Below are 230,686 nucleotides of genomic sequence, written 5' to 3'. Positions count from 1 at the left end.
GGGATTAAAACCCGCCAGGAAGCTCTGGAAATTGCTACGAAAGCCAATCTTGACCTTGTGTTAGTTGCTGCAAATGCAAAACCACCTGTTTGCCGAATCATGGACTACGGTAAGTTCCGTTTCGAACAACAGAAGAAGGAAAAAGAGGCACGTAAGAATCAAAAAATCATTAGCTTAAAAGAAGTTCGGTTGAGCCCGACAATCGATGAACATGATTTTAACACGAAGCTCCGTAATGCAATCAAATTCCTTGAAAAGGGAGATAAAGTGAAAGCTTCTATCCGCTTTAAAGGCCGTGCGATTACGCATAAAGAAATCGGACAGCGCGTGTTAGACCGTTTCTCTGAAGCTTGCGCTGAAGTAGCAACAGTAGAAACAAAACCTAAGATGGACGGACGCAGCATGTTCCTCATGCTTGCACCAAAAGTCGAAAAGTAAAAGTAACAGAGGGAGGAAACATCCAATGCCAAAAATGAAAACTCACCGCGGATCTGCTAAACGTTTCAAAAAAACAGGTTCTGGTAAACTTAAACGTTCTCATGCGTACACAAGTCACTTGTTCGCTAACAAATCTACAAAGCAAAAACGTAAATTGCGTAAGAGCGCAATCGTAAGTGCTGGAGATTTCAAACGTATCAAACAACAACTTGCAAACATCAAGTAATCTGGAATAGGAAACATAGGAGGGAATTACAATGCCAAGAGTAAAAGGCGGAACTGTGTCGCGTCAGCGTCGTAAAAAGGTTCTTAAATTAGCAAAAGGTTATTTCGGTTCAAAACATAGATTATATAAAGTAGCAAACCAACAGGTGATGAAATCTGGAAACTACGCTTTCCGTGACCGTCGTCAGAAAAAACGTGACTTCCGTAAACTATGGATCACTCGTATCAATGCTGCAGCTCGTATGAACGGTCTTTCTTACAGCCGTTTAATGCATGGCTTAAAGCTTTCTGGTATCGAAGTAAACCGCAAAATGCTTGCTGACCTTGCTGTGAATGACTTAAACGCGTTCAACCAGCTTGCTGATGCTGCAAAAGCACAACTAGACAAATAAGTCATATAAAAGATCATTCCGCCGAGGAGTGATCTTTTTTTCTCATCATGTGAGGTGAAATCAATGAATATCGCTCTGATCGTGCTGCTCATCTTGGTCAATGTCTATGGGTTTTGTCTCATGGGAGAGGATAAACGCCGGGCGAAAGCACATAAATGGAGAATATCAGAAGCGCACTTATGGAGTGCCGCAGTACTTTTTGGTGCTGCCGGGTCATTTCTTGGCATGCAGTATTTTCGTCATAAAACAAAGCATCCTGCCTTTCAAATGGGTATGCCTGCTTTAATTGTTGTCCAATTGGTGATATTGGTCTATCTCAATCTCATCTGAAAAGGGAGCAGACGCCGTTAAGTCGGCGTATCTGCTCCCTTTTTTTGTTTGATTTTTTTGATGGGCTGATCCCAATCAATTTTTGTTTGAGGATACCGTTCAATGATGTTTTCCTCAAGTTTTTCAAAGTCTTCTAATGTGAATTCATTTAGCTTCTCAGGTGACTCGGTCCAAACGTAAATGGAGTGGACAAACAGAGGATGATCCTTAGAAGGAACATGTTTCTCCCCTTCAAACAAGACACCTTTATAGACGAAATTGAAATTTTTGCGAGCATTTTGCTGTTCGTCCATAAAATAAAAGCCTTCTTTTAATTGTGCTTGTTTCAGCTTTCTTCTCGGATTTGAGAAGAATTTTACCGCCATGTAGAAAATATAGACAAGCAGTGCAACAAGAGCAAGTCTAATGAGGATGACAAACATGACAGGATGCACCTCCAATACCGTTATCTGATGTACTACGAATGAGAAAGTCAAAAGGTTTCAACTTTTTTTAAAAAAATATTTCGATAAACGAAAAAATATTCATAAAAAGATCGTATTGAACGAAAGAGGTTTTGTATAATAAGAATGCACCATGAAGAAAAAGGAGGATACACAGAATGACAAAACTAGATCAAACATTAACTATGCTGAAAGACCTAACGGATGCAAAAGGGATTCCAGGAAATGAACGTGATGTAAAAAAAGTCATGCAGTCATACATAGAAACATATGCGGATGAAGTCTCTACAGACCGCCTTGGCAGCTTAATTGCTAAGAAGGAAGGAAATTCAAATGGGCCTAAAGTGATGCTTGCTGGTCACTTAGATGAAGTAGGATTCATGGTGACAAAAATCGATGACAAAGGCTATATTCGTTTTCAAACGGTCGGAGGCTGGTGGTCACAAGTTATGCTGGCGCAGCGTGTCACCATTGTGACGAAAAAAGGGGACATTACAGGTGTGATTGGTTCTAAACCGCCACATGTCTTATCACCAGAAGCACGAAAGAAATCAATCGAAATCACAGATATGTTCATTGATATTGGGGCTTCGAGCAAAGAACAGGCAATGGAATGGGGTGTCCTCCCTGGAGATCAAATCGTACCTTACTTTGAGTTTACGGTAATGAATGACGAAAAAATGCTTCTTGCAAAAGCCTGGGACAACCGTATCGGCTGCGCAGTAGCGATTGATGTCATGAAGAATTTAAAGGATACTCAACATGAAAATATTGCATACAGTGTAGCAACTGTCCAAGAGGAAGTTGGCTTGCGCGGAGCTAAAACAGCTGCAGCTACCATCCAGCCTGATATTGGATTTGCTATTGATGTTGGAGTAGCAGGTGATACACCAGGTATTACTGAAAAAGAAGCAACAAGTAAACTTGGCAAAGGACCAACGATTGTCGTATTCGACGCTTCCATGGTTTCTCATAAAGGGCTTCGCGATTTTGTTGTCCAAACTGCAGATGAATTAAACATTCCTTATCAATACGATTCCATGCCAGGTGGAGGAACAGATGCTGGAGGTATTCACTTAACAGGTCATGGTGTTCCATCACTATCCATCGGGATTCCAAGCAGATATATTCATACCCATGCAGCCATGATTCATCGAGATGATTATGAAAATGCGGTGAAGCTTTTAACAGAAGTCATCAAAAGACTTGATCAAAAAACGGTCGAACAAATTACGTACGGTTCTTAATGATGAAACCTTTCCTCAGTATGGGGAAAGGTTTTTTAATTGCGTTGAATTTCCCAGGAAATGAACGTTGGAATGTCAGTTGTGTCAAAAGAACTGTTTTCAAGTAAATGAAGTGATATTTTTCTAGTGAGGAAGGCACATGTGATCCATCTTGTATTTATGTAAGATGAAATCAATAAAAAAGGACAGAGCCTCAAACTTGCTCTGTCAAAAGAGAGTTTATGGAAGTAGGTGAAGCTTATTTTAGATTAAATCAATTATTCCTATTTGTCAACTTGGTTTTAAAAGAAAGAAAAATCAATCAATTTATGTTATATTTGTAACAAATTGTTTATACAAAGGGGATGGTTAAATGAATGCGGTTTCAATTGTGATAGGATCGATGTGTATTTTAGCGATTGCCTATCGCCTCTATGGTACGTTTATGATGGTGAAGGTATTAAAGGTCACAGATGATCATCCTACGCCGGCCCATGCACTCGAGGACGGGAAAGATTATGTGCCAACAAACAAATGGGTCACATTTGGGCATCACTTTGCTGCAATTGCCGCTGCCGGTCCATTAGTTGGTCCGATTTTAGCTGCACAATTTGGGTATTTACCTGGTCTCCTTTGGCTCTTAATTGGAGCGGTGATTGGCGGAGCTGTTCATGATCTCGTGGTCTTGTTTGCTTCGATGCGGAAAAAGGGGAAATCACTATCAGAGGTAGCGAAAGAGGAGCTTGGTCCTGTGGCAGGATTTTGCACAGGGCTCGCCATGTTATTTATTATTACAATTACAATGGCAGGACTGTCCATGGTTGTGCTTCATGCTTTAGAACGAAATCCTTGGGGAACCTTTGCAGTTGGTATTACCATTCCAATAGCGATGGGAGTTGGCCTTTATTATAAAAAGACGGGCAATTTAAAGCTGGCGACATCTGCGGGATTCATATTATTGATGTTGGGGGTATTCCTTGGACCGAATATTCAAGGAACAGCACTTGGAGATTTGTTAACACTTGATACAAAAACGCTTGCCCTTGCCCTGCCAATCTATGCGTTCTTTGCCGCGGCCCTGCCGGTTTGGCTGCTTTTGGCACCCAGAGACTATTTAAGCAGTTTTATGAAAATTGGTGTATTCATCGCGCTGATTGCGGGAATCTTTGTGGTTAATCCAACCATCCAATTTCCGGCGTTTACAGAGTTTGTGAGTGGCGGAGGACCTGTCTTAGCTGGACCTGTCTGGCCTTTTATTTCGATTACCATTGCTTGTGGCGCGATTTCGGGCTTTCATGCATTTGTTGGCTCAGGCACAACGCCAAAAATGCTAGATCGTTGGAGTGATATGAAACCGGTTGCGTTTGGCGCGATGCTCGTAGAATGTTTAGTGGGAATCATGGCGTTAATTGCCGCTACTGCGCTTCATCCGGGAGATTATTTTGCAATTAATAGTACACCTGAAGTGTTCCGAACGCTTGGTATGAGTGTCGAGAATCTTCCGCAGCTAAGTAAAGAAATCGGTCTTGACTTAGAAGGAAGAACAGGTGGAGCTGTTACATTAGCTGTAGGGATGGCGTACATCTTTACGGGTATTCCGTTCTTTAGTCATTTGGCCTCTTATTTCTTCCAATTCGTGATTATGTTTGAAGCCGTCTTTATTTTAACGGCAATTGACGCAGGAACCCGTGTCGCGCGATATTTGATCCAAGACTTCTTTGGAGAAGCATATAAACCGCTGAAACGAAATGACTGGGTACCAGGGTCAGTCTTTGCAAGTGCACTTGCTTGTTTTATGTGGGGATACTTGCTTTACTCTGGAGACATTGGGTCCATTTGGGCACTTTTTGGCGTGTCAAACCAGCTAATGGCCTCGGTCGGATTAATCATTGGGGCGACGGTTGTGTTAAAAATTGCGGATAAAAGGCGGTATATGTTGACTTGTTTAATTCCACTTGCTTACTTATATGTGACGGTGAATTATGCGGGTTATTGGATGGTTGCGAATGTCTATCTCAATCCTGAAGCATCTGGCTACAGTGTACTGAATGCCGTGCTTTCGATGATTATGCTGATTTTAGGTTTTGTCATTATCGTGTTCGCTATTAAAAAATGGATCGAGATTTGGCGCGATCCAGCTCTTCGAATGGAGACGCCAATCACTGGCTAAATGAACAAAGCCGGCTTGCTTATAGATAAGCAAACCGGCTTCTTGTTATTGCTGATGCTCAGGCTTTAAGCCCTGCTCTAATGTTTCAAGAATTTCATTTTTTTCATCTTCTGATGCCTCTTGCCATAACACCTCAAACAAAACGCCAAGACCTGGCAGCATTTTTTCCTCGCCGCTTTGAATCGCATCTAAAATCGTATGCTCAAGCTGCTCTTGATTATGGCCAGTAATGTTTTGAATCACTGCGCCTCTTAAATTAAAATCCATTGCCCACACTCCTTTTTTGATGGTGATAGCTCTATTCTGTGTCAAAGACAGGTTTATTATGTAGTGTGCTTGAGATATAATAAATTCATGATATTTAAAGGAGTTAAAGTCGCTTGAAATTTATAGAATCAGCTAAAAACGCACACATTAAACAATGGAAAAAGCTCCATACAAAAAAAGAACGAACGAAAACAGGGCTGTTCCTTGTTGAAGGAAAACACTTAGTAGAAGAAGCATTAAAAAGCGGGGTTGTGAAAGAGTTAATGATCACAACACCTGACATGCTCCCTGCTGACATCGAGCCTGACATTGAGCTGTATGAATTAAGTGAAGAGGCTTTTACTGCGATGACGGAAACGGAAACACCTCAGCAAATCGCAGCGGTTTGTACCATTCCTGTATTTGAGGAGAAAAAGTATGAACGAATGCTTCTGTTAGATGCAGTGCAGGATCCGGGGAATTTAGGCACACTCATTCGGACAGCAGATGCAGCGGGGCTTGATGCTGTGGTCCTAGGGGATGGAACCGTTGATGCGTTTAACGGAAAAACGCTCCGTTCAGCACAAGGTTCTCATTTTCACCTGCCTATCTTAAAACAAACACTTCAACAGACAATTCCAGCATTAAAGGCGCAAGGTATACCTGTATATGGCACTGCTTTAAAAAATGCGAAAGAGTATAGACACATAGCATCAGAAGGTCCATTTGCATTAATTGTTGGCAACGAGGGAGCAGGCATTGATCCAGAGATTTTGCAAATGACAGACCAAAATTTATATGTGCCAATGTACGGCCAGGCAGAATCTTTAAATGTAGCTGTGGCAGCAGCGGTTCTTGTCTATCATTTGCGCGGATAGTGTTGCAACACGTCCTATTTTTCACTATAATGAAACTAATATTTTAAAAACCATGATAGAGGAAGATTGTTTCACGAAGCGTCCTATTAGGGAGAATGCATCGTAGACTGAAAGTGCATTTAAGGAATGCTGAAACAGGAATTCACCTCTGGAGTTGTCACCGGGACCGCAGGTTTTGCGTAAAGGTGGACCGGATTCGTTTGATTCCGTTATGTCAATGAAGCTTATTCGCACATATATTTGTGCTTAACAAGGGTGGTACCGCGACCACAACTCGTCCCTTCTTTTTTGGAGGGGCGGGTTTTTTTATTGTCTTCAAACAATCAAACACCCGTTTATTCAGACGGTTTTGTATATTAAAAGGAGGATCACACTCATGCAAGAAACGTTAAAACAGCTTGAAGCAGAAGCGATAGCAAAGGTTGAAGCAGCCAGCTCGCTCAAAGAAGTCAATGACATTCGTGTTCAATATTTAGGGAAAAAAGGTCCGATTACAGAAGTGCTGCGCGGAATGGGCAAGCTTTCCGCTGAAGAAAGACCAAAAATGGGCGCACTTGCAAATGAAGTGAGAGAGCAGATTGCTGGTGCCATTGCTGAAAAAAATGAGCAGCTAGAAGCAGAAGAAGTGAAAAAGAAACTGGCTTCTCAAACCATTGATGTCACATTGCCAGCAAGTCCGATCAAAATCGGGGCAAGACATCCATTAACGATTGTCGTAGAAGATATTGAAGATTTATTTATCGGCATGGGCTATACCGTTGAAGAGGGCCCAGAGGTGGAAACAGATTACTATAACTTTGAAGCGCTCAATCTTCCAAAAGAACACCCTGCACGTGATATGCAGGACAGCTTCTATATTACTGAAGACACACTCATGAGAACACAAACATCACCCGTTCAAGCACGTACACTTGAGAAATATAAAGGCCAAGGTCCTGTGAAGATCATCTGTCCTGGTAAGGTATATAGACGTGACAGCGATGATGCCACTCACTCCCATCAATTCATGCAGATTGAAGGACTTGTGGTAGATCACAATATTAGCATGAGTGACCTCAAAGGAACGCTTGAGACAGTCGCAAGAAAAATGTTTGGGGAAGATCGTGAAATTAGACTGCGCCCAAGCTTTTTCCCATTCACAGAACCTTCCGTTGAAGTTGATGTGTCATGCTTTAAATGCGGCGGGAAAGGCTGTTCCGTATGTAAAGGAACAGGCTGGATTGAAATTTTAGGTGCAGGAATGGTTCACCCGAATGTATTAAAAATGAGCGGATTTGATCCAGATACTTACCAAGGCTTTGCTTTTGGAATGGGTGTTGAACGTATTGCGATGCTGAAATACGGCATAGATGACATTCGTCATTTCTACACAAATGATATTAGATTCACGAAGCAATTTAAGCAGGACTAAGAGGAGGAAATCAACATGTTTGTTTCATATAAATGGTTAGAGGACTATGTCGATTTAGAAGGCATTCAGCCGGATGAATTAGCAGAGAAAATCACAAGAAGCGGAATTGAAGTGGAAGCCGTTGAGTATAAAGGCGAAGGCATCAAAGGTGTTGTCGTTGGACACGTCATTGAACGTGAACAGCATCCGAATGCGGATAAATTAAACAAATGTCTTGTTGATATCGGCGAAGACGCACCGGTGCAAATTATATGCGGGGCTCCAAATGTGGATAAAGGACAGCATGTGGCTGTCGCAACGGTTGGTGCAGTCCTTCCTGGAAACTTTAAAATTAAAAAAGCAAAACTACGCGGTGAAGAGTCTCATGGCATGATTTGTTCTCTGCAAGAATTAGGCGTAGAGAGCAAGCTCGTACCAAAAGAATATGCAGAAGGCATCTTTGTTTTCCCGAATGACGTGAAACCAGGAGATGATGCCCTTCAAGCGCTTCAATTAGATGACGCGGTACTTGAGCTTGGCTTAACACCAAACCGTGCCGATGCCCTTAATATGCTAGGTGTCGCTTATGAGGTTGCCGCCATTTTAGGGAGAGACATCAAGCTTCCTGATACAGCGCATGAAACTTCTTCTGAAAAAGCAGCAGACTATATTTCTGTTAAAATTGAGGATCAAGAAGCGAATCCACTTTATGCAGCGAAGATCATTAAAAATGTAAAGATTGGACCAGCACCACTTTGGATGCAAACAAGATTGATGAATGCAGGTATCCGCCCAATTAACAACGTCGTGGATATTACGAATTTTGTCTTACTTGAATACGGTCAACCACTACATGCCTTTGATTATGACCGCTTTGGTTCAAAGCAGGTGGTTGTACGTAAAGCGGCTGAAAATGAAATGATTCAAACTCTGGATGAACAAGAACGTACATTGTCTTCGAAGCATCTTGTCATTACAAATGGCACAAAAGCGCATGCTGTTGCAGGTGTCATGGGCGGTTTTGAATCAGAGGTGCGTGATGAGACGACAACGATTCTTTTAGAAGCGGCATATTTCAACGGTCAAACCGTCCGTCAAGCATCTAGAGACTTAGGGCTTCGCAGTGAATCAAGCACACGATTTGAAAAAGGGCTCGATCCGCAGCGGACGAAATCAGCAGCCGAAAGAGCAGCGCAATTGATCAGTATGTATGCAGGCGGCGAAGTGCTAAGTGGTACAGTTGAGGAAAACCACCTTGAAACAAGTATGAATGTCATCCACGTATCAACTGAGCGTGTGAACAAGGTGCTTGGTATGAGCATTTCAAAAGAAGATATGATTCAGATTTTCAACAAACTAGGCTTTACTGTGGGCGAATCAAATGATGTGCTTGTTGTAACGGTTCCTTCCCGTAGAATGGATATTACGATTGAAGAGGACCTCATTGAAGAAGTCGCGAGATTATACGGCTACGACAATATTCCATCTACACTCCCTGCGACAGCTGGTACCGTTGGTGGTCTTACGCCATACCAAGTGAAGCGCAGAAAGGTGAGACGTTTCTTAGAGGGCGCAGGGCTTTCTCAAGCGATTACGTATTCATTAACGAATCAGCATAAGTCCACAGCCTTTGCTTTAAATCCAGCTTATCAAACAAGACTTTCCTTGCCGATGAGTGAGGAACGAAGTGTGCTGAGACAAAGCCTTCTGCCAAACTTACTTGATTCTGTCGCATATAACTTAGCAAGACAAGCTGATTCTTTTGCCTTTTACGAAACAGGTTCTGTTTTCTTAGCGGAAACGGAAGGCGCAAAACCAGTAGAGAAAGAGCATGTGGCAGGTGCGTTAACAGGTCTTTGGCATAAAAATCTTTGGCAGGGCGAGAAAAAAGCTGTCGATTTTTATGTAGCGAAGGGTATTGCAGAAGGGCTGTTTGAAAAGCTTGGTGTATCAGGAGAGATCACGTATGTTCAAGCAGAGCGTGAGGGCCTTCACCCAGGACGTACAGCTGATGTTCATTTAAATGGAAAAGTGATTGGCTTTGTAGCTGCACTTCATCCATTAGTGGAAAAGGAATTAGATTTAAAAGAAACGTATGTATTTGAATTTGATTTAACAGATGTAATGACGTCTGAAACAGAGGATATGAAATATACGGCTATTCCGAGATTCCCAGCAGTGACAAGAGACATCGCACTTGTCGTCGATCAGCATATTTCAAGCGGACAGCTGGAGCAAGTCATTTATGAAGCTGGCGGCCAATTGCTCACAGACCTTTCCGTCTTTGATGTGTATGAGGGGGAGCATATGGAAGAAGGCAAGAAATCTGTTGCATTCTCTCTGCAATATTTAAACCCAGAACAAACGTTGACCGAGGAAGAAGTCACGGCTGTTCATACAAACGTATTGAAAGCATTAGAAGATACGTATCAAGCTGTCTTGCGCGGATAATCAAAAGAGCTATCGCTTTATGGGCGATAGCTTTTAGCGTGTAGACAAACCCTCGCATTCTTTGTCAGTCCTGCGTGCCGGTGCTCACGAATGACAAATTCGCTCCGCACCAGTACTCGTCCTTCCTAGGGATGCAAAGGTTTTCTATCACGCTGAAAAGAAGACAAAGGGCTAAAATCAAGTTCATTTTAGCCCTTTGTCAACAATCTGAGAGCTATCACCTTATGGGCGATAGCTCTTTTTTGATTATAACCATTTTTTCGCTTTTTGGGTGTTGGCAAAATGAAGTTTTGTAAATTGGCGTAAAGCCTCTTCGCCGTGCTGTTTCATCAGCTTTGCTGCCGCTTTGTCAACATGCGGACCGGCCCCTTTTGGAATGTCAAAGCCCGCTGCTTTTGATAATTTATCCATTTCAATTAAAAAAGCATATCTTGCAATAATAGAAGCTGCAGCAACCGATAAGTGGATGCCTTCTGCTTTCGTACTAAAGTATGTACGCTCCCGAATGATCTTTTTCCCCGCAAGGTGCCTGAAATAAATACCCGGTTCGGCAAATTGGTCAATGAGAATGGCTTCTGGTTTCTTGCCATCCAGTTTTTCTAGCACGGAGGTGATGACTTGGTTATGAAGCAGTGCCTTCATTTTCCCTTGGCTCATGCCCTTTTCCTGCATCGCATTGTATTTTTCATTCCGAAGCACGAGAAGGCTGAACGGGATGGTTTTGATCAAGTCTTTGGCAATGTTGATAATCTGCGGATCTTTGAGTCCTTTTGAGTCTTTCACACCGAGCTCTTTCATGAGAGCAAGCTGACTGGAATCAACATAAGCCGCACAGACCGTAATGGGTCCAAAATAATCGCCAGTACCGACCTCATCTGAGCCAATAACCGACATGGAAGCAATGCCATGTGGTGGGCTGTACTGTGTGATGGATGGTGTTTTTTTGCTTTTTGTTTCAGCTGTTTGTAAATGGTTGAACTGACTCGCTTCAGCTTCTGCCTTTTGTCCTTGGAACAGTACTTTTCCAGATTTGTAGGCTGTAATCGTACAGCCGGGAACCTTTGCTTGAAATAGAGCGCCTGGCGGCAAAGTGGCAGTTAAATGCTGAGCGTACACGCTCTTCATTTTTTTCATGTCTTCTGATGTTGCTTTTAAGACGGATTGGGGCACAGTGGATAACTCCTTTTTACCTTGATATCATTGATTTCTAAAGTGTACCATAACAGGGAAGGGCTCGTCTTTCCATTCAATGTCTAAACATGTTATGATAGAGACTAGGATTCTCGTGGAATGGAGGAGAAACGTTGTCTGACGGCGGTAAAACGAAAACAACAGTTGAGATTTACGGACAGTCCTATACGATCATCGGTCAAGAAACGAAGATGCATATGCGACATGTTGCTTCAATTGTTGATGATAAAATGAGAGAAATCAATGAAAAAAATCCATACCTTGATATAAACAAATTAGCTGTACTGACAGCAGTCAATGTCGTCCACGACTACTTGAAATTAAAAGAGCAATACGAAAAACTAGAGCTTCATCTAAAAGAAAAGGAATGAAATTACCGTGATCGATATCATCATTTTGTTTTTGCTTCTTATGGGAACGCTTGTCGGTCTAAAACGCGGGTTTATTCTTCAATTTATTAAATTGATTAGCTTTGTTGTTTCTATTTTAGTGGCTTCTCTGTTTTATCAGTCACTTGCACCACAGCTTACGTGGATTCCAGCACCTAATTTTAGCGGCGGTCAAGCGCAGCTCGCTTTCTTTAGTGGGAATCTAGAAACAGCTTATTATAATACCATTGCGTTTATCATTCTGTTTATCTTGACCAAAATCCTGCTCGCTATCATCGGCGGATTGCTCACAACCATTGCAAGTATCCCTGTGATTAAACAGGTCAACAAACTGCTTGGCGCTGTTTTAGGATTTCTTGAAACCTATCTATTTGTGTTTATTCTATTGTTTGTGGCCGCATTACTTCCAGTCGAAGCGCTTCAAACGATGATGAGCAAATCAATGTTAGCAGATGTGATCGTAAATAGCACCCCTTACCTGTCCGGTCTTGTCAAAGACCTCTGGTCGACGTATGGAGTTTAAGAACTTCTCCTTTCTTGGAGAAGTTTTTTCTCATTCCATGACAGAAAGTTGTCGGATGAAGGGAAAGTTTGTATATTTATATAGGAAGATGCCAAAGCGGCTGGAGGATGAGAGATGAATAAAAAAGATATTATTAAACTTCTTGAAACAATTGCAGTTTATATGGAGCTAAAAGGAGATAATCCTTTTAAAATTTCTGCCTTTCGTAAAGCAGCTGCGGCACTTGAACAAGATGACCGCAGTCTTTCTCAAATAGATGACCTATTAGCATTACCCGGCATTGGAAAAGGAACCTTTGCTGTGATCACAGAGTATATCGAAAAAGGACAGTCTGAAACACTCGAACAATTAAAAAAAGAAGTGCCTGAAGGACTTGTCCCGCTCTTAAAATTGCAAGGACTCGGCGGGAAGAAGATTGCTAAGCTCTACCAAGAGCTTGGTGTTCACGATGCACAGTCTTTAAAAGAAGCATGTGAAGCGGAAAAAGTACAAACGCTTGCTGGGTTTGGCAAAAAAACAGAAGAAAAGATTCTTGCCGCTCTTGAGGAGGCGGGAAAGCAGCCAGAGCGACTGCCAATTGGCTTTGCATTAGATGTGGCAGAGCGAATTGATGATGCGCTGGAACAGATGGAGGGAATCATCCGTTTTTCAAGAGCGGGCAGTTTAAGACGTGCGCGTGAAACGGTTAAAGATTTAGATTACATCATTGCGACTGATAACCCTGAACAAGTGAGAGAACAACTTGTTGCTCTTGATGATGTCAAAGATGTCATTGCGAGCGGTGATACGAAGGTATCTGTCATGCTTGCACTTGATTTTGAAATCAGTGTAGATTTCCGGCTTGTGACAACAGACCAATTTGCAACAACGCTGCACCATTTCACTGGATCAAAAGATCATAACATTCGTATGCGACAGCTTGCGAAGGAGCGCGGTGAGCGTATTAGTGAATATGGGGTTGAAACGATCGAAACTGGGGATGTGAAAACATTTGAAGACGAAAGCGCTTTTTATGCACATTTCCAACTTCCGCTCATTCCGCCAGAAATTCGTGAAACCGGAGCAGAGATTGATTCGTATAAAGAAAGTATGCAATTTGTGGAACGAAAAGATATCAAAGGCGATCTTCATATGCACTCGACATGGAGTGATGGCGCCTTTTCTATTCGCGAAATGGCAGAGGCATGTATCGCAAAAGGCTATGAATACATGGCGATCACAGACCACTCACAATATTTAAAAGTAGCAAACGGTTTAACAAAAGAACGTTTGCGTTTGCAAGCAAAAGAAATTGACAAGCTGAATCAAGAATTCGAGCATTTTCACATTTTCAAAGGGGTCGAAATGGATATTCTGCCGGATGGATCGTTAGATTATGATGATGACTTTCTAGCAGACATGGATTTTGTCATTGCGTCTATTCATTCTAGCTTCTCTCAGCCGGAGGAAGTCATTATGGAGCGCCTAGAAAATGCCTTGAATAATCAGCATGTGGATTTAATTGCCCATCCAACTGGCCGTTTGATCGGTAGACGAGACGGCTATGCTTTAAATATTGATCAGCTCATAGAGCTTGCGAAAAAAACGGGCACTGCACTGGAACTCAACAGCAACCCGTCAAGACTGGATTTAAAAACAGAGCATTTAATGAAAGCAAACGAAGCGGGTGTGAACATCATGATCAACACAGATGCGCACAACATCACCATGCTCGATCATATGGACGTCGGTGTCACAGCTGCAAGAAAGGGCTGGACACCAAAAGCAAATGTCGTGAATACATTTTCTCTCGATGAGATGAAAAAGTTTTTAACGCGTGACAGGTAGTCGTTAGGAGGCTGGACCATGCTGCAACAAAAAGTGTTAGCATCATTAGAATTTCATAAAGTAAAAGAAAAAGTCATGTCCTATACTGCTTCGACTTTAGGGAAAGAAAAAGCGCAGGACTTAACACCGCTCACAGATATTGAGAGCATTCAGCATCTGCTAGAAGAGGTAGCAGAAGCGCAAGATGTGATTCGTTTAAAAGGATCTGCGCCGTTTGGCGGGTTAATGGATATTAGACGAGGCGTCAAACGAGCAGAAATAGGCAGTATATTAAGCCCTGCTGAGCTGATGGAAATTGCGGCGCTGTTATATACCACAAAAAACATGAAGCACTTTCTCACCTCTATGTATGAGGACGGAGTAGAGATACCCCGTCTTCATACATATGCAGAATCGCTGATTTTACTGCCAGACGTGAGAAAAGAAATCGAAAGCTGTATTGGTGATAATGGAGAAGTGCTTGATCACGCAACGCCTGCACTCCGCACCATACGAACGCAGTTACGATCACTAGAATCAAAAGTACGAGATAAATTAGAATCAATGATTCGTTCACAATCTGCCTCGAAAATGCTGTCAGACACCATTGTGACCATTCGTAATGATCGGTTTGTCATTCCCGTAAAACAAGAGTACCGCTCGAATTATGGGGGGATTGTTCACGATCAATCTTCTTCAGGCGCAACTCTTTTTATTGAGCCGCAGGTGGTCGTGGATTTAAATAACACCTTGCAGCAAACTCGCCTAAAAGAAAAGCAAGAGATTGAAAAGATTTTGCAAATGCTAACAGCGAGTGTGTCAGAGCATATTGATGAATTGCTTCATAATGTGAATGAACTTCAGACATTAGATTTTATTTTCGCCAAAGCCAAATATGCAAAAGCAGAAAAAGCCACAAAACCTACTGTGAATAACCAGGGGGAGATTTATTTAAAACGGGCAAGACATCCCCTATTGCCTCGAGATCAGGTTGTGGCAAATGATATTGAGCTGGGCAAAGATTTTTCTACGATCGTCATCACGGGTCCAAATACAGGCGGTAAGACCGTCACTTTAAAAACACTTGGACTTCTTACGCTGATGACGCAGGCAGGTCTTCATATTCCAGTCGAAGAAGGATCAGAAGTGGCTGTATTCGATCAAGTCTTTGCTGATATTGGAGACGAGCAGTCTATTGAACAGAGCTTGAGTACATTCTCATCTCATATGGTCAATATTGTGGATATCTTAAAGCATTTGACGTCTAATTCACTTGTGTTATTTGATGAATTAGGTGCAGGGACAGATCCTGCTGAAGGTGCAGCACTTGCAATGAGCATCTTAGATGAAGTTCATCAAACAAATGCGCGCGTCATCGCAACGACTCACTATCCTGAGCTGAAGGCATACGGGTATAACCGAGAAGGCGTCACAAATGCGAGTGTAGAGTTTGATATTGAAACCTTATCACCTACATATCGCTTGCTCATCGGGGTGCCGGGGCGAAGTAATGCATTTGAAATTTCCAAGCGTCTAGGATTGCCTCATCATTTAATTGACCGTGCAAAAGCAGATATGCATGCGGAACATAATGAAGTCGATCAGATGATTGCTTCATTAGAAGACAGCAAAAAACAAGCAGAAGAAGAACTGCATGAGACGGAATTCTATAGAAAAGAAGCAGAGAAGCTCCATAAAGAATTGCAAAAACAAATCCTTGAATGGAATGAACAAAAGGACAAACTGCTTGAAGAAGCCGAACAAAAAGCGGCAGAAAAAATTGAACAAGCAACAAAAGAAGCAGAAGAGATTATTCAAGAGCTTCGGTCCATTAAAAGTGAGCATCGTTCGTTCAAAGAACATGAACTCATTGATGCGAGAAAGCGTCTTGAAGAAGCTGTCCCTGAGTTTGACCGTAAGAAAAAATCAGAGCCAGTGAAAAAAGCAGCAAGACAGCTAAATCCAGGCGATGAAGTCAAAGTGCTGACGTTTGGCCAAAAAGGAACGCTCATCGAACAAACGGGTAACAAAGAATGGAGTGTCCAAATGGGCATTCTGAAAATGAAAGTAAAAGAAAAAGATATGGAATTTATCAAATCAGCACCGGAATTTAAGCAAGAGAAAGCCATCACGGCGGTCAAAGGAAAAGACTATCATGTATCACTTGAGCTTGATTTAAGAGGAGAGCGGTATGAGAATGCCTTAAGCAGAGTCGAGAAATACTTAGATGATGCCGTCTTAGCTGGCTATCCGCGTGTGTCGATCATTCACGGTAAAGGCACTGGCGCCTTGAGAAAAGGGGTCCAGGAATTATTAAAGCAGCACCGTAGTGTAAAAAATGCTCGTTTTGGAGAACAAGGCGAGGGAGGATCAGGCGTCACCATCGTCGAATTAAAGTAAAAAGGAGAAAACGCATGAAAGCCTTTTGGGAAAATGAACTTGTGGAAATTGCCGCCTATTACAGCGTGGCCGTCCTATGTCTTGTCTTATTTCTTACCATATTTGAACTCGTGACCTCCTATAAAAACTGGGAAGAGATTCAGCGGGGGAACTTAGCTGTTGCTATGGCAACCGGCGGGAAGATTTTTGGGATTGCCAATGTCTTTCAGCATTCCATCGCTCAGCACAACTCGCTTCTTCAAATGATCGGATGGGGCGTATACGGCTTTGTGATGCTGCTTGTCAGCTATTTCATTTTTGAATTTTTAACACCACGATTTAAAGTAGACAAAGAGATTGAGAATGATAATAGAGCGGTCGGGTTTATTTCACTCATTATTTCTGTTGGGCTGTCTTATGTAGTAGCAGCCGGCATTTAAGGAGACGACATGGAAAAACTAGCCAAAGTATTAATTGTAGTTGCCTGCACTTTTGCGGTTATTGGTGCCGTTTACATGTTCCTGTAAAATGAAGAATACATTCTAGAAAGCTGTCAGGGAAAACCTTGACAGCTTTTCACTCATCAAAGGCGGCGAATCAGAATGAATCAAATCTTGCAGAAAGACGAACTCATAAAGCGCATTGACACTTGTCTCAAAAAGACATCCCTTCCCCAAGACATATATGAACCGTATATTGCACGTCCTTTTCAAACGACTGGTTTTTTTGATGATTTGAGTCCATATATCGACATTGATCCATCTGGCTATATTCTTATTCAATATGAACGAGGGATTAAAGTGCTTCATAAAAGAACAAAAGAGGCGGATGAAGTCGTTTATTGGATTTTAGAAGACACCATCTTTCTAACTGTGTATCTAGACATGATGAGACAATATCAAGTGGACAACATCCAAACACATTTACCTAATGACCCTAGTATCCATAAACAGATTGTGGAGAGAGTCCATGAGTCATTTCGTGCGATCGGTGGATTATACGAAAAGTGGCATCATGAAGGGAAAAGAGCCTCTATAGAAACACCGGCGAAAAAATGAAGATGTGCCATAGAACGAGCTCGATTTGAAAAAAGCAAACAGCCATAAGGAAAAGTTTGCTATAATAAAATAGTACGAAAGTTCAGGAAGGAGGGTTTTTATGCAGTCAGATAAACGTTGGCTTCTGCATTACCCGAATCAAATTCCCCACGAACTCACCATCCCAAATGAAACGTTGCAATCTTACTTATTCAGCTCCGCAGAGGCAGCACCTGAGCATACAGCCATTCATTTTTTAGGAAAAAACATCACCTACCAGCAGTTACAAGAAGATGCACTGAAATTAGCCAGTCACTTGATTGACATCGGTGTCAAAAAAGGCGACAGAGTAGCGATTATGCTGCCAAACTGCCCGCAATCGGTGATTTCTTATTATGCGGTTTTAATAGCAGGCGGCATTGTCGTTCAAACCAATCCGCTTTATACGGAGAAAGAACTGGAATATCAAATGGAGGACAGTGGCTCTAAGGTGCTGATCACTCTCGATCTACTGTATCCAAAGGCCTATAAAATGAAAGCGCTGACAAGCGTGGAACATTTGATCATCACAAAATTACAAGATTACTTGCCATTTCCGAAAAACATATTGTTTCCGATTGTCCAGCGAAGGAAAAACAACATGGTCATCCAAGTGGAGAAGAGTGAGACCATTCATCATTTCTCACAGATCATGAAAGAATCGTCAGGAGAACGGATTCCGCAAATATCCTTTCAACCGAAAGAGGATGTCGCAGTTTTGCAATATACAGGCGGAACGACCGGTTTACCAAAAGGGGTCATGCTCACACATGAAAATATAGTAGCCAATACAGAAATGTGTACATCATGGATGTATAAAACGAACCGCGGAAAAGAGCGGATTCTTGGGATCATTCCGTTCTTTCATGTATACGGCATGACGACCGTGCTAAACCTTGCAGTCAAAGAAGGTCATCAAATGATTCTTCTTCCGCGTTTTGATGCAGCGGATGCCTTGAAGACCATTGAAAAACAGAAACCGACGCTGTTCCCAGGAGCACCAACGATGTATATTGCCCTGCTTCATCATCCGAATATTGAAAAGTATGACCTATCATCCATCACCGCATGCTTAAGCGGATCGGCCGCTCTTCCTGTTGAAGTCAAACAGAGTTTTGAAAAACTAACAGGAGGAAGGCTTGTAGAAGGGTATGGACTTTCAGAAACTTCTCCTGTCACTCATGCCAATTTCTTATGGGGAGCGAACAAAATAGGAAGTATCGGGTGCCCTTGGCCGAATACAGATGCCGGTATTTATTGTGAAGAAACGGGTGGACTCAAAGCGCCATATGAGCACGGAGAGATTATCGTCAAAGGTCCTCAAATCATGAAAGGATACTGGAATCAGCCGGAGGAGACTGCGGCAGTGTTAAGAGACGGCTGGTTTTTCACAGGAGATATTGGGTATATGGATGAGGATGGTTTTTTCTATATCGTAGACCGGAAAAAGGATGTCATCATCGCGAGCGGCTATAATATTTACCCAAGAGAGGTTGAAGAAGCCCTTTATGAGCATGAGCTTGTACAAGAAGTTGTTGTGGCGGGTATTCCAGATCCGTATAGAGGGGAAACAGTAAAAGCCTTTGTTGTCCCGAAAAAGGATGCCTATGTAACAGAGGATGAACTGGATCGTTTTGTTAGAACAAGAATTGCCTCATTTAAAGTGCCGCGTGTCTACGAATTTAAGGAATCACTGCCTAAAACGGCTGTAGGGAAAATCTTGCGCAGAGTGTTAATTGAAGAAGAAAAAAGAAAGCAATCATCTTCAACAGAAGAACCAGTCGATCAATGAGAGAATGAACCAGCATCATCCGGTCAAGCGGCCGGATGATTTGAATTGTACGTGTCTGCTCTGGTATGCTAAAGGTTGAAAAGAAAGAAGAACATCACTTGACAAATCACTCGTTTCTTTTTAACATAAAGTTATGAATGAATGCTCATTCAATTCAGAAAGGGACGAAGCACATTGAAGCAGAAAAGACCGAAGTACATGCAAATTATTGATGCAGCCGTTGTGGTGATTGCAGAGAACGGCTACCATCAATCACAAGTTTCAAAGATTGCCAAACAAGCAGGGGTAGCAGACGGAACCATTTATCTCTATTTCAAAAACAAAGAGGACATTTTGATCTCGTTGTTCAAAGAAAAAATGGGACAATTCATCGAACGGATGGAAACAGATATTCAAAAGAAACCGTCTGCCAAAGAAAAGCTTCTTCTCCTCATTCGAGAACACTTTCGCCTGCTATCTCAAGACCATCATTTGGCCCTAGTGACACAGCTTGAACTCAGGCAGTCAAACCTTGAACTGCGCCAAAAAATCAATGAGGTGCTGAAAGGGTATTTAAATATGCTAGACTCCATTTTAGCCGAAGGAAAGAAGACAGGAGAATTTAGACAAAATCTAGATGTCCGCTTAGCGAGACAAATGGTATTTGGGACGATTGACGAAACCGCTACAACATGGGTCATGAATGATCAAAAGTATGACCTGCCTGCACTCGCAGAAAGTGTACATGATCTTCTCTTAAACGGAATACATCAATCTTAAAGACAATTGAAAAAGGATGATTGACATGGAAAAAATACTTAGCTTACACCAAGACGAACAGACAGCACTCATCACGATTCAACACCCACCTGCAAATGCCTTATCCTCTCAGCTTCTCACTGAACTCAACGACATGTTTGATCAGCTTGAACAAAACAGTGAAGTGAGAGCTATTGTCATTCATGGAGAAGGTAGATTTTTCTCAGCAGGTGCTGATATTAAAGAATTTACGACCTTGCAGGAAGAGTCTGATTATGCCAGCCTTGCAGACAGAGGACAGCAAGTGTTTGAACGAATTGAACAATGTCCAAAGCCGGTGATTGCTTCCATTCACGGGGCAGCATTAGGCGGCGGGCTTGAGTTGGCGATGTCGTGTGATATTCGAATCGCAACAAAAGATGCAAAGCTGGGACTGCCGGAATTAAATCTCGGTATTATCCCAGGATTCGGCGGAACGCAGCGCCTGCCTCGCTATGTTGGATCAGCTAAAGCACTTGAAATGATGGGGACAGCTGAGCCGATTACAGGAGAAGAAGCATTTGCCTGCGGACTTGTTTCAAAACTTGCGGAAACAGAAGAAGAAGCGCTGGAATCAGCCAAAACATTGGCTGCGAAATTTGCAGCGAAAAGCCCTAAAACGCTTGAGTATGTGCTTGAGTTATTGAATGCGACAAAAGTGTACTCATATGATGGCGGAATGAAGCTGGAAGCCAAAAAGTTTGCTGAGGTGTTCCAGTCGAATGATGCCAAAGAAGGCATCCAGGCTTTTATCGAAAAGCGCAAACCGAATTTTAAAGGGGAATAAGGGATTAGTACGACACAAGGGGGAGAAATGAATGAATATTTTTGTTTTAATGAAGCGTACGTTTGACACGGAAGAGAAAATCTCTATTCAGTCTGGTGCTATTCAAGAAGATGGGGCAGAGTTCATTATTAATCCTTATGATGAGTACGCAATTGAAGAAGCGATTCAGCTTCGGGATGAGCACGGGGGAGAAGTAACGGTCGTGACAGTTGGCAATGAAGATGCGGAGAAGCAGCTTAGAACAGCACTTGCAATGGGCTGCGATCAAGCCGTTTTATTAAATGTTGAAGAGGATTTGGAGGAGTGGGATCAATTTTCCGCTTCTACGATTCTATATCACTATTTCAAGGATAAAGAAGCTTCCTTGATCTTAGCAGGGAATGTAGCGATTGACGGCGGGTCTGGACAGGTGGCCCCGCGTCTTGCTGAATTACTCGGCTTTCCATATGTCACAACCATTACAAGTATTCAAATCGACGGCGGCACTGCTTCAATTGAGCGAGATGCAGAGGGTGATGTGGAAGTGATTTCTGCCGAGCTCCCGCTAGTGGTCACCGCGCAGCAAGGTCTCAATGAGCCTCGTTATCCATCGTTACCAGGGATCATGAAGGCAAAGAAAAAGCCTTTAGAAGAATTAGAATTAGACGATTTAGATCTAGATGAAGACGATGTGCCATATAAAATCAAAACAATCGAACGTTTCTTACCGGAGAAAAAAGAGGGTGGCAAGGTGCTGAGCGGCGAGCTTCAGGATCAGGTCAAGGAATTGACAGACCTGCTAAGAAATGAAGCAAAAGTCATCTAAACATCCACTTTACGATATCACGAGAACAAGGGGGAGCTTAAAGGATGAGTAAAAAAGTTGTTGTACTTGGAGAAAGTCGTGACGGTAAATTAAGAAATGTGACATTTGAAGCGATTGCTGCCGCTCACGAGGTGGCTGATGGCGGTGAAGTGATTGGCGTTTTAATAGGGGATCACGTCAAAGACCAAGCGGATGAACTGCTTTATTATGGAGCGGATCATGTGATGATCGTCGAGCACCCGCATCTTTCTTATTATACGTCTGATGGTTTTGCGCAGGCGCTTCAGGCAATATTAGATCAAGTCAATCCTGATGCAGTGCTCTTCGGTCATACATCGATCGGAAAAGACTTGTCACCTAAAATAGCTGCACGCCTGCAAACAGGCTTAATTTCAGATGCAATAGATGTAAGCGTTACCGGTGAACATCTTGTTTTCACTAGACCGATTTATTCAGGAAAAGCTTTTGAAAAAGTCATTTCAACAGATCGTCTGCTTTTGGCTACTATCCGCCCAAACAACGTGGCACCGCTGGAGCGTGATGCGTCACGCAGCGGAGAAGTGACGCCAGTTTCTGTCGATATTCAAAACCTAAGAACGATCGTGAAGGAAGTCATTAAAAAAACATCAGAAGGTGTAGATTTATCTGAAGCGAAGGTCATTGTCGCAGGAGGCAGGGGGGTCAAGAGCAAAGAAGGCTTTGAACCGCTGAAAGAACTTGCCCAAACGCTTGGCGCAGCAGTCGGTGCCTCGCGTGGTGCATGTGACGCTGACTATTGCGATTATGCCCTGCAAATTGGTCAAACCGGTAAAGTCGTCACACCTGACCTTTACATTGCCTGCGGGATTTCAGGAGCTATTCAGCATTTAGCCGGTATGTCCAACAGTAAAGTCATTGTTGCGATCAACAAAGACCCTGAAGCTGAAATCTTCAAAATTGCCGATTACGGAATTGTTGGTGACTTATTCGAAGTCGTTCCGCTTTTAAATGAAGAGTTAAAAAAGATGAATATCCATTCTTAACGCTCATACACTCAGAATGCCTAGGTATTCTGGGTTTTTTTGTATGTCATCACGAAACAAAGGAGCGGTTTACAAGTGAATGGGACAGTAAAAGTGAATGAAGTGATTGGACGCATTTCTAAACACATCTATGGACACTTTCAAGAGCATTTAGGAAGAGGAATTTATGACGGCATTTGGGTAGGGAAAGACTCATCGATTGACCATATTGAGGGGATTCGTACCGATGTACTAAAGGCACTTCAAGCCTTACATATCCCGGTGCTGAGGTGGCCGGGCGGCTGTTTTGCAGACGAGTATCATTGGGCAAACGGCGTCGGTGATCTGAGTGAACGAAAGCCGATGGTGAATACTCATTGGGGTGGCACCGTTGAATCAAATGCGTTTGGTACACATGAATTTATGAGACTGTGTGAATTACTTGAATGTGAGCCTTATATTTGTGGAAACGTTGGAAGCGGCTCTGTTCAAGAATTAGCAGAATGGATTGAATATATCACATTTCCTAAAGGGACACCTATGTCGGATTGGCGGATTCAAAATGGAAAACAAGAACCGTGGGAGCTGACGTATGTTGGTGTAGGCAATGAAAGCTGGGGATGTGGTGGAAATATGACGCCAGAGTATTATGCAGACTTATATAAACGCTACCAAACGTATGTGAGAGAGTTTGCTGGTCAGCGCATTTACAAAATCGCATGTGGTGCGAATTCAAATGATGTGAATTGGACAAAAGTATTAATGGAGCGTGCAGCGCCATGGATGGATGGGCTCAGTTTGCATTACTATACGGTCCCAGGAACATGGGAGAAGAAAGGGTCAGCGACTGATTTTGATGAGGATGAGTGGTTTACAACGCTGAAAAAGGCGTCTGAAATGGAGCGGCTTGTTGTAGATCACGGAGAGATCATGGATCGTTATGACCCAGACAAGCGAATCGGGATGATTATTGATGAATGGGGGACATGGTATGATCCAGAACCGGGGACAAATCCAGGGTTTTTGTATCAGCAAAACACATTAAGAGATGCTCTAGTCTGTGCCTTGCATTTTCATATTTTTCATCGCCATTGCCAGCGGATTCATATGGCGAATATTGCCCAGACCGTCAATGTGCTGCAAGCGATGGTGTTAACGCAGGACGAAAAGATGCTCCTGACACCTACCTATCATGTATTTCACATGTTTCAAGTGCATCAAGAAGAAGAAGCGCTTGAAGTAGAATTGAATGCGCCTTCATATGAACGCCGGGGTGAAAAAATCCCTCAAGTCAGTGTGTCAGCCTCGCGGTCATCTGACAAGATGCATATTAGTTTATGTCATGTGAATCCCTATGAAAAAGCAGACGTATCTCTTGCGATAGAGGGAATCGATGCAAAAACGAAGGTCACTGGCCGTGTGCTGACTGCTGATCGGATGAATGCGCACAACACGTTCGATGATCCTCATTCCGTTCAGCCTGCGGACTTTCGGCAATTTGCTGTTAAGCACGGCGAGCTGACTATTGATCTGCCGCCTATGTCGGTTGTAATGTTGACCGTCGATCTGGCTTGATCGCATATTTCAATGTTTGATGAGAAGAATGTTGGGGCATCATACATTGTAAATGAAGCGGAAAGGGAGTTATGTCATATGCTTAGAACCATTCTGATGATCATCGGTGCGATTGTTGTTATTGGTGCGATCATACGGTTTGTTTTTTAATTCATTTCATAAAAAATGATTCGTAAGCATTTCATTCGCAAGTCACATTGGTAGATGCTATACTAAAAAGCATAATTTACATTGGAGGAATGAATAATGGCAATCGTAAAAGCTACTGACGCAACATTTTCACAAGAAACTGCAGAAGGTGTTGTTCTTGCAGACTTTTGGGCACCTTGGTGCGGACCTTGTAAAATGATTGCTCCAGTTCTTGAAGAACTTGATCAAGAAATGGGCGATAAAATGAAAATTGTAAAAATTGATGTGGATGATAACCAAGAAACTGCTGGTAAATATGGCGTTATGAGTATCCCAACACTTCTTGTTTTAAAAGACGGTGAAGTCGTCGAAACGTCTGTTGGTTTCAAACCAAAAGAAGCACTAGCTGAGCTTGTAAACAAACATCTATAAACCGATCTATGCCCGCGTGGCATGATCTCAAAAGCGGTTCTCGTATAGTCGAGAGCCGCTTTTCTTTCATCGTGGTATAAAACAAATGTTCGTGATACACTAGAAGGAGTGAAAGAGGAAAACAAGGACGGATGAAAATATGAACAAATTGATCAAAGAAAAGCTGTCAGTCTTACCTGATCAACCAGGCTGTTACTTAATGAAAGATAGACAAAATACGATCATTTATGTGGGAAAGGCAAAGGTATTAAAAAATAGGGTCCGCTCTTATTTTACAGGATCTCATGATGCCAAAACGCAGCGGCTTGTCAGTGAAATCGAAGACTTTGAATACATTGTCACCTCTTCAAATATTGAGGCACTTATTTTAGAGCTGAATTTAATCAAAAAATATGACCCGAAATACAATGTCATGCTCAAGGATGACAAAACGTACCCTTTTATTAAAATTACGAATGAACGTCATCCTAAGCTGATTGTCACCCGCAATGTGAAAAAGGATAAAGGGAAATACTTCGGTCCATATCCGAACGTACAAGCAGCAAGAGAAACGAAAAAGCTGCTCGACCGTTTATATCCACTTAGAAAATGTGCGACACTCCCTGACCGAGTCTGCCTTTATTATCATCTTGGGCAATGTCTTGCTCCGTGTGTGTATGACATTTCTGAAGAAACGAATAAACAGCTCGTCGACGAAATCACAAGATTTCTAAATGGAGGGCATCAGCAAATCAAGAAAGAATTAACAGAGAAGATGCAAGAAGCGGCCGAACAATTAGAATTTGAGCGGGCAAAAGAGCTGAGAGATCAAATCGCATACATTGACTCAACGATGGAAAAGCAAAAGATGACGATGAGTGACTTATCTGATCGCGATGTGTTTGCCTATGCTTATGATAAGGGCTGGATGTGTGTCCAAGTCTTCTTCATCAGACAGGGGAAATTAATTGAACGTGATGTCAGCCTATTTCCGATGTATCAAGACCCTGAGGAAGAATTTCTCACGTTTATGGGGCAGTTTTATGAAAAGAACAACCATTTTCTGCCGAAGGAAATTTTGGTGCCAGACAGCGTCGATCAAGAGATGATTGAGCAATTGCTTGAAACGAATGTTCATCAGCCGAAAAAAGGAAAGAAGAAGGATTTGCTTTTACTTGCCCACCAAAACGCCAAAATTGCTCTCAAAGAAAAGTTCTCGCTTATAGAGCGTGATGAAGAACGGACAATTGGTGCAGTGGAGCAGCTTGGCGATGCACTCAATATTTATATGCCATACCGGATTGAGGCGTTTGATAACTCCAATATCCAAGGAGCAGACCCCGTATCCGCTATGGTTGTCTTCCAAGACGGGAAGCCGTATAAAAAGGAATACCGAAAATACAAAATTAAAACCGTTGAGGGGCCCGATGATTATGCTTCCATGCGTGAAGTCATTAGAAGGCGGTATACCCGGGTGTTAAAGGATGAACTGCCGCTTCCTGACTTGATTTTAATCGACGGAGGAAAAGGACAAATCAACGCAGCCATAGATGTGCTCGAAAATGAATTAAATCTGTCTGTTCCTGTGGCAGGTCTTGTGAAAGATGAAAAACACAGGACATCGAATCTTATGATGGGGGATACGCTTGAAATTGTTGCGCTCGAACGGAATAGTCAGGCCTTTTATTTATTGCAGCGTATTCAAGATGAAGTGCACCGATTTGCGATTAGTTTTCACCGGCAGTTGCGCGGGAAGAATGCATTCCAGTCTATTCTAGACGATGTCCCAGGTATCGGGGAAAAGCGCAAAAAGCAGTTACTTAAACATTTTGGCTCTGTGAAAAAGATGAAAGAAGCCTCTATCCAGGATTTTCAGGACGCTGGTATTCCGAAACAAACGGCTGAACTTTTAATGGAGGCATTAAAAAAATAGATTGTACTTTTTCCAAAAGTCTGTTAAGATGTGACTAATTTAATAAATGAACGTGTTGTTTGTTGAAGATAGAGGTGCGAACTTCAAGAGTAAGCCTTCAGAGATCGAGGGGATCTAGGAAGAGGGCTGAAAGGGGAGCGTCGCCGAAGTGAATAAAATCCACTCATTTTATTCGCTGGCTGTACATTGAAGAAATGTAGGGCTGTCAAGAATTCATTTCTTGGAGGGCTATCTCATTGTTTGCATCGTTTGATGATGATTTTAAAGCAATGGGAGATTTGTTCTCTCATTGCTTTTTTATTTGCAGTGAACAGAGCAGTCTCCGCAGCCTCTTCTCTCACACGTGATCTTTTGAAAAAGGGTGGTAGACATGGGACTAATTGTACAAAAATTTGGTGGAACATCTGTTGGATCGACAGAAAAAATTCGCAATGTCGCAGAGAGAGTCATCGCTGAACGCGAGGCAGGAAATGATGTGGTCGTGGTTGTGTCTGCGATGGGCAAATCAACGGATGTTCTAGTAGACCTAGCGAAAGAACTCACAGATGATCCAAGCAAAAGAGAAATGGATATGCTACTGACAACTGGTGAGCAGGTGACCATTTCATTATTAGCAATGGCACTCCAAGCAAAAGGTTATGATGCCATTTCCTTTACAGGCTGGCAAGCTGGGATGAAAACAGAGAAGGTGCACGGAAATGCAAGAATCGTGGACATCGATGAAGCAAGAATCAAAGAAGAACTGAGTGCGGGAAAAGTCGTCGTTGTAGCAGGTTTCCAAGGAATTGCGGATGATCTACATATTACAACACTTGGGCGTGGTGGATCAGACACGACTGCTGTGGCACTAGCTGCGGCACTCAAAGCGGACAAATGTGATATTTATACGGACGTACCAGGTGTGTTTACAACAGATCCTCGTTATGTGCCATCTGCGCGAAAACTTGCAGGAATTTCATACGATGAAATGCTTGAGTTAGCCAATTTAGGAGCAGGTGTGCTGCATCCGAGAGCGGTCGAATTTGCAAAAAATTATCAAATCCCACTAGAAGTCCGTTCTAGTATTGAAAATGAATCGGGTACGTTAATTGAGGAGGAATCATCCATGGAACAAAATTTAGTTGTAAGAGGCATTGCATTTGAAGATCAGATGACACGCGTGACGGTATGCGGCCTTTCAAGCGGTTTAACAACGCTATCGACGATTTTTACGACACTTGCAAAGCAAAATATCAATGTCGATATCATCATTCAGTCTGTCACAAGCACCAATCAGACCTCCATCTCTTTCTCTGTGAAAACGGATGATTTGTCTAAAACAGTTGAAGTATTAGAAGAATACAAAGGTGCGCTTGGTTATGAGCAGATTGAGACAGAAAGCAAATTAGCCAAAGTATCCATCGTGGGTTCTGGTATGGTTTCAAACCCAGGCGTTGCGGCTGAAATGTTCGCTGTGTTAGCTCAAAAAGACATTCAAGTGAAAATGGTCAGTACGTCTGAGATCAAAGTCTCAACAGTCGTTGATCGTGAAGATATGGTGAAAGCGGTAGAAGCCCTTCATGATGCGTTTGAATTATCAAAGGTGAGCGCCGCTGCTCATTCTTAAATCTTGAAAAGAGGTGTATCCCATGAAAAGATACACCTCTCAGCGTGTAGACAAACCCTCGCATTCTTTGTCAGTCCTGCGCTCTGGTGCTCACGAATGCCAAATTCGCTCCAGTGCTCGTCCTTCCTAGACTGCAAAGGTTTTCTGTCACGCTGAAAAGAAGACAAAGAGCTAAAATAAAGTTCATTTTAGCCCTTTGTCAACAATCTGAAAGGTGTATCCCATGAAAGGATACACCTCTTTTTTATATTGGAAATCATCAGCATATGAAGAAAGAAAAACATGCGTAAACCGGTACGCCAACTGTGCTATGATAGAAGGGTATATAAAAAAGGCGTGACACGAAGTCATCGCCTTTCATAAACAGTGTTAGCTAGGGTCTCTTAAATCCCATTTAACGGTTAAAATGACTTTATCAGCACGCTTTTTTACTTGTTCATAGGATTCAGCCACGTGCTCATTGAGAAGCTGAATCTGTTCAGCGATAAAACCTGCTTCCATTTGAAAGCATGGCTCCTTTTGGTAGCTGAGTCGATTCGATACAAGTGGACCTTCGAGCTCAAACTCAATTTCCTGTTTTTTAGAATGGACCATCGTGAGAGTTCCCCATCCGGCATCATGGAAAAATTCGGGGATCTTTTCCCATGACTCTTGAGGAAATTTACGAGCAAGCAGTTTACCCGCAAAATACATCATAGATGAATGATCCTGACCAAGAATGTCAGGCAGCAGAACTTCGCGTATCAGCTCGTAGGCAAATCCATTGACTTCAATTTCTTTTAGCTGTTCTAAGTTAGATTCGAATTTATTCATTGTATGGCTCCCCTCTTTCAACAATTTATTATAGCTTATGTGGGCATATGATGACAGAGTTTTCCCTGAAGTCTAAGAAATTCTTATTGTAGTAAAACGAATTTTGATTTAAAACTTTTAAATTTCGGAAAATTTTAATTTATGTACGCGGTTTCTTGACGCTTTTTTGACATAGGAGTAAAATGAAATTGTCAATAAATTTGAATAAAGTGCTTACAATTGAAAGAAGCGGGGGTAAGACAATTTTCAAGCAATTGCACTTTTTTTACTAGGGGGTAAAGTAATGTCGGGGAACAAAGAATTTTTTTATCGGAGATTGCATTCTTTGCTTGGCGTCATTCCGGTCGGTCTATTTTTAGTACAGCACTTAGTGATTAACCACTTTGCGACGAATGGACCAGAGGCGTTTAACAAAGCTGCACACTTTATGGAACAGCTTCCATTCAGATATGCACTTGAGCTGTTCGTGATTTTCTTACCACTGATCTATCATGCTGTTTATGGGGTGTACATAGCCTTTACGGCACAAAACAACACGTCTCGCTTCAGTTACTTAAGAAACTGGTTGTTCAGACTGCAACGGATTACAGGTATCATCACATTGATTTTTGTCACTTGGCACGTATGGGAAACACGCATTCAAGCGCAGCTTGGAGCTGAAGTAAACTATGACATGATGGCGAATATTTTAAGCTCTCCATTTATGCTAGGTTTCTATATTGTCGGTGTTTTATCTACTATTTTCCACTTTGCTAATGGCTTGTGGTCATTTGCTGTCAGCTGGGGAATTACAGTTTCACCACGCTCACAAAGAATCTCCACATATGTGACATTAGGTATATTTATAGCGCTTTCATATGTAGGGCTAAGAGCAATTTTCGCTTTTGTTTAAGAGGAAATAGATTAGTAGAAGAGGGAGAGGGGCTACAATGAGTAATTCTAGCATCATCGTTGTCGGAGGCGGCTTAGCTGGTCTCATGGCAACTATCAAAGCAGCAGAAGCGGGAACAGCTGTTAAACTATTTTCAATCGTACCTGTGAAACGTTCGCATTCTGTTTGTGCACAGGGCGGAATTAACGGAGCGGTCAATACAAAAGGTGAAGGAGATTCACCTTATGAGCATTTTGATGACACGGTATATGGCGGAGACTTTTTAGCTAACCAGCCGCCAGTAAAGGCAATGTGTGAAGCAGCGCCGTCCATTATCCACTTACTTGATCGTATGGGTGTAATGTTTAACAGAACACCAGAAGGATTACTGGACTTCCGCCGTTTCGGGGGAACACAGCACCACCGTACAGCATTTGCTGGTGCGACAACAGGTCAGCAGTTATTATATGCACTAGATGAGCAGGTTCGCCGCTATGAAGTAGCAGGGCTTGTGACGAAATATGAAGGCTGGGAATTCCTTGGCGCTGTCTTAGATGACGAGGAAGTATGCCGAGGCATTGTCGCACAGAACTTGACGACAATGGAAATCGAATCCTTCCGTTCAGATGCTGTCATCATGGCAACTGGCGGTCCTGGTATCGTATTCGGTAAATCAACGAACTCTATGATTAATACTGGATCAGCTGCATCGATCGTTTATCAGCAAGGTGCTCATTATGCTAATGGAGAATTCATTCAAATTCACCCAACAGCGATCCCAGGAGATGACAAGCTGCGTCTCATGAGTGAATCAGCTCGTGGTGAAGGTGGACGTGTTTGGACATACAAAGACGGAAAACCTTGGTACTTCTTAGAAGAAAAGTACCCAGCATACGGGAACCTTGTACCGCGTGACATTGCAACGCGTGAAATTTTCGACGTATGTGTGGAGCAAAAGCTTGGGATCAACGGAGAGAACATGGTATACCTAGATCTTTCTCACAAAGATCCAAAAGAGCTTGATATTAAGCTTGGCGGAATCATTGAAATCTATGAGAAATTCATGGGTGATGACCCGCGTAAGCTTCCGATGAAAATTTTCCCGGCTGTTCATTATTCAATGGGCGGATTATGGGTTGATTATGATCAAATGACGAATATCAAGGGCTTGTTTGCTGCAGGAGAATGTGATTACTCTATGCACGGCGGAAACAGACTTGGTGCAAACTCATTGCTTTCTGCGATTTACGGCGGAATGGTTGCTGGACCAAATGCTGTGAAATACATTAGCGGTCTTGAAAAGTCTGCAGAAGATTTATCATCTGCAACATTCGACAGTGCCGTGAAGAAAGAGCAGGAGAAATGGGACAACATCCTTAGCATGGATGGCACAGAAAATGCATATGTGCTTCATAAAGAGCTTGGAGAATGGATGACGGACAACGTTACAGTGGTTCGTTACAACGAGAAGCTCTTAAAAACAGATGAGAAGATTGAAGAACTGATGGAGCGCTATAAGCATATTAACATCAACGATACAGCTTCATGGAGCAACCAAGGCGCTGCCTTCACGCGTCAGCTTGACAACATGCTTCAGCTGGCACGTGTGATTACGATTGGGGCTTACAACCGGAATGAAAGCCGAGGCGCACACTATAAACCGGAATTCCCAGAAAGAAACGATGAAGAATTCCTAAAAACAACGATGGCTACGTTCAAAGGGAAAAACCAAAAACCTGCATTCCACTATGAGGACGTCGATGTATCGTTAATTGCACCTCGTAAACGAGATTACTCGAAGAAAAAGGTGGAGAAATAAGATGAGTGAAAAAAATACGATTCAATTTATTATCACACGTCAAGATACAGCAGATGGCAAGCCTTATGATGAGGAATTCGAAATCCCTTACCGTCCGAATATGAACGTCATTTCCGCACTCATGGAAATCAGACGTAACCCGGTCAATAAAAAAGGTGAAAAAACAACGGCTATTAACTGGGACATGAACTGTCTTGAAGAAGTATGCGGCGCTTGTTCCATGGTCATTAATGGAACGCCTCGCCAGTCATGTACAGCACTAATTGACAAGCTAGAGCAGCCGATTCGTCTTCAGCCGATGAAAACTTTCCCGGTTGTGAGAGACTTGCAGGTTGATCGAAGCCGTATGTTCAATTCATTGAAAAAAGTCAAAGCATGGGTGCCGATCGATGGCACATATGATCTTGGACCTGGACCAAGAATGCCTGAGAAAAAGCGTCAATGGGCGTATGAGCTTTCAAAGTGTATGACATGTGGTGTCTGCCTTGAAGCTTGTCCAAACGTGAATGATAAGTCTTCCTTTATGGGCCCTGCACCGCTTTCACAAGTTCGTCTATTTAACGCACATCCGACAGGTGCAATGAATAAGTCTGACCGTTTAGAAGAAATTATGGGTGATGGCGGTCTTGCAAACTGCGGGAACTCTCAAAACTGTGTGCAGGCTTGTCCGAAAGGAATCCCGCTCACAACATCAATTGCAGCACTTAACCGAGATACAACATTACAAGCTTTCCGTAACTTCTTCGGAAGCGATCACGCAGAATAACATCACATTCAGTCCTCCTTGCCAATCATGATGAGTGTTTACAAGAGGCTGGATGCAAAACATAACAAACGCCTCTTCCAATAAGGGAGAGGCGTTTTGTTTGCGAATAAGGAGTGGATCAAATGAGGCTGCCGTCATATATTGAAGAACCGTTTGATGAGTGGAGGGCATCGTTTCGATTTTATGTGGAAACAACCGTCCGTTTTTCAGAAACGGATATGTTTGGTCACATGAACAATGTCACCCCGTTTGTGTATTTTGAAGAGGCGCGGATTGCCTTCTTTCAAAAAACGGGAATTGTAGATAAACGAATGAAGCGTGCGCGAGAGACGATTACGGTCGTGGCAAACCTTCAATGTGATTACATTAAGCAAGTGGAGATCGGTGAGAGACTGCGAGTGTATGTAAAGCCAGAAAAGGTTGGATCAAGCTCTCTCATCCTTCATTATTTAGGAGAAAATGAACAGCAAGAACCGTGTTTTACAGGCTCAGTCACCATGGTGCAAATAAGTAAAGACACCGGTGCCCCTGTACCGTTTACAGAAGAGGAAAAAGAGACTTTTCAGGCCCAGCGACATTAAAGAATCACGGGTGAATGCTTCATTTTGTTATAATAAAAGAATCATAATGAAGAAGAAACAAAGGAGAGCACATGAAGATTTTTCAATACGACACCATTGATAGTACAAATAATGAAGCGAAAAGGCTTATTCAGCAAGGAGAAACCCCTTCATTTGCTGTATATGCCCGGCAGCAGACAGCGGGAAGAGGCAGGCTTGGCAGACCGTGGGAAACGCCTACAGGCAATGTGGCTGTCACGATGACAGTAAAACCGCCAGTAGATATCTCCACCCAATCAACGATTGCCCCGCTGACGGCACTCGCCATTTATGATGTACTCAAACCACTCATGAGAGTAGAGGATCAGCTGGCAATCAAATGGCCAAATGATCTATTGATTAATGAAGCGAAAGTATCTGGCACATTAATTGAAGCAGACCGCAGCGCCATTTACATCGGTGTGGGCATCAATGTAGAGACAAAGCCGGAGCACGTTCCGTATAAAACCGTTTGCCTATCAGAACTGACTGAGGTGAAAGCGGACCAGCTAGTGAAAGATTTGGCAGCGGCCTTTGAAAAATACCATGCACGCTGGCAAATGGAAGGATTTGAAGCCCTCACAGCCCTCTATAACAAACGATTATATCGGCTGAATCAACCGCTTCGTATTTCATTAGATCGTGAAAAGCAAACATGGCAGGAAGGGATTTGCTGTGGTGTGAACCGTTATGGTCATATTCAGTTAAAAGATGATCAAGGACATATAAAAGCCCATTCAGCAGGAGATATTGATGCACCGCCCAAGTAGACAATTTCTCGTTCGATGAGTGTGTAGACAAACCGTTGCATTCGATGTTAGAACGGAGTTGCTTTAAGATCTTCACACTGAAAAAAAGACAAAGAGCTAAAATCAGTTCATTTTAGCTCTTTGTCGACATGATGACGTCTCATTTATGCTTCTCTTTTTATTTGAGGTTGAACCATGTAGTCTTTTTTTGTAAAGACCACTCCATCTAGAATTTCTCTTGCGGTTCGAATGACTTTCACTCTGTTTTGTGAGATATCAATTTCAGTTTGCATAATACCAGCAGGATGACCAATTCGAAGTGTATCATCTTGACCTTGAAACAGCTGTGCCGGAAGCGTTTGATCCATGAAACAGCTGGCTGATACACAGACAGATCCGGTAATGGCAAGTGCTTGGTGCGGTCTTTGCATCGATAGCATCCGAACGATGATGTCCATATCTGCTGCTCTTCTCAATATTCCATTTGTATCTACATAATCAGCAGGCTCGCTAATAATTGCAAGCTTTGGAACAGCTGGAGACTGTAATGTGGCCAGTTCTTTTGGTGCAAAATGGCACATTTCAGCAGCGATGGAACGAATCTCTTCTAAATCATCCAGCAATTCGTCTGTAAACTCCTCAGGCAATTCAGTTCCTTTTAATTGAATATCTTTGGCACGGACAAAGGCGATTGGATTTGCAATGTCAACGATTGAGATCGGAATCTCTCCAAACTTTGTCTGGATCGTATCCATTTTGTTTCCAGTCGGAAAGGTTTTACCTGTGACAGCGCCTTCAGGTTTCTCAAAGGATAAATAAATGGGAGAACCTGTTCCTTTCACTCCTGGAATTTCTGCCTGTCCTTCAAATTTCACTTCTCCGTTCTCGACTTCTACCTCTGCCACAATGATTTTATTCGTGTTGGTATTCAGAATACGTACTGTTGTGACAGGCTCGACTGCTTGGACAAGTCCTTTAATGATGGCATACGGTCCAACTGCTGATGAGATATTCCCACAGTTTCCTTTAAAGTCGACAAATCTTTCATTGATGCTGACTTGTGCAAACGTATAGTTCACATCCACATCTGGACGAGTGGCTTTATCGATAATGGCCACCTTACTTGTTAAAGAATTACCGCCTCCGATTCCATCAACTTGCAGCCGGTCAGGGCTGCCCATAATGTCTAATAAAAATGCTTCGAGCTCATCGTGTACATATGGTGCATCATTGGCTTGGATGAAGACCCCTTTGCTTGTACCGCCTCGCATGATTGTGATTGGAACTTTTCTCATTGATCTCACCCTCAATTGTTTAGTTACTATTTATCTAATCAAAATGGTAAAGTATAATAAGAAATAAGTTAAATACATTATTTTAAGAGAAATCGATAAATTATTTTTATAACAAGGTCAAAAGGAGGGCACACAATGGATGAGAAAGATTGGCGGTTTTTAAAGGTGCTATATGAAGAGAAGAACATCACAAAAGCGGCAGAAAAATTATTTGTCTCGCAGCCTGCCTTAAGTTATCGATTGAAACAGCTTGAAGAGGAATTTGACATGAAGCTTTTCTTTAAAAGAAAACGAGGCATTGAATTTACATCAGAGGGCGAATATTTGGCTAAATACGCAAATGACATGCTCAAGCAGCTCCAGCAAACGAAAGATGGCATGCTCAATATGCAAAAAAAGGTCAAAGGAACGATCAGGTTAGGGGTGTCGAGTAACTTTGCTCAATATAAATTGCCGGAAATTTTAAGAGAGTTTTCTAAGCAGTATCCACATGTTCAATTTATGGTGAACACAGGATGGAGCACAAAAGTCATGGATTTATTAGGTACATCAAGTGTACATTTAGGGATTTTAAGAGGAGATTACGACTGGAATGGAGAGCGATTTTTGCTTGATAAAGAACGGCTTTGTATCATTTCAAAATCAGAAATACAGCTAAAGGATCTTCCTAAGCTGCCGCTCATTGACTATCACACGGATAGTTCATTAAAACGATTGATTAACAGATGGTGGCAGGAGACGTTCACGATGCCTCCGCTTGTGACAATGGAGACAGACAGGCAAGATACATCAAAAGAGATGGTGAAGCATGGTTTAGGTTATGCCATTGTCCCAGAAATTTGCCTCAGACCAAGTGATGAGCTATTTGTAAAAGGTCTTTCGTATAAAGATGGACAGCCTGTTTTAAGAGATACATGGCTCATGTACCAGCCAGATTCCCTTCATTTGTCTGTTGTGAAAGCATTTATTGAGTTTTTAAGAAGTCAGCAAGGCTAATTATAAAAAAAATTTATTGAATAGACGAAAAAATCGATATTTTCATTATAAAAAAAGCTATTATATCCTTGAAATAGAAAGCGCTAACATTTCGGGCCGCAAGTGCAAAAGGGGCGCTTGTGGATCGTGTAAAGAAGAGGATGGAGGGATATGAAGTGCTAGCTATTTTAGGGATCTTGATGGTCGTGACTTTTACATTTCTTATTATGACAAAACGTATGCATCCGGTGGTGGCTCTCACCGTTGTGCCAATCATCTTTGCATTAATCGGTGGATTTTACAGCGGATTAGGGGACATGATGCTTGATGGACTCAAGACCGTTGCACCATCTGCTGCTTTATTGTTATTTGCCATCTTATTTTTCGGTGTCATGCTGGATGCTGGATTGTTTGACCCATTGATCAAACTGATTTTACGTCTTGTGAAAGGCGATCCGGTCAAAATTGCTTTTGGGGTAGCGATTTTGTCTATGCTTGTTGCATTAGATGGTGATGGGACGACAACGTACATGATTACCGTATCAGCTATGTTGCCACTTTTCTTAAGAATTGGGATGAACCCACTGATTTTAGGGACGATTTCATTATTATCACTAGGCATTATGAGTGGAATGACGCCTTGGGGCGGTCCAGCTACTCGTGCGATTGCTGCACTTGGTTTAGATGCAGCGGAATTCTTCATTCCATTACTCCCGACGATGATAGGGGGCGGTCTTTTTATCCTTTTTACAGCGTATGTTCTTGGAAAAAAAGAACGGAAGCGCATTGGGGTAGCCGAGATTCAGTATAAAGAAGAGGTCTCGATCTCTCCTGAATTGGCGGCATCAATTGAAGATGGCGTAGCTGATATGAAGAGACCAAACTTGATTTGGGTCAACTTCTTCCTGACGATTGCTGTCATGGCCACACTTGTATTGGATATCGTACCGATTCCTGTACTCTTTCTCATTGGCTTTGTCATTGCGCTTATGATCAACTATCCAAAAGTTGAAGATCAGCGCGAGCGGATTTTATCGCATGCAGGAAATGCCTTAACGGTCATTACCCTTGTGTTTGCAGCAGGAATTTTCACAGGCATTTTTTCGGGAACAAAAATGGTGGAATCCATTGCTAACTTGGTCATTTACATGATTCCGGATTCATACAGCTCATTTTTTCCACTCATTGTCGCGTTGACGAGTATGCCATTTACATTTGTTCTTTCAAATGATGCTTATTATTTCGGGGTGCTGCCAATCTTAGCTGAAGCCGGCGCAGCTTACGGAATTGATCCAGTAGAAATTGCGCGCGCCTCTATTATCGGACAGCCTGTCCATTTGCTGAGTCCGCTTGTCGCTTCCACATTACTGCTTGTGAGTATGCTGAATAAAGATATTGGTGATTTGCAAAAGTACGCACTGCTATGGACCGTACTCACAGCCCTGTTTACAACACTAATTGCTCTTTTAACAGGAGCCATTTCGATATTTTAAAAGCTTGTTTGATAAAGGACGATGTCTCTATAGGGGACTCGTCCTTTTTTGTGCGGTTTGAAGGCGAGGAAATTGGACGCTGATCTGCGGGAATTCTCGATTTTAACGTCACCTACCTCAAGTACCCGGCATATGATATCTCGACTATACAGAATCCCATTCTATAGAGACTAGAGCTCTCACCTTAGCAAGGAGGGTTACAATACTTGAAGGAGAAAGAGTTTCAATCCAAGCCGCTATTAACCAAAAGAGAAAGAGAAGTATTCGAATTGCTCGTCCAAGATAAAACAACAAAAGAAATTGCAAGCGAGCTTTTTATTAGCGAAAAGACTGTTCGAAATCATATTTCGAATGCCATGCAAAAGCTAGGAGTTAAAGGTCGTTCACAGGCCGTAGTCGAGCTTCTGCGTATGGGTGAGCTAGAGCTCTAACGTCAGCCGGTTTTCCTTCCGCACCAGGGAGGAGCCGGTTATTTCTATATCGTTTCCATGAGTCTCTTCTTGCAATTTCTTTGAAAAACGAGGAAAATAGGAATGTACGTTTTAATCAAAGTGAGATGCTATAGTGAGGTATCAATGAAATGGAAACGAATGAGTCAGGCCATGTTGCAGAAATTGAAAAATCATTGCGCCATATTGCTGCAATCATTAAGCAAAAAGGTAGAGAAATTCTGAATCAATATACGATTACACCTCCCCAATTTGTAGGGCTTCAGTGGCTTTATGAATTCGGAGATATGACAATAGGTGAGCTATCACAAAAGATGTATTTGGCTTGCAGCACGACAACCGATTTAATTGATCGAATGGAAAAAAGTGAACTTGTTGAACGGGTGAAAGATCCGTCTGACCGCCGCGTGGTTCGCATTCATTTATTGCCTGAAGGTGAGCGGATCATTCAAGAAGTGATTGTCAAACGCCAAGAATACGTCAGCGAACTTCTAGGGGCTTTCTCAGAAGAAGAAGCCATCGTTTTCAACCAATCTTTAACGAAACTACAGCAGCAAATGAAAAGAAAATGAGGCGATTTTGTTGGATCAACCCATCGGCGTGATTGATTCCGGCGTAGGCGGTTTAACCGTTGCGAAGGAAATCATGAGACAACTGCCAAAAGAAAAAATTATTTATGTAGGCGACACAAAACGATGTCCATACGGCCCTCGAGCAGAAGAAGAGGTTCTTCAGTATACATGGGAAATGGCACACTACCTATTAAGACATCATCATATTAAAATGCTTGTCATTGCGTGTAATACTGCGACAGCGATAGCACTTGATGAAATTAAAGCAACACTTGATATCCCGGTCATTGGCGTGATCCAGCCCGGAGCCCGCACAGCGATCAAGGTCACAAACAATCAGCATATTGGCGTGATCGGCACTGCCAATACGATCAAAAGTGAAGCCTATAAAGAAGCACTGCTTTCTTTAAAAGCAGGACTAACTGTTCAAAGTCTGGCATGTCCAATGCTTGTGCCGTTTGTGGAAAGTGGTACGTTTTTAGATCATACAGCAGATGAAGTCGTAAAAGCTTCTCTTGAACCGATGAAAGAAACAGGCATTGATACGCTTATTCTTGGCTGCACACACTACCCGATTTTAAAAGAACCGATTCAGCGCTTTATGGGCAGTGGCGTCAACATCATTTCTTCAGGAGATGAGACAGCGAGAGAAGCGAGCACAATTCTTTCATATAAAGGGCTGTTAAATGATTCGAAGGAAGAGCCTGTTCATACTTTTTATACAACAGGGCAGCAGCAAAACTTTCAAAATATCGCTCAAGACTGGTTCGGCTACCTGCCAGGGAAGGTCGAAACGGTTTCGCTTGAACACGTATATCAGCAATAACCTACTTCTCATGGAAGTGGGTTATTTTTTTATGAAAAGGGTCTAATCCTCTGAGGGAGCTCGTATACATACTAGTACAAACCACTAGAGGAGGGTGAAGTATGCTGAAAAAAGGAACTACAGCAGCTGTTACGTGTATTGCGTCAGCCATGCTTTTATCAGGATGCGGATTGTTTCAAACAGACCAAGCGAAAACAGAGATTGATCCACCACAAAATGTCACGTTTGTGAAAGAAAATAAAGAAGAGAAACAAACAGCGAAAGAAGGAAAAGAAGAGAAGCAAGCAGATACCGTCATGAGAGAATTATATTTAATTGATAAAAATGGATATGTTGTCTCTCAATCCATTCCGCTGCCGAAAAACGAAGGAAGTGCGAAACAAACACTTGAATACCTCGTAGACGGGGGACCGATTTCTAACCTGATGCCAAATGGATTCAGAGCCGTGCTGCCGGCGGACACGAGCGTATCTGTCGATATTAAAGATGGCACTGCGGTTGTGGATTTCTCAAATGAATTCAAAAACTATAAAAAAGAAGACGAACAGCGCATTTTGCAATCAGTCACTTGGACATTAACGCAGTTTGATTCAGTAGCCAAAGTCAAATTAAAGATGAATGGCCATGAATTAAAAGAGATGCCTGTGAATGGGACACCGATCTCAGATGATTTAAGCAGAGAGGACGGCATTAATATTCAGCACGAGGCTGCGGCTGATATGACATCAACGAAGCCTGTGACCGTCTACTATTTAGCTGAATCTGATAAACAGACGTACTATGTCCCGGTGACCAAAAGAGCACCAAAAGACGATGATGATCCAATTACAGCAGCCATTGATGAGCTCGTCTCTGGGCCAAGCAAAACAAGCCAATTGCTGACAGACTTTGATCAAGATGTGAAGCTAAATGATGTCCCGAAAGTAAAAGACGGTCATGTGACCCTTGATTTCAATGAATCCATTTTTGGCAGTGCAGATGAAAAGAAAAAGGTCATTTCACAAAAAGTTCTTGATAGCATTGTGCTGACATTAACAGAGCTGCCAGATGTGAAAAGCGTGTCTGTGAAGGTAAACGGAAAGGCAGAGCTTGTGAACGAAAAAGGAGCAGAGCTCACAAAGCCAGTTTCAAGACCAGAACAAGTGAATACAGGTAGTTTTTAACGTCACACATTGATATAATGGAGAAAAAGAGGCATGCACATTCGCTGCCTCTTTTTTATTCCAAGCGATTAGAACGGATCGAGGTTGTCAAAGTTAATAGGAGAACCCCGCTGACACCCGCGCGGAATGTATATTGTAACGGAGGTAAAACATGAGATTAGATGAAAGACAATACGACGAATTAAGAAAAATTGAAATACAGGCAGGCTACATCACGCACCCAGAAGGCTCTGTCTTAATCTCAGCGGGAAATACGAAGGTGATTTGTAACGCATCGATCGAGGACCGCGTACCTCCTTTTTTAAGAGGAGAAGGAAAAGGCTGGATTACAGCAGAATATAGCATGCTTCCAAGAGCAACGGCTCAAAGAACGATAAGAGAATCATCTAAAGGAAAAGTCACAGGACGTACAATGGAGATCCAGCGTTTAATTGGACGAGCTCTGCGCGCAGTCGTTGACTTAGAAAAGCTTGGTGAACGCACCATTTGGATTGATTGTGATGTTATTCAAGCAGACGGTGGAACACGAACAGCTTCTATCACAGGTGCATTTGTGGCCATGACACTAGCGATTCAAAAGCTTCAATCAGCAGGCGTTTTGAAAGAAAATCCGATCACTGATTATTTAGCCGCAATATCCGTCGGAATTGATTCTAAACAGGGACTTCTGTTAGATTTAAATTATGAAGAAGATTCTTCAGCTGAAGTGGATATGAATGTCATCATGACAGGCGCTGGACGCTTTGTTGAACTTCAAGGTACTGGCGAAGAAGCGACATTCTCAAGAGAACAACTAAACGGACTGCTTGATTTAGCTGAAAAAGGCATCAAAGAATTAATTGAAAAGCAAAAAGCAGTGACAGGAGAAGTTATCGAATAAAGAGAAGGGTTTGATCAGGATGAAAACTGCCATCATCGCAACGCACAATGCGGGCAAAGCGAAAGAATTCAAAGCCATTCTTGAGCCAAAAGGATTCACGGTCAAAACACTAGCGGACATCGGATTTACGGAAGAGATCGAAGAAACAGGACATACCTTTGAAGAAAATGCGATCATCAAAGCCGAGGCCATTCAAGCCAAAGCAGGTGAAATGGTGATTGCAGACGACTCGGGTCTGTCGATTGATTACCTTGGCGGAAAACCTGGCGTCTATTCAGCGAGGTACGCGGGCGAGCATAAAGACGATGCCGAGAACGTGGAAAAGGTGCTGAATGAGCTGCAAGGTATTGAAAAAGAAGACCGCACTGCTAGATTTAGATGTGCCCTGGCTGTCAGTATACCGGGGAAAGAAACAAAAACGGTAGAAGGATCAGTAGAAGGCTTTATCGCAGAAGAACCGATCGGCGAAAACGGCTTCGGATACGACCCAATTTTCATCGTCAAAGACAAAGACCAGACGATGGCCGAGTTATCACCAGAGGAAAAAAACAAGATCAGCCATCGAGCGGTCGCGCTTCAAAAGCTTTCATCACTGCTAGACGCAAATGAATAAGGGGGAATGAAGCCATGAAGATACTCATCATTAGTGACAGTCATGGACTCACAGACGAACTTCAAACCATTGCCAAACGGCATGCGGCTGAAGTGGACATGATGATTCACTGCGGAGATTCAGAACTCGAAACGAACCACCCAGCACTCGAAGGATACAAAGTCGTCAAAGGAAATTGTGACTTTATGGGCGATTTTGAAGAAGAGCTCCTGCTCCCACTCGACGGAGGCGGAAAACTATTTCTCACTCACGGACATCTGCATGGCATCAAACAATCCTTGCTTCAAGTCTACTACCGTGCAGAAGAGCTAGGCGCAGACATTATCTGCTTTGGCCACTCGCATATCCCTGGCAGTGAACTGCTAAGAGGAAAACTCCTCATTAACCCAGGCAGCGTGCACCTGCCAAGAGTGCGCAAAGAGCGCAGCTATGCTATACTGACACTAGATGGAATCGAAGCAAACGTACAGTTTTTCACGGACGAAGGTCACGTCATACAAGACCTCGAAAACACCGTCACATTGGAAGGTATTTCATAAGGGTGCAGCATTTGCCCCTTATGAAAAAACTTTCGAAAAACCGTTGACTTTAAAGAACAATAGTAATATAATAAATCTTGTCGCTGAGGTAATACGCCAAAGCACACTACATAACAACATGTCCCAGTAGCTCAGCAGGATAGAGCAACGGCCTTCTAAGCCGTCGGTCGGGAGTTCGAATCTCTCCTGGGACGTATTAAATTAAAAGCCTGAAACCCTTGATAATAAAGGGTTTCAGGCTTTTTTGTTCTTTAGAACATAAGTTCGTAAATCGCTTCAAAAAAGGATTTTGGGAGCGGATTTATTTTTAAGTATTTCCGTTCCCTGTTTTTGTATCAAAGAAGCTATCAAAATGGGTGGCTGATTTCTGATCAGCTTCTTCAATGACATGAGCGTAAATTGACATAGTTGTATCCATTTTTGTATGCCCTAATTGTTTTTGAATAACTTTAGCGTGAAAACGGACCAAATATGCAGGCCGCAATCTTTAAAGCAGCTGGTGGATTGCTCAACATGGCATCGAGGCAATTTACTAAAAGATAGCAAAGGAGAGAGCCAATCTGAATTAAGTGCATGGATATGAAGGAATAAAGATTGTTTAAACGTCTTTGGAAACTTGAGGAACGTGAGTATGCAATAGAAACGTCAACACACAAGTTTGAAGGAGAAAAGATCAGGGAGCTAGGACTGAAAGATGGAAGGTGGGACGGAGAAGTATAATTTTCTGAAATTTAATATATTTTTTCTTGCTTTAGCGAGTTATAGGATTCGTTCGACAAATTTTGCAAGCACCTCAACTTTATCAATTTTCTCCGATATTAAAATCAAGGAGTGAGTAGATTTGGGTAAAGGAAAGAAACGTGTAATAAAAAATAAAAGACAGAATAAGAAAATTAAGAAATTAGATAATGAAATATACTCAAAGAAATTAATGGAGTTAGAAGATGTTATCTATACATATTCAGAAAATATCGAGGTTTGCCCATATTGAGAACATAAGAGATGTCTCTAAGTACTATCCAGCATTTGTCCCTTTAGTGGCTGTATATTTCACTATGGAATTTAATGTTAATGTAAGTAAAGCTTTAGCTTTAGTTACCACAGCTATATCACTTATTTTTATTATAACAATAGTAATTAAAGGAAAAAGAGCCAGAAGTGTTGCTGTCTTAATGTTAAGAACATTTGAGCAAGTCTACGCTAGGAAAGAGAAAGGTGAAAATTGATTTGTCGATCGACAAATTTCGAGAATAGTTCTGTGTGCTCTTTTCCTGCCGATATAAAGGTAGGAGTTGATAATATAGACAAATCAAACAACAACAAAACACAGTTCAATTATGGCAAACTGGAAAGATTTTTGATGAATTTATCAAGGGAAATGAGATCAAATTTATTATCCCGAAAATACTGAACACTATTTCTTATTGGAGTCTAACGATTTAGTCTTTGTCTAAATAGAAGGGGAACATAAAATTTGGATTTCTCGATTAGCAAAATAGGTGGAAATAAAATTAAACTTTAGAATAATAAGACAATCATCTCTTGTAATTGCTTTTGAATATAGGGGGCTGTTTTCTATGAATCATTCAAATGAAAAAGAAATTGAAATTCAAGAAAAAGTAATCGATCCAGTTATAGAGGAGAGGAAAAGACAGGAAGCACAAGCTTTAATAACTGCTGTGCAATCTGGACTTACAAATACTTTAAGGCAAAAGGTTGCTAAAATACTAAACAAATACCCTGAAGCAAGAAAGTCAGATATTACACTGCAAATAAAATTTTGGGAAGAATTTCATGGACATACTTCCAAAAAAGTAGATTTGAAGAAAATGTATGAATATGAAAGGTTAAGTTCATTGGTAAGAGCAAGAGCGAAAATCCAAAATGAATACAAATTGTTCTTATCAGATGAGAGAACTAGAAAAATTAGAAGAGAACGTGAAGAAATTGAAAAGGAAGCGGCCTTATTAGACAAACCAACAGTTCCTATTATGCATCTTTATGCTGATGAGACAGGTAAAGACAGCGAATATATAATTATAGGAAGTGTGTGGGCATTAGATGACAGACATAATGGTTTATTGAATCATGAGTTAATAGAGTGGACAAAAAAAGCTAAAGAAGAAAATATTAGGTTTCCAGATGAGTTTCACTTTAAGAATTTAAATAATAAAAATAGAGATGAACTAAGATTATACAAGGACTTCTTTAAGGTTTTGCTGGATAATTCCGCAATGGTCAGTTTTAGAGCGATCGCAGTGAACAAATCCAAACTATCGACACCTATCGATGAGATAATAAATGATTTATTCTATCGATTAACAATTAAAGGTATGGAACATGAAATTCTAACTGGAAGAGTGGTGCTACCAAGGCAAATAAATTATTTCAAAGATAGAGATGATAATGATAATACTTATAACATTAGTAAGTTTTCTGAATTACTAAGTAGCAAATTTAAAGAACAATACGGAGATGATCTAGTACTTAATAACTATGTTCCACTAGATTCAAAATTGAGTCGATTAATACAAGCAGCAGATTTATTTACAGGTAGTTTAAATAGGCTCTATAATGTTCGGCCAAAAGGAGGTAATAAAAACAATAAGGATGAATTAGCAGATTATATAATAGATAAGGTTGGACTTCAGGAAATACGATATTCTATAGAAAATTTGTTAAATGATGTAGAAGATGGATTGAATACAGATATGGCAACAATCCATGTTTATGATTAATAAAATAATAATAATATATATAACGAAGGCGCTTTACTTTTATATAGAAAAGTGTCTTTTTCTATGTTCGATTAAATTATTTGTGGAAAAAAGACAAATTAATTTAGAACAAACAATTTAGAATTTATCAAAATGCCCCGTGGACACGCTTATATATTTGTTACTCACTTATCAAATGCAATAAATTTTCAGCAATATAATTCCTAATGAAAACTGTTGATTAATGGAATGGCCGATACTAATATATAAAGTTGACATCTCAATTGAAAATTTATTGGAATTTTAACATCCTAATCATAATTGATATATTACTTTATTTTAAGAGAAGATAGAAAGGATAAAAACAAACTGAAGTTCTTAAATAATAAAAGGGGGAAATTATTATGAATGGTATTGCTTCATGTTTTCCAGGCAATGAGTTATTAAGTTTAACGATAATTATTGGAATATATCTAGTCATAACTTACTTAACACTTTTTATAAGGAGGAAATACAAACACTTAAATATACCTAAAGAGTATAAGTGGATTGCTGCTCTTTCATTTTTTCTAAGTGCTATACTTACAGCAGTGTTTATGAATAGGTACAACTGTTCACAGTGGTTAGATAGTATATTACCTAATTTAATTGTGGATATCCTACTCATACCTGTGACTGCCATCTTTATTACAATACTTGTGAACAATACCCAAAAGAAAATTGAGGGGAGGGAAGCAAAAGAAGAAGCATTTTATACCATTGGTGTGCAACACTTAGAGTTAACAGTGTGTTTATCTAACATATATTTTTCTATAAAGGGAGATATAGAAAGAATTAAGTCTGAAGATTACGATAGTAAAAAATTACTGCATGAACACACTAATTACTATCTAAATAAAGCTATGGAAGCTTCTAGTATAACTACGGAAAATCTCAGCGTTTTCAGAAATGATACTAAGGAAATACTGTCCGGCTACATATACAAATACATTTCAATATTACCAAAAGACTTGGCAAGAAAAATTGTTGAACTGGAAGGAATGTTACAGAAAGAAGAAGACTATAAGAAGATTGGCGATAAAATTCTTGATATACATAACTATTTCAAGGGTTTTTATATATATTACTAAATATCGACTAAGAATAAGAGTCCAAAATGCTGAAAGGAGAAAGATCACTTGTACAACATCAATCCAACTTACTTGTTATATAGAAATGGAGAGACAACAAGCAGTCAAGAAGGTGATCAATTATTCGCCAAACAGATCGGAAATATCGAGATCACGAGCGGTCATATTGTTGCCTGTGATCCTTTTGTTTCAGAAGGGGACCAATCTTTTACGAGGAAGATTACTCTAGGAAAATATCCTATTATACTTGTAGTTAAGCGGTTGGAAAGCGGAGACGAACGAGTAGCCTATGCAATGATCAAGTTTACAAACGAGCTAGCAATAGAATGGGAGCTTGCTACAAGAATAGGGCAAGAACTCAATCAATTGAAAGAAGACGAGTTCTTCGGATACGGTGTAAATACGGGTATGGGCTGCTATATGGATGCGGAGTCAGCTATATATCTTCAAGCGTATGAGGATAAGCGATATAAAGAGGACAATGATTTTTATTTTTATGAGGAATTTGCAGAAGTACTTGAGCAAAACTACAAGCTCACATGGGACTGGCTCGTCACCCGTTTTCATGACAAGGTGGATATTTCCATGTTTACAACAGGCTTCGGCGACGGGATGTATCCAAGCTTTTGGGGACTGGATGGAAATGGAGCCTTGTGACGGATTTTCTTATAATGGATTAATGAAAAACCCATGAAATCATGGGTTTTTTGAATAGATTCAGTTGTTAGAGAAAATACCATCAATAGGACATTATGCTACTTTTAATTGTGAAGATGTTATTCACTTCTTTTTAAAAAATGAGAAATTATTATTTGCTTCAATTAAGAAGAAAATGCCCACATAATCTGATTTTGTTCTTAAAGAATTGAGAGCATTCGATTTTATGTGTTTGGTCTTTTGTTTGAAAATAATACTCTAATAGGAACAATTATAAACTAGTAAAATTATGGTTAATGTGTATAATGATAGGTATAAACTACTTGAAAAATCTAAGAAGTAGAATTTGGGAAGGGGCTAAATTTATAAAAAAATAATCATATTTCTTTGAGTGGAAATATGATTATGTCATCACAAAAATTCTAGTTATGGTAATTTAAAAAGGAGTGTCATTTTTTGAAAAAGTTTATTTTTATATTTATGTTATTAGTTTTATCTTTTATGCATTCAAAGCAAATTGCAAATGCTACAACATTAGAATGGAACAAATTATCTGATTTACCTGAAGCAAGAGTTGGCGCAAGTGTGGGTGTAGTTGACGGTAAGATATATCTGGCTGGTGGAGGTACTCCAACTAGTGTTTATTCAAATAAAACTTTTATGTATGATCCCAGTATAGACAAATGGACTGAAAAGAAAGAAATGTTGTCACCAAGAGGTGGAGCAGCAACTGTAGTTGTCGGTAGTGAGATATTTGTAATAGGCGGTGAATCAGAAAATAAAACATTAAATAAATTTGAAGTGTATGACACTAAGTCTAACAAGTGGACTCAGTTAGAGGATATTCCTTTTAAAACATTAAAGGGGGAATATAATGTTTATGCTGGATTTATCGGTAATAAGATTTATGTCTTAGGGGGAGGAAACGAATTTCATAGTTATAATCTAGAAACAAATGAATGGAAGGCTGAAAATGACCCAGCAGCTGATTTGAAATTTGCTACTGGTGTAGTGGTAAATGATAAATTTTATGTTCTGTCTGGCAATAACAAAAATCTAGTTTACGAATTTAATCCTTCTACAAATAATTGGACTACTAAAAAAAATGGGATGAAAGCAGAATATCGCACCAGTTCTGCATACAAAAATCACATTATAGTACCAGCAGTTAATCCATACAATCTTTATGTGTACTCTTTAGATAAGGAAGAACTGCTCAAAATAAACACTACAAGAACTGAAATGCGTCAAGCAGCTTCTTCAATAATAATCGATGATACTTTGTATGTAATAGGTGGAAAAGAATCTAGTATTAATAATAGTTTTAAAAGATTAGCTGATAGAAACTATAAATCGGTGATCTCTATCTCCTTAAAAGATCTGGAACTTCCAAACAATACAGAAACACCCGGTGACAAAGACCCAGATCCAGCAACACCACCAAAAGACGGTTCAACTAATCCAGGCGACAAAGACCCAGAACCAACCACACCACCAAAAGACGATACAACAGATGAAGACGGCGATGCACTTCTCATCATCACAATGGTCAATGGTTTGCAAAAGGAGTATGACCTTTCAATGAAAGAAGTCAACGCCTTCCTATCCTGGTACAAAAAACGTGATGCTGGCGAAGGTCCAGGGTTTTATGAAATTGACGAGCATGACAACAACAAAGGTCCTTTTGAAAGTAAAAGGACTATGTGGTATTCAACAACATTCTCATGTTCGAAGTGAATAAATATAAAAAGTAAATAACATCAAAGCCATCTAGTCAAACTAGGTGGCTTTTACGTTTGTTCGACAGTTTTCATCAATTTTAAGGCAAATTTAAGCTTCCATTTCATTTCAATTACATTAAATCTTTGTTACAATAAGACAGCTTTGCCCGAAGACACGTTCATACTTTGGACATCTTTTTTTCATCAATTCTTAAAATTTTTATGTTTTGATATGAAACTCTTTTGATGATCCATGCGTCTTTATAAGTGTCAAAAGAAAAGAGGTTATCAATATGCTATTCAAAAAGCTATCAGAAAATAAGTCTGTAAAATGGATAGGATATACAAGCTTTTACTTACTTATTTTGCTATTATTGTTCTTTATTTACGGATTCCATACAGCAAATACGGGATCATTCATTTACAACGATTTTTAATTGGAGATTAAACTATGAAACTATTACACACGATTCATGAATACCAACAAACGAAACCGACACAGCCAGCATTTGTTTCTCAACATGCTTCGATCACATATGATGAGCTTTGGCGTCTATCAGACCAAATGGCTGGTGCGATCGATGCAGTCGCAGCTGGCAGTGAACCTGTCATTGTCTACGGTCATATGGAGCCAGAGATGCTGATTTCTTTCTTAGGTACTGTGAAATCAGGCAGACCTTATATTCCGGTCGACATCTCAATACCTGTCGAGCGCATCGTCTCAATCATTGAAAGCTCAAAAGCCAGTCTATTGATATGTGCAAATGAGAAGAATGTATTAGATGTAGAAGAACACATTGAAGTGAAGAGTGCGGCATCGCTTTTAGCACTTGAAAAAGAAGCACCGCCATCCACGCAGTGGGTTCAACAAGATGATGTTTTCTACATTATTTATACGTCTGGCAGTACCGGAAAACCGAAAGGCGTTCAGGTAACAGCCAATAATTTAGAAAGTTTTACAGAGTGGATGTGCCGCGATTTCCCAATTGGTGAGGGGCGCACGTTCTTAAATCAAGCGCCATTTTCTTTTGACTTATCAGTGATGGATCTCTATCCAACGCTTCAATCAGGCGGCACGCTTTACTGTTTAGTGAAAGATCTTGTGAATAAGCCGAAGGATATGTTTGCAGCGCTTGGTCAATCTGACGTTGAAGTGTGGACATCCACACCTTCCTTTGTGCAAATGTGCTTAATGGATCCTTCCTTTACAGGGGAGCTTTTACCAAAGCTAAACGTTTTCCTTTTCTGCGGTGAGGCACTTCCTGTCTCTGTAGCAAGTGCGCTTCTTGAGCGTTTTCCTAAGGCGCAGGTCTTTAATACGTATGGTCCAACTGAAGCAACTGTTGCGATTACATCGATTGAAGTCACGCAGGAGATTCTTGATCAGCACGATTCTTTACCAGTGGGTTATGCCAAACCGGATACAGATATCGTCATTTTAGATGAAGAAGGCAAGACACTCCCTGATGGGGAAAAAGGGGAAATTGTCATCGTGGGGCCAAGCGTCACGAGAGGCTACTTAGGTGAACAAGCCTTAACGGATAAAGTGTTCTTTGAATACGAAGGACGCCCTGCTTACCGCACAGGTGACGCAGGTGTGGCGCAGGATGGTTTGATTACGTGCCACGGTCGTCTGGACTATCAAATTAAGCTACATGGATACCGAATGGAGCTTGAAGAAATTGAATATCATGTAAGCGAGACAACCTATGTCAATGCTTGTGTGATTGTGCCGTTTCAGCCAAACGGGCATGTGGAGTACTTAATTGCAGCAATTGTCCCAACTGAGCATTCCTTTGAAAAAGAATATCAGCTGACAAGTGCGATTAAGAAAGAAATGGCGGATTCACTGCCTGCGTACATGATTCCAAGAAAGTTTGTCTATCTTGAGCAGCTGTACATGACGCCAAACGGGAAGGTTGACCGTAAAAGAATCGCGAAAGAGGTTCTTCTATGATTCCGTTTAGTTCATTCTTTTTCTTCATTCTAATTGGTATTCTTCTTTTGCCGACGATGATTCTTGGTCTTTGCGGCAAAAGAATGCAGGGCTACAACATGTTTGCAACGGTTGTGGCACTCGCGCTTATTTTCTCAAAGGATGCACATGGCGCTTTGTTGCTGTTCTTGTTCACAGTATGGCAAGTCTTGATTATCCGCCTATATCTTGCGTACCGGTTGAAGGCGAACAGGGCGTCTGTCTTCTATATGGCAGTGGTGGCATCTATTTTGCCGCTTGTACTATCAAAGGTTTTACCGTTCTTTTTAACTCATCAGCCGCATCAACCGCCACCAATGAACTGGCTGAGCTTTTTAGGGATCTCGTACTTAACATTTAAAGGTGTTCAGTTGATTATCGAGACGAGAGACGGCTTGATTAAAAAGAAAATCCCGATTCACCGTTTGGTCTATTTCATCGTCTTTTTCCCGACGATTTCGTCAGGTCCAATTGACCGTTACCGCCGGTTTGAAAAGGATATGGATACACCGCCTGAAAAAGAAGTGTACAGTGACCTTCTATATGCAGGGATTCATAAAATTTTTATTGGGTTCTTATATAAGTTCATTATTGGTTATCTCATTCACACGTATATTCTCATGAATATTCATCACATTAGCAGCAGTCACTTTGTTCAACAGTTAACGTATATGTATGCGTACAGTATGTATTTGTTCTTTGACTTTGCTGGATATACAGCATTTGCTGTAGGTGTGAGTTATATCATGGGCATTAAATCACCAGAAAACTTTAATAAACCGTTTATCAGCCGTAATATTAAAGACTTCTGGAATCGCTGGCACATGTCGCTATCCTTTTGGTTCAGAGATTATGTGTTTATGAGATTTGTGTTCTTTATGACAAAGAAGAAGTGGATCAAGAACCGGATGGCTGTATCAAATATTGGGTACTTTGTCCTCTTTCTATTGATGGGTGCTTGGCATGGTCTCGCCCTTCAATACATTATTTACGGACTATACCATGCAGTTGTGATGTCCGGTTACAATTTATTTGAGAAGTGGAATAAAAAGCACAAGTGGTGGCCGGATAATAAGGTCACAATGGTTGTGTCGATCATTATTACATTCCATGTGATTTGTTTCGGATTTTATATTTTTTCAGGAAAACCATTTCATCATTAATGATTAAGGGAGTAGAAAATTATGGAATTTAAAAATCAAGTATACGGTATTATTGCAGAGGTTTGTCAGGACGACGTTGTGAAAGAAAATCCAGAGATTGCAATTTTTGACGAAGGTCTTCTAGATTCATTTGGTACAGTAGAACTACTTATGGCAATTGAAAGTCAACTTGGAATTACTGTTCCGATTACAGAGTTTGATCGTGATGTGTGGGATACACCGAATCACATTGCTGAGCAGCTGGCAGAGATGAAGTAATGAAAAAGCGTTTTTTTGGGCCGCTTATTTTAGCGGCTGTTCTATTCATTGGTGTTCTTCTTGTACCAAATGCATGGCTCTCACATCTGATCCCAAAAGACAAATTACAAAAGTCAGCCACAGAATTAGATCCAGGGATGTTTCAAGGGCTTTATTTACAAGATGAAATGCTAAAAGATCCAACTTATTTGCCGATCTATGGATCTTCTGAACTTTCACGTTTTGATCCATATCACCCTTCGAATTTCTTTCATGAAAATCCTCAAGGGTTTACACCTTATCTTGTTGGAAAAGGTGGATCGCAATCATTAATTCATGCCATGAACTTTGCAGCGCATATGGATGAATTAAAAGGGAAAAAGCTTGTGTTTATCGTGTCCCCGCAGTGGTTTGTCAAAGGGGGATCAGACGAGAATCACTTTGCTCCTAACTATTCAGCGCTTCAGGCGCTTGATCTTGCTTATAATAAAGAAATTGATCCAGCTGTGAAAAAAAAGCTCATCAAAAGAATCATGAAGTTTAAGGCAGTAAAGAACGACATGGTCATCACAGAACTTTTTAAAGCAGAGCTTTCTGGGAACAAATTCGCTTATGGCGCGATTTCTCCTATTGCAAAAATGTATTATGGCATGCTTCAAAAGAAAGACATGTACTATACGATCGGGTCTGGGCATGAGCGCAAGCTTCGTCCGTCTCCTTCAGTGGAAGGGAAAACATGGACTGAGCTTGAAAAAGAAGCGAGCGTCTTAGGATCTGAAAAAGCAGGGGACAACCCGTTTTATATTGATCAGAGATTGTTTGATCGAAAGTTGAAGCCGATCATGAAAAAGATGAAGGATTCTCGTCGTGACAATTCTTATGCAGCATCACCTGAATATAAAGATTTCCAGATCATGCTGGATATTTTAAAACAGGCAGGGGCGAAGCCTTTATTCGTGACGATTCCCGTCAACGGAAAATGGTATGATTACACTGGTTTTCCGAAAGAGGGACGTACAGATTATTATCAAAAAATCAATCGTCAAATTCGAGATAATGGGTATGAAGTCGCAGATTTGACTTCGCATGAGTATGACCCATATTTCTTTAAGGATACGATTCATGTGTCGTATAAAGGATGGGTATACATCGATAAGGCGATCGAAAAGTTTTACAAAGAGCAGTAGATTGCAGCAGCTTTCTGCTGCTTTTTGTTTGTCGAATGAGTGGATTTCTTGTATAAATAGGGTGGAAGGGCTATGCTGAATATGGAGGCGATACGATGAATCGTTCTGAGAAAAAAGAACTATTAAAGCGTTCAAAGAAGCATTTTAATGATCATGCCTTTTGGGAAAAGTTAAAAAAGACGGCACAAAAAGCTGGAGTTTCTCTTGTCTATGCTGTGTTATTACTTTATTATACATTGCAAAAACCCGAAGTACCGGTTAAAGCGAAGACCCTCATCATTGGGGCGCTAGGGTACTTTATCCTTCCGATTGACCTGATCCCTGATACATTGGTAGGGATCGGCTACACAGATGATCTAGGCGCCATCACATTTGCTCTGCTTCAAGTCGCAATGTACATTGATGACGATGTCAAAGGAAAAGCAAAAGACAGGCTGGGAAAATGGTTCGGTGAAAAAAGCGATACGTCTTTCATTGATCAAAAGCTTGAAGATGGCGGTATGCCTTCTGCTTAAAGAAAAGCCTCTTAAACGGAGGCTTCAGCGTGTAGACAAACCCTCGCATTCTTTGTCAGTCCTGCGCTCCGGTGCTCGTTCTTCCTAGACTTCAAGGGTTTTCAACTACGCTGAAAAAAAGACAAAGGGCTAAAATAAAGTTCATTTTAGCCCTTTGTCAACAATCTATTGCCTCCTAAACGGAGGCTTTTTTCATTATCTTAAAAATTTCACGCAAACCGGATGCGGAACGGTGATGTCTGATTGTAAGACAGTGAGTCGTCCCGTTTCTTTGTCACGTTTGTATAACACAAGGTTGCTAGATTCTTGGTTTGAACCAACGAGAAATTCTTCTGTTGGATCAAGGACAAAGTCTCTAGGCCAATTTCCTTCAGATGAAGCAATTTCAACGAGGTTTAGTTTGCCGTCATGACCTGCTTTGAAAATGGCAATGCTGTCATGTCCACGATTTCCTGCATACACAAATTGACCGTCAGAAGACACATGAATGGCGCTGCCTTGATTATTCTCTGTGAAGTCATTAGGAATGGTTGCGATCGTTTGGATCTCTTCGAAATGACCATTTTCAAAGTAACGAAGGACAATGACCTCTGAGCTGAGCTCTGTCATGACATAGGCCACAGGTTTCGTAGGGTGGAATGTGATATGACGAGGGCCGCTGCCTGGTTTTGTTTCAAATGTATGGGCAAGCTCAAGTTTGCCGTTTTCTTTCTTATACGTATAAATTCCGTCTGTGCCAAGGTCAACAGCTACTGCAAATTGTTCATCAGGTGTCAAACCCATAAAGTGAGTGTGCGGTTTTTCTTGACGGTCTTCGTTTGGTCCAGTGCCTTCATGCTGCGCCTGTGACAGCATGCGGATCACTGAGCCGTTTTCAGCATCAATTTCGTACATCTCGGCAGTTCCTTTATGATAGTTTGCTGTAAACGCTATTTTCGTTTGGCTGTCCACGCTGACGTGACAAGGAGAAGCCCCATCGGCAAGCTCTTGGTTGATGAAACGAAGTGCGCCGGTGTCGGCATCAATTTGATACGCAGCAAGCCCGCCCTGTGCTCCTTCTTTCACAACAGCATACACAAACTTTTGAGAATCTGAGACAGTTAAATATGTAGGATTTTCAAGTTCGGCAGCCACTTCTACTTGTTCAATCTGCTGCTTGTCCGTATTTAAAGTAAAAGAATAGATTCCTTTGCTGTCTCCTTTTGTATACGTTCCGATATAACCTCTGATGTTAGCCATGTATTGCCCTCCTTCTATTAGATGCTCTCATTCTATCACAAATTCTTAGGAAAACGCTTTAGAAAGGCATGCTGTAGGAAAAAACAAACGCAATGAAATCTCACAATATTCTTCAAAAACCGTGTGAAAAAATATTACAAAAGCTTGTTCAAAAGAAAACCGTTCATGTAGAGTAAATAAATTGAAGAAAAAATACAAAAAATTTTAAGTTTTTTCATTCCTTGTCTAGCAAAGGTGTAAGCGTATACATTTTATTTTGATTAGTCTAAATTGTCTAATAATTTTAAAAATGCTGTTGACACTGCATGGAAAGCGACGTAAGATGGGTTCAACAAAAGCAAACAGACACGCAGAGTAAGCGTGAGACACTTCAATATAAAGTGTCTGAAAATTCAACTACTTTTTGTTTGAAAGAGAGGGTGCTCACTGAAGATGGAAGACCAAAAGGAACAGTGGATCTTTTTAAACGATGAACTCGTGAAAAAAGAGGATGCGAAAATTTCAGTTTATGATCATGGCTTCTTATATGGTGACGGTGTGTTCGAAGGAATACGTGTATATAACGGAAATATCTTTCGAATGAAAGAACATTTAGACCGCCTGTATGATTCCGCTAGATCCATTATGCTGAACATTCCATATTCACTTGAGGAGCTCACTGAAAAAATGATTCATACAGTTGAAAGGAACGGCCTAAAAGATGCCTATATCCGCCTTGTTGTCTCAAGAGGAGCCGGTGATCTTGGCTTAGATCCAAACAATTGTGGGAGAGCCAACACAGTGATCATTGTAGAGCCGCTGGCCATCTTTCCAAAGCACCTATATGAAACAGGTATTGATATTGTGACAGTACCGACAAGGCGAAATCGTCCTGACGTACTAAGTCCAAAAGTGAAATCATTAAACTATTTGAATAACATCCTTGTCCGAATCGAAGCCCATATGGCCGGTGTGAGTGAAGCGCTGATGCTGAACGATCAAGGGTACGTGGCAGAAGGTTCTGCAGACAATGTGTTTATTTATAAAAAAGGTAAGCTCTATACACCGCCAGGTTATATCGGCGCTCTTGAAGGCATCACAAGAAATGCCATCATGGAAATCGCAGAAGACTTAGGCTACGAAGTGAAAGAAGAACCTTTCACAAGACATGATGTGTATACAGCTGAAGAAGTCTTCCTGACAGGAACCGCTGCCGAAGTCATCGCTGTTGTAAAAGTTGACGGTCGTATCATTGGCGAAGGAAAACCAGGGTTCCACACAAACAAACTTCTTGAACAATTCCGTAAGCGAGTCGTTGAAGAAGGAGAAAAAGTAGTCTTTACCGATGAGAACATTCACGCAAGCTAAATAGATATCGATAAACGTTGAAGAGGACTAGTAGCTTTAGAGTCAGTATCTACAGAGAGCCGGTGCTAGCTGGAAACCGGTGTTACTTTCTAAAGTGAACTCACCTCTGAGTGTCTGCCTGAAATGATAGTAGGGCAGACCGAGTGACATTGCATCACTCGTTACCAAAATGGATGAAAGATGTCCATGAGACGGCAGCATGATTTGCCGTGAACAAGGGTGGTACCGCGAAAAACAAAGCTTTTTCGCCCCTTTGACCTAGTGAAAAGTAGTGTCATTGTGGGGTGAGAAGGCTTTTTTATATGGTCTCATATCTCTATCTTGAATGGAAAAGGGTGAAAGGACTTGACTGAAGCAAGACAAAGAGGAGGAAATCAAATGGGGACAAATGTACAAATGGAGACGGAAAAATCAAATGCACCACAAACGATGAACGGTGCACTCATGTTAATTGAAGCACTCAAAAGAGAAAAAGTAGAAGTCATTTTTGGTTATCCTGGCGGAGCCGTTTTACCGATCTACGATAAAATTTACGATTCTGGTTTATTTCATGTCCTGCCAAGACATGAGCAAGGAGCGATTCACGCAGCGGAGGGATACGCAAGAGTATCTGGTAAACCAGGCGTTGTTATTGCCACATCAGGACCGGGGGCAACCAACCTAGTCACAGGAATTGCAGATGCGATGATTGATTCACTACCAATGGTTATCTTCACTGGACAGGTGGCAACTTCAGTCATTGGATCAGATGCATTCCAAGAAGCAGATGTACTTGGTATCACAATGCCAATCACAAAACACAGCTATCAAGTGAGACGTCCAGAAGAGTTACCGGGTGTCATTAAAGAGGCATTTCACATCGCAACAACCGGCAGACCTGGTCCAGTCTTGATTGATATTCCAAAAGATGTCGCTGGCATTGAAGGGACATTTGAATACGATCAGCCAATCGATTTGCCAGGTTATCAGCCGAAAATTGAGCCGAATTATTTGCAAATTCGCAAGTTAGTAGAAGCTGTAAGCAGAGCAAAGAAACCAGTTATTCTAGCAGGAGCTGGCGTTCTTCACGGCAAAGCGTCGGAAGAATTAAGGCAATATGTAGAGCAGCAACAAATCCCTGTCGCTCATACATTGCTTGGGCTTGGTGGATTCCCGGCAAAGCATCCTCTTTTCCTAGGAATGGCGGGTATGCACGGCACATATGCAGCGAACATGGCACTACATCAATGTGACTTACTCATTTCAATCGGAGCGAGATTTGATGACAGGGTAACCGGCAACCTCAATCATTTTGCAAAGCATGCGAAGGTGGCTCACATTGACATCGACCCAGCGGAAATTGGTAAAAACATTCACACCCATATCCCAGTTGTTGGTGACAGTAAGCTAGTGCTTCAAGAACTGATCAAGCAGGACGGGAAACAAGGTGAATCAGACGAGTGGAAGAGCCAGCTAAATCAGTGGAAGGAAGAATATCCACTCTGGTATGTCGAAAACGAAGCTGAAGGCTTTAAGCCTCAAAAGCTGATCGAATACATTCATCAATTCACAAAAGGTGAAGCCATTGTGGCAACTGATGTTGGACAGCATCAAATGTGGGCTGCACAGTTCTATCCATTTGAAAATGCCGATAAATGGGTGACATCTGGTGGGCTTGGCACAATGGGATTTGGTTTACCGGCAGCGATTGGCGCGCAGCTAGCTGATCAAGAGGCAACGGTTGTAGCGATTTTAGGAGACGGAGGTTTCCAAATGACCCTGCAAGAACTTGCCGTTATCCGTGAGCTGAACCTTCCAGTGAAAGTGATTGTTCTCAATAATCACAGTCTTGGAATGGTAAGACAATGGCAAGAAATTTTTTACGAAGAACGCTACTCACATTCTAAATTTTCAGAGCAGCCAGACTTCGTGAAATTATCTGAAGCTTATGGCATTAAAGGGATCAGAATCTCATCAGACGAAGAGGCGCAAGAAAAGCTCGAAGAAGCATTAACGTCTAGAGAGCCTGTTTTCATCGATGTCAATGTAGCGAGAGATGAGAAAGTATTCCCGATGGTAGCACCGGGGAAAGGACTTCATGAGATGGTGGGGGTGAAACCTTGAAAAGAATTATTGTGTTGACTGTATTAAATCGATCAGGCGTACTGAACAGAATCACAGGCCTTTTTACTAAAAGACACTACAACATTGAAAGCATTACGGTCGGCCATTCTGAGATTCAAGATGTATCACGCATCACGTTCGTCGTCCATGTAGACCAGGAGAAAGACATCGAACAGCTGACAAAACAGCTGAACAAACAAATCGATGTTCTGAAAGTAACGGATATTACAAACCAATCAATCGTTCAGCGAGAGCTGGCTTTGATAAAAGTCGTATCTGCACCAGCATCTAGAATGGAGATCACGGGTGTCATTGAACCGTTTAGAGCTTCTATTGTAGATGTGAGCAGAGAAAGTGTCGTCATTCAGGTGACAGGTGAGTCTTCAAAAATTGAAGCACTCATTGAATTACTTAAGCCATACGGCATTAAAGAAGTCGCCAGAACTGGCACCACGGCCTTTGCGAGAGATAATCAGCAAAAGCCGCAAACAAATAAAACAATTTCAATTGTCTAAACAAAAGGAGAGAGTCAAATGGTAAAAGTATATTATAACGGTGATATTCAAGAAAACGTATTAAACGGTCAAAAGGTAGCTATCATTGGTTACGGATCACAAGGTCATGCACATGCATTGAACTTAAAAGAGAGCGGCGTAGATGTGATTGTCGGTGTGAGAAAAGGCGGATCTTATACAAAAGCACAAGAAGACGGTCATCAAGTATTCACAGTAAAAGAAGCAGCAGCACAAGCAGATGTCGTCATGGTATTACTTCCTGACGAACAGCAAAAGAAAGTATATGATGAAGAAATCAAAGATCAATTAGAAGCAGGTAACTCACTTGTATTCGCACACGGATTCAACGTTCACTTCCATCAAATTGTTCCTCCAAGTGACGTAGATGTGTATCTTGTGGCTCCAAAAGGTCCAGGACATCTTGTAAGAAGAACATATGAGCAAGGCGCTGGTGTACCTGCACTATTTGCTATCTATCAAGACGTATCTGGTCAAGCGAAAGACAAAGCACTTGCTTATGCAAAAGCAATCGGTGGAGCAAGAGCGGGCGTTCTTGAAACAACATTTAAAGAAGAAACAGAAACGGATCTATTCGGTGAGCAGGCAGTTCTTTGTGGAGGTCTTACTTCATTAGTAAAAGCAGGTTTTGAAACATTAACAGAAGCTGGTTATCAGCCAGAGCTTGCATACTTCGAGTGTCTGCATGAACTGAAATTGATCGTTGACCTTATGTATGAAGAAGGATTAGAAGGTATGAGATATTCAATCTCTGATACAGCGCAATGGGGTGACTTCGTATCAGGACCACGCGTTGTGGATGCAAAAGTAAAAGAATCAATGAAAGCAGTCTTGACTGACATCCAAAACGGAACATTCGCGAAAGAATGGATTGTTGAAAACCAAGTGAATCGTCCACGTTTCAATGCGATCAATGCAAATGAAAATGAGCACCAAATTGAAATCGTCGGAAGAAAGCTTCGTGAAATGATGCCTTTCGTTAAACAAGGAAAGAAAAAGGAAGCGGTGAGCGTCGGTGCGAAAAATTAATTTTTTTGACACAACACTTCGAGATGGAGAGCAATCACCAGGAGTGAACTTAAATGCACAAGAAAAGCTAATCATTGCTAAGCAGCTTGAGCGCCTTGGGGTTAATATCATTGAAGCGGGTTTTCCCGCTTCATCCCGAGGGGATTTCTTAGGCGTACAAGAAATTGCAAGAACGATTAAGAACTGTTCAGTTGCAGGACTTGCACGATGTGTGAAAGGTGACATTGATGCTGCATGGGACGCATTAAAAGATGGAGCTCAACCAAGAATACACGTCTTTATTGCGACTTCTGACATTCACCTCAAGCATAAACTAAAGAAAACACGTGAAGAAGTGGTTGAACAAGCTGTTTCAATGGTGAAATACGCGAAAGAGCGCTTCCCAGTTGTTCAGTGGTCAGCAGAAGATGCATGCCGGACAGATCTTTCTTTCCTAGCAGAAATTGTAGAAAAAGTGATCGACGCAGGCGCAAGTGTCATTAACTTGCCTGATACTGTTGGATACCTAGCACCAAAAGAGTACGGAAATATCTTTAAATATATGAAGGAACACGTTCCAAATATCGATCAAGTCATCTTGTCAGCACACTGTCATGATGATTTAGGAATGGCTGTAGCGAACTCACTTGCTGCCATTGAAAATGGAGCAGATCAAATTGAAACAGCTGTCAACGGTATTGGAGAGCGCGCAGGAAATGCTGCTTTAGAAGAAATAGCAGTTGCCCTTCATATTCGCAAAGACTTTTACCAAGTCGAATCAACCATTCAGTTGAATGAAATTAAGCGCACAAGTGATGTAGTGAGCAAATACTCAGGTATGATTGTACCGCGTAATAAAGCAGTCGTTGGAAACAATGCATTTGCCCATGAATCAGGTATTCACCAAGATGGATTCCTCAAAGAAAAAACAACCTATGAAATTATCTCTCCAGAGCTTGTAGGCGTCACAACAGATGTGCTTGTCCTTGGTAAACACTCCGGAAGACACGCGTTTAAAGACCGCTTAAAAACACTCGGCTTTAAATTGACTGAAGAAGAGATCAATAAGTTCTTCGAAACTTTTAAGAACTTAACAGAGAAGAAGAAAGAAATCACAGATGATGATTTGATCTCTATTATATTAGAAGAAAAAGTAGCAGACCGTAAAATTGGCTATGAATTTGAAAGTCTTCAAGTTCACTATGGGACAGAGCAAATGCCGACCGCAACAGTCTCTCTTAAAAATCAAGAAACGCAGGAAGTCATTCAAGAAGCAGCTACAGGTGCAGGCAGTGTAGAAGCTGTGTACAACACGCTTGAGCGCTGTATGGAGGAAAGAATTCATTTGCTAGATTATCGTATTCAATCCAATGGAAAAGGCAGAGACGCACTAGCGGAAGTATATGTCACTGTTTCAATAGAAGGAAAAGAAACAGCAGGACGCGGTGTAGCGCAAGATGTGCTGGAAGCATCGGCTAAAGCTTACGTCAATGCAGTGAATAGACATTTAATCTTTAAATCAAACCTAATAGAAATTGAGAAACATCACGCCATCTCATAAGAAAGGAGGAAGGGACTCATGAAAAAGAAAATTGCACTTTTGCCCGGCGATGGAATCGGACCGGAAGTCGTCACATCAGCCGTCGCTGTCCTGAAAGAGACAGCGGCTCAATTTCAACACGAATTTGAATTCGAAACAGCTCTCATTGGCGGTATAGCGATAGATGAAAAAAACAATCCGCTCCCTAAAGAAACAGTAGAAGTGTGCAAAAGCGCAGATGCGATTTTATTAGGAGCCGTTGGCGGACCAAAGTGGGATCAAAACCCGCCAGAACTTCGCCCAGAAAAAGGCTTGCTCTCCATTCGCAAGCAGCTGGACTTATTTGCGAACATCCGCCCTGTCAAAGTATTTGATAGCTTGAGTGAGGCTTCACCGTTAAAACAAGATCACATTAGTGGAGTGGATTTCGTCATTGTTCGTGAATTAACTGGAGGCCTCTACTTTGGCGAACCAAGTGAGCGCTACACGGATGATGAAGGAAAAGAAGCTGCGGTTGATACACTTCTTTATACAAAGGAAGAGATTGTTCGTGTATTAAAAGAAGCGTTCGACATGGCATTAACGAGACGGAAAAAAGTAACGTCTGTGGATAAAGCAAATGTTCTCGCTTCGAGTAAACTATGGCGGGATGCTGTAGAAGAAGTTGCATCCCAATATCCAGATGTCGCATATGAGCACATGCTCGTCGATAATGCCGCGATGCAGCTGATTTATAAGCCCGCTCAATTTGATGTCATCGTGACAGAGAATATGTTTGGTGACATTTTAAGTGACGAAGCATCTATGATTACTGGCTCACTCGGCATGCTGCCATCTGCTAGTTTATCAAGCACCGGCCTTCATTTATATGAGCCGATTCATGGTTCAGCACCCGATATTGCGGGGCAAAATGTCGCAAACCCTCTGGCTACTATATTGTCAGCAGCCAGCTTGCTTAGAACATCCTTTGCTTTAGAAGAAGAAGCGGCTGCAATTGAAGCAGCTGTGGAAGCCGTCCTTGCCTCTGGCAAACGAACAAAGGACCTAGCATCAAAAGAGGGAACGTATGAAACGACTGATGATATCACGAAAGCCGTTGTAGATGCACTCAAACAACGGGCGAAAACCATTGTATAAATAGAAATCTTTTTGAATTAGGTAGAGGGAGGAAAAAGGGTTATGCCTCGAACAATCATCGAAAAAATATGGGATCAGCATGTTGTCAAAAATGGCGAGGGAAAACCAGACCTTTTATATATTGATCTGCACTTGGTGCATGAGGTGACGTCACCTCAAGCATTTGAAGGATTAAGACAAAAAGGGCGCAAGGTGCGAAGACCACAAAACACATTTGCGACGATGGATCACAACATTCCGACTGTGAATCGATTTGTGATCAAAGATGAGATTGCGAAGAAGCAAGTGAGTGCTCTAGAGCGCAACTGTGCTGAATTCGGGGTCCGTCTAGCTGACCTTCACAGTGTAGACCAAGGAATCGTTCATGTCGTTGGACCAGAGCTTGGTTTAACACTTCCGGGGAAAACAATCGTGTGTGGAGATAGTCATACATCTACTCATGGCGCATTTGGTGCACTTGCCTTTGGGATTGGCACAAGTGAGGTTGAGCATGTGCTTTCCACACAAACACTTTGGCAGCAGCGTCCGAAGACACTAGAAATTAGAGTAGACGGAACGCTTCAAAAAGGGGTAACAGCCAAAGATGTCATTTTAGCAGTCATTGGCGCACATGGCGTGAAGTTCGGTTCAGGTTATGTCATTGAATACACTGGGGAAGTATTCAGAAACATGTCAATGGATGAGCGGATGACCGTTTGTAATATGTCAATTGAAGCAGGCGCAAGAGCAGGATTGATCGCACCTGATGAAGTGACCTTTGAATATTGCCGCGGACGCAAATACGCACCGCAGGGTGAAGATTTCGAAGCAGCGATAAAAGAATGGAAAGAACTAAGAACAGATCCGGGTGCGACCTATGATAAAACCATTGTTTTAGATGGAAATCATATTTCACCTATGGTCACGTGGGGAATTAACCCGGGAATGGTGCTCCCAGTGGATGCAGCCATTCCAGGACCTGAAGATTTTGCACAAGAAGATGACCAAAAAGAAGCAAAACGTGCTTATGAATACATGGGGGTTCATCCTCATCAGCGTATTGAAGATATTACGATTGAGCATGTGTTTATTGGCTCATGTACGAACTCAAGAATGACTGATTTACGCCAAGCCGCTTCTATGATTGAAGGACAAAAAGTAGCTGATCATGTCAGAGCGATTGTGGTTCCTGGCTCACAAAGTGTCAAACTGCAAGCAGAAGAAGAAGGACTTCATGAAATTTTCCTAGAAGCAGGATTTGAATGGAGAGAATCTGGCTGTAGTATGTGCCTCAGCATGAATAACGATGTGGTGCCAGAAGGTGAACGCTGTGCATCTACATCAAACCGTAACTTTGAGGGACGTCAAGGGAAGGGTGCAAGAACGCATCTAGTCAGCCCGGCAATGGCTGCGATGGCAGCCATACATGGCCGATTTGTCGATGTCAGGAAGTTTAATCAAGAGAAAACAGTCGTGTAAGGAGTTGTGTCATAGATGGAGCCTTTAGTCACTCATAAAGGAAAAGCCGCTGTGCTTAACCGTATAAATGTAGATACAGATCAAATCATTCCGAAACAGTTTTTGAAAAGAATCGAACGAACAGGATATGGCCGATTTGCCTTCTTCGACTGGCGATATTTAGCAGATGGCAGTCCGAATCCAGATTTTGAACTCAATCAGCCGATTTATGAAGGAGCCTCTATTTTGATCGCAGGCGAAAACTTTGGCTGCGGATCATCAAGGGAACATGCGCCTTGGGCACTTGATGATTATGGTTTCAAAATTGTCATTGCCCCATCTTTCGCCGATATTTTTCATCAAAACTGTTTTAAAAACGGGATGCTTCCAATCCGCCTTGATTATGATGTGTGGAAAACGTTTGCTGCATCATATGAAAACAAAGGATATGAAATGACAGTTGATCTGGAAAAACAACAGATTCAAGACCATGAAGGGAATGTTACTCCTTTCGATGTAGATCCACACTGGAGAGAAATGCTCCTGAATGGCTATGATGAGATTTCATTAACATTGTTACTAGAAGATGAGATTCAAGCATTTGAAGAGAAACGTAGCAGCTGGCTGCGTGCATAAACAACGAGAAGCCGTCCCCGTGGTGTGACGGCTTCTTTTTTGCATGAAAACCTCTCGTTACTTGTGTTTACTAACCTTCGTTGGTAAACTGATAAAAAATATGCGCCCGAAAGGAACGTAAGCATGAAACATGACAAGAAGAAAGATAATGTCATTTTGTTTCCTGGTCTGAAAGAAAGACTGATTGAAAAAGGAATGGCAGCATTAAAAGATAAACAGTATCAAGAGGCGCTTCACTTATTTTCAGAAGCGAAATCGTATGATGACGATGAAGAATCCGATATTCATCTCGGTATGGCGATTTGTTTTCTAGAGCTTGGTGAGCTGCAGGATGCAAAGCGAGTATGTGAAAAGATGCTACATGAAGGATATGGACACTATTTCACTGTGCTTCAAGTGTATATGACCATCTTAATTCAGCTGAAAGAGTACGAGGAAGTCAAACAAACAATTGAGGCTGTCCTTGAAGAAAATCACCTTCCAGCAGAAAGTGCGGAGCATTTTTATAAGCTGCTTGAATTTAGCAGAAAGATGATTGAATCACCAGAAGAGATTTTAGACGAAGACGAGGAAGGCAGCGGAGAAATCAATATAGATGAAATGCTCGAGCGGCCAGAAGAGCAGGTGCAGTTCATCCATTCGCTGAAAGACCGAAACATCACGCCGCATATGGGTCTATTAAATACGATCCTACAAAAGCCTGATGGAAACCCTTTGGTCAAATCATTGATCCTGCAACTTCTGTCAGATCATGATGTGGCAAAGCCGGTTCATGTGACGAAGTTCGGTGATTCATTAACGCTTGTTCCTTCTGAGACTGTCAAGCCAGAGCAAATGCCACTGCTTCAGCAAGTCCTTCGAAAGCTCGATGACACACTCGGCAATGAGAACCCAACCCTTTACCAAGGGGTTGAAGAGTTATGGCGCCGTCACTTATTTGTGCTGTATCCATTTCTTCCTAAATATACGGATCCGAGTCTTTGGGCTGCGGCACTTCATAAAGTCGGCTATGAAATGCATGGAATCGAGATTGACCTCGAAGAATTGCATTTATTGTATGATTTTAACGAACGAGAGCTGAGAGAAGCTTGTACAATGCTGAAAGATATTGAAGAAATTTCTTATTTGTAATTTGTCGATTTAGTTGAAAGACGGACTTGTTATGTTATAATATAATGGTTGTATTTGTGCATATATCGTGCGGTTGTAAGATTCCAACGGTTGAAAGACGTTATGTATAATCAAGTCAAATGTTGTATACATAAGACCGCTTCTTTAGCGGAGTGCGTGGTTTTTGATTGGACGAAGTCTTTATGATGCTTTAGAATGTAACAACGCACAATCTGAATAGATTTTTGGAGGGAAACACACATGTCAGTAAAATGGGAAAAACAAGAAGGTAACGAAGGCGTCTTAACAGTAGAAGTTGACGCTGAAACATTTAACAAAGCACTTGATGATGCATTTAAGAAAGTAGTTAAGCAAGTATCAATCCCTGGATTCCGTAAAGGGAAAGTACCACGTGGTCTTTTCGAGCAGCGTTTTGGAGTAGAATCTCTTTATCAAGATGCACTAGATATTCTTCTTCCAGTTGAATATCCGAAAGCAATCGACGAAGCTGGTATCGAGCCGGTTGACCGCCCTGAAATCGATGTTGAGAAAATCGAAAAAGGCGAAAGCTTAATCTTCACTGCAAAAGTAACAGTGAAGCCAGAAGTAAAACTTGGTGACTACAAAGGTCTTAACGTAGAAAAAGACGACACATCTGTATCTGATGAAGATGTCCAAGAAGAGTTAAAAGCTATGCAAAACCGTCAAGCTGAGCTTGTTGTCAAAGAAGAAGGCGCAATCGAAAACGGCGATACAGTTGTTCTAGATTTCGAAGGATTCGTTGATGGAGAAGCATTCGAAGGCGGAAAAGCTGAGAACTACTCTCTTGAAGTAGGTTCTGGTTCATTCATCCCTGGTTTCGAAGAGCAATTGGTTGGTCTTGAAGCAGGTGCAGAAAAAGACGTTGAAGTGACATTCCCAGAAGAATATCATGCTGAAGACCTTGCAGGTAAACCAGCTGTATTCAAAGTGAAAATTCATGAAATTAAAGCAAAAGAACTTCCAGCACTTGACGATGAGTTCGCTAAAGATGTTGATGAAGAAGTAGAAACGATTGTTGAATTAACTGAAAAAACGAAGAAACGTCTTGAAGAAGCAAAAGAAAACGAAGCAGAAGGCAAACTTCGTGAAGAGCTAGTAGCAAAAGCTTCTGAAAATGCGGAAGTTGACGTTCCTCAAGCGATGGTTGACACTGAGCTAGACCGCATGATGAAAGAATTCGAACAACGTCTTCAAATGCAAGGGATGAACCTTGAGCTTTACTTCCAGTTCTCTGGACAAGATGAAGATGCGCTAAAAGAGCAAATGAAAGAAGATGCTGCTAAACGCGTAAAATCTAATCTTACTCTTGAAGCAATTGCTGCTGCAGAAGACCTACAAGTGTCTGATGAAGAAGTGGAAGAAGAACTTTCAAAAATGGCTGAAGCATACAACATGCCAGTTGAAAATATCAAACAAGCGATCGGTTCTACTGAAGCAATGAAAGAAGATTTAAAAGTTCGTAAAGCAATTGATTTTCTTGTAGAAAACCGTTAATATGGTGCATAATAATAAAACAGGGCGCGAGTGACTCGTGCCTTGTTTTGTACAATTTTTGACTTATCATCGCTTCTTTTGGAAACGATAGTGTAAGTCGCATCTTTCTGTCATACATATCTCAATGTGCAGTGTTACAAACACATCATTACCGTCTTTTAGGAAAGTATGGTAAAATGCATACATACTGGACCCAGAAGGGTAGCTGACTGTTAGCTACAGGCAAGTGAAGAAGAATAAGGGGTGAAAGAATGTTTAAATTCAACGAGGAAAAAGGTCAATTAAAATGCTCGTTTTGCGGAAAAACGCAAGATCAAGTGCGTAAACTGGTCGCAGGACCTGGCGTATATATATGTGATGAATGTATCGAGCTTTGCACGGAAATAGTTGAAGAAGAGCTCGGTACTGAGGAAGAAGTTGAATTCAAGGATGTTCCGAAACCTCATGAAATCCGGGAAATTCTTGATGAATATGTCATCGGACAAGAGAATGCGAAGAAATCCTTAGCTGTAGCGGTTTATAACCATTACAAGCGGATTAATTCCAACAGTAAGATTGATGATGTTGAGCTTTCGAAAAGTAACATTTCTATGATTGGACCTACAGGAAGCGGTAAAACATTACTTGCTCAAACGCTTGCACGTATTTTAAATGTTCCATTTGCGATTGCAGATGCGACGTCTTTAACAGAAGCAGGTTACGTTGGGGAAGACGTAGAGAATATTTTACTAAAGCTGATCCAAGCAGCAGATTATGATGTAGAAAAAGCTGAAAAAGGCATTATCTACATCGATGAGATCGATAAAGTAGCAAGAAAATCAGAAAACCCTTCTATCACTCGTGATGTATCTGGGGAAGGTGTACAGCAAGCCCTTTTGAAAATTCTTGAAGGAACAGTCGCTAGTGTACCGCCTCAAGGTGGACGTAAGCATCCTCATCAAGAATTCATTCAAATTGATACAACAAATATCCTCTTCATTTGTGGTGGAGCCTTTGACGGCATTGAGCAAATCATCAAACGCCGCCTAGGTCAAAAAGTGATTGGATTCGGTGCGGAAAATAAAATTGAAGATCTTGAAAAAGAAGTCCTTCTATCAAAAGTTCTGCCAGAAGACTTACTTCGCTTCGGTTTAATCCCAGAATTCATCGGTCGTCTTCCGGTTATTGCAAGCCTAGAGCCGTTAGATGAAAAAGCACTTGTAGAAATCTTGACGAAGCCTAAAAATGCGCTCGTTAAGCAATATACAAAAATGCTTGAGCTTGATGATGTTGAGCTTGAGTTTGAAGAAGATGCTCTTAGCGAAATTGCGAAAAAAGCAATTGAGCGTAAAACAGGAGCTCGTGGTCTTCGCTCCATCATTGAAGGCATCATGCTTGATGTGATGTTTGATCTTCCATCTCGTGATGATATTGAGAAATGTGTCATTACTGGTGAAACGGTTGCTGATGGTGAGCCGCCTCGCCTTGTCTTAAAAGACGGTACAGTCGTGAATAAAGATACAAAAACATCGGCATAAGCCCATCTGAATGACTCCTGAATCTTTTGATTCAGGAGTTTTTTATTTATCGTGGAAGTTGTGTTTATTCCGTCCAGCTCTAGGAAATACTAGCAGACAGAAACCAATACATAACGATAGATGAAGGAGGGAGCACCGATTGAGCTGGACAGGAATCGTATTATTCATACAACTGTTCTTTGGTATCGTCATCGGGTTGTACTTTTGGAACTTACTGAAAAATCAGCGCACACAAAAGGTGACGATCGATAAAGAATCAAAAAAAGAAATGGAAGCACTCAGAAAGATGCGATCCATTAAACTGAGTGAACCTTTATCAGAGAGAGTCCGGCCAAAGGGGTTTCAAGATATTGTAGGGCAGGAAGACGGTATACGTGCACTTAAAGCTGCCCTGTGTGGACCGAATCCGCAACATGTCATCGTCTACGGGCCGCCTGGTGTTGGAAAAACAGCTGCTGCCCGTCTAGTGATGGAAGAGGCGAAGCGTCACGCTGATTCACCATTTAAAAAAGATGCAGTATTTGTTGAGCTTGATGCCACAACGGCAAGATTTGATGAACGAGGCATCGCAGACCCCTTGATTGGTTCCGTACATGATCCCATTTATCAAGGAGCAGGGGCCATGGGACAGGCAGGCATTCCGCAGCCGAAACAAGGAGCCGTCACACATGCTCATGGCGGCGTTCTCTTTATCGATGAAATTGGAGAACTGCATCCGATTCAAATGAACAAAATGCTCAAAGTGCTAGAAGATCGAAAAGTGTTTTTAGATAGTGCTTATTACAGTGAAGAAAATACGCAGATCCCGAATCACATCCATGATATTTTTCAAAATGGGTTGCCCGCTGATTTTCGACTGATTGGTGCTACTACAAGAACACCGGACGAAATTCCGCCGGCTATTCGATCAAGGTGTTTGGAGATTTTCTTCAAGGATTTGGATCAGTATGAGCTGAAAATTGTTGCAGCTAAAGCAGTCGAGAAAATACAGAAGGAATTAAGTGATGAAGGGCTGAACCTGTTAACATCCTATGTGAAAAATGGACGTGAAGCGGTCAACATGGTACAGATCGCCGCAGGTATGGCTGTCACTGAAAACCGAAAAGATATTACGATCGCCGATGTAGAATGGGTCATTCATTCAAGCCAGCTGACACCAAGATATGAACAAAAAGTACCGGAAAAGCCAAAGGTAGGAGTAGTAAATGGTCTTGCCGTGTATGGACCGAATAGCGGGGCTCTGCTTGAAATTGAAGTGAACATTTGTAAAGCGCTTGAAAAAGGCAGTATCAATATTACTGGTATTGCGGAAGAAGAAAGCATCGGCAATCAGTCGAAATCGATCAGACGGAAAAGTATGGCGAAGGGCTCAGTTGAAAATGTCTTAACCGTGCTTCGAAACTTAGGTATACGAACAAATGAATATGATATCCACATTAATTTTCCGGCTGGTGCCCCGATTGATGGGCCATCTGCTGGAATTGCGATGGCCACAGCCATTTTCTCAGCCATTCATCAAATCCCGATTGATCATTTAACGGCGATGACCGGTGAGATTGGATTACAAGGTCAGGTGAAGCCGATCGGCGGTGTCATACCAAAAATCAAGGCAGCCAAACAAGCGGGTGTCAAAACAGTGATCATCCCTTATGACAATCAGCAGTCGATCTTAAAAGAGATTGAAGGGGTTACGATTGTGCCTGTGAAGCACTTCCAAGAAGTGCTGGATCAGTGTTTGGTCAATCCGCCAGATGAGAAGAAAGATGGACTAGAAGAAGAAATGAAAAGGAAATCTGTTTAATCCCCATCTCATATGGGGATTTTTTAGTGAAATAGATCTTTTTTTCTTTTTCAAGATAAAAAGAAAGGGTATACTACGGTAAGATCATCATTTCTCAAGTCTTTTACATTGTACAAGACTGAAACAGGTATATTATAATGATTCATACTAGTGACGGAGGTGTCTATCAACATGGCAGATGAAATCAAAAAGAATGTTCCGCTCCTTCCGCTGCGAGGCTTGCTTGTTTATCCAACAATGGTCTTGCATTTGGACGTTGGGCGCGAAAAGTCTGTTCAAGCATTAGAACAGGCGATGATGAACGATCATATGATTTTTCTAGCAACACAGCGGGAAATTTCAATAGATGAACCAGGTGAAGAGGAAATTTTCAAAGTCGGCACCTACACAAAAATTAAACAAATGCTGAAGCTGCCAAATGGAACGATCCGTGTGCTCGTCGAAGGCTTAAATCGAGCGCAGATCGAATCCTACATGGAGCTAGAAGACTATACGTCAGTCGATATTAAAGAGTTGACAGAAGAAGAATTAAAGGACGCAGAAGCAGAAGCACTCATGCGCACTTTGTTAGATCACTTTGATCAGTACATAAAAATTTCAAAAAAAATCTCAGCTGAAACATATGCAACGGTGACGGATATTGAAGAACCTGGAAGAATGGCGGATATCGTCGCTTCCCACCTTCCTTTGAAATTAAAAGACAAGCAAGAAGTGCTGGAAACAGTCGATGTCAAAAAACGGTTGAATCGGGTCATCAGTCTCATTCACAATGAAAAAGAAGTGCTAGAGATTGAAAAGAAAATTGGGCAGCGTGTCAAACGTTCAATGGAGCGAACGCAAAAAGAATATTATTTGCGCGAACAAATGAAAGCTATTCAAAAAGAGCTTGGAGACAAAGAGGGGAAAACAGGCGAAGTCAGTACGCTTATGGCTAAAATTGAAGAGTCCGGCATGCCAGATTCCGTTCGTGAAACGGCTTTAAAAGAACTGAACCGTTATGAAAAAATCCCTTCAAGCTCTGCTGAGAGTTCTGTCATCCGCAATTATATTGATTGGCTGATCAATCTGCCGTGGGGCACTTATACAGAAGATCGTCTAGATTTAAAGCTTGCAAGCGAAATTTTAGATGACGAGCACCACGGGCTTGAAAAAGTAAAAGAGCGGGTACTCGAATATCTTGCTGTTCAGAAACTGACAAATTCATTAAAGGGACCGATTCTTTGCTTAGCAGGACCTCCTGGGGTAGGGAAGACGTCACTTGCTAAATCCATTGCCAAATCACTCGATCGAAAGTTTATCCGTATCTCTCTTGGCGGTGTACGTGATGAATCTGAGATCCGTGGTCATCGAAGAACTTATGTAGGTGCGATGCCGGGCCGTATCATTCGCGGGATGAGCAAGGCGGGCACGATGAATCCGGTATTTCTTTTAGATGAAATTGATAAAATGTCTTCTGACTTTAGAGGAGATCCGTCTTCTGCGATGCTTGAAGTGTTAGATCCAGAGCAAAATCATAACTTTAGCGATCATTATATTGAAGAGACATTTGATTTGTCTCAAGTCTTATTTATCGCAACTGCCAACAATTTAGCAACCATTCCAGGTCCACTTCGTGATAGAATGGAGATTATCACGATTGCAGGGTATACGGAAGTTGAAAAAGCAGAAATTGTGAAAGATCACCTTCTGCCGAAGCAGCTAAAGGAGCACGGATTAAAGAAAGGGAACTTGCAGCTTCGTGAAGCAGCGATTTACGATATGATTCGCTATTACACAAGAGAAGCAGGAGTCCGCGGGTTAGAGCGTCAGCTTGCGGCGATTTGCCGAAAAGCGGCAAGAGCAATTGTGGCTGAAGACCGCAAACGCATCACAGTGACGGAAAAGAACTTATCTGAATTCCTCGGAAAAAGACTTTACCGTTATGGTCAGGCGGAAACGACCGATCAGGTCGGCGTTGTCACAGGCCTTGCATATACCACAGTTGGCGGAGACACCTTGTCCATCGAGGTCTCACTCTCGCCTGGTAAAGGCAAGCTTTTGCTAACAGGTAAGCTCGGTGATGTCATGAGAGAATCTGCGCAGGCGGCATTCAGTTATATTCGTTCAAAAGCAGATGAACTGAACATTGATCCTCAATTTAATGAAAAGCACGATATTCATATCCATGTTCCAGAGGGTGCGGTTCCAAAGGACGGGCCATCAGCTGGTATTACCATTGCGACGGCTCTTGTATCAGCACTCACAGGACGTCCTGTTTCAAAAGAGGTTGGTATGACAGGAGAAATTACGTTAAGAGGAAGAGTGCTTCCGATTGGCGGATTAAAAGAAAAAGCATTAGGCGCACATCGTGCAGGACTGAAAACGATTATTCTTCCAAAGGACAATGAGAAGGATATTGATGATATTCCTGAAAGTGTGAGAGAAGGATTAACTTTTATTCCGGTTTCACATTTAGATGAGGTGCTTGAGAAAGCGTTAGTAGGAGAGGGAAGATGAAAGTAACAAAATCAGATATCGTCATTAGTGCGGTGAAACCAGAGCAGTACCCGAGCGGGGGGCTGCCTGAGATCGCACTTGCTGGACGATCAAATGTTGGAAAGTCCTCGTTCATTAACTCATTGATTAATCGGAAAAATTTAGCGCGTACGTCTTCTAAACCAGGAAAGACCCAGACGCTTAATTTTTACATTATTAATGATATGCTCCATTTTGTGGACGTCCCAGGTTATGGCTTTGCAAAAGTATCAAAAACAGAGCGCGAAGCATGGGGGAGAATGATCGAAACGTATATTACAATGCGTGAAGAGTTAAAAGCAGTCGTCCAAATTGTGGATCTGCGTCATAAGCCATCCGCAGACGATGTGAACATGTATGAATTCCTTAAATACTATGGAGTTCCTGTGATCATTATTGCGACAAAGGCCGATAAAATTCCAAAAGGCAAATGGGAAAAGCATGCGAAAGTCGTCAAACAGACACTCGACATCGACCCATCAGATGAATTAATCCTTTTCTCTTCTGAAACAAAAAAGGGAAAAGATGAAGCATGGAATGCGATCCTTGCGAAGATTAACAGCTAAGAAGATAATAAAAAGTTGTAAGAAAACATTTGTTTTCTTACAACTTTTTTTCATATGCTGAGAAAAACGTAGAACTTGAAGGAAAACGATTAAGTTTAAATTCGTTCTGTTTCTAGAAATTATTGAATGCCGAAAGTTTATTAAATAGATGCTAAATTATAATTAATTTCCATATTTACAAATAAAATCAATTACGGTAATATGATATTGAAAATATTTCAGATAGGAGTGGTAATAATGAAATTAAAAGCAAGAACTTGTTACAATTACTCACTAAATGAAATGAAGGAAAAACAATCAAAACTGAAAGCGAGAACATGCTATAATTACTCGCTAAATGAAATGAAAGAAATGCAAAAGGAATTAAAGAAAAAGTAAGAGAGTATGATGAGAAACAGAGGTTTTTTAGAATCTCTGTTTCTTAACACTTAAATAAGGAATAGTGTACATGAATATTAGTAGAGTGAGTACATTAGTTTATTTGGATACTATGATTGTTTTCATAGGGGCACTAGTTTGGACTGGATTGCCTCTTTATTTCTTTGAGATGACTGGTTCCTATTTTTATGCAGGCAGCATGTATCTGATTGGTGGCTTTTCGTTTATTTTAAGTAATATTGTGAGCAACTATTTATTTAAAGTTTTTTCTAGATACACAGCAAAATTTTTCGTCACCACATTGTCTATCCTAACCCTTGCTTCGTTTTTTGCTTTAAACAATCAATTATTTAATCTAATGTTTTTTTTAATGCTTGCTTTTCAATTTTTTATAAATGGCTTATCGTTTATTTTAGAATCGGGATTTAACATGTTTTTATCCAATCAACCCCATAAAGATATTGCATATCGTAATATGTTTTTACTCTCAGCTAAAACAATTGGTTTCTTTAGTGGACCAATTTTGTTTATATTCTTTGGATCAGAAATGTATCTTGTTTTTCTGCTCTTTTTTATTGGTTTGTTGGTTTATGAGTATTTGTATCCAATTGTTGCCCAGTTGAAAATCGAAAGTATATCTTTCGCGAATGTTGAAATATTTAAAAAAGTACCAAAGAGTTATTTGTGCATCATGTTTATTGATGGGATGTTTTTACCTGTAGTAATGAATTATTCGTTTATTATTCTGAAAGAAACGTTTTCGGCAAGTGATCTTACTGTATCATTATTTTGGCTAATTGGCGGAGTATCGGTTTTACTAGGAAATCTATTGATCCGAAGAATGGATATACAAAAAATACATTCGAAAGTCTACCTTATAACGATATATCTTATGTTTGGGTTAATTCTAATGATTTTAGCGCCCAATAGTTCACTGTTTTTAATTGGTTTTTTTATTTTGACACTCATTAACCCGTTGTTTATGAGCTTAATCAAAGCATCTTTTTTAGTTGTTTTTGATCCTCACTATAGAAGTATGGCACTTGCAGGTATGAATACATTGAATCAGCTAGGAACGATATTAATCATTACAGTGATTACATTCATGTTGGAAAGTTCTAAAATTTTCAATATTTCTTATATCATTCCATTATGTCTTTGTATAGGAATCATTCGATTTTTGATTCTAAAAAATATTTTAAAAAGGGGAATTCAATGAATGGATAAAGTGAGTTATCCTGACTTTTCGGTGGACTTAGTAGAAGCATGTTTGAAGTTTGGTTACTATTTTGAAGGAATGGATAAAGAGAATGTCACTCGATTAGTAGATCAATACAAAAAATTTTGGTTCATGATCAAAAAATATCCCGATTGTTCTTTTGCCCCAAATACTGAAATTGATGAGGTTTGGCATTTACATATGCTGTTACCACAAAACTATTATTACGATTGTATGTCGTATTTCGGCGTTATTTTAGCTCATGATGCTGGATTTGGGAATCAAGCTGATGAAGTGGATATACTAAATGAAATGTTTGATAGCGGAAATGATTTATGGGAAAAAGAATTTGGATTTAGATTACCTGATGAAAACGAACTTGAGACGAAACCATAAAAATGATAATAATTGCTTGACAGTGACACTGATATCAATTTAATGATACTTGACATAAGGGGAGAAAAACAAAACCGCCTTATCTGCAAAATGTTGCTACACAAGCAACTGCAGATAAGGCGGTTATTGTCGTCTATATCAGTTAAACTGGATCTTCTTCTTCTCGTAAGATGTGTATTATAAAACATCCAATTGATGGCTTATCAAACAATTATATTGTATAAGTTATTTCCTTTTTAAAAATAATAAGAGGAGACTGACGGCAATCAATACATATGGCCAGTACAATTCAAAACCGGAAGTAGGGATCGAAAGTGTGCTAAGTTGCTTTGTAATTTGTTGAAAGAAATAAAGGAATAGACCGAGTGCAATGAGAACAATACTTTCTATTCGATATTCCTTTTTCTGTGATGACTTCATCAAAAGTGCGAGGCCGACGATGAACACAATCATCGTAAATGTATCTGGCCAGTGTTCTAATTTCGGCTGAAGGATAAAGTGTAGCGCAAGGCCTGTCATGAGCATACCGATAAACACATGAGAGGTTTCCTGTTCCTTCTTTCCTTGATATAAGAAAGCAAGGCCAAAAAGCAGTACAAGTGTATACCATTTCTCCTGATCTTTCCAAATGTCAAATTGATCTCCTGAGAGAATGGCATATAGTGCTACAGCCAGCAAAGTGAGCGGCAGCAAAATAGATTTCTTCTTCAAAGATGTCACCTTCTTATAAGCAGATCATTTGTCCGCACGCGCCAAATCTGGTAAATTGCTTGAAGTGATGATATGGCATTCGATGTCGAACATTTTTCTACTATATCACAACATTTTTGAAATCTGTTCACAATTTTTATCCAGTTAAAAATGAATATATGTTATAATCATTATAAATAATAAATTCTATATTGTAATTATTATAAATTAGACAGGGCGTTGGGGGTGCAAGCTGAAGTTATGCATATTCTTGTTGTGGGTTTAGATTATAAAACAGCCCCTGTTGAGATACGGGAACAGCTGAGCTTTGAACCGAGCGAGCTCGGAACAGCGATGTCCAAGCTTAAAGAAGAAAAAAGCATTCTAGAGAATATCGTCATCTCAACATGTAATCGAACAGAGATCTACGCAGTTGTAGATCAGCTTCATACTGGTCGATTTTATATAAAAAGATTTTTAGCAGATTGGTTCGGTTTAGAAAAAGAAGATGTCTCTCCATATTTGAAGTTTTATGAAAATGATGGTGCGGTTGAGCATTTATTCCGGGTTGCCTGTGGACTTGATTCTATGGTCATTGGTGAAACACAAATACTCGGTCAAGTGCGCTCAAGCTTTAAAGTCGCTCAAGAGGAGAAGACCATTGGTACCGTTTTCAATTATTTGTTTAAGCAGGCGGTAACAGTTGCGAAGCGCTCTCATGCGGAAACAGATATTGCGTCTAATGCTGTATCTGTCAGCTATGCGGCAGTGGAACTTGCCAAAAAAATCTTTGGACGTCTTTCTGATAAACATGTCCTTATTCTTGGTGCGGGTAAAATGGGCGAGCTGGCGGCTCAAAACCTTCAAGGTCAAGGGATTGGCCAGGTAACAGTCATCAATCGAACGTTTGAAAAGGCCAAAGAACTGGCCGGCCGCTTTTCAGGAGAGCCTAAGAGCTTGAATCAATTAGAAAAAACTTTATCTGAAGCGGATATTTTAATTAGCTCTACTGGGGCTAAACAATTTGTGATCACAAAGGAAATGGTCGAAAAAGCGAACAAACAGAGAAAAGGCAGACCTCTATTCATGGTGGATATTGCAGTACCACGTGATTTAGATCCAGCTATTTCTGAAGTAGAAGGTGCTTTTTTGTATGACATTGATGACCTTGAGGGCATTGTGGCAGCTAACCTGAAAGAGCGCCGTGCAGTAGCTGAAGAGGTGGAGCTTCTCATCGAAGCTGAAATTGTGGAATTTAAGCAATGGCTTAATACGCTCGGAGTGGTTCCTGTGATTTCTGCTTTAAGAGAAAAAGCACTCTCGATTCAAGCGGATACGATGCAAAGCATCGAACGAAAGCTTCCAAACCTCACAAATCGTGAAATGAAGCTGTTAAATAAACATACGAAAAGCATCATCAATCAAATGCTGAAAGATCCTATCTTAAAGGCCAAAGAAATTGCCGGGGAGCCGAATGCAGAGGAAAAACTTTTACTCTTTAAAGAAATCTTTGATTTACAGGTTGAAGATGAAGAGCAAAAGGCAGAGCCGATGCAGGTGGAGCAAGGGGCGTTTCAGCTGTTTAAAACAAATATGGCACAAGGCCTTGCTACAGTTGCCAGTGAGTGATTAGGCGATGATGGAATCCATTGTAGCGAGACTAGGTGAAGCGACGACCTTGATCTATGCACTCAGTGTCTTGTTCTATTTCATAGATTTTCTTCAACACAACCGGAAGGCTGGAAAAATGGCTTTCTGGTTGCTTTCTATTGTCTGGCTGCTGCAAACAGTCTACATGTTTTATATTATGATGGAAACAGACCGATTCCCTGTGTTGAATGTAGCAGAGGGGTTATATTTTTATACGTGGGTGCTTGTGACATTGTCACTTGTTTTGACAAAAGTATTACGCGTTGAATTTATTGTCTTTTTTACAAATGTGATTGGTTTTTCCATGATGGCGATTCACACCTTTACACCATCTGATCTTCATTCTGCCGAACTGACTGGAAAACTGACGAGTGAGCTGCTCGTCATTCATATTACGATGGCCATTTTATCATACGGCGCTTTTTCACTTTCATTTGCTTTTTCACTACTCTACCTATTTCAATATCGTTTGCTGAAAAAGAAAAAATGGGGAAAATGGCTTTTGAGAATTGAAGACTTATCAAAGCTTGATCATATGGCGTATGTCTTAAATATTATTGGCGTGCCGATGCTCTTGCTAAGTTTAATTCTTGGCATTATATGGGCATATATTTCGTATGATACGTTGTACTGGACAGATGCAAAGGTGCTCGGTTCGTTTATTATGCTGTTTTTATACGGCTTTTACTTATACATTAGACTGGTGAGAAATATGCAGGGCAAAATCGTGGCGCGATGGAATGTCGCTTCATTTCTTGTGCTGATGATCAATTATTTTCTGCTTGGTAGCTTATCAACCTTTCATTGGTTTCAATAATGATGAGTCTTAAGGGCATTGTCGGGAGGAAGACGTAATGCGTACAATTAAAGTAGGTTCTAGACGAAGCAAACTTGCGATTACACAAACAAAATGGGTCATTCAAAAGTTGTCTGAACTAAACCCTTCTTATTCTTTTGAAATTAAAGAGATTGTGACAAAGGGTGATCAAATTTTAGATGTGACCTTATCAAAGGTTGGCGGAAAAGGTCTGTTTGTTAAAGAGATTGAACAGGCAATGCTGAACCATGACATTGACATGGCGGTACACAGCATGAAAGATATGCCGGCCTCTCTTCCGGAAGGTTTAGTCATCGGCTGTATTCCTGAGCGTGAAGATGTGCGGGATGCATTGATTTCAAAGGATCATCTCCGTCTTCATGAACTGCCAAAGGGAGCGGTTGTGGGAACGAGCAGCTTACGGCGCAGTGCCCAGCTTCTTCAGAAGAGACCAGATCTTGAGATTAAATGGATCCGTGGAAACATTGATACGAGACTCGAAAAACTGAAAAATGAAGAATATGATGCGATTATTCTAGCGGCTGCTGGATTGTCTAGAATGGGCTGGAGTCAAGAAGTCGTGTCGGAATTTTTATCTCCTGATACTTGCCTTCCTGCTGTGGGGCAGGGCGCATTGTCGATAGAATGTCGGGGAGATGACGAAGAGCTCTTGCAGCTGTTAGCTCAATTCACAAATGAGTATACAAAGAAAACGGTCCTTGCTGAAAGAGCCTTCCTTAAGCAAATGGATGGAAGCTGTCAAGTGCCGATCGCTGGTTACGCAACGATGAATGAGCGTGATGAAATTGAATTGACAGGTCTTGTGGCATCTGCGGACGGCCATACGATTATTCGAGAAACCGTAACAGGTACTGACCCTGAGGCAATCGGAACAGCATGTGCGAAGCAAATGGCGGATAAGGGAGCAAAAGATTTGATCGACAAGGTGAAAAAGGATCTGTCTTCCCAATGACGATAGCCAAATCGCTTTACGGACAGACGGTGCTTGTCACTCGAAATGAACGTCAAGCGGGTGCGTTTCAGCAGAAAATTGAAGCGCTGAACGGCCATGCTGTTTTAACCTCTCTTATCAGGTTTGAACCAACGCTGACAAAAGAAAAAGCGAAGGCATTTTTAGAAGATTTAGAAGCAAGCCATTGGCTTGTGTTTACGAGTGTAAATGGTGCGTCTTTTTTTCTTAGTTATATAGAGAAGCATCAATTACATCAAAGCTTATCCCACTTGAAAGTGGCGGCCGTAGGTGAAAAAACATCTGCCTATCTGATGCAGCACGGCCTAAAAGTGGATGTGGTTCCAGAGCGATTTATAGCAGAAGAACTGGCAGATGCTTTAATTGATCATGTACACCCAGAAGAATGTGTCTTTGTAGCAAAAGGCCATCTGTCACGAGATGTGGTGAAGAATACCCTCGTTCCGCTTGGCATTGACGTAAAAGAGTGGATTATATATGAAACAGTGAAGGATGAGGACGGAATTATCGCACTCAAGTCGGCAATGATGGAGCAATCATTTGATTTTATTACATTTACAAGCTCCTCCACTGTTCATTCTTTTATGCACGCCATGGAGGCTGATATCGATAGATTAGCTGCATCAGACACATGTTTTGTGAGCATCGGTCCTCTTACACAAGAGGCACTGCTTCAATACGGGATTTCTTCTGAAACCCCAGATACTTATACGATAGACGGGATGCTTGATTTGATGTGCCGTTTATCTGAAAGGAAGTTGAACCAATGATGAAATTTAACAGACACCGCAGATTGCGTACAAGCGCAGGAATGAGAGAATTGGTGAGAGAAACATTTTTAAGACCCTCTGATTTCATTTATCCGATCTTTTTTGTAGAGGGAGAGAATGTCCGGAAAGAAGTCCCTTCAATGCCGGGTGTCTATCACATTTCAGTTGATCTTGTGAAAGAAGAAGTCCAAGAGCTTGTTGACCTTGGGATTAAATCTATCATTGTTTTTGGGGTACCAGACCATAAAGACCATGTAGGCAGTGAAGCTTATCACGATCATGGGATTGTTCAAAGAGCAACGCTTGAAATCAAAAAGCATTTCCCTGAGCTTGTGGTTATTGCTGATACTTGCTTATGCCAATATACAGATCACGGACATTGCGGAATCGTTGAAGATGGAGAAATTTTAAATGATGAATCTCTTCAGCTCTTAGCGAAAACCGCTGTCAGTCAGGCTCGTGCAGGTGCAGATATCATTGCTCCATCAAACATGATGGATGGCTTTGTTATCGCAATACGTGAGGCGCTTGATGAGGCCGGCTTTGTTCATGTGCCTGTCATGTCATATGCTGTGAAATATGCAAGTGCTTTTTACGGTCCGTTTCGTGATGCGGCGCATAGCACACCGCAGTTTGGAGATCGTAAAACGTATCAAATGGACCCTGCAAACCGCTTAGAAGCACTGAGAGAAGCGCAGTCTGATGTAGAAGAAGGCGCTGACTTCCTGATTGTGAAGCCGTCACTTTCATACTTAGATATCATGCGTGATGTGAAAAATGAATTTACACTTCCTGTTGTTGCGTACAATGTGAGCGGAGAGTATGCAATGGTGAAAGCAGCAGCTCAAAATGGCTGGATTTCTGAAAAAGAGCTTGTTCTTGAAATGCTGACTAGCATGAAACGTGCAGGCGCAGAATTAATCATTACGTATCATGCAAAAGATGCAGCAAAATGGCTCTCAGAATAAAGAACGGATAGACAGGAGGACATTGAAATGGGACGTAGCTATGAAAAGTCAAAGCAAGCATTTAAAGAAGCGCAGCAGTTAATGCCGGGTGGTGTGAACAGCCCTGTGCGCGCATTTAAATCAGTCAATACAGACCCGATTTTTATGGAACGAGGCAAAGGCGCAAAAATATACGATATTGACGGAAATGAATATATTGATTACGTCTTATCATGGGGACCGCTTATTTTAGGGCATACAAATGACCGTGTGGTTGAAAGTATTCAACGAGTAGCTGAACATGGTACAAGCTTCGGTGCTTCTACTTTAGTTGAAAATGAATTAGCTAAGCTTGTATCAGAACGAGTTCCTTCTATTGAGGTCATTCGTATGGTCAGCTCTGGAACAGAGGCGACGATGAGTGCGCTTCGTCTAGCACGTGGTTTTACAGGCAGAAACAAAATTGTGAAATTTGAAGGCTGTTATCATGGCCACGGTGATTCTTTGCTTATTAAAGCTGGTTCGGGTGTGGCAACGCTTGGACTTCCGGATAGCCCTGGTGTCCCTGAAGGTACAGCAAGCAATACGATCACCGTTCCATACAATGATTTAGAAAGCATCAAAGTCGCTTTTGAAGAATTTGGAGACGACATTGCAGGTGTCATTGTAGAACCAGTTGCAGGAAATATGGGGGTTGTCCCTCCGCAAGAAGGTTTCTTGCAAGGATTGAGAGACATCACCGAACAATATGGCTCTTTACTCATTTTTGATGAGGTCATGACAGGCTTCCGTGTGGATTATCATTGTGCCCAAGGCTATTTTGGCATTACGCCTGATCTGACATGTCTTGGTAAAGTCATCGGAGGCGGCCTGCCAGTTGGTGCTTATGGCGGTAGAGCGGACATTATGAGACAAATTGCGCCGAGCGGCCCGATTTATCAAGCAGGAACGTTATCCGGTAACCCGCTTGCGATGACAGCAGGTCTTGAAACATTAAAACAGCTGACACCTGAGTCTTATGAAGAGTTTAGACGCAAAGGAGATCGTTTGGAAGAAGGCATTTCAAAAGCGGCGAAAGCACATGGGATTCCATTAACATTTAACCGTGCAGGTTCCATGATTGGATTCTTCTTTACAAACGAACAAGTCGTCAATTACGATACAGCGAAAACAGCTGACCTCGCTTTATTCGCTGAATTCTACAAGGAAATGGCTGATCACAGCATCTTCCTTCCACCTTCACAATTCGAAGGGCTGTTCCTATCAACTGCTCATACGGATGAAGACATCGAGTATACAATTGAGACAGTTGAAAAGGTATTTCAAAAATTAGCTCAGTAACCAAAAGCCGAAATGGAGACATATCGGCTTAGATCGTTGACAAAGGGTTAAAATGAACTTTATTTTAGCCCTTTGTCTTCTTTTCAGCGTGAAAGAAAACCTTTGCAGTCTAGGAAGGACGAGCACCGGAGCGGAGCGAATTTGACATTCGTGAGCACCAGCGCGCAGGACTGACACCGAATGCGAGGGTTTGTCTACACGCTGAGCCGATATGGAGACATATCGGCTTTTTGCTTTGCATAAAACCAATCATATTTTCACTGCCTCCTTCATACATCTGTATTGACATCTAATTTTATTTTGAAGGATTAGATGAAAGGAGGACACCGACTTGTCTCAAAACAATCGATTACAGTTTTCGGTAGAAGAGTCCATTTATTTCAAAAACGGACAGGAAGTCAGTGAGCTACTGTCAATTTCTCTCGATCCTGACATTCTCGTTCAAGAAGTGAATGATTATGTTTCCATTAGAGGTTCACTCGAGCTAACAGGAGAATACAACATAAATCAAGAGGAGCTAATGGGTGAATCCAGTTCCTATGCATCATACAGGCAGGCTGATGAGGTGAAGGTAAGAGAGGATGGAACGGCGGAGCTGCTGCATCAATTTCCGGTGGATATCACGATCCCCAAGAACAAAATTAGTCATTTAAATGATGTATTTGTGTTTATTGATGCATTTGATTACCAGCTGACAGAAAGTCGTTTGCTCACGATTCAGGCTGATTTGGCCATTGAAGGTCTGTTAGATGAAGGAACGCCTGAACCGCTTGTAGGAGAGCCATATGAATTTGTCCATCGTGCTGAAGAGGAATATGGCGATGTCACTTATGAATATCAGGCGCAGTCTGAATATGAAGAGCATGAAGAAAATGCAGAACAGCAGGCCGCTTTGCAACATGAAGCGCGAACTGAACAAGAAGAGGATGAAATAGACATCGAGACGGTGATGGTGGAAGAAACAGAAGAAGAGGAGGAAAATGAGGAAGAAGAAGCCGTGGCGCTTGGGTATCGTTCCTTCCCAGAAGCTCAAGTTCAAGAGCCGCCATTCTTTGACCCGCCTAAGCTGTTAGAAGAAGAGGAGCGGGATGATACGTTCTTTGAGGTGGAAGTGAGGAAAGACCCTGAAGCAGAGAGCAAGGAAGAAGAAGAGCCGCCAGCTTATCCAGCCTTTGAATCACCTGCTTATCAGATGGAACAGACACAGGAAGAGCGGGATGACAGCTATCAGTTCGAACGATTATATGAACGTGAAGCACCAAAGGTGTATGAATCAGCTCAAGAAGCTGAGGAGTTTGAACATGACCAGAGAGAAGCGTCTGGCAGTGAGAATTCTCTTTATTTAACGAAGCTGTTCGCTAAGCAGGAGGAGGAAGATTTTTCTCGCATGAAAATATGTATAGTTCAGCAAGAAGATACGGTCGATCGTATTTGTGAGCGATATCAGTTGAATGTGCAGCAGCTCCTTCGAACGAATTCATTGTCGGTGGATGCAGAGCTTGAAGAAGGGCAGATTCTTTATATTCCTGAATATCAAAAAAGCAATGCATAGTATGAGATGATGGACCGAGAAAATGTGGTGAGAGAACGTGGATGAAATCCAATCTGTCCTATACGAATACGGGCTTGAGGCTGAATATATCGAACCTGTCAGTCCAGCAGTCGTTAGAGTGTATACAAAGCAGGGCGTATTTGCACTAAAGCGAGTAAAACCCCATCGACACATGCAGTTTACAGAGCAAATGCTTGAACTAGAATCAAAAGGCTATCGCTCGTTTGTGCCGATTTATCGCACGAAGAGCGGTTCCTTTTTCTCTAATCATCGAGAAAGCCAGTACACGTATTATCTCATGCCATGGCTGACGAATGAAAAGAGAGAAGAGCAGGACGATAAACATGAATATTTATTTCAAGAGATTGCAAGACTTCATAAACGAACAGAAGTCATGATGGACATTACTGAGCAGGAAATAGAGGCTCACTACACCCAAATGAAAAGCAAATGGGAAACAGAGAAAGACATGTATGAACGATTTATCGAGCGGGCAGAACAAACATGGTATATGTCGCCATTTGAGCTGGCTGCTGCTATGTATTTTTCAGAAGCGATGTCTGCAAGTGAATTTGCACTTGAACGTTTAGAGGATTGGCATGAGGAAATGAAAGACCAAGAGACGACACGTATTGTGTTAAACCATGGGCAATTGTCAGTCCATCACTTTTTGTACAATGATGTAGGTACAGGACATTTCACCAATTTTGAGCGGTCCAAAAAGGCTGCCCCCATATATGACCTTTTGACCTTTTACTATCGCACATTCAAAACCTACCCTACTCCTTGTCCTGAATGCACATCTTTGTTTTATACGTATCAAAAGGGAAATAAACTTCGTGAGGAAGAGATTCATTTGTTCTTGAGCTACCTCGCTTATCCGCAGGGTTTGTTTGATACGGTGAAAGCCTATGAAGCAGGCGGACAGGATGAGATGGAAAGTTGTCAGGAGCTGTTAAGGGCGTATTGGCAAATGAAAAATTCTGAGCCGACCGTCATGAAAATACACGAAATTGAGCAGGCTAGACGCCTTGAAGAAGAACAAAATGCCTCGTCATCAGAAGAGTGACGAGGTTGTTTGCTGTTGCGCTATGAAATGTCTAACGAGGGATGACCTATACATAAGAGTGAGCCTGCAGCTTTCAGCTCTCTTAAAACCAATCAAGGTGAAAGGCACAGGCGAGAAATATAAGAATTCCTAAGATGAGGACGTCAAATGTTGTGGGAAAAATGATCGTGCGAAAGCCTTGAAATATGGCAATCGGGAGAACGACTTGGGAGGCAACTGCCCGAATTTGTCTAAGCCATGGGGGGAGTGTGTAAGGATTGATCTTTTTCAAAATAAAACGCCCTCCTTCTTTATTTTGTTATTATCATATGGGCAAAGAGGCAAAGGGTGCCTGCCCAATTTGTATAAAGAAGAAGAAAAGCGGAAAAGATGATTGACGAAAACAAAAGGCATTTAGTAATATTAATAAAAGATGAGTATAAGCTGATGAACGTGATATATCGTAAGCGTGGATCAGGAAGAGTACGAGCAAGACCCTAAAGAGAGGGAAACCAATAGCTGAAAGGTTTTCTAGGATACACTTGTTTGGAAGGTCGCCTGTGAGCTTAATTTCTTGAAACATGTAGTAGAGAAATTCGGGAGATCCCCGTTATCCTTTAGAGAGTACGGGACACGTCTAAGTGTTTCGTGAAAAAAGGTGGTACCGCGAAAAAGCTTTTTCGTCCTTTTATAAGGATGAGAAGGCTTTTTTTATGTTTCATCAGCCGAAAAAATGTGGAGGTAACACAAATGGAAACAAATAATCAAGAAATGCCAACAAAGTACGATCCAAATGCGATTGAAAAAGACCGCTATACGTACTGGCTTGAAGGGAAATTCTTCGAAGCACAAAATGACAAAACGAAAGATCCATATACAGTCGTCATTCCTCCACCAAACGTGACAGGAAAATTACACTTAGGGCATGCTTGGGATTCAACCCTTCAAGACATCGTGACTCGTATGAAACGGATGCAGGGCTATGATGTTTTATGGCTGCCAGGAATGGACCATGCGGGTATTGCAACACAAGCAAAGGTAGAGGCGAAGCTTCGCGAAGAAGGCGTGAGCCGCTATGATCTCGGACGTGAAAAATTTGTAGAAGAAACGTGGAAATGGAAAGAAGAGTATGCCGATTTTATTCGCAGCCAGTGGGCGAAAATGGGTCTAGGTCTAGACTATTCGCGTGAGCGTTTTACATTAGATGAAGGCTTGAATAAAGCGGTTCGCCAAGTGTTTGTTCAATTGTATGAAAAAGGATTGATCTATCGCGGAGAATACATCATTAACTGGGACCCAGCAACAAAAACGGCCCTTTCTGATATTGAAGTCATCTACAAGGATGTGCAAGGTGCGTTTTATCACTTGAGATATCCGCTTGCAGATGGATCAGGTTCGATTGAAATTGCGACAACAAGACCTGAAACGATGCTGGGAGATACGGCAGTCGCTGTACATCCTGAAGATGAACGCTATCAGCATTTGATTGGGAAAACAGTTGTTTTACCAATTACAGGCCGAGAGATTCCAATCGTCGGGGATGACTATGTCGATATGGAATTTGGATCAGGAGCTGTAAAAATTACGCCGGCTCATGACCCGAATGACTTCGAGCTTGGAAACCGTCATAACCTAGAGCGCATTCTTGTGATGAATGAAGATGGCACAATGAATGGAAACGCACTTCAATACAAAGGAATGGACCGCTTCGAATGTCGTAAACAGCTTGTGAAAGATCTTCAAGAAGAAGGCATTTTGTTCAAAATTGAGGACCACATGCATTCAGTTGGTCACAGTGAGCGCAGTGGCGCTGTAGTGGAGCCATATTTATCAACACAATGGTTTGTGAAAATGCAGCCGCTCGCAGATGAAGCCATCAATCTGCAAAAAGGTGATGAGCAAGTTCAATTTGTTCCAGACCGATTTGAAAAGACGTATTTACACTGGATGGAAAATATCCGTGACTGGTGTATTTCTCGTCAGCTATGGTGGGGCCACCGCATCCCGGCTTGGTATCATAAAGAAACGAAGGAAGTATACGTGGGACTTGATGCGCCAGAAGATATTGAAAACTGGGAGCAAGATAACGATGTACTTGATACATGGTTTAGTTCAGCGCTTTGGCCTTTCTCTACAATGGGCTGGCCAGATGCAGAAAGTGAAGACTTCAAGCGCTACTACCCAACCAATCTGCTTGTAACAGGCTATGACATCATCTTCTTCTGGGTATCTCGTATGATCTTCCAAGGTCTTGAATTCACAGGAGAAAAACCATTTAAAGATGTCCTCATTCATGGTCTTATTCGCGATGAACAAGGGCGTAAAATGAGTAAGTCACTTGGCAACGGAATTGATCCAATGGAGGTCATCGACAAATACGGTGCGGATTCACTGAGATATTTCTTAGCGACTGGAAGCTCTCCAGGTCAAGATTTACGTTTTAGCTTTGAAAAGGTTGAATCCACTTGGAACTTTGCGAACAAAATTTGGAACGCATCCCGTTTTGCTCTCATGAATATGGATGGTTTAACGTACGATGAGCTTGATTTGACAGGAGAAAAATCAGTTGCTGATCAATGGATTTTGACACGCTTAAATGAAACAATTGAAAGTGTCACACAGCTTGCTGATAAGTATGAATTCGGTGAAGTGGGCAGACATTTATACAACTTCATTTGGGATGATTTCTGTGATTGGTACATTGAAATGGCGAAACTTCCGCTTTATGGAGAAGATGAAGCGGCGAAGAAAACGACTCGTTCGATCCTTGCGTATGTATTAGATCAAACGATGAGACTTCTACATCCGTTTATGCCGTTCTTAACAGAAGAAATCTGGCAGCATCTACCTCATGAAGGTGAGTCCATTACTGTAGCGGCATGGCCTGAAGTGAAGCCGGAGCTTTCCAACGAACAAGCTTCTGCTGATATGAAACTGCTTGTTGAACTGATTCGTTCTGTTCGTAACATTCGCAGTGAAGTCAACACACCAATGAGCAAACAAGTCGAGCTATATATCAAAGCATCCACATCTGATGTACAGGAACGTTTAGAGAAGAACCGTTCATATATTGAACGCTTTACGAATCCAAGTGTGCTTGAAATTGGCACGGATGTTCCTGCTAGTGATAAAGCGATGACAGCAGTTATTTCTGGAGCAGAGCTCATTCTTCCGCTTGAAGGTTTAATCAATTTAGACGAAGAAATTGCCCGTCTGCAAAAAGAGCTTGATAAGCTGACAAAAGAAGTTGAGCGCGTACAGAAAAAACTTGGGAATGAAGGCTTTATGAAAAAAGCGCCTGAAAGCGTCGTAGAAGAAGAGCGTGCGAAAGAACGTGATTATGTCGCAAAACGCGAAGCTGTTCAAAAGCGTATTGAAGAGCTGAAAGCATAATGTTGAAAAGACGGCTCCTAACGGAATGGAGTCGTCTTTTTTGAAAATTTCGTATGAAATGAGAGATGACATTGTTTACAACCTATCATGAAGCCATTGAATGGATTCATAGCAGACTCGCTTTCGGTGTCAAACCGGGACTTGAACGAATGAAATGGCTGATGGACAGACTAGACCATCCTGAACAAAAAATAAGAGCGGTGCATGTAGCTGGAACAAATGGAAAAGGATCAACGATTGCATTTACTCGGTCCATTTTACAGTCAGCGGGCTATTCAGTTGGAACCTTCACCTCACCATTTATTTTAACGTTCAATGAACGAATTAGTGTTAATGGGGAGCCGATTTTGGACGAAGAGTGGCTGAGTTTGGTGAACGACATCAAGCCTTTAGTTGATGAATTAGATGATACAGAGCTTGGTGCAGCAACAGAGTTTGAGATCATTACAGCATGTGCGTTTGCTTATTTTGCCCATGTGCACCAAGTAGACTTTGTCCTCTTGGAAACAGGGCTTGGCGGAAGACTTGATTCTACAAATGTGGCAGCGCCCATCTTAACAGCAATTACGTCGATTGGTCACGATCATATGGCCATTTTAGGTGACACACTTGATCAGATTGCAGCAGAAAAAGCGGGCATTATTAAAGCTGGGATTCCGATGATCACGGCCGTTCATCAAGCGGAAGCTCTTACTGTGATTCAACACAAAGCAGAAGAAAAAAATGCGCCGTTTATCTCGTTACATGATACTTGTACCTTTAAGGACCAGCAGCCGACTGAAACAGGTGAACGCTTCACATTCACTACCCCAAAAAGGGAGTACTCGCAGCTAGAGACAGGGTTAATCGGAACGCATCAAAGGCAGAACGCCTCCCTTGCCGTTCTACTGATCGAATGGCTGGAGCAAGAAGGATATATCCATGTGCTAGATGAGCAAGTGTATGAAGGAATTCGGCAAGCGGTGTGGGCTGGAAGATTTGAAAAAATCCAAGATGAGCCTCTTGTTTATTTAGATGGTGCTCATAACGAAGAAGGAATGGACCGTTTAATCGAAACTGTACAAGCTCATTTTTCCAGTAAACAGGTTCATGTTTGTTTTAGTGCGTTAAAAGATAAACCTTACAAACAAATGATCGAAAAGCTTGAAAGGATTAGTTCATCGATTCATTTTGTTTCCTTTGACTTTCCAAGAGCTGAATCAGCGGAAAAGCTTTATGCTTGCAGTCATTTAGAAGCAAAATCGTTTGATGAAGACCCTCGTGCAGTGCTTGACATCATTCAGAAGAAAAGAGATGACCCTGCAGCAATGATTCTGGTGACAGGTTCGCTTTATTTTATCTCAGATGTACGAAGTCGTATTTTACAGTAAGGAAAAGACGCAAATTGCTTCTATGCAGTGTGCGTCTTTTTTCTTTTGATATGTAGGAGAGGGGGAAATTCACTTTTTCGCAAGGTGATCAAAGGTGAATCGCTATGGTACAATCCGGTCTATTCTATTTCCGGAAGGAGTCACCTAATTTGATTGATTTTTTTATGTTTTGTTCAGGCATGATCATGGGGTCATTTTTTCACCTAGTTGGTGAGAGGCTTCCAATGAAGCGATCCATTCTTTTTCCTCGTTCACAATGCGGAGCTTGTAAAGAGCCGCTTTCTTTTCACGACATGCTCCCGCTTGTTTCTTATGTTGTATTGAAAGGGTCATGTAAGCATTGTGGAACCCGGCTCTCTTTGCTTTATCCACTGGTTGAGCTGTTGACAGGCGGCCTTTTTTTACTCGTTTATAGACATGCTGGTTTCTCTTTTGAGGGCCTTTTTCTTGTGAGTCTATGTAGTTTATTCGTGATTGCTGTCGTGAGCGATCTTTTTTATATGAGAGTACCCAACGAGCTCTTTCTCTTCTTTTTTCCTCTTTTCGTCATATACCGCACGCAAGAACCGCTTTTTATTTGGTGGGAAGGAGTGGCATCTCTTCTTATTTGTCTTCTTTTGTTTTATAGTTTAGAACATTTCAAGCCAAATAGTATGGGGGGAGCGGATGTCAAACTATTTGGTGTGCTTGCATTTTGCTTCGGATTTAAGCCGTTTCTGATCATTCTTTTTCTTTCGTCTGTCACGGGAATGGTTTACGCAAAGGTGTTTTCTTACAAGGCAAATGAACCCTTTCCTTTTGTTCCTGCCATCGCTTGTTCTTTCTGGCTTTATCTTTTTTTGTGGTGATTTGTTAAGCCCAATTGGTCATTTTTTTGGATGAGAAAATTGGCGAACACTTTTTGAACCTGCCGACAAAAGTCTTGTTCTTTTTTTTATTGGCTATGTTAAAGTGTGAAACAGAAAGAAGGACGGGTTACATTCGCGCTATTTCATTGGACAGAAGGTCTTTCTTACAAACAATGTCAGAAAGCGGGGAATGACAGTGAAAAAAAGGCAGGCAAAAAAACAAGGGTTAAAGGTCAATATTAATGGCAAGGAAGAAATGCTGCATGGAGAAGAGCATCAACCTCAAAAACAGCAAGGGGATCAAGTGACGTTTTCGAACTGGGAGGAAAAGAGGCAGTCGGAACAGGAGACAGCCGCTTCCGAGGAAGAACCGTCCAAACCGAAAGAAGAAGATTTTCAATGGGACGATGCAGCTGATCACATTTACCATTCGGATCCAAAGGTCGTCACACCTTATCAAAAGAAAAAAGGTTCTTTTGACCAGAAGTTCAGTAAAAACCGCGGTCCCTTCAAACGAGTGATGACAACGATTGTGTTTGCAGTCGTTCTAGGGACAGGCCTCGGTGTATTTGCACTAAGTTTAAGTAAAGATGGATCTGCCAATCCATCAGGAGGCGATCATATCAGCGTCTCAGCATCTGGAAGCGGGCCTTCGGCGAAAGCTGGGGGAGATGCACCACCGGCTAATCTTGCAGATACGTCAAAGGACAATGAAGGTGAAAAAAGTGCATCAGGTCATTTTTCAACCTTTGTGGTGCAGGCTGGAAAGTTTTCTTCTGAAAAAGGAGCAGATGACTTAGTGGACAGTTTAAAAGAGGCAGGATATGCAGGTAAAAAGGTATCAATGGATGATGGATATTATGTGATTGCCGGACTTGCCACAGAACAAGGCATGACAAGTGCCGTTGGGAAAAAATTGATCGATCAGCACTTTGAAGCATGGGGAGGAAAAGAGCTCTCGTTTCAAGTGCCGGATGAGCTGACAGGTTTAATAGAGAAGGCATCTGTCTTATCCTCTAAGGTGATTGCAGGAGAAGATGTGGATCAAAAAGAAGTCACTCAGCTGATTTCTGAACTCGAAAATGCCAAAACAACCGACGCACCAGCTAAAAGCAGTTTGCTGAAAGCTGTACAGCTTTTAAATGACCCATCTGCTGAAAATGGCTGGAAATCTCAGCAAGCGCTATTAGATCAACTAAATACGTAAAATCATGTTTTTAACAGCCAAACTAGTCAAAAAATGACTAGTTTTTTTCTTTTGCTTCCAACATAATGATGTAGGAACATGAAAATGGCATTTTCGTCAATTGTCGGTAAGATGTTCATTTGATAGGATGAATGGGTATCTTACTTCTTAGGCTAAACCCTGAAAGGATGAACAAACATGAACCAGTTAATACTCGCATCTCAATCACCTAGAAGAAAAGAATTGCTTGATTTAGCAGGGTTTTCTTATGACATTCAAGCAAGTGATTTAAAAGAAGAAATAAATCGAAACCTTTCTCCTGCTGAGAACGTCCAATGGTTGGCAGAACAAAAAGCAAATGATATTCAAAAAATACATCCCAAAGCTGTGATCATTGGTGCAGATACAATTGTTGCAATTGATGGCAAATGTCTTGGAAAGCCAAAAGACAAGGAAGATGCAGCCTCAATGCTTCAATTATTGTCAGGTAAGACACATCAAGTCTTGACTGGTGTCACGATTCAATCAGAGAATAGAAAAGAAACATTTTATGAACAGACAGAAGTGACATTTTGGCCGCTTACACAAGATGAAATAGACCGCTATATTGAAACCGGTGAGCCTCTTGATAAAGCTGGAAGCTACGGCATTCAAGGAAAAGGTGCCCTGTTTGTACAAAAAATAGACGGTGATTATTTTTCCGTTGTAGGACTCCCTATTGCTAAAACAGTCAGAGTGCTTGAAACATTTGGTATCACCCCTTTTTGATGACGGGAAGGAATCAAAAAAGGAGTGTAGATCTTGAATCATTTCCCTATGCTGCTGAAGCATTTTCCTCATGATGAAAAGCCGCGCGAACGATTTGTCAAATATGGCCCAAGCAGCTTATCAAACCATGAACTTGTCGCGATTCTTTTGAGAACAGGCACAAAAAAGGAATCAGTTCTTCAAGTGTCCGCAAGACTTTTACAAACATTTGGTGGTCTTCGTTCTGTGAAGGAAGCTTCGATTGAAGAATTGTCAAAGATTCGAGGAGTTGGAAAAGCGAAGGCGATCTCTCTTTTAGCTGCTTTAGAACTCGGCACTAGATTACACCATCAAACGACGGACAATCGTTATGTGATCCGCACGCCGGAGGATGGTGCGAATTTTGTGATGGAAGATATGAGATTTTTGACGCAGGAGAATTTCGTTTGTCTTTATCTCAATACCAAAAATCAAGTTCTTCATAAACATACTGTGTTTATCGGAAGTCTAAATTCGTCGATTGTTCACCCGCGCGAAATTTTTAAAGAGGCCTTTAAACGTTCGGCCGCTTCATTTATATGTGTGCACAACCATCCATCTGGAGATCCGACGCCCAGCAGGGAAGATATTGAAGTCACACAGCGACTTTTTGAATGTGGGAAGCTGATTGGAATACAGCTGCTTGATCATCTAGTGATCGGTGATCAAAAATTTGTGAGTTTGAAGGAAAAAGGGTATTTGTAACACTTTTTTTTTCAATGTTTTACGATATAATAGAGTTTATGAGTTTTTCCCTAAAGGGAATTTTGGTTTAAGAAAGGAAGATACATACATATGTTTGGAATTGGTACAAAAGACCTTGGAATAGATCTTGGAACAGCGAATACGCTTGTTTTTATTAAAGGAAAAGGCATTGTTGTGAGAGAACCTTCGGTCGTAGCTTTGGAAACTGATACGAAGTCTATAGTGGCGGTTGGAAATGACGCTAGAAACATGATCGGTCGTACACCTGGTAATGTTGTGGCACTGCGCCCAATGAAAGACGGAGTCATTGCAGACTACGAGACGACAGCAACAATGATGAAATATTACATTAATCAAGCATTAAAAGGTAAAGGGCTTTTTGCTCGTAAACCGTATGTGATGGTGTGTGTACCATCTGGTATTACAGCAGTAGAAGAGCGTGCAGTCATTGATGCAACAAGACAAGCTGGTGCTCGTGACGCATACCCTATTGAAGAGCCATTTGCTGCGGCAATCGGTGCTAACCTTCCTGTATGGGAGCCAACTGGAAGCATGGTTGTAGATATTGGCGGCGGTACAACAGAAGTAGCCATTATTTCACTTGGCGGTATTGTAACATCTCAATCGATCCGTGTTGCAGGAGACGAGATGGATGATGCGATTAGCAGCTACATTCGTAAAACGTATAATCTTATGATTGGTGATCGCACGTCAGAAGCGATTAAAATGGAAATCGGTTCTGCGCAGCCTGACGTACATGATGAGATGGACATTCGCGGCCGTGACCTTTTAACAGGTCTGCCAAAAACGATCTCTATTACGGCAGAAGAAATTGCAAAAGCGCTTCGCGATACGGTGGAAACAATTGTCGATGCGGTCAAAATGACACTTGAAAAAACACCACCTGAGCTGGCAGCAGATATTATGGACCGTGGAATTGTGTTAACAGGCGGCGGTGCATTGCTGCGTAATCTTGACAAAGTCATTAGTGATGAAACAAAAATGCCGGTCATTATTGCTGAAGATCCGCTTGACTGTGTGGCGATCGGAACAGGGAAAGCACTAGAACATATTCACTTGTTCAAAGGAAAATCTAAAGATAATCGATAATTGGGCGTAAATAAAGAGGTGTAAGACATGCCGCAGTTTTTTATGAATAAAAGATTAATGTTGCTCCTTGTCTGTGTCATCGTACTGGTGGCCATGATTGGTTTTTCAGTGAAAAGCGGCAGAGGTGCTTCATGGCCGGAAAAATTAGTGGGGGATACGACAGGCTTTTTTCAAGGTGTCTTTCATAAACCATCACAATTTATTGCCGGTATTTATGGGAACGTACAAGATTTAAAGAACACATATGATGAAAACGAGCGTCTTCGAAAAAAACTTGATGGACAAACCCAATATGAGGCGAAACTTCAAGAACTAGAAGATGAGAACAAAAAGCTTCGCAAGCAGCTCGGGTATGTGAACTCTATTCGTGACTACACGCCCATTCTTTCAACAGTCATTGCGAGAAACCCGTCCCTTTGGGATAGTTTTGTCATGATTGATAAAGGGAAAAAACAAGGCGTTGAAAAAGATATGGCGGTCACCAATGAGAGTGGTGCGTTAATTGGGAAAATTGAAAGTGATAAGCTCAACAATTTTACGTCGACTGTAAGGTTGCTAAGCTCTACAGATCAAAATAATAGAATTTCAACGAAAATTTTTGCGAAAAAGGGCAAAGAAGAACTCAATGGAATTATTAACGGTTATGACAGCAAGAAAAAAATGCTGACAATGAACATTTTAAAATCCGATGCTGATGGGGATGTCAAAAAAGGAGATCTTGTTGAAACATCTGGAGCAGGGGGCGTATTCCCGCAGGGCTTGACGATTGGAAAGGTAAGCGAAATTGAGCCGGACCATTACGGACTGACAAAAATTATTTATGTAGAACCAGCTGCTGAACTCAATAATTTAGACCGCGTGATTGTTGTGAATCGCAGCACAAGTACGGCAGATGCATCTCAATTAACGAAGGAGGAAGGCTCGTGAAACGTGTCCTTCTTGCTTTCGTCATGTTGTTTATTTTCGTATTTGACAGTATTTTTGTCGATTTAGTGAAGCTCCCATTTGTTTCAGACAATCAAATTTTAGCACCTCATTTCATCTTACTCGCACTTGTATTTATGACAGCTTTTGTGAATCAAAAATATGGTGTGATTTATGGATTTGTCTTTGGACTTTTATATGATATTTCGTATACAGGTATTCTTGGTGTTCATATGTTTGGCTTTGGTGCGCTCTGCTATTTGTTAGCAAAAGCCTTCAAAGTCCTCCAAACGAATATGTTAGTCGTTGTCTTTCTGTCGGTGATTGCTGTTGCAGTGATGGAGTTTTATGTGTACGGTGTTCAAGCGACGATTCAACCAAATATTATGCCTTTTAATACGTATGTCATCGAACGCTTTATTCCAACGATTCTTTTAAATACTGCTGCGTCTCTCATACTTGTTGTGCCGCTTAGGCTCTTTTTCATCAATGTGAAACAAGGACTGATCGACGAATAAAAGCAGGAGTTTGTCCAATTACGGCGAAATGAGTATGTTGTTGAGGTGAGCATCTTGAAAACTCAAAAACAGCAGTATGTGACAATAAAAGGTACAAAAAACGGATTAACATTACAGTTAAATGATGACTGTTCGTTTGAAGACCTTCTTTCTGGCTTGCGAGAGGTTCTATTACTTGAGCAATATACAGACGGAAGAGAAGGACATAAAGTCAATGTGCATATTAAACTTGGTTTTCGATATTTAACAGAGGATCAAGAGGCGCGTTTAACTGAAGCGGTGTCTGAAAATGAACATCTTGTCATTCACTCTATTGAAAGTGACGTCATGTCAACTGAAGAGGCGAGACGTTTAAAAGCAGAGGCTGAGATTACTTCTGTAGCAAAAATTGTACGCTCTGGACAGGTGCTTTATGTCGAAGGGGATCTCTTATTAATAGGAGATGTCAACCCTGGCGGAACCATTCGTGCAGGGGGGAATATTTTTGTGCTCGGTGCGTTAAAAGGTGTAGCGCATGCTGGATGTAATGGAAACAAGCAAGCTGTGATTGCAGCATCTCATATGATTCCAACCCAGCTTCGCATCGCACAGGTGTTTAACCGTGCACCGGATCAAAAAGAAGATGGAAATGAAATGGAATGTGCTTATTTAGATATAGATGGCAATATGATCATTGAACGCCTGCAGCAATTGGCTCATATAAGACCTAATCTGACAAGGCTTGAGGGAGGAATGTGAAATTGGGCGAGGCTATTGTGATTACCTCAGGAAAAGGCGGCGTTGGCAAAACAACAACATCTGCAAACTTAGGCACAGCACTAGCAATTCAAGGAAAAAAAGTGTGTCTAGTTGATACCGACATCGGCCTTCGGAATTTAGATGTCGTGATGGGGCTTGAAAACCGCATTATTTATGATCTAGTCGATGTAGTAGAAGGAAGATGCAAGATTCACCAAGCGCTTGTGAAGGATAAGCGGTTCGAGGATCTTTTGTATCTTTTACCTGCTGCTCAAACAAGCGATAAAACGGCGGTAGAGCCGGAGCAGATTAAAGAATTAATTCAATCATTGAAACAAGACTTTGATTATGTTGTCATTGATTGCCCTGCTGGAATTGAGCAAGGCTTTAAAAATGCTGTATCAGGTGCTGACAAAGCGATTGTGGTCACGACACCTGAAATCTCAGCTGTGAGAGATGCAGACCGAATTATCGGCTTGCTGGAACAAGAGGATATTGAACCGCCTCGTTTGATTGTGAACCGCATTCGTACACACATGGCGAAAAATGGCGATTCGATGGATGTGGATGAAGTTGTCCATCATTTATCAATTGATCTTCTCGGCATTGTAGCCGATGATGATGACGTCATTAAGGCTTCAAACAATGGTGAACCGATTGTCATGGATGCTAAAAATAAAGTTTCCATTGCGTATCGCAATATTGCTCGCCGCGTACTAGGTGAATCTGTTCCTCTTCAATCCTTTGAAGAAGAAAACAAAGGGATGTTTGCAAAGCTGAAAGCATTTTTCGGTGTAAGAGCATAATGATTCACGTGAGATGAGACCGATTCGATGAGAATCGGTCTTTTTGTTGCATATCATATGAGGTCGCCACATAAAATGTACAAACTGTTTGTATGTAAAGGGTGATCTTATGAAAAGAGTGGACGAGTATCGAAAGAAAATAGCGCAGCGCCGCAAAATGAAGCAGCCAGCTGCTGCCCCTAAGAAGGCAGCTTTCAAGAAGAAAGATGATATTCCGCCATGGGTCATGTTAACAGAAGAAGAAAAGCATTCTGGCTCGGCTTCCTACGAGTCAACGTCTCACCAAACGAAAAAATTTCGCCATCCGTTATTTCATTCAAATACATTTGTGCTTAAATGTTTACTTTCTGCCTCTCTTGTACTGATTGCCGCTATTTCATTTAAAGGGCAGGCGGGGCCTTTTCAGCAGCTGAAGCCGATGATCAGTCAAACCTTTGAACAAGATTTTCAATTTGCCGCCGCCAACCGGTGGTTTGAGAAAACTGTCGGAAACCCACTTGCCTTTTTAACCGATAGAAAAGAAGGGCAAAAGGACGTACAAGCCAATCAAGAACTGGCTGTCCCTGCCTCTGGAAAAGTACAGGAATCCTTTACGCAAAATGGTGCCGGAGTGAAAGTTGAAACATCTGCTGAAGCCATCGATAGTATGAAAGAAGGCTATGTCGTAGAAGTGAAAAAGAAAAGTGATACAGGGCTCACAGTCGTGGTGCAGCATGCAGATAACAGCTATAGCTGGTACGGCCAACTAAAAGAAGCTGATGTGGCTTTATACGATTTTGTCGATAAGGGGGAAAAAATTGGTCAAATTGCGCTTGATGAACAAGGGAAGGGGACATATTACTTCGCCATTAAGCAAAATGAACAGTTTATTGATCCCATTCAGGTGATGACCTTTGAATAGATGGCTACTCATGCTGACAAAGGTCCATGTTCACCCGCTCCTTTGGATAGTCATGGCATTTGCCATGCTATCAGGTCAAATTAGGCCGCTGCTTTGTTTACTCATCATCGTCTGTGTCCATGAGCTTGGACATGCAGCGGCTGCTTGTTATTATCACTGGCGGATTCGGCGGATGTTTTTACTGCCATTTGGCGGGGCGGTAGAAGTAGAAGAGCATGGCAACCGTCCGCTAAAAGAAGAACTGGCGGTCATTTTATGCGGACCGATTCAGCATGTCCCGCTCCAGCTCGTCGCCTGGCTTCTCATGGAAGCCTCACTTATTTCATATGACGTCTTTACGATGTTTACTTTTTATAATATAGCGATTTTTCTAGTGAACCTTTTGCCCATTTGGCCGCTTGATGGCGGAAAATTATTCTTTTTGCTCTTATCTGTTTTTTACCCTTTCCAACAGGCACACGCCCTTGCAATAAAAGGCTCACTCATTTTTTTCGGTCTTTTGACAGCAGGGTTACTCTGTTTTGCTCCGCTGCAATTCAACGGCTGGATCCTGCTCACTTTTTTAGCCTACTCGCTTGTGATGGAGCACCGGCAGCGGCATTATATCAGGGTACGTTTTTTACTAGAACGTTATTACGGTAAAAAAGAGCAAAAGGTAGAGAAACTCATTCCGCTGAGAGCCAGTGCTGAGGAGAAAATATATGAAGTGATGGCGCGATTCCAAAGGGGCTGTAAGCATCCCATTATTATCGAACGGAATGGTGTGAAAATGAGCCAGCTCGATGAAAATGAATTGCTCCATGCTTATTTTTCAGATCGAAGAACCACCTCTTCCATGGAAGATCTTCTTTTGCCGTACTAATGGTGAAAATACATTGACATTCAGCGTCTAATTTGATATATTTTTTAATGTTATGGATATGTAGCACCCGTGCTACAACCGCGCGGAGCAGGTGTAAAGTGCCTATTGGCCCCCTGTATTCGGCGAGTCTGAGTTTATTAGGAGGTGCAGAGATGTACGCAATTATCGAAACTGGTGGTAAACAAGTAAAAGTTGAAGAAGGTCAAACTGTTTATGTTGAAAAACTAGCTGCTGAAGCAGGTGAAACAGTTACTTTCGAAAACGTATTGTTTGTCGGCGGAGACACTGTCAAAGTGGGTAACCCTTCAGTTGCTGGAGCAACAGTAACGGCTAAAGTTGAAAAACAAGGTCGCGGTAAGAAAATTACTGTGTTCAAGTACAAACCGAAGAAAAACAACCACAAGAAACAAGGTCATCGTCAACCTTACACTAAAGTTGTTATCGAAAAAATCAACGCTTAAGGCGTGTGAGTGATATGATCAAAGCAACCATTACTCGGTCGCCAGCAGATGAAAGCATTACGTCTTTTCAGATGACTGGACATGCCGAGTTTGCTGAAAAAGGTCAGGATCTCGTTTGTGCAGGTGTATCTGCTGTTGTTTTCGGGTCAGTCAATTCAATTATTGCACTGACAGGAATGGATCCACTGCTTGATATTGGAGATAAAGGCGGGTATTTCTCTTTTGAACTGCCAGCTGATACAGATCCAGTCACCTTTGAAAAAGCCCAGTTGCTTTTAGAAGGCATGGTCGTTTCCTTAGAAACAATTGAACGAGATTATCACGATTATGTGAGAATATCTACAAAAAAATAGGAGGTGAACTTCATGCTTAGATTAGATCTTCAATTTTTCGCATCTAAAAAAGGGGTAGGTTCTACAAAGAACGGACGTGACTCTGAGTCTAAACGTTTAGGCGCTAAACGTGCTGATGGTCAATTCGTAACTGGTGGTTCTATCCTTTATCGTCAACGTGGAACGAAAATCTATCCAGGTGAAAACGTTGGACGCGGAGGCGACGACACTCTTTTCGCTAAAATCGACGGAACAGTTAAATTCGAACGTTTCGGTCGTGACCGTAAAAAAGTGAGCGTATATCCTGCGGCACAATAATTGCTAAAAACTCCGGTCATTGACTGGAGTTTTTTTCACTATTCAGGGAGCTTTTGCGCTTTTTACAAGTAGTACCGAAGATGATAAAAGAAGATGCACTCCATAAATATCAAAGAATGTTTGCTGACTTTGCCTCATTTTCTCCTATACGATCAGAAAAAACAACCTTTCCTCACATAACTAGTGTTTTTCTATGCTGTCTTCTCTGTTATAATTCAGGGAGACATATTGATGATAAGACTCCTAAAAGAGAGACCAAACGATTGGGAGTGCGATAATGGAAGAGATACCAAGTAAACAAAACGAAAAATTAACTCACGTTGCATTAACGAATGAATTGATCCATCTACTTAGTCGTTCAAGACACGACTGGATGAATAAATTGCAGTTAATCAAAGGCAACTTGACATTAGAAAAATATGACCGAGTGTTCGAAATAATAGAAGAAATGGTCATTGAAGCACAGCATGAATCCAAACTCTCAAATTTAAAAATTCCCCAATTGGCCTATTACTTTCTAACCTTTAATTGGGAGTCGCATTTTATCACCCTAGAATATGAAGTGCTTGGTGAAACCCGAGACTTATCAGCATATGAATCGCAGCTGCTAACGGTATCACGGGAGTTGTTTTCGATATTCGATCAATCAGTTTGCCAAAAAACTGAAAATCATTTAACGGTCACTTTCCAAACGGATCATGAAGAGAATGATGTGATCTTATATTTTGATTTCAAAGGAAAATTAACAAGTTTGGATGCGTTAAATGCGTTTCATGACGCAAACTATCCATGTATGAGTATAACGCAATTTCATGTGACGAATCACGAGTCCATGATTGAGCTTTGTTTGAGGCAAGAACGAGATATGTGATGCAGAGAAACGGAGGAAGTTATGTTTGTAGATCAGGTTAAAGTGTATGTTAAAGGCGGTGACGGCGGAAACGGTATGGTGGCGTTCCGTCGTGAAAAATATGTGCCAAAAGGCGGGCCAGCAGGCGGCGACGGCGGAAATGGTGCAGATGTAGTATTTGAAGTAGACGAAGGACTCAGAACGTTGATGGACTTTCGTTATAAGCGTCATTTCAAGGCGGACCGCGGTGAGCATGGAATGAGTAAAAATCAGCATGGCCGAAATGCGGAAGAAATGATTGTTAAAGTTCCGCCGGGTACAGTGGTGACAGATGCTGAGACGGAACAAGTACTAGCTGACTTGACAGAGCATGGACAGCGGGCTGTGATTGCCAAAGGTGGACGTGGCGGACGTGGAAATTCACGCTTCGCAACACCAGCAAACCCTGCACCACAGCTGTCTGAAAACGGTGAGCCAGGTAAAGAACGTGACGTCATCTTAGAATTAAAAGTACTTGCAGATGTTGGACTTGTTGGTTTCCCAAGTGTCGGGAAGTCAACACTGCTTTCGATTGTCTCTTCTGCGAAACCAAAAATTGCGGATTATCATTTTACAACGCTTGTGCCAAACCTCGGAGTTGTTGAAACAGACGATAACCGAAGCTTTGTCATGGCGGATCTGCCAGGACTGATCGAAGGAGCGCACGAAGGTGTTGGCTTAGGTCATCAATTTTTACGCCACATTGAACGTACACGTGTCATTGTCCATGTCATTGATATGTCTGGACTTGAAGGGCGTGACCCATACGAAGATTACGTGACGATTAACGAAGAGCTTGAGCAATACAACATGAGATTGACAGAGCGTCCGCAAATCATTGTAGCGAACAAAATGGACATGCCGGATGCAGCTGACAATCTAGCGGCATTTAAAGAAAAATTAACAGATGACTATAAAGTGTTCCCAATTAGTGCGATCACAAGAGAAGGGCTTCGTGAGCTCTTATTTGAAATTGCCAATCAGCTTGAAACAACACCGGAATTCCCGCTCTACAATGAAGAAGAGCTCTCTGATAACCGTGTGATGTACAAGTTTGATGAAGGAGAAGCAGCATTTGAGATCTCAAGAGATCCTGATGGTACGTTTGTCTTAACTGGTAAAGCACTTGAGCGACTGTTTAAGATGACAGATTTCTCAAGAGACGAGTCAGTGAAACGATTCTCTAGACAGCTGCGCGGAATGGGCGTTGATGATGCCCTGCGTGAACGTGGTGCTAAAGATGGAGACATCATTCGTCTGCTTGAATTTGAATTTGAATTTATCGATTGATCAAAAGGAGGGTCCAGTTCATGGGCTCTCCCGTTTTTAAAAGGGGAGAAAACAGGTGAAAGAAGAAACGTTCTATTTAGTAAGAGAGGATGTACTTCCGGATGCGATGCGAAAAACGCTTGAAGTCAAAAAGCTTCTCGATCGCAAAAAAGCGGATTCAGTTGCCGATGCTGTTCAAAAAGCGGATTTAAGCCGCAGTGCTTTTTATAAATATCGAGATGCTGTTTTTCCATTTTATACGATGGTCAAAGAGCAGATCATCACATTGTTTTTCCACCTGGAGGATCGGTCTGGGGCTCTGTCTAGGCTGCTGCAAATTGTGGCTGACTCTGGCTGTAATGTGTTATCCATTCACCAAACGATTCCGCTGCAAGGAAGAGCGAATGTTACCCTGTCAATCAGTACGGCCGGCATGGCAGATGATATCAATACAGTCATGAATCAATTAAGAAAACTTGAATTTGTCGAAAAAGTTGAAATTCTAGGTTCTGGGGCGTAAAAGGAGAGATCATAGCAGATGAAGCAATTAACGGTAGGTTACTTTGGACCAGAGGCCACATTTACTCATTTGGCTGTCTGTTCTTGTTTTCCAAAAGAAGCAGAGCAACGGGCTTATGCAACCATTCCGCAATGTATGGATGCCGTGTCAAAGGGAGAAGTAGATTTGGCGGTCGTTCCACTTGAAAATGCACTCGAAGGATCTGTGAACTTAACGATTGATTATTTAATTCATGAGGACGCTTTGTCCATTGTAGGCGAAATGACAGCACCGATTCGTCAGCACCTGCTTGTCCATCCATCGAGAGCGGAGAGCTGGGAGACATTAGATGTGATTCAGTCACATCCGCACGCCATTGCGCAGTGTCATCAATTTTTGAAGAGGCAGTTCCCTGATATTCCGCATCGGCCAGTGGAATCAACAGGCTATGCAGCAAAATACATCAGTGAGCATCCAGATGAAGCTGTTGGTGCGATTGCGAATGAAATCGCCGCAAAAACGTACGGATTGACGATTGCGAAAAAAGACATTCATGATTATCCGCACAATCATACACGTTTTGTTATTTTACATAAAGAGGCGAAGGCATCGTTCCCAATGAATTCTGGTTTTTCTTCAAAGCCAAAAACGACCATTGTTGTCAGCCTGCCAAAGGATGATCAGTCTGGTGCATTGCACCGCGTGTTATCAGCTTTTTCATGGCGGAATCTCAATTTGTCCAAAATTGAATCGCGTCCGACAAAAACAGGCCTTGGACACTATTTATTTATCATTGATATCGAAAAAGAGATGGATGATGTACTTGTCCCTGGCGCCATTCAAGAATTAGAAGCGATTGGCTGTGAAGTGAAACTACTCGGCAGCTATCAAACATATGAATTAACGAATGAAAAATAGTGTCCTGCAGGGGACACTATTTTTTTAGTCTTTAATGAGAAATCCAGCGTCATCAAGCGCTTGAATGGCTTGGTCAAGCTGCTTTTGGCTGTAGGAAGTAAGGGTATGTAAGTGTACGCCGTCTGTCAGCTCTGATAAGTAGGAGGCGCCTGTATTAGAAATATGATGAACGAAGTCAGCCACTTGTTTGCGCGTACTCACTCGAATAGAGGCCGTTAGCTCCCCGTAGACAGGGTGCTCAATCATCACGTCTTTCACCGTTACACCGTAGTCTACAATCAGTGTGAGCTCCTCTTCTGTACGATGAGGATCGTGCTTGCAAGCGATAATCTGTTCAATTTCAGTTTCCGGTGTATGCTGCGCCATATACACATAGCCTTGGCTTGTGGCAATAATGGGTTCGTTTTTTGCTTTGAGTAATGAAATATCTTGTACAATGACTTGTCGTGAGACAGCGGCTTTTTTGGCTAAAAAACTTCCAGTGAGTGGTGTATCTGTCTCTTTCAGCCACTTTAAAATGGCGTTTCTTCTTTCTTCGCCAATGAGTTTTCTCTCTTGTTCCACGTTTTATGCTCCTTTCTTCTCCTTTTGCAAGCGCTCAAATGTATGCAAAAGCTGATCGATGTCATCCTTTGATGATCCTCGTCCAAATGATAGTCGAATGAATTGAAGGGCATCACGATCTGATACATGTAATGCCTTTACAGCAGGGGAAGGGTGATGATAACCAGAAGCGCATGCACTTCCAGTAGATATACAAATTCCCTGCCGATTACAAGCTAACATTACATATTGTCCTTCAAACCCTTCAAAAAAACAACCAATAATATGAGGGAGCGTGCGGCGCTGGTCACTTTCTTGCAGCATGCGGACAGGCAGCTGCCTTTTTTTTAGCTGCTGAAGAAAATAATCACGAAGCTGAATATCTAGCTGTTGCTGTTGATCTATTTTCAGCATGATTTGCTCGCTCGCGGCAACAAAAGCACCGATACATGGAACGTTCACTGTCCCTGGGCGTAGACCATTTTCCTGTACAGTATGTTGATATATAGGCTTCCAAGGGACATGTGTTCCCATATAGACAGCACCGGCGCCCTTAGGTGCATACACTTTATGACTCGAAATGGAGAGGGCATCAACCCCAAGTTCTTTAATCGACACATGCATTTTTCCGAATGTCTGCACTGCATCTGTATGAAAAAGAATATCTCTTTCTTTTAAGAGCGTCGCTAATTCAGCTAATGGCTGAATAATCCCAGTTTCTGAGTTGGCATGCTGGATGGATACTAGTCCGGTTTCAGGCAATAGAGCCTGTTTGAGAATCTCCTTTGTGATAATTCCTTCTTGATTCGGGTCTATGACCGTCACCTTCACACCGAGACGCTGCAAGGCATTGACCGCATGATGAACGGAAGGGTGCTCTACTGATGTGGTAATGACATGCTGTTTATGTGGAGGCAGCCCATTTATGATCGATTGAATCGCAAGGATATTGGATTCAGTTCCGCCACTTGTAAAGTAAATGCCATCAGGTTCGCCCCCTAGAATCGCTGCAAGTGATTGTCTGCTGTAAGCCAAGATTTCATTTGCTCTTCCTCCTGCATCATGCAGGCTGCTCGCATTTCCGTAACATTCTTTGCTCAACTGCTGAAATACATGCAGTGATTCCTCAGAAACAGGTGTAGAAGCTGCATAATCTAAATAAATCAAATCCATCCATCTCCTGTGTGAAAATTTTTTCTTGTATTTATTGTAGTGTTGTGTAATGATATGTGTCAAGACAGGTGTAAATGACAGGAGGGGCAATTGTGTCATCTATTAAAAAAGTCATTGTGGTGGGGTCGGGCATTGCGGCTCTTTCCTTTGTGAATTCGATCTCAGAGAACTGCCAAGTCATCATGATGACAAAAAAACAATTTTCCTCTAGTAATTCCATGCTCGCACAAGGGGGAATCGCTGCAGCCTTTTCCGCACATGATTCTGTCGATCAGCATGTGCAAGACACTTTAGCTGCGGGGTGTGGTCACAATGATGACAAAACTGTACAGGAGATCGTCCGTCATGGAAAAGATCTTGTAAAGAAGCTCGTAGAAGAGGGCTGCCCATTTGATCGAGATGAAACGGGAATCCCACAGTTAGGTAAAGAGGGAGCCCATACGACCCATCGTATTCTGCATGCAGGGGGAGATCAAACGGGAAAAACCCTCGTGCAGTTTTTGAAAGGGAAGCTCGGCTCACACATTCATGTATACGAAAACCATCATGTCATGGATCTGTTAGTTCATGATGGGGTATGTACAGGTGTTGTGTGGAAAGACGAAAAAGGTCATGTACATACAATGACCGCAGATGCAGTTGTATTATCCACTGGCGGCTGTGGATCCTTATATGAGACAAACACAAATGATCCGTCTGTGACAGGAGACGGTCTGATGATGGCCTATCGCGCAGGGGCACAGCTAGTAGATCTCGAATTTGTGCAATTCCATCCGACCCTTTTGACCACTTCAGGTAAAGCGATCGGTCTCGTATCAGAGGCAGTCAGGGGAGAGGGCGCCTATTTAGAAGATGAATCAGGCAGGCGGATCATGAAAGGAATCCACCCGCAGAGCGATTTAGCGCCTAGAGATGTGGTGGCAAGGACCATTTTCCATGAGCAGCAACTCGGTCATTCCATTTATCTTAACATCCGTGATATTCCGCATTTTTCTGCACGTTTTCCTGCGATTGCTTCTATGTGTCAGCGTGCGGGAGTTGATATGGCAAGCGGAAGGCTGCCAGTTTCACCCGGTATGCACTTTTTAATGGGTGGAATTAAGGTGAATGAACATGGAGAAACAACAGTTCCATCACTTTTCGCCATTGGTGAAGCTGCTTGTACAGGTTTACATGGCGCCAATCGACTGGCAAGTAATTCGCTCTTAGAAGGTCTCGTTCTAGGAAACAACGCAGCACGGTATATTGAGCGGTTGCAAACCTGGCAAGATAAAAACCTTGCTCCTTCCATTCAAGAATTATGGTCTGTCCCAATGGTGTCACTGGCTCAGCTCAGAAAATGGATGACAGCATATGCCGCAATTGTGAGAGATGAGAAAGGCTTACAGACTTTGCTCGATCATTTAGAACAAGTCTCTTTTCAGCAAATCAATGTGAAGAATATCACAAATGAACAGATCGAAATAACTAATCAATGGGCTTTAGCCATATGCCTTGTCAAATCCGCATTACTCCGAACAGAGAGCAGGGGCGGTCATTATCGCACAGATTATCCTAATCGGCATGATGCTTCGTGGCGAGCAAAACAGATTGTACATGAACAGGGCCATATTTATATCGTAAAAAATGAAAGGATTGGTGCCAAATGGAACGTTTACAGTTAAAGCAAATGCTCACTTATTTTTTAAAAGAAGATATTGGGTTTGGAGATGTGTCCGCTGATGCCATCTTTGGAGACAAGAAAGGAACAGCTTACATCATGGCGAAACAATCAGGCGTATTGGCCGGGACGCAAGTCATTGATATGGGATACAAACTGCTGAATGAACAAGTTCAAACTGAGCTGTTTTTCCAGGAAGGTGATTGGATTCATGAAGGGGCTGTACTGGCACAAATAACAGGCCCCGTCAACGATTTGCTGAAAGGGGAGCGGGTGGTGTTGAATATCCTACAAAGAATGACAGGGATTGCTACACTAACGCATGAAGCAGTAGAGCGATTAGCTGATCCATCAATTACGATTTGTGATACGAGAAAGACGACACCCGGTTTGCGCATGCTGGAGAAGTACGCAGTAAAAGTCGGAGGCGGAAAGAATCATCGTTTCGGCTTATCAGATGGGGTGATGATTAAAGATAATCATATTGCGGCTTGTGGTTCTATCAGGGAAGCTGTGGAGAAAGCAAGAGCATACGCCGGTCATATGGTGAAAATTGAAGTGGAAATTGAATCAGAAGCACAGCTGATGGAAGCCATTGAAGCCAAAGCAGATGTCATCATGTTTGACAACTGCTCTCCAGACGAAGTGAAGCGCTTTAAACTAATGACCCCTGAAACCATATTGACAGAGGCATCAGGCGGCATCACGTTAGAGAATGTGGCTAACTACCGGGGGACAGGTGTAGACCTTATTTCACTTGGATTCCTCACACATTCTGCTCCATCATTCGATTTTAGTATGAATATGAAATTCAGCCATAAAGGGGGAACGACTCATGTCCATGCTTGATGTGTTAGCAGCGCAGCATACAGCCATGATGCCAGATGAATATAAACAGCGCTCTTATGATGAAATGAAAGAGAGAGTATTAGAGATTAAACGCGCCTTTGGATCAAAGCTTTTTATACCGGGTCATCATTATCAAAAAGATGAAGTCATCCAATTTGCTGATGTGACAGGTGATTCATTGCAGCTTGCACAAATTGCTGCTGACAATCACGAAGCAGAATACATTGTATTTTGCGGGGTTCATTTTATGGCAGAAACGGCCGATATGCTATCAAAAAAGAATCAGCACGTCTTTTTGCCAGATATGAGAGCAGGTTGTTCAATGGCAGATATGGCGAATATGAAACAAACAGACAGGGCGTGGGATCAGCTCACTGAGCTGTTTGGAGATACGATCCTTCCACTGACTTATGTAAACTCAACGGCTGATATTAAAGCATTTGTCGGCAAACATGGCGGATCGACTGTCACATCTTCAAACGCTAAAAAAGTATTGGAGTGGGCGCTGACCCAAAAAGAGCGGATTCTTTTTCTTCCTGATCAGCATTTAGGGCGTAACACGGCCTATGATTTAGGGATTCCGCTAGAGGAAATGGCTGTCTGGGATCAAATAGAAGAAAAGCTCATCACCGACCAACCGCTTCATCGAATCAAAATGATTTTATGGAAAGGTCATTGCTCTGTTCATGAGAAATTTACCATTGAGAATATTGAACAAACGAGAAAACGAGACCGTGACATACAGATTCTTGTTCATCCAGAGTGTACACATGAAGTTGTAAAGGCTTCTGATCTAGCTGGTTCAACGAAATTTATTATTGATACGATCAAGCAGGCACCAGCAGGAAGCAAGTGGGCCATTGGAACAGAAATGAATTTAGTGAAACGCATCATTGACCAGCACCCTGACAAACAAATCGAATCCCTCAATCCAGATATGTGTCCATGTTTGACAATGAACCGTATTGATCTGCCTCATCTACTATGGTCACTTGAAAGCATTGAAAAAGGGGAGCCAGTCGGTTTGATTCAAGTGAATGAAGAGACGACAAAAGAGGCATTGCTCGCTTTAAATAAGATGCTCACCATTAAATAATGCAGTGTCCCCTCCTATCAGAAAACAAGTTTTTATCATATCGGCTTGTAAATAGGCATAAATTTATGTTGAAACATATTGTACTTCTGACATAACCGCTACGTTCACGTTTTGCATAGGAGGGGAAAACGTTGAAAATTCATATTGTGCAAAAAGGAGACTCCCTTTGGAAAATTTCAAAGAAGTACGGAGTCGACTTTCAAGAATTGAAAAAATTAAATTCGCAGCTCAGTAATCCAGATTTGATCATGCCAGGAATGAAAATCAAAATTCCATCTAGTGGTGTTCCTGTCAAAACCGATCATCACAAAGCAAAAGAAATGCCAAAAGCAAAAGAACACCCGTATGTAAAAGAAAAGCCAAAGGATGTCGTGCAAGTTCAAGATACGAAGCCGAAGGAAAAGCCGAATGAACCGGTACCTTATGTGCCACCAGTACCAAAGATTGAACAGCCAGTTTTTCCACAAGTTGATGTAAACTATTATCAGACGAATCTCTACCAGCCATTCACGCCTCCTCCCAAAAAAGAACATCATGAGAAAAAAGATCACGTTCATGAAAAGAAAGATCATGTTCATGAGAAAAAGGATCATAAAGATCACAAGGACCATTTTCATCATGAAAATAAGGATCATTTCAAAGATGAAGTGGCAAAGGGATATGATCCATTCATTCATATCCCACATCAAAAAGAGGAGGGAAAAGATATGGAGCATAGTAATTACCCAAACCTTCCTAATTTCCCGCAAATGCCGAATGTTGGAGGGGCAGCAGTAGGGGGCATGGCTGAAAATAAAGAGCATCACCACCATCATCAAGAATCATATGATCCTTATTATGGTTATGGTCATTACATGCCAGCAATGTATCCATATCCGCAGCAAATGGTACCCGCTTCTCCTATATTACCGGGATCAGGCCTTTGTTATCCGGTACAGCCGTATTATCACCATCACATGATGCCGTACCCTTATCCGGCGGCTCAGCCGTATTACCCTGCGTATCAAGCACCAGCTTATTACGGTGAAAATCACGAGCATCATGCAAACGATGGGCATCACTGGCACCACCATATGCATCCAAATGCAGGAGCGAATGCGAATGCCAATGCCAATCAAGGCTTTTATCCAAACGCTCCAAATGAAGCATATGGCAAGGAAGACTGCGGATGCGATGATGGGATGAAGCATCATCAACCATGGCCTGGACATTATCCAAACCCTGTTCCATATGGTCAAATGGGTGCTTATCCAGCACAGCCTTATATGCAGCAGCCTTATCAAAACCCATCTGTTTTTGCAAGACCAGAAGAAAACGAAGAAGATTAATGTCACAAGGGACGATCTCAATCGTTCCTTTTTTTGTTTATAACTGACAGCTTGTTTTTGTCCTCAACTGTACATGCTAAAACAGAGCATGTTTTGCGCTCATGAGATTCAATTTGTACAGGGGGTTTTTCGTTTGAGACAAAAATGGCAAAAAGCAATCGCCTTAGTGCTTCTACCTATTGGATTAACGGCATGTGGTACAAATAACAATGCGGGTGTAGATACACGTCATAATCAATCAGGCCAGCCAGTTGGATACCACTCCAATCAACAGGCAACAGACAACAACCAAGATCATCAAGGACCGGTTTCTGAGCTTATGGAGGGAATGAATGGAAGAAATACAACGAATGTTGATGATCGTTCACGCCCTACACAGGATCAAGTGAGAATGCCACTTACTGGTGGAGATGGACGCTACAGTCATGGAGATATGAACTATCATAACCAAATGTCGTTCTCTGGCTACGATAAACAAGAGAACATCCAGCGTTCAAGAAAAATCGCCAACCGAGTGAACAAAATGAACCATGTGACAGACTCACAAGTCATGGTGACGGATGAAAATGTGTATATTGCTCTTAAAACAGATGGGCGCTTGACATCAGAGGGTGTATCACAAGTAGAAGAAGCAGCGACTCGTTATGCAGATGGAAGAGCTGTCCAAGTCATTAAAGACGAAGGCGCATTTACACGCTTCAGAGATATGAGAAAAACGCAATTTGAAACAGGTCAGACAGGCATGACCCGTTAAGCTGGAATAAAAAAGGCTAAAGTTCATGATGAACTTTAGCCTTTCTTTAAAAATAAACTTTGATCCCGATATAAAATTCATAAAAGAAATAACAGCCAAATCCAAGTAATAAAATACCGGCAACAATGGATGTCCACTTAATCATTGTTCGATTCATCACTTTTCTTGTTAGGGAAACAATCGTGAGAAGACCGATGTCATGAAGAAGAATCCCTGCCAAAATACCCGCAGCAGCCAATATAAATTCAGATGAATTTGTATTCGTATAAGCATCTGCCAGTACAGCACCAAACACAGATACCCAGAACACAAGGTTTCCAGGTGATACCGCGACGAGCAGCCCATTTCGGTATGTTTTAGCGAATGATTTATTCACTTTTTCTCCTGCTAAATGGATGTCTTGATCCGCATTTTTAATCGAATCGTAGGCAAGAATCATTAAAAAGATGGCACCGATCAGCCAGAGAGGAATTTGGATAAAGGGCAAAGATAAAAATTGAGCAAATCCAGCATATAAAGCCAAGATGAGCAATATATCGATGGTCATACCACCAGCGCCTACAGTTAATCCATGAAAGAATCCGTTTTTTAATCCCTGCTTTGTCATTTCAACCGTGATCGCTCCAACAGGTAGAGCAATTGAGAATCCAACGACGATAAATGTAAGAAATGTTTGCAATCGACTAGAACTTCCTTTGAATCATGTTTGTATAAAAATTCTCCGTTTAGATTAATTATACATATTAGGAGAAAAGGATCAATGATTATTTCTTATTTAATCGAAATGAGAGAGATAAATCGTGTATAGAAAAATGTATATCGTGAAGATCGTGTATTCATTGTAGGGGAAAGGAACTATTTTCCTAAAACTTCTTTTTTTCATTTCTCAGCTATGCTACACTGTTGTGGAAATCAATATAAGTGACTAGGGGTGCCCGGAAATGCGGGCTGAGAGAGAAGACAAGCTTCTTAACCCTTTGGACCTGATCTGGCTCGTACCAGCGTGGGGAAGTTGAAGATGATACATGTGCCATATGAATGGCATACATGTTTTTTTCTGACGACGAAACCAGGTTCTTTACATAGAATCTGGTTTTTTGCTGGTGCTGATTCCATCCTGACCGGTCACACGAAAAGAAGGAGAGAACAGCAAATGAATGAAAAGACAAATGTTCCATCAACGCAATCTTTATTATCAAACTTTGAAGGCAGTCGAAAGGTATATGAACAAGGCTCAAGACCTGACATTTTGGTGCCAAAAAGAGAAATCGTGCTCACAAATACAGTGACACAAGCAGGTGATATCGAAAATGAACCGATTCGTGTGTACGATACAAGTGGACCGTATACAGATGCGGAGGCTCATATTGATGTCACAAAGGGATTAAAGCGCCTGAGATCAGCATGGATTAAGGAAAGAGAAGATACTGAAAGCTATGAAGGGCGTCAAGTAAAGCCAGAAGATAATGGATATCGCTTGAATGGGAAAGAATCCTTTCAAGCTGCCCATACAGATTTTCATCATGTGCCGCTCCGCGGGAAACAAGGTGCTTGTGTGACGCAAATGCATTATGCAAAAAAGGGCATCATTACGCCTGAAATGGAGTTTATCGCTTTGAGAGAACAGCTAAGTCCTGAGTTTGTTAGAGAGGAAGTGGCTAGTGGGAGAGCGGTCATTCCAGCGAATATCAACCATTCTGAAAGTGAGCCGATGATCATCGGAAAGAATTTTCACGTGAAAATTAATGCGAATATTGGCAATTCAGCTGTGACGTCGTCCATTGAAGAAGAGGTGGAGAAGATGACATGGGCAATTAGATGGGGGGCAGATACGATGATGGACCTGTCTACAGGAAAGGACATTCATACAACGAGAGAATGGATTATCCGCAATTGCCCAGTCCCAGTAGGAACTGTCCCAATTTATCAGGCACTTGAAAAAGTGAATGGAATCGCAGAAAATTTGACGTGGGAAGTATACCGAGACACATTAATTGAACAGGCAGAGCAAGGGGTTGACTACTTCACCATTCATGCGGGCGTCCTGTTAAGGTATATTCCGCTCACAGTCGACCGGGTCACAGGAATTGTTTCAAGAGGCGGAGCCATTATGGCAAGATGGTGTCTCGCTCATCATCAAGAGAACTTTCTTTATACCCATTTTGAAGAAATTTGTGAAATTATGAAAACATATGACATTGCCTTTTCGCTTGGGGACGGGCTCAGACCTGGATCCATTGCGGACGCAAATGACGAAGCGCAGTTTGCAGAACTCGAAACGTTAGGGGAATTGACAGAGATCGCTTGGAAACATGATGTACAGGTCATGATTGAAGGACCTGGTCATGTTCCAATGGATAAAATCAAAGAGAATGTCGATAAGCAGATGGAGATATGCAAAGAGGCACCTTTTTATACGTTAGGCCCTCTAACAACAGATATTGCACCGGGATATGATCATATTACATCCGCGATCGGTGCGGCGATGATCGGCTGGTACGGAACAGCCATGCTGTGCTATGTGACACCAAAAGAGCATTTAGGTCTGCCGAACAAAGAAGATGTAAGAGAAGGCGTCATCGCCTATAAAATTGCCGCACATGCAGCTGATGTAGCAAAAGGACATCCTGCTGCTCAAAAGCGTGATGATGCCTTATCAAAAGCGAGATTTGAATTCAGATGGCGGGATCAATTTCACCTGTCACTTGACCCAGAACGAGCGCTGGCATTCCATGATGAAACATTGCCTGCTGAAGGTGCTAAAACCGCTCATTTCTGTTCCATGTGTGGACCAAAGTTTTGCAGTATGAAAATATCCCATGACATCCGCAACCAATCAGAAGAAGTGAAAAGAGAGATGGAGAAGAAGGCAAAAGAGTTTATCAATCAAGGCAGTCAAATCTATCAATCCTAAAAAAAACCTCGCACTCCTCTAGTGCGGGGTTTTATAAAACGGCTGAAATGGCTTTTCTCACGAGGTGGAAAAATGCTCTTACTGCAATCGCCATCGTTTCAATACTTGGGATGAGGGCATCTGTTAAATGAAATAGAACTGTTTGTCTCTCTGGAGATGTTCGTTTTTTCTTTTGTTTCATAAAGACAGCCTCCTTTTCATTCAATATACTTCTTTTGAAGAGTATATAGATAGATATGTTGTGCGAATTTAAACAAAATTTAAACTTCTTGTGTTTAGAAGGAAAGAAGCAGGGGAAACGGATTGAATAGAGAATGAATGAAAAGAGCTGACCGATTCGGTTAGTGAACAAGACAGAGTGGAAGGTGATCTTATGATGAAAGTATTTAAGGTAACATTTCATATGAACAATGGGGAAGTGCTCGATTTCGAGCTGAAACGTCCAGCCACCTATGATGTGTATAAAAAAATTGAGGAAGCCAATCATTGGTTTAAGCTGAATAATGAAATCATTAACCTATTAAATGTGAATAGTATCCATGTAGAAACAGAATAAAACTAAAAGCCGCTCGAAAAGAGCGGCTTTCATTATGCAGTAAAATCATTTCGATTGTTCAGCTGACCTCGAGACAGCCAGTTTTTCTTATACAAATAGGCAATCACTTCAAGCCACAGACGCGGCGCTTTTTTAGGGAAAAAAGGTTTTTGATAATAGGCGTATGCAGCTTTTAAATCATCCCATTGATGACATGTTTTCGTTTGCGTGAAGCGGGCGACGTCAATGACCCTGACGCGGCCATCCTTTGTTAAAATTAAATTTCGCAGATGAATATCAGAAGGATTTAAACCTTTCGCGCGTGCTTCTTCCAGCGCATCATCTACTTGTTCAATCATTTGTTTTTTGATCGGAATTCCTTTTGTCAGGCATTCATAGAAAGTATAACCTTTAATATATTCCATTAAAATATACTGATCCCCAGACTCGTAAATCTCAGGATAATAGGAGGAGCCGGAAAGTTTTTCATAAATTGCAGCCTCTTTGCGGGCGATGTTTCGATAAGAAGGAAAAAAGACTTTTAACGCCATTTTCTTGTCGTCTTTTTTGTATGAAAATACATAGGCACTTCTTCCTTTGCCGCACAGCTCAAGCTCAGCCGGTTTAAAGACGAGCTTATTAAAACGCTTTTCTTCTTGATACTGAATCGATTCGGCTAATCTTTTGACATCTGACATTGACTTCACCTTCTTTGGTTTCAGTTTATGCGGCTGAAAAACGAATGATGAAAAAACCATGTAATTCGGTAGAGCAATGGATTGTATAAAACATAACATTTACGCACGAAGGATACAACGAAAGACGCTCAATATGTGTCAAGACATCGATTTGGTTAATGTGGAGCAAAATGGGTCAAACTACATATGTCATGCATCGATCTTATGTTCTAAAGAGGTGTAAATAGTGAAAGTGAAAATAAAGTATTTCGTTACAGGACTTATCATGACAAGTGTACTCTTTTTCGCTGTTGATATGGAAGCAGCAGAACACTTGCAAAAAGAGTCAAAAACCATCAACGTTCAGCTTGAAAAGGTCTATCTAGACGGCGATGTAAGTATTGAAAGACAGCGGGCATCATTAGAAGACAAAGACACATTTTGGGCCCAGTATAAGGGCTGGACATTGGTAGAACAGCGAGAGGATTTTGCCCTTTTTAGAAAGCAAATTGACGATATATCGCCTTTGAGTAAAGCAAATGGATATATCGGATTATCAGAAGACGGCGTGATTTCTACGTTTCATGGAAGGCCTGACGGGTGGGCGGAGCCTATTCATCTCTTTTTTCAAATTGATACGTCCCGCTTGGAAAGTCATGTAGAGCAGCAGCTTGCACAAGGCATTCCGTTTCGAACAAAAGATGAATTTGAGCATGTGCTTGAAGTCATGAAACCTTACCGAAATGAACAATCGTTTTAATCGTATGACAGCTTGCTGGTGTGAAGACCGCAAGCTCTTTTTCATGGGTTGACGATGAAAAAAGGCTGAGCGAACGTATGTTAACTTTTATTACGGTTTTCTCTTCGATTTATGTTACAATGGAGAACAGTCAAAGAGGTGAAAACGGTGATAGAGTTTGTAAAAGGGACCATTGATTATGTGTGCCCGCAATATGTTGTCATTGAAAACGGCGGAGTGGGATATCAAGTCTATACCCCAAATCCGTTTATCTATCGAGTAACAAAACAAGAAACGATTTATACGTATCATTACATAAAGGAAGACGCTTTTTCGTTATATGGATTCCAAACACGAGAAGAAAAAGCGTTGTTCACAAAACTGTTAAATGTCACAGGGATTGGACCGAAGGGTGCGCTTGCGATTCTTGCTTCCGGTGACCCTGGCGCTGTCATTTCAGCGATCGAACGAGAGGATGAAGCTTTTCTCATTAAATTCCCGGGTGTTGGCAAAAAAACAGCACGACAGATCATTCTAGATCTGAAAGGGAAGCTCGCAGATGTGGTGCCTGAAATGATAGGAAACTTATTTAACCACGAGGATCATATCCAGATTGAAACGCAGCAAAGCGCTTTAGATGAAGCGGTTGAAGCCTTAAGTGTCCTTGGGTATGGTGATCGTGAAATCAAAAAGGTTCTTCCTTTATTAAAAGAAGAGAAGAATCTTACAACCGATCAATATGTGAAAAAAGCTTTACAAAAAATGTTGAAATAGGGTGATGTCTCATGGATGAACGGCTCGTCTCAACTGAAGCAGACAACCATGAATCAGCCATTGAGCAAAGTCTGCGTCCACAGACGCTTAGTCAATATATTGGCCAGCAGAAAGTAAAGGATAATCTCAGCGTATTTATTGAAGCTGCCCGAATGAGGCAGGAAACGCTGGATCACGTTCTTTTATATGGGCCGCCGGGACTTGGGAAAACAACGCTTGCGTCGATCATTGCCAATGAAATGAATGTTCAGCTGCGTACAACGTCTGGACCAGCGATTGAACGCCCTGGCGATTTGGCGGCGATCTTAACATCTCTTGAACCTGGCGATGTTCTGTTTATTGATGAAATTCATCGCTTGCAGCGTTCAATAGAGGAAGTGCTATATCCAGCGATGGAGGACTTTTGTCTAGATATCGTGATTGGAAAAGGAGATACAGCACGCTCTGTGCGGCTTGATTTACCGCCATTTACGCTTGTAGGTGCTACAACCCGTGTTGGGCTTTTAACAGCGCCGCTTCGTGATAGGTTTGGGGTTCATGCAAGATTGGAATACTATGAGCAAAGAGATTTGGCTCACATTGTAGCAAGAACAGCCGAGCTGTTTGAGATTGGGATCGACATTCGTTCAGCTGAAGAGATTGCAAGAAGATCTAGAGGCACACCGAGGGTCGCCAATCGTCTGCTCAGAAGAGTAAGAGATTTTGCGCAGGTGCTTGGAAATCATGCGATCACACAAGACATTGCAGAAGATGCTCTTGAGCGTCTGCAAGTTGACAGACTCGGACTTGATCATATCGATCATAAGCTGCTTTTAAGTATGATTGAAAAATTTAGAGGCGGTCCTGTTGGACTTGATACGATCTCAGCGACAATTGGAGAAGAATCACATACGATTGAAGATGTGTACGAACCGTATTTACTGCAAATTGGTTTTCTGCAAAGAACACCAAGAGGGCGGGTCGTCACAAGAGAAGCGTATGAACATTTTCATATGGAGGTTCCGATTCGTGACTGAATTCCCTAAAATGTTGATGATTTTAGGTGGTGTCCTTTTTGCCGCAGGTTTAGTGTTTCAATTGGTTGGGAAACTTCCAGGCGATATTTTCGTGAAAAAAGGGAATGTAACGTTCTTTTTTCCTGTGATTACATGCATTGTCATTAGCATCGTCCTAACCATTTTACTCAATGTCTTCGGACGGATGAAATAACGTTAACTAGTTAACTACAGAATAGGTGAAGGAAATGAAGTTAGAACTATTTGATTTTGATTTACCAGAAAGATTGATTGCACAAGTGCCGCTTGAAAAACGAGATGCATCAAGACTGATGGTCTTAAATAAACAAACAGGTGACATCACACATGATACATTCTCGCAAATCACAGATTACTTTCAAAAGGGTGATTGTCTCGTTTTAAACAATACACGTGTATTGCCTGCACGTCTGTTTGGAACGAAAGAGGATACGGGTGCTAAAGTGGAGCTGCTTCTTTTGAAACAAGAAGAAGGAGACAAATGGGAAACGCTCGTGAAACCAGCAAAACGTGTGAAAAACGGAACAGTCATTACATTTGGTGATGGACGATTAAAAGCGGTATGTACAGAAGAACTGGAACATGGCGGAAGAAAAGTTGAGTTTCAGTATACAGGCATTTTTTATGAAGTACTTGAATCCTTAGGTGAAATGCCGCTGCCTCCGTACATTAAAGAGCAGCTTGACGATCGTGAGCGTTATCAAACCGTTTATTCCAAAGAGGTTGGTTCGGCTGCTGCGCCTACTGCCGGTCTTCACTTTACAAATGAACTGCTAGATGCACTGAAAGCAAAAGGAGTGCATATTGCGTTTATTACGCTCCATGTAGGACTTGGCACATTTCGACCGGTCAGTGCTGAACGCATTGAAGAACATGAAATGCACGCAGAGTTTTACGAAATGAATGAAGAAACGGCAGAAGAACTTAATCGCGTGCGCAAAGAAGGCGGACGGATTATTTCAGTCGGAACAACTTCGACAAGAACGCTTGAAACCATTGCAAGTGCTTATGATGGTGAATTCAAAGCGTCAAGCGGCTGGACATCGATTTTTATTTACCCAGGCTACACATTTAAGGCAATTGATGGCATGATCACGAATTTCCACTTGCCAAAATCTTCTTTAATTATGCTTGTCAGTGCATTAGCTGGACGAGAACACGTCCTAAAAGCGTACAATGAGGCTGTAAAAGAGGAATATCGATTCTTCAGTTTTGGCGATGCCATGCTGATTCAATAACATCATACAACAAAGACAGGAGGGCTCATTTTTGTCGCAATTACCGATACGTTATGAGTTCATTAAATCATGCAAACAAACAGGTGCACGTCTTGGACGCGTTCATACACCGCACGGCTCCTTTGAAACACCTGTATTTATGCCAGTTGGTACACTGGCTACAGTGAAAACAATGGCGCCTGAAGAGTTAAAAGCAATGGAAGCAGGCATCATTTTAAGCAATACGTATCATCTATGGCTGCGCCCGGGGCATGACATTGTCAAAGAAGCAGGCGGCCTACACAAATTTATGAACTGGGATCGAGCGATTCTAACAGATTCAGGCGGTTTCCAAGTGTTTTCTTTAAGTGAATTTAGAAAAATTGAAGAAGAAGGCGTTCACTTCCGTAATCACTTAAATGGAGATAAGTTGTTCCTTTCTCCTGAGAAAGCGATGGAGATTCAAAATGCGCTCGGCTCAGATATTATGATGGCATTTGACGAATGCCCTCCGTACCCAGCAGAGTACGATTATATGAAACGGTCTGTAGAGCGGACAAGCAGATGGGCAGAGCGCTGCTTAACAGCGCACCAGCGTCCAGAGGATCAAGGGCTGTTTGGCATTGTGCAGGGCGGAGAATACGAAGAGCTTCGTAAACAAAGTGCAAAAGATCTTGTTTCACTTGATTTCCCAGGCTACGCCATTGGAGGTTTATCTGTTGGTGAACCAAAAGATGTGATGAACCGTGTGCTGGAGTTTACAACGCCATATTTACCGGCAGACAAGCCAAGGTACTTAATGGGTGTCGGCTCGCCAGATTCATTAATTGACGGTGCGATTCGCGGTGTCGATATGTTTGACTGTGTACTGCCTACGCGAATTGCAAGAAACGGTACGCTGATGACAAGTGAAGGACGCCTTGTTGTGAAAAATGCTAAATATGAGCGAGATTTCAGACCAATCGATGAAAACTGTGACTGCTACACATGCAAAAACTACACACGCGCTTATATTAGACATTTAATCCGTACAAATGAGACGTTCGGAATTCGATTAACAACTTATCATAATCTTCATTTTCTGTTAAAATTAATGGAGCAAGTGAGAGAAGCTATCCGTGAGGATCGTTTAGGTGATTTTAGAGAAGAGTTTTTTGAGCGTTATGGTTTTAACAAACCGAATGCGAAAAACTTTTAACGCATAAACGAAAGGCTTTACAATGCTTTAGAAAGGGGTGAGATAGAATGGATGGTGGTATGGGTTCAATCATTATGATTGTTGTCATGTTTGCTGTGCTTTACTTCTTGTTAATCCGTCCACAGCAAAAGCAACAAAAAGCTGTGCGTCAGATGCAGCAATCTTTATCAAAAGGCGATAAAATCGTCACAATCGGTGGTTTACACGGTGAAATCGACTACATTGATGAATCAAAAGTGGTCATCAAAACAAGCGAAAACAACCGTTTAACTTTCGACCGACGTGCTATTAGAGAATTAGCTGACAAAGGCTAATCCTCCAATACATAGCGATAAAAAAAGAGCGATATCATTCGCTCTTTTTTTATTTGCCCCGAAGATTGACGCCAATCATTCCCCCTAGCATACAAATTCCCAAAAAGGCTGCATGATAGATGAATTGTTCTGGTGAAAAGGTTTCTCCAAACCCTAAATATTGAAATAAAAAGACAGTGAGTGAAAAGATAAAAGAGGTCATGGCGCCAATGAGCCAGCCTCGTTCCTTTGCTTTCCCTCCAGAAATCATTCCTCCTAGAAAAAGTGCCGCAAAGGACAAGATCATGATCATCCATTTAAACGATGATTCCTGCATACTTGTGAAGGTAAGCATCAGTGATACAAGTAAGCTTGTCACAATCATCACGACAAAAATAGCAATTAAGCCAGATAAAATGCCTTTTCCTATTTGTTTCGTTTCCTGCATGTGATTCGTCTCCTCTCCAATTGACCGAAGCTTGTCTTTTACTAAAATGTATTCACGGAGAAGAAAAAATAGACTTGTTCTCGTGATAAAAGCCGAGACTTTCTTTTCTACATAAATAAAGTGTTTTGACACAAGCTATGGTGGAGAAGGAGGGTTTACATCATATGCAGGACATCTTAATTATCTCCATGAGAACGATCATTTTATATTTTCTCATTTGGTTTATTTTTCGTTTAATGGGCAAAAGGGAGATTGGGGAACTGAGTATTTTAGATCTTGTTATTTTTATGATGATCGCTGAAATTGCGGTGCTCGCCATAGAAGAAGTAGAGGATCACATGTTACATACAGTATGGCCGATCCTGCTGTTAACCTTCATTCAAATCACCCTTGCCTATTTGTCACTAAAATTCCAAGGTGTCCGGCGTTTTCTCGACGGTAAGCCAGCCCTGCTCATCATCAACGGAAAAATAGATGAGGGTGCGATGAGAAAACAGCGATACAATTTTGATGATTTGCTGATTCAATTAAGAGAAAATAACATCGATAGTATCCAGGATGTCTCATATGCCATCTTAGAGCCTTCAGGAAAGCTCGCCGTTGTTGAAAAAGAAAACAAGCGCAAACATGCAGCGCTTGAGCTCCCGCTTATTGCAGACGGTGTGGTTCAGCATGATCATCTCAAGCAGATCAACCATGATAAACAGTGGCTGATAAAGGAGCTTGCCAAAAGAGGCTATGATGACATCGAGCAGATCTCCTACTGTAGCTTTAATCAGAAGGATTTTTATATTGATTTGAAAGATGAAGTGATCAAGAAAGAATGAGCTAAAGCAGCTTCCCAATAAACGGGATGCGGCGTAGCTCTTCTCGTTTCACTAGCCCAAGACAGATTAATAGAATGACATACAGCACGCACGTCAAAACGATCATCATGACAAGCTCCAAAGGGGCGGAAAAGAGTCCGCTCGCTTGATGTTTCATCCATAAGCTGACCGCCCCAGTACCGATGATCACAAGGACGCAAAGTCCATATTCTTTTAATGGTAAATGAATAGGCAGTACTTTACCGACAGTTGCCGCATGGAGCAACGTGACAAGAACGATGCCGATGAGGATCGCAAGCGCTGCGCCCATAATGCCAAAGCTTGGCTGTGAAGCAAGAACAAAGATCATGCCTGTTTTCACAACAGCTCCTATCAAACTGTTGGTCATCGCTGCCCCCGCTAAATTTAATGCTTGAAGGACAGCCTGCAGCGGTCCTTGAAAGTAATAGAGCAAAAAGAAGGGGGCCATGAATTTTACATAGACAGCGGCATGAGATGAACCATACATGAAGAGGGTTAAATTTTCTGCATACACAAAAAGGATAATACATGAAATGCCCCCGCTTAATAAACAAAGGCGCATCGCCTGCTTGAGCCGGTATTCGACCGTTTTGCGTTTGTTCTGTTCCATCCCCTCACTAATCGCTGGAACTAGTGCGGTGGAGAGAGAATACGTGATAAAACTAGGAAGTGTCAAAAGGGTGAGCGCAAGTCCCGTCAATTCTCCGTACTGCCTTGTTGCTTCCACAGCTGCATAACCGGCAATCGCAAGGCTTTGCGCGACGACAATCGGTTCTAAAAACCAAGAGATATTGCCGATGAAACGGCTGCCTGTCGTTGGCAGGGCAATACTCATGAGCTGCTTAAACGTATCCTTCCCATCATGAATTGCCTTGAAAAAACGTTTTCGGATACGGATGGTCTTTTTATAACGAAAGGCAATCAGTAAGTAAGCAAGTGAAATCATTTCCCCGATGACAGATGAAATCATGGCGCCTGCTGCTGCGTATTCAATTCCATAAGGCAGGAACGCTGTTGTACATACTGCCACGAGTGAAATTCTTGCGACCTGTTCTAGTACTTGCGACATCGCAAGCGGGCTCATTTGCTGTCTTCCTTGGAAATAGCCCCTTAACACACTTGAGATTGCAATAACGGGTACGACTGGTGTAATGGCAAGCAGAGGATAGACCGTTCTAGGATCTGTCAGCATATTTTCCGCCATAATAGGGGCAAACCATAAAAAGAGGGGCGTGAAAATCAGGCTGAGTGTTCCTGTTATCGCAAGGGACATCACTAGAATGCGTTTTGTTTTCTGTTTGTCACCACGGGCTTCTGCTTCTGCGACTAGCTTACTAATCGCAACAGGAAGTCCGAATTGAGTTAGCGTCACGGCGAGAAAAAAGGTAGGCGCTGCCATCATATAAAGCCCTACGCCTTCTTCACCAATGAACCTTGCAATCACAATTCGATTGACAAAACCCAATATTCTTGTAATAAAACCTGCTAAAATTAAAATAATCGTCCCTTTTAAAAACGTTTGCTTCGTCAAATCACAGATCACCTGCCTTCTCAAACGACATAGAATCATATACAATAAGATATGCGTGTATATCGTCCAAGCATGACAAGTCTCTCGATAAAAAACTGAAAAGGGGGAGCCTCACATTGACACAACATCCGGCTGCTATATACAAAGACCATCTAAAGCCTTTTCTGTTCAGTAAGCTTGAAGAATTCATCGTTTTGGGCTATAAAGATGTAGATTTAGAGGAATTATGGTCATACTTAGAGAATAAGAAGTGGAAGAAAAAACAAGAGTATCCGATTCATGAAATGGTTGCAGATATTTTATCTGTGAAAATTGGCGAATTTATGAACTATGCAACCGTTCAGTCGTTTAAAACGTCTGCTTTTTTGGACAGTGAAGATGGCAAGAATATGCTGGACGAACTGTTGAAATAAGCCATCTAAATGGATTCAGGTGTTTAAGGAGGAAATACATAATGAAAAAAGGGCGCATACTTGCGTTTTTCTTAGTGGTTCTGTTAATCGGAACTGGTGTGGGCTTATTAACGAAGCCCGTTGCGAAAGATATGACGCTAGGGCTGGACTTACAGGGTGGATTTGAAGTTCTGTATGATGTACACCCAGTGAAAAAAGAAGACAAGATCACAAATGGTGTTCTCGTCAGTACAGTAGAGGCTTTAAACCGAAGAGCCAACGTGCTTGGGGTCAGTGAGCCGAACATTTCGATTGAAGGAAACAACCGTATCCGCGTACAGCTTGCGGGTGTAAAAGATCAAAACAGAGCACGGGAGATTCTATCGACTGAAGCACAGCTTTCCTTCAGAGATACGAATGACAAAGAGCTTCTAAACGGATCTGATCTTGTTGAAAATGGTGCAAAACAAACATTCAATCAAACGAATGAGCCGATCGTGACGGTCAAACTAAAGGATGCGAAAAAGTTTGGTGACGTGACAAAAAAAGTAGCGGCGATGGCACCAAACAATCAGCTTGTCATTTGGCTTGATTATCATAAGGGAGATTCCTTCAAAAAAGAAGTCTCTAAATCAAATCATAAGTATGTATCTGCGCCGAATGTAAACCAAGAAATTAACAGCAGTGACGTACAAATCGAAGGAAACTTTACGGTTCAAGAGGCAAAAGACCTTGCGAGCATTTTAAATGCTGGCGCATTGCCAGTAAAATTAACCGAAAAATATTCAACATCTGTGAGTGCACAGTTTGGTGAGCAAGCACTAAACGAAACAGTCTTCGCAGGAATTGTAGGAATCGCATTTATCTTCTTATTCATGCTGTTTTATTACCGATTACCAGGTCTTGTTGCTGTCATTACACTGTCAGCTTATATCTATATCACACTGCAAGTCTTTGACTGGATGGGTGCGGTCATGACACTGCCTGGAATCGCTGCATTGATTCTTGGGGTAGGGATGGCTGTCGATGCCAACATTATTACGTATGAGCGGATTAAAGAAGAGCTCAAGCTCGGTAAATCTGTCCGTTCTGCTTTCAGATCGGGTAACCGCAGATCATTTGCCACGATCTTTGATGCAAACTTAACAAGTATTATTGCCGGAGGGGTTCTGTTCTTCTTTGGAACAAGCTCTGTCAAAGGATTTGCAACCATGCTTATCCTATCGATTTTGACAAGCTTTATCACGGCTGTCTTCCTATCAAGATTCCTTCTTGGCTTACTTGTAGAAAGCCGTTATCTCGATCGCAGAAAAGGCTGGTTTGGTGTTCGTCAGAAAGACATCATTGATATTCATGAAACAACTGAAAATACTGAACCGAAAACACCATTTGATAAATGGGATTTCGTCAGCAAACGTAAAGGCTTTATGATTTTTTCGGTAGCCATTACCATTGCTGGAATCATTGTGCTGTCGATCTTCAAGCTCAATGCAGGTATTGACTTTGCAAGTGGTACTAGAGTTGATATTCAAAGTGACCATAAACTGTCAACAGAACAGGTGGAGCAAGATTTTAAAAAGCTAGACCTTGAGACAGACAGTGTTGTGTTATCGGGGCAAAAAGAAAATCAAGCAGCAGCTCGATTTGTCGGTGTTCCGAATAAAGAAAAAATTGCTGAAGTGAAAGATTACTTCAAAGATAAATACGGAACGGAGCCTAACGTAAGTACAGTGTCTCCGACGGTCGGAAAAGAGCTGGCACGTAACGCATTATACGCTATCATCATTGCTTCAATCGGGATTATCTTATATGTATCCGTCCGATTTGAGTATAAAATGGCGATTGCAGCCATTGTCTCTCTGCTATACGACGCATTTTTTATCGTTGCCTTCTTTAGCATTACGCGTTTAGAGGTGGATGTCACCTTCATTGCAGCGATACTCACGGTCATTGGGTACTCGATCAATGACACGATTGTCACCTTCGACAGGGTGCGTGAGCAAATGAAGAAACGCAAACCGAAAACGATCGAAGATTTATCGTACATTGTGAATTTAAGTTTACAGCAAACCTTTACGCGTTCTGTGAACACCGTGCTTACCGTACTTGTAGTGGTGATTGCACTTCTCATTTTCGGTTCAGCATCTATTACAAACTTCTCCATTGCCTTACTTGTCGGCCTATTAACAGGGGTGTATTCATCCCTTTACATTGCGGCACAAATTTGGCTGATATGGAAAGGTCGTGAGCTGAAAAAGCCGGCGAAAATCGACACAGAACAAGATATTTAAACAAGAAAGACTGCCAGCTTGGCAGTCTTTTTTTCATGCATCATACTTGTCATCGTCACAACAATAAGATGATATGTAAAAACATTTCGGGTTTCATTGATCTTGAAATGGTCTTTTGCTATAATGACATACGTTTAGATCAGTATAGAAAGCAAGTGTCCGTTTGGGGCATTTGGCTTTTATTCATTGGAGGGGCTGTTATGAAGGTTCGGGAAACTGAACTGCCAGGTATCGGTCACAAAGCCGAAATGATCACAAGAAATAATGAGAAGCTTGCCATTATCACACATGATGACGGCAGAAGAGAGATGTATCATTTTCAAGAAGATGATCACGAAGAATGTATTTCTGGTATCTTGCTTAGCGATGAAGAAGCAAGACAAATCTCGGCTATTTTAGGCGGCATGGTCTATAAACCAAAAGCGCTTGAGACAGTGGAGGTGGCCATTGATGAACTCATCATTGAATGGTTTAAGATTGAAAAGAACGCACCGGCTGTTAACCAGACGATCGGAGACCTGAGTGTTCGCCAAAACTATCAAGTAACAGTCATCGCCATTGTGAGAAAATCACATGAGAAAATTTTAAATCCAGGACCAGATACGGTGATTGAAGAAGGAGACACCCTTGTCATCTCTGGAGAAAGAAAAGAATTAAAGAGCCTCATTAAAGAAAAACTCAGCAGCTAAACGCCCATGCTGATAGAAAACCTTCCGCCATGTTCTTTCGGTGTTTAAAAAGGACAAGAAAGAGGGAAGAATAAAAGAAAAAGCTTGGGGGATTTGTAGATGAATAAACAACAATGGACCATCATACTCGCATTTATTTTCGTATTAATTGTCTCAGTATTTGCTGTTATTAACGTGCGGCCTGTACAGGTAGACTACTTATTTGGAACGGCTGAATGGCCGCTGATCCTTGTCATTATCGGTTCTGTTCTGATGGGCGGACTCATTGTGGCTTTTGCGGGGATTTTCCAAATTGTGAAACTGAAACGTGAATTAAAAGCATTAAAAGCTGAACGTGCAGCCGCTGTGACTGCCCCTACTGCTTCTCCAAAAAAGGTAGACAAAGACGTTCAAAAGAAAACGAATGTCACACCTTTAAAAGAACAGCCAGCGTCTTTTGACCGGAAGGAAAAATAATCTTCCAGTACAATTTCATAAAATAAAAATTGAAACCCCTCAGTCCACTCTAGTATAATAGTGTGGTTGAGGGGTGAATTTATGTTATTATCCAAAATGCGTTGGGAATATGAACATCCTAGCGAAGAAAAAGTGAAATCACTCTCTGAAAATCTGAATATTTCAGCGCTGACTGCATCACTTCTTGTACAAAGAGGACTCGAAGAAGTAGAAGAAGCGAGGTCTTTTTTATTTGATCAAAAAGCCGAATTTCATGATCCATTCTTATTAAAAGGAATGAAAGAAGCAGTAGAGCGCATCAACAAAGCGATTGAAGAGCAGGAATCGATTGTGATCTTCGGAGATTATGATGCAGATGGTGTGACAAGTACTTCTGTACTTTTACATACACTTAAAGAACGATCTGCGAAGGTAGACTTTTATATTCCAGATCGATTTAAAGAAGGATATGGGCCAAACGAACAGGCTTTCCGATATATCAAAGAGCAAGGAGCATCGCTTGTCATCACTGTGGATACAGGGATCGCTGCTGTAAATGAAGCACGTATTGCAAAAGAAATAGGATTAGACCTGATCATCACAGATCACCATGAACCAAGCGAGGAACTGCCTGAGGCACTTGCAATTGTACATCCTAAGCAGCCTGGGTGTGAGTATCCGTTTAAAGAGCTGGCGGGTGTCGGTGTTGCGTTTAAAGTGGCACATGCACTCCTCGGTAAACTCCCAGTAGAATTATTAGATCTTGCTGCAATCGGTACAATTGCGGATCTTGTCCCGCTGCATGATGAAAATAGATGGATTGCCAAAAAAGGTCTTATGCAGCTTCGACAGTCTAGACGGCCTGGGTTAAAAGCGTTATTAAAAGAAGCAGGCGCCACTCTTGAAGAAGCAAATGAGGAAACGGTCGGCTTTCAAATTGCGCCAAGGCTGAATGCTGTTGGACGAATTGAGCAGGCAGATCCGGCTGTTCATCTTCTCATGACTGAGGATATGGATGAAGCAGAAGAACTCGCTCGTTTTGTACAAGAATTGAACAAAGAACGGCAGAAAATTGTGAGTACGATCACGGAAGAAGCCATTCAAATGGTCGAAGAGACAGGTGCTGACCAGTCAGCTATCGTCGTAGCAAAAGCTGGCTGGAATCCAGGCGTTGTCGGCATTGTTGCCTCAAAATTGACGGATACATTTTCTCGTCCGGCGATTGTGCTTGGAATAGATGAAGAAACGCAGATGGCGAAAGGGTCAGCACGAAGTATTCCTGGCTTTGATTTGTTTTTCCATTTGAGCAAGTGCCGTGACATCCTGCCGCATTTCGGTGGACACCCGATGGCAGCAGGAATGACACTTCGAGCGGATGATGTTCCTTTACTTAGGGAAAGATTGAATCAATATGCAAATGAAACGTTGACAGAAGAAGATTTTATTCCAATTCAACGGGTCGATGCAGTATGTAAAGTGGACGAAATGACGGTGCAAGCCATTGAAGAAGTGGGACTGCTGTCCCCGTTTGGCATGCAGAATCCTAAGCCGTTCATTATGATTGAAGACGCCCAGCTTGAAGACATCCGAACGATCGGGGCCAATCAAAATCACATTAAAATGTCACTAAAAGACGAAGACAAGCTGCTGGACTGTGTCGGTTTTCACCAAGGCAAGCTAAAAGAAGAACTTGTCCCAGGGAGTCAAATTTCTGTCGTTGGTGAGGTCTCGATTAATGAATGGAATAACCGAAAGAAACCTCAGCTCATGCTAAAAGACGCTAGAGTCGATGAATGGCAGCTGTTTGATTTACGCGGGAAAAAAGATTGGGAAAAGAAAGTATCAACACTTGATCCAGCAAAAACGATGGTCTTCTGTTTTGACGAAGAAACAAAAAAGCAATCGGAGCTGGTGGATATTCCGATTCACCTTATTGATGCAGAAAGTGTATCCACGTTTGATGTGCAGGAAAAGTATGTGATCTTTGCCGATGTTCCTGCCGATGAACACTTGCTCAAGCTGCTTTTAGAAAATCAACAACCAGCAAGAATTTATACGGTGTTTCAGCGGAAAGAAGATCACTTTATGTCCTCATTCCCGAGCCGTGATCAATTCAAATGGTTTTATGGGTTCTTGTTCAAACGGGGAAGTTTTCCTATTAAAGAACAAGGCATGGAGCTTGCCAAACATAGAGGTTGGACAAAAGATACAATCATTTTTATGACAAAGGTGTTTTTTGAACTCGGTTTTGTTAAAATAGAGAATGGTGTGCTGTCAATAGTGCGTGATGCCCCTAAAAAAGATTTAACCGCATCATCGTCTTATACAGCAAAACAACGATTGATGGAACTCGATCAAACACTAACATATTCCTCAGCCAAAGAGCTGAAGGAATGGCTGAATAGCATGATGAGCGAAGTCTCACCTGTGCTTTGACGTACGAGGAGGAAAAGGAAAAGATGGATTTAAAACAATATGTGACAGTTGTACCTGACTACCCAAAGGAAGGTGTACAATTTAAAGATATTACAACGTTAATGGATAAAGGCGAAGTGTACCGTTATGCAACGGATCAAATCGTTGAATACGCGAAGGAAAGAGACATTGATCTCATTGTTGGACCTGAAGCGCGTGGATTCATTATTGGCTGCCCTGTAGCATACGCACTTGGTGTAGGTTTTGCCCCAGTTCGTAAAGAAGGAAAGCTTCCTCGTGAAGTCATCAAAGTCGATTACGGTTTGGAATACGGTAAAGATGTATTAACGATTCATAAAGATGCAATTCGTCCTGGTCAGCGTGTACTGATCACAGATGATTTGCTTGCGACAGGTGGAACGATTGAAGCATCCATCAAGCTGGTTGAAGAATTAGGCGGCGTTGTGGCAGGGATTGCATTTTTAATTGAGCTGACGTATCTTGATGGCAGAAAGAAGCTTGACGGTTACGACATCTTGACGTTAATGCAATACTAATGGAGTTTTACGCAAAAAGCACTCAGTAAGAAGGGTGCTTTTTTCCTATCAAAAATCTTTTAGCGGACTTCTTCTCTTTACATCTATCGAATTTTTCTTGATAATAAACTACAATACAGTTTTCATTTAAAAAGGTGATTCCATGGCGAACGAACAAGTTTTAACGGCGCAGCAGGTCATTGATAAGGCAAGAGAATACCTGTCCGCTGAACATATTCAATTTATAGAGCGTGCATACGAATATGCTGAAAATGCTCACAAGGAGCAATACCGGAAATCCGGTGAGCCCTATATTATCCATCCTATTCAAGTGGCGGGAATTCTTGTTGATCTTGAAATGGACCCTTCGACCATTGCTGGCGGCTTCTTGCATGATGTTGTCGAAGACACGGATGTGACATTAGAAGATTTAAAAGAGCATTTTAACGAAGAAGTAGCCATGCTTGTTGATGGTGTGACAAAGCTCGGAAAGATTAAATATAAATCACAAGAAGAACAACAGGCTGAAAACCATCGTAAAATGTTTGTTGCAATGGCGCAGGATATTCGCGTCATCTTAATTAAGCTGGCAGACCGTCTTCACAATATGAGAACACTCAAACATCTTCCGCAGGAAAAGCAGCGAAGAATTTCAAATGAAACCCTTGAGATCTTTGCACCGCTTGCGCACAGATTAGGGATTTCAAAGATTAAGTGGGAGCTTGAAGATACAGCCCTCCGCTATTTAAATCCGCAGCAATACTACCGGATTGTGAATCTCATGAAGCGTAAACGAGCGGAACGTGAGGAATACTTGGACGAGGTTGTCAATGAAGTAAAAGACCGCGTGTCTGAGGTGAACATTAAGGCTGAATTCTCCGGCAGACCGAAACATATTTATAGTATTTATCGAAAAATGGTCATGCAAAATAAGCAATTTAATGAAATATATGATTTGCTGGCTGTACGTATTTTGGTTGACAGCATTAAAGACTGCTATGCGGTACTTGGTATTATTCATACATGCTGGAAGCCGATGCCAGGCAGATTTAAGGATTATATTGCGATGCCAAAGCCGAATATGTATCAGTCTCTTCATACAACGGTGATTGGTCCAAAAGGGGACCCGCTTGAAGTTCAGATTCGTACAGTGGAGATGCACGAAATTGCTGAATACGGAATTGCCGCACACTGGGCGTATAAAGAAGGCAAAGAGTCAGCAGAATCGACGGAAGAAGCCGTTTTCCAGAAGAAGCTGTCTTGGTTTAGAGAAATCCTTGAATTCCAAAATGAATCCACAGATGCGGAAGAATTTATGGAATCGTTAAAAATCGATCTCTTCTCTGATATGGTGTTTGTATTTACACCAAAAGGTGACGTCATCGAGCTGCCGTCTGGTTCCGTACCAATTGATTTCTCATACCGGATTCATTCGGAAATTGGGAATAAAACAATCGGAGCCAAGGTCAACGGTAAAATGGTCACACTTGATCATAAGCTAAAAACAGGTGACATTATTGAAATTCTGACATCTAAGCATAGCTATGGACCAAGCCAGGATTGGGTCAAACTTGCCCAAACCTCCCAAGCGAAGCACAAGATCAGACAGTTTTTCAAGAAACAGCGCCGTGAAGAAAATGTCGAAAAAGGCCGAGAACTTGTGGAGAAAGAAATCAAAAACCTTGAGTTCGATGTCAAAGACATTTTGACCGCTGAAAATCTGCAAAAAGTGGCCGATAAATTTAATTTCTCAAATGAAGAGGACATGTATGCAGCTGTCGGTTATAACGGAATTACGGCACTTCAAGTCGCCAATCGTTTAACGGAAAAAGAAAGAAAACAAAGAGATCAGGAAGAACAAGAGAAAACCGTTCAAGAAGTGTCTGTAGAGTCAAAACCATATCACGGGAAAAAACGGGAAGCTGGCGTGCGAGTGAAAGGCATTGATAACTTGCTTGTCCGTTTATCTAAGTGTTGTAATCCTGTTCCTGGTGATAGCATTGTTGGCTTTATTACAAAAGGCCGTGGCGTATCTGTTCACCGTGATGACTGTCCGAACGTGAAGACAGGAGAAGCGCAGGAACGGTTAATCCCGGTTGAGTGGGAGCATGAACAGCCTGCTCGAAACCGTAAAGAATACAATGTGGAAATTGAAATATTAGGATATGACAGACGCGGCTTACTTAATGAGGTGCTTCAAGCAGTCAACGAAACCAAAACGAACATCTCGTCGGTTTCTGGTAAGTCTGATCGTAACAAAGTGGCGACGATCCATATGGCGATCTTTATCCAAAATATTAACCATTTGCACAAAGTGGTCGAACGCATCAAACAAATCAAAGACATTTACTCAGTTCGCCGATTTATGAATTAGAAAGGAAGTATATCGTCTATGAGGCTTGTTGTTCAGCGTGTGACGAGTGCATCTGTGAAAGTAGAAGAAGAGATCACAGGTGCCATCAATGAAGGCTATATGGTGCTCGTTGGGGTTACACATGAAGACACAGAAGAAGATGTGCATTACTTAGCTGAAAAGCTCGTACACTTGCGTATTTTTGAAGATGAAAACGGGAAAATGAATCTTTCGTTATTGGATGTAAAAGGAAGCGTGCTGTCTGTATCTCAATTTACCCTTTATGGTGATACGAGAAAAGGCAGACGGCCGAACTTTATGAAAGCTGCCAAACCGGATGTGGCGAATTCACTTTACGAATGCTTCAATGAAACGCTTAGAGAAAAAGGCATCCATGTTGAAACTGGACGTTTTGGGGCGATGATGGACGTCTCATTGACCAATTCGGGGCCTGTTACCATGTTGATGGACAGCAAAGAATAGAAAGACATTAGACTGTAGATAAACTCTTGCTGAGAGTTTGTTTAGAGTCTTTTTCTTTTGCGATCAAACAAAAAAGAGGCGCATCGGCCTCTTTTTTCTATCGGAAATATTGTTTTAATCCTTCTGTCATTCCTTCTGTCACTCGTTCTTGGTAAGAGGCGCTATAAATGATCGCTTCTTCTTGAGGATTGCTTAAATAGCCGAGTTCATATAAAAGGGAAGGGCGCTTGTTTTCCCTTAAAACAAAATAATCTCCAAATTTGACTCCTTTATCAGGGATCTGTGATCGTTTTGCGACTTCAGTATGAACGCTTGTCGCCAGACGTTGATCTTTGGATGCCTGATAATAATATGCGGTGCTCCCTCTGATACTTGGGTCCATAAAGCTATCATAATGAAGACTAATAAATGCATCTGCATTTCGGTAATGTGAAGTGGCAACCCTCGATTGAAGGCTGATGAATGTATCATCACTTCTTGTTAAATAGACATTTGCTCCAGAAGCTCTTAACTTACCCGCCAGCAAATGAGCGGTTTTGATCGTGATATTCTTTTCAAATGCACCGTCTGCGCCGATCGTGCCGCTGTCTTTTCCGCCATGGCCAGGATCAAGCACAATTGTTTTGCCTTTTAAAGATCCAGTGCCAGACGATGAATCCTGCTGAGGTCTTGGTGCTTCGCTGCTATTTTTCTTTGTTTGAACGACCCAGCTCGCCACATAGCCTGTTCCGCCGTTTGATAATGTCACCTCGTACCAGTCACCTTGTGTACGAACAATTTGATAAGCAGCTCCTTTTGTTCCTCTTTCTGCAATACCAGCAGAGGTAGAAGCGCTTTTTCTAATATTCGTTCCATCATAAACAATGTACGCTTTCTGATGAGATGACGAAGAGGATGAATTCTTTTCAGGTGCTGAACTTGTTCCTTGGCTTGAGACAATATAATAACTTGCAACCCAGCCTTTAACGCCTTTTGCTTCGATTTCATACCAGCCATTTTGCTCCCGTAAAATGGTGACTTGAGTGTTACGGGAAAGTGAAGCGGCCACTTGTGCGTTTGGTGCCGCCGATTTACGAACATTCAAGCTTGATACGCCAACTGTGCCGGACTGTTTAGAACGAGCGGGCTCAGCTGAACTGGATGAAGAAGCGTTTTGTCCGCCAGAAATATAATCAGAGTGGACCCAGCCTTCCGCTTGTTTGTACGATATTTTTGTCCATTCGCCGCTTGTGTCCAGCTTTTTAGCGGAAGCGCCCTGAGGGAAAGTGCCAATGACTTGATAGGAAGTCCCTGGGCCTGTCCGAATGCGAAGGTCAGAGGCTGTTGACGTAATCGAACTGCTTCCTTGCGTACTTTGACCTTGCGTCTTTTGCTTAGCAGGCTTTTGTGCATCAGATGACTTGGTAATCAGCCATGAGACGACCCAGCCTTTTTGTCCGTTCGATAGCCCGATCTGTACCCATTCTCCTTGTTCAGTGAGAATGGGATAGCTTTCTCCTCGTTTCACAACTGCTGCGATCCCGTAGCTTAAACCAGGTCCGGTTCGCACATTGATTTCATCTGTTGCAACGACAGCTTGATCTGTTTGAGCCGTCGCATGTGTCATTGGCCAAGTGCTGGCAATAAGGATAAAACAGGTGAGCAGCAACATCATGTGATGGTGTGTTTTCAGATTCAAAACGGTGTTTTCCCCTCCCTTGTAAAACCGATGAATGTTAATTCGTTATGTAATGGATGAATTCCTTGCAGTTTCCCTAATAAAAATGAATCAATCTGTTTATACTAGATAAAAATGTGATAAAAGGATGTACAAACATGAGATTAAGCAGAAAATTAGGACGAGTGCAATATAATGGACATCGTGATATCGATCGCTGGCAGCACGACGAAATGGATCAACCAGGCTTCCTTGAAGAAACGGCATCTGAATACGGATGCACGTCAAAAGAAGAGCTGGAAAAGAAAAAGAGGCACGGCAAGGGTTGACAGAGTGGCAGCACCGACCTTATTATAATATAAATCAACACACTTGAAAATTTAAAATGTGGAACTGATGATAGAGAATAGTAGGGTAAATTGCGTGAGCAGAGAGGAATCGCCTTAGGCTGAAAGCGAATCCGCATGGCATTTATCACGAAAGAACACTCTGTAGGTTTCCTGCTGAACACTCAAAAAATGAGTCATTAGGCGGAGAACGTGAATCTGCGTTAAGGATTTGAGCGGGAACATGGCTAGATCATGTTCCAACTAGGGTGGCACCACGGGTATAACTCTCGTCCCTACTATACACATAGTAGAGGCGGGGGTTTTTTATATGTCCACATAAAAAATGAATGATGGTCGTAGGAGGACGAAAAATGAGTTTTAATATTCCAAGAGGCACACAGGATATTTTACCGGGAGAATCAGAACGCTGGCAGTATGTTGAACAAATTGCGAGAGATACATGTGCAGCCTTTCAATACAAAGAGATTCGCACACCGATTTTTGAGCATACGGAACTGTTTGCACGAGGAGTAGGCGAGTCAACAGATATCGTTCAAAAAGAGATGTACACATTTGAAGACAAAAAAGGACGTAGCATCACACTTCGCCCAGAAGGAACAGCTTCAACTGTCCGTTCTTATGTTGAAAATAAACTGTTTGCACAGCCTGCACAGCCTACAAAGCTGTACTACATTGGACCAATGTTCCGCTATGAGCGTCCGCAAACGGGAAGATATCGTCAATTTTATCAATTCGGAATTGAAGCGATCGGTTCAAAAGATCCTGCCATTGATGCAGAGGTCATTTCATTAGCGATGAGTGTGTATGAGAAAGCGGGTCTTTCCAACTTAAAACTCGTCATTAACAGCCTTGGTGACAAAGAAAGCCGTGCTGATTACCGCCAAGCACTTGTCGAGCATTTTGAACCAAGAATTGATGAATTCTGTCACGACTGCCAAATTCGTTTACATCAAAATCCATTACGTATTCTTGATTGTAAAAAGGACCGCGACCACGAACTGATGGCAACGGCACCATCCATTCAAGATTACTTAAATGAAGAATCACGGACTTATTTTGAAAAAGTAAAACAATACTTAACCGATCTAGGCATTGAATATGTCGTCGATCCGAACTTAGTGCGCGGTCTTGATTATTACAATCACACAGCCTTTGAGATTATGAGTAATGCAGAAGGCTTTGGGGCAATCACAACATTAGCCGGCGGCGGCCGTTATGATGGACTTGTTGAAGGAATTGGCGGTCCTGAATCACCAGGTATCGGCTTTGCGATGAGTATTGAACGTTTCCTATCAGCGATTGATGCAGAGAAGATTGAGCTTCCTGTTCAAGACGGCATTGATTTATACATTGCGGCATTAGGAGATCAAGCAAAAGATTATGCTGTTGGCTTATTGAATCGCCTAAGAAAAGAAGGCATTTCAAGTGAAATGGACTATACAGGGAAAAAGCTAAAAGCACAATTTAAAGCGGCAGACCGCTTGAAAGCCAAGTTTATTGCAGTTCTTGGTGAAGATGAGCTGGCGCAGCAAATTGTAAATGTAAAAGATACGACAACGGGTGAACAAATTGAAGTGAAGCTTGATGAGCTGATTCAAATGATGAAAGCCCACCAGAAAGCGTAAAGAAGGAGTGGAATGTTTGTGTTTGGTAGAACTTTTTATTGTGGAGAAGTAACAGAAGACCAAATCGGTCAAACCGTTGTATTAAAAGGATGGGTACAAAAACGTCGTGACCTTGGCGGATTAATCTTTATTGACCTGCGTGATCGTACAGGCATTGTGCAAGTTGTCTTTCATCCAGACCAATCAAAAGAGGCGCTTGAGACAGCAGAATCGATTCGGAATGAATATGTCCTTGATATTAAAGGGACAGTGGTCGCAAGAGAAGAAGCCACGATCAACCCAAATTTAAAAACAGGCAAAATTGAAATTCAAGTCGACACGGTCACTGTTTTAAATGAAGCCAAGACGCCTCCATTTGTGATTTCTGATCAAGCAGATGAGGTATCAGAAGATGTGCGCTTAAAATACCGCTACCTAGATCTTCGCCGTCCTGCGATGTTTGAAACGATGAAAATGCGACATGAAGTCACAAAAGCATTCCGCCATTTCTTAGATGATCACGGCTTTCTAGACATTGAAACGCCAATTTTAACAAAAAGTACGCCAGAAGGTGCACGTGACTATCTTGTGCCAAGCCGTGTACACGAAGGAGAATTCTATGCGCTGCCGCAGTCTCCGCAATTATTTAAGCAATTGCTCATGGTGTCTGGGATGGACCGCTACTATCAAATCGCTCGCTGCTTTAGAGATGAAGACTTACGTGCTGACCGTCAGCCGGAATTTACACAAGTCGATATTGAAATGTCCTTTATGAGTCAAGAAGACATCATGACGCTTGCTGAAGAGATGATGGCAAAGGTGATGAAAGATGTCAAAGGTGTTGACCTGACATTGCCATTACCTCGTATGACGTATGATGAAGCGATGAATTCCTATGGTTCTGACAAGCCAGATACCCGATTTGACATGAAGCTTGTCAACATTTCAGACACGGTAAAAGACTCAGATTTCAAAGTCTTCAGCGGTGCTGTAAACAATGGTGGAGCTGTCAAAGCCATTAATGTCAAAGGGGCTGCAGCAAACTATTCAAGAAAAGACATCGATGCACTTGGTGCATTTGCAGCGAACTATGGTGCAAAAGGTCTTGCTTGGCTAAAAGCTGAAGGGACAGAGTTAAAAGGACCAATCGCTAAATTCTTTGATGAGTCAAAACAAGCAGAATTAAAAGAACAGCTTCAAGTTGAAGAAGGCGACCTTTTACTCTTTGTTGCAGATAAGACGTCTGTTGTCCATGATGCGCTTGGCGCACTTCGTTTAAAACTTGGCAAAGAGCTTAAACTCATCGATGAGTCTGTCTTCAATTTCTTATGGGTTGTCGATTGGCCGCTGCTTGAAAAAGATGAAGAAGAAGGCCGCTTCTATGCTGCCCACCATCCTTTCACAATGCCAGTTCGGGATGATCTTGAATTAATTGAAACAAGTCCAGAAGATATGAAAGCTCAAGCGTATGATCTTGTGCTGAACGGCTATGAGCTTGGCGGAGGTTCTATTCGTATTTTTGAAAAGGACATTCAAGAGAAAATGTTTGGTTTACTTGGCTTTTCTAAAGAAGAAGCGTACGATCAGTTCGGCTTCCTTCTTGATGCATTTGAGCATGGTGTGCCTCCGCACGGCGGAATTGCGCTTGGACTTGACCGCTTAGTGATGCTGCTTGCCGGCCGATCTAACCTAAGAGATACCATTGCGTTTCCGAAAACGGCAAGTGCAAGCTGTGTTCTCACAGATGCTCCTGGCACTGTAAGCGCAGCGCAGCTAGATGAACTGAGTTTGGCGATTAAAACAAAAGTAAAACAGTAAAATAGGCGCATGTTTATAGGCATGTAAACGCTTGTAAAAGGGACATGCCTATGATATGCTTTCATCAACCAATAAATAAAGTCCTGATACGTACGGTGGTTACCTAGTTTTGACCGAACATTTTTTTCTACGGGAGCTTGCCTTTCCTTTCTGCATAAATGCCTCTTCTGAGGACTTATAAAGTGAGGAAGAAAGCACCCACCTGCATGGTGCGGGGTTCAAAACGAAGGAAAAGCTGGCGGCGTGATCGGGACTTTTTGTGTTTTTTTTCTATTTGAGAAGGATGACGGAGAACGCTGAATATGATATGATTCTTTCGATTCATTTTAAATAAAGGTGGAGTGAGGCACTTGTTACATCAGTTTTCAAGAAACGAGCTTGCCATTGGCAAGGAAGGCTTAAATATATTAAAAAACAGTACAGTTGCAGTGCTTGGAGTAGGCGGCGTAGGTTCTTTTGCAGTAGAAGCCCTTGCTCGTTCAGGTGTTGGCCGTATTGTTCTTGTTGATAAAGATGATATTGATATTACAAATGTAAATAGGCAGCTGCCAGCTTTGCTATCAACGGTTGGTCAGCCTAAAGTTGACTTAATGCAGGCAAGAATTGCTGACATTAACCCAGAATGTGAAGTTGTTGCGCTCAAAATGTTCTATACAGAAGAAACATATGAACAATTCTTTGAGTATCCACTTGATTATGTCATTGATGCATCAGATACAATTCATTATAAAATTCATTTAATGAAAGAGTGCCTGAAACGCGATGTGAACATTATTTCGAGTATGGGTGCTGCAAATAAAACAGATCCGACACGTTTTAAAATTGATGACATCTCGAAAACACATACAGACCCAATTGCGAAAGTCGTAAGAACACGCCTGCGGAAGGAAGGCATTCGTAAGGGAATTGAAGTTATTTTCTCTGATGAAAGTCCGATTGTCATTCGTGAAGATGTGAGAAAAGAAGTGGGAAATGATGAAGCGAAAATTCGTAAGGCTCAAATGCCGCCGTCATCCAATGCGTTTGTTCCATCTGTGGCTGGACTGATCATGGGTGGTCATGTCATTATGAAACTGTTAAAAGACATTCCGATTACACGTGTGAAAGATAAATAAACAGCCCGCCTGCTTAGAGCAGGGGGCTTTTTTTATTTTTGCCGTCTTAAATTTTCGTACACTTGCTTTAGTGCACCTTCAAATTTTCCAGTTTGCTTTGGTTCATAATATTGCTTGTTTTTCAGCGGGTCAGGTAAATATTGCTGCTTCACCCAGCCATTTTCATAATCGTGCGGATATAAGTAATCGGCGCCTCTTCCAAGTGCAGCTGCCCCTTTATAGTGGGCATCTTTTAAATGAACGGGAACTTCACCAATTTTCCCCGTGCGAATATCATGCAGTGCCGCATCAATCGCTTGGTAAGCGGAGTTTGACTTTGGAGAAAGACACAGTTCAATCACGGCATTAGCGAGTGGAATTCGTGCTTCTGGGAAACCAACTCTCTCAGCTGTTTGAACAGCGCTTAACACACGTGGCCCTGCCTGCGGGCTGGCTAAGCCAATATCTTCATAAGCCATCACAAGTAATCGTCTCGAAATGCTTTCAAGGTCTCCCGCTTCAATGAGTCTTGCAAGGTAATGCAGCGCAGCATCTGCGTCAGATCCTCTGATGGATTTTTGAAAAGCCGAGAGGACATCATAATGGGCATCACCGTTTTTATCATGCGAGAAGCTCTTTTTTTGTAAACATTCTTCTGCTGCAGCTAGAGTGATCGTGATCTGTCCAGATTCATCCGCTTTTGTCGATAAGACGGCTAGTTCAAGCGCATTTAAAGCGGAACGCACATCTCCTCCGCATCCATTGGCAAAATGATTCATCGCTTCATCGTCAACTGTCACCTCATAACCGCCAAGTCCGCGATGCTCATCCTGTAAGGCTCTTGTTAACGCAGCTTTAATTTGCTCTGTTTCCAGCGGCTTCAGCTCAAATATTTGTGTCCGGCTACGGATGGCTGGGTTGATCGCATGATACGGATTAGCTGTTGTCGCGCCAATTAAAATGATCATGCCATTTTCTAAATACGGAAGAAGGAAATCCTGCTTCCCTTTATCGAGTCTGTGGACTTCGTCTAAAATCAAGATGACCTGACCACTCATTTTCGCTTCAGCGGCGACAGCTTCCATATCTTTTTTGTTATGAATCACCGCATTCAATGTACGGAAGGCAATGCTTGTACTGCCAGCGATTGCAGTTGCAATGGATGTTTTGCCGATTCCCGGCGGTCCGTATAAAATCATCGAGGACAAATGTTTCGCCTCGACCATTCGTCTAATAATTTGACCTTCTCCAACGAGATGCTCCTGCCCAATAATGTCTCCAATATGACTTGGGCGCATCCGATACGCTAAAGGTTTCATGATTATCTCTCCTAAAGCAATGTCTTGTTTGTATAGAGTACCGAAATTTCTTCAAATAGAAAAGGGATGCGTCCTCGTTTTGAGCTCAGAACCCGCAAATGAAAGTTGGCTAAAAGTATGATATAATTGCTTTTGGTCTATATAAGCGTATATGAAATCAGAAAAATAATTGATGACATAGAAATAGAAAACGCAGAGGTGTTTAACTTGAAAATTTCTACTAAAGGCAGATATGGTCTGACGATCATGATCGAATTAGCCAAAAAACATGGCGAAGGCCCTACATCATTAAAATCAATCGCTCAAAACAATGATTTGTCTGAGCATTATTTAGAGCAGCTTGTATCACCACTTCGCAATGCACGTCTTGTGAAAAGTATCCGTGGAGCGTATGGCGGCTATGTGCTTGCCCATGAGCCAAACGAGATTACAGCCGGTGATATTATTCGAGTATTAGAAGGACCTATTAGTCCTGTTGAAGTGATCGAAAACGAAGAGCCGGCAAAGCGTGCACTTTGGATTCGTATTCGTGATGCAGTAAAAGACGTACTAGACAATACAACTCTTGAAGACTTAGCAAGCTATAAAGATGATGAGGATCAAGAGGCGTATATGTTCTATATTTAGATCAGAGGTGTACCGGAAATGGAACGTATCTATTTAGATCATGCAGCCACAACGCCGATGGATCAGCGAATTGTGGACAAGATGATGCCTTACTTTACAGAGATATTTGGCAATCCCTCTAGTATTCATTCATATGGGCGCGAGGCAAGAAAGTGGCTCGATGAAGCAAGGGAAGTCATTGCAGGAGAATTACACTGTAAGCAGCAGGAGATCATCCTCACAAGCGGGGGAACAGAGGCAGACAACTTGGCCATTACAGGTGTGGCAATGGCAAGGCAGCATGAAGGAAAACATATCATCACAACAAAAACTGAGCATCATGCAGTGCTGCATACATGCGAACGCATAGAGAAGCTTGGTTTTGATGTGACGTATTTAGATGTGGATCACACTGGATTGATTCATCTTGATCAATTAAAACAAGCACTAAGAGACGATACAATTCTTGTGACCATCATGTATGGCAATAATGAAACGGGTGTGATTCAGCCAATCAAAGAAATTGGTCAACTTTTACACGAACACACTGCTTATTTTCATACAGACGCAGTACAGGCATTTGGGACAATATCAATTGATGTCACAGAACTTCATATCGACCTCTTATCTGCGTCCGGTCATAAACTAAATGGCCCGATGGGAACAGGCTTTTTATACGTCAATGAGCGTGTAAAACTTTCTCCGCAGCTATTCGGAGGAGAACAAGAAAGAAAACGCCGTGCTGGCACTGAAAATGTGGCGGGAATCATTGGGCTTGCAGAAGCAGTTCAATTAACAAAGCAAAATAGAAGAGAAAAAGCAGTGCATTATGGTAAGCTCAAAGAAGCGATGCTGCAAGTATTCGAAGAGGAATCACTCAATTTCTCTATCAATGGACATCCGAAAGAGACATTGCCGCATATTTTAAATGTCCACTTCCCGGGCGTTTCTATTGAATCGTTACTTGTGAACTTAGATATGGAAGGGATTGCTGTTTCAAGCGGGTCAGCATGTACGGCTGGATCTGTCCTTCCTTCGCACGTATTAAGCGCCATGTATGGTGAAGAAGCAAAAGAGCTGACATCCTCAGTCAGAATAAGCTTCGGTCTTGGAAATGAAGAGGAACATGTGAAGCAGGCGGCGCATAAGATAGCGGCTGTCGTGAAACGCCTAGCCAAATAAATGCTCCCTTTTGTTCGTGTGTGAAAAATGAAACAGCTAGGCACCTGAAGAACGAAACGCGCACGTTGTTTCATTGAAATTGGAGTTGATGAAGATGACAAAAAGACCTGAAGACACAAGAGTTGTGGTCGGTATGTCCGGAGGCGTCGATTCATCAGTTGCTGCGCTCATGTTAAAGGAGCAAGGCTATGATGTGATCGGCATATTTATGAAAAACTGGGATGACACAGATGAAAATGGTGTATGTACAGCAACGGAGGACTATGAGGATGTCATTCGTGTTTGTAACCAGATTGGAATCCCATATTATGCAGTGAATTTCGAGAAACAGTATTGGGACAAAGTGTTTCAATATTTTCTTGATGAATATAAAGCAGGCAGAACGCCGAACCCAGATGTCATGTGTAACAAAGAAATTAAGTTCAAAGCATTTCTTGAGCATGCATTGTCGCTTGGAGCGGATTATTTGGCAACAGGCCACTATGCCCGTGTCGACAGAACCGGCGATGAAGTCAAAATGCTAAGAGGTCTTGATACAAACAAAGACCAAACTTATTTCTTGAATCAGCTGACTCAAGAACAGCTTGATAAAGTGTTGTTCCCAATCGGCGATTTAGAGAAAAAAAGAGTGCGTGAATTAGCGAAAGAAGCAGAGCTCGCAACAGCAACGAAAAAAGATTCTACGGGCATCTGCTTTATTGGGGAAAGAAACTTTAAAACGTTCCTTAGCCAATATTTGCCTGCACAGCCCGGTGTGATGCAGACAATGGACGGAGAAGTAAAAGGTGAACATGATGGACTCATGTATTACACGATCGGTCAACGCCAAGGACTTGGCATTGGCGGAAGCGGTGATCCGTGGTTTGTTGTTGGGAAGGACTTAGAGAAAAATATCTTATTTGTTGAACAAGGCTTCCACAATCCGCTTTTATACTCTGAAAGTATTTCAGCTGTTAACATCAGCTGGACGCGTCCTCATATTGTCGGCGAAAACGGTGAACTCACATGCACAGCGAAATTCCGATACCGTCAAGAAGACCATCATGTAAAAGTCAAAATGACAGGTGAGCAGGAAGCAATGGTGATCTTTGATGAACCCGTTCGTGCTGTCACTCCAGGACAAGCTGTTGTTTTTTATGATGGCGAAGAATGTCTTGGCGGCGGGACCATTGACGATGTCTTTAAAGATGGCCAAAAGCTGTCGTATGTGTAACATGTGTTAAAAACCTCAACGTCGCTGTTGAGGTTTTTTAATGAAAGGATGAAGAGAGCGAATGAATCATAACGAAATCGGTATTGAAGCTTTAAATCAAGGGAACATCGAACAGGCAGCTGAAGCTTTTACGAAAGCCATTGAAGAAAGCCCAAAGGACCCGGTTCCATATATTAACTTTGCGAATTTACTTTCAAGTGTTCATGAATTTGAACGTTCATTGAACTTCTTTCAAAAAGCCATTGAACTTGATCATACAGCAGCTGCAGCTTATTATGGGGCAGGAAATGTCTACACGATGAAAGAAGACTTTATGAAAGCGAAAGACTATTTTGAGCAAGCGCTACAAGCTGGAATGGAAAACAGTGATTTGTTTTATATGTTAGGGCAGACACTGATGAAATTAGAGCAGCCGAAGCTTGCGATGCCTTATCTTCAGCGTGCAGTTGAGCTAAACGAAGAAGATAACGAAGCAAGATTTCAATTTGGCATGTGCTTAGCGAATGAACATCTGCTGGAGGAAGCGGTCGCAGTCTTTACTGAAGTGATTACGCGAGATCCGCAGCATGCAGACGCCTTTTATAATGCAGGCGTTGCGTATGCGTATTTAGAGAAAAAGGACGAAGCGCTTGAAATGCTAGGAAAAGCCATTGACGTGCAGCCTGATCATATGCTTGCATTGCATGCGCAAATGCTAATTCAAGAGGCAGAATAACCGGAAGGAGGGAAGACCTGTGCAGGAACATCCAGATCAAATGAAGCTTGAAGACGAACCGTTTTTAAAAGGGACGGTTCAAGCCGTTATTTTCCATAACGAAAGTAATTTATACTCGGTGTTAAAAGTAAAAGTGATTGAAACATCAGAGAATTTAGAGGAAAAAACAGCATCTGTCACAGGCTACTTCCCAGCGCTTCATGAGGAGGAAACCTACACCTTCTATGGCAAGGTCACAAGTCATCCGAAGTTTGGCGAGCAGTTTCAAGCCACTCATTTTCAAAAGGAAGTCCCTACAACAAAACAAGGCATTATTCATTATCTCTCTAGTGACTTGTTTGAAGGGATTGGGAAAAAGACGGCGGAAGAAATCGTCGGCAAGTTAGGCAATCAGACGCTTCATCAAATTATGCGTGATCCGTCTGTGTTGTATGACGTCCCTCGCCTGTCAAAAAAGAAGGCAGATAAGCTGGCTGCCGCACTTCAGGAGCATCAAGGGCTTGAGCAAATCATGATCAGCCTGAATCAATATGGCTTTGGTCCTCAGCTTAGTATGAAGATTTACCAAGCGTACGAGAGTGAAACGTTGCAGAAAATTGAAGAAAATCCTTATCAGCTCGTCAAAGACGTCGAGGGGATTGGATTTATTAAAGCAGATGAACTCGGCGCTAGAACAGGGATATCTGGAAATGATCCAGAACGCATTCGTGCAGCCCTTTTGTATACCGTTGAGACAGCAAGCCTGCAAGACGGTCATACGTACATACAAACGAAAGATCTGATCATCGAAACCCGTAAACTACTGAATCAAACCGGCAATGACTACAAAGTGACTGAAATGGACGTTGCCAATCAGATCATTGCACTTGGTGAAGGGAAAGACATGATCATTGAAGATGAGCGCTGTTATCATCCGTCGCTCTTTTATGCGGAGCAAAGTGTGGCAAAACGCATTCAAAAAATTGTCGCTCAAACGGAATATGCAGATCAATTTCCTGAATCAGAATTTCTGCTCGCACTCGGTGAACTGGAGGAACGGCTGGGTGTCCAGTATGCACCAACCCAAAAAGAAGCCATTCAAAAGGCACTCATGTCTCCAATGCTGCTTTTAACAGGCGGACCGGGTACAGGGAAAACGACGGTCATTAAAGGGATTGTCGAGCTTTACAGCGATCTTCACGGCGTATCTCTTGACCCGGGTGATTATAAAAAAGATGAAGCATTTCCGTTCGTGCTTGCCGCACCAACTGGACGTGCTGCGAAACGAATGACAGAATCCACTGGACTTCCTGCTGTGACCATTCACCGGCTGCTAGGCTGGAATGGATCAGAAGGCTTCTCACATGATGAAGACCAGCCGATTGAAGGAAAGCTTGTCATCATTGATGAATCGAGTATGCTGGATATTTGGCTGGCGAACCATTTGTTTAAGGCGATCCCAGATCATATTCAAGTCATTATGGTTGGAGACGAACATCAACTTCCATCTGTCGGACCTGGTCAAGTGTTAAGAGACCTGCTTGCGTCACAAGCTATACCGGCAGTTACATTAACTGATATTTACCGGCAGGCAGACGGTTCAACAATTGTTGAGCTTGCGCATGATATGAAAAATGGTGTATTGCCAAAGGATATTACTGCACGCTCGAAGGATCGATCCTTTATTCAGTGCTCTAGTGACCAAATGAAAGAAGTCATCGAGAAAGTGGTCAGCAATGCTGCTCAAAAGGGGTATTCAGCAAAGGACATTCAAGTACTTGCCCCGATGTATAAAGGAAAAGCAGGCATTAATGAACTGAATAAAATGCTCCAGCAAATTTTGAATCCTAAAAAGCCAAAAGGAAGAGAAATTCCATTTGGTGATGTCGTCTACCGGACAGGTGATAAGGTACTTCAGCTTGTCAATCAGCCCGAGAATAACATTTTTAATGGAGATATTGGCGAAATTGTCTCGATCTTTTATGCGAAAGAAAACACGGAAAAAGAAGATATGGCGGTCATCTCCTTTGATGGAAATGAAATCACGTTTACGAAAAAAGATTTTCATCAATTTACACACGCTTATTGTTGCTCGATTCATAAATCCCAGGGCAGTGAATTCCCAATCGTGGTGCTGCCAGTCGTGAGAAGTTATTATCGAATGCTTCGAAGAAATTTGCTTTACACGGCCATTACACGAAGTAAAAAGTTTTTAATTTTGTGCGGCGAGGAATCAGCATTAGAGTGGGGCGTAAAAAATAATGAAGACTCCCTCAGACAAACGTCTTTAACCATGCGTCTTACTGAAACGGAAGAAGTCATGGATGCTGAACTAGCAGCCCTCCAAAAAGAACTTCCTTTCAGCGTACACGATGCCAATATTGGCATGGAGGGAATCACTCCGTTTGATTTTATGCAAGAGTAAATGGCTTCCATGGAAGCCATCATATTGTTAAACAAAGGGCTAAAATGAACTTGATTTTAGCCCTTTGTTTTTTTTCAGCGTGAAAGAAAACCTTTGCAGCCCTAGGAAGGACGAGTACTGGCGCGGAGCGAATTTGACATTCGTGAGCACCAGCACGCAGGACTGACAAAGAATGCGAGGGTTTGTCTACACGCTGATGGCTTCCTTCATGGAAGCCATTTCTTCGTATGAGTCATAGAGGAAACGCACACGATAAGACTGTTCCGAAAAGGTGGTTGATCACATTTTGAGAACATGTCGAGAGCTTGAAGGACTGACGATCTATACAGACGAGCTGTCTCATTCACTTGGGGCGATCAAAGATATTTGCTTTTTAGCCGGCGGCAGCTGCGGGGGATATATTTTAGATGGGAAAAAGAAAGACTGTGCTTTCATTCCATTCTCTGCTGGCGACAAACTGACAGACAAAGGTCTATATGTGAGCTGCCAGAAGGGCATCGAGATAGATACCTCCGCCCCATCCTTCTTCTTTTCGAAATTAAAAAAGAAAATGATCCGCACGCCAGATGGTGAAACATTAGGTGTTTTGGAAGATGTATACTTTTGCATGAATTCGGGCACAATCGTAGCATATGAACTCTCGGACGGCTTCTTTACAGAGCTATCAGGGATTCGAAAGCAGCTGCATGCTGCCGGAACCTTGATGGATGTTCAAAAGGAAGCACTTGTTCTAAACCGAACGTAAAGAGGTGCTGAATATGCTCATTTGCCCAAATTGCAAATGTAAAGACATCGGAAAAATTGGGGTCAATCAATATTATTGCTGGGGCTGTTTTATTGAATTGACATTGTCAAAAGGCAAAATATCTACTCACCAAGTGGAGGAAGACGGTACACTAAGCAGTTTAGACGACCTGTTTAGTGACGATGAACGTTCAATTCAACTATAAGTGTTAAGGGGGAATTTCGAATGGGCAAAATGACTTCTTCACTATTAACGCTTGGTGCAGGTGCACTCGCATATCACTTTGCAAGTCGATATGATATGCCATCTAAGCGGGATATGAAAAAGATGAGAAAACGAGTTATGCGAATGCTTTAAACAAAAAGGGACATCCACCATGAGCGGATGTCCTTTTTTTATGCCTGCCTGTACTCTAATCTCCGTGCAAGTATAGACAAGCTGAAGTTCACAACAAAATACATCATGGCCGCCAAGAGGAAAATAGGAAGTAAATAAGATTGGCTTTGACCATTTAAAATCTGCGCGTGATGCAATAACTCTGGAAGGGCAATCACAACGGCAAGCGATGTATCTTTTAAAAGAGAAATAAATTGACTGACAATCGGCGGGACCATTCGGCGTAACGCCTGTGGCATGATAATCATTTTTAACGTTTGAATATACGTTAAACCAGAGGACCTGGCCGCTTCGATTTGTCCTTTATCAATTGATTTTAATCCACTACGAATAATTTCTGACAGCATGGCGGATTCAAACACGGTTAAAGCCGCAATGGCAGAGGCCGTAATGCTCAGCTTAATACCGATTTCAGGCAGGGCGAAATACGTAAAAAAGATGATCAGCAAAAGCGGCAGGTTCCGAACGGTTTCAACAATGACCGCAAGCACCTTTGATAAAATAGGGATTTGTGCGAACCTCAATGTGCCAACGACTAATCCGATGATAAAGCTTAAAATGATGGAGATAAAAGCCACTTTTAAGGTGACAGCAAATCCTTCAAGTAAAAAGGCGAGATGATCGGGCTGGTAGGCACCTATAAAATCCATTGTGTTTCCTCCTTTCTAGTGGCTTCGGGCTAATCTTTTTTCTAAATAACCAACGCCTAGACTAAGCGGAATGGTCAATAGAAGATAGAACATGGCAACAAAGATGTATACATCAAATGTCACAAACGTTCTCGAAGCGATAAGGTCTCCTTGGTACATCAGATCAAACCCTGCAATGACACCTAAAATAGACGAGTTTTTCACAAGGTTGATAAATTGATTCCCAAGTGGTGGAATGACAATTTTGATGGCCTGCGGCAGAATAATATATCGCATCGTTCCGCCATAGGACAGACCAGAAGCTCTAGCAGCTTCCATTTGTCCAAGCGGTACAGCTTGTATACCTGCACGAATGGCTTCAGCGATAAAAGCAGACGTATAAATGGAGAGGGCAATGGTTCCTGCTGTAAAGCCATCTGCCACAATGCCAAGTACCGGTAAACCAAAAAAGAACACAAAGGTGATCAATAATAACGGAATATTCCGAATAAATTCCACATAAGCCGTCCCTAACCAGTTGAGCGGCCTTAGTGGCGCAATTCTCATGATGGCAATGAGTGTACCGATGAAAAAGCTTCCAATCAACGCAATGACACTTGCACCAATCGTATATTTAAACCCTTCTAAATAAAGATGGAAGTTCTCAGTTAAAATGGAAAACCGCAGCAATCAGTTCACTTCCTTCCTAATCAACAGAGGAGCCGGCAAGCGGCTCTCCTGAGGGTGTTGAGGTTGATCGAGTCAATTGATTATTCTTTGATCCATTTTTTATGAATCTTGTCATACTCTCCATTGTCTTTTAATGCCTTTAACGCTTTATTAATGGCTTCTGTCAATTCTTCATCGCCTTTTTTCACAGCGATGCCATAAGGCTCATCGGTAAATGTTCCACCAACGACTTCATAATTTGAATCTTCGTCTGCCATGCCAAATAAAATTGCATTATCAGTTGTCAGAACTTGCCCTTGATTTGATTTTAAGGCTGTAAAGGCTTCTTGGTAATTTTCAAATTCTAAAACGGATGCTTCTGGTGCTTTTTCGCGAATGTTTTGAGAAGAAGTGGACCCTTTCACTGCAAGCACCTTCGTACCTTTTTTTAGATCATCAATCGATTGAATGTCGCTGCCTTTTTTCACAAGCAGTGATTGTCCTGCTTCAAAGTAAACATCTGAGAAATTGACCTCTTTTTTACGCTCTTCTGTGATCGTCATTGTGGCAACAATGGCATGAATATCTCCTTTTTGCAGTAAAGGAATTCTTGTTTTAGATGTCACTTCTTTAAATTCTGCTTTTCCTTCATCACCGAGCATTTCTTTAGTGATCGCTTTTGCGATATCGATATCAAACCCTTCAATATCCCCGCTACTAGGATTTTTTAGACCAAATAAACGAGTATCGTTTTTCACACCGAAAACGATTTTTTTGTCTTTCTTAATGGCTTCTAATGAGCTGCCTTGTTTTGCATCGGTTGAGCCTTTCTCGGCAGAGCCGCAGGCAGCGAGAGCGATCATACAGCAAGTCATCAACAGTAATAGGCCAAAGCGTTTCATTTTTTTCATCAAATTCATTCCCCCTAGTGATTTAAAATACGGCTTAAAAAGAGCTGAGCGCGTTTCTCGCGCGGTTTTTCATAAAAGGCAGCTGGTGTAGATTCTTCAAGAATTCTTCCTTCATCAATAAACACAATACGGTCTGCGACTTCACGGGCAAACCCCATCTCGTGCGTGACAACGACCATTGTCATTCCTTCCCTTGCCAGCTGTTTCATCACATCTAGCACCTCACCGATCATCTCTGGATCAAGAGCTGATGTTGGTTCATCGAAAAGCATGACCTCAGGTTTCATTGCAAGTCCCCTTGCGATTGCCACACGCTGCTGCTGTCCTCCTGAGAGTCTAGAAGGGTAGGTGTCTGCTTTTTCAGGAATGCCAACTTTATTTAAATAAAATTCAGCTGTTTCCTTTGCTTCTTCTTTGCTCACTTTTTTAACCTTCATCGGCGCAAGCATAATGTTTTCAAGCACCGTCTTATGCGGATAAAGATGGAAGTGCTGAAACACCATCCCGATATTTTGCCTGATGAGATTGATGTTGGTTTTCGGATGCTGAACAGACACTTGATTGACAAGGACTTTTCCTTCATCAATGCTTTCAAGACGATTGATACACCTGAGCATCGTGCTTTTTCCAGATCCTGAAGGACCGATGATCACAACAACCTCACCTTTTTGAATATGTAGGTTAATGTCCTTAAGTACATGGAACTGGCCGTAATGCTTGTTGACTTCTTCGAATGTGATCATGAAGAACCTCCTCTTCTAATGATTGAGCTAAAGCGGATTCTAGCATAAATGAGGCGAAAATAAGAAAATAATGGAATATTTTCTAACGAGATTTTTACAGCAAACAGTGACTTTGGATGGAGCCGTATGTTTCATGTGTATTCATTTTTAACAAAGTTAGGACAAATTTTATTTACATGGATAATTGCAGAAGTTGGTTAAACAATAAGAAGAGAGGTGAAAAAGGTGAAGAAACGTCCGATCGAGTTTCTAATATATGCTGCAGGTGTACTGCTTGTCCTTGCGTCTTTACTCATTTTGGTTCAGCTCGACGAGTTATGGATGCCTATTTTTTTATTGCTCAAAGCGGTTTTGATCCCGCTTCTAATCGCTATTTTTATTTCTTATCTTCTTTATCCAATTGTTGAAAGACTACATAAGCGAGGTTTGCCGAGGACGGTCAGTCTCTTATTGATATATGTGCTGTTTTTTGGCGGCATTGGTTTGGCTGTGTATAAAGGGGCACCGGTTTTAATCGCTCAGTTAAATGAATTGTCGGAGCAAATTCCCATGCTTGCCGAAACGTATAATGGTGCTTTATCACATGTTCATCGTCATACAAGCCACTGGCCTGATGGACTGCATGAACGGCTGGATCGTTTTATTGTCCAATCTGAGACGTATGCCGCAAATGGGGCAGAGCGGATGATTCTAAGCTGTAAAGTATTGCTTGATTACGCCTTAGTTGCTGCACTTATTCCTTTTCTTGTCTTTTATATGGTGAAAGATATGAACACGATGAAGCGGGCAGCATGGTATTTAACCCCGCCAAGCTTTCGAAAAAGGGGACATGCCTTTGTGAAAGCAGTGGATGACTCACTTGGGGATTATATTAGAGGGCAATTGCTTGTCTGTTCTTTAATTGGGGGAGCTGCTGCCATTGTTCTTTGGCTGTTTCATATTCCATATCCGCTTGTACTAGGTATGTTAATCGGCGCAACGAATGTCATTCCGTATTTTGGCCCGATTATTGGAGCGATCCCAGCTGTCTTTATCGCTTTTACCATCTCAGTGAAGTCAGTGATCATTGTGCTAATTACAGTAGCCGTGCTTCAATTTTTAGAAAGCAATGTACTGAGTCCGATCATTGTCGGGAGAAGCCTGCATATGCATCCTGTCGTGATCATGCTGGTGTTACTCGCTGGAGGTGAGCTGTTTGGCTTGATTGGAATGATTTTAGCCGTACCGTCCGCAGCCATTATGAGGGTCATTATTGTGCAATATATTCACATGAGACGAAGCGTTCATTGACAAGACGAGCCGAGTTGTCTATAATAATTTCGATTCATACATATTGAATTCAATGACGGACCCGAGTACGTTAAAAAGCTGTTGCAGAGAGAGGCTTTGTTTGCTGAGAAAAGCCTTATCAGACCTTTAACGGAAGCTAGTCCCGAGTGCAGATAAACACTGCCGCTCTCTTCCGGCGTTATCGGATGTGAAGGTGATAGACGCATATGTCTATAATCAGGGTGGTACCGCGAGAGCATCTCGTCCCTGTGTAAGTAGTTTTTTGCTTGCATAGGGCGGGATGTTTTTTCGTTTGTGTGAAGATTGAGAATAAAAAGGGAGGATTTATGATGAAAACTTTAACTTCAGCTCAAGTACGTCAAATGTTTTTAGATTTTTTTAAAGAAAAAGGACATGCTGTCGAACCGAGTGCGTCCCTCGTACCGCATGACGATCCAACACTTTTATGGATTAACAGCGGGGTGGCAACATTAAAGAAATACTTCGATGGCCGCGTCGTGCCTGAGAATCCACGTATTTGCAACGCACAAAAATCAATTCGTACAAATGACATTGAAAATGTAGGGAAAACAGCACGCCATCATACGTTTTTTGAAATGCTGGGCAACTTCTCTATTGGAGACTATTTCAAAGAAGAGGCAATCGAATGGGCTTGGGAATTCCTCACAAGTGACGAGTGGATTGGCTTTGATCCGAATCTGTTATCTGTCACGGTACATCCAGAGGATGAAGAAGCGTATGTTCTTTGGAGAGATAAAATGGGTGTCCCTGAGGAACGAATTATTCGTCTTGAGGGCAACTTCTGGGATATTGGCGAGGGGCCAAGTGGTCCGAATACAGAAATTTTCTATGATCGCGGCGAAGCATATGGCAACGACATGAACGACCCTGAATTATATCCAGGCGGAGAAAATGAACGTTATCTAGAAGTATGGAATCTTGTTTTTTCTGAATTTAACCATAATCCAGATGGTACATACACACCGCTTCCGAAGAAAAACATTGATACAGGAATGGGTCTTGAGCGTATGGTCTCTGTTATTCAAAACGTACCGACGAACTTTGATACAGACCTGTTCATGCCGATTATTCGTGCAGTAGAAACGATTTCTGGAGAAAGCTATGGGGAGTCAAAAGAAAAAGACACAGCATTTAAAGTCATTGCTGACCATATTCGTACTGTTGCCTTTGCCGTCAGTGACGGAGCACTTCCTTCTAATGAAGGCCGAGGTTATGTGTTAAGACGTTTGCTGCGCCGTGCTGTGCGTTATGCAAAAACGATCCATATCCACCGTCCATTTATGTATGACCTAGTTCCAGTTGTTGCGGAGATCATGAAGGATTTCTATCCAGATGTTCAAGCAAAAGAAGAATTTATTGCAAAAGTGATCAAAAATGAAGAAGAGCGTTTCCATGAGACACTGAATGAAGGGTTAGCCATTTTATCAGAAGTGATCAAAAAAGAACGAGACAATGGCAGCTCACAAATTTCCGGTAAAGATGTGTTTAAGCTTTATGACACATATGGATTCCCGGTCGAACTCACGGAAGAATATGCAGAAGATGAGAACATGACAGTCGATCGTGAAGGCTTCCAGCTAGAAATGGAGAAGCAGCGTGAACGTGCAAGAAATGCCAGACAAGATGTAGGTAGTATGCAGGTTCAAGGAGGGGCTTTAGGCGATATTAAAGCAGAAAGTACGTTTGTGGGCTACGAAAATTTAACTGCAGATGCTCGTGTTATCGAATTGCTTCAAAACGGTGAAATTGTCACAGAAGCTCACGAAGGGGAAACGGTGCAAATTTTATTAGATGAAACACCTTTCTATGCGGAAAGCGGCGGACAAGTGGCGGATAAAGGAACGTTAAAAAGTGCCGAAGCGATCATTGATATCAAAGATGTGAAAAAGGCGCCAAACGGCCAGCATGTCCACGAAGGAGTCGTCGTAAGTGGTACGGTTCAAAAAGGCATTGAAGTCACTGCAGAAGTCGAATCAGCGCTTCGAAAAGGCATTGTGAAAAATCACACAGCGACACATCTTTTGCACCAAGCGCTAAAAGATGTATTGGGCAGCCACGTTAACCAAGCCGGTTCACTTGTGAATGAAAACAGACTTCGCTTTGACTTTTCTCACTTTGGACAAGTAACGAAAGAAGAATTGTCACAAATTGAAAAAATCGTCAACGAAAAGATTTGGGAAGGCATTTCGGTTGCCATTGACCTGAAACCAATTGCTGAAGCAAAAGAAATGGGTGCAATGGCGCTGTTTGGCGAGAAGTATGGCGATATTGTCCGTGTGGTGCAAGTGGGTGATTACAGCATCGAGTTATGCGGAGGCTGTCACGTTCAAAACACTGCGGAGATCGGATTGTTTAAAATTGCATCTGAATCGGGTATTGGTGCTGGAACACGCCGTATTGAGGCTGTAACAGGTAAAGGTGCTTATGAAGAATTAAATGATCAGCTTGCGATTTTAGAAAAGGCAGCTAATGAACTGAAATCAAATACAAAAGATGTACCAAAACGCATCGCTTCCTTGCAGGCTGATTTAAAAGAAGTTCAAAGAGAAAACGAATCACTTCTTGCGAAATTAAGTCAAGCAGAAGCTGGCTCTATTTTGGAAAAAGTTATCGAAGTTGGCGGAGTGAACGTGTTAACTGAAAAAGTAAACGCCAAAGACATGAACCATTTAAGAACGATGGTTGATGAATTAAAAGCGAAATTAGGTTCAGCTGTCATCGTACTTGGTGCCGTTCAAAATGGAAAAGTCAACATTTCAGCCGGTGTGACAAAAGACGTCATTGAAAAAGGTCTTCATGCAGGAAAACTTGTGAAGCAGGCAGCTGAAATTTGCGGCGGAGGCGGAGGCGGACGCCCAGATATGGCACAAGCAGGCGGGAAACAGCCAGAAAAGCTTGAAGAAGCACTGGCAACTGTCGAAGAATCTGTCAAATCCGTTTTATAATCAGTCAATGTAGTGTAGAATAATGGTATTAGATGAGCGGTTAGAAAAAAGCTTGCTAGTAGAATGTTGGAAGAGAGGTGCAAGAAGCAGTGAGTTCATTTGATAAGACAATGAAGTTTAACTTCTCTGATGATTCAGCTGAAACCAATGTGAATGAAGTGCTCATAACAGTTTATGACGCACTCCAAGAAAAAGGATACAACCCGATCAATCAAATTGTCGGATACTTGCTGTCAGGCGACCCTGCTTATATTCCAAGACATCAGGATGCACGCAACCTAATTCGTAAACTAGAACGAGACGAATTAATTGAGGAATTGGTTAAATCGTACTTAGAGACACATAAAGAGGCGTAAAACATGAGAATTTTAGGCTTAGATTTAGGCACGAAAACCCTTGGTGTGGCAATCAGTGATGAAATGGGATGGACAGCTCAAGGGATTGAAACCATTAAAATTGATGAAGCAGGCGGAGACTTTGGTCTCAGCCGCCTGTCTGAGATCGTCTCGCAATATGGAACGGATAAAATTGTACTTGGTTTTCCAAAAAATATGAACGGTACGGTCGGTCCAAGAGGCGAGGCCAGCCAATCATTTGCGAAAGTGTTAGAAAACACGTACAATGTTCCTGTTGTGCTTTGGGACGAGCGTCTGTCAACGATGGCAGCAGAAAAAATGCTCATCTCTGCAGATGTGAGCAGACAAAAGCGTAAAAAAGTCATTGATAAAATGGCGGCTGTTATGATCCTTCAAGGGTACTTAGACAGCTTAAATTAAAATGAGGTGAATCAAATGGAACACGGAGAAAAGCAAATTACAATCGTTGATGATAATGGAAATGAGCAGCTTTGCGAAGTACTATTTACTTTTGAAAGCGACCATTTTAACAAATCATATGTTCTTTACTACCCAATTTCTGAACAAGATAACGAAGAAATTGAAATTCATGCATCAAGCTTCACACCAAACGAAGACGGTGAAGATGGCGAATTAGAGCCAATTGAAACGGATGAAGAGTGGGACATGATTGAAGAAACGTTAAATACGTTCTTAGATCAAGAAGACGAAGAAGAATAGAACGAATAAAAGGCCTGTGAACATGATCTCTGTGATCTTTCTTCACAGGTCTTTTTTACATTCTATATGTAAACTATTATATAAATTTAGTTGACATATATCACTCGACCTTTTACGCTATTTTTATCAAAAACATCGAGTGAGGGGTATGAAAATTGAAAATTCACGATATGATGCAAATGGCATTAATGACAGCAGTTATTGGGATGTTAGGATTGATTCCGCCTATTTTTCTTGCGTTTACACCTGTACCAATCACAATGCAAACCGCAGGTCTTTTGCTTGCTGGTGGGCTCTTAAAACCAAAGCAAGCGCTGATTAGTTTACTTCTGTTTCTCCTAATAGTGGCAGCAGGCGCACCTCTTTTATCTGGAGGGAGAGGCGGTATAGGGGTCTTTTTTGGGCCAAGCGGTGGTTTTTTACTTGCTTATCCAGTGGCTGCCTTTATGATCAGCCTGTGGCTGAACCGGCTGAAGAAAGTGACGGCCTTACGACTATTTTTGATCTATGCGGTATGCAGTATCGGGATATTATATATAGGCGGAATACCCTTTCAAGCCATGATGATGCATATAAAGATCACGCAAGCAGCTCTGTTCAGCGTCATTTATTTACCGGGTGATCTGATCAAAGCAGGGATATGTGCCGTCTTCACGGTGAAAATCATTCAAGCGATGTCATATCGAAAAAGGGACTTACATAGAGGGAGGCGAGCAGTTTGATGAGAATAACGGAAAGCTATGCAGCTCATGCAAAAGTGAAGCCAGATCAGATGGCGATTATAGATGAAAAAGAGAAGATCACTTATGAAGAATGGCATGAGCGTGTGCAGTCATCTGCACAATGGTTAAAAGAAACGCCTCATCAGCAAAAAAGAGTCGCTTTTTTAGTATCAAATGGTGTTCCGTTTCTCCAACTATTTGCTGGCGCAGCTTCTGCAGGATGGACAGCGGTGCCTCTTGATCCGCGGTGGAGTGACAAGGAATGCGCGGAAAAGCTTTTATTAAGCGACGCGGACCTTGTCATTGTGGAAGATCGATATATCAAAAGGATTGAAAAGTACAAGCTGGATATGCCAGTGCTCTCTTTATCTGAATGGAAAGAAAGAATCAGCATAAACGTTCAATCGAACAAAGGTGAACCGGAGGAAGATCCTGCTTTTTATATGGGATTTACTTCAGGATCAACGGGATCGCCCAAAGCCTTCATAAGACGCCAGCAGTCATGGATCGAGAGCTTTCAAATGACAGCTTCCGTCTTTGGGATCACACATAAAGATCATGTACTGATTTTGGGCACACTTTTATCCTCTCATTTTTTATACGGGGCGATCAGCACACTTTATTTCGGGGGCACCGTGACATTGTTAGAAAAATTTGTGCCAGATAAAGCAAAGAACATCTTAGAAAGAGGAGACATCACGGCTATTTATACGGTTCCGACCATGACAGAATCGTTACTGCAAATGGATGCCTTCGGAAAACATCCGCTTCTTGTCCTGTCTTCTGGTGCAGATTGGGGAAACTCTTCAAAAAAACAGCTCGTCAACCGCAATCCCCACATCACATTTTTTGATTTTTATGGAACATCAGAATTGAGCTTTGTCTCCTATTTATCTTCAGATGATTTTTTGCAAAAGCCTACTTCTGTCGGAAAGCTTTTTCCTTCTATTCAGGTTGAAATCAGGAGGGCAGATCAAACCGTTTGCAAGCCAAATGAAATCGGGAGAATTTATGTGAAAAGCCCAATGTCTTTTTCAGGCTATTTACAAGATGAAAAGCCGCCCGCAGAGTGGTTGACCGTTTATGATATGGGGTGGCTTGACGAGGATGGTTACTTGTATATGAGCGGCCGCGAGAATGGCATGATTGTCTATGGGGGACTGAATATTTTTCCAGAGGAAATTGAGCGTGTGCTGAATGAACAGCCAGAGGTGAATCGGTCAATCGTGATTGGACTTCCTGATCCATATTGGGGGGAAATCCCTGTTGCCATTATTGAGAATGTACAACAAACAAAAACTATTCGGCAAGCTGTAAAAGAAACATTAGCGGCATACAAAGTACCAAAAAAATGGCTCGTCACGGACAAAATGATCGAAACATCAGGAGGGAAAATCGCTCGTGCCAGTATGAAAAAGTGGGCGGAGGAACAACTATTATGCAAGCCGTGATCGTACAAGCGAAACGGACGCCCTTCGGTGAGAAAAATGGAATGTTGAAGGATTACCGGCCAGAGCATCTAGCTGCGCCCTTGATCCAGCATTTTTCAAACGTGACCAAGCCAGATGACATCATTTTAGGCAATGTCGTCGGGGGTGGTGGCAACATTGCCCGTCTGTCCTCGTTAGAAGCAGGCTTTCATTACATATTCCGGGTATGACCATTGATAGGCAGTGTGCTTCCGGTCTTGAAGCCATTAGAACAGCGTGCATCATGATTCAGTCGGGGGAGGGATCAATATATATCGCTGGTGGAACGGAAAGCATTTCTCGGTCACCAATGAAAGAAAGGGCCCGCTTTTCTCCAGAGTGGATAGGGGACCCTCATATGGGGGAAGCGGCAGAGCTGACGGCGTCGAGATTTTCAGTTGCGAGACAAGAGCAAGATGACTATGCACTTTTAAGCTGGGAACGAAGTATAACCGCATTCAAGCAAGGAACGTATTCAGAAGAAATTGTTCCGATTAGCGGGATGAGTACAGATGAAGCGGCAGCTAAAATAAGACCGATTGCAAGCTTGATAAAGCGGGCAAAACCTGTCTTTTTACCAGGCAAAGGTACTGTGACTGTGACCAATAGCTGTAAAGAAGCAGATGGTGCAGCTGCCGTCGTTGTGATGGAAAGAGCGGAAGCGGAGGCAAAAGGCTTCAGCCCTATGCTGCGGTATATCGGGAGTGCCGTGACCGCTATGGACCCGCATTATCCTGCTGCTTCACCAATTGATGCAATCAAGAAACTTTTACATAAAGAACAAGTGAAGATAGAAGATGTTGCACTTTTTGAAATCAATGAAGCGTTTGCGCTCAAAGTAGTGCTCATTGCCCGGACACTAGGTATTCCTTATGACCGTATCAATAAAAGAGGCGGTGCGCTTTGTCTTGGGCATCCATATAGCGCCTCGGGAGCTGCTATGATGGTGAGACTGTTTTACGAAGCCCGCGCCTTACCGAATGGAAGCTATGTCATGGCTGCAATTGGAAGTGGAGGCGGTGTCGGTTTAGCCACACTATGGCAAGTTCTGTCATGACATGCATGAGCAAGTAATTGCCGAACTCCGTCGAATCATGTACTATAAAAGCTAGATGTGAGGAGGGCCATGCATGTTTTCAGAACAAAAGAAACGACCATTTTTTAAACGAAAAATGGGGATCGTCCTGTTATCTGTACTTGCTGTGATCATCATTGCAGCATTATCAGGTTTTTTATATGTAAAATCAGCACTCGGGCCGGTCGATCAAAAAAGCAAACAAACCATTAATATTCATATTCCAAATGGGACATCTGTCAGTGGAATTGCTAGCATTTTAAAAGAAAATGAACTGATTTCAAATGACACGATTTTCACTTACTATGCAAAGTACAAAAAAGCGTCAGGCTTTAAAGCGGGCTATTTTCATCTCAAACAAACAATGGATGCGGATCAGCTGATTCAAAAGCTGACATCTGGCGGGACAGACTACGCATTTCAGCTTGTGATACCTGAAGGGAAACAGTTGTCTGATATTGCAGCCATTATTGCAAACCAGACGAATTTTTCAGCGAAAGAAGTTGAAGCGAAGCTGGATGATCCAGCCTTTATTAAAAAATTGATGAAAAAATACCCGAAAACGGTGACATCACAAGTGAACGGGAAACAAGTCAAGCATCCGTTAGAGGGATATTTATTCCCGGCGACGTATCCGTTTTATCGTGAGGATGAATCACTTGAAACAATCATTGACACAATGATTAAACAAACAGATCAATATGTGAAAACGTACGAAAAGGACATGAAAAAGAGAAAGATGTCCATCCATGATGTCCTAACGATGGCATCCCTAATAGAAATGGAAGCAACCGAAAAAACAGACCGGGCAAAAATCTCAAGTGTGTTTTATAACCGGTTGAAAAAGGACATGCCGCTTCAAACAGATCCAACCGTTCTTTATGCGCTTGGCGAGCATAAGTCCCGTGTTTATTACAAAGATTTAAAAGTGAAATCACCTTATAATACGTACACAAACAAAGGGCTGCCGCCTGGACCTATTGCCAATGCTGGAGAATCTTCTTGGAAAGCAGCACTCCATCCAGAGAAAACAGATTTTGTTTACTTCCTAGCAAAGAAAAATGGCGAAGTCGTCTTTACGAAAACGTTAAATGAGCACAACAAAGCAAAAGCGAAATACATCACAGGCAGCAACTAACGCCCATGTGAGAGGAAAAAGACTGTAGACAATGGTGAAATTGCCTGCAGTTTTTTTCGTTGTTATATCCATTTTATAGGTTCGCAATTACCACATCTTTGTGGTAAAATATATCGGGTTGTTTTTACTTAGATGAACGAAAGATTGACGAGAAAGAGAGCTGCAGCAGGCAGGACTCTTCTTTTTCAGGTCATGAAGGAGCTAGACATATAATGACAATCGAAGATGATCAAATAAATGATTATATTGAAGATTTAATTGAGCCGAGTCCTGATGCCATCGCTCAATTAGAGGAGTATGCGAAAGAGCATCATGTGCCAATCATGGAAAAGGTGAGCATTGAACTGTTATTGCAGCTGCTTTCTTTGAAAAAACCGAAGAAGATTCTTGAGGTTGGGACAGCGATTGGTTATTCAGCGATTCGAATGGCAGAAGCTCTGCCAGATGCTGAAATCTATACGATTGAGCGAAATGCAAAACGTTATGAGGAAGCGACACGAAATATTGAAGAATTACATTTCAAAGATAGAATTCACGTGTTTTTTGGCGATGCGATCGAATCAGCTAAAACGGTTCAGACGATGGCGCCCTATGATGTGATCTTCATTGATGCGGCAAAAGGCCAGTATCAACGCTTTTTTGAGCTGTTTGAACCGATGCTGTCCGATGATGGAATGATTATTACAGACAACGTATTATTTAAAGGCTTAGTTGCGACAAATTATGAAGAAGAAATTGAAGATAAACGAAAAAAACAATTAATAGGCAAAATTGATCGATACAATCAATGGCTGATGTCAAATCCTGACTACCAAACGTGTATCATTCCGGTTGGAGATGGGATCGCTATTAGTACAAAAAGAGGTGACCAATCATGAAAAAACCAGAATTGCTTGTGACACCAAGCAAGGTGTCGGATGTACTGCCGCTCATTGAAGCGGGTGCTGACGCATTTTTAATAGGTGAACAAACATATGGAATCCGTCTTGCAGGTGAATTTTCAAGAGAAGATGTGAAACAAACGGTTCAAATCGCGCATGCACATCACAAAAAAGTATATGTCGCCATGAATGCGATTTTTCATAATGACCGTGTGGCACTGCTTGGAGATTATTTAACCTTTCTCGATGGGTTAAACGTGGATGGTGTCGTTTTTGGAGATCCGGCAGTGATCATGGCCGCAAAAGAAACAGGTGTCAACTTGAATCTGCACTGGAGTACAGAAACAACTGGGACAAACTATTACACTTGTAACTACTGGGGCAGAAAAGGCGCAACACGTGCTGTTCTTGCCAAAGAACTCAATATGGATAGCGTGATTGATATCAAAGAAAACGCTGAAGTGGAGATTGAAATTCAAGTCCACGGCATGACCTGTATGTTCCAATCGAAACGGACACTTGTTGGCAACTATTTTGAATATCAAGGCAAACAAATGGACGTGGAAGGCAGAAATATGGAAGAAGGTCTATTCCTTCACGACCAGGAGCGCCAAAACAAATATCCTATTTTTGAGGATGAAAATGGCACACACATTATGAGTCCAAATGATGTATGTATGATTGATGAATTAGAAGAATTTGTCGACGCAGGCATTGACTCATTTAAAATTGACGGAATTTTAAAGTCACTTTCTTATATGACAGAGGTGACATCCCTCTATCGAAAAGCCATTGATTTACTAGTGACTGATAAGGAAGCCTATGAAGATCAGAAAGATGAATGGGTGGAGCGTATTGAAGAGATCCAGCCTGTCAACCGCTCAATCGATACAGGATTTTTCTTTAAAGAAACGGTTTATTAAGATAAAAGGAGGCAGAGGAAATGGCACTTTTAAAAGATGGAATTTCTGAAGTGATCGATGGAAAACGTGTCATTACAAAAAAACCAGAACTGCTAGCGCCAGCAGGAAACTTAGAAAAACTAAAAATTGCAGTGCATTATGGAGCAGACGCTGTTTTTATTGGTGGGAAAGAATTTGGACTTCGTTCAAATGCAGATAACTTTTCAATCGAAGAAATGGCAGAAGGTGTCGCATTTGCGAACAAATACGGTGCTCGCATTTATGTGACAACGAATATTTTCGCCCACAACGAAAACATGGACGGGCTGGAAGAATATCTTCAAGGGATTGAAGGAGCGGGTGTAGCGGGAATTATTGTCGCTGATCCACTCATCATCGAAACATGCAAACGAGTAGCTCCAAAGCTTGAAGTCCACTTAAGCACACAGCAGTCTCTTTCAAATTGGAAAGCGGTGCAGTTTTGGAAGGAAGAGGGGCTTGAGCGTGTGGTTCTTGCACGTGAAACAAGCGCTCTAGAGATTAAAGAAATGAAAGAAAAAGTGGATATTGAAATCGAAACGTTCATTCACGGGGCGATGTGTATTGCTTATTCTGGCCGTTGCGTGCTCAGTAACCATATGACAGCGAGAGATTCAAACCGCGGAGGCTGCTGCCAATCTTGTCGCTGGGATTATGACCTTTATAAACTAGAAGGCTCTGAGGAAGCGCCTTTATTCGGTGAAGAAGACGCACCATTTGCGATGAGTCCAAAAGATTTAAAACTCATCGAATCCATACCGCAAATGATCGAAATGGGAATTGACAGCTTAAAGATTGAAGGACGAATGAAGTCCATTCATTATGTAGCAACAGTTGTCAGTGTCTATCGTAAAGTCATTGATGCTTACTGTGCGGATCCAGACAATTTCGTCATTCAACAAGAATGGCTCGATGAATTAGACAAATGTGCCAACCGTGACACGGCTCCTGCCTTTTTTGAAGGTGTACCAGGAACGGATGAACAAATGTTTGGCATTCACGGAAAGAAAACGACCTTTGATTTCGTCGGACTTGTACTTCATTATGATGAACAAGAACAAATTGTCACATTACAGCAGCGTAATTTCTTTAAAGCTGGCGACGAAGTTGAATTTTTCGGTCCAGAAATCGAAAATTTCACATGCAAGATTGAGACGATTTGGGACGAAAAAGGGAACGAACTCGATGCCGCTCGTCATCCACTGCAAATTGTGAAATTTAAGCTTGATCAAAAAGTATACCCTAGCAACATGATGAGAAAGGGGAAATAACCGGCACATGGGGAAAAAACCAGTGGTGATTGGAATCGCTGGCGGCTCGGGTTCAGGTAAAACGAGCGTCACCAATTCCATTTACGAAAAATTTAAAGGACATTCAATCCTCATGCTTCAGCAAGATTTATATTACAAAAATCAAAGTCATATGCCATTTGAAGAGCGCCTGCTGACCAATTATGATCATCCGCTTGCATTTGACAATGACCTGATGATTGAGCATGTAGAAGCGCTGCTAAAGTACGAGTCCATTGAAAAACCAATTTATGATTTTAAACTAAACACACGTTCAGAAGAGACGGTACATGTTGAACCAAAGGATGTCATCATCGTTGAAGGAATCTTTGCTCTTGAAAACGAACGTCTAAGAAACTTAATGGATATTAAACTGTATGTGGATACAGATGCAGATCTTCGGATCATTCGCCGTATTTTACGTGATACGAAAGAAAGAGGCAGATCGATTGATTCCGTGATTGAACAATATGTATCTGTCGTCAGACCGATGCACAATCAATTCATTGAACCGTCAAAACGATACGCCGATATCATCATCCCAGAAGGCGGTCAAAATCATGTGGCCATTGACCTCATGGTGACAAAAATTCAAACGATTCTTCAAAACCGCGGAGAGTAATTGGTGGAGAAGAACAAAGACCTTTACGACGTAAAGGTCTTTTCAACATCATGCTCTTGTAGTCAATACTTTAAATTGTAAGAAGCAGTCCCTGAGTAAAAGATTTGATATGATAGGAAAACAATGCTGCGAAATGGAGACAGGAAAATCACGATGGAATGCTGAAAGTTTCAGTTATTCCTGCTTTGTAAAAGTATATTAAAAAAACGACAAACAAATCATCACAAATTTTCAAACAATTCTTGATCAAAATGCAATTTTGTAATAATATAGCATAGACATATCGTACACTGACCATATTATGTATTGGAAGATGGAGAATGGATAAGCTATTCTTCTACATATGATCGAAATGGCCGAACGAGGTACAGGAGCTTCCTGTGCCTTTCCACAGTTTGTGCGATGAAGATAATACATCATCATGAGACCGCTGCTGTTCCTGCCTAATAAAAAGGCATAATAGTTGCATCTAAAAGGGACGCCATGTAAGATGGACTTTTACGAATATGGGACAGAAGGAATGAGGGCCGGAATATGTCCTCATTCTTGTATATTTCAGTCGTCACTCACATGCAGAAAGCTTGTATGATGAGGATTAATAGAAGGAGTGAATGATTCATGGCACAAGAGAAAGTATTTCCAATGACAGAAGAAGGAAAGCGCAAATTAGAAGAAGAGCTTGAATATTTGAAAACGGTTAAACGTAAAGAGGTTGTAGAGCGTATTAAAATCGCTAGAAGTTTTGGAGACCTCTCTGAAAACTCGGAATATGATTCTGCTAAAGAAGAGCAAGCGTTTGTAGAAGGTCGTATTACAACGCTTGATAATATGATTCGTAATGCCAAAATTATTGAAGATGAAGGTAACTCAAATATTGTTTCACTCGGTAAAACGGTCACATTCGTTGAATTACCGGACGGTGAAGAAGAGTCTTATACGATTGTAGGAAGTGCAGAAGCTGATCCGTTTGAAGGCAAAATTTCAAACGATTCACCAATTGCAAAAAGCCTTTTAGGCAAACAAGTAGACGACAAAGTCACGGTTCAAACACCTGGCGGAGAAATGTTCGTCCAAATTGTAAAAATTTCATAATTACGTTTATACGATAAACACCTCGTCCACAATAGGGACGAGGTGTTTTTATGCTGAAAACAAGAAGAATCCAATGGACAGGTGTCATTATTTTTATCTTATTGCTCGGTCTCCTATTTAGACTAGCGGAAATTCAGTTGTTTTTCACAGAATCTTTTTCAAAGCTTGATATTAATTTGATCCAAGAAAGTGTCAGGCAGCGGACAGAAGAAGTAGTCATTTCAGACGGACGCGGCGAATTTTTAGATCGAAACGGCGAGGCACTTCTCACAAAAGAAGAGCCTGCGGTCATCATATTTCCTTTCCTGCAATATGACCTCCCTCACTTAAAACAAACCGCTTCTATACTTGAGATGGAAGAAGATGAATTGAAGAGCCAGCTGACAGAAACGAAGAAACCACTCATTTTAAAAGATGATGTCACGAAAAAAAAGCTGAAAGACATCAATGATATGAAATATTCAGGTGTTTACGGCGTATATATGAAAGAGAAGGACAAAAAAAGACTTGCCCTCCACACATTAGGTTTCACAAGCGAGAATCCAGAACTCTTGAGAAAACGTTATCCGGACAAAAAAGAGCTTTCAATCCGCACTGAGATCGGTACATTCGGTTTGGAAAGTACATTTGACGAATTTCTATTACCAGAGCAAGACACAAAATTGTTATATCATGTGGACGGAAGGGGAAACCCTTTGTTTGGGATGGACGTCAAATATACAGCAGAAGCTCATTCGTTTTATCCGCTGCAAGTGCAGACAACCATGGACGAAGACATGCAGAGGGAAATGGAGAATGTTCTCAAAGCACAAGGTGTTGAAAAAGGCGGAGCGGTTCTGCTCGACATTCAAAATAGCAGTGTGCTGGCGATGGCGAGTGTTCCAAATGTGACCAGCAAAAACCGCCATGAGGCAAGAAATTACATGCTGACCGCAATGGCTCCCGGTTCTGTATTTAAAACGGTCGTACTTGCCGCAGCGATTGAAAAAAACTTGAACCAGCCACAAACGATGTATGATTGTCGAAAGAATTTATATGGAGAGCCAGAAGGAAAGCAGGAAGTACTGAATCTGTCTGAAAGCTTTGCGCAAAGCTGTAATTATACATTTGCGACACTCGCTGAGCAGCTCATCCAAACAGATGATCAAATCCTTGAAAAGACAGCTTCAAAGCTTGGGCTTGTGGATCGAGCCGGCTGGGAAGGGGATGTATATCACAAGCAACAATTCAAACAGTTTGATCGTGAAGAAACAGGCAGTGTGTGGGGAGATAAAAGAGACAAGCATGTCAAAAAAGCCATTGCGCAAACGGCGATTGGTCAAAAAAATGTCAAAACAACCCCCTTACAAATTGCCAATATGATGGCAACGATTGCAAGGGGCGGAGAACGAAAAGAAGTGAGGATTGCAGATAAAGTGATGTATCAAAACGGAACAACGATGCTATCCTTTCAAAACAAACGACCTGATGGTGACAGTATTGACCGCTATACAGCTCAAACCTTGCAAAAGTATTTAAGGCAGGTGGTGACGTCTGACAAAGGAACAGGAAGAAGATTTCAAGACCTGCCGTTCCATATAGCAGGGAAATCAGGCACTGCCCAAACCGGCAGCAAAGATAAACAGGGGAATCCACTTTATCACAAGTGGTTTGCCGGATACTTTCCGGCAGAAAAACCAACATACGCTCTCGTCGTTGTTCACCTTGACGAGGCAAGTGGCCGGGCTAAGACAAATGAAGCGTTTTATGATATTGTAAAAAAGGTCAATGAAATTGAAAAGAAACAGACATAGAACATCCCTTCATGTCATGTTAGAATAGTAACGACTTAGGGAACAGAGGCAAAGGAGTGCAGAGATTTTGAGTAGAAATTCTCGATTTGAACATCGTGATAAGCGCAGAAAGGCGAATATGGTGCTTAACATATTAATTGGTATCGTTGTGGTGCTTATTTTGGTTGTCGCATCGAGTTTGTTAATTTTTAATAAACCGAAAGATACAAATGTAGCAGACGAACCATCCAAAACAGCACCTGCATCGAGTGAAAATAAACAAAACTCAGAAGAAGATGTGAAAGATCAAAAGAAAGATACATCCGATGATGCGGATGCAAAAAAAGACGATTCATCTGACAAAAAAGACGATACAAAGAAAACAGATGATGAAGAAGAGCCAAACAAAGATGCGTTAAAAGATGCCACAGAAACAGATGGCGGTAAAACAAGTGACGTAGACAAAACATATGAAAACGATAACTGGGAGCCTGTAGGAACAGAGCAATCGGGATCACATACAGCAACCTATGATGCTAACTCAAAAGACTGGAAAGAAATGATCAAAGCCATGTCCTATGCGACAGGAATCTCAGAAGATCAAATGACTGTTATTTGGTTAGGAAATAACGGAGGACCTCAAGATGCAAAAGGAACCATCCGTGATAAATCAACAGGTGAACGCTACCGTGTAGAAATTACGTGGGTGGACGAAAAAGGCTGGAAACCTGTGAAGGTTGAAAAATTAAAATAAAATAAAAAAGATGCATGCAAAAAGGCTAATATGAACTTCATTTTAGCCTTTTTCTTCTTTTCAGCGTGATAGAAAACCTTTGCAGTCTAGGAAGGACTAGCACCGGCGCACAGACCTGACTGCCTACACGCTAATCTTTTTTTATGAGACATTCGCTTTAAAATGAACAACTGCTGTATACAAAATCTTATCATCAATGACAGTCGTTTGATGACTCACAGAATGAACAGTCAGCAAGATCGCCTGATTATGTTCAATTTGTTTTTGGATCTTTTGTTCAAGTTCTTTTAAAGACGTTGCTTCAAAAAATTCAATTTTGTCCTTTAAAAAATCCAGTTGAAAATCCATTTCATTCATCCCTCCATGCTCTAGATTCATCATAATCTCTCCCATTCAAAAGGGCAAATATTTTTCTACCCCGCCCAGTATTTTTTAGTAGGAAAGAATCAGAAGATGTGGTAGGATAGGAACTGTTCGACGGAATAAAACATACTATACGGATAGGAATAAATAGATAAAGTGGAGGGAAAGAAAAATGGGACGTGAGTTTCTTTCTTTATTTGATCATTGGGCTGAATCTTATGATGACACTGTAAGTGGTCATGACGAGCAGTATAAAGAAGTATTTCGCCGGTATCCGGCCATTCTAAAAGAGATTACTCGCCGTGCAGGTCAACATGTCATTGAGTTTGGAAGCGGCACAGGAAACCTAACGGCGGCACTGCTTCAAGCAGATAAGAAAGTGTTTGGCGTTGAACCTTCAGAAGCCATGAAGAAAGCGGCTCTTCAAAAAGGAATACCAAATGTATTTCATGACGGAGATTTTTTATCGTTTCCAGCTCCACCTTTTGAGCCTGATACGATCGTCAGTTCATATGCTTTCCATCATTTAACGGACGAAGAAAAAAAACAAGCCATCCACACCTATGGCAACATCCTTCCCTCAGGTGGTAAAATAGTCTTTGCTGATACAATGTTTCAAAATCAAGCAGCACATCAAGCTGAAACGAACAAAGCGAAAGCCGCTGGATTCGATCAGCTTGCAGAGGATTTAGAAACGGAATACTATCCATCCATAGGTGTGTTAAAGCAAATCTTTGAAGAAGAAGGTTTTAGCACATCTTTTCATCAAATGAATGATTTTGTGTGGATCGTAGAAGCGAAGAAAAGGGAATGAAAGGATGTTTTTTATTTGAAAATCGCAGTGATAGGTGCAATGGAAGAAGAAGTGACGATTTTAAGAGACCAACTAAAGAATGCCACACAAGAAAACATCGCTGGGTGTGAATTTACAACAGGTGTTTATGAAGATAAAGAAGTGATTTTATTAAAATCAGGGATTGGAAAAGTGAATGCAGCGGTCAGCACAACACTTCTGCTTGACCGCTTTCAGCCAGATTATGTGATCAATACAGGATCAGCTGGCGGTTTCCATCACTCATTAAATGTAGGTGATATTGTCATCTCTACTGATGTGAGACATCATGATGTGGACGTGACGATCTTTAATTACGAATATGGACAAGTGCCAGGATTACCAGCTGCTTTCATCGCAGATGATCAGCTTGTGAAGCTGGCAGAGGAATCTGCTTCAGAAATCGATCATATTCAAGTGGCAAAAGGAACGATTGCAACAGGAGATTCATTTATGGATGATCCTGGTCGTGTCGCGTTTGTGAGAGAGAAATTTCCAGAGCTGTATGCAGTGGAAATGGAGGCAGCAGCAGTTGCGCAAGTTTGCCATCTATTTGAAACGCCATTTGTGGTCGTTCGAGCGTTGTCAGATATTGCTGGGAAAGAATCCAATATCTCTTTTGATCAATTTCTAGAGCAAGCAGCGATTCACTCAACAGACCTTGTCCTGCGTATGATAAAGCAAACACAATAAAAGAAGGGGTTTCCCCCTTCTTTTCCATACAAAGGAAGGGATTTATATGGCTGTCATACATGATATTACGGAATTAATTGGCCACACACCGCTTTTAAAACTGTCAGGGATGGGTGTGCCGGCAGGTGTTGATGTTTATGCAAAACTTGAAATGATGAACCCAGGCGGAAGTATTAAGGATCGCTTAGGTGATATGCTGATTAAAGAAGCGCTGGCATCGGGCAAACTGCGCCCAGGCGGAACCATTATTGAAGCAACTGCAGGAAACACAGGCATCGGGCTTGCGCTAAGTGCAAGAAAACATCAATTGCATCCGATCTTCTGTGTACCAGAACATTTTAGTCAAGAGAAACAACAGCTCATGAAGGCGCTTGGTGCAGAAATTATTCATACACCAAGAAAAGATGGGATGAAGGGTGCGATTGATCGAGCCCTTGAACTAGAGGCAAGCCTTGACAATGCTTATTGCGTCTTACAATTTAAAAACCAAGTAAATCCATTGACTTACTATAAAACACTCGGGCCAGAAATATGGTCTGACCTCCAGGGGAACATAGACGTGTTTGTAGCAGGAGCGGGTTCTGGCGGAACATTTCAAGGATGTGCTGCCTATTTAAAAGAGCAAAAAGAAGCGCTAAAAACAGTGATCGTGGAACCAGAAGGATCTATTTTAAATGGCGGAAAGCCGGGGCCGCATAGAACGGAAGGAATTGGCCTTGAATTTATTCCAGATTATATGGAATCGACTTTATTTGACGAGATTTATACCGTCAGTGACGATGATGCTTTCCGAATGGTGAAAGAAGCAGCTGAAAAGGAAGGTGTTCTGATCGGAAGCTCGTCTGGTGCCGCTCTATTTGCCGCTTTAGAGGAAGCGAAAAAGGCATCACCTGGGACAGTGATCGTCACCATTTTTCCTGATAGCAGTGAGCGTTATCTAAGTAAAGGTATTTATGAGGGAGGAAAATAAAATGAAGCCAAAAACAATGATGATTCATAGTGGAATCACTGGTGATGAAAAAACAGGAGCCGTGTCTGTTCCTATTTATCAAGTCAGCACCTATAAGCAGCCTAAAGCAGGCGAGCACACTGGATATGAATATTCCAGAACTGCGAATCCAACAAGAACAGCACTGGAAACAGTCATTCGTGATCTTGAAGGCGGGGCAAACGGCTATGCATTCGGTTCAGGGATGGCTGCAATTACAGCTGTGATGATGCTGTTTAACAGCGGAGATCATATCGTACTGACTGACGACGTGTACGGCGGAACCTATCGTGTGATGACAAAGGTGCTCAACCGGATTGGCATTAAAGCCACATTTGTAGACACAAGTGATCCTGAAGCGGTGAAAAAAGCAATTTTACCAGAAACAAAAGCCGTCTATATTGAATCACCAACCAATCCATTGCTGAAAATGACCGATCTACAAGCCATAAGCCGGATCACAAAAGAAGCTGGCATCTTGATGATTGTCGATAATACGTTTTTTACCCCATATTTTCAAAAGCCGATTTCATATGGGGCTGACATTGTCTTGCACAGTGCCACAAAATATTTAGGCGGCCATAGTGATGTGGTGGGCGGACTTGTCGTGACAGCTACTGAAGAGCTTGGTGAAGAACTGCACTTTGTTCAAAACTCTACAGGCGGTATTCTTGGACCGCAAGATGCGTGGCTTCTAATGCGAGGGATGAAAACGCTCGGGCTAAGAATGGAAGCACATCAACAAAACGCGCAGAAAATCGCTGAGTTTTTAGAACAGCATCCTGCGATTACACGTGTCTATTACCCAGGTTTAAGCGCACACCCAGGTCATGAGCTTGCAAAAACTCAAGCAACAGGCTTTGGCGGTATGATTTCTTTTGATATTGGAAAAGAAGAAAATGTCGACGTGTTTTTAAGCCAATTGAAATTGTTTACAATCGCAGAAAGCCTAGGGGCGGTTGAAAGTTTAATCTCTGTTCCTGCTCGCATGACCCATGCATCCATTCCAAAAGAGCGCAGAGAAGAGCTTGGCATCACAGATGGTTTAATCCGTATTTCTGTCGGTATTGAAGATATTGATGACTTATTACATGATATTGAACAAGGGCTCGACGCAGTAACGAATGGATAGATTTACATGCCCCTCGCTTTCTCTCACTATGGTAAGCTATCAATAGACATTGATAACGGGAAGGTGAATCAAGTGAAGAAAAAGTGGGATGGTTTAGTGACAGATTACAAGCAATACGCTTTTATTTTGCTTGCTGTCAGCACCTTTTTATATATTGGTACGATTTTACCGAATCAGCACATAGAAGCATCACCAAAAATGCTGATGCTGGCAGTTGATTGTGTTTTCCTATTGGCTGCTTTTCTTTGCGTGAAACGTGCGATCTTTTTTCAAAAAAAGCTACAAGAACTAGATGAAGATTAAGTCGAAAAGTCTCCTCATGTGATGAGGAGACTTTTTTAAATTGCACTGGATAATCGGACAAGAATCACTATGGAAATTTAGTCAAACACACAAAAATCATCTAATTTACTAAAAACAGGTTTACAAAATGGTGCTTGCTGGATATACTTACAAAGTAATTAAAAACGTAAAGGAGGCTGAAGAATATGTTATTCGTATCTACTTGTGATCAATTCAACAACCAATTTCATCATGTCATCAGCCTGTGGAAGAGCTCGTGTCCTTCCTTTACCTTTTACGGTTCACGCTACAAAACTGTTTAAGTAAACGAGGATTTCACGTATCATCCATCGCAGGTTAGAAGACACTGTCTTTTGATCTGCATTTTTGTGTGCCCGCAGGTCAACTGATAAAGAAGATCTGCGGGCTATTTCGCGTGCTGCGAACTGAAGGGAGGTGAGCGTATATGACAATCCATTTATTTTTTATTACTTTGACGATCCAACGTAAATACAAGGACATTGAAACCGTTCTTTATGAACAACAAGTCGAAACAATTTATGAAGAAATGAAGCAGAAACAACTAAAGTACATGAACTAAAAAGGACAATAAAAACATGAAAAGGAGGAGATTGACATGTTTATGATGCTTGCAATGCTTGATTGTTATACAAGGGAGAAGGACCAGGTTTAGACACGCTCCACATTGATCACCTGCACATATGATAACCGTAAAAGGAGATTGTGAGGTGATCAATGAATGTCGATGTCACCATATATGAGGTTTCCGTCAGTGGGGCACGGGTATGCGTCTATTCCGCATTCTTTAAAGCACGGATACGGCAATCCATACAGAATGCAAAGAGAGCAAGAAGAAATGCTCAGACGCTATATGCACAATTATCCAACTTATTGGTATTAAAGAAAAGGAGCAGGAAACGTTATCGTTTCCTGCTCCTTTTACATTAGCAAATCCAGCTTGCACCGATGATGATTAACAAAATGAACAGTACAACAAGCAATGCGAATCCGCCTGCAAAACCGCCACCGTAGCCACCGCAGTAGCCTCCAGAATAACCGCCAAAGCCCATAATCTAGCACCACCTTTATCTAATCAAGATACATTCATAAAATATGCAGCTCATGCAGAAAACGAAATCAATCTGAGCACAATTAATGAAAATGCCTATTTGTTTAAATATTTTTCATGACGTGCGAAACATTTTCAGAAAAGGTGCCGTCTAATAAAAGACAAAGAAATTAGGACTAGGTCTTAACTTTTGTTAGGCGAGAGCCGATATGAAAAGTAAGAAAATTCGTAAATAGTTTTATTTACTGGTGCAAAGCAGGTGTTGACATTGATTCAAAGCTGGATTGGAAAACAAATGAGGGAACCAAAGGGCTTGTTCTCAAAATGGGTTGCCCGCTATATGGAAAAAAATCATCATAATATCAATCAATGGACGATTCAACTCTTAAATATACAAGAAAACGACCGGATTTTAGAAATTGGTACTGGAAGAGGTATGACATTATCTAAAGTAGCGGAAAAACTTGATCGAGGGAAAGTATATGGAATCGATGCTTCGCGTCATATGGTAAAATACGCGAAAAGAAAACATAAGAGGCTTGTCGAGCAGGAAAAAGCCGTTATCACACTTGGAAAAGCTGAGCAATTACCTTTTGAAGACAGATCATTCAATAAATTGTTCACAGTGCAGACCATCTATTACTTGCCAGATATCGAACAAGTCATGAAAGAGGTATATCGTGTTCTTCAAGTGGATGGAGAAGTATTCTTATCTTTTCAAAAGCAGGAACTGATGAAGGAACAAAAACGCTCTCAGTCTCTTTCAACGTACAGTGAAGAAGACATCAGCTGTCTTTTTTCAGCGTATCACTTTAGAGACGTCTCTGTTTACCATTATGATACATACATCTGTATCAAAGCCTTAAAATGATGAAAATATTTCCCAGGTAATGAACAAGCACTCAAAAAAAGGCTCTTCGTCAGAAGGGCCTTTTTTGCATGTGGGAATTGATCATTCATCAATAAAAAAGACTCTTCACAAGAAGAGTCTTTTGCATTCATTTCATATGTAGGGGCCAGCCAGGTGTGTAAGGAATGATAGTATATATAAGGAATTTGTTTGTCGATTAAGGATACCTGTCTGGCTTATTCCTTATATCGACAATGTTCTGCAAATGTTTAGCTTTTTTTTCAATATTTTCTTTTTTATTTGACTGGAAAATACATTTTTCTCTCCTAGATAGACATTTGTCACTTATTTTTTGAGTCAATGTGCGGTTAAAAGAAGGAAAAAGCCCGAGAAAGAGAGAATTTTGGAGAGACTTCATTTTTAAACTAAAAGGGAGGAATGAAAACATGTCGGGAAACAAAGGTGTCGTTTACAAAGGAGCAGGAAATGTAGCAGTTGAGGATATTGGATACCCTGATTTGGTTTTAAGGGATGGCCCTGGTGTACCTAAAGCCAATGTTGGACGTAAGTGTGAGCATGGCGTCATTTTAAAAGTGGTGACAACAAACATTTGCGGGAGCGACCAGCACATGGTAAGAGGGCGTACAACTGCGCCTGAAGGACTTGTCCTTGGTCATGAAATTACTGGTGAAGTCGTTGAAGTTGGACGAGATGTAGAGTTTATCCAAAAGGGTGATCTCGTATCAGTTCCATTTAATATTGCCTGTGGTCGCTGCGTCATGTGTAAAGAACAAAAAACCCATGTGTGTTTAAATGTGAACCCCGATCGACCTGGCTCAGCTTATGGTTATGTTGATATGGGCGGATGGGTTGGCGGCCAATCAGAGTACGTCATGGTGCCATATGCTGATTTCCAGCTGCTTAAATTTCCGGACAAAGATCAGGCGATGGAGAAAATACTTGATTTGACAATGCTTTCCGATATTTTCCCGACAGGTTTTCATGGTGCGTATTCGGCTGGCGTAAAACCAGGCTCTACTGTCTATATTGCTGGTGCAGGGCCAGTAGGTCTTGCAGCAGCGCATTCCGCTCAGCTCCTTGGCGCTTCTGCTGTCATCGTCGGCGATCTCAATGAACAAAGGCTCGAGCAGGCGAGAAGCTTTGGCTGCGAAACGATTAATTTACGAAAACATGATCGAATCGGTGAACAAATGACAAACATCCTTGGAGAGCCAGAAGTCGACTGTGCGGTCGATTGTGTCGGTTTTGAAGCTTCAGGTCATGGAGATCAAGGAGAAGCACCAGCCACCGTTTTAAATACAATTATGGATATTACCAAAGTTGGCGGTAAGCTTGGAATTCCAGGACTTTACGTCACAGAAGATCCAGGTGCTGTGGATGAAGATGCAAAAGTTGGATCTCTGAAAGTGCGAATTGGACTTGGCTGGGCAAAAGCCCATACTTTTGTGACAGGCCAAACCCCTGTCATGCAATATCACCGCAGCTTGATGAAATCTATTTTAAGCGGAAGAGCACAAATCGCCAAAGCCGTTAATGCAACCGTCATTTCCCTTGATCAAGCCCCTAAAGGATATAGCGATTTTGATTCGGGTGTGGCGAAGAAATTTGTGATTGACCCGCATGGCATGATTTCTAAATAATGATCCATCGAAAACAACTTACAGGATTTTTCCTGTAAGTTTTTTTGTTTATAAATATAAAAAGACCTATACTGTTCTTCTACATTTCATAACGTGGTAAAATGAGTAAATTGGAAAAAATGATCTTTAGTTGAAAGACATACCATAAAACAGTTGGCAATGATTGGACAGGATTATGATAGATAGGAAGAATAGAGGAGAGATTGCGATTGCTAAAAGTACAAAACATCATCAAAAATTATGAAGGTAAACAAGTATTAAAAGGGGTTAGCTTCCACTTAAAACAAGGTGAATCATTTGGACTGTTGGGCCCTAATGGTGCAGGGAAATCAACCTTAATCGGTATCATGACAGGACTTATACATGCAACGAGCGGGACTATTACGATTGGAGGCATTGATCTACATAAAGAAACAAAGCATGCACAGCAATTGATTGGCATTGTTCCGCAAGAGATCGCTTTATATTTAGATATGTCAGCAAAAGAAAATTTAACGTTTTGGGGGAAAATGTATGGACTTAAAGGAGAAGAATTAAAAAGCAGAGTACAAGAAATCCTTGAATTAATTGGTCTGGGCAATAGAGCGAATGATAAGGTGAAAGTATTCTCAGGTGGGATGAAAAGAAGAGTGAATATCGGATGTGCGATTTTGCATCGGCCAAAACTATTAATAATGGATGAGCCTACAGTGGGTATAGACCCGCAATCCAGAAATCATATATTAGAAACAGTTAAAACGTTAAATAGTGAAGGAATGACGATTATTTATACGAGTCATTACATGGAGGAAGTCGAATATCTATGTGAAAAAATAGCTATTATGGATCAAGGTTCTTTCATTAAGGTAGGTGATTTAAGTGAATTGGCTGAGCTTGTTGGAGAAAAAAGAGAAATCATTTTTACGATTAAATGTGAACAAGGACAAAAGGATATGGAGCGAGTGTGCCAATATATAAATGAATATCACCCACTGAATGACTTTATGGTGCAGGGAAATCAAATCAAATTATTTGATGACAATCCTCAGCATTTACTAAGTCAACTTATTCAAGGTGTAACCGCATTAAATGTTCAATTAATTTCAGCAGAAGTTGTAGAACCAAATTTAGAAAATGTATTCTTGTATTTCACAGGTAAGAAATTACGAGACTAGACCGAATAGAGGTGAGCATATGAGCATTTGGGTTGTACTGAAAGATCTATTATTGTTTTTTAGGGATAAGAAAAGCTTTTTTACACTTTTTTTTATGCCTATCATATTAATTGCTATATTAGGTGCAGCATTTGGAGACAACATGAAGAAAGATAGCGAAATTAGGATCAATTCATTTCGAGTAGGAATAACAGATCAAGATAAGTCCGCTACAAGTAAAATGTTTCTCTCAACATTGTCTAAGAGTGAACTCAGTGACATATTTGAAGTGAAGGTCACCTCGAAAAATCAGCTAGAGAAAGAATTAAATAGTAGAGACATTACAATGGGTATAATCATCAAGCCGAATTTTGAAAAAAGCATATTAAATCACGATCATGTGCAATTGAATATTTTAAAAGGACCTAATTCAAGCTTACAGGAAATGGTCCTAGAAAATGTGGTTTTGCAATTCTTTCAAAATTATCATATGAATCGTATTCTGATGCCGTTGAATCAAGGTAAAGAAGTGGAGATCGTGTCTGATCAACTGAAAAAAGAACTAGTGAACGAAAGGAACATTCATATCAACAGCCAGCCGATTACATCCTTCCAATACTACGCAGGCGGGATGGGTGTGCTTTTTTTATTAATGACTGTTGTTTTCTTGGTTGGCAGTATGATAGAGGAAAAAGAAGAAGAAGTCTATAAAAGACTACTAGTATCAAAGTTAAGCAATATTAGTTATATCATTGGAAAGTTATTGGGCATTTTTTTAATGAGTATGATTCAACTTGCGGTCATTATTTTATTTACTAGTTTTGTCTTTAAGGTGAATTGGGGAGAGCCTTTTACTGTTGTTATGATCGGATGTAGTTTTATATTAAATGCTGCGGGTTTAGGGGTGCTGATTGGTTCTTTTATCAATAGAGAAAAAACGTTTAACAGTGTGGGGATTTTAGGAACTCAAGTGTTAGCTGCTTTAGGTGGGAGTATGGTGCCCTTATACTTATTCCCACAATGGGTGATGAATATCAGCTATTTTTTACCTAATTCTCTTGCACTTCAAATGTTTTTGAAAAGTATGGCAGGTGCTGATTTTAGTGAAATTCAAAGTGGATTATTACTTAGCTGTGGGATGGGACTAGCTTTCTTCATCATTGCTTTATTAAGAATGCCTTTTGAAAGGAAGCATCGCTATGCATAAAATATTAGCCATTATCACGTTAAAGTTAAAAGAAACATTAAAGTCTCCATTGGCTCTCATTTTTTTATTTGTTATGCCAATCATATTTAGTTTTATCTTTGGCAGCACGGCATCAGATACAAAGAAACCCACAGTTGCTTTTGTTCAAAATCCTCAACAAGACGAACTCAATAAGGAAATATTAAAAATGCTCAAAAAGAACACGACATTTCTTTGGATAAAGGCGTCTGAAATTGAAGCGGAAGAATTAGTATCTGATGAAAAGGTAATTGCGTCGGTTAAAGTCTCTGATCAATTAGAGTCCCATTTAAAAGAAAATAAAGAGATTTTTGATGTGACAGTTTATAAGAAAACTGAGGAATATGCAGTCTTATCTCCCTATTTAAAAGAGGCAGCAGCGATCATTTATCAGATCAATTACGGTGTGAAAGATCAGAGAAGTGCTTCTCTCACCACTGCATTGATTAAGTTAAATGAATCTGGCACCATTTCGTTGGTTGAAAAAAATCAAGATGGTCAAGCAAGCCAGCACCCAAATTTAATACCGCTTGGCTTTACCATTATGTTTATGATGTTTGCGATTTCAAGCTCTTTGTCCTCTATACATTTGGAGTATAAAAATTATACATGGCAAAGATTGCTTTCGAGTCCAATCCATAAAATATATGTACTTCTGGGCTATTTAATGGCATATTTCCTTCTTGGATGGCTACAATTAGGTGTTCTTTTGACCATCTTATCTATTTTCTTTAATGTCTACTTAGGCAACCTGTTTCTTATTTTATTGTTCGGATCATTTGTTATAGGCCTTGTCGTAAGTTTAGGATTTATGATAGCTACTTTATCTCAAACAAAAAAACAAGCTGAAATCTTTAGTGCAATTGTCATTGTAGGATCGTGCATGCTGGGTGGTATTTATTGGCCTCTAGATATCGTTCCAGACATTATGAAGAAGATTTCTTTGACTATACCGCAAACATGGATGATGTCTGGTTTTGGTGAGATCATGAGCGACAATGTTAATCTTTCTATCTTATTATTAGATGCGACGGTTTTAATTGCTTTTACGGTGATCTTTATGATCATTGGTTTGAAGAGTATCAGATCCTATTAATCCTTTGTTCTTCTAAAAAGCCCTCTATAGCTATGTAGAGGGCTTTTTGGATACACGTGATTTACTTTAAATGATTGGATAACTCGTTAATATTTAATGGTGAAAGAAATGGAAGGCTGCCCAAATAAATATTTCAGATTACCCATTGAGAAGGATATATTCCTCTGTTAAATCAACAAACGCCTTCAAAGCAGGAGACATCCATTTATTTTTATGCCAGAATAGTTGGATTTTTGTTGTGAGACAGGGTCCCATCCAATTGATTTTAATCATATGGCCTTCTGTTATTTCTCTTTTTATAGAAATTTCGGGAAGTACAGCAATTCCTAGACCAGCCATTACACATTTTTTTATGGCTTCTACATCTGCTAGCTCTAGTTTACTTCTCGGTTCTGCTCCTGCCTGTGTCAAAGAGTGTTCGAAGGCATAACGATAATCGCAGTCTTCAGTTAACAACAATCTTTGCTCGTCTAAATCGATAGGATATACTTTTTGTTTTTTGCTCAATGGATTTGTTGGACAGCATACAATGGCCATCGGTTCATCTTTTAATTCTTTTACAATTAAATGTGAGGATACGACAGGATTCATCGATAATAGGGCGACATCAATTTGTCCTTCCAGTAATAGATTTAAAACATCCTTTTCAGCTATTCCGGGACGGAAAATCAGTTCTACTTTAGGATACGTTGTTTGAAAGTCCGTTAAAATATGAGGAAGTCGATAGGTACATTGTGTTTCAGATGCACATATTCTTAAAATGCCGCTTGGCTCACTCATCCCACCAACAGCCTCTAATGCTTCTCCTGTTAAACCTAAAATCTTATCCGTATAATCTTGAAACTTCATGCCAGCTTCTGTTAAAATGACCCTTTTTCCAAGCCTTTCAAAAAGAGGGGTTCCTAACTCTTCTTCTAATGCAGCGATATTTGCCGTGATACTAGATTGAGCATAGCCAAGTATTTGTGCTGTTTTTGTAAAGTTTAATACTTTTGATGCTGTTTGGAACATCATCAGTTGCTTTATTTCCAACGTCAATCCCTCCTAAATCGGATGAGCCGATTGATGCAATCAGAAAACTTCTATAGATAGATCATAACATTTTTACTATGATAAAAGTAGGCGCTTTCATTATTTAGAATGTTCAGATTTTATAGGGGGGATGGCTTTGTTTGAAACGATTGTCAATTCAATAAATGACTTTTTATGGACATATATTTTAGTCGTTATGTTAATAGGGATTGGAATCTACTTTACGGTGAGAATGAAGTTTATGCAAATTGTCTTACTAAAAGAGATCTTCCGTTCTATTTTTGAAAAAGCTCCAAAAATAAAAGGGAGTCAAGATATTTCTTCAATGCAAGCTTTCTTTATCGGAGCAGCGACGAGGATTGGAACTGGAAATATGGCAGGTGTTGCTATTGCCATTACAGTTGGTGGTCCTGGAGCTATTTTTTGGATGTGGTTTGCAGCAGTTTTAGGGGGAGCTTCTGCATTTGTCGAAAGCACACTCGCTCAAATATATAAAGTGAGAACAAGTGATGGTTTTAAAGGTGGGCCAGGCTATTATATACAAAAGCAATTTGGACTGAAATGGCCAAGTAGGATCTTTGCCTTTTCTGTTATTCTTAGTTTTGGCTTAATTTTTAATGCAGTACAAACGAACACCATCACAAATGCCTTTCGATATTCATTTGGTATCAGTCCAATTGGTATGGGGGGATTCGTAACCATTCTTACGGCTCTCATCATTTTTGGTGGTGTAAAGAGAATTGCCCGCTTTACCCAAATCATTGTGCCAATCATGTCCTCGTTTTATATTATCTTAGCACTTTATGTGATTGTCACAAATATCGCTGATGTACCCGCAGCATTAGCAAGTATTATGAAAAGTGCGTTTGGATTAGAGCAAATGGTTGGAGGCGGAATCGGCGCTGCAATAATGAACGGTGTCAAACGCGGTTTATTTTCCAATGAAGCAGGAATGGGAAGTGCGCCAAATGCAGCTGCTGCTGCGCATGTTTCACACCCAGTAAAACAAGGGTTTGTTCAATTATTAGGCGTATTTTTTGATACATTAGTTGTTTGTAGTTGTACAGCATTTATTATTATGCTATCAACAGTAGAAACAGCAGGTGATTTGTCAGGTATTGAAATTACTCAAGCTGCAATGGCGCAGCATTTCGGTTCTTGGGCTAGTATTTTCTTAGCATTTGCGATCTTTACTTTTGCATTTAGCTCCATTGTAGGTGGCTACTATTACGGTGAAGCCAATATCGGTTTTATTCATAACAGTGCATCCGCGCTATTCGTGTATCGAATCACTGTTTTAATGATGATCATGTTTGGTGCTCTCGCCAACTTACAAATCGTTTGGACGTTAGCGGACTTGTCGATGGCGATTATGGCTATTGTTAACTTGGTTGCCATTGCGATTTTAGGCAAATTTGCTTTTGCGGCTCTAAATGATTACATGGGACAAAGAAAGGTAGGAAAGAACCCTGTTTTTTACGCTTCTACCATTCCAGGTTTAAAAGGAATAGAATGGTGGGGAGCAGAAAAACAAGCGATTAAATCAACAAATGAAGGGGTAGAAAATCAATGATAAATTTTGAATATGATTGTCATACGAAAATGATCATGGGGACTGGAAAATCTAAAGATATTGCCTCTATTGTAGAGGACATTGTATTGCCTAGTGCTACAATTATGATTGTGACTGACCCTGGTGTAAAAAGCGCAGGATTGGTGACGCCTATTGAAGCGTATTTGCAAGAAGCTGGTTATTCCGTTGTCGTCTTTGATCAAGTATCACCAAACCCTAGAGATCATGAATGTTTAACGGGTGCAGAGCTCTTTAGAAAAGTACAAGCATCAGCGGTTATTGCGATTGGTGGAGGAAGCCCAATGGATACGGCAAAAGCCATTGCTTTATTAGGTCCAAATGGCGGTAATCCTGAAGAGTATATTGCAGGGAAGAAGGCGTATACAAATGTATCACCCTTAATTTGTATTCCAACCACTGCTGGAACTGGCTCTGAGGTGACCCGTTCATCTGTGATTACGTTAGCTACTTCACATAAAAAAATCACCTTAAAACATGCCTTGCTTCGGCCAACTATTGCGATTTTGGATCCTGCTCTTACTTCTACGGTGCCAAAAAGTATAACAGCGGCAACAGGTGTTGATGCACTGGTCCATGCGATTGAAGGCTATACATGTAAAGAAACAAACCCTATTTCTAAGGCGATGGGGGCAAGCGCAATGAAAACCATTGTGACCTATTTACCGAAGGCGTATGAAGACGGTTCTGATTTAGAAGCAAGATACAAAATGCAGGAAGGCAGTTTACTCGCTGGCTTATGCTTCGGTTCCGCTGATGTAGCAGCCGTACATTGTTTAGCCGAAGCGCTCGGCAGTCTTTATGATACGCCTCATGGTATCGCAAATGCTGTGTTTTTACCTTATGTCATACAATTTAATGCAGCTGAAAACAAATCATTGCACATAGAGCTTGCAAACATTATGGGCTTTGCAGATAAAACGGATGCAGATGATGTGGCGATTCAAAAATTAATGGATGGTATGTATACATTCACAAAGAATTTAGGTATTCCATCACTAAAAGAATTATCTTATGTAAAAGTAGAAGATTTTGAAAAAATGGCTGAACTAGCAGAACAAAACAACTCTACAAAAAGCAATGTTCGTGCCGTTACGAAAGCGGACTACTTAGATATACTAAAGGCTGCTTTTTCATATAGTCATACAGAAAAAGAGCCGAATAGAATGACTGAATGATAAACACAAACTTTCCCAGACTTTACACAAGAAGCAAACGACTATGTCGTCAATATGGAGAATTACAAATATACCACCCTCCTAATGTATGATTTAGGTGGTGGTTTTTCTATGTCCCATTTGACTAGGTATCGTGTATACATGAGTGGTATGATAGACGACAACATCTCATGAGAGAAAGGATAGGATAAACGATGAATTTTCACAATAAAACAGTCGTTATCACTGGCGCAGCCAATGGAATTGGTGAGTCGATCGCGTATGGCTATGCGAAAGAAGGGGCGCGTGTTGTGCTTGCGGATATTGACGAAGAGAAGGGCAAGCGCTTGGAAGATCAGCTGAAAAAGGAGTCCTTTGAGGCTTTTTTTAAAAAAACGGATGTGAAACAAGAGAAGGATATTCAAGACATCATGTCGGCTGCTGTGGCTCGTTATCAAACGATCGATATTCTCATCAATAATGCAGGGGTTATGTGTACAAAATCGCCTTATGAGCTAACGGTTGATGAGTTTGATCATGTGCTGCATACAAACCTACGAGGTGCTTTTTTATGTGCAAGGGAAGCGGCACGTTATATAAAAGAGAATCAATCAGGCGGTTCTATCGTTAATATCTCATCCACTCGCGCGACCATGTCAGAACCAGATACAGAAGCGTACGCTGCATCAAAAGGCGGGATATCAGCACTTACTCATGCGTTGGCTGCTTCTTTTAGTCAGGATCACATAACAGTAAACAGCATTTCCCCTGGGTGGATTGAAACGAAGGATGAGAAAAATTTGCGAGAAATTGACCATCAGCAGCACCTTTCCAATCGAGTAGGAACGCCAAAGGATATTGTCAAAGCTTGTTTTTATTTAACAGATGAAGACAATCAATTTGTGACAGGAACCGATTTGGTTGTTGATGGCGGCATGACTAGAAAAATGATTTATGCGGATTAACATGAAAAAACATTGACGTCTTGACGGAGGCGCAGTAGAATATAGAACAATTCAGCTGAAGATCGTGATGAAAAAAAGATAAAGCGCAAATAGAGAAGAGTATGTAATGGCTGCCTCACACAGAGAACTCCGTGAAGCTGAGAAGGAGCTGGGAAGCGTTACAGAACCAAGCCTCTTAGCTCTGCACCGGATTCATTGTGATGGTGGTGCAGCGGCATTCTCCCGTTATAGAGAAGGGTTAGCGATAACCTGCTAAGGTTCATCTGGTAACAGGTGAATGAACTGAGGTGGCAACGCGGAGTCAATCCCGTCCTCAAGACAGAAATGTCTTGGGGGCGGGATTTTTTTATGACAAAAAGGAGGGCACTACGATGAAAAAACATTGGCGGGATATGAGCATGTTACTTGGAGCAATTGGTATTGCGAACATAGGAGAATGGATTTATATGATTGCTCTCCATCTGCTGATTTTTCAGGAAACGGGCTCCGTTCTTGCTGTAACAGCCGTCTATATGTTAAGACCTGTCTCGGCTCTTTTAACAAATAGCTGGTCTGGTAGTTTAATAGATAGACTGAATCAGCGGAATGTCATGATCAGTCTAGATCTATGCCGGGCCATTCTGATTGCTTGTTTACCCTTTGCCTTATTTTCAGGCCACTTATTGATCGTATATGTGATGCTATTTCTCATTCATATGGCACAAGCCATGTTTCATCCAGCTTCGATGGTGTATATGACAGCACTAATCCCGGCGGATAAACGAAAACGGTTTAATGCCATTCGATCTTTGCTTCAGTCTGGTGGATTTTTACTCGGACCCGCCGTAGCAGGGGTGCTTTTTCTCATTGGTACACCAGTCCTTTCAATTTATGTAAATGCAATCTGCCTTTTGATATCTGCTGTTTTGACGATGTGTTTACCGATTTTGTCAAAAGCAGCCGGGGCACAAAAAGGCTTTTCTCTCTCAGTATTAAAGGAAGATGCAAAACTTGTATTTCATTTCAGTCTCACATCCCGTCAAGTGATGGCCGTGTATTTATTATTTAGTGCCGCCATCACGGTGCTGCCGACTGCAATTGACTCACTTGAAGCAGCTTTTGCAAAGGAAGTGCTGATGTTGACCAATACCGAATATGGGTTTCTTGTCAGTGTAGCTGGGGCAGGGATTATCGCAGGGGCATGTCTCAATACGGTCATTGTCGAAAGGCTGCCTATTTCAGTGATGCTTGGTGCGGGTAGTTTGTTTGTGGCTTTTGGATACTTGATCTATGCTTTTTCAAGCACATTGACTGTCGCAGCAGCTGGCTTTTTTGTTCTAGCTTTCTTTTTAGCATTTGCAAACACCGGTTTTATGACTTTTTATCAAACGAATATCCCGGTAGAGGTTATGGGGAGAGTGGCAAGTTTTTATGCGTTATGTGAAGCTGTTCTGACGATGATGATGACAGGAATATGCGGCGCATTGGCGCATGTTTTATCGATACGTACTTCTGTCATAATTGGCTGCATATGTATGCTTCTTATTTGTCTGTTGCTATGTTTTGTCATTTTTCGTCCATTGACTGTCAAAAAAATAGTGCATCTTACTTAGAAAATTAAAAAAATTATGATATCATTATTTAAGTAAGTTAATTAAATTGATGAGAAAAGGAGTCTTACAAATGAAAGCACTACGCTGGCACGATCAAAAGGACATTCGACTAGAGGAAATTGATGAACCAACAGTTGCTCCAGGAAAAGTGAAACTGAAAGTAAAATGGTGCGGCATTTGCGGTAGTGATTTACATGAATATTTAGGCGGACCGATCTTTATTCCTGTGAATGAACCTCATCCACTTACAAAAGAAAAAGCACCCATTACACTGGGACACGAGTTCTCTGGTGAAGTTGTAGAAGTTGGAGAAGGCGTGAGTAATTACAAAGTAGGCGATCGAGTGGTTGTTGAACCTATTTTTGCAACTCACGGGCACCAAGGTGCTTACAACTTAGATGAAAACATGGGCTTCTTAGGACTTGCTGGTGGCGGTGGAGGATTCTCTGAATATGTATCTGTCGATGAAGAATTACTTCATTTGTTACCAGACGAAATTTCATATGAGCAAGGTGCACTTGTTGAACCTTCTGCAGTTGCTTTATATGCGGTTCGTTCTAGTAAAGTGCAAGCTGGGGATACAGCAGCTGTGTTTGGCTGTGGGCCAATCGGTTTACTTGTCATTGAAGCATTAAAAGCAGCTGGTGCTACTGACATTTATGCAGTGGAATTATCAAAAGAGCGCCAAGAAAAAGCAAAAGAACTTGGAGCGATCATTGTAGATCCTTCTCAGTATGAAGATGTTGTTCAAGAAATCGCACACCGTACAAATGGTGGAGTCGATGTTTCTTTTGAAGTGACAGGTGTACCTGTTGTATTGAAGCAAGCAATCCAATCAACTAGAATTTCAGGTGAAACAGTCATTGTGAGCATTTGGGAAAAAGGCGCAGAAATTATGCCGAATGACATTGTCATTAAAGAACGTACAGTCAAAGGAATCATCGGCTACAGAGATGTTTTCCCATCTGTATTAAACTTAATGAGAAAAGGCTATTTCTCTGCAGATACACTCGTCACGAAAAAAATCAAGCTGGACGATGTGATCGAAGATGGCTTCCATGCATTAATCAATGAAAAAGATCAAGTGAAAATTTTAGTCAGTGCTGAATAAGTAGGACGATAAAGAGAATGGCAGATGCCGTTCTCTTTTTTTTTATAAGAGCATGCGATTTTTCATAAAGAGGGCATCGGCTGAATAGTGATAAGTGCAAAGGTTTTTGTAAATAAAGGAGATGACATCATGTTTTATCACATTAAAGAACTGCAATATGAAGCAAAGCCCTCTAAGCCGGACCCTCTTTATGCGAAAAAATTACAAGAGGTGTTAGGCGGTCAATATGGAGAAATCAGCGTGATGATGCAATATTTATTTCAAGGGTTTAACTGCCGAGCGGATCAAAAATATAAAGATTTGCTCCATGACATTGGAACGGAGGAAATCGGTCATGTCGAAATGCTGGCAACGATGATTGCTCGATTACTTGATAATGCCCCAGTTAAAGAACAAGAAGAAGCGTATCAAAGTGATCCAGCACTTGCAGCCGTCATGGGCGGAATGAATCCTCAACATGCAATTGTTGCAGGCTTAGGGGCAATGGCAGCAGATAGTCAAGGGTATCCGTGGAATGCAAAATATATCATTGCAAGCGGAAATTTAATGGCTGACTTCAGGGCAAATTTGAATGCGGAGTCACAAGGCAGACTTCAGGTTACACGGCTTTATGAAATGACCGATGACCGCGGAGTGAAGGATATGCTCTCCTTTCTCATTGCTCGTGATACATATCATCAAAATATGTGGCTGGCTGCAATTAAGGAATTAGAAGAACGAGAAGGGGATGTCGTTGTTCCAACCACCTTCCCGCGCTCACTGGAAAAACAGCAAGTATCCTATGATTTGTTTAACTTCTCAAGAGGAGAAGAAAGCAAAGAAGGCAGATGGGCACATGGCCGAAGTATGGATGGAAAGGGAGAATTCAGATATATTTCTGCTCCTGTCGTGTTCGGCTCTGCGCCTAAACTCAAACCAGCACCGAAAGAACTATATAACACACCGAAAAAAGGAGAATAAAAAAGTCGATCAGGGTTTGTACCTGATCGACTTTTTTAACGTCCAAGAGATTTTCCGTACACGCTGACTCGTTTCTCTAACAAAGCAAAAGCGAGTTCAAAGAAAATACTAAGCATCCAATAGATCAAAGCAGAGACAAGATACGTTTCTAAAAATTTGTAGCCGTCATTTGCAATGATGCGAGAGATCCCCATGATTTCCAGTACACCAATTGTAAACGAAAGGGATGTGGCTTTTAACAGCTGAATGAGCTGATTCCCTAGGTTTGGCAGGGCAACCACAAACGCTTGCGGTAAAATAATGCGCATCATCGCCTGTCTGGTGGTCATGCCAACGATTTTCGCCGCTTCAAGCTGCCCTCTGTCTACCGCAAGGAGTGCGCTGCGGACCACTTCTGTTAAATGTGCGGCTGAATGCAGGCTGAAGGTGATAAGGGCAACGGTAAGCGGGGAGACCATATCCGGGTGAAAGGTCAACCCAAAAGTGCTATTCATTTTGGTCAGAACAAATGGAATGCCATAAAAGAAAGCAAACAACTGAACAATGAGAGGTGTTCCTCTAAAAAATGAGACATAGAGCGTGACCAGCTGGCGGAGCACAGGGATACGAAAGAGGCGAATGAAAGCAAAAATAGATCCAATCAAAAGGCTCACAGCCATAGAAACAAGTGCAATCAATAAGGTAAAGGGAACGCCTTTTAGAATATGTGGTATTTGGTCAATCGCAAATGATATATCAATGGTTTGCATCAAATCGCCTCCTTAGCGTGACAGGCTGGTGCGGCCTTTCACAAATTTTCTTTCCAGTAGCATCGTGATCAGTTCAATACTGATGCAAATCAGCCAATACACAATTGCAATGATGACGTACACTTCAAACATCCCTATCCCGTAGTTATTACCTAGTATGATTTTGACCTGTCCCATCATATCAATGAGTCCGATTGTAAATGCAATGGCGGTATCTTTCACGAGATCAATGGTGTAATTTCCGAGGTTCGGAAGTGCAATGAGAAAGGCTTGCGGAATAATGATCCTCATTAATGCCTGCGTATCTGTCATCCCAACAATGTAAGCTGCTTCAAGCTGATCTTTCCCAACAGAGGAATATGCACTGCGAAAGACTTCAGATAAATAAGCGCCCGTATGTAACGAGAATGTGATCATCACAAATAACACACGATCCCAATGATTGATTTGAATTCCCGCCATGAGTAAAAGCTGAGGCAGGCCAAAATAAATGAGGAATAACTGAACAATGAGCGGTGTACTTCGTGTAAATGACAAATAAATGACCGCCAATTGTTTCAGCACTGGAATTTGTTTGATTCGAATGCAAGCAAACAGCAATCCGATGATGATGGCAAAAAACAATGACACCACAATCATCAGAAATGTGAGTGGCAGGCGATCAACCACCTGTAAAAAGATTCTTAACCAATCTCCAGCTGTAAACGTCATGGCACTTCCTTCCTTTCTTCATATTGATAGCCTTGCTCTGATATATAGTCAATATCTTGAAAGAAATCAACGCCAAACCATTTCTTCGCAAGGTCAGGTAATGTTCCGTCTTCTATCATCTCTTGTGTCACTCGGTCCAATTGTGATGCTAGTTTCTTTTGACTAGGCTGTAAGACAAGATAAATAGGTTCCTTTGAGACAATGCCGCCCACTTTGACTTTCAGGTGAAGATGTTTTTGAATCGTATCAAAGGTCGAAATATTCATAAAAGCCGCATCGGACCGTCCACTTTCGACTCGTTTTAAATTGAGTTCGTTTGAAGGGCTTTCAATGGTCGTGAGCGGAATTTTCCGATCATTTTCTTCATTATATTGATTTAATATGGAACGAAGGCCGCCGCTAGGACTGACGGGAGCGAGCTTTTTTGATGTCATATCGTCTAGAGATTGAATATCTTGCTCTGATTCATTCACAATTAAACCTGTCATCGAATAGCCGTATGGAACCTTAGGATAAAGAAAGCGTTTTTCACGTTCAGGATTACTAAAAAACCAATTAGCCGCCATTTCAAATTTCCCAGCGCCGATCCCAATTAAATTGGATTCTTCCTCGCCGAAGATATAATCAAAATGAATGTGTGGCAAACGTTTCTCGACTTCATTTAAATAATCGATGTTATAGCCAATCGGTTCGTTGCGGTCATTTGTGGCTAAAAAAGGCGGATTGACTTCTGCGCTTAGTGCGACTTTGACAATTTGTCTGCCATCATCTGTTGTCGTTTTCACACTGCTGCAGCCAATGAGAGAGAGGAGAAACAGAAGGATACTAGCGGCGGTGAATAAAGTCTTGCGCTTCATCTGTCTTCCTCCAATCCTTGCCACATCCCGCGATGAATTCTTGATAAAAATTGTTTCGTCCGTTCATGCTGAGGCTTCATCAGGACGTCTTCTGGTGAGCCTTTTTCAACGATTTCCCCATCTGCCATAAAGATCACTGTATCCGCTACATCTTTTGCAAACGAGATTTCATGCGTCACAATGACCATCGTCATGCCTTGGCTCGCAATATCTTTCATCATTTCAAGGATTTCTCCGACCATCTCTGGGTCTAGTGCGGACGTTGGTTCATCAAACAAAAGCACCGCAGGATTCATGGCAAGAGCACGAGCAATCCCAATCCGCTGCTGTTGACCGCCGGATAATTCACTTGGAAACGCATCTTTTTTATGAAGCAGCCCAATTCGCGTTAACAATTGCTCTCCGATTTTTTCCGCCTCTTTTTTAGACATGTTTTGAGACACAATCAATCCTTCTGTGATGTTTTCAAGTGCTCGTTTATTTTGAAACAAGTGATAATGCTGAAACACCATAGACGATTGCTGTCTGAGTTTTAGAAGATCTTTTTTTCGATATTGTTCAAATTGAATCGTGGCTTCTCCAACTGTCAGCGTTCCTTTGTCTGGGATATCAAGGCTGTTTAAACTGCGGAGAAGGGTTGTTTTTCCTGATCCGCTCGGTCCAATAATGGCGACCACTTCACCTTCTTGTACGGTGAAATCAATTCCTTTTAACACATGAGTTGACCCATAGGATTTATGTAGATTAATAGCAGAAATCATAAAAGCATCACGTTCCTTTGACATATGTACTTAATATTGATAAAATTTAACACATTAAATCCTATAAGTAAAGTGTGTTTTAATAATACCTATTGGATAAATCGGATATGATAGATTGCGAGAAACAGAGGAGTTGGATACGTTTTGTCTAAAGCATTATTTGTCGATACAGATTTTCAAAAAAATTGGCTGAATCAACTAGAATCCCTTCGTGAAACGATCGAACAGTCTGCAAAAGAACATGATGAGGGTGCCTATTTTCCTAAACAGAATATCGAATCATTAGTAGAACTGGGCTATACAACGTTGTCTCTGCCTGTTGAGTACGGGGGTGGTGGTCAATCTGTAAAGGATATGGTCCTTTTTCAAGAAACACTAGGAAGTATGGATGGAGCAACTGCCTTATCGATCGGCTGGCATCAAGGAGTTGTTGGTGAAATTTATGAAAAGAAACTATGGAATGAGAAGCAGCTGCAATTTTTTGCTGAAGAAATCAAGAATGGGGCTCTTGTGAACCGGGCCGTCAGTGAGGCGCAAACAGGGAGTCCAACAAGAGGAGGCAAACCTGGAACAACTGCAACGAGATCAGGAGATCAATGGGTGATCAGTGGCAGGAAAACATTCACAACGATGTCACCAGCGCTCACATACTTTCTCGTCGGTGTATGGATCGAAGAAAAAGAAGCGATGGGCTTCTTCTTAATTCACCGTGATACAAAAGGTGTTTCTATAGAAGAAACGTGGGATGTTGTTGGCATGAGAGGAACAGAGAGCCATGATTTAATTCTAGATCATGTGGAAGTTCCAGATGACATGTTGGTTGAAGTGCAAAAAGGACCTCGGGGCGGTACGTTAAACCCTTGGATAGCACATATTCCTTCCTGTTATTTAGGGATTGCACAAGCGGCAAGAGACTATGCTGTTCAGTATGCCATCACCCATTCACCGAACAGTATTAGCGGAACGATTAGCGAACTGCCAAATGTCCAAACACTGATTGGCGAAATTGATTTACTACTAAAGCAAGCACGCCATGTCATCTATTCAACGACAACATTGTATGAGCAGTCAGAGAAAAGAGAGCTGTTAATCAATGAATTCGGTGCTGTGAAGCATACAGTCGTCAATCATAGTCTGCAAGTGGTCGATAAAGCCATGCGTTTAGTCGGTGCAAAAAGCTTAAGCCTTAGCTGCCCGCTTCAACGTTACTATCGAGACATTCGTGCTGGCCTTCATAACCCACCAATGGACGATATGACCATTTCGAAAATTGCAAAGCAAGCGATTGAAGAGAAAAAATGGAACGTACAATAAACAGAAAGCCGGATAAAACCGGCTTTTTTTATTGAAAAAGAGGACGAGCGGCTCTTATTTCTGATCAGTCATCATGCTACAATCGATTGCAATCATGAGCAAAGAGGGTGATTGTTTGCAAAAAAAGAAGATGAAATGGCTGATTGCTGGCGTGATGCTTGCAGCACTTTGTATGAGCAAGCCTGCATCAAGTGAAGGAACATCTCCAAAATGGTCCGTCGATGAATTCATGAAAGAGCGGGAAGGCACATTTGTGATTCAAGAAGTAAAAGAAAAATCACCATGGGTGTATAACAAAAAAAGAGCGAACAAGCGCTTTGCACCACAATCAACGTTTAAAATAGCAAATGCCTTAATCGGACTTCAAACTGGCGCAGTTAAAGATGAATACGACATTAAATATTGGGACGGAGTAAAAAGAGAGATTGATAATTGGAATAAGGACCATACACTGGGCTCTGGCATGAGAGATTCAGTCGTCTGGTATTATCAAGCTATGGCACGTGACATCGGGGAAGAGCGCATGGGCCATTGGATAAAAGCCATTCATTATGGGAATCAAGACATATCTGGCGGAATCGATCAATTTTGGCTAAGCAGTACGTTGCGCATTTCTCCAGTAGAACAAGTCCATTTCCTAAAACAGTTATATGAAGAAAGTCTCCCATTTGACCTATCTGTTATGAGAACCGTCAAGCGAATGATGATACAAGAAGAAGAGAAACACGCCACGCTATACGGAAAAACAGGCTCCGGATCAGGAATTGGCTGGTACGCAGGCTTCATCAAACATGAAAACAAAACCTACATCTTCGCCACAAATATAGAAGGCACCGGACTAGAAGCAAAAGAAATTACCTATCGTATTTTGAAAAAATATCATTTGGTAGAAGCATCCGTTTAGGGTGCTTTTTTATGGTTATCTACAAAACTAAAGTTTGAATAAATCAAAAAATTTGACGAGTAAGAGTATAGATAATGACCGTTGAATAAAGAGTTGTCATATAAATTAGTGAATAGACAAACATAAATGATGCCCACTTCTCAGAATTCATTCGTTTGTAACCTAAAATACTTAAACAAATCCATATAAAACCTAGAAAAAAAGACACAAGCACAAGCCCTATGCTTAAAGAACGGAAAAGAAAACTGCTTAAGGTAATTGCTAAGATATAAAGATTCGTTTGCAAGTATGTTCTTTTCATTCCTTTTACAACAGGTAACATGGGAATGTTCGCAGCCTTGTATTCATTTTGCTTTCTAATAGCTATTGAATAAAAATGCGGCATCTGCCAAATAATTGTAATGAAAAACAACCCCTGAATAGCTGGGTGTGAGATGTCTGGTGAAATAGCCGTCCAACCAATGAGAGGCGGCATTGCCCCAGAAATGCTTCCAATTTCCGTGTTGTAAACGGTTTTTCTTTTACTCCACATTGTATAAGGGAAAATATAAAAAAGTAAACCAATCAATCCTATAATAGCTGCTAGATAGGTTGTAAATGCTAAAAAAATCAAACCTAAAATAGACATTAAGATACTAAGCCATAGAACTTTTTTAAGATTGACTTCTCCTGTTACAGTAGGTCTGTTTTTTGTTCTATTCATCACGGAATCTATGTCTCTGTCATACAAATTGTTTAATGCTCCAGCAGCACCAATTAATAAAATTGAACCGGCAAATGCAAATAGTATCTCAATAGATTTATGAAGGATGTCAATTTGATAAGTGTATAATGCCAAGGTTAAGCCAGCACACATTGGCATTAAATTTGATGTAATAATTCCTGATTTAACTGTTTGACCTATTATGTCCCTTTTCGTTTTGTGAATTTTTTTCCCCACTTTTCGCATTGTTTTGCTCCTTTTCAATAGCTATTAATTGCTTATGCTGTTCACCAATATATATACCATATAGAATTTATATACTAATTGGTATATTAATTCTATATGGTATGATTGTCAAGATAAGGAGGTAAAGGAATGATTAGACAAAGAAAAACGCAAAATGAAAGGAAAGAGGAAACACGGAAATTACTCATAAATTCTGCAGTTGAGAATTTCGCCAAGTATGGTTTTCATGGGGTCTCTATTGATAAATTGGCGGAATATGCAGGCTTTAGCAAAGGGGCCTTTTATACGCATTTTCATTCAAAGGAAGAGATCTTTTTAGCTCTATTGGAACAACAAATGCAATTACATGTAGAAAAAATCAATTCTTTTTTAGCAGAACAGCCTTCTCTTTTACACTTTCCAGAAAAAATGAATCAACAGTCTATTCAAAATCTTGAAGAAAATAGGACGTGGAGCCTGCTAAATATGGAATTTCTTTTGTATTCAATGAGAAATGAGGAAGTAAGGTGTCAGTGGTCAAATATGATCCTACAATCAGTAAAACAAATCTCTCAATCCATTGAGAATTTAATAGAAAAAGAGAACCTTACATGCACTCTTTCACCTGAAGAAATGGCATGGACAATTCTCTCATTGGAAAATGGTATAGCAATATTTCACTATATTAGTCAAGACCATGTACCAATTGATTTATTAGAAAAATCTCTAAAAAGAATATTTTCTTTAAATAAAAATTAAGGTCCCTCAGTTTGAATGTAGCGGAGATAGTAATTCTAGAAAGGAGGATATAAGAAGTGTATTTGAAAAATATACAATTAATGTCAGATGACGACCGTGGGAACTTAGCCAGCCAATCCCTTTGTATGACTGAAATGTTTTTATACGAATTAGAAAAGAAATTTCAAACGAAAGATTGTGAGGCTATTGTTTTGATATGTGGGTCTTTTAAAGACTACAAATTAATTAGTACTTTAAAAGATGAACCAGACATCTTATTTTTAAAAAATACGTACGAGCTGGAAGTACCCTTCCGTTACAGTGAATTTGAAAATGCAACAAATAAGAAAAAGATCTTAGCAGATACTTTGGAAAAAGCGATACTCTATCTGTGTGAACTGAAAAATTGGGACAGTCAGCTAGTCAAAGCGACATTTAAGAAAATGAAAGAGAAGGAATATAAAGCGGAGATTAAAGGGAGAACAAAACTAAGTCCCGATAAAAAAAGAAAAGCTTACCCACTTATCGAATTAGATTTAAAACAGTTTACTCTTTATCTTGTAGTTGAAGACAATAAAAGAAATATCTTAGATAAAAAATTAATTGCAAAAACCGATACTTATTTAGAAGAAATTTCCTATCACATGAGAGAGCTTAAGTGGTTAACGGATCATGAAGTGGCACTTTTCAAACGTGCACATAAAACAGTTTATACAAGTATACGTTTATCGTGATAAAGCAAAATGAGAATAACATAAAGAACACAATATATAAAGGGGGTATTCTAAATGGGCTTTTGGGAAGAAGTACATAAGAAAAAGAACATCATAATTGGTGATGATGGATTAGATATTTTTGAAGAAGCGATTGAACAATTCTATGAAATGACTGAGGAACATTTGAAGAGAAAGCCAACGATTGATGAGATGCTTTTGACAATTATGATGGCTTTAAACAATGGAGGTAGTCACTATTTTGATGATTTAAACGACAAAGAAGTAACGGATATTAAAATAACAACTAAAAAAGTAAAAACTTTAAGTAAAGTAGAACCAGGAGCTATATTTGAACTCCCATTAAAAGAAGTTGGGAAATTGAGCTATGCTTTGATCATTTCGGGTGAGGGGAAAAATCAATATGATGATATTTTAATCCAATACTATGATTTGTTTGTTGATGAAAGAATAGAAAAAAATGAGTTAAAACAATTGATAAAAAAAGAGAAAGGACTATTCGTTGCAAATACAGGCCTGACAGGCTTTTTAAGTGGTTCATGGAAAGTCATCACAAAAATAAATCAAGATTTTATAAAAGAAGAGGATCTTCAAAATCTGAAATTCGTGGAATACCGAAATGGAAATTATTACGTAAGCGAGGGTAAAGAAGGTTCCGATACACCTGCTATGGACTTAGAGGTTGCTGATCCAAAAACGGCTAAGACTATATTTAACCCGATGGGTATACGTAGCGAATACACTATTAAAAACATTCTTACTTTATATTTTAAAGGTATGTCAATGGAGGATATTATTAAATATGAAATATAGGCAGTTTACAGCGTAAAATGAGTTTTGAGAAAGGAATGGTGTAATAAATGGCTGAACCAAAAATGCTAGACTGTTTAAATAAAATACGAAATGTCTTAAAGGGGACGATCACAAGAGAACAAGTGTCTGATTGGGCTGAAATTTACGTTTCTGCAGACGATCCAGAAATAGACGATGATCAAGTTTGGGATATGCTGATTCTTTTAAGTGGAATTGATTTGAAAGATTCACCTAATTCTTACTTACATCCTGTAGATGATTTGAATGACTGGTTAGAAGAATACAAATAGTTTCTATATATGAGCTTGCTAAATTCTTATGGTTAAGCCCATTTATAAATAAAAGGAGTGACGCAATATCCATGCATCCGAAAGAATTAGAAACCACCATGCAATTACCTGCGAAAAAGCGTTATGACTATTTCATCAAAAAGATTGTTGATTTTGAAGAGGTTTGGTCATTAAGAAACGAGAAGGGGTGGGTGATGTCAGAGGATGATTATCGTGTACCGCAGCTTCATTTTTGGCCGACAGAGGATCATGCCGCTTATTGTGCGATCGATCAATGGGAAAAAACAGTACCAGAAATGATTGATTTAGACGATTTTATAGAAGAATGGCTGCCGGGAATGATAGCAGATGGAATCAATCCGTCCATTTTCTATAATCGAAATAATTCGGTGTCAATTGAAATTCAAACATTAAAAGAAGATATAGAGGAAGAATTAAAAAACTACTAGTTCGACAAGAGTGGAGGTAGTTGTTTGAAACGGCTTGAAGACTTATTTATTCGTTCAGAAAAAGAATTCAAATTCTATCAGAATTTAGTAGACCATGTGTTTGAAACAAATAAAGAGCTGCCACAACAAGTCTTTCGTAAGACATTTGATTGTTTTTTGTTTCAAGAGTTTGATTGGGCATTGAGTGATGATATTTTACCAACCATAAAAGAGTTATCAACTGTTACACAAGATAGAGAATTTTTGACTGCAGTCCTTCAACCAGATCCAACTGATTATTATTTGAAGGAATTTGGTTATTATCATTGGCTGAAAGCGAGTGTGAACATTTCAGGTGAGGATTATGTAAATGCACTATGGATGCACCCAAAAGGTGCCATAGCGGATAATATAATCACGAATTCGAATATAGTTGTCTGGTTATCTCATTCTTTGCAGTGGGCGATTTGGGCAGATAGAGATATGGAAATTTGTATTATAGGGATGGTATCAACAAAAGATTCTGCAAAAAATATGTTATTAAAAGAAGGATGGAAGCCACTGGATCACCCTGTTTTAGCAAAATGGCTACAACTATTATTAAAGGATCAAAAAACATTCGATAACTATTTCACTCAAATGCTTTCTAGTTATGCATAATGTTCCAAGCGGTGGAATTGAGAATCAATGACTGATAATAGCCTTACCCGAAGATATGAAAGGAGCATAAAGTGAAACATTTGTTTATATCCGATCCAAAAGAATTTGAACATGTTCTATCGTTTGTTCATTCGCTCGTTCATAGTACGAAGACATTCCCTGATCAAGTGTTGAAAACGAAAACCCCTCATTATTTATTCGAAGAATTCCATTGGTTGTTATCAGATGATGGCTGGGAAATGTTAAAAGGTTTAGCTTTGAATCATCATGATGACTATATACTCATGGCTGTATTAGATGAGCAGAAGAGCATGGATGATTATTATCATGATTTTGGTTATTATCCTTGGGTGAAAGTACCGTTAAACCTCACACCAAGTGATTACCTCGATCTCTTAACCGATTATCCGATAGAGAGTGTAAATGATAGCATAATGGATATTGCTTCACGTGTGATATGGGTTTCCCCTTCTGCGAAATGGATCATTTATGGCGACAGAGGTTATGAGATAGGAGTACTAGCGATTCTTCAATTAGAACAAATGAATAAACAATTGTTAAAAACGTGGAGAATTTTAGATGAGATTGTATTAGGCTGGATTTCAGTTGTATTTCCGAATCAAAAACTTCCTGATGATTTTAAAAAAGAACTGATTCGAAATTATACTAACTTTGAAGAAATGACTTCATAAGGAGGAAGAAATGAAACAAATAGACCATGTATTAAACACATTAGATAAGTCTTTTCTAAATAAAGAGTTTCCGCTATTAGATAACGAGAACTTTGATTTTGCCAAAGGGAAGCTTTCTCTATTTACTAGAGATGGAAATTGGCTGATCACGATTCAATTATTCGGTTTATCGAAGTTAGGACCGGCTATTGATTTTTTTGCGTTTGGTCATGAGTTGAATAATGGATCCATCAATTTTCTATTGGATGAGCTCTTTGTTTTCGTGGATCAGCATGATGAAATAATAGATGATGATGAGATAGAACCTGGATTCACCAAACAACCATTACGAATTAAATTGAATGGTGGCTATTTTAATGTTCACATACCAGAGTCATGCCAATCTGATGTAACAGAGGAAAATGAATGGATTACTCTGTTAAGAGAAATGGCCAAACATCGAGATTTGCTGGATAGTTTATGGATGACAGATCAAGAACAATTTGACATCGTTCAGCATGTATATGATAAACCGCTCTATACAACTGAATCATGGTTTCATCCAGAAACGCATAGCCAACTCCCTAGTCAATCTCCTTTTTTTCAATCGGTTGCGAAGAGTTTGATCTATCAAGATCCAACATGCATTGTAAATATAAACACGAACACTGACTGGAGATTATGGTCAGATTTTGATACTGTGGAATATTTTTAGTTTCGTCTGATGTTTTAAATCGGTGAGGTGGAGCAAGTAATGAGAATCGTATTAGCAAAAGAGAAAAATCTATTCGAAGTAAATGAATTAATAAAGAAAATCAATTTAAACGTAGAAGAGTATCATTGGGTCATAAGTGATGTGACACTCCCAATGCTTCATGATCGGAATAATCAATCTCATTCAGAAGTCATGCCGGATTATACGGATTTTTTATTTCTGAAGGGTGAACATTTCAAAAAATTCTTACATGACTATTCTTATTCTTTTATTTTCGCTGTTTTGACCGCATTGCCTCGTCATGTAGATCATTTGAATATTCATTCAATACCTCAAATTGAAGATAATGAACGATATTGGAACGTGAATTATACACCCGTTATCCCTCAAGCCGTGTTTGAAATCGGATTTTTTGATTCGACAGATGTTATTTTTACAGGAGATCAGAAAATCTTAAGCGAATTTCGAAAAAAAGCGGACTTTATTTCATTTGAAGAATATTTACATACTCCGTGACACGATAAGAATAGAGTTCATCCTGAAAAAATAGGAGAGTGAATGAGATGTTTAATAGTGTACAAAAATGGATCGATTATCTAGATGGTGGTTGTAATGTACTTGGAGTCACATTTGATTTGTTTCATAAAGAATTAGTACTGAGCGTAAAAGTATCAGAATTAAATAAAGTTACTCAACATGAATTGCGATTTATGAATGTGGCGAGTCTTTATTATAATGGGGGTGAAGGTAATGATAGATTTGAAGAATTGATACAAGAAGAGATGAATTGGCAAATTTTCGAATGTAGTTACCATCCTAATGGGATAGGGAACCTTAAAAATGTACTTCTTGAAGAATTTGATTCAAATGCAAATTTTCTATTTAACATCAATGGGATGTTACTCGCAATAGAATCGAAAAACGTATGTTTCGATTCACAAGAATTTATTTGCAGTGTATAGGAAGATCTCATTAGCGTCTAAATAAGAATTAAAAACAATGAGAGATTGGGGAAAATCCATGAAAATCAGCCGAGATAAACAAGGTTTATTCGATGATGTAAAACAACGTTATCAATACTTATTAGATTCATCTTATCCAGATGAAATCGTCTCTTTTGAAGCAGAAACTAGTATATTTTCAGATGACTTTTATTTATTTTTTTCACTTGTTGCAGGTAGCCTAAGTTATGTGATCGATCATAAACGAATACCGAAAAAACAGTTAAACGTGCTGCGTCAGTCATTTGAAGAGCAATATCCCCAAATCAAATCGTATCAACAGATCCTTGAATCATATCCTTTACTGCACTCCTATGTTCAATACCATGAAGAAACAAGAAAACAAATCATTGCACTTCTACAATAACCTCTTGGAGGACAAACGATGACATGGTTTTTAGATGAAAAAGTCCAGAAACAAATCCCTGATTTCAATATCAACCATCTAAAGCAAATCAATGAATTTCACTACTTTAAAGAGTATAATGAACATTACGACTTGATCAACTGTATTCATCTACACATCCCATACGAATCTGCAACCCATAAAGCAGACATTCATCTGAAATTTACCAACGTCTCTTCTGTTCAAATCAATGATTTGGAGTTAACAAACGATTCCTCTCTTTTTTTGAACATTCAACTTTTGGATAGAGGCTGGGAATATTTGAATTACTTTGTCGAAGATTATGAAGAACAGTATTTTTCTTTTTACTGTCAAACGGTTCAAGTCATACAAGTCGTATCAAATAAATCGGGCTAGTCGCTCTACATATGTGCGAATCATGCTTCCCCATCCCAACACAGAAAGGTGCAATGACATTGAATCGAATCATGAAATGGCTCTTATTTGCGGCGGTCATCGCTGGATTATTGGTATGCGCATTCTTTGTGTTCCGTTTCAACCAGCCTAAGCCGACGACAAACATCCATTATGCAGACACACAAAACAAACAGCAAACACTGGATATATATATGCCAAAGGGAAAAGATGAAGACAAAAAGAAGAAGCATCCAGTCATGATCTATCTCCATGGCGGCGGCTGGACAGGCGGCGATAAGAATAGAGTCGCTTCAAAGGCTGATTATTTTACGGGTCAAGGGTATGTGTTTGTTTCAATGAATTACAGGCTTCACCCTGATGCCAACTTCGAGCAGATGGCAGATGATACGGCAAGCGCTATTAAATGGGTGAAGGATCATGCAGATGAATATCAAATCGATTCGTCAAAAATCAATGTCATGGGTCACTCAGCGGGTGGTCATTTGACAGCATTGGTTGCTACAGATTCGACTTACTTAAAACGTGTGGGGCTGTCGCCAAAAACGATCAATTCTATCGTGATTTTAGATGGGCCGTTAAACATCAATCAATTTATACAAGCCATTCCATCGTATAAAAAAGTGTTTGGCAAACACGAGAAGAACTGGACAAAGGCATCACCTGTCACTTATATGAATCAAACGAATGTACCGCCTGTTTATTTGGTCACAGGCTGGGAAAACCCTGAGGTGTACCGATTTGCAGAAAAACTGAACCATGATCAAGGCTCACGGTTTGTTTTTCGGGTTCATTCGCTGAGCCACAGTGATTTAAATAAATGGTTTGGATCTGACAGAGCGCCAAAAGAAGCGCAAGAGATGACAAAGGCTGTGATGGCTTTCGTCAAAAAACAAAATCAATAACAAAGACTGTATGCTAGGGCAATCCATTTTGCCGAAGTATATGATAAAGTGGTTTGAAATTAAAGGAGTGTATGTCGTTGTCATCACGTATGGAAAATAAAGTGTTCAATTGCGAAAAAGAGCTGACGCTGAATATTATCGGTGGTAAGTGGAAAATGTTGATCTTATGGCACCTTGGGAGAGAAGGGACAAAACGGTTTGGTGAGTTAAAGTCGTTAATGCCTGGGATTACGCAAAGAATGCTTGTCAATCAGCTAAGAGAATTAGAGGAAGATCACATTGTGCACCGAGAGGTTTATCCTGTCGTTCCGCCAAAGGTTGAGTATTCTCTCACAGAACTCGGAGAAAGCTTAATGCCAATTTTAGAGGCGATGTATGATTGGGGCAAACAATATCTCGACAGCAATTTCTTAAAAGATGATAAATAGAAATACCTACATGAGATACTGGTCGAAAGACAGTATCTTTTTTGTGCCCATATGCGAAAAAGTATAGTATGTAAAAAAAAAGTGCGTACTAGGATTGCGCCATTCCTGTTGTTATACTCGTTTCATGCAAGAAAGATTCAAGATGCACCATCCGCGGAGCTCTTGAAGGTGAAATAAATGAACAGGAGTGAATGTAGATGAAATTACAATTAGCGTTAGATTTAGTGAATATACCAGAAGCGATCGAGCTGATCAAAGAAGTAGAAGCGTCTATTGATGTGGTGGAAATTGGGACACCTGTTGTGATCAACGAAGGACTTCGTGCTGTGAAAGAAGTCAAACAGGCGTTTCCGAATTTACGTGTGCTGGCGGATCTCAAAATTATGGATGCTGCCGGTTATGAAGTGCAGCAGGCATCTGAAGCTGGAGCGGATATTGTGACCATTCTTGCGGCGGCAGAAGATATGTCCATTCAAGGAGCGGTGAAGGAAGCAAAAGCAAGAGGGAAACAAATTTTAGTCGATATGATTGGTATCAAAGATATCGCCGGCCGTGCGAAAGAGCTGGATGAGCTTGGGGTAGATTATATTTGTGTGCACACAGGCTATGACCTGCAAGCGGTTGGTCAAAACTCATTTGCTGACCTCATGACCATTAAACAAGTGGTTAAACAGGCGAAAACAGCGATTGCAGGCGGTATTAAGCTTGATACATTGCCTGAAGTCGTCAAATTAAACCCTGATTTGATTATTGTCGGCGGCGGCATTGCGGCTCAAGACAGTAAAGCAGAAGTGGCTGCGCAAATGAAGCAGTTGATTGCACAATCATGAAAACAAGTGACTATGTGAGAGCGATTCTAAGCGAGCTTTCTGAGCACTCGCCCGCGATTCAAGACGAACAAGCAGAGCAGCTTGTCAAAAGCATTTTAGCGGCTCGAAAGGTCTTCGTCGCAGGGGCTGGCAGGTCTGGTTTGATGGGGAAATCGTTTGCGATGAGACTCACGCATATTGGTGTCGAAGCTTATGTGATCGGTGAAACGAATACGCCTGCTTTTACATCTGAGGATTTATTGATTGTAGGGAGCGGTTCTGGCCGAACAGAGACGCTGCTTGTGCTCACGAAAAAGGCAAGGGCGATTGGCGGAAGCGTGGCGTCGTTCACACTTTCAGCTGAGTCACCTATAGCTGATCTATCGGATGAAGTCATCTTACTGTCAGGTGCGCCAAAGGATCAACATGAAGGAAACCATCATACGATTCAGCCGATGGGCTCATTATTTGAGCAAACTTTGCTTCTTATGTACGATGCGGTCATCTTGAGATTGATGGAAATGAAAGAGCTCGACACCCATAAAATGTACGGTCACCATGCGAATTTAGAATAGCCGTGATGAAAACCTTTCCTTTTTTGAAGGAAAGGTTTTTTTAATACATGGTACTTAAAAAGAAGGATCACTTGACATAAAGGATAAGATGTAACTATAATAGTTACATCTTGAAAGAAAAAACGTAAGCAACGGAAGGAAGATGAAGATGAAAGTGCAAATTTGGTCAGATATCGCCTGTCCTTTTTGTTATATAGGAAAAAAACAGTTGGAAACAGCGCTTGAGCAATTCCCTCATAAAGAACAGGTAGAAGTAGAGTTTAAAAGCTTTGAGCTTGATCCGAATGCACCTGTTGCAGTGGATTATGATGTGCATGATATGCTTGTCAAAAAATATGGCATGAGCCGTAGCCGGGCCATCGCGATGAATGAACAGGTGAAACAGGCGGGCAAGGAGAAAGGAATCGATTTTCAATTCGATCCACTCGTTTTGACAAACACCTTTGATGCCCACCAGCTCGCACAATATGCTGGAAAAATGGGAAAAGGCGATCTCGTCATGGGAGAGCTGTTTCAAGCGTATTTTACAGATGGAAAGCATGTTGGTGATCGTCAAATCCTTTTAGAAATCGCAGAAAAAGCAGGCCTTGATCAGAACGAAGTACAAAAGGTTCTAGACGGGCAAGAATTTGCAGACGATGTACGAGAAGATGAAAAAGAAGCAAGACAGCTCGGGATTTCTGCTGTGCCTTTTTTCTTGATCAATGACAAATATTCGGTTGCTGGTGCACAGCCAGCAGATACGTTCCTTCGTGCCCTTGAAACGGCTTGGACAGAAGAGGCAGTGCAAACGGAGAAAGCGGCTGATGCTTCATTTGAAGAAGCATGTGCAGATGGCGTATGTGCAGTACCTTCACCTAAAGAAGAAGTATAATCGGCATTTTCCCTATCTTTGATAAAAGATAGGGATTTTTGTTGATTAATAATTAACATACCTTTATACTTAAGTTATCTTAATTATAAAGGTGATGACAGTGACATCCAAAACAACGATGATCCAAGAATTAAACCAAATCGAAGCGCGCATCCATCAAAAGCTCCGATTAGAGTTTGAAGAGTTATTTGTAGATGAGTTAACTGATAAGCAGCACATTGTCCTTGATTTCGTAGAGCGAAAAGGGGGGAGCTCACCTATTCAAATTGCTCAGCAACTAGGCATCACCCAAAGTGCTGTGAGCCAGTTGTTAAACACGCTTGAAAAAAAAGAATGGGTTCGCCGCAGCATAAACCCGCAAAATCGTCGGGAATTGCACGTTGAACTTTCTGAAAAGGCAAAGACGTACTTGGAGAATATGAGAAAGATAGAACTTGCGATCATTGAAAAATACTATTCAAAATTAAGCCTCGAAGAGATCAACACATTGACATCCATTTATACAAAGCTTGATCAATTGATTGTAGATCAAAATGAAGGGGAAGGATGATGATCCATTGATGATGCTCAAACAAGAAGTACAGCGAATTGCCTCTTCTTATACGGAAAAAAAGAAACAGGCACTGCTCGTGATCGGACTGATTCATCAAGGAGAAAGACACGTTTTTCATTTCGGAGATCACCCCATACAGCAGCGCGTGCAGCCTGAGGAGGTCATTTTTGAAATCGGCTCTATTTCAAAAGTCTTTACGACAAGTATATTGGCAAGCATGATTCAAAAAGGGCAGATGAAGCTAGACGATTCCATTTCACTGTATTGTCCCGAAATAAGAAAGAATCACCCCATCCAATTGGAACAGCTGGCAACCCATACGTCTGGACTTCCTTCATATCGTTTTCTCAGAGATTTACAACTAAGGTTCCTTCCAAAAGTGAGAAGAGATATGTACTGTCAATACTCCCTTGATGAATTAATGAAACTGTTACACTCGAAAAAATGGAATGAGCGAAAGGAATACCCATCTCGTTACTCCAATGTAGGGATGGGACTCCTCGGGTTGATCATGGGATGGTCTCTTCACAAAACATATGAAGAGCTGCTGACTGAATATATCGTGGATGAGCTGAAACTATCGAACACCTTTATTACGATCAAGGAGGACGTCAAAGAGAAGATGATCCTCGGTCATCAAGAGAATGGAAAAGAGGTTCCTCCGCTTCAGATGCATGACTATCAAGGGGCTGGTGCGATTCGTTCGACGATCACTGATTTGCTTTCATTTCTCTCTGCACATATGAGTGCAGACGTCGCTTCTCCATGGAAAATGACCCACGAGCCAAAGGTGAAGATAGGGAAAAACATGTCAATGGGACTCGGGTGGGTCATAGATGATACGGGATTGATTTGCCATAATGGTGCAACTTCTGGTTTCTCCAGCTTCATGGGCTTCCGCCCGCATTCAAAAACAGGAGTGGTCGTCTTGTCTAACTATCGCAATCGTATCACGCAAGATTCTCCTGACCGAATTGCCTATGACGTGATGAATATGCTTGAACAAGAGCCTAAAGCCAAATGAGCCTCCTATGAAGAGGGCTCATTTTTTCTTGCGTTCAGCGCTTTAATCGTTTCACCAGGAACGAGTTCAGGCTCATAAAATGTTTGATCAGGGAGATTCTTTTTCCCTTGTACTTTTTTAATCATCCAGTCTGCCGCATCTCGTCCCATTTGCTCTTGAGGGTGTGTCAGCGTTGTCAGTTTCACATGGGCATTTTTTTGGGCAATATACGAGTTATCCTGTCCAATAATGGAAAGATCATCTGGAATAGATAAACCCATTTCACTACATACATTTGCTACTTCTAACCCGACTTCATCGTTATAGCAAACAAGGGCGGTCAGCTCATGCTGGTGTGTTTGTAAAAAGGTTTTGATATGATCCCCTAAATACTGCTTCGATTCTGTATCGAAAAAAAGGACATGCTCTGGTAGGAAATTGAGCTTTGCTTCACCAAGTGCCTGAATATAGCCCTTCATTCGATATTTCCCTTGTAAATCATCTGTTTTTGAAATCAGTCCAATGTGCTGATGTCCAGAGGTGATCAGCTCCTTTGTCGCTAAATAGCTGGACTTTACATCATCCAAACAAAGGAAGGGAACCTCTAACTGCTCATAGTAGGCATTGATCATTATAAGCGGGACATCCTGCTCTTTAAAGGATAGGTAGTACGAAATGTTTGGATTATATAAGTTGCTTTTTGTCGGTTCGACAATTAATCCGTCCACACCAAAGGACAGCATCATTTCAAGCGCTTTTTTCTCTTGCTCCACATCGTTATTTGTACTCGCCAGTAACAAAGAATAGTTCTCTTCATTTAATCGGCTTTCGATGCCCCGAATGATCGACGGGAAAATGTAATCTGATATGTATGTGGTGATGACACCAATCGTTTTCATATGAGCATGTCCAGCAGGTTTTGTTTGATATTGATTGGTGACAAATGTGCCCGAGCCTTTTTCGCTTCGTAAAAAACCTTCACTTGATAATTCCAAGATGGCTTTTCGCACCGTATGCCGGCTTACTTGATACATCTCTTGTAAGCTTGATTCGGTTGGAATTCGCTCCCCGATCCGGTAATCCCCTGTCAGTATTTTGCTTTTTATATCATCCATAATGATCTGGTACTTCTTTTTCATCGTTTCACTTCTTTCACAGTTGATCCTCTACTCGGATTGAGAAGAACTTGTATGGACATATTTTAACATGGTTGCTTAATCAAAAACAGGCGCTTGCAGTGTCTACCGTCTAATCCTTAGAGAATATAAAAGATTTTGTCTGATTGTGTATGTACAACTATATTTATTATTGACATATGTACGGACAAATATTATATTGTTTTTGTGCACAAGTAAAGATGGATCAAACGAAATAGATGTTTGAAACCGCTATCATCATGGGGGTGAACAAAATGAATCGTGAAGAGACGGCCAAAGCCATTAGAGAAGGCAGGACATCTTTGGGTATTGAATTTGGTTCGACACGAATTAAAGCCATTTTAATAGATGAAGAGTTTCAGCCAATTGCGCAAGGTGCATTTGAATGGGAAAGTTCTCTTCAAGAAGGAATATGGACGTACAACTTAATTGAGATCATTACAGGTCTTCAAGTGGCGTACCGTCAGATGAAAGAACAGGCTGCACAATTGTATGGGGTGACGATTCAAACCATTGGCTCCATCGGGATATCTGCGATGATGCATGGCTATGTCGCCTGTCATCATACAGGAGAGCTCCTCGTCCCGTTTCGAACGTGGCGGAATGGAACAACGACCGAGGCGAGTCAAAAGCTAACAGATGTATTCCAATTTCATATTCCAGAAAGATGGAGTATCGCTCACTTATACCAAGCGATACTAGGAGAGGAAAAACATCTGTCCCGGTTAGAGTATGTGACCACTTTGTCCGGCTACATTCACTGGCTGTTAACAGGGAAGCAGGCCATCGGAATTGGCGATGCGTCGGGAATGTTCCCCATTGATGAAAAAACGAAGGATTACAACGAAGTGATGCTTCATCAATTTGAAGCATTGATTGCAGAAAAAGGCTACCCGTGGAAGCTTCGTCATCTTTTGCCGCGCATCTATTTAGCAGGAGAAGAAGCTGGTGTGTTAACAGCAGCTGGAGCAGCGATTTTAGACCAAGGCAAACAGTTGCAGCCAGGTATCCCTTTTTGCCCGCCAGAGGGTGATGCAGGAACAGGGATGGTCGCAACAAACAGTGTGGAAAAGAGAACTGGGAATATTTCAGTTGGGACATCTGTATTTGCCATGATTGTGTTAGAGCAACATCTAAAAGGTGTGTACCCAGAAGTGGACCTTGTCACGACACCAGATGGCCTGCCAGTCGCGATGGTTCATGCCAACAATTGTACAAGTGACCTCAACGCTTGGATGAATCTATTCAGAGAAGCGTTTGAAGCAATGGGTCAGCCAGTTGAAACAGAAAGATTGTACGAAACCCTATTAAATCAAGCTTTAGAAGCAGATCATGATGGGGGCGGGCTTTTAAGCTATGGCTATTATTCTGGTGAAAATATTACGAGACTAAAAGAAGGAAGACCCCTTTTTGTTAGATCTCCTCAAAGCCGGTTTACTCTTGCTAATTTCATTCGGACGCATCTTTTCTCTGCATTTGGCGCAATGAAAATCGGGATGGATCGGTTAAAAGCACATGAACAAGTCAAGATTGATCGCTTACTAGGACATGGCGGTTTATTTAAAACACCGATAGTTGGGCAAAAAATGGTCGCTGCTGCACTCGGGACACCTGTATCCGTCGTATCAACGGCGGGAGAAGGCGGTGCGTTTGGGATGGCGGTCCTTGCTTCATATATGATCAATCACCAGCAGCAAACACTGAGCCATTTTCTCAAGCATCAAGTATTTGCCCATACATTAGAAGAGCTTATTGATCCTGATCCACTGGATGTTAAAGGTTTTGAGGAATTTATAAAGCGCTATCAAGAAGGACTCCCGATAGAAAAAGCGGCAGTAGAACATTTGACGCCACAGAAAGGAGCGGCACCTGTATGTTAGAGCGGTTAAAAGAAGAAGTGTTTCAAGCGAATCTAGATCTACCAAAGTACGGACTTGTGAAATTTACATGGGGCAATGTCAGTGCGTGCGATCGTGACAGTGGACTGTTTGTCATTAAGCCAAGCGGCATAGCGTATGACAAATTATCAGCAAAAGACATGGTCGTGGTCGATTTTGACGGTCAAGTGGTCGAGGGGGAATTCAATCCTTCTTCCGATACTGCCACACATGCTGTTCTTTACAAACACTTTGAGGAAATTGGCGGCATTTCACATAGCCATTCAATGTGGGCAACGGTATGGGCGCAAGCTGGACTTGATTTACCAGCAATGGGCACAACACATGCAGATACATTTTACGGACCTGTTCCGTGCGCTCGATTTCTCACAGAAGAAGAGGTGAATCGCGGGTATGAGGTGGAAACAGGACACTTGATCATTGAAACGTTTGAGAAAAGACAAATAGATGTCATGGCGGTTCCTGGTATTTTGCTACAAGGTCATGGTCCCTTTACGTGGGGAAAAGATGCAAAAAGTGCGGTAACGAACAGTGTCATTTTAGATGAAGTAGCGAAAATGAACCTGTTTGCAAAGCAATTGAACGAATATGCGGAGCCTCTTCCGCAGGTGATTTTAGATAAACATTATTTAAGAAAACATGGAACACATGCGTATTACGGACAAAAACCTTCAAGATAAAGAAAAGAGGGATTTCTATGTTAACAAGTCAGAAGAAAGAATGTTGGTTTGTCGTCGGGTCACAGCACTTATATGGGGACGAGGCACTGAAGCAAGTGAAGGCAGATGCGCAAAAGATAACAGATGCCTTAAATGAGAGCGGTTTGCTGCCTTATCCAATTATTCTGCAGGAACTGGCGGTCAGTGCGGATCAAATCACACAGCTGATGAAAGAGGTCAACTATTGTGATGAGGTCATCGGTGTGATGACTTGGATGCATACGTTTTCTCCAGCAAAAATGTGGATACGTGGTACGTCTCTTTTGCAAAAGCCACTTTTGCATCTCGTCACGCAATACTATGAAAACATTCCGTGGGACACGATTGATATGGACTATATGAATCTCCATCAATCGGCACATGGAGACAGAGAGTACGGCTATATCAATGCACGTTTAAATAAGCAAAACCAAATCGTTGCAGGTCATTGGTCGAAGCAGGAGGTGAAGCAGCAAATCGCTGATTGGATGGACGTTGCGGCTGCCTATCATGAGAGCTTCCACATTAAAGTGGCTCGGTTTGGTGACAATATGCGCCACGTTGCGGTGACAGAAGGAGATAAAATTGAAGCGCAGATCCAGCTGGGATGGACCGTTGATTACTTTGGAATTGGCGATCTTGTGAACTATGTAAATGCTGTGGAAGAAGCAGAAGTTGATGCTCTGTTTGCTGAGTACTTAACGTTATATGACGTGGATTATGGGAGCTATTCAGCAGAAGAATGGGAACAAAGTGTGAAAGTGCAGGCACGATATGAAATTGCCATCAAACGTTTTTTAGATGAAGGCGGCTACAATGCCTTTACGACAAACTTTGAAGATTTACATGGCATGAAGCAGCTTCCGGGTTTAGCCGTTCAGCGCCTCATGGCAAAGGGGTATGGCTTTGCAGGTGAAGGGGATTGGAAAACCGCCGCACTGGATCGTTTATTAAAGGTGATGAGCCATCATCAATCGACTGGTTTTATGGAAGATTACACATATGAAATGACTGCTGGTCAGGAAGCAGTGCTGCAATCTCATATGCTAGAAGTAGATCCAGCGCTTGCACATACAAAACCTGTCATTGTCGTGTCTCCGCTAGGCATTGGAAACCGGGAAGACCCAGCACGTCTTGTGTTTGATGGAAAAGCAGGCGAGGGCGTTGTTGTCTCCATTGCTGATTTTGGAACACATTTCAAATGGTTGATTCAAGAAGTGGAAGCTTTTGAGCCGCAGGAAGCAGCACCTCATTTACCGGTGGCACGAGTCCTCTGGAAAATCAAACCGAACTTTCAAGATGGCATCAAAGCATGGATTAAGCACGGCGGAGGTCATCATACAGTCGTATCTCTCAATTTAACGGTTGATCAAATTGTTCATTTTGCAAAGCTTGTGAATGCAGAATATGTGGTTTTATAAAGAAGGGTGAAATGCATTCTACTGTGAACGGTAGAATGGCAGGGAGAAATGAAAGCGGTTTATTAAGTGAGGGGGGTCATCCACTTGGAGAAAAAAGTATCAAGTAAATTTATCTTCTTTTTCGGGTCCTTTGCAGGTATCTTATTTGGATATGATATTGGTATTATCGCAGGGGCAGAAGGGCACATTCAGGAAGAATTTCAGCTCAGCCCGTTATGGCTTGGCATCGTCGTTTCTTCATTAATGGGCGGGGCGATCATTGGTTCCATTTTAAGCGGTCTGATGGGGGATAAGTTTGGCCGCAGAAAGCTCATTTTGGTGTCATCGATTATCTTTTTTGTCGGTGCGCTTGGCTCAGCCATTGCACCAGAAGAAATCTCATTAACCATTGCCCGGATTTTCTTAGGAACAGCTGTAGGGACAGCCTCATCGCTCGTGCCTGCTTACATGTCTGAAATCGCTCCGGCCAAAATTCGTGGGAAATTGTCCGGCCTGAATCAGCTGATGATTGTGAGTGGATTATTGCTTAGCTATATCGTCGCATTTGTGTTTGAACCAATTCCAGACAGCTGGCGCTGGATGCTGGGAAGTGCTGCTTTATTTGCGATCGTGCTTTATATTGGCATGCTGAAACTTCCTGAATCTCCAAGATATTTAATTAAACACGGAATGGCTCATAAGGCACGTGAAGTATTAGGATCACTTCGTTCATCACGTGAAGAGATTGAAGCAGAAATGCAAGAAATTTTAGAAGTGGCAAAAGAAGAACGCTCAGGCATTCGTGAATTATTTCAAAAGAAATTCCGAATGGCTCTCTTTATTGGGGTCGGAATGGCGACACTCCAGCAAATACAGGGGGCGAACTCCATTGTGTATTATGCAACGAGTATCGCAAGAAATGTAGGTCTTGCTCCGCAAGTTGCCGCAGGTTTTACCGTCATTGTTGGTGTCATATTTGTTGTGACGACCGTGATTTTTTTACAATTCGTCGACCGGTTCGACCGCCGAACGATTCTCACAGTTGGGGGAACGGGGATGGCCCTGTCTTTCTTTGCACCAGCGGCATTAGGTGCGCTCGGAGTGAGTGAAGGCATATTAAACTGGGTCACATTGATTTCACTTTGCTGCTTTATTTTGTGCTATGCCTTCTCATGGGCACCGATCACATGGATTATCATCGGTGAAATTTTCCCACTTTCTGTCAGGGGTATTGGAGCGGGCATTTCCTCTGCTTTTAACTGGACGGGATCATTAGCAGTTGGCCTTGTGTTCCCTATCTTGGCTGACCAATTCAGCTTTGGCGTCATTTTCTCTTCATTTGGGGTCATCTGCTTAATTGGTCTGTTGTTCACGCGCTTTGTATTAGTTGAAACAAAAGGAAGAAGCTTAGAACAAATCGAAACCGATATGGCTGCACGTCTCTAAAGGAAACCATCTATCCACACAGGATAGATGGTTTCAGCGTGTAGACAAACCCTCGCATTCGGTGTCAGTCCTGCGTGCCAGTGCTCACGAATGTCAAATTCGCTCCGCGCCGGTACTCGTCCTTCCTAGAATTCAAAGGTTTTCTATCACGCTGAAAAGAAGACAAAGGGCTAAAATCAAGTTCATTTTAGCCCTTTGTCAACAATCTGAACCATCTATCCTGTGCGGATAGATGGCTTTTTTAATCAAGTATTTGTTTCAGTTCATCTGGCAGTAAATCCATTAATTGATCAGATGAGGATACGTCCAGCACTTCAAGAAGCGCATAATATTTCGCATAAATTTCACTCAGTTGATCAGGATGATTTGCTTCATATCGATTTAAATGCAATTGCGTCAGTTCAAGTGCAATGTCCAGTTTGTTTCGTTCGATGGTTTGTGTTGTGTTGATCAAATCGTTCACCTCTAATTTTAAAGTTATTGAAAAATGTTATGGTGCAGTTCCGCAGCTGACCTTATATTCATGGTCTTCTATCTTTTTTGAATAACAGACGGAAGGTGTCATTCCTGTCTCGCTTTTCCAAGCCTGCCAATACACATCATACAGCTGACCATATTGAGGGTCTACATCGTCCTTTTTTTGCAAAATAGCAAAATAGCTTTGGTAAGGGTAGCCTTCTTGATAAATGGCCTGCCGTATCGCTCCTCTTTCAGTCGCATTTGTAAAAACCATAGGCGACAGCAGTGGAAGAGTGATGATCACGACGAGCAGGATGAAAAATGAAAAAAGTTTATGTCTTGTCTTCATCAATGAATGTCCTTTCCTTCACAAGAGATCATTTGTATAATATGTTAAAATTGTCCTAATGTAAAGAAAGAGACTACTAGATCACAAGCGAATTTTTTCAAAATAGACAAGCATCTAATCACTAATCGTGCCTCTGACATACGATAGAGTGTAAGTGAAAGACAACTTGAAGGGGTGTTGAGAATGAGCCGGAATCGATTAGACAATTTTTTCTTTGGGCCTCGCAGAGGGAATCATGGAGAAGTTGAAACGGTTGTATCCCCTACACGTCAAATTGTCAACACGACAACAAATGAACAAACGATTAGAAAAATTCATCCAACTCATATCACAAACGTCAATAAAAACATCAAAAGAATTGAAAACTACTACCCTGTGACGCAATCTACTCGAAATGAGTATATTGTGGAAGAATATGACTGTGGCAGTGATATCAAGAATCCTTGCTGCCGCCCGGTCAAACGCTGTAAATGGTAAGATAATGGTAGAAAGAAGTGAGGCATCCTGTGATGGGATGCCTTTTGTATGTTTAACGCTCTATTTCATTTAATTGTCCGTGATCAAGCTCGAAAAAACGATTTCCTAATTCTGAATAAAGGTAGCGCTGATGGCTTGTAAATAAAACACATTGATCAGAGAATTCTTCTTTTAATAAAGAAATAGACTGCATTTGAGATGCCTCATCAAGAGATGTAAAAGGTTCATCAAGAATGATTAGCTCTGGTGATCTGGCCGCCATACAATTAAAGAAAAGCTTATATCTCATACCTAGTGAATATTGTTTGACAGGCATCTTGAGTGCATGAGTTAAATCAAATGCATCACAAAGCGAGAGAAAGGTCTTTTTGTATATCTCTTTTTCTGACTGATTCATTTTCCATAGCGACTGTATAAGAGTCATATGCTCGATACCAGTCAGCGCATCATAAACCAAAGGCTTATCTGGGATGTACGCGACCAATCCTTTATAAAGAGCTGACCCAGGATGATGCTGTTCATTGAGTAAAACCGTTTCGGATACTGAAGGAAGCAGACCTGCGATGATCTTTAAAAGTGTCGATTTACCGCTACCGTTTTTTCCGATAATACAAGCACGATCACCTTCTTTCAGATGAAAGGATACTTGATCAAGGAGGGGAGAGCTTTCTTCAGTTGTTTCATAACGAAAAGATAGCTGAGACACTTGCAAACTAGCCATTGATAAATCCTCCAATAACAAAAACGGTGGTCACCAGCATATACAAGATGACGGTCGCAAGGGCGGCTTTTTTTGATCCTTTAGCATAATAAATGATCCCATCATAAAGGATGCGTAAAAGGTACAAGTTGATCAAAAACGAAACCGCTTGGATGAAGATAAAATAATGATCTAAATCGAGTACCATCACACAATAGATTGCTGCGCTATTCACTAATAGAAGAAACGCATTATAAAGCAAGATGACAAAATACATTTTGCGCAAAATAAACGTTTTATGAAAAAAGTACATATAAATTGAAGTCACGACAGTACCGAGAAAATTCAATATGAAATAAAGTGGGATTGTCAGTAAAAAGATAAACACAATGCTGGCTAATTGTTTTCCCGCAGATAATGGTTCCTCTACTAACAAATCAATAATGAAAAATGTTAAAAAAACAGTTGAAACAAATAAAGATAGTAAGACTAAACCTATAACAGTTTTGGTCGATTGATGTTGGTTGAAAAATTGCTTAGGGCGTAGAAGTAGCTCCATAGAACCACATTCTCCTTTCTTCTAAGATAGATGTACATGGCTGACATATTCCTCTAAAAGAGAGGCAATCAACAAGAGCACTACAGCGGCAAAGATTAACTGAATCACAGTCCGAGTCAGCTTTCTTACATCAATGGCCTTACCTTTCATAAACCGGTAAAGATAAATAAATGGAAAAGCACTGACGATTGAAAATAGGATCAAACCAAGAACCTCAACAAAAGCATGTGGCATGAGGCCAGTGAATAACTGCTGTACTTCATGCTGAGCTATCAAAAACTGAATGAGTTTTCCAATGATATAGCCATTATAAAAAAGAATGCCAGCAGACATAATGCCGCCAGTAAAAGCCCCGATACCTAGAATGGCAAGCCCAACCTGTAAATTGTTTGAAAAAATAGAGAGAAAAAACATGTCTTCATCCTTTTTTAAATAAGGAATCTGATCATAAGGAAGGAGACTTCCAATGAGCAAAGCTACAATAAATACACCGGCGTAAAGATAGCCGAGGCGTAGAATCAATCTATTCTCCGATAGAAAATATCTTATTTTTTTCAACATACTCAATTCCTTTATAAATGGTCTTGCGGCATAATATCCAGCAAATCACTGAAACGATCACAAAATATATAGCGAACAGCACGTTTACGAGCCCTGAGGATTGCTGCAATATAGGGAGAAAAGAGGTCAAAATCAAATAGTACATAAAAGGCAGAACAAGAAAGTTTCTTGCAAATGCCTGACCTTTATCGATGATCTCTAGTTCCTCATTTGTTGTCCCTATTTCATGCTCATGAATAAAATTGAATTTCGTTGTGAATGGAAACAAGTAAAGCTGAATCAAAGGAAAAATGAAAAAGCCAACCCCTAATACCACCAGTTGAATGAGCATCTGAACATGAAACAGTTGATACACAGTCATAATAGATAGATTAATGAATAGTAAAAAGAGCGCTGGTATGGAAAATAAACAATAAAATAACTGGATTTTTGATAAGAAAAATTGCAAAAGAGATATTTGAGAAAGCTCGTAAAGCCAAATGTTCTTTTTTTCAGCACTTAAAGCAAAAATAGAAGGTGTCAGCATTCTCATCTCATAAGATTGATTCGCTAGTATCATAATATTGAGTGTGAATAGCAGCTGAATTTGCAAGGCTTGATGATCGATGATCGAGATCAATCCGGTAAAAACACCAATATAAAAGAAGGCTTCATATGACATGAACATATAATTAAAAAATTCTTTAGATAAGAGCCACCTTTTTTCTTTCAGCAGCTTGATGTCTTTTTGGATCAACACATTTTGTCTAAACAGCGAACCCTGAATTTTATGCAGTACTTGAAAGTACCAATAAAATAAATCCCGAAAATGCTTTGAGCTTTGGTCTTGATCTTTTTCCGTTGGAATCCATCGAACAGGACTTCTCATGACAAGCGCACTACCTAATAGCACAACAATCAATGTAATAGGTGAATGGAACAGAGCTTGAAATTGTAGAAAAACAGAGCCATCTGAAAATAAAGCATGATGCATTTGCTGAAGATCATGTTGATATAAAGAGATCAGCTTGTTTGAAAGAGTGATCCAAAACGAATCCTCTGCAAGCGATGAGATCGATTGAAATAGTTGCCGGAAGGTGTGATAAAAAGGGAAAATGATGTTTAATATGAGAACCCTTCCGAAAAAGAAAAAAAGCAAAGCGATGCTTGCAAAAAAGAGGACACGAATAGCCCCGATTTTTTTCACGACGATGTTATAGATATAAGCACCGAATATCTTATTGCTGATGATAAATAGGAAGATACTTGTCAGCATCACATTGACATGTTTTAACCAGAATGCCAGATCGTGTGTTTGAACAATATCATATTGGAACAAAAAATAGATCAAATAAGTGCTCAAACTCGTAAACACAAGCCAAATCAATTCTGAAAACAGAAGCGTTTGAAAAAGTTGTCTAGAGGAAACAGGTGCTAGCTGTATCAATTCTTTAAAAGGAAGAAGATGAGTTCTTCTATAAGATTCAATTCCTTTGACGATAGAAAATAGAAATAAAAACATCACAAAAGCACTTTCCCATTCTATTTGATAGACGGGGGAGTAAAGAAATGAAGATATAACGAATACAATCATGCATCCGAATATGATATCAAGAATACAAGAAAAAAATATGTACTGTTTTGAAGAAAACGACTTGAGAAATGGAATTTTTCGTATAACGAACTGAGCGATATTAGAATACTGTTGCTCCAGTCTAATGGATAGAAGTAGTGATAATAATGGATATAACATCTTCTCACCTGCACAAAAATTTAAATAGAAGGAGAACAGAGTCTCCTTCTATTGAGTCGTTAAATAAATTACCAAGCGATAACGGCTTTACGGCCTTTTTTCTTAATTTCGTTTTTAAGGTATTGACGAATTGTCTCTTTACCAGCCGCAGCAATAAGAGAAAGACCGCCTGAACCTACAGCAGTTAAAATGGAGACAATTGTAGTGACAGCTCCACCCGCTTCAACCACATTAAGAACTACAGCGGCAACACTGCCTGGAATACCAAATTCTTTTGCTAGATCAGCAACTGGCAGTACTTGTAGCGAGAAGGAAAAAAGAGCTAGCATAAGGAATCCTACTGCTAAAGCACCAAAAAGAACATGTAGTTTGATTTCATTTCTTGTTTCTGTCATATCAAATTCCTTCCTTTTTTGTCTTTTTATTACTATTCTATCTTATGATATGTTTTTGTTCATATCAATCCTTTTTTTTCTTTTTTTATGAATTAGTTATAGGTTAATATAAAAAAAGTGAAAAGATAAGTGAGAAAAGAATCGTTTTGGATAGGAAATATCGAGTGAACATGATCAAAATGACCTTGTTTTCACAAAAACGAAAGAGAGCCTAAAAGTCTATAAGAAATGTGTTATATGTAAATGAACCAATATTCTTTGATCAAAATCTCTTTTCAAGATAAAATTGGAAGTATCAATTCATTCTGATGGAGGCGATTTTCTGAATATTCGATTGTTAACACCAGAAGATGCTCAAGAATATGCGAACTTGAGATTAGAAGCACTCCGATTAAATCCAGAGAGTTTTGCTATGAGTTACGAGGAAGAGAAGCTAGATACGAAGAATAAATATAAGGCTCGTTTTGCCTCTACACAATCTATGTGGACATTCGGTGCCTTTCATCAAGGTCAGCTGGTCGGCTCGGTTACACTCATACAAGAAACCTTGCAGAAATTAAAGCACCGTGCCAATGTGGCAGCGATGTATGTAAAGGCTAATGGCCGTGGAAAAGGAATTGGGAAAGCGCTCCTGACAAAAGTTCTTTCTTTTGCGCGCGAAAGAAAAGATATCGAACAACTGTATTTAACAGTGGTCACAACAAACGACTCAGCCAAACATCTTTACAAGTCTGTTGGATTTAAGTCGTATGTGGTAGAGGAAAAAGCACTAAAAATAAATGGTGCTTATGTAGATGAGGAAAAAATGGTGCTATGTTTATCATCGTTTGGAGGGGATATAAATGAGCCAGCCAGTCATGCGCATCACATTGGCAGCCGGACCAAATAGTGAGCTGGAATCCTTTGCGCTTCGTGCAGCACTTGAAAACTTTGGCGCAAAAGTCGATATGCATTGGATAGGCAGACCGAATGACCTGATTGATGTATTATCCGGGAGGAATAGAGGCGAGACGGATTTCATTCTTTTATCCTTTCACGGAGAAGAAGGAGCGTTTCTCATACCGGAGTTAGGAGAAGATGTATACGAAGAGGGTGAGCCGAGAGGTGCTGCTTTTGGTGCGGATGACATAAAGCGGTATGCTTCGTTAAATGGAGTCCACATTATATGTACAGGCTGTACACTAGGCGAAAAAAAGATGGCAGAAGCTTTTTTAGAAACAGGGGCGATATCCTATACAGCGCCCGATGACTACATTGATGGAAATGCGTCATTTATTTTTGTTCTCACCATGCTGTATGAGCTGGTGAATAACTCAAAAACAGTCAGAGCAGCTTTTGACCAGGCACGCTCTATTGATGAAGAAACAAAGTTATTCCAACTGTATATGCAAAAATAAGGGCTGAGCGATCAAGCCCTTTTTATATATCTCTCGTAAAATATGTCGAAAATGTGACAAATGTGTTTTTTGCAAACTAAAAAGGGGCTGCGAAAAGTCTATCCTACAAACACACGTCATCCAGACAGGACGGCATCACGAGAGGAGAATCATTGTGTCAACGAAAGGGAAGATCAGCCTCGTCCTATGTGGACTTGCAATCGTCATCGGTATCGCTTCGTTTTATCATAACCAGCAGGCAAGCGGGACAGAGAGGAAAAAAGTAGAACAAGATGCGAGCTACAAACAAGTTGAAATTGTCACACTTGTGAATGACGGGAAATTCATGAGATATGCTGTCAACTATCCGCTGTTTCATCAAGAAAAACTAGATCAGGAGATCAAAAGATTTGCAGAGACCGCGTTAGAAAAGTTTAAAACATCGTTTAGTCAAGCGAGTGATGCCAATGAAGAGAAACGATACGAACTAAACATCGATTATGAGATCATTCATTATGCCAAGCAAACAGTCGCAATCAAATTCAATACATATGAAGTGAAGGGCGGAAAGCAAGGCGTCAATCAAACGAAGGTGATGAACTTTGATTTCAAGAAACAGACATTTTTATCAATCAACGATATCTTTCTATCAAAGAAGGACAATCTTCAAAAATTATCTCATATGACTTTTGAGGAATTAAAAAAAGATCGAACGCTAGCTGAAAATCAGCCGCTGCTCAAACAGGGAACGTCTCCTGTGGCGAAGAACTATCAGTATTTTGCCATCAAGGATCGCTATATCGAATTCTACTTTCCAAGAGGACAAATCGCTCCAAATCATCAAGGCCCTCAAGTGTTAGCGATTAAGAAAACACTGCTGAAAGGAATATTAAAACCTGAATATATGAAGAAAGAAATGAACAAAAACGAGAAAAAAGAACCGATTCCAACAAGAAAGATTGTGAAACTGCCGAAAACATCCACATTTCATCCGAATCAAAAAGCCATTGCACTCACATTTGATGATGGGCCCAATCCATCAACGACCTCAAAAATTTTAACAGCATTAAAAGAGAACAAAGGACATGCCACATTTTTTGTATTAGGCAGCAGGGTTCAGTATTATCCCGATATGTTAAGTGAAATCAGAAAGGGTGGAAATGAAATTGGAAACCATTCCTATAACCACCCTTTGCTCACAAGACTCCCTTTAAAACAAGCGGTCAAACAAGTAGAAGACACGCAGCAAATCATTGAAAAAGCGAGCGGGTTCACACCGACTCATTTTAGACCACCATATGGCGGGACAAACGGGCAAATCAACGAAGCTCTTCACATGAAAGTGACCCTTTGGGATGTGGATCCTGAAGACTGGAAATATCGAAACAGCCAATACGTCGCGAACTACATTCTAACTCATGCATCTAGCGGTGAAACGATCTTAATGCACGACATCTATGACACCTCAGCCAACGCAGCCGTCACGATTATCAAAGAACTCACCAAACAGGGATATCAATTATTGACGGTGTCTGAGCTTGAGCAGTGGAAGGAAGCGCGTGAGAAGAGAAGTGAGTCGAATAGGTAATACCCCTTTTGGTGTGAATCTTAGCGGATTCGCATCTTTTTTTAGGCAGGTCATGAAAATAAAGGGAAAATCTGTTATGGTGAATATGAAGGGGGACTTCAAGTGGTATTGATAAGATTTTTAAGTCTCGTTATGCTGACAGTGGTTGGTTTGGCTTTTGTCATAAACAATGTACCTAGTTTGATGCTGCCCATCTATATACTTTCAATGATCGGGCTTATGTTCTGTCTCGGTCACATTGCGCTCCATTATCTACAGCGGATCAGATATTTGTTATACGATGAGAAACAATTGAAAGAGAATCAAATAAACAAACCTCCCGCTAAATGAAGGAGGTTTTTTACTTGTCGTTTTTCAATGATTTTCTCGTTTGACTCCTTGAATTGTCTCAAAAGAGAGACGATGTTCCTCGTAAATCTGATTTGGACAATCAGCAAGAGCATAATGATCTACGAGCTAAGCCCTCCAATCTTTCGTAACAAGGATACAGTATAATGAGAAAAGATTGATATGAACAGCTCGTTTTATATTTTCGACAATGGGTGAGGAGGATTCAGTTGAAGAGAGTAGACGTGGTGTCAGCTTTGATTTATGACATGGATGAACATATTCTCATGGTAAAGAATGTCAAAGGTTATTGGGAGTTTCCTGGTGGTGCAGTGGAAAAAGGAGAACATCTGCAGCAAGCTGTGATCCGTGAGGTGAGAGAAGAAACAGGATATGTGATCAAAGTAAATGAACTTCATTCTGTTAGAGAAATACTTTTTCAAGATAACATGCATCATGCACTTATTTTTACGTTTTTTGCGGAAATCATCGGGGGAGAGATGAATATTTTAGATCCTGATCATGATATTGAAGAAGTAAAATGGGTAAGCATCCAGGATGCCGAAAAATTAAATCCACAGTTATTCAGCATGCTAAAATTAAATAAACAGGCGCGTGCATTTTACACATTTGAAGGAAAGAGAACAAGGGATCAATAAATGAATAAGGAGAGAATGGAATGTTTTTGTATTATGGACCAACCGGTGCTCCAGTGGAAAATCCAGGAGAAGAATGGATGAAAGAAATCTTCTTCCATAAGGGTGAAGACTATTGGAAACAAGGGAATGGAGAATCTTCTATTGAAGTGGATGAAGATTGGGAAACGGAAAGTCTTGTTTTCTTTTATCATGAACCTTATGGCTTTTTTCTCATGAGATATCCAAATTTTTTGGTTCCTTTTAAAAAAGTAGAGAAGATAGAAACGATCAAGCATGTCGTTGCAGGCGCACCATTGTATGTACCTTCATGCAGCTACGTCGATCGACATCAAGCTTATGAAATCGTTCAACATTTTCTAAAAACAAAATCGATACCTGATAGTGTTGAATGGGTGGAGTTGAGGACGATTGAATTTCAGCAAGGTCTATAAAGTTTTACGGGGAACAAGAAGGAGAATAAAATGTGTCGTTTAGATGATACCATGCATGTACATGTTGGCTATTACGAACATGGTCTTGATGTTGAAGGGGTGTTTTTTAAGAGTTTAGAAACAGGAAAGTGGCAATTATTCTTTGACCATACATGGTATGGGATAACGCTTTTAAAGCATTATGAAAAATATGAAGATTTAGGGCTGTTGATTGGCGAGTATTCTATTGAAGATGACAAAATTGAAGGTGAAGGAAATCAGCTGTTTGAGCGTTTTTTAAAAGAAAACGGGGTAGTGAGATAAATACAGAATGTGAAACATCACTCAATGAAAATGACGAGTGATGTTTTTTTATGTTGGATACTGATTTTATAAAATTTTGCTCTATGTAATCTAAAGAACATCTAATACAAATCCGCATTGATTTTTTAAAAATTCAAAAAATAGATAGACAAATGCTTGCAAGAATTGTATAGTGTTCTCATAAATTACTTGTCATACAAGTGAACAAGTAACTAAGAATATAAGATTGGATTTCAAATAATAAAATGAGGTGATCCAGTGAAAGATGTAAGTTTGGCGAATTTAAAAGCAAAAGCGATTGAACTTAGACAAACGGCGATTACGATGATTTATGAAGCGCAATCGGGGCATCCTGGCGGCTCTTTATCAGCTGCTGATATCATCACGGCCCTTTATTTCAAAGAGATGAATATCGATCCCCAAAATCCTAACTGGGAAGATCGTGATCGTTTTGTTTTATCGAAAGGCCATGTTGCACCTATTCTATATGCTGCCTTAGCGCTAAAAGGTTATGTCCCTTTTGAAAACGTATACAAATTGAGACAGTACGGTTCACCGTTCCAAGGTCATCCTGATATGAAGAAATGCCCTGGAATTGATATTTCAACAGGTTCATTAGGCCAAGGACTTTCTTGTGGGGTTGGTATGGCGCTTGCGGGTAAACGGGATGAAAAAGATTATCGGGTATTTGCGATGGTAGGCGATGGCGAATGTCAAGAAGGACAAATTTGGGAAGCGGTTCAAACCGCAGTCAAATATCGTCTTGATAATTTAATTGTTTTTGTTGACAATAACCGTCTGCAAATTGATGGTTTCTGCGAGGAAATCATGCCGCTGCAAGACATAGAAATGAAGTTTGAAGTATTCGGGTTTGAAACAAAGCGAATTGACGGACATTCGATGGAAGAGATAGTCGAAACATTGAATCAAGTGAAAAACATGAAAAATGGAAAGCCGAAATGTATTGTAGCAGACACGATTAAAGGCAAAGGCGTTTCCTACATGGAAAATATCTGCTCATGGCACGGTGTTGCGCCAAATGAGAAAGAGTATGAACAAGCAATAGAAGAATTAGCAGGAGGTTTGAGATCATGAGCCAAACTGAAAAAGCGGTCATTAAGAAAAAAGCGACACGTGAAGCCTTCGGTGATGAAATTGTTAAGTTAGGAAAAGAGAATCAACATATTTACGTGATTGATATTGATATCGGAAAATCATGCAAAACAGGAGAATTCATAAAACAGCTTCCCAATCAGCATGTGAACGTTGGAATTGCCGAACAAAATGGTGCCGGGCTGGCAGCTGGTCTTGCGACAACTGGAAAAATTCCATTTGTAAGCACTTACGCAGTTTTTGGCTCGCTGCGCATGGCAGAGCAAATCCGCCAAGAAATATGCTATCCGAATTTGAATGTAAAGATTGCCTGCTCGCACGGAGGATTGACACCGGGAAATGACGGTGGAAGTCATCAAGCGATAGAAGATATGGGCGTTTTAAGAACATTTCCCAACATGACGGTCATCATGGGCTCTGATTACTATTCGACGAGAAAATTGATCAAAGAGGCAGCGAATACGTATGGCCCCATGTATTTGCGCTTTACCCGAGATGCTGTGCCGATGATTTATGATGAACATGAGGAGTTTGTGATTGGAAAAGCCAAAAAATTAAGGTCTGGCAAAGATATTGCGATCATTGCAAATGGTGATACAGTATACCTTGCTTTGGAAGCGGTTAAAAAACTAGAAGAACAAGGGATTGAAGCATCACTTTTAGATATGCATACGATCAAACCTCTAGATCGAGAGGCGGTTGTGGAGTGTCTTGATATTGGACGTATGATCACTGTAGAGGATCATAACATTTTGAACGGATTAGGCAGTGCTGTATGTGAAGTAGCAGCAGAAGAAGGTCGAGGAAAAGTCAAACGGATCGGAGTGCAAGACCGTTTTGGAGAATCTGCACCTTACGAAAAACTTTTAGAAATAAATGGAATAACAATCGAAAACATCATAAATACAGCAAAAGACATGCTGAACAATCACATTTGAAAGTAGGTTATTTACAATGTTTACATTAAACAATCAAGTAGCTATTGTAACAGGGAGCGGTTCTGAAAAAGGAATTGGCCGAACAATCGCTCTAACACTTGCTAAACAGGGTGCTGCTGTCGTGGTAGCAGATATCAATGAAGAAGGGATTCGCTTCACAGTAGAAGCCATTCAAAAAGCCGGAGGAAAAGCGTTAGGCGTAGTAGTAAATGTAACAAATAAGGAATCAATTGATCATATGGTGGCTGTAACGCTTGAGGCGTTTGGCCGCATTGACATATTGGTGAATAATGCAGGTATTTCTCAAAAAGTAACCGTTCAGAACATGACACTTGAAGATATGACAAGAGTCTTTAATGTAAATATGTTTGGTTTGTTTTTGTGTACACAAGCCGTGCTAGAACCAATGATCAAGCAGCAATATGGGCGTATTATCAACCTGTCTTCTGTATCGGCTAAAAGGGGAGGAGGCGTATTTGGAGGAGCACATTACTCAGCTTCCAAAGCAGCAGTATTAGGTTTTTCTAAAAACCTTGCCCGTGAAGTAGGGAAAGATGGTATCACAGTGAATTGTGTGGCACCAGGCCTTGTGAATACGGATATTTGGAAGTCACTTCCTATCGATGAAGCCGAAAAAGTAATTGATAATATACCACTTGGCCGACCAGGTGAAACGAAAGAAATCGCAGCTGCTATTACATTTTTGGCTACTAAAGAAGCATCCTACATTACAGGAGAAGAAATCGATATCAATGGTGGTTCACATATGGACTAGTAGAAAGAAATGGAGCAGGCACATGAACATGCCTGACTCTATTTTAAATAAAAAGGAAGTAGAGTCACAGTCAAAATGATTGATGAAATGATATTTTGTAAGCGCTTAATAAAAATATGTCATGCCATTTAGACATCTTCACGCAGTTGGACAAAGCAACTTGAAGGGGGAATCATGTTGAATCAACAAGCATTAGAAAAGTCGACGACTCGTAAAGTTACACTTCGCCTTATCCCATTTTTATCATTATGTTTTGTTATCGCTATTTTAGATCGTGTGAATATTGGATTTGCTGCTCTTCAAATGAATGAAGATTTGGGATTTTCAAATGCTGTATTTGGACTTGGGGCTGGAATATTCTTTTTAGGGTATTTTTTATTAGAAGTTCCGGGAAGTGCCATTATGGCAAAGATCGGTGCGAGTAAATGGATCAGCCGAATTATGGTGACATGGGCAATTATTGCGATTTTAATGGCTTTTGTTCAAGAACCATGGCAGTTTTATACAGCACGTTTCTTATTGGGTGCGGCAGAAGCTAGCTTTTATCCATGTATGGTGTTTTATTTGAGCGGTTTTTATCAAACCAAACATCATGCCAAAGCCATTGCTGGATTTATGCTGGCGATTCCGGGAGCGAATGCCCTAGGTGCACCACTTTCTACATTTCTATTAGGTGTTGATTGGCTGGATATGTCTGGATGGCAGTGGCTGTTTATTTTAGAAGCGATTCCAGCACTCATTCTTGGAGTAATTGCATTCTTTTATTTGGATGACAAACTTGAAGATGTAAAATGGCTGAATCAAGATGAAAAAGAGTGGCTGATTCATGTCACAACAAAAGAAAAGCTTGAGAAAGAACAGGTCAAGCGATATACATTCACTCAAGCTTTAAAAGATCGAGATGTACTCATTTTATCGGCAGGCTATTTCTGCTGGATGGTTGGGTTTTACGGCATCAATATGTTTTTGCCGACAATCTCTAAAGGATTATCTGACACCATTTCCTTAAGTACGCAGGGAATGGGCTGGCTGTTAGGTTTCATGTATACCGTCGCTATCATTGTAATGGTGCTGGTCGGGAATCATTCTGACAAGAAAAACGAGAGGCGATGGCATGTATCTGCCTGCTTAACTGTCAGTGCGATGGCCATGATCATTAGCAGTTATATAGCAAATTCCAGTGTGATCTTATCCTTTGTGTTTTTAACCATTGCCTTGTGCGGAGCCTTTGGTGCTTATTCTCCATTTTGGGCCATTCCCCCTTCTTTTCTAACAGGAGCAGCCGCCGGTGGAGCGATCGCACTAATCAACAGTATTGGCAATCTTGGCGGTTTCTTTGGGCCATATATAGTCGGGTACATTAAGGATGTCACAGGTTCTTTTCACATCAGTATGATTTTTTTAGGTGTTAGTATGATACTGGCTTCTTTTATTATTGTGTTTTTAGTTAAACAGTCAGGAAAAGCACTAGTTGTAAAAGCAAGTACAGAAAAATCCAGTATAGAAAAGTCTATTTAAACGAGGGTCATAAAAAAACTATGATGGAAGTAGTAAGGGGAAATATTGTGGTGATTTAGCTGTCAGGAGAAGTTCTGAAAGAAAACGAGACAATACATGAGGATAAAACGATTGGAGCTGAAATTTTCATGGAAAAAGAGACAAATGTACCACAAAATACGATCGTTTGCCGGGAATGTGGAGAAATCATTGACATCGCTTATGGCTCTGAAGGGGTTAAAGTCTTATACGGAATATGCGAAGGGTGCCGAGCATCGGAAAATAAATGAACTTAAAAAGACAAAGACGCATAACAGCAAGGCTTCTACTTGTTGTATGCGTCTTATTTTTCGATTAAATAAAAAGAAGCTTCTCATATCGTATTTGGAAGTGGAAGATCCTAGCTTTTCCAATATCGATCATATAGGTTTTGCATGTGGGCAGTCATACGTTTCACAGCTTCTGCTGCGTTCCGTTCTTCGAGTGCTTCTATAATCAGTTTATGCTCCTGAAAGTTGACCTCACGATAGTCAGAACGGGTAACGGTTCGATCACGTATAAACCTCCACATTTCCTGCTGCTTCATAGCGTTCGTAATGGAAGACATAAAGGTAATGAATAAATCATTATGTGACGCTTTTGCAATTCCCATATGTAGCTGCTCGTCAGTTGCCGGGACGTATACACCTGAATGTGTTTCTTCTTCCATTTTTTTGATGGTTTGTTTCAGTTCTAAAATATCTTCGTCAGTCGCTCTCAAAGCCGCAAAATGAATAATTAAAGGCTCGATATGCATTCTAGCTTCCACGATATCCTCAGGTGATGCCGATTTCATAGAGATGGACCCTTCATTGTGTATGGTCGTACTCTTAACGAAGACACCTTCTCCTTGACGTGAATAAATAATACCATTCATTTCTAGTGCACTGAGGGCTTGTCTAACAGGTGCGCGGCTGACACCAAATTGTTCGCATAATTCCCTTTCTGAAGGAAGTTTATCTCCTATTTGAAAAGAGCCTAACTGTATTTCAGAAAGGATCTGATTATAAATTTGTATGTATAATTTTTTATTGGAAACAGGATTGAATGTAATAGAAATCACCCCTCTTTATTTGTCATACAAGTATATTAATTATATACTTTTCAGATTTGAAGGGCAAAAAAATATACCGAAACCATTTTTAAAATTAAAAGATAATTCATAAATGGTAAGAGCCTAAACAAATAAAAACAGACCTTATAAGGCCTGTTCTGTTGCAAAATGTTTTCTATTAAAATTCCCTGCTCAATTCGCCTTCTCTTTCTTTAACTTCAAACCGGACCGGTCATGTAGAGCTGAATGGTATCAGTCACATCTTCATTTTCAGATGGTAAGAAGGCAATTAATGAAATTTCGTTTCCTTCTTTATCCTGACCGATGGGGTCATGCAGAGAGACGTCTTTTTTTGTTTTTTTAAGTGCGCGTAAATGCATCAGGATTTCATTATTAAAGTCAAAAGGGGGGTGCAGAATTTAAAAATCGAATTTAACTTTTGCCCCATCATGCAATAATTCAGGTTCGTCATTTAGATAGACATCACTTAAGTGAAGTGTGATTGAATTCAAATCCGAAACATCATCTACCAGTAAAGGAACTACAACCATACCTTCATTTTCGACTTTACCATACAAAGAACCAACACCTGTATCCGTAGTCAAATTAGTCTTATAGACTTCAATTTGTTTCTTTGTATTAGTGGTAATAATATCAACACCAGAAAACAAAACATCTTTATCGGAAGTGTTTTCAGTCGTATAAGTGATTTGTATTCTATGGTATTTATCTTTTTCAAAATTATTATAAGAAAGAAGCTCTTTATCTTGTTCACCTAAATTACTGTATTCAAATACTTTAACATCGTGTATTTTCATCTTAATAGGACTTAAATCTATTTCTTTTTGTTTGTTATTTATCTTTTTCAAAGTTAGTGTTGAACCATTTTTATCTTTATCCCATTGGCCAATTTCGGTTAGAAGTCCTGATGTTGGTTTATTCTCTTTTTGTGTTGATTCTTTTGAAGCCTCTTTACTCGTTTCTTCTTTTTTTGCCGGCTCAGTTGAGCTGTTAGTGTTACCACAAGCAGTTAGAACTGCCATAAAGCATAAGAATAAAATTAGTTTAGCTTTTTTCATTTGTCTACACCCTTTTATATACATATTTTAGTAATACAGGAAACATTATAATACAAAAAATGTTGAAGTGATGATTTTCGACAAAATTAGACGAAATAATTCATGACTTATAGCACGGGTTTAAAGTCACGAAACGTTCGGTGGTGAATTCGTATGTAACATTAAAAAGTGCTGATATTTCATTTGTGAAATTATTATAAGTCTGAATAGCTATTATTTTTCTAAACATAAAAGTTGAAATACAAAACTTATATGCAAACCGTTTGTCCTTCATTTTCCACAATTCTCTAAACAGTGGGGTGTAATCAGTTGATTTCCTTCATGTCTAAGTGCATGACCCAAAATTCATCACCAAAATCTTGCCATTGTTCTTGAGGGCTAAGGCGGCAGCTATTATCAAAAGAAATGCAGCGAGACAGTAGCTTAGTGCCGAAATAAAAAACAGACCTAATAAGGTCTGTCAGGCTGTCGAGAAAATCTCGACAGCTTTATTTTTTTCCTTAAATTTTCCACTATCCCATTTTATAATAGAGAAAAGCATACTAAAGGAAGGTGTTTTTCTCATGTTCCACACTAGAAATTCTTCTCAGCACGAAGCCGAATTTGTTTTGCTAGATCAATTGGT

Annotated in this window: 239 protein-coding genes, 1 tRNA gene, 1 other RNA gene, 2 pseudogenes, 2 riboswitches and 5 other annotated features (1 of these 250 cut by a window edge); of the genes and pseudogenes, 203 read left to right on the top strand and 40 right to left on the bottom strand. The window is 41.1% G+C overall.

Annotated elements, in window-relative coordinates:
* From infC to EBQ12_RS10635, 4 genes are all read left to right on the top strand, one after another.
* A protein-coding gene (gene infC, locus EBQ12_RS10650) for a translation initiation factor IF-3 (RefSeq protein ID WP_024718649.1) crosses the window boundary here: on the top strand, positions 1–438 show its 3' portion. 78 nt of this gene lie to the left of the window's left edge; only the last 438 of its 516 coding nucleotides appear in the window; the start codon falls outside the window, past its left edge; the stop codon is at positions 436–438.
* A 25-nt stretch (positions 439–463) separates the two neighbouring features.
* Complete coding sequence (rpmI, locus tag EBQ12_RS10645) at positions 464–664, top strand: 50S ribosomal protein L35 (RefSeq protein ID WP_003216324.1); 201 nt, start codon at positions 464–466, stop codon at positions 662–664.
* A 31-nt stretch (positions 665–695) separates the two neighbouring features.
* Positions 696–1,055 carry a 50S ribosomal protein L20 gene (gene rplT / locus EBQ12_RS10640; protein WP_007501659.1) on the top strand — a complete coding sequence of 120 codons (360 nt, stop codon included), beginning with the start codon at positions 696–698 and terminating at the stop codon, positions 1,053–1,055.
* Between the two features lie 63 nt (positions 1,056–1,118).
* Positions 1,119–1,385, top strand: a complete 267-nt coding sequence (locus EBQ12_RS10635; RefSeq protein ID WP_008346019.1) for a DUF1294 domain-containing protein — start codon at positions 1,119–1,121, stop codon at positions 1,383–1,385.
* A 17-nt stretch (positions 1,386–1,402) separates the two neighbouring features.
* Here the strand turns inward: EBQ12_RS10635 and EBQ12_RS10630 are convergent, their stop codons facing one another.
* Positions 1,403–1,807: a hypothetical protein gene (locus tag EBQ12_RS10630; protein ID WP_008346017.1), complete on the bottom strand. Its 405-nt coding sequence runs from the start codon at positions 1,805–1,807 to the stop codon at positions 1,403–1,405.
* A gap of 179 nt (positions 1,808–1,986) precedes the next feature.
* On the opposite strand from EBQ12_RS10630, the gene EBQ12_RS10625 reads away from it, so the two are divergent.
* Together EBQ12_RS10625 and cstA are read left to right on the top strand one after the other, a co-directional pair.
* Positions 1,987–3,075 (top strand): M42 family metallopeptidase, encoded by a 1,089-nt coding sequence (locus tag EBQ12_RS10625; protein WP_125589937.1) that lies wholly within the window; start codon positions 1,987–1,989, stop codon positions 3,073–3,075.
* Positions 3,076–3,427: 352 nt separating this feature from the next.
* Complete coding sequence (gene cstA, locus EBQ12_RS10620) at positions 3,428–5,224, top strand: carbon starvation protein CstA (protein WP_008346013.1); 1,797 nt, start codon at positions 3,428–3,430, stop codon at positions 5,222–5,224.
* Between the two features lie 45 nt (positions 5,225–5,269).
* Here the strand turns inward: cstA and sspI are convergent, their stop codons facing one another.
* Complete coding sequence (gene sspI / locus EBQ12_RS10615; RefSeq protein ID WP_008346010.1) at positions 5,270–5,491, bottom strand: small acid-soluble spore protein SspI; 222 nt, start codon at positions 5,489–5,491, stop codon at positions 5,270–5,272.
* A gap of 113 nt (positions 5,492–5,604) precedes the next feature.
* Here sspI and EBQ12_RS10610 point away from each other — a divergent pair, with 113 nt between their 5' ends.
* The 3 genes from EBQ12_RS10610 (at position 5,605) to pheT (ending at position 10,189) form a co-directional block, all read left to right on the top strand.
* Complete coding sequence (locus tag EBQ12_RS10610) at positions 5,605–6,348, top strand: TrmH family RNA methyltransferase (protein ID WP_125589935.1); 744 nt, start codon at positions 5,605–5,607, stop codon at positions 6,346–6,348.
* Between the two features lie 376 nt (positions 6,349–6,724).
* Entirely contained in the window at positions 6,725–7,759 is a 1,035-nt protein-coding gene (pheS, locus tag EBQ12_RS10605; RefSeq protein WP_099496663.1) for a phenylalanine--tRNA ligase subunit alpha, read from the top strand.
* A 15-nt stretch (positions 7,760–7,774) separates the two neighbouring features.
* A complete protein-coding gene (gene pheT, locus EBQ12_RS10600; RefSeq protein WP_079919760.1) occupies positions 7,775–10,189 on the top strand; it encodes a phenylalanine--tRNA ligase subunit beta in 2,415 nt (804 codons plus the stop codon).
* A gap of 246 nt (positions 10,190–10,435) precedes the next feature.
* Here the strand turns inward: pheT and rnhC are convergent, their stop codons facing one another.
* On the bottom strand, positions 10,436–11,359 hold the full coding sequence (rnhC, locus tag EBQ12_RS10595; RefSeq protein WP_125589933.1) for a ribonuclease HIII: 924 nt from the start codon (positions 11,357–11,359) through the stop codon (positions 10,436–10,438).
* 134 nt (positions 11,360–11,493) lie between these two features.
* On the opposite strand from rnhC, the gene zapA reads away from it, so the two are divergent.
* The 15 genes from zapA (at position 11,494) to EBQ12_RS10520 (ending at position 28,369) form a co-directional block, all read left to right on the top strand.
* Positions 11,494–11,751 carry a cell division protein ZapA gene (gene zapA, locus EBQ12_RS10590; RefSeq protein WP_008345998.1) on the top strand — a complete coding sequence of 86 codons (258 nt, stop codon included), beginning with the start codon at positions 11,494–11,496 and terminating at the stop codon, positions 11,749–11,751.
* Between the two features lie 7 nt (positions 11,752–11,758).
* A complete protein-coding gene (locus EBQ12_RS10585; RefSeq protein ID WP_125589930.1) occupies positions 11,759–12,292 on the top strand; it encodes a CvpA family protein in 534 nt (177 codons plus the stop codon).
* A gap of 114 nt (positions 12,293–12,406) precedes the next feature.
* Positions 12,407–14,119, top strand: a complete 1,713-nt coding sequence (polX, locus tag EBQ12_RS10580) for a DNA polymerase/3'-5' exonuclease PolX (protein ID WP_125589929.1) — start codon at positions 12,407–12,409, stop codon at positions 14,117–14,119.
* A 21-nt stretch (positions 14,120–14,140) separates the two neighbouring features.
* Positions 14,141–16,498 carry an endonuclease MutS2 gene (locus EBQ12_RS10575; protein WP_125589999.1) on the top strand — a complete coding sequence of 786 codons (2,358 nt, stop codon included), beginning with the start codon at positions 14,141–14,143 and terminating at the stop codon, positions 16,496–16,498.
* A gap of 14 nt (positions 16,499–16,512) precedes the next feature.
* Positions 16,513–16,917, top strand: coding sequence for a DUF350 domain-containing protein (locus EBQ12_RS10570; protein ID WP_008345990.1), 405 nt, complete (start codon positions 16,513–16,515; stop codon positions 16,915–16,917).
* A 162-nt stretch (positions 16,918–17,079) separates the two neighbouring features.
* A complete protein-coding gene (locus EBQ12_RS10565) occupies positions 17,080–17,535 on the top strand; it encodes an Imm63 family immunity protein (protein WP_061419858.1) in 456 nt (151 codons plus the stop codon).
* Positions 17,536–17,635: 100 nt separating this feature from the next.
* Positions 17,636–19,345, top strand: coding sequence for an AMP-binding protein (locus EBQ12_RS10560; RefSeq protein WP_125589927.1), 1,710 nt, complete (start codon positions 17,636–17,638; stop codon positions 19,343–19,345).
* A gap of 174 nt (positions 19,346–19,519) precedes the next feature.
* Positions 19,520–20,104, top strand: coding sequence for a TetR/AcrR family transcriptional regulator (locus EBQ12_RS10555; protein ID WP_024718637.1), 585 nt, complete (start codon positions 19,520–19,522; stop codon positions 20,102–20,104).
* A 25-nt stretch (positions 20,105–20,129) separates the two neighbouring features.
* Positions 20,130–20,909, top strand: coding sequence for an enoyl-CoA hydratase (locus EBQ12_RS10550; RefSeq protein WP_039964089.1), 780 nt, complete (start codon positions 20,130–20,132; stop codon positions 20,907–20,909).
* Between the two features lie 31 nt (positions 20,910–20,940).
* Positions 20,941–21,714, top strand: a complete 774-nt coding sequence (locus EBQ12_RS10545; RefSeq protein WP_125589925.1) for an electron transfer flavoprotein subunit beta/FixA family protein — start codon at positions 20,941–20,943, stop codon at positions 21,712–21,714.
* Between the two features lie 44 nt (positions 21,715–21,758).
* Complete coding sequence (locus EBQ12_RS10540) at positions 21,759–22,736, top strand: electron transfer flavoprotein subunit alpha/FixB family protein (protein WP_017358243.1); 978 nt, start codon at positions 21,759–21,761, stop codon at positions 22,734–22,736.
* Between the two features lie 75 nt (positions 22,737–22,811).
* Positions 22,812–24,290, top strand: a complete 1,479-nt coding sequence (locus tag EBQ12_RS10535; RefSeq protein ID WP_125589923.1) for an alpha-N-arabinofuranosidase — start codon at positions 22,812–22,814, stop codon at positions 24,288–24,290.
* A gap of 246 nt (positions 24,291–24,536) precedes the next feature.
* Complete coding sequence (gene trxA / locus EBQ12_RS10530) at positions 24,537–24,851, top strand: thioredoxin (RefSeq protein WP_007501629.1); 315 nt, start codon at positions 24,537–24,539, stop codon at positions 24,849–24,851.
* 139 nt (positions 24,852–24,990) lie between these two features.
* Positions 24,991–26,763 carry an excinuclease ABC subunit UvrC gene (gene uvrC, locus EBQ12_RS10525; protein ID WP_041506756.1) on the top strand — a complete coding sequence of 591 codons (1,773 nt, stop codon included), beginning with the start codon at positions 24,991–24,993 and terminating at the stop codon, positions 26,761–26,763.
* Between the two features lie 61 nt (positions 26,764–26,824).
* A riboswitch (Lysine riboswitch) is annotated at positions 26,825–27,002 on the top strand.
* A 131-nt stretch (positions 27,003–27,133) separates the two neighbouring features.
* A complete protein-coding gene (locus EBQ12_RS10520; protein ID WP_056705939.1) occupies positions 27,134–28,369 on the top strand; it encodes an aspartate kinase in 1,236 nt (411 codons plus the stop codon).
* Between the two features lie 369 nt (positions 28,370–28,738).
* Here EBQ12_RS10520 and EBQ12_RS10510 read toward each other — a convergent pair whose 3' ends face one another.
* A complete protein-coding gene (locus EBQ12_RS10510; RefSeq protein ID WP_008345974.1) occupies positions 28,739–29,182 on the bottom strand; it encodes a YslB family protein in 444 nt (147 codons plus the stop codon).
* A 283-nt stretch (positions 29,183–29,465) separates the two neighbouring features.
* On the opposite strand from EBQ12_RS10510, the gene EBQ12_RS10505 reads away from it, so the two are divergent.
* The 5 genes from EBQ12_RS10505 (at position 29,466) to EBQ12_RS10485 (ending at position 34,007) form a co-directional block, all read left to right on the top strand.
* The gene (locus tag EBQ12_RS10505) at positions 29,466–30,074 is read left to right on the top strand and encodes a succinate dehydrogenase cytochrome b558 subunit (protein ID WP_007501622.1); all 609 of its coding nucleotides are present in this window, start codon (positions 29,466–29,468) and stop codon (positions 30,072–30,074) included.
* A 37-nt stretch (positions 30,075–30,111) separates the two neighbouring features.
* Positions 30,112–31,872, top strand: a complete 1,761-nt coding sequence (gene sdhA, locus EBQ12_RS10500) for a succinate dehydrogenase flavoprotein subunit (protein WP_007501620.1) — start codon at positions 30,112–30,114, stop codon at positions 31,870–31,872.
* 1 nt (position 31,873) lies between these two features.
* Complete coding sequence (gene sdhB, locus EBQ12_RS10495) at positions 31,874–32,638, top strand: succinate dehydrogenase iron-sulfur subunit (RefSeq protein WP_008345969.1); 765 nt, start codon at positions 31,874–31,876, stop codon at positions 32,636–32,638.
* Between the two features lie 122 nt (positions 32,639–32,760).
* On the top strand, positions 32,761–33,219 hold the full coding sequence (locus EBQ12_RS10490) for an acyl-CoA thioesterase (RefSeq protein ID WP_073413707.1): 459 nt from the start codon (positions 32,761–32,763) through the stop codon (positions 33,217–33,219).
* Between the two features lie 71 nt (positions 33,220–33,290).
* Positions 33,291–34,007, top strand: a complete 717-nt coding sequence (locus EBQ12_RS10485; RefSeq protein WP_125589921.1) for a biotin--[acetyl-CoA-carboxylase] ligase — start codon at positions 33,291–33,293, stop codon at positions 34,005–34,007.
* A 143-nt stretch (positions 34,008–34,150) separates the two neighbouring features.
* On the opposite strand, the gene EBQ12_RS10480 is transcribed toward EBQ12_RS10485, so the two are convergent.
* Positions 34,151–35,281, bottom strand: coding sequence for a 2-methylaconitate cis-trans isomerase PrpF family protein (locus tag EBQ12_RS10480; RefSeq protein ID WP_125589919.1), 1,131 nt, complete (start codon positions 35,279–35,281; stop codon positions 34,151–34,153).
* 135 nt (positions 35,282–35,416) lie between these two features.
* Between EBQ12_RS10480 and EBQ12_RS10475 the strand changes: the two genes are divergently transcribed.
* The 21 genes from EBQ12_RS10475 to EBQ12_RS10375 all read left to right on the top strand — a co-directional run bounded on the left by EBQ12_RS10475 (position 35,417) and on the right by EBQ12_RS10375 (position 54,093).
* The gene (locus EBQ12_RS10475) at positions 35,417–36,277 is read left to right on the top strand and encodes a LysR family transcriptional regulator (protein WP_007501609.1); all 861 of its coding nucleotides are present in this window, start codon (positions 35,417–35,419) and stop codon (positions 36,275–36,277) included.
* A 155-nt stretch (positions 36,278–36,432) separates the two neighbouring features.
* Positions 36,433–37,749 (top strand): CitMHS family transporter, encoded by a 1,317-nt coding sequence (locus EBQ12_RS10470; protein ID WP_024718630.1) that lies wholly within the window; start codon positions 36,433–36,435, stop codon positions 37,747–37,749.
* Positions 37,750–37,955: 206 nt separating this feature from the next.
* Positions 37,956–38,180, top strand: a complete 225-nt coding sequence (gene gerE, locus EBQ12_RS10465; RefSeq protein ID WP_003184172.1) for a spore germination transcription factor GerE — start codon at positions 37,956–37,958, stop codon at positions 38,178–38,180.
* Between the two features lie 149 nt (positions 38,181–38,329).
* Positions 38,330–38,770: a MarR family winged helix-turn-helix transcriptional regulator gene (locus tag EBQ12_RS10460; RefSeq protein ID WP_007501606.1), complete on the top strand. Its 441-nt coding sequence runs from the start codon at positions 38,330–38,332 to the stop codon at positions 38,768–38,770.
* A 7-nt stretch (positions 38,771–38,777) separates the two neighbouring features.
* Entirely contained in the window at positions 38,778–39,596 is an 819-nt protein-coding gene (gene racE / locus EBQ12_RS10455; protein WP_089374140.1) for a glutamate racemase, read from the top strand.
* 101 nt (positions 39,597–39,697) lie between these two features.
* Entirely contained in the window at positions 39,698–40,759 is a 1,062-nt protein-coding gene (locus EBQ12_RS10450) for a GerMN domain-containing protein (protein WP_125589917.1), read from the top strand.
* A 151-nt stretch (positions 40,760–40,910) separates the two neighbouring features.
* Positions 40,911–41,639: a ribonuclease PH gene (gene rph / locus EBQ12_RS10445; protein ID WP_024718627.1), complete on the top strand. Its 729-nt coding sequence runs from the start codon at positions 40,911–40,913 to the stop codon at positions 41,637–41,639.
* Between the two features lie 10 nt (positions 41,640–41,649).
* Positions 41,650–42,252 (top strand): XTP/dITP diphosphatase, encoded by a 603-nt coding sequence (locus tag EBQ12_RS10440; protein WP_007501598.1) that lies wholly within the window; start codon positions 41,650–41,652, stop codon positions 42,250–42,252.
* Positions 42,253–42,266: 14 nt separating this feature from the next.
* The gene (locus EBQ12_RS10435) at positions 42,267–42,791 is read left to right on the top strand and encodes a YfcE family phosphodiesterase (protein ID WP_039166965.1); all 525 of its coding nucleotides are present in this window, start codon (positions 42,267–42,269) and stop codon (positions 42,789–42,791) included.
* A gap of 120 nt (positions 42,792–42,911) precedes the next feature.
* A tRNA-Arg gene (locus EBQ12_RS10430) sits at positions 42,912–42,985 on the top strand.
* Positions 42,986–43,735: 750 nt separating this feature from the next.
* Entirely contained in the window at positions 43,736–44,017 is a 282-nt protein-coding gene (locus EBQ12_RS10425) for a hypothetical protein (RefSeq protein WP_050827536.1), read from the top strand.
* Between the two features lie 351 nt (positions 44,018–44,368).
* Positions 44,369–45,529, top strand: a complete 1,161-nt coding sequence (locus EBQ12_RS10420; RefSeq protein ID WP_050827533.1) for a DUF3800 domain-containing protein — start codon at positions 44,369–44,371, stop codon at positions 45,527–45,529.
* 383 nt (positions 45,530–45,912) lie between these two features.
* The gene (locus EBQ12_RS10415) at positions 45,913–46,638 is read left to right on the top strand and encodes a hypothetical protein (RefSeq protein WP_125589915.1); all 726 of its coding nucleotides are present in this window, start codon (positions 45,913–45,915) and stop codon (positions 46,636–46,638) included.
* A gap of 48 nt (positions 46,639–46,686) precedes the next feature.
* Positions 46,687–47,295 carry a DUF4241 domain-containing protein gene (locus tag EBQ12_RS10410; protein WP_035701793.1) on the top strand — a complete coding sequence of 203 codons (609 nt, stop codon included), beginning with the start codon at positions 46,687–46,689 and terminating at the stop codon, positions 47,293–47,295.
* A 456-nt stretch (positions 47,296–47,751) separates the two neighbouring features.
* Positions 47,752–49,032, top strand: coding sequence for a Kelch repeat-containing protein (locus EBQ12_RS10405; protein ID WP_241215634.1), 1,281 nt, complete (start codon positions 47,752–47,754; stop codon positions 49,030–49,032).
* Between the two features lie 271 nt (positions 49,033–49,303).
* On the top strand, positions 49,304–49,453 hold the full coding sequence (locus EBQ12_RS10400; RefSeq protein ID WP_024427820.1) for a teichoic acid D-Ala incorporation-associated protein DltX: 150 nt from the start codon (positions 49,304–49,306) through the stop codon (positions 49,451–49,453).
* A 14-nt stretch (positions 49,454–49,467) separates the two neighbouring features.
* A complete protein-coding gene (dltA, locus tag EBQ12_RS10395) occupies positions 49,468–50,973 on the top strand; it encodes a D-alanine--poly(phosphoribitol) ligase subunit DltA (RefSeq protein ID WP_035701791.1) in 1,506 nt (501 codons plus the stop codon).
* On the top strand, positions 50,970–52,154 hold the full coding sequence (gene dltB, locus EBQ12_RS10390; protein ID WP_125589913.1) for a D-alanyl-lipoteichoic acid biosynthesis protein DltB: 1,185 nt from the start codon (positions 50,970–50,972) through the stop codon (positions 52,152–52,154). Before dltA ends, dltB begins: the two co-directional genes overlap by 4 nt.
* 21 nt (positions 52,155–52,175) lie before the next feature.
* On the top strand, positions 52,176–52,412 hold the full coding sequence (dltC, locus tag EBQ12_RS10385; RefSeq protein ID WP_003216498.1) for a D-alanine--poly(phosphoribitol) ligase subunit 2: 237 nt from the start codon (positions 52,176–52,178) through the stop codon (positions 52,410–52,412).
* On the top strand, positions 52,412–53,578 hold the full coding sequence (dltD, locus tag EBQ12_RS10380) for a D-alanyl-lipoteichoic acid biosynthesis protein DltD (protein ID WP_125589911.1): 1,167 nt from the start codon (positions 52,412–52,414) through the stop codon (positions 53,576–53,578). Before dltC ends, dltD begins: the two co-directional genes overlap by 1 nt.
* 95 nt (positions 53,579–53,673) lie before the next feature.
* On the top strand, positions 53,674–54,093 hold the full coding sequence (locus tag EBQ12_RS10375; protein ID WP_008342863.1) for a YkvA family protein: 420 nt from the start codon (positions 53,674–53,676) through the stop codon (positions 54,091–54,093).
* 195 nt (positions 54,094–54,288) lie between these two features.
* On the opposite strand, the gene EBQ12_RS10370 is transcribed toward EBQ12_RS10375, so the two are convergent.
* A complete protein-coding gene (locus EBQ12_RS10370) occupies positions 54,289–55,332 on the bottom strand; it encodes a lactonase family protein (RefSeq protein WP_125589909.1) in 1,044 nt (347 codons plus the stop codon).
* 432 nt (positions 55,333–55,764) lie between these two features.
* On the opposite strand from EBQ12_RS10370, the gene ilvE reads away from it, so the two are divergent.
* The 17 genes from ilvE to EBQ12_RS10290 all read left to right on the top strand — a co-directional run bounded on the left by ilvE (position 55,765) and on the right by EBQ12_RS10290 (position 76,110).
* Complete coding sequence (gene ilvE, locus EBQ12_RS10365) at positions 55,765–56,679, top strand: branched-chain-amino-acid transaminase (protein WP_008342856.1); 915 nt, start codon at positions 55,765–55,767, stop codon at positions 56,677–56,679.
* A gap of 8 nt (positions 56,680–56,687) precedes the next feature.
* Positions 56,688–56,935, top strand: a binding site (T-box leader).
* A 122-nt stretch (positions 56,936–57,057) separates the two neighbouring features.
* The gene (ilvB, locus tag EBQ12_RS10360) at positions 57,058–58,782 is read left to right on the top strand and encodes an acetolactate synthase large subunit (RefSeq protein WP_008342854.1); all 1,725 of its coding nucleotides are present in this window, start codon (positions 57,058–57,060) and stop codon (positions 58,780–58,782) included.
* On the top strand, positions 58,779–59,297 hold the full coding sequence (ilvN, locus tag EBQ12_RS10355; protein ID WP_007501584.1) for an acetolactate synthase small subunit: 519 nt from the start codon (positions 58,779–58,781) through the stop codon (positions 59,295–59,297). The genes ilvB and ilvN overlap by 4 nt, the downstream gene beginning before the upstream one ends.
* Positions 59,298–59,315: 18 nt before the next feature.
* Positions 59,316–60,344: a ketol-acid reductoisomerase gene (gene ilvC / locus EBQ12_RS10350; protein WP_007501581.1), complete on the top strand. Its 1,029-nt coding sequence runs from the start codon at positions 59,316–59,318 to the stop codon at positions 60,342–60,344.
* The gene (locus tag EBQ12_RS10345) at positions 60,331–61,884 is read left to right on the top strand and encodes a 2-isopropylmalate synthase (RefSeq protein ID WP_008342850.1); all 1,554 of its coding nucleotides are present in this window, start codon (positions 60,331–60,333) and stop codon (positions 61,882–61,884) included. The genes ilvC and EBQ12_RS10345 overlap by 14 nt, the downstream gene beginning before the upstream one ends.
* Before the next feature lie 18 nt (positions 61,885–61,902).
* Positions 61,903–63,000, top strand: a complete 1,098-nt coding sequence (leuB, locus tag EBQ12_RS10340; protein WP_007501577.1) for a 3-isopropylmalate dehydrogenase — start codon at positions 61,903–61,905, stop codon at positions 62,998–63,000.
* Positions 63,001–63,042: 42 nt separating this feature from the next.
* Complete coding sequence (gene leuC, locus EBQ12_RS10335; RefSeq protein ID WP_007501575.1) at positions 63,043–64,458, top strand: 3-isopropylmalate dehydratase large subunit; 1,416 nt, start codon at positions 63,043–63,045, stop codon at positions 64,456–64,458.
* Positions 64,459–64,473: 15 nt separating this feature from the next.
* Positions 64,474–65,073 carry a 3-isopropylmalate dehydratase small subunit gene (leuD, locus tag EBQ12_RS10330; RefSeq protein ID WP_008342843.1) on the top strand — a complete coding sequence of 200 codons (600 nt, stop codon included), beginning with the start codon at positions 64,474–64,476 and terminating at the stop codon, positions 65,071–65,073.
* 123 nt (positions 65,074–65,196) lie between these two features.
* Positions 65,197–66,204, top strand: a complete 1,008-nt coding sequence (gene ddcA, locus EBQ12_RS10325; RefSeq protein WP_125589907.1) for a DNA damage checkpoint antagonist DdcA — start codon at positions 65,197–65,199, stop codon at positions 66,202–66,204.
* 240 nt (positions 66,205–66,444) lie between these two features.
* Positions 66,445–67,719 carry a trigger factor gene (gene tig, locus EBQ12_RS10320; protein ID WP_125589905.1) on the top strand — a complete coding sequence of 425 codons (1,275 nt, stop codon included), beginning with the start codon at positions 66,445–66,447 and terminating at the stop codon, positions 67,717–67,719.
* A 251-nt stretch (positions 67,720–67,970) separates the two neighbouring features.
* Positions 67,971–69,236 (top strand): ATP-dependent protease ATP-binding subunit ClpX, encoded by a 1,266-nt coding sequence (gene clpX / locus EBQ12_RS10315; protein WP_017358145.1) that lies wholly within the window; start codon positions 67,971–67,973, stop codon positions 69,234–69,236.
* Positions 69,237–69,375: 139 nt separating this feature from the next.
* Positions 69,376–71,037: an ATP-dependent protease LonB gene (lonB, locus tag EBQ12_RS10310; RefSeq protein WP_125589903.1), complete on the top strand. Its 1,662-nt coding sequence runs from the start codon at positions 69,376–69,378 to the stop codon at positions 71,035–71,037.
* Between the two features lie 171 nt (positions 71,038–71,208).
* On the top strand, positions 71,209–73,533 hold the full coding sequence (gene lon / locus EBQ12_RS10305) for an endopeptidase La (RefSeq protein ID WP_007501564.1): 2,325 nt from the start codon (positions 71,209–71,211) through the stop codon (positions 73,531–73,533).
* Entirely contained in the window at positions 73,530–74,117 is a 588-nt protein-coding gene (gene yihA, locus EBQ12_RS10300; RefSeq protein ID WP_007501562.1) for a ribosome biogenesis GTP-binding protein YihA/YsxC, read from the top strand. Before lon ends, yihA begins: the two co-directional genes overlap by 4 nt.
* Before the next feature lie 237 nt (positions 74,118–74,354).
* On the top strand, positions 74,355–74,495 hold the full coding sequence (locus tag EBQ12_RS19375) for a hypothetical protein (RefSeq protein ID WP_017367733.1): 141 nt from the start codon (positions 74,355–74,357) through the stop codon (positions 74,493–74,495).
* 70 nt (positions 74,496–74,565) lie between these two features.
* The gene (locus EBQ12_RS10295; protein WP_065460829.1) at positions 74,566–75,714 is read left to right on the top strand and encodes an MFS transporter; all 1,149 of its coding nucleotides are present in this window, start codon (positions 74,566–74,568) and stop codon (positions 75,712–75,714) included.
* Entirely contained in the window at positions 75,715–76,110 is a 396-nt protein-coding gene (locus EBQ12_RS10290; RefSeq protein WP_017367731.1) for a glycine-rich domain-containing protein, read from the top strand.
* 225 nt (positions 76,111–76,335) lie between these two features.
* On the opposite strand, the gene EBQ12_RS10285 is transcribed toward EBQ12_RS10290, so the two are convergent.
* Complete coding sequence (locus EBQ12_RS10285; RefSeq protein WP_007501561.1) at positions 76,336–76,821, bottom strand: hypothetical protein; 486 nt, start codon at positions 76,819–76,821, stop codon at positions 76,336–76,338.
* Positions 76,822–77,061: 240 nt separating this feature from the next.
* On the opposite strand from EBQ12_RS10285, the gene hemA reads away from it, so the two are divergent.
* The 8 genes from hemA (at position 77,062) to ysxE (ending at position 85,937) form a co-directional block, all read left to right on the top strand.
* Complete coding sequence (gene hemA, locus EBQ12_RS10280; protein ID WP_024718410.1) at positions 77,062–78,429, top strand: glutamyl-tRNA reductase; 1,368 nt, start codon at positions 77,062–77,064, stop codon at positions 78,427–78,429.
* 7 nt (positions 78,430–78,436) lie between these two features.
* Complete coding sequence (locus EBQ12_RS10275; protein ID WP_007501558.1) at positions 78,437–79,267, top strand: cytochrome c biogenesis protein; 831 nt, start codon at positions 78,437–78,439, stop codon at positions 79,265–79,267.
* A 37-nt stretch (positions 79,268–79,304) separates the two neighbouring features.
* A complete protein-coding gene (gene hemC / locus EBQ12_RS10270; protein ID WP_025207728.1) occupies positions 79,305–80,240 on the top strand; it encodes a hydroxymethylbilane synthase in 936 nt (311 codons plus the stop codon).
* Positions 80,237–81,028, top strand: a complete 792-nt coding sequence (locus tag EBQ12_RS10265; protein ID WP_007501556.1) for a uroporphyrinogen-III synthase — start codon at positions 80,237–80,239, stop codon at positions 81,026–81,028. Before hemC ends, EBQ12_RS10265 begins: the two co-directional genes overlap by 4 nt.
* Positions 81,025–81,996 carry a porphobilinogen synthase gene (hemB, locus tag EBQ12_RS10260; protein ID WP_007501555.1) on the top strand — a complete coding sequence of 324 codons (972 nt, stop codon included), beginning with the start codon at positions 81,025–81,027 and terminating at the stop codon, positions 81,994–81,996. Before EBQ12_RS10265 ends, hemB begins: the two co-directional genes overlap by 4 nt.
* Positions 81,997–82,023: 27 nt before the next feature.
* Positions 82,024–83,316: a glutamate-1-semialdehyde 2,1-aminomutase gene (hemL, locus tag EBQ12_RS10255; RefSeq protein WP_125589901.1), complete on the top strand. Its 1,293-nt coding sequence runs from the start codon at positions 82,024–82,026 to the stop codon at positions 83,314–83,316.
* A gap of 331 nt (positions 83,317–83,647) precedes the next feature.
* The gene (locus EBQ12_RS10250; protein WP_057079245.1) at positions 83,648–84,868 is read left to right on the top strand and encodes a LysM peptidoglycan-binding domain-containing protein; all 1,221 of its coding nucleotides are present in this window, start codon (positions 83,648–83,650) and stop codon (positions 84,866–84,868) included.
* 37 nt (positions 84,869–84,905) lie between these two features.
* Entirely contained in the window at positions 84,906–85,937 is a 1,032-nt protein-coding gene (gene ysxE / locus EBQ12_RS10245) for a spore coat protein YsxE (protein WP_017367730.1), read from the top strand.
* 82 nt (positions 85,938–86,019) lie between these two features.
* Here the strand turns inward: ysxE and EBQ12_RS10240 are convergent, their stop codons facing one another.
* Positions 86,020–86,208, bottom strand: a complete 189-nt coding sequence (locus tag EBQ12_RS10240) for a hypothetical protein (protein WP_003216497.1) — start codon at positions 86,206–86,208, stop codon at positions 86,020–86,022.
* 169 nt (positions 86,209–86,377) lie between these two features.
* Positions 86,378–86,607, top strand: a binding site (T-box leader).
* 59 nt (positions 86,608–86,666) lie between these two features.
* Here EBQ12_RS10240 and EBQ12_RS10235 point away from each other — a divergent pair.
* The 20 genes from EBQ12_RS10235 to pheA all read left to right on the top strand — a co-directional run bounded on the left by EBQ12_RS10235 (position 86,667) and on the right by pheA (position 104,749).
* Complete coding sequence (locus tag EBQ12_RS10235; RefSeq protein ID WP_008342812.1) at positions 86,667–89,309, top strand: valine--tRNA ligase; 2,643 nt, start codon at positions 86,667–86,669, stop codon at positions 89,307–89,309.
* Positions 89,310–89,374: 65 nt separating this feature from the next.
* Positions 89,375–90,679: a bifunctional folylpolyglutamate synthase/dihydrofolate synthase gene (locus tag EBQ12_RS10230; RefSeq protein WP_125589899.1), complete on the top strand. Its 1,305-nt coding sequence runs from the start codon at positions 89,375–89,377 to the stop codon at positions 90,677–90,679.
* 104 nt (positions 90,680–90,783) lie between these two features.
* Complete coding sequence (locus EBQ12_RS10225; RefSeq protein WP_346773440.1) at positions 90,784–91,527, top strand: prepilin peptidase; 744 nt, start codon at positions 90,784–90,786, stop codon at positions 91,525–91,527.
* A 190-nt stretch (positions 91,528–91,717) separates the two neighbouring features.
* Positions 91,718–92,734 carry an SPOR domain-containing protein gene (locus EBQ12_RS10220; RefSeq protein WP_125589897.1) on the top strand — a complete coding sequence of 339 codons (1,017 nt, stop codon included), beginning with the start codon at positions 91,718–91,720 and terminating at the stop codon, positions 92,732–92,734.
* Between the two features lie 177 nt (positions 92,735–92,911).
* A complete protein-coding gene (locus EBQ12_RS10215; protein WP_048002774.1) occupies positions 92,912–93,481 on the top strand; it encodes a Maf family protein in 570 nt (189 codons plus the stop codon).
* 48 nt (positions 93,482–93,529) lie between these two features.
* Positions 93,530–94,204: a RadC family protein gene (gene radC / locus EBQ12_RS10210; protein ID WP_026050121.1), complete on the top strand. Its 675-nt coding sequence runs from the start codon at positions 93,530–93,532 to the stop codon at positions 94,202–94,204.
* A 90-nt stretch (positions 94,205–94,294) separates the two neighbouring features.
* On the top strand, positions 94,295–95,314 hold the full coding sequence (locus EBQ12_RS10205; RefSeq protein ID WP_007501538.1) for a rod shape-determining protein: 1,020 nt from the start codon (positions 94,295–94,297) through the stop codon (positions 95,312–95,314).
* Positions 95,315–95,341: 27 nt separating this feature from the next.
* Positions 95,342–96,241 (top strand): rod shape-determining protein MreC, encoded by a 900-nt coding sequence (gene mreC / locus EBQ12_RS10200; RefSeq protein ID WP_007501536.1) that lies wholly within the window; start codon positions 95,342–95,344, stop codon positions 96,239–96,241.
* On the top strand, positions 96,238–96,756 hold the full coding sequence (gene mreD, locus EBQ12_RS10195) for a rod shape-determining protein MreD (RefSeq protein ID WP_048002775.1): 519 nt from the start codon (positions 96,238–96,240) through the stop codon (positions 96,754–96,756). The genes mreC and mreD overlap by 4 nt, the downstream gene beginning before the upstream one ends.
* A gap of 54 nt (positions 96,757–96,810) precedes the next feature.
* Positions 96,811–97,494, top strand: a complete 684-nt coding sequence (gene minC / locus EBQ12_RS10190) for a septum site-determining protein MinC (protein WP_007501533.1) — start codon at positions 96,811–96,813, stop codon at positions 97,492–97,494.
* 2 nt (positions 97,495–97,496) lie between these two features.
* Entirely contained in the window at positions 97,497–98,300 is an 804-nt protein-coding gene (gene minD, locus EBQ12_RS10185) for a septum site-determining protein MinD (protein ID WP_017358134.1), read from the top strand.
* Positions 98,301–98,409: 109 nt separating this feature from the next.
* Positions 98,410–99,201, top strand: coding sequence for a M23 family metallopeptidase (locus tag EBQ12_RS10180; protein ID WP_050827517.1), 792 nt, complete (start codon positions 98,410–98,412; stop codon positions 99,199–99,201).
* Positions 99,194–100,063 carry a M50 family metallopeptidase gene (locus tag EBQ12_RS10175; RefSeq protein WP_125589895.1) on the top strand — a complete coding sequence of 290 codons (870 nt, stop codon included), beginning with the start codon at positions 99,194–99,196 and terminating at the stop codon, positions 100,061–100,063. Before EBQ12_RS10180 ends, EBQ12_RS10175 begins: the two co-directional genes overlap by 8 nt.
* A 66-nt stretch (positions 100,064–100,129) precedes the next feature.
* Positions 100,130–100,203: a sequence feature (ribosomal protein L21 leader region), on the top strand.
* 12 nt (positions 100,204–100,215) lie between these two features.
* Positions 100,216–100,524, top strand: coding sequence for a 50S ribosomal protein L21 (gene rplU, locus EBQ12_RS10170; protein ID WP_003216781.1), 309 nt, complete (start codon positions 100,216–100,218; stop codon positions 100,522–100,524).
* 14 nt (positions 100,525–100,538) lie between these two features.
* Positions 100,539–100,877 (top strand): ribosomal-processing cysteine protease Prp, encoded by a 339-nt coding sequence (locus tag EBQ12_RS10165; protein ID WP_017367725.1) that lies wholly within the window; start codon positions 100,539–100,541, stop codon positions 100,875–100,877.
* Between the two features lie 12 nt (positions 100,878–100,889).
* On the top strand, positions 100,890–101,174 hold the full coding sequence (gene rpmA / locus EBQ12_RS10160; RefSeq protein WP_003216586.1) for a 50S ribosomal protein L27: 285 nt from the start codon (positions 100,890–100,892) through the stop codon (positions 101,172–101,174).
* 277 nt (positions 101,175–101,451) lie between these two features.
* Positions 101,452–102,045, top strand: coding sequence for a sporulation initiation phosphotransferase B (locus EBQ12_RS10155; protein WP_007501522.1), 594 nt, complete (start codon positions 101,452–101,454; stop codon positions 102,043–102,045).
* 21 nt (positions 102,046–102,066) lie between these two features.
* Positions 102,067–103,353, top strand: a complete 1,287-nt coding sequence (gene obgE, locus EBQ12_RS10150) for a GTPase ObgE (protein WP_007501521.1) — start codon at positions 102,067–102,069, stop codon at positions 103,351–103,353.
* Positions 103,354–103,408: 55 nt separating this feature from the next.
* Positions 103,409–103,852, top strand: a complete 444-nt coding sequence (locus EBQ12_RS10145; RefSeq protein WP_008342790.1) for an ACT domain-containing protein — start codon at positions 103,409–103,411, stop codon at positions 103,850–103,852.
* 18 nt (positions 103,853–103,870) lie between these two features.
* A complete protein-coding gene (pheA, locus tag EBQ12_RS10140) occupies positions 103,871–104,749 on the top strand; it encodes a prephenate dehydratase (protein WP_039167032.1) in 879 nt (292 codons plus the stop codon).
* Positions 104,750–104,773: 24 nt separating this feature from the next.
* On the opposite strand, the gene EBQ12_RS10135 is transcribed toward pheA, so the two are convergent.
* On the bottom strand, positions 104,774–105,313 hold the full coding sequence (locus tag EBQ12_RS10135) for a transcription repressor NadR (protein ID WP_024718395.1): 540 nt from the start codon (positions 105,311–105,313) through the stop codon (positions 104,774–104,776).
* A 3-nt stretch (positions 105,314–105,316) separates the two neighbouring features.
* Positions 105,317–106,465, bottom strand: a complete 1,149-nt coding sequence (locus EBQ12_RS10130) for an IscS subfamily cysteine desulfurase (RefSeq protein WP_125589893.1) — start codon at positions 106,463–106,465, stop codon at positions 105,317–105,319.
* A gap of 92 nt (positions 106,466–106,557) precedes the next feature.
* Between EBQ12_RS10130 and nadB the strand changes: the two genes are divergently transcribed.
* From nadB to EBQ12_RS10105, 5 genes are all read left to right on the top strand, one after another.
* On the top strand, positions 106,558–108,129 hold the full coding sequence (gene nadB / locus EBQ12_RS10125; protein ID WP_125589891.1) for an L-aspartate oxidase: 1,572 nt from the start codon (positions 106,558–106,560) through the stop codon (positions 108,127–108,129).
* Positions 108,111–108,974, top strand: a complete 864-nt coding sequence (nadC, locus tag EBQ12_RS10120) for a carboxylating nicotinate-nucleotide diphosphorylase (protein ID WP_125589889.1) — start codon at positions 108,111–108,113, stop codon at positions 108,972–108,974. The genes nadB and nadC overlap by 19 nt, the downstream gene beginning before the upstream one ends.
* Complete coding sequence (gene nadA / locus EBQ12_RS10115) at positions 108,961–110,070, top strand: quinolinate synthase NadA (protein WP_007501511.1); 1,110 nt, start codon at positions 108,961–108,963, stop codon at positions 110,068–110,070. The genes nadC and nadA overlap by 14 nt, the downstream gene beginning before the upstream one ends.
* Before the next feature lie 131 nt (positions 110,071–110,201).
* Complete coding sequence (gene safA, locus EBQ12_RS10110; protein ID WP_125589887.1) at positions 110,202–111,398, top strand: SafA/ExsA family spore coat assembly protein; 1,197 nt, start codon at positions 110,202–110,204, stop codon at positions 111,396–111,398.
* 133 nt (positions 111,399–111,531) lie between these two features.
* Positions 111,532–112,152 (top strand): YhcN/YlaJ family sporulation lipoprotein, encoded by a 621-nt coding sequence (locus EBQ12_RS10105; RefSeq protein WP_125589885.1) that lies wholly within the window; start codon positions 111,532–111,534, stop codon positions 112,150–112,152.
* Between the two features lie 46 nt (positions 112,153–112,198).
* Here EBQ12_RS10105 and EBQ12_RS10100 read toward each other — a convergent pair whose 3' ends face one another.
* Positions 112,199–112,831: a LysE family transporter gene (locus tag EBQ12_RS10100; protein WP_025207714.1), complete on the bottom strand. Its 633-nt coding sequence runs from the start codon at positions 112,829–112,831 to the stop codon at positions 112,199–112,201.
* A gap of 238 nt (positions 112,832–113,069) precedes the next feature.
* Positions 113,070–113,179, top strand: a riboswitch (TPP riboswitch).
* 126 nt (positions 113,180–113,305) lie between these two features.
* On the opposite strand from EBQ12_RS10100, the gene thiC reads away from it, so the two are divergent.
* The gene (gene thiC / locus EBQ12_RS10095; RefSeq protein WP_125589883.1) at positions 113,306–115,066 is read left to right on the top strand and encodes a phosphomethylpyrimidine synthase ThiC; all 1,761 of its coding nucleotides are present in this window, start codon (positions 113,306–113,308) and stop codon (positions 115,064–115,066) included.
* 31 nt (positions 115,067–115,097) lie between these two features.
* Here the strand turns inward: thiC and EBQ12_RS19370 are convergent, their stop codons facing one another.
* Positions 115,098–115,247 carry a hypothetical protein gene (locus tag EBQ12_RS19370; RefSeq protein WP_162835670.1) on the bottom strand — a complete coding sequence of 50 codons (150 nt, stop codon included), beginning with the start codon at positions 115,245–115,247 and terminating at the stop codon, positions 115,098–115,100.
* A gap of 192 nt (positions 115,248–115,439) precedes the next feature.
* Here EBQ12_RS19370 and EBQ12_RS10090 point away from each other — a divergent pair, with 192 nt between their 5' ends.
* A complete protein-coding gene (locus EBQ12_RS10090; RefSeq protein WP_008342761.1) occupies positions 115,440–115,622 on the top strand; it encodes a hypothetical protein in 183 nt (60 codons plus the stop codon).
* Between the two features lie 32 nt (positions 115,623–115,654).
* Here EBQ12_RS10090 and EBQ12_RS10085 read toward each other — a convergent pair whose 3' ends face one another.
* Positions 115,655–116,299 (bottom strand): serine/threonine protein kinase, encoded by a 645-nt coding sequence (locus EBQ12_RS10085; protein WP_035701731.1) that lies wholly within the window; start codon positions 116,297–116,299, stop codon positions 115,655–115,657.
* Positions 116,300–116,525: 226 nt separating this feature from the next.
* Between EBQ12_RS10085 and EBQ12_RS10080 the strand changes: the two genes are divergently transcribed.
* From EBQ12_RS10080 to yajC, 7 genes are all read left to right on the top strand, one after another.
* A complete protein-coding gene (locus tag EBQ12_RS10080) occupies positions 116,526–117,038 on the top strand; it encodes an intercompartmental signaling factor BofC (RefSeq protein ID WP_008342756.1) in 513 nt (170 codons plus the stop codon).
* Positions 117,039–117,185: 147 nt separating this feature from the next.
* On the top strand, positions 117,186–117,791 hold the full coding sequence (ruvA, locus tag EBQ12_RS10075) for a Holliday junction branch migration protein RuvA (RefSeq protein ID WP_017358123.1): 606 nt from the start codon (positions 117,186–117,188) through the stop codon (positions 117,789–117,791).
* Between the two features lie 11 nt (positions 117,792–117,802).
* A complete protein-coding gene (ruvB, locus tag EBQ12_RS10070; protein ID WP_007501501.1) occupies positions 117,803–118,807 on the top strand; it encodes a Holliday junction branch migration DNA helicase RuvB in 1,005 nt (334 codons plus the stop codon).
* A complete protein-coding gene (locus EBQ12_RS10065; RefSeq protein WP_008342752.1) occupies positions 118,800–119,000 on the top strand; it encodes a DUF2905 domain-containing protein in 201 nt (66 codons plus the stop codon). The genes ruvB and EBQ12_RS10065 overlap by 8 nt, the downstream gene beginning before the upstream one ends.
* A 34-nt stretch (positions 119,001–119,034) precedes the next feature.
* Positions 119,035–120,063 (top strand): tRNA preQ1(34) S-adenosylmethionine ribosyltransferase-isomerase QueA, encoded by a 1,029-nt coding sequence (gene queA / locus EBQ12_RS10060; protein ID WP_007501498.1) that lies wholly within the window; start codon positions 119,035–119,037, stop codon positions 120,061–120,063.
* Positions 120,064–120,094: 31 nt separating this feature from the next.
* Entirely contained in the window at positions 120,095–121,240 is a 1,146-nt protein-coding gene (gene tgt / locus EBQ12_RS10055) for a tRNA guanosine(34) transglycosylase Tgt (protein WP_007501495.1), read from the top strand.
* Positions 121,241–121,287: 47 nt separating this feature from the next.
* Positions 121,288–121,554 carry a preprotein translocase subunit YajC gene (gene yajC, locus EBQ12_RS10050; protein ID WP_003216659.1) on the top strand — a complete coding sequence of 89 codons (267 nt, stop codon included), beginning with the start codon at positions 121,288–121,290 and terminating at the stop codon, positions 121,552–121,554.
* A 49-nt stretch (positions 121,555–121,603) separates the two neighbouring features.
* Here yajC and EBQ12_RS10045 read toward each other — a convergent pair whose 3' ends face one another.
* On the bottom strand, positions 121,604–121,981 hold the full coding sequence (locus EBQ12_RS10045) for a TIGR04086 family membrane protein (RefSeq protein ID WP_007501492.1): 378 nt from the start codon (positions 121,979–121,981) through the stop codon (positions 121,604–121,606).
* 164 nt (positions 121,982–122,145) lie between these two features.
* Between EBQ12_RS10045 and EBQ12_RS10040 the strand changes: the two genes are divergently transcribed.
* Entirely contained in the window at positions 122,146–122,808 is a 663-nt protein-coding gene (locus tag EBQ12_RS10040) for a DUF421 domain-containing protein (protein WP_125589881.1), read from the top strand.
* A gap of 1 nt (position 122,809) precedes the next feature.
* Here EBQ12_RS10040 and spoVB read toward each other — a convergent pair whose 3' ends face one another.
* Positions 122,810–124,360, bottom strand: a complete 1,551-nt coding sequence (gene spoVB / locus EBQ12_RS10035; protein WP_008342741.1) for a stage V sporulation protein B — start codon at positions 124,358–124,360, stop codon at positions 122,810–122,812.
* A gap of 116 nt (positions 124,361–124,476) precedes the next feature.
* On the opposite strand from spoVB, the gene EBQ12_RS10030 reads away from it, so the two are divergent.
* The 8 genes from EBQ12_RS10030 (at position 124,477) to dtd (ending at position 133,954) form a co-directional block, all read left to right on the top strand.
* Positions 124,477–124,773 carry a post-transcriptional regulator gene (locus EBQ12_RS10030; protein ID WP_003216788.1) on the top strand — a complete coding sequence of 99 codons (297 nt, stop codon included), beginning with the start codon at positions 124,477–124,479 and terminating at the stop codon, positions 124,771–124,773.
* A gap of 41 nt (positions 124,774–124,814) precedes the next feature.
* Positions 124,815–127,043: a protein translocase subunit SecDF gene (gene secDF / locus EBQ12_RS10025; protein ID WP_125589879.1), complete on the top strand. Its 2,229-nt coding sequence runs from the start codon at positions 124,815–124,817 to the stop codon at positions 127,041–127,043.
* A gap of 200 nt (positions 127,044–127,243) precedes the next feature.
* Entirely contained in the window at positions 127,244–127,732 is a 489-nt protein-coding gene (locus tag EBQ12_RS10020; RefSeq protein ID WP_008342734.1) for a cation:proton antiporter regulatory subunit, read from the top strand.
* Positions 127,733–127,831: 99 nt separating this feature from the next.
* Positions 127,832–128,188 (top strand): LapA family protein, encoded by a 357-nt coding sequence (locus tag EBQ12_RS10015; protein WP_024718382.1) that lies wholly within the window; start codon positions 127,832–127,834, stop codon positions 128,186–128,188.
* An 81-nt stretch (positions 128,189–128,269) separates the two neighbouring features.
* Positions 128,270–130,603, top strand: a complete 2,334-nt coding sequence (recJ, locus tag EBQ12_RS10010) for a single-stranded-DNA-specific exonuclease RecJ (RefSeq protein ID WP_125589877.1) — start codon at positions 128,270–128,272, stop codon at positions 130,601–130,603.
* A 23-nt stretch (positions 130,604–130,626) separates the two neighbouring features.
* Positions 130,627–131,139: an adenine phosphoribosyltransferase gene (locus tag EBQ12_RS10005; protein ID WP_008342729.1), complete on the top strand. Its 513-nt coding sequence runs from the start codon at positions 130,627–130,629 to the stop codon at positions 131,137–131,139.
* 142 nt (positions 131,140–131,281) lie between these two features.
* On the top strand, positions 131,282–133,492 hold the full coding sequence (locus EBQ12_RS10000; RefSeq protein WP_008342726.1) for a RelA/SpoT family protein: 2,211 nt from the start codon (positions 131,282–131,284) through the stop codon (positions 133,490–133,492).
* Positions 133,493–133,510: 18 nt separating this feature from the next.
* Positions 133,511–133,954, top strand: a complete 444-nt coding sequence (dtd, locus tag EBQ12_RS09995; RefSeq protein ID WP_125589875.1) for a D-aminoacyl-tRNA deacylase — start codon at positions 133,511–133,513, stop codon at positions 133,952–133,954.
* Positions 133,955–134,051: 97 nt separating this feature from the next.
* On the opposite strand, the gene EBQ12_RS09990 is transcribed toward dtd, so the two are convergent.
* Complete coding sequence (locus EBQ12_RS09990) at positions 134,052–135,608, bottom strand: N-acetylmuramoyl-L-alanine amidase family protein (protein ID WP_430384049.1); 1,557 nt, start codon at positions 135,606–135,608, stop codon at positions 134,052–134,054.
* Positions 135,609–135,769: 161 nt separating this feature from the next.
* Between EBQ12_RS09990 and EBQ12_RS19365 the strand changes: the two genes are divergently transcribed.
* From EBQ12_RS19365 to EBQ12_RS09970, 5 genes are all read left to right on the top strand, one after another.
* Positions 135,770–135,940, top strand: a complete 171-nt coding sequence (locus EBQ12_RS19365) for a YrzK family protein (RefSeq protein ID WP_003216250.1) — start codon at positions 135,770–135,772, stop codon at positions 135,938–135,940.
* A 58-nt stretch (positions 135,941–135,998) separates the two neighbouring features.
* Positions 135,999–136,238 (top strand) — a binding site (T-box leader).
* 73 nt (positions 136,239–136,311) lie between these two features.
* Positions 136,312–137,586 carry a histidine--tRNA ligase gene (gene hisS, locus EBQ12_RS09985; protein WP_008342721.1) on the top strand — a complete coding sequence of 425 codons (1,275 nt, stop codon included), beginning with the start codon at positions 136,312–136,314 and terminating at the stop codon, positions 137,584–137,586.
* An 18-nt stretch (positions 137,587–137,604) separates the two neighbouring features.
* A complete protein-coding gene (gene aspS, locus EBQ12_RS09980; RefSeq protein WP_026050119.1) occupies positions 137,605–139,383 on the top strand; it encodes an aspartate--tRNA ligase in 1,779 nt (592 codons plus the stop codon).
* Between the two features lie 77 nt (positions 139,384–139,460).
* A non-coding RNA gene (ssrS, locus tag EBQ12_RS09975) (6S RNA) lies at positions 139,461–139,641 on the top strand.
* Between the two features lie 92 nt (positions 139,642–139,733).
* On the top strand, positions 139,734–140,498 hold the full coding sequence (locus EBQ12_RS09970) for a tRNA threonylcarbamoyladenosine dehydratase (RefSeq protein ID WP_008342718.1): 765 nt from the start codon (positions 139,734–139,736) through the stop codon (positions 140,496–140,498).
* Between the two features lie 32 nt (positions 140,499–140,530).
* Here the strand turns inward: EBQ12_RS09970 and EBQ12_RS09965 are convergent, their stop codons facing one another.
* Positions 140,531–141,796 (bottom strand): replication-associated recombination protein A, encoded by a 1,266-nt coding sequence (locus EBQ12_RS09965; protein ID WP_125589872.1) that lies wholly within the window; start codon positions 141,794–141,796, stop codon positions 140,531–140,533.
* A gap of 207 nt (positions 141,797–142,003) precedes the next feature.
* Here EBQ12_RS09965 and cymR point away from each other — a divergent pair, with 207 nt between their 5' ends.
* The 8 genes from cymR to EBQ12_RS09925 all read left to right on the top strand — a co-directional run bounded on the left by cymR (position 142,004) and on the right by EBQ12_RS09925 (position 149,018).
* Positions 142,004–142,423 (top strand): cysteine metabolism transcriptional regulator CymR, encoded by a 420-nt coding sequence (cymR, locus tag EBQ12_RS09960; protein ID WP_008342713.1) that lies wholly within the window; start codon positions 142,004–142,006, stop codon positions 142,421–142,423.
* Between the two features lie 18 nt (positions 142,424–142,441).
* Positions 142,442–143,584: a cysteine desulfurase family protein gene (locus EBQ12_RS09955; RefSeq protein ID WP_125589870.1), complete on the top strand. Its 1,143-nt coding sequence runs from the start codon at positions 142,442–142,444 to the stop codon at positions 143,582–143,584.
* 94 nt (positions 143,585–143,678) lie between these two features.
* Positions 143,679–144,797, top strand: coding sequence for a tRNA 2-thiouridine(34) synthase MnmA (gene mnmA / locus EBQ12_RS09950; protein WP_008342709.1), 1,119 nt, complete (start codon positions 143,679–143,681; stop codon positions 144,795–144,797).
* 61 nt (positions 144,798–144,858) lie between these two features.
* Positions 144,859–145,512: a tetratricopeptide repeat protein gene (locus EBQ12_RS09945; protein ID WP_125589868.1), complete on the top strand. Its 654-nt coding sequence runs from the start codon at positions 144,859–144,861 to the stop codon at positions 145,510–145,512.
* Between the two features lie 19 nt (positions 145,513–145,531).
* Positions 145,532–147,916, top strand: a complete 2,385-nt coding sequence (gene recD2 / locus EBQ12_RS09940) for an SF1B family DNA helicase RecD2 (RefSeq protein WP_125589866.1) — start codon at positions 145,532–145,534, stop codon at positions 147,914–147,916.
* Between the two features lie 286 nt (positions 147,917–148,202).
* The gene (locus EBQ12_RS09935) at positions 148,203–148,661 is read left to right on the top strand and encodes a PRC-barrel domain-containing protein (protein ID WP_125589864.1); all 459 of its coding nucleotides are present in this window, start codon (positions 148,203–148,205) and stop codon (positions 148,659–148,661) included.
* 13 nt (positions 148,662–148,674) lie between these two features.
* Positions 148,675–148,866: a hypothetical protein gene (locus EBQ12_RS09930; RefSeq protein WP_003216308.1), complete on the top strand. Its 192-nt coding sequence runs from the start codon at positions 148,675–148,677 to the stop codon at positions 148,864–148,866.
* Between the two features lie 20 nt (positions 148,867–148,886).
* On the top strand, positions 148,887–149,018 hold the full coding sequence (locus EBQ12_RS09925) for a YrzQ family protein (RefSeq protein WP_008342695.1): 132 nt from the start codon (positions 148,887–148,889) through the stop codon (positions 149,016–149,018).
* 38 nt (positions 149,019–149,056) lie between these two features.
* On the opposite strand, the gene EBQ12_RS09920 is transcribed toward EBQ12_RS09925, so the two are convergent.
* The 4 genes from EBQ12_RS09920 to EBQ12_RS09905 all read right to left on the bottom strand — a co-directional run bounded on the left by EBQ12_RS09920 (position 149,057) and on the right by EBQ12_RS09905 (position 152,009).
* On the bottom strand, positions 149,057–149,707 hold the full coding sequence (locus EBQ12_RS09920) for an amino acid ABC transporter permease (protein ID WP_008342693.1): 651 nt from the start codon (positions 149,705–149,707) through the stop codon (positions 149,057–149,059).
* 15 nt (positions 149,708–149,722) lie between these two features.
* On the bottom strand, positions 149,723–150,376 hold the full coding sequence (locus tag EBQ12_RS09915; RefSeq protein WP_007501460.1) for an amino acid ABC transporter permease: 654 nt from the start codon (positions 150,374–150,376) through the stop codon (positions 149,723–149,725).
* Between the two features lie 80 nt (positions 150,377–150,456).
* Positions 150,457–151,266 (bottom strand): transporter substrate-binding domain-containing protein, encoded by an 810-nt coding sequence (locus EBQ12_RS09910; RefSeq protein WP_008342689.1) that lies wholly within the window; start codon positions 151,264–151,266, stop codon positions 150,457–150,459.
* Positions 151,267–151,280: 14 nt separating this feature from the next.
* Complete coding sequence (locus EBQ12_RS09905; RefSeq protein WP_007501456.1) at positions 151,281–152,009, bottom strand: amino acid ABC transporter ATP-binding protein; 729 nt, start codon at positions 152,007–152,009, stop codon at positions 151,281–151,283.
* 225 nt (positions 152,010–152,234) lie between these two features.
* Between EBQ12_RS09905 and EBQ12_RS09900 the strand changes: the two genes are divergently transcribed.
* The 16 genes and pseudogenes from EBQ12_RS09900 (at position 152,235) to EBQ12_RS09825 (ending at position 169,096) form a co-directional block, all read left to right on the top strand.
* Positions 152,235–153,299, top strand: a complete 1,065-nt coding sequence (locus EBQ12_RS09900) for an AI-2E family transporter (protein WP_017358104.1) — start codon at positions 152,235–152,237, stop codon at positions 153,297–153,299.
* 43 nt (positions 153,300–153,342) lie between these two features.
* Positions 153,343–153,550, top strand: a binding site (T-box leader).
* Positions 153,551–153,628: 78 nt separating this feature from the next.
* Positions 153,629–156,265, top strand: coding sequence for an alanine--tRNA ligase (gene alaS, locus EBQ12_RS09895; RefSeq protein ID WP_125589862.1), 2,637 nt, complete (start codon positions 153,629–153,631; stop codon positions 156,263–156,265).
* An 89-nt stretch (positions 156,266–156,354) separates the two neighbouring features.
* Positions 156,355–156,621, top strand: coding sequence for an IreB family regulatory phosphoprotein (locus EBQ12_RS09890; RefSeq protein WP_024718370.1), 267 nt, complete (start codon positions 156,355–156,357; stop codon positions 156,619–156,621).
* 3 nt (positions 156,622–156,624) lie between these two features.
* Positions 156,625–157,041, top strand: a complete 417-nt coding sequence (ruvX, locus tag EBQ12_RS09885; protein ID WP_003216519.1) for a Holliday junction resolvase RuvX — start codon at positions 156,625–156,627, stop codon at positions 157,039–157,041.
* Between the two features lie 15 nt (positions 157,042–157,056).
* Complete coding sequence (locus EBQ12_RS09880; protein WP_017358102.1) at positions 157,057–157,341, top strand: DUF1292 domain-containing protein; 285 nt, start codon at positions 157,057–157,059, stop codon at positions 157,339–157,341.
* Positions 157,342–157,496: 155 nt separating this feature from the next.
* A complete protein-coding gene (locus EBQ12_RS09875; RefSeq protein ID WP_125589861.1) occupies positions 157,497–158,063 on the top strand; it encodes a biotin transporter BioY in 567 nt (188 codons plus the stop codon).
* Positions 158,063–159,514, top strand: coding sequence for an acyl-CoA synthetase (locus tag EBQ12_RS09870; RefSeq protein ID WP_164511645.1), 1,452 nt, complete (start codon positions 158,063–158,065; stop codon positions 159,512–159,514). The genes EBQ12_RS09875 and EBQ12_RS09870 overlap by 1 nt, the downstream gene beginning before the upstream one ends.
* A pseudogene (locus tag EBQ12_RS09865) lies at positions 159,502–160,589 on the top strand (acetyl-CoA C-acyltransferase). Before EBQ12_RS09870 ends, EBQ12_RS09865 begins: the two are co-directional and overlap by 13 nt.
* Positions 160,590–160,662: 73 nt before the next feature.
* Entirely contained in the window at positions 160,663–161,745 is a 1,083-nt protein-coding gene (gene mltG / locus EBQ12_RS09860; protein ID WP_035701691.1) for an endolytic transglycosylase MltG, read from the top strand.
* A 212-nt stretch (positions 161,746–161,957) separates the two neighbouring features.
* On the top strand, positions 161,958–162,623 hold the full coding sequence (locus tag EBQ12_RS09855) for an O-methyltransferase (RefSeq protein ID WP_008342672.1): 666 nt from the start codon (positions 161,958–161,960) through the stop codon (positions 162,621–162,623).
* Entirely contained in the window at positions 162,620–163,549 is a 930-nt protein-coding gene (locus EBQ12_RS09850; RefSeq protein WP_007501439.1) for a peptidase U32 family protein, read from the top strand. The genes EBQ12_RS09855 and EBQ12_RS09850 overlap by 4 nt, the downstream gene beginning before the upstream one ends.
* A 20-nt stretch (positions 163,550–163,569) precedes the next feature.
* Positions 163,570–164,838 (top strand): peptidase U32 family protein, encoded by a 1,269-nt coding sequence (locus tag EBQ12_RS09845; RefSeq protein ID WP_017358097.1) that lies wholly within the window; start codon positions 163,570–163,572, stop codon positions 164,836–164,838.
* Between the two features lie 7 nt (positions 164,839–164,845).
* A complete protein-coding gene (gene udk / locus EBQ12_RS09840) occupies positions 164,846–165,478 on the top strand; it encodes a uridine kinase (protein ID WP_007501435.1) in 633 nt (210 codons plus the stop codon).
* 618 nt (positions 165,479–166,096) lie between these two features.
* Complete coding sequence (gene greA, locus EBQ12_RS09835) at positions 166,097–166,570, top strand: transcription elongation factor GreA (protein ID WP_007501433.1); 474 nt, start codon at positions 166,097–166,099, stop codon at positions 166,568–166,570.
* A 50-nt stretch (positions 166,571–166,620) separates the two neighbouring features.
* Positions 166,621–168,363 (top strand): peptidoglycan D,D-transpeptidase FtsI family protein, encoded by a 1,743-nt coding sequence (locus EBQ12_RS09830; protein ID WP_125589857.1) that lies wholly within the window; start codon positions 166,621–166,623, stop codon positions 168,361–168,363.
* A 67-nt stretch (positions 168,364–168,430) separates the two neighbouring features.
* Complete coding sequence (locus EBQ12_RS09825; RefSeq protein WP_017367687.1) at positions 168,431–169,096, top strand: YrrS family protein; 666 nt, start codon at positions 168,431–168,433, stop codon at positions 169,094–169,096.
* 141 nt (positions 169,097–169,237) lie between these two features.
* On the opposite strand, the gene EBQ12_RS09820 is transcribed toward EBQ12_RS09825, so the two are convergent.
* Positions 169,238–169,444, bottom strand: coding sequence for a YrzA family protein (locus tag EBQ12_RS09820; protein ID WP_024718362.1), 207 nt, complete (start codon positions 169,442–169,444; stop codon positions 169,238–169,240).
* Between the two features lie 187 nt (positions 169,445–169,631).
* Here EBQ12_RS09820 and EBQ12_RS09815 point away from each other — a divergent pair, with 187 nt between their 5' ends.
* The 7 genes from EBQ12_RS09815 (at position 169,632) to EBQ12_RS19360 (ending at position 174,308) form a co-directional block, all read left to right on the top strand.
* On the top strand, positions 169,632–170,273 hold the full coding sequence (locus EBQ12_RS09815) for a class I SAM-dependent DNA methyltransferase (protein WP_081114969.1): 642 nt from the start codon (positions 169,632–169,634) through the stop codon (positions 170,271–170,273).
* A gap of 15 nt (positions 170,274–170,288) precedes the next feature.
* Positions 170,289–170,984 (top strand): 5'-methylthioadenosine/S-adenosylhomocysteine nucleosidase, encoded by a 696-nt coding sequence (gene mtnN / locus EBQ12_RS09810; protein ID WP_019743016.1) that lies wholly within the window; start codon positions 170,289–170,291, stop codon positions 170,982–170,984.
* Positions 170,985–171,030: 46 nt separating this feature from the next.
* Positions 171,031–171,954: a PLP-dependent cysteine synthase family protein gene (locus EBQ12_RS09805; RefSeq protein WP_007501427.1), complete on the top strand. Its 924-nt coding sequence runs from the start codon at positions 171,031–171,033 to the stop codon at positions 171,952–171,954.
* A gap of 1 nt (position 171,955) precedes the next feature.
* Positions 171,956–173,104: a bifunctional cystathionine gamma-lyase/homocysteine desulfhydrase gene (locus tag EBQ12_RS09800; protein WP_008342652.1), complete on the top strand. Its 1,149-nt coding sequence runs from the start codon at positions 171,956–171,958 to the stop codon at positions 173,102–173,104.
* 72 nt (positions 173,105–173,176) lie between these two features.
* Positions 173,177–173,407: a YrhC family protein gene (locus EBQ12_RS09795; RefSeq protein WP_017358091.1), complete on the top strand. Its 231-nt coding sequence runs from the start codon at positions 173,177–173,179 to the stop codon at positions 173,405–173,407.
* 445 nt (positions 173,408–173,852) lie between these two features.
* A complete protein-coding gene (locus EBQ12_RS09790; protein WP_106036909.1) occupies positions 173,853–173,987 on the top strand; it encodes a YrzI family small protein in 135 nt (44 codons plus the stop codon).
* A gap of 159 nt (positions 173,988–174,146) precedes the next feature.
* Positions 174,147–174,308, top strand: coding sequence for a hypothetical protein (locus EBQ12_RS19360; RefSeq protein ID WP_164511644.1), 162 nt, complete (start codon positions 174,147–174,149; stop codon positions 174,306–174,308).
* 43 nt (positions 174,309–174,351) lie between these two features.
* Here EBQ12_RS19360 and EBQ12_RS19735 read toward each other — a convergent pair whose 3' ends face one another.
* A complete protein-coding gene (locus EBQ12_RS19735) occupies positions 174,352–174,477 on the bottom strand; it encodes a YjcZ family sporulation protein (RefSeq protein ID WP_008342643.1) in 126 nt (41 codons plus the stop codon).
* Between the two features lie 267 nt (positions 174,478–174,744).
* Between EBQ12_RS19735 and EBQ12_RS09780 the strand changes: the two genes are divergently transcribed.
* From EBQ12_RS09780 to EBQ12_RS09760, 5 genes are all read left to right on the top strand, one after another.
* A complete protein-coding gene (locus tag EBQ12_RS09780; RefSeq protein ID WP_017367683.1) occupies positions 174,745–175,347 on the top strand; it encodes a class I SAM-dependent methyltransferase in 603 nt (200 codons plus the stop codon).
* 425 nt (positions 175,348–175,772) lie between these two features.
* The gene (gene fdhA, locus EBQ12_RS09775) at positions 175,773–176,987 is read left to right on the top strand and encodes a formaldehyde dehydrogenase, glutathione-independent (RefSeq protein WP_017367682.1); all 1,215 of its coding nucleotides are present in this window, start codon (positions 175,773–175,775) and stop codon (positions 176,985–176,987) included.
* A gap of 209 nt (positions 176,988–177,196) precedes the next feature.
* Positions 177,197–178,141, top strand: coding sequence for an ABC transporter ATP-binding protein (locus EBQ12_RS09770; protein ID WP_041506830.1), 945 nt, complete (start codon positions 177,197–177,199; stop codon positions 178,139–178,141).
* The gene (locus EBQ12_RS09765; RefSeq protein WP_241215633.1) at positions 178,101–179,327 is read left to right on the top strand and encodes an ABC transporter permease; all 1,227 of its coding nucleotides are present in this window, start codon (positions 178,101–178,103) and stop codon (positions 179,325–179,327) included. The genes EBQ12_RS09770 and EBQ12_RS09765 overlap by 41 nt, the downstream gene beginning before the upstream one ends.
* Positions 179,320–180,441, top strand: a complete 1,122-nt coding sequence (locus EBQ12_RS09760) for an ABC transporter permease (RefSeq protein WP_125589853.1) — start codon at positions 179,320–179,322, stop codon at positions 180,439–180,441. The genes EBQ12_RS09765 and EBQ12_RS09760 overlap by 8 nt, the downstream gene beginning before the upstream one ends.
* Positions 180,442–180,579: 138 nt before the next feature.
* Here EBQ12_RS09760 and EBQ12_RS09755 read toward each other — a convergent pair whose 3' ends face one another.
* Positions 180,580–181,473: a LysR family transcriptional regulator gene (locus EBQ12_RS09755; RefSeq protein ID WP_098680684.1), complete on the bottom strand. Its 894-nt coding sequence runs from the start codon at positions 181,471–181,473 to the stop codon at positions 180,580–180,582.
* Between the two features lie 130 nt (positions 181,474–181,603).
* Here EBQ12_RS09755 and EBQ12_RS09750 point away from each other — a divergent pair, with 130 nt between their 5' ends.
* From EBQ12_RS09750 to EBQ12_RS09725, 6 genes are all read left to right on the top strand, one after another.
* Positions 181,604–183,046 carry an alanine/glycine:cation symporter family protein gene (locus tag EBQ12_RS09750; RefSeq protein ID WP_058214190.1) on the top strand — a complete coding sequence of 481 codons (1,443 nt, stop codon included), beginning with the start codon at positions 181,604–181,606 and terminating at the stop codon, positions 183,044–183,046.
* The gene (locus tag EBQ12_RS09745; protein WP_098680686.1) at positions 183,043–184,242 is read left to right on the top strand and encodes an iron-containing alcohol dehydrogenase; all 1,200 of its coding nucleotides are present in this window, start codon (positions 183,043–183,045) and stop codon (positions 184,240–184,242) included. Before EBQ12_RS09750 ends, EBQ12_RS09745 begins: the two co-directional genes overlap by 4 nt.
* A gap of 194 nt (positions 184,243–184,436) precedes the next feature.
* The gene (locus EBQ12_RS09740; RefSeq protein ID WP_098680687.1) at positions 184,437–185,186 is read left to right on the top strand and encodes a glucose 1-dehydrogenase; all 750 of its coding nucleotides are present in this window, start codon (positions 184,437–184,439) and stop codon (positions 185,184–185,186) included.
* 371 nt (positions 185,187–185,557) lie between these two features.
* Positions 185,558–186,778 carry an MFS transporter gene (locus EBQ12_RS09735; RefSeq protein ID WP_056705379.1) on the top strand — a complete coding sequence of 407 codons (1,221 nt, stop codon included), beginning with the start codon at positions 185,558–185,560 and terminating at the stop codon, positions 186,776–186,778.
* A gap of 70 nt (positions 186,779–186,848) precedes the next feature.
* A complete protein-coding gene (locus tag EBQ12_RS09730; protein ID WP_125589851.1) occupies positions 186,849–187,889 on the top strand; it encodes a 2,3-butanediol dehydrogenase in 1,041 nt (346 codons plus the stop codon).
* A 129-nt stretch (positions 187,890–188,018) separates the two neighbouring features.
* Positions 188,019–188,849: a manganese catalase gene (locus tag EBQ12_RS09725; RefSeq protein ID WP_007501404.1), complete on the top strand. Its 831-nt coding sequence runs from the start codon at positions 188,019–188,021 to the stop codon at positions 188,847–188,849.
* 35 nt (positions 188,850–188,884) lie between these two features.
* Here EBQ12_RS09725 and EBQ12_RS09720 read toward each other — a convergent pair whose 3' ends face one another.
* Genes EBQ12_RS09720 through EBQ12_RS09705 form a run of 4 tightly spaced genes read right to left on the bottom strand, consistent with a single transcriptional unit; the run spans position 188,885 to position 191,927 of the window.
* On the bottom strand, positions 188,885–189,598 hold the full coding sequence (locus EBQ12_RS09720; protein WP_056705375.1) for an amino acid ABC transporter permease: 714 nt from the start codon (positions 189,596–189,598) through the stop codon (positions 188,885–188,887).
* A 12-nt stretch (positions 189,599–189,610) separates the two neighbouring features.
* Positions 189,611–190,309 (bottom strand): amino acid ABC transporter permease, encoded by a 699-nt coding sequence (locus EBQ12_RS09715; protein ID WP_008342617.1) that lies wholly within the window; start codon positions 190,307–190,309, stop codon positions 189,611–189,613.
* Positions 190,306–191,166 (bottom strand): amino acid ABC transporter substrate-binding protein, encoded by an 861-nt coding sequence (locus tag EBQ12_RS09710; protein ID WP_125589849.1) that lies wholly within the window; start codon positions 191,164–191,166, stop codon positions 190,306–190,308. Before EBQ12_RS09710 ends, EBQ12_RS09715 begins: the two co-directional genes overlap by 4 nt.
* Positions 191,163–191,927 carry an amino acid ABC transporter ATP-binding protein gene (locus tag EBQ12_RS09705; protein WP_034646521.1) on the bottom strand — a complete coding sequence of 255 codons (765 nt, stop codon included), beginning with the start codon at positions 191,925–191,927 and terminating at the stop codon, positions 191,163–191,165. The genes EBQ12_RS09710 and EBQ12_RS09705 overlap by 4 nt, the downstream gene beginning before the upstream one ends.
* 144 nt (positions 191,928–192,071) lie before the next feature.
* Between EBQ12_RS09705 and EBQ12_RS09700 the strand changes: the two genes are divergently transcribed.
* Together EBQ12_RS09700 and blaBPU are read left to right on the top strand one after the other, a co-directional pair.
* Positions 192,072–193,241 carry an acyl-CoA dehydrogenase family protein gene (locus EBQ12_RS09700; RefSeq protein ID WP_125589847.1) on the top strand — a complete coding sequence of 390 codons (1,170 nt, stop codon included), beginning with the start codon at positions 192,072–192,074 and terminating at the stop codon, positions 193,239–193,241.
* A gap of 115 nt (positions 193,242–193,356) precedes the next feature.
* On the top strand, positions 193,357–194,145 hold the full coding sequence (blaBPU, locus tag EBQ12_RS09695) for a BPU family class D beta-lactamase (RefSeq protein ID WP_048003296.1): 789 nt from the start codon (positions 193,357–193,359) through the stop codon (positions 194,143–194,145).
* A 43-nt stretch (positions 194,146–194,188) separates the two neighbouring features.
* Here blaBPU and cyoE read toward each other — a convergent pair whose 3' ends face one another.
* Complete coding sequence (cyoE, locus tag EBQ12_RS09690; RefSeq protein WP_125589845.1) at positions 194,189–195,094, bottom strand: heme o synthase; 906 nt, start codon at positions 195,092–195,094, stop codon at positions 194,189–194,191.
* 129 nt (positions 195,095–195,223) lie between these two features.
* On the opposite strand from cyoE, the gene EBQ12_RS09685 reads away from it, so the two are divergent.
* The 19 genes from EBQ12_RS09685 (at position 195,224) to EBQ12_RS09595 (ending at position 207,072) form a co-directional block, all read left to right on the top strand.
* Positions 195,224–195,832, top strand: a complete 609-nt coding sequence (locus EBQ12_RS09685; RefSeq protein WP_125589843.1) for a TetR/AcrR family transcriptional regulator — start codon at positions 195,224–195,226, stop codon at positions 195,830–195,832.
* A gap of 56 nt (positions 195,833–195,888) precedes the next feature.
* Entirely contained in the window at positions 195,889–196,545 is a 657-nt protein-coding gene (locus EBQ12_RS09680; protein ID WP_056705358.1) for a hypothetical protein, read from the top strand.
* A 54-nt stretch (positions 196,546–196,599) separates the two neighbouring features.
* Complete coding sequence (locus EBQ12_RS09675; RefSeq protein WP_008342601.1) at positions 196,600–197,358, top strand: Imm26 family immunity protein; 759 nt, start codon at positions 196,600–196,602, stop codon at positions 197,356–197,358.
* A 47-nt stretch (positions 197,359–197,405) separates the two neighbouring features.
* Positions 197,406–197,648, top strand: a complete 243-nt coding sequence (locus EBQ12_RS09670; RefSeq protein ID WP_046526837.1) for a DNA-binding protein — start codon at positions 197,406–197,408, stop codon at positions 197,646–197,648.
* Positions 197,649–197,719: 71 nt separating this feature from the next.
* Positions 197,720–198,097, top strand: a complete 378-nt coding sequence (locus EBQ12_RS09665; RefSeq protein ID WP_008342597.1) for a DUF2750 domain-containing protein — start codon at positions 197,720–197,722, stop codon at positions 198,095–198,097.
* Positions 198,098–198,121: 24 nt separating this feature from the next.
* A complete protein-coding gene (locus EBQ12_RS09660) occupies positions 198,122–198,736 on the top strand; it encodes a hypothetical protein (RefSeq protein WP_125589841.1) in 615 nt (204 codons plus the stop codon).
* 71 nt (positions 198,737–198,807) lie between these two features.
* On the top strand, positions 198,808–199,428 hold the full coding sequence (locus tag EBQ12_RS09655; protein WP_008342593.1) for a hypothetical protein: 621 nt from the start codon (positions 198,808–198,810) through the stop codon (positions 199,426–199,428).
* A gap of 10 nt (positions 199,429–199,438) precedes the next feature.
* Positions 199,439–200,122 (top strand): DUF7003 family protein, encoded by a 684-nt coding sequence (locus EBQ12_RS09650; RefSeq protein ID WP_125589839.1) that lies wholly within the window; start codon positions 199,439–199,441, stop codon positions 200,120–200,122.
* Positions 200,123–200,161: 39 nt separating this feature from the next.
* Positions 200,162–200,638 (top strand): hypothetical protein, encoded by a 477-nt coding sequence (locus EBQ12_RS09645; protein WP_125589837.1) that lies wholly within the window; start codon positions 200,162–200,164, stop codon positions 200,636–200,638.
* 47 nt (positions 200,639–200,685) lie between these two features.
* Positions 200,686–201,084 (top strand): YxiG family protein, encoded by a 399-nt coding sequence (locus EBQ12_RS09640; protein ID WP_125589835.1) that lies wholly within the window; start codon positions 200,686–200,688, stop codon positions 201,082–201,084.
* 58 nt (positions 201,085–201,142) lie between these two features.
* The gene (locus EBQ12_RS09635; protein ID WP_058214197.1) at positions 201,143–201,490 is read left to right on the top strand and encodes a YxiJ family protein; all 348 of its coding nucleotides are present in this window, start codon (positions 201,143–201,145) and stop codon (positions 201,488–201,490) included.
* An 18-nt stretch (positions 201,491–201,508) separates the two neighbouring features.
* The gene (locus tag EBQ12_RS09630) at positions 201,509–201,886 is read left to right on the top strand and encodes a hypothetical protein (RefSeq protein WP_125589833.1); all 378 of its coding nucleotides are present in this window, start codon (positions 201,509–201,511) and stop codon (positions 201,884–201,886) included.
* 53 nt (positions 201,887–201,939) lie between these two features.
* Positions 201,940–202,809: an alpha/beta hydrolase gene (locus EBQ12_RS09625; protein ID WP_110487667.1), complete on the top strand. Its 870-nt coding sequence runs from the start codon at positions 201,940–201,942 to the stop codon at positions 202,807–202,809.
* A gap of 71 nt (positions 202,810–202,880) precedes the next feature.
* Complete coding sequence (gene hxlR / locus EBQ12_RS09620) at positions 202,881–203,237, top strand: transcriptional activator HxlR (protein ID WP_012010675.1); 357 nt, start codon at positions 202,881–202,883, stop codon at positions 203,235–203,237.
* A 197-nt stretch (positions 203,238–203,434) separates the two neighbouring features.
* The gene (gene hxlA, locus EBQ12_RS09615) at positions 203,435–204,067 is read left to right on the top strand and encodes a 3-hexulose-6-phosphate synthase (RefSeq protein ID WP_125589831.1); all 633 of its coding nucleotides are present in this window, start codon (positions 203,435–203,437) and stop codon (positions 204,065–204,067) included.
* Positions 204,064–204,621 carry a 6-phospho-3-hexuloisomerase gene (gene hxlB / locus EBQ12_RS09610; protein ID WP_125589829.1) on the top strand — a complete coding sequence of 186 codons (558 nt, stop codon included), beginning with the start codon at positions 204,064–204,066 and terminating at the stop codon, positions 204,619–204,621. Before hxlA ends, hxlB begins: the two co-directional genes overlap by 4 nt.
* A 148-nt stretch (positions 204,622–204,769) precedes the next feature.
* Positions 204,770–205,495, top strand: a complete 726-nt coding sequence (locus tag EBQ12_RS09605; protein WP_125589827.1) for a DsbA family oxidoreductase — start codon at positions 204,770–204,772, stop codon at positions 205,493–205,495.
* A gap of 94 nt (positions 205,496–205,589) precedes the next feature.
* A complete protein-coding gene (locus EBQ12_RS09600) occupies positions 205,590–206,045 on the top strand; it encodes a MarR family winged helix-turn-helix transcriptional regulator (RefSeq protein ID WP_202394234.1) in 456 nt (151 codons plus the stop codon).
* A gap of 10 nt (positions 206,046–206,055) precedes the next feature.
* A complete protein-coding gene (locus EBQ12_RS09595; RefSeq protein ID WP_206428028.1) occupies positions 206,056–207,072 on the top strand; it encodes a serine hydrolase domain-containing protein in 1,017 nt (338 codons plus the stop codon).
* A gap of 5 nt (positions 207,073–207,077) precedes the next feature.
* Here EBQ12_RS09595 and EBQ12_RS09590 read toward each other — a convergent pair whose 3' ends face one another.
* A complete protein-coding gene (locus EBQ12_RS09590; protein WP_024718777.1) occupies positions 207,078–208,190 on the bottom strand; it encodes a GntR family transcriptional regulator in 1,113 nt (370 codons plus the stop codon).
* Between the two features lie 272 nt (positions 208,191–208,462).
* On the opposite strand from EBQ12_RS09590, the gene EBQ12_RS09585 reads away from it, so the two are divergent.
* The 4 genes from EBQ12_RS09585 (at position 208,463) to EBQ12_RS09570 (ending at position 213,650) form a co-directional block, all read left to right on the top strand.
* Positions 208,463–210,088 (top strand): xylulokinase, encoded by a 1,626-nt coding sequence (locus tag EBQ12_RS09585; protein WP_041506852.1) that lies wholly within the window; start codon positions 208,463–208,465, stop codon positions 210,086–210,088.
* Entirely contained in the window at positions 210,082–210,786 is a 705-nt protein-coding gene (locus EBQ12_RS09580) for an L-ribulose-5-phosphate 4-epimerase (RefSeq protein ID WP_007501382.1), read from the top strand. The genes EBQ12_RS09585 and EBQ12_RS09580 overlap by 7 nt, the downstream gene beginning before the upstream one ends.
* Positions 210,787–210,803: 17 nt before the next feature.
* Positions 210,804–212,225: an L-arabinose isomerase gene (gene araA, locus EBQ12_RS09575; RefSeq protein ID WP_125589823.1), complete on the top strand. Its 1,422-nt coding sequence runs from the start codon at positions 210,804–210,806 to the stop codon at positions 212,223–212,225.
* 84 nt (positions 212,226–212,309) lie between these two features.
* Positions 212,310–213,650, top strand: coding sequence for a sugar porter family MFS transporter (locus tag EBQ12_RS09570; RefSeq protein WP_125589821.1), 1,341 nt, complete (start codon positions 212,310–212,312; stop codon positions 213,648–213,650).
* A 241-nt stretch (positions 213,651–213,891) separates the two neighbouring features.
* Here EBQ12_RS09570 and EBQ12_RS09565 read toward each other — a convergent pair whose 3' ends face one another.
* Positions 213,892–214,113: a hypothetical protein gene (locus tag EBQ12_RS09565; RefSeq protein ID WP_224558471.1), complete on the bottom strand. Its 222-nt coding sequence runs from the start codon at positions 214,111–214,113 to the stop codon at positions 213,892–213,894.
* 27 nt (positions 214,114–214,140) lie between these two features.
* Positions 214,141–214,458 (bottom strand): hypothetical protein, encoded by a 318-nt coding sequence (locus EBQ12_RS09560; protein ID WP_125589819.1) that lies wholly within the window; start codon positions 214,456–214,458, stop codon positions 214,141–214,143.
* Between the two features lie 183 nt (positions 214,459–214,641).
* Between EBQ12_RS09560 and EBQ12_RS09555 the strand changes: the two genes are divergently transcribed.
* On the top strand, positions 214,642–214,935 hold the full coding sequence (locus EBQ12_RS09555) for a CotD family spore coat protein (protein WP_008342559.1): 294 nt from the start codon (positions 214,642–214,644) through the stop codon (positions 214,933–214,935).
* Between the two features lie 52 nt (positions 214,936–214,987).
* Here EBQ12_RS09555 and EBQ12_RS09550 read toward each other — a convergent pair whose 3' ends face one another.
* From EBQ12_RS09550 to EBQ12_RS09530, 5 genes are all read right to left on the bottom strand, one after another.
* On the bottom strand, positions 214,988–215,656 hold the full coding sequence (locus EBQ12_RS09550; protein ID WP_041506855.1) for an ABC transporter ATP-binding protein: 669 nt from the start codon (positions 215,654–215,656) through the stop codon (positions 214,988–214,990).
* Entirely contained in the window at positions 215,649–216,194 is a 546-nt protein-coding gene (locus tag EBQ12_RS09545; protein WP_045034088.1) for a hypothetical protein, read from the bottom strand. The genes EBQ12_RS09550 and EBQ12_RS09545 overlap by 8 nt, the downstream gene beginning before the upstream one ends.
* A gap of 21 nt (positions 216,195–216,215) precedes the next feature.
* A complete protein-coding gene (locus EBQ12_RS09540) occupies positions 216,216–216,716 on the bottom strand; it encodes a stage II sporulation protein M (RefSeq protein WP_039167181.1) in 501 nt (166 codons plus the stop codon).
* A gap of 1 nt (position 216,717) precedes the next feature.
* A complete protein-coding gene (locus tag EBQ12_RS09535; protein ID WP_241215632.1) occupies positions 216,718–218,256 on the bottom strand; it encodes a hypothetical protein in 1,539 nt (512 codons plus the stop codon).
* Positions 218,257–218,555: 299 nt separating this feature from the next.
* Positions 218,556–218,882, bottom strand: a complete 327-nt coding sequence (locus EBQ12_RS09530) for an uberolysin/carnocyclin family circular bacteriocin (RefSeq protein WP_017358050.1) — start codon at positions 218,880–218,882, stop codon at positions 218,556–218,558.
* A 286-nt stretch (positions 218,883–219,168) separates the two neighbouring features.
* Here EBQ12_RS09530 and EBQ12_RS09525 point away from each other — a divergent pair, with 286 nt between their 5' ends.
* From EBQ12_RS09525 to EBQ12_RS09470, 12 genes are all read left to right on the top strand, one after another.
* Complete coding sequence (locus EBQ12_RS09525; protein ID WP_349773989.1) at positions 219,169–219,771, top strand: GNAT family N-acetyltransferase; 603 nt, start codon at positions 219,169–219,171, stop codon at positions 219,769–219,771.
* A complete protein-coding gene (locus EBQ12_RS09520; RefSeq protein ID WP_125589815.1) occupies positions 219,725–220,279 on the top strand; it encodes a delta-aminolevulinic acid dehydratase in 555 nt (184 codons plus the stop codon). Before EBQ12_RS09525 ends, EBQ12_RS09520 begins: the two co-directional genes overlap by 47 nt.
* Positions 220,280–220,433: 154 nt before the next feature.
* Complete coding sequence (locus EBQ12_RS09515; RefSeq protein ID WP_125589813.1) at positions 220,434–221,846, top strand: polysaccharide deacetylase family protein; 1,413 nt, start codon at positions 220,434–220,436, stop codon at positions 221,844–221,846.
* A 102-nt stretch (positions 221,847–221,948) separates the two neighbouring features.
* The gene (locus EBQ12_RS09510; RefSeq protein WP_125589811.1) at positions 221,949–222,176 is read left to right on the top strand and encodes a hypothetical protein; all 228 of its coding nucleotides are present in this window, start codon (positions 221,949–221,951) and stop codon (positions 222,174–222,176) included.
* Positions 222,177–222,403: 227 nt separating this feature from the next.
* Entirely contained in the window at positions 222,404–222,832 is a 429-nt protein-coding gene (locus tag EBQ12_RS09505) for an NUDIX hydrolase (RefSeq protein ID WP_125589809.1), read from the top strand.
* A gap of 20 nt (positions 222,833–222,852) precedes the next feature.
* On the top strand, positions 222,853–223,263 hold the full coding sequence (locus EBQ12_RS09500; protein WP_125589807.1) for an Imm1 family immunity protein: 411 nt from the start codon (positions 222,853–222,855) through the stop codon (positions 223,261–223,263).
* A 30-nt stretch (positions 223,264–223,293) separates the two neighbouring features.
* Positions 223,294–223,566, top strand: coding sequence for a DUF3986 family protein (locus EBQ12_RS09495; protein ID WP_125589806.1), 273 nt, complete (start codon positions 223,294–223,296; stop codon positions 223,564–223,566).
* A gap of 258 nt (positions 223,567–223,824) precedes the next feature.
* Positions 223,825–224,661, top strand: a complete 837-nt coding sequence (locus EBQ12_RS09490) for a transketolase (RefSeq protein ID WP_125589804.1) — start codon at positions 223,825–223,827, stop codon at positions 224,659–224,661.
* Positions 224,658–225,617: a transketolase family protein gene (locus tag EBQ12_RS09485; RefSeq protein WP_017358040.1), complete on the top strand. Its 960-nt coding sequence runs from the start codon at positions 224,658–224,660 to the stop codon at positions 225,615–225,617. Before EBQ12_RS09490 ends, EBQ12_RS09485 begins: the two co-directional genes overlap by 4 nt.
* 16 nt (positions 225,618–225,633) lie before the next feature.
* On the top strand, positions 225,634–226,392 hold the full coding sequence (locus EBQ12_RS09480; protein WP_125589802.1) for an SDR family NAD(P)-dependent oxidoreductase: 759 nt from the start codon (positions 225,634–225,636) through the stop codon (positions 226,390–226,392).
* Positions 226,393–226,569: 177 nt separating this feature from the next.
* Positions 226,570–227,910, top strand: coding sequence for an MFS transporter (locus EBQ12_RS09475; RefSeq protein WP_017358038.1), 1,341 nt, complete (start codon positions 226,570–226,572; stop codon positions 227,908–227,910).
* 128 nt (positions 227,911–228,038) lie between these two features.
* The gene (locus EBQ12_RS09470) at positions 228,039–228,179 is read left to right on the top strand and encodes a GapA-binding peptide SR1P (protein ID WP_017358037.1); all 141 of its coding nucleotides are present in this window, start codon (positions 228,039–228,041) and stop codon (positions 228,177–228,179) included.
* A gap of 110 nt (positions 228,180–228,289) precedes the next feature.
* Here the strand turns inward: EBQ12_RS09470 and EBQ12_RS09465 are convergent, their stop codons facing one another.
* From EBQ12_RS09465 to EBQ12_RS09455, 3 genes and pseudogenes are all read right to left on the bottom strand, one after another.
* The gene (locus EBQ12_RS09465; RefSeq protein WP_008342522.1) at positions 228,290–228,991 is read right to left on the bottom strand and encodes a FadR/GntR family transcriptional regulator; all 702 of its coding nucleotides are present in this window, start codon (positions 228,989–228,991) and stop codon (positions 228,290–228,292) included.
* Between the two features lie 224 nt (positions 228,992–229,215).
* A pseudogene (locus EBQ12_RS19730) lies at positions 229,216–229,374 on the bottom strand (RNA polymerase subunit sigma-70); the annotation flags it as partial.
* Between the two features lie 27 nt (positions 229,375–229,401).
* Complete coding sequence (locus EBQ12_RS09455) at positions 229,402–230,061, bottom strand: hypothetical protein (RefSeq protein ID WP_065460726.1); 660 nt, start codon at positions 230,059–230,061, stop codon at positions 229,402–229,404.
* Positions 230,062–230,686: the final 625 nt, after the last annotated feature.

Origin of the sequence: Bacillus sp. 2B09 (assembly GCF_003946835.1) — a bacterium.
Lineage (GTDB): Bacteria > Bacillota > Bacilli > Bacillales > Bacillaceae > Bacillus > Bacillus altitudinis.
The sequence above is the reverse complement of the archived record's forward strand: the minus strand, read 5'-3'. Positions and strand labels throughout refer to the sequence as shown.

Coding starts and splice junctions, on each gene's coding strand:
- rpmI (WP_003216324.1), top strand. CDS start 464: ATGCCAAAAATGAAAACTCACCGCGGATCTGCTAAACGTTTCAAAAAA.
- rplT (WP_007501659.1), top strand. CDS start 696: ATGCCAAGAGTAAAAGGCGGAACTGTGTCGCGTCAGCGTCGTAAAAAG.
- EBQ12_RS10635 (WP_008346019.1), top strand. CDS start 1,119: ATGAATATCGCTCTGATCGTGCTGCTCATCTTGGTCAATGTCTATGGG.
- EBQ12_RS10630 (WP_008346017.1), bottom strand. CDS start 1,807: ATGTTTGTCATCCTCATTAGACTTGCTCTTGTTGCACTGCTTGTCTAT.
- EBQ12_RS10625 (WP_125589937.1), top strand. CDS start 1,987: ATGACAAAACTAGATCAAACATTAACTATGCTGAAAGACCTAACGGAT.
- cstA (WP_008346013.1), top strand. CDS start 3,428: ATGAATGCGGTTTCAATTGTGATAGGATCGATGTGTATTTTAGCGATT.
- sspI (WP_008346010.1), bottom strand. CDS start 5,491: ATGGATTTTAATTTAAGAGGCGCAGTGATTCAAAACATTACTGGCCAT.
- pheS (WP_099496663.1), top strand. CDS start 6,725: ATGCAAGAAACGTTAAAACAGCTTGAAGCAGAAGCGATAGCAAAGGTT.
- pheT (WP_079919760.1), top strand. CDS start 7,775: ATGTTTGTTTCATATAAATGGTTAGAGGACTATGTCGATTTAGAAGGC.
- polX (WP_125589929.1), top strand. CDS start 12,407: ATGAATAAAAAAGATATTATTAAACTTCTTGAAACAATTGCAGTTTAT.
- EBQ12_RS10570 (WP_008345990.1), top strand. CDS start 16,513: ATGAAAGCCTTTTGGGAAAATGAACTTGTGGAAATTGCCGCCTATTAC.
- EBQ12_RS10565 (WP_061419858.1), top strand. CDS start 17,080: ATGAATCAAATCTTGCAGAAAGACGAACTCATAAAGCGCATTGACACT.
- EBQ12_RS10560 (WP_125589927.1), top strand. CDS start 17,636: ATGCAGTCAGATAAACGTTGGCTTCTGCATTACCCGAATCAAATTCCC.
- EBQ12_RS10550 (WP_039964089.1), top strand. CDS start 20,130: ATGGAAAAAATACTTAGCTTACACCAAGACGAACAGACAGCACTCATC.
- EBQ12_RS10545 (WP_125589925.1), top strand. CDS start 20,941: ATGAATATTTTTGTTTTAATGAAGCGTACGTTTGACACGGAAGAGAAA.
- EBQ12_RS10540 (WP_017358243.1), top strand. CDS start 21,759: ATGAGTAAAAAAGTTGTTGTACTTGGAGAAAGTCGTGACGGTAAATTA.
- trxA (WP_007501629.1), top strand. CDS start 24,537: ATGGCAATCGTAAAAGCTACTGACGCAACATTTTCACAAGAAACTGCA.
- uvrC (WP_041506756.1), top strand. CDS start 24,991: ATGAACAAATTGATCAAAGAAAAGCTGTCAGTCTTACCTGATCAACCA.
- EBQ12_RS10520 (WP_056705939.1), top strand. CDS start 27,134: ATGGGACTAATTGTACAAAAATTTGGTGGAACATCTGTTGGATCGACA.
- EBQ12_RS10510 (WP_008345974.1), bottom strand. CDS start 29,182: ATGAATAAATTCGAATCTAACTTAGAACAGCTAAAAGAAATTGAAGTC.
- EBQ12_RS10505 (WP_007501622.1), top strand. CDS start 29,466: ATGTCGGGGAACAAAGAATTTTTTTATCGGAGATTGCATTCTTTGCTT.
- sdhA (WP_007501620.1), top strand. CDS start 30,112: ATGAGTAATTCTAGCATCATCGTTGTCGGAGGCGGCTTAGCTGGTCTC.
- sdhB (WP_008345969.1), top strand. CDS start 31,874: ATGAGTGAAAAAAATACGATTCAATTTATTATCACACGTCAAGATACA.
- EBQ12_RS10490 (WP_073413707.1), top strand. CDS start 32,761: ATGAGGCTGCCGTCATATATTGAAGAACCGTTTGATGAGTGGAGGGCA.
- EBQ12_RS10485 (WP_125589921.1), top strand. CDS start 33,291: ATGAAGATTTTTCAATACGACACCATTGATAGTACAAATAATGAAGCG.
- EBQ12_RS10480 (WP_125589919.1), bottom strand. CDS start 35,281: ATGAGAAAAGTTCCAATCACAATCATGCGAGGCGGTACAAGCAAAGGG.
- EBQ12_RS10475 (WP_007501609.1), top strand. CDS start 35,417: ATGGATGAGAAAGATTGGCGGTTTTTAAAGGTGCTATATGAAGAGAAG.
- EBQ12_RS10460 (WP_007501606.1), top strand. CDS start 38,330: ATGGAAACGAATGAGTCAGGCCATGTTGCAGAAATTGAAAAATCATTG.
- EBQ12_RS10450 (WP_125589917.1), top strand. CDS start 39,698: ATGCTGAAAAAAGGAACTACAGCAGCTGTTACGTGTATTGCGTCAGCC.
- rph (WP_024718627.1), top strand. CDS start 40,911: ATGAGATTAGATGAAAGACAATACGACGAATTAAGAAAAATTGAAATA.
- EBQ12_RS10435 (WP_039166965.1), top strand. CDS start 42,267: ATGAAGATACTCATCATTAGTGACAGTCATGGACTCACAGACGAACTT.
- EBQ12_RS10425 (WP_050827536.1), top strand. CDS start 43,736: ATGTTATCTATACATATTCAGAAAATATCGAGGTTTGCCCATATTGAG.
- EBQ12_RS10420 (WP_050827533.1), top strand. CDS start 44,369: ATGAATCATTCAAATGAAAAAGAAATTGAAATTCAAGAAAAAGTAATC.
- EBQ12_RS10415 (WP_125589915.1), top strand. CDS start 45,913: ATGAATGGTATTGCTTCATGTTTTCCAGGCAATGAGTTATTAAGTTTA.
- dltA (WP_035701791.1), top strand. CDS start 49,468: ATGAAACTATTACACACGATTCATGAATACCAACAAACGAAACCGACA.
- dltB (WP_125589913.1), top strand. CDS start 50,970: ATGATTCCGTTTAGTTCATTCTTTTTCTTCATTCTAATTGGTATTCTT.
- dltC (WP_003216498.1), top strand. CDS start 52,176: ATGGAATTTAAAAATCAAGTATACGGTATTATTGCAGAGGTTTGTCAG.
- dltD (WP_125589911.1), top strand. CDS start 52,412: ATGAAAAAGCGTTTTTTTGGGCCGCTTATTTTAGCGGCTGTTCTATTC.
- EBQ12_RS10375 (WP_008342863.1), top strand. CDS start 53,674: ATGAATCGTTCTGAGAAAAAAGAACTATTAAAGCGTTCAAAGAAGCAT.
- EBQ12_RS10370 (WP_125589909.1), bottom strand. CDS start 55,332: ATGGCTAACATCAGAGGTTATATCGGAACGTATACAAAAGGAGACAGC.
- ilvE (WP_008342856.1), top strand. CDS start 55,765: ATGGAAGACCAAAAGGAACAGTGGATCTTTTTAAACGATGAACTCGTG.
- ilvB (WP_008342854.1), top strand. CDS start 57,058: ATGGGGACAAATGTACAAATGGAGACGGAAAAATCAAATGCACCACAA.
- ilvC (WP_007501581.1), top strand. CDS start 59,316: ATGGTAAAAGTATATTATAACGGTGATATTCAAGAAAACGTATTAAAC.
- leuB (WP_007501577.1), top strand. CDS start 61,903: ATGAAAAAGAAAATTGCACTTTTGCCCGGCGATGGAATCGGACCGGAA.
- leuC (WP_007501575.1), top strand. CDS start 63,043: ATGCCTCGAACAATCATCGAAAAAATATGGGATCAGCATGTTGTCAAA.
- leuD (WP_008342843.1), top strand. CDS start 64,474: ATGGAGCCTTTAGTCACTCATAAAGGAAAAGCCGCTGTGCTTAACCGT.
- ddcA (WP_125589907.1), top strand. CDS start 65,197: ATGAAACATGACAAGAAGAAAGATAATGTCATTTTGTTTCCTGGTCTG.
- tig (WP_125589905.1), top strand. CDS start 66,445: ATGTCAGTAAAATGGGAAAAACAAGAAGGTAACGAAGGCGTCTTAACA.
- clpX (WP_017358145.1), top strand. CDS start 67,971: ATGTTTAAATTCAACGAGGAAAAAGGTCAATTAAAATGCTCGTTTTGC.
- lon (WP_007501564.1), top strand. CDS start 71,209: ATGGCAGATGAAATCAAAAAGAATGTTCCGCTCCTTCCGCTGCGAGGC.
- yihA (WP_007501562.1), top strand. CDS start 73,530: ATGAAAGTAACAAAATCAGATATCGTCATTAGTGCGGTGAAACCAGAG.
- EBQ12_RS19375 (WP_017367733.1), top strand. CDS start 74,355: ATGAAATTAAAAGCAAGAACTTGTTACAATTACTCACTAAATGAAATG.
- EBQ12_RS10295 (WP_065460829.1), top strand. CDS start 74,566: ATGAATATTAGTAGAGTGAGTACATTAGTTTATTTGGATACTATGATT.
- EBQ12_RS10290 (WP_017367731.1), top strand. CDS start 75,715: ATGGATAAAGTGAGTTATCCTGACTTTTCGGTGGACTTAGTAGAAGCA.
- hemA (WP_024718410.1), top strand. CDS start 77,062: ATGCATATTCTTGTTGTGGGTTTAGATTATAAAACAGCCCCTGTTGAG.
- EBQ12_RS10275 (WP_007501558.1), top strand. CDS start 78,437: ATGATGGAATCCATTGTAGCGAGACTAGGTGAAGCGACGACCTTGATC.
- hemC (WP_025207728.1), top strand. CDS start 79,305: ATGCGTACAATTAAAGTAGGTTCTAGACGAAGCAAACTTGCGATTACA.
- EBQ12_RS10265 (WP_007501556.1), top strand. CDS start 80,237: ATGACGATAGCCAAATCGCTTTACGGACAGACGGTGCTTGTCACTCGA.
- hemB (WP_007501555.1), top strand. CDS start 81,025: ATGATGAAATTTAACAGACACCGCAGATTGCGTACAAGCGCAGGAATG.
- hemL (WP_125589901.1), top strand. CDS start 82,024: ATGGGACGTAGCTATGAAAAGTCAAAGCAAGCATTTAAAGAAGCGCAG.
- EBQ12_RS10235 (WP_008342812.1), top strand. CDS start 86,667: ATGGAAACAAATAATCAAGAAATGCCAACAAAGTACGATCCAAATGCG.
- EBQ12_RS10230 (WP_125589899.1), top strand. CDS start 89,375: ATGACATTGTTTACAACCTATCATGAAGCCATTGAATGGATTCATAGC.
- EBQ12_RS10225 (WP_346773440.1), top strand. CDS start 90,784: ATGGTACAATCCGGTCTATTCTATTTCCGGAAGGAGTCACCTAATTTG.
- EBQ12_RS10220 (WP_125589897.1), top strand. CDS start 91,718: ATGACAGTGAAAAAAAGGCAGGCAAAAAAACAAGGGTTAAAGGTCAAT.
- EBQ12_RS10215 (WP_048002774.1), top strand. CDS start 92,912: ATGAACCAGTTAATACTCGCATCTCAATCACCTAGAAGAAAAGAATTG.
- radC (WP_026050121.1), top strand. CDS start 93,530: ATGCTGCTGAAGCATTTTCCTCATGATGAAAAGCCGCGCGAACGATTT.
- EBQ12_RS10205 (WP_007501538.1), top strand. CDS start 94,295: ATGTTTGGAATTGGTACAAAAGACCTTGGAATAGATCTTGGAACAGCG.
- mreC (WP_007501536.1), top strand. CDS start 95,342: ATGCCGCAGTTTTTTATGAATAAAAGATTAATGTTGCTCCTTGTCTGT.
- EBQ12_RS10180 (WP_050827517.1), top strand. CDS start 98,410: ATGAAAAGAGTGGACGAGTATCGAAAGAAAATAGCGCAGCGCCGCAAA.
- rplU (WP_003216781.1), top strand. CDS start 100,216: ATGTACGCAATTATCGAAACTGGTGGTAAACAAGTAAAAGTTGAAGAA.
- EBQ12_RS10165 (WP_017367725.1), top strand. CDS start 100,539: ATGATCAAAGCAACCATTACTCGGTCGCCAGCAGATGAAAGCATTACG.
- rpmA (WP_003216586.1), top strand. CDS start 100,890: ATGCTTAGATTAGATCTTCAATTTTTCGCATCTAAAAAAGGGGTAGGT.
- EBQ12_RS10155 (WP_007501522.1), top strand. CDS start 101,452: ATGGAAGAGATACCAAGTAAACAAAACGAAAAATTAACTCACGTTGCA.
- obgE (WP_007501521.1), top strand. CDS start 102,067: ATGTTTGTAGATCAGGTTAAAGTGTATGTTAAAGGCGGTGACGGCGGA.
- pheA (WP_039167032.1), top strand. CDS start 103,871: ATGAAGCAATTAACGGTAGGTTACTTTGGACCAGAGGCCACATTTACT.
- EBQ12_RS10130 (WP_125589893.1), bottom strand. CDS start 106,465: ATGGATTTGATTTATTTAGATTATGCAGCTTCTACACCTGTTTCTGAG.
- nadC (WP_125589889.1), top strand. CDS start 108,111: ATGGAACGTTTACAGTTAAAGCAAATGCTCACTTATTTTTTAAAAGAA.
- nadA (WP_007501511.1), top strand. CDS start 108,961: ATGTCCATGCTTGATGTGTTAGCAGCGCAGCATACAGCCATGATGCCA.
- thiC (WP_125589883.1), top strand. CDS start 113,306: ATGAATGAAAAGACAAATGTTCCATCAACGCAATCTTTATTATCAAAC.
- EBQ12_RS19370 (WP_162835670.1), bottom strand. CDS start 115,247: ATGAAACAAAAGAAAAAACGAACATCTCCAGAGAGACAAACAGTTCTA.
- EBQ12_RS10090 (WP_008342761.1), top strand. CDS start 115,440: ATGATGAAAGTATTTAAGGTAACATTTCATATGAACAATGGGGAAGTG.
- EBQ12_RS10085 (WP_035701731.1), bottom strand. CDS start 116,299: ATGTCAGATGTCAAAAGATTAGCCGAATCGATTCAGTATCAAGAAGAA.
- ruvB (WP_007501501.1), top strand. CDS start 117,803: ATGGATGAACGGCTCGTCTCAACTGAAGCAGACAACCATGAATCAGCC.
- queA (WP_007501498.1), top strand. CDS start 119,035: ATGAAGTTAGAACTATTTGATTTTGATTTACCAGAAAGATTGATTGCA.
- yajC (WP_003216659.1), top strand. CDS start 121,288: ATGGATGGTGGTATGGGTTCAATCATTATGATTGTTGTCATGTTTGCT.
- EBQ12_RS10045 (WP_007501492.1), bottom strand. CDS start 121,981: ATGCAGGAAACGAAACAAATAGGAAAAGGCATTTTATCTGGCTTAATT.
- EBQ12_RS10040 (WP_125589881.1), top strand. CDS start 122,146: ATGCAGGACATCTTAATTATCTCCATGAGAACGATCATTTTATATTTT.
- secDF (WP_125589879.1), top strand. CDS start 124,815: ATGAAAAAAGGGCGCATACTTGCGTTTTTCTTAGTGGTTCTGTTAATC.
- EBQ12_RS10020 (WP_008342734.1), top strand. CDS start 127,244: ATGAAGGTTCGGGAAACTGAACTGCCAGGTATCGGTCACAAAGCCGAA.
- EBQ12_RS10015 (WP_024718382.1), top strand. CDS start 127,832: ATGAATAAACAACAATGGACCATCATACTCGCATTTATTTTCGTATTA.
- recJ (WP_125589877.1), top strand. CDS start 128,270: ATGTTATTATCCAAAATGCGTTGGGAATATGAACATCCTAGCGAAGAA.
- EBQ12_RS10005 (WP_008342729.1), top strand. CDS start 130,627: ATGGATTTAAAACAATATGTGACAGTTGTACCTGACTACCCAAAGGAA.
- EBQ12_RS10000 (WP_008342726.1), top strand. CDS start 131,282: ATGGCGAACGAACAAGTTTTAACGGCGCAGCAGGTCATTGATAAGGCA.
- dtd (WP_125589875.1), top strand. CDS start 133,511: ATGAGGCTTGTTGTTCAGCGTGTGACGAGTGCATCTGTGAAAGTAGAA.
- EBQ12_RS09990 (WP_430384049.1), bottom strand. CDS start 135,608: ATGATGTTGCTGCTCACCTGTTTTATCCTTATTGCCAGCACTTGGCCA.
- EBQ12_RS19365 (WP_003216250.1), top strand. CDS start 135,770: ATGAGATTAAGCAGAAAATTAGGACGAGTGCAATATAATGGACATCGT.
- hisS (WP_008342721.1), top strand. CDS start 136,312: ATGAGTTTTAATATTCCAAGAGGCACACAGGATATTTTACCGGGAGAA.
- EBQ12_RS09965 (WP_125589872.1), bottom strand. CDS start 141,796: ATGAAACCTTTAGCGTATCGGATGCGCCCAAGTCATATTGGAGACATT.
- EBQ12_RS09955 (WP_125589870.1), top strand. CDS start 142,442: ATGGAACGTATCTATTTAGATCATGCAGCCACAACGCCGATGGATCAG.
- mnmA (WP_008342709.1), top strand. CDS start 143,679: ATGACAAAAAGACCTGAAGACACAAGAGTTGTGGTCGGTATGTCCGGA.
- EBQ12_RS09945 (WP_125589868.1), top strand. CDS start 144,859: ATGAATCATAACGAAATCGGTATTGAAGCTTTAAATCAAGGGAACATC.
- EBQ12_RS09930 (WP_003216308.1), top strand. CDS start 148,675: ATGCTCATTTGCCCAAATTGCAAATGTAAAGACATCGGAAAAATTGGG.
- EBQ12_RS09925 (WP_008342695.1), top strand. CDS start 148,887: ATGGGCAAAATGACTTCTTCACTATTAACGCTTGGTGCAGGTGCACTC.
- EBQ12_RS09920 (WP_008342693.1), bottom strand. CDS start 149,707: ATGGATTTTATAGGTGCCTACCAGCCCGATCATCTCGCCTTTTTACTT.
- EBQ12_RS09910 (WP_008342689.1), bottom strand. CDS start 151,266: ATGAAAAAAATGAAACGCTTTGGCCTATTACTGTTGATGACTTGCTGT.
- EBQ12_RS09905 (WP_007501456.1), bottom strand. CDS start 152,009: ATGATCACATTCGAAGAAGTCAACAAGCATTACGGCCAGTTCCATGTA.
- alaS (WP_125589862.1), top strand. CDS start 153,629: ATGAAAACTTTAACTTCAGCTCAAGTACGTCAAATGTTTTTAGATTTT.
- ruvX (WP_003216519.1), top strand. CDS start 156,625: ATGAGAATTTTAGGCTTAGATTTAGGCACGAAAACCCTTGGTGTGGCA.
- EBQ12_RS09880 (WP_017358102.1), top strand. CDS start 157,057: ATGGAACACGGAGAAAAGCAAATTACAATCGTTGATGATAATGGAAAT.
- EBQ12_RS09870 (WP_164511645.1), top strand. CDS start 158,063: ATGAGAATAACGGAAAGCTATGCAGCTCATGCAAAAGTGAAGCCAGAT.
- mltG (WP_035701691.1), top strand. CDS start 160,663: ATGTTTTCAGAACAAAAGAAACGACCATTTTTTAAACGAAAAATGGGG.
- EBQ12_RS09855 (WP_008342672.1), top strand. CDS start 161,958: ATGACAATCGAAGATGATCAAATAAATGATTATATTGAAGATTTAATT.
- EBQ12_RS09850 (WP_007501439.1), top strand. CDS start 162,620: ATGAAAAAACCAGAATTGCTTGTGACACCAAGCAAGGTGTCGGATGTA.
- EBQ12_RS09845 (WP_017358097.1), top strand. CDS start 163,570: ATGGCACTTTTAAAAGATGGAATTTCTGAAGTGATCGATGGAAAACGT.
- udk (WP_007501435.1), top strand. CDS start 164,846: ATGGGGAAAAAACCAGTGGTGATTGGAATCGCTGGCGGCTCGGGTTCA.
- greA (WP_007501433.1), top strand. CDS start 166,097: ATGGCACAAGAGAAAGTATTTCCAATGACAGAAGAAGGAAAGCGCAAA.
- EBQ12_RS09830 (WP_125589857.1), top strand. CDS start 166,621: ATGCTGAAAACAAGAAGAATCCAATGGACAGGTGTCATTATTTTTATC.
- EBQ12_RS09820 (WP_024718362.1), bottom strand. CDS start 169,444: ATGGATTTTCAACTGGATTTTTTAAAGGACAAAATTGAATTTTTTGAA.
- EBQ12_RS09815 (WP_081114969.1), top strand. CDS start 169,632: ATGGGACGTGAGTTTCTTTCTTTATTTGATCATTGGGCTGAATCTTAT.
- EBQ12_RS09805 (WP_007501427.1), top strand. CDS start 171,031: ATGGCTGTCATACATGATATTACGGAATTAATTGGCCACACACCGCTT.
- EBQ12_RS09800 (WP_008342652.1), top strand. CDS start 171,956: ATGAAGCCAAAAACAATGATGATTCATAGTGGAATCACTGGTGATGAA.
- EBQ12_RS09790 (WP_106036909.1), top strand. CDS start 173,853: ATGACAATCCATTTATTTTTTATTACTTTGACGATCCAACGTAAATAC.
- EBQ12_RS19360 (WP_164511644.1), top strand. CDS start 174,147: ATGTCGATGTCACCATATATGAGGTTTCCGTCAGTGGGGCACGGGTAT.
- EBQ12_RS19735 (WP_008342643.1), bottom strand. CDS start 174,477: ATGGGCTTTGGCGGTTATTCTGGAGGCTACTGCGGTGGCTACGGTGGC.
- fdhA (WP_017367682.1), top strand. CDS start 175,773: ATGTCGGGAAACAAAGGTGTCGTTTACAAAGGAGCAGGAAATGTAGCA.
- EBQ12_RS09765 (WP_241215633.1), top strand. CDS start 178,101: ATGTATTCTTGTATTTCACAGGTAAGAAATTACGAGACTAGACCGAAT.
- EBQ12_RS09760 (WP_125589853.1), top strand. CDS start 179,320: ATGCATAAAATATTAGCCATTATCACGTTAAAGTTAAAAGAAACATTA.
- EBQ12_RS09750 (WP_058214190.1), top strand. CDS start 181,604: ATGGCTTTGTTTGAAACGATTGTCAATTCAATAAATGACTTTTTATGG.
- EBQ12_RS09745 (WP_098680686.1), top strand. CDS start 183,043: ATGATAAATTTTGAATATGATTGTCATACGAAAATGATCATGGGGACT.
- EBQ12_RS09740 (WP_098680687.1), top strand. CDS start 184,437: ATGAATTTTCACAATAAAACAGTCGTTATCACTGGCGCAGCCAATGGA.
- EBQ12_RS09735 (WP_056705379.1), top strand. CDS start 185,558: ATGAAAAAACATTGGCGGGATATGAGCATGTTACTTGGAGCAATTGGT.
- EBQ12_RS09730 (WP_125589851.1), top strand. CDS start 186,849: ATGAAAGCACTACGCTGGCACGATCAAAAGGACATTCGACTAGAGGAA.
- EBQ12_RS09725 (WP_007501404.1), top strand. CDS start 188,019: ATGTTTTATCACATTAAAGAACTGCAATATGAAGCAAAGCCCTCTAAG.
- EBQ12_RS09720 (WP_056705375.1), bottom strand. CDS start 189,598: ATGCAAACCATTGATATATCATTTGCGATTGACCAAATACCACATATT.
- EBQ12_RS09715 (WP_008342617.1), bottom strand. CDS start 190,309: ATGACGTTTACAGCTGGAGATTGGTTAAGAATCTTTTTACAGGTGGTT.
- EBQ12_RS09710 (WP_125589849.1), bottom strand. CDS start 191,166: ATGAAGCGCAAGACTTTATTCACCGCCGCTAGTATCCTTCTGTTTCTC.
- EBQ12_RS09705 (WP_034646521.1), bottom strand. CDS start 191,927: ATGATTTCTGCTATTAATCTACATAAATCCTATGGGTCAACTCATGTG.
- cyoE (WP_125589845.1), bottom strand. CDS start 195,094: ATGCGAAAAGTGGGGAAAAAAATTCACAAAACGAAAAGGGACATAATA.
- EBQ12_RS09685 (WP_125589843.1), top strand. CDS start 195,224: ATGATTAGACAAAGAAAAACGCAAAATGAAAGGAAAGAGGAAACACGG.
- EBQ12_RS09675 (WP_008342601.1), top strand. CDS start 196,600: ATGGGCTTTTGGGAAGAAGTACATAAGAAAAAGAACATCATAATTGGT.
- EBQ12_RS09670 (WP_046526837.1), top strand. CDS start 197,406: ATGGCTGAACCAAAAATGCTAGACTGTTTAAATAAAATACGAAATGTC.
- EBQ12_RS09665 (WP_008342597.1), top strand. CDS start 197,720: ATGCATCCGAAAGAATTAGAAACCACCATGCAATTACCTGCGAAAAAG.
- EBQ12_RS09650 (WP_125589839.1), top strand. CDS start 199,439: ATGAAACAAATAGACCATGTATTAAACACATTAGATAAGTCTTTTCTA.
- EBQ12_RS09645 (WP_125589837.1), top strand. CDS start 200,162: ATGAGAATCGTATTAGCAAAAGAGAAAAATCTATTCGAAGTAAATGAA.
- EBQ12_RS09640 (WP_125589835.1), top strand. CDS start 200,686: ATGTTTAATAGTGTACAAAAATGGATCGATTATCTAGATGGTGGTTGT.
- EBQ12_RS09635 (WP_058214197.1), top strand. CDS start 201,143: ATGAAAATCAGCCGAGATAAACAAGGTTTATTCGATGATGTAAAACAA.
- EBQ12_RS09630 (WP_125589833.1), top strand. CDS start 201,509: ATGACATGGTTTTTAGATGAAAAAGTCCAGAAACAAATCCCTGATTTC.
- EBQ12_RS09625 (WP_110487667.1), top strand. CDS start 201,940: ATGACATTGAATCGAATCATGAAATGGCTCTTATTTGCGGCGGTCATC.
- hxlR (WP_012010675.1), top strand. CDS start 202,881: ATGTCGTTGTCATCACGTATGGAAAATAAAGTGTTCAATTGCGAAAAA.
- hxlA (WP_125589831.1), top strand. CDS start 203,435: ATGAAATTACAATTAGCGTTAGATTTAGTGAATATACCAGAAGCGATC.
- hxlB (WP_125589829.1), top strand. CDS start 204,064: ATGAAAACAAGTGACTATGTGAGAGCGATTCTAAGCGAGCTTTCTGAG.
- EBQ12_RS09605 (WP_125589827.1), top strand. CDS start 204,770: ATGAAAGTGCAAATTTGGTCAGATATCGCCTGTCCTTTTTGTTATATA.
- EBQ12_RS09600 (WP_202394234.1), top strand. CDS start 205,590: ATGACAGTGACATCCAAAACAACGATGATCCAAGAATTAAACCAAATC.
- EBQ12_RS09595 (WP_206428028.1), top strand. CDS start 206,056: ATGATGCTCAAACAAGAAGTACAGCGAATTGCCTCTTCTTATACGGAA.
- EBQ12_RS09590 (WP_024718777.1), bottom strand. CDS start 208,190: ATGAAAAAGAAGTACCAGATCATTATGGATGATATAAAAAGCAAAATA.
- EBQ12_RS09585 (WP_041506852.1), top strand. CDS start 208,463: ATGAATCGTGAAGAGACGGCCAAAGCCATTAGAGAAGGCAGGACATCT.
- EBQ12_RS09580 (WP_007501382.1), top strand. CDS start 210,082: ATGTTAGAGCGGTTAAAAGAAGAAGTGTTTCAAGCGAATCTAGATCTA.
- araA (WP_125589823.1), top strand. CDS start 210,804: ATGTTAACAAGTCAGAAGAAAGAATGTTGGTTTGTCGTCGGGTCACAG.
- EBQ12_RS09560 (WP_125589819.1), bottom strand. CDS start 214,458: ATGAAGACAAGACATAAACTTTTTTCATTTTTCATCCTGCTCGTCGTG.
- EBQ12_RS09555 (WP_008342559.1), top strand. CDS start 214,642: ATGAGCCGGAATCGATTAGACAATTTTTTCTTTGGGCCTCGCAGAGGG.
- EBQ12_RS09550 (WP_041506855.1), bottom strand. CDS start 215,656: ATGGCTAGTTTGCAAGTGTCTCAGCTATCTTTTCGTTATGAAACAACT.
- EBQ12_RS09545 (WP_045034088.1), bottom strand. CDS start 216,194: ATGGAGCTACTTCTACGCCCTAAGCAATTTTTCAACCAACATCAATCG.
- EBQ12_RS09535 (WP_241215632.1), bottom strand. CDS start 218,256: ATGTTTTTATTTCTATTTTCTATCGTCAAAGGAATTGAATCTTATAGA.
- EBQ12_RS09530 (WP_017358050.1), bottom strand. CDS start 218,882: ATGACAGAAACAAGAAATGAAATCAAACTACATGTTCTTTTTGGTGCT.
- EBQ12_RS09520 (WP_125589815.1), top strand. CDS start 219,725: ATGAGCCAGCCAGTCATGCGCATCACATTGGCAGCCGGACCAAATAGT.
- EBQ12_RS09500 (WP_125589807.1), top strand. CDS start 222,853: ATGTTTTTGTATTATGGACCAACCGGTGCTCCAGTGGAAAATCCAGGA.
- EBQ12_RS09495 (WP_125589806.1), top strand. CDS start 223,294: ATGTGTCGTTTAGATGATACCATGCATGTACATGTTGGCTATTACGAA.
- EBQ12_RS09485 (WP_017358040.1), top strand. CDS start 224,658: ATGAGCCAAACTGAAAAAGCGGTCATTAAGAAAAAAGCGACACGTGAA.
- EBQ12_RS09480 (WP_125589802.1), top strand. CDS start 225,634: ATGTTTACATTAAACAATCAAGTAGCTATTGTAACAGGGAGCGGTTCT.
- EBQ12_RS09470 (WP_017358037.1), top strand. CDS start 228,039: ATGGAAAAAGAGACAAATGTACCACAAAATACGATCGTTTGCCGGGAA.
- EBQ12_RS09455 (WP_065460726.1), bottom strand. CDS start 230,061: ATGAAAAAAGCTAAACTAATTTTATTCTTATGCTTTATGGCAGTTCTA.